This is a genomic window from Desulforamulus ruminis DSM 2154 (genome assembly GCF_000215085.1).
Taxonomy (GTDB): domain Bacteria; phylum Bacillota; class Desulfotomaculia; order Desulfotomaculales; family Desulfotomaculaceae; genus Desulfotomaculum; species Desulfotomaculum ruminis.
Genome location: NC_015589.1, coordinates 749,731 through 980,416, shown reverse-complemented (window position 1 = coordinate 980,416; position 230,686 = coordinate 749,731). Strand labels below are relative to the sequence as shown.

General features: G+C 47.3%; 212 protein-coding genes, 3 tRNA genes, 5 pseudogenes and 5 riboswitches (2 of these 225 running past the window's edge). Of the genes and pseudogenes, 64 read left to right on the top strand and 156 right to left on the bottom strand.

The window, feature by feature from the left end; translation table 11 throughout:
* The 3 genes from DESRU_RS04840 to DESRU_RS04830 all read left to right on the top strand — a co-directional run.
* On the top strand, positions 1-334 hold the 3' portion of the coding sequence (locus DESRU_RS04840; protein ID WP_041275302.1) for a hypothetical protein. 44 nt of this gene lie to the left of the window's left edge; only the last 334 of its 378 coding nucleotides appear in the window; its start codon lies beyond the left edge, outside the window; it ends in the stop codon at positions 332-334.
* A 371-nt stretch (positions 335-705) separates the two neighbouring features.
* Complete coding sequence (locus DESRU_RS04835; RefSeq protein WP_013840995.1) at positions 706-978, top strand: hypothetical protein; 273 nt, start codon at positions 706-708, stop codon at positions 976-978.
* Positions 979-1,084: 106 nt separating this feature from the next.
* Entirely contained in the window at positions 1,085-2,308 is a 1,224-nt protein-coding gene (locus tag DESRU_RS04830; protein ID WP_013840994.1) for a DUF438 domain-containing protein, read from the top strand.
* Between the two features lie 103 nt (positions 2,309-2,411).
* Here the strand turns inward: DESRU_RS04830 and DESRU_RS04825 are convergent, their stop codons facing one another.
* Together DESRU_RS04825 and DESRU_RS04820 are read right to left on the bottom strand one after the other, a co-directional pair.
* Complete coding sequence (locus DESRU_RS04825) at positions 2,412-3,176, bottom strand: hypothetical protein (protein WP_013840993.1); 765 nt, start codon at positions 3,174-3,176, stop codon at positions 2,412-2,414.
* 193 nt (positions 3,177-3,369) lie between these two features.
* Positions 3,370-4,947 carry a methyl-accepting chemotaxis protein gene (locus DESRU_RS04820; protein ID WP_013840992.1) on the bottom strand — a complete coding sequence of 526 codons (1,578 nt, stop codon included), beginning with the start codon at positions 4,945-4,947 and terminating at the stop codon, positions 3,370-3,372.
* Between the two features lie 283 nt (positions 4,948-5,230).
* Here DESRU_RS04820 and DESRU_RS19760 point away from each other — a divergent pair, with 283 nt between their 5' ends.
* The 3 genes from DESRU_RS19760 (at position 5,231) to DESRU_RS04805 (ending at position 8,132) form a co-directional block, all read left to right on the top strand.
* Positions 5,231-6,064: a hypothetical protein gene (locus tag DESRU_RS19760; RefSeq protein WP_013840991.1), complete on the top strand. Its 834-nt coding sequence runs from the start codon at positions 5,231-5,233 to the stop codon at positions 6,062-6,064.
* An 80-nt stretch (positions 6,065-6,144) separates the two neighbouring features.
* Complete coding sequence (locus DESRU_RS04810) at positions 6,145-6,813, top strand: response regulator transcription factor (protein WP_013840990.1); 669 nt, start codon at positions 6,145-6,147, stop codon at positions 6,811-6,813.
* Positions 6,810-8,132, top strand: a complete 1,323-nt coding sequence (locus tag DESRU_RS04805) for a sensor histidine kinase (RefSeq protein ID WP_013840989.1) — start codon at positions 6,810-6,812, stop codon at positions 8,130-8,132. The genes DESRU_RS04810 and DESRU_RS04805 overlap by 4 nt, the downstream gene beginning before the upstream one ends.
* Positions 8,133-8,186: 54 nt before the next feature.
* On the opposite strand, the gene DESRU_RS04800 is transcribed toward DESRU_RS04805, so the two are convergent.
* Genes DESRU_RS04800 through DESRU_RS04780 form a run of 5 tightly spaced genes read right to left on the bottom strand, consistent with a single transcriptional unit; the run spans position 8,187 to position 13,119 of the window.
* The gene (locus tag DESRU_RS04800) at positions 8,187-9,338 is read right to left on the bottom strand and encodes a TolC family protein (RefSeq protein WP_013840988.1); all 1,152 of its coding nucleotides are present in this window, start codon (positions 9,336-9,338) and stop codon (positions 8,187-8,189) included.
* A 13-nt stretch (positions 9,339-9,351) separates the two neighbouring features.
* Positions 9,352-10,539: an ABC transporter permease gene (locus tag DESRU_RS04795; RefSeq protein ID WP_013840987.1), complete on the bottom strand. Its 1,188-nt coding sequence runs from the start codon at positions 10,537-10,539 to the stop codon at positions 9,352-9,354.
* A 4-nt stretch (positions 10,540-10,543) separates the two neighbouring features.
* Positions 10,544-11,824, bottom strand: coding sequence for an efflux RND transporter periplasmic adaptor subunit (locus DESRU_RS04790; RefSeq protein WP_013840986.1), 1,281 nt, complete (start codon positions 11,822-11,824; stop codon positions 10,544-10,546).
* Positions 11,811-12,500 carry an ABC transporter ATP-binding protein gene (locus DESRU_RS04785; RefSeq protein WP_013840985.1) on the bottom strand — a complete coding sequence of 230 codons (690 nt, stop codon included), beginning with the start codon at positions 12,498-12,500 and terminating at the stop codon, positions 11,811-11,813. The genes DESRU_RS04790 and DESRU_RS04785 overlap by 14 nt, the downstream gene beginning before the upstream one ends.
* Before the next feature lies 1 nt (position 12,501).
* Positions 12,502-13,119: a hypothetical protein gene (locus tag DESRU_RS04780; protein WP_013840984.1), complete on the bottom strand. Its 618-nt coding sequence runs from the start codon at positions 13,117-13,119 to the stop codon at positions 12,502-12,504.
* Positions 13,120-13,292: 173 nt separating this feature from the next.
* On the opposite strand from DESRU_RS04780, the gene DESRU_RS21730 reads away from it, so the two are divergent.
* Entirely contained in the window at positions 13,293-13,475 is a 183-nt protein-coding gene (locus DESRU_RS21730) for a putative immunity protein (protein ID WP_419763404.1), read from the top strand.
* 368 nt (positions 13,476-13,843) lie between these two features.
* Here DESRU_RS21730 and DESRU_RS04775 read toward each other — a convergent pair whose 3' ends face one another.
* The 15 genes from DESRU_RS04775 to DESRU_RS04705 all read right to left on the bottom strand — a co-directional run bounded on the left by DESRU_RS04775 (position 13,844) and on the right by DESRU_RS04705 (position 27,161).
* Positions 13,844-14,281 carry a DUF3788 domain-containing protein gene (locus tag DESRU_RS04775; RefSeq protein ID WP_013840983.1) on the bottom strand — a complete coding sequence of 146 codons (438 nt, stop codon included), beginning with the start codon at positions 14,279-14,281 and terminating at the stop codon, positions 13,844-13,846.
* Between the two features lie 234 nt (positions 14,282-14,515).
* Positions 14,516-14,734, bottom strand: a complete 219-nt coding sequence (locus DESRU_RS04770; protein WP_013840982.1) for a hypothetical protein — start codon at positions 14,732-14,734, stop codon at positions 14,516-14,518.
* A gap of 120 nt (positions 14,735-14,854) precedes the next feature.
* Positions 14,855-14,928: transfer RNA gene (locus tag DESRU_RS04765), tRNA-Gly, on the bottom strand.
* Between the two features lie 100 nt (positions 14,929-15,028).
* Positions 15,029-15,517, bottom strand: coding sequence for a metallophosphoesterase (locus DESRU_RS04760; protein ID WP_013840981.1), 489 nt, complete (start codon positions 15,515-15,517; stop codon positions 15,029-15,031).
* Positions 15,518-15,519: 2 nt separating this feature from the next.
* On the bottom strand, positions 15,520-16,125 hold the full coding sequence (locus tag DESRU_RS04755) for an XTP/dITP diphosphatase (protein WP_041275301.1): 606 nt from the start codon (positions 16,123-16,125) through the stop codon (positions 15,520-15,522).
* A gap of 3 nt (positions 16,126-16,128) precedes the next feature.
* On the bottom strand, positions 16,129-16,875 hold the full coding sequence (gene rph / locus DESRU_RS04750) for a ribonuclease PH (protein WP_013840979.1): 747 nt from the start codon (positions 16,873-16,875) through the stop codon (positions 16,129-16,131).
* A gap of 11 nt (positions 16,876-16,886) precedes the next feature.
* Complete coding sequence (locus tag DESRU_RS04745; RefSeq protein WP_013840978.1) at positions 16,887-17,852, bottom strand: alanine-tRNA synthetase second additional domain-containing protein; 966 nt, start codon at positions 17,850-17,852, stop codon at positions 16,887-16,889.
* An 11-nt stretch (positions 17,853-17,863) separates the two neighbouring features.
* Positions 17,864-18,625 (bottom strand): MBL fold metallo-hydrolase, encoded by a 762-nt coding sequence (locus DESRU_RS04740; RefSeq protein WP_013840977.1) that lies wholly within the window; start codon positions 18,623-18,625, stop codon positions 17,864-17,866.
* A gap of 52 nt (positions 18,626-18,677) precedes the next feature.
* Complete coding sequence (locus DESRU_RS04735; protein WP_013840976.1) at positions 18,678-19,430, bottom strand: acyl-CoA dehydratase activase; 753 nt, start codon at positions 19,428-19,430, stop codon at positions 18,678-18,680.
* Positions 19,431-19,439: 9 nt separating this feature from the next.
* Entirely contained in the window at positions 19,440-20,417 is a 978-nt protein-coding gene (locus DESRU_RS04730) for a 2-hydroxyacyl-CoA dehydratase family protein (RefSeq protein ID WP_041275300.1), read from the bottom strand.
* Between the two features lie 7 nt (positions 20,418-20,424).
* Positions 20,425-21,672: a methylaspartate ammonia-lyase gene (locus tag DESRU_RS04725; protein ID WP_013840974.1), complete on the bottom strand. Its 1,248-nt coding sequence runs from the start codon at positions 21,670-21,672 to the stop codon at positions 20,425-20,427.
* Positions 21,673-21,702: 30 nt separating this feature from the next.
* Positions 21,703-23,154 carry a methylaspartate mutase subunit E gene (locus DESRU_RS04720; RefSeq protein ID WP_013840973.1) on the bottom strand — a complete coding sequence of 484 codons (1,452 nt, stop codon included), beginning with the start codon at positions 23,152-23,154 and terminating at the stop codon, positions 21,703-21,705.
* A 5-nt stretch (positions 23,155-23,159) separates the two neighbouring features.
* Positions 23,160-24,569, bottom strand: a complete 1,410-nt coding sequence (gene glmL, locus DESRU_RS04715; protein WP_013840972.1) for a methylaspartate mutase accessory protein GlmL — start codon at positions 24,567-24,569, stop codon at positions 23,160-23,162.
* Positions 24,570-24,580: 11 nt separating this feature from the next.
* The gene (gene glmS / locus DESRU_RS04710; protein ID WP_013840971.1) at positions 24,581-25,015 is read right to left on the bottom strand and encodes a methylaspartate mutase subunit S; all 435 of its coding nucleotides are present in this window, start codon (positions 25,013-25,015) and stop codon (positions 24,581-24,583) included.
* Between the two features lie 370 nt (positions 25,016-25,385).
* A complete protein-coding gene (locus DESRU_RS04705; RefSeq protein ID WP_013840970.1) occupies positions 25,386-27,161 on the bottom strand; it encodes an N-acetylmuramoyl-L-alanine amidase in 1,776 nt (591 codons plus the stop codon).
* Between the two features lie 341 nt (positions 27,162-27,502).
* On the opposite strand from DESRU_RS04705, the gene DESRU_RS04700 reads away from it, so the two are divergent.
* Positions 27,503-28,432 carry a L,D-transpeptidase family protein gene (locus tag DESRU_RS04700; RefSeq protein ID WP_013840969.1) on the top strand — a complete coding sequence of 310 codons (930 nt, stop codon included), beginning with the start codon at positions 27,503-27,505 and terminating at the stop codon, positions 28,430-28,432.
* A 258-nt stretch (positions 28,433-28,690) separates the two neighbouring features.
* On the opposite strand, the gene DESRU_RS04695 is transcribed toward DESRU_RS04700, so the two are convergent.
* Positions 28,691-29,620 (bottom strand): hypothetical protein, encoded by a 930-nt coding sequence (locus DESRU_RS04695; RefSeq protein ID WP_013840968.1) that lies wholly within the window; start codon positions 29,618-29,620, stop codon positions 28,691-28,693.
* Between the two features lie 77 nt (positions 29,621-29,697).
* Positions 29,698-30,090 carry a hypothetical protein gene (locus DESRU_RS04690; RefSeq protein ID WP_013840967.1) on the bottom strand — a complete coding sequence of 131 codons (393 nt, stop codon included), beginning with the start codon at positions 30,088-30,090 and terminating at the stop codon, positions 29,698-29,700.
* A gap of 173 nt (positions 30,091-30,263) precedes the next feature.
* On the opposite strand from DESRU_RS04690, the gene DESRU_RS04685 reads away from it, so the two are divergent.
* Both DESRU_RS04685 and DESRU_RS04680 read left to right on the top strand, forming a co-directional pair.
* The gene (locus DESRU_RS04685) at positions 30,264-31,658 is read left to right on the top strand and encodes an S-layer homology domain-containing protein (RefSeq protein ID WP_013840966.1); all 1,395 of its coding nucleotides are present in this window, start codon (positions 30,264-30,266) and stop codon (positions 31,656-31,658) included.
* Positions 31,659-31,784: 126 nt separating this feature from the next.
* Positions 31,785-32,156 carry a hypothetical protein gene (locus tag DESRU_RS04680; protein ID WP_238446364.1) on the top strand — a complete coding sequence of 124 codons (372 nt, stop codon included), beginning with the start codon at positions 31,785-31,787 and terminating at the stop codon, positions 32,154-32,156.
* A gap of 285 nt (positions 32,157-32,441) precedes the next feature.
* Here DESRU_RS04680 and DESRU_RS04675 read toward each other — a convergent pair whose 3' ends face one another.
* A complete protein-coding gene (locus DESRU_RS04675) occupies positions 32,442-33,191 on the bottom strand; it encodes a CAP domain-containing protein (protein ID WP_013840964.1) in 750 nt (249 codons plus the stop codon).
* Between the two features lie 320 nt (positions 33,192-33,511).
* On the opposite strand from DESRU_RS04675, the gene DESRU_RS04670 reads away from it, so the two are divergent.
* Complete coding sequence (locus tag DESRU_RS04670; RefSeq protein ID WP_013840963.1) at positions 33,512-34,252, top strand: SIMPL domain-containing protein; 741 nt, start codon at positions 33,512-33,514, stop codon at positions 34,250-34,252.
* Between the two features lie 61 nt (positions 34,253-34,313).
* On the opposite strand, the gene DESRU_RS04665 is transcribed toward DESRU_RS04670, so the two are convergent.
* The 18 genes from DESRU_RS04665 to DESRU_RS04580 form a co-directional block, all read right to left on the bottom strand.
* Positions 34,314-35,870, bottom strand: a complete 1,557-nt coding sequence (locus DESRU_RS04665) for a helicase-related protein (protein ID WP_013840962.1) — start codon at positions 35,868-35,870, stop codon at positions 34,314-34,316.
* Positions 35,830-38,253 (bottom strand): DEAD/DEAH box helicase, encoded by a 2,424-nt coding sequence (locus tag DESRU_RS04660; protein ID WP_238446363.1) that lies wholly within the window; start codon positions 38,251-38,253, stop codon positions 35,830-35,832. The genes DESRU_RS04665 and DESRU_RS04660 overlap by 41 nt, the downstream gene beginning before the upstream one ends.
* 137 nt (positions 38,254-38,390) lie before the next feature.
* Complete coding sequence (locus DESRU_RS04655) at positions 38,391-39,557, bottom strand: GGDEF domain-containing protein (protein ID WP_238446362.1); 1,167 nt, start codon at positions 39,555-39,557, stop codon at positions 38,391-38,393.
* A 354-nt stretch (positions 39,558-39,911) separates the two neighbouring features.
* Positions 39,912-41,000 carry a threonine-phosphate decarboxylase CobD gene (cobD, locus tag DESRU_RS04650; RefSeq protein WP_013840959.1) on the bottom strand — a complete coding sequence of 363 codons (1,089 nt, stop codon included), beginning with the start codon at positions 40,998-41,000 and terminating at the stop codon, positions 39,912-39,914.
* 13 nt (positions 41,001-41,013) lie between these two features.
* Positions 41,014-41,925, bottom strand: coding sequence for a GHMP family kinase ATP-binding protein (locus DESRU_RS04645; protein WP_013840958.1), 912 nt, complete (start codon positions 41,923-41,925; stop codon positions 41,014-41,016).
* Positions 41,877-42,623 carry an adenosylcobinamide-GDP ribazoletransferase gene (cobS, locus tag DESRU_RS04640; RefSeq protein ID WP_013840957.1) on the bottom strand — a complete coding sequence of 249 codons (747 nt, stop codon included), beginning with the start codon at positions 42,621-42,623 and terminating at the stop codon, positions 41,877-41,879. Before cobS ends, DESRU_RS04645 begins: the two co-directional genes overlap by 49 nt.
* A 53-nt stretch (positions 42,624-42,676) precedes the next feature.
* A complete protein-coding gene (cbiB, locus tag DESRU_RS04635) occupies positions 42,677-43,639 on the bottom strand; it encodes an adenosylcobinamide-phosphate synthase CbiB (RefSeq protein WP_013840956.1) in 963 nt (320 codons plus the stop codon).
* Positions 43,636-45,177 carry a cobyric acid synthase gene (locus tag DESRU_RS04630; RefSeq protein WP_013840955.1) on the bottom strand — a complete coding sequence of 514 codons (1,542 nt, stop codon included), beginning with the start codon at positions 45,175-45,177 and terminating at the stop codon, positions 43,636-43,638. Before DESRU_RS04630 ends, cbiB begins: the two co-directional genes overlap by 4 nt.
* A gap of 42 nt (positions 45,178-45,219) precedes the next feature.
* Complete coding sequence (locus DESRU_RS04625) at positions 45,220-45,846, bottom strand: precorrin-8X methylmutase (RefSeq protein WP_013840954.1); 627 nt, start codon at positions 45,844-45,846, stop codon at positions 45,220-45,222.
* Positions 45,847-45,848: 2 nt separating this feature from the next.
* Positions 45,849-46,217 (bottom strand): sirohydrochlorin chelatase, encoded by a 369-nt coding sequence (locus DESRU_RS04620; protein ID WP_013840953.1) that lies wholly within the window; start codon positions 46,215-46,217, stop codon positions 45,849-45,851.
* A 13-nt stretch (positions 46,218-46,230) separates the two neighbouring features.
* Positions 46,231-47,004: a precorrin-6A reductase gene (cobK, locus tag DESRU_RS04615; RefSeq protein WP_013840952.1), complete on the bottom strand. Its 774-nt coding sequence runs from the start codon at positions 47,002-47,004 to the stop codon at positions 46,231-46,233.
* The gene (cobJ, locus tag DESRU_RS04610) at positions 47,001-47,708 is read right to left on the bottom strand and encodes a precorrin-3B C(17)-methyltransferase (RefSeq protein ID WP_013840951.1); all 708 of its coding nucleotides are present in this window, start codon (positions 47,706-47,708) and stop codon (positions 47,001-47,003) included. Before cobJ ends, cobK begins: the two co-directional genes overlap by 4 nt.
* Positions 47,696-48,766, bottom strand: coding sequence for a cobalt-precorrin 5A hydrolase (locus DESRU_RS04605; protein ID WP_013840950.1), 1,071 nt, complete (start codon positions 48,764-48,766; stop codon positions 47,696-47,698). Before DESRU_RS04605 ends, cobJ begins: the two co-directional genes overlap by 13 nt.
* The gene (gene cobM, locus DESRU_RS04600; protein ID WP_013840949.1) at positions 48,747-49,490 is read right to left on the bottom strand and encodes a precorrin-4 C(11)-methyltransferase; all 744 of its coding nucleotides are present in this window, start codon (positions 49,488-49,490) and stop codon (positions 48,747-48,749) included. Before cobM ends, DESRU_RS04605 begins: the two co-directional genes overlap by 20 nt.
* Positions 49,491-49,599: 109 nt before the next feature.
* Complete coding sequence (cbiT, locus tag DESRU_RS04595) at positions 49,600-50,199, bottom strand: precorrin-6Y C5,15-methyltransferase (decarboxylating) subunit CbiT (protein WP_013840948.1); 600 nt, start codon at positions 50,197-50,199, stop codon at positions 49,600-49,602.
* Positions 50,192-50,818 carry a precorrin-6y C5,15-methyltransferase (decarboxylating) subunit CbiE gene (gene cbiE, locus DESRU_RS04590; RefSeq protein WP_013840947.1) on the bottom strand — a complete coding sequence of 209 codons (627 nt, stop codon included), beginning with the start codon at positions 50,816-50,818 and terminating at the stop codon, positions 50,192-50,194. Before cbiE ends, cbiT begins: the two co-directional genes overlap by 8 nt.
* Positions 50,797-51,915 (bottom strand): cobalt-precorrin-5B (C(1))-methyltransferase CbiD, encoded by a 1,119-nt coding sequence (gene cbiD, locus DESRU_RS04585; RefSeq protein WP_013840946.1) that lies wholly within the window; start codon positions 51,913-51,915, stop codon positions 50,797-50,799. Before cbiD ends, cbiE begins: the two co-directional genes overlap by 22 nt.
* Entirely contained in the window at positions 51,908-53,296 is a 1,389-nt protein-coding gene (locus DESRU_RS04580; protein WP_013840945.1) for a cobyrinic acid a,c-diamide synthase CobB, read from the bottom strand. Before DESRU_RS04580 ends, cbiD begins: the two co-directional genes overlap by 8 nt.
* Positions 53,297-53,544: 248 nt before the next feature.
* On the opposite strand from DESRU_RS04580, the gene lgt reads away from it, so the two are divergent.
* Entirely contained in the window at positions 53,545-54,288 is a 744-nt protein-coding gene (gene lgt, locus DESRU_RS04575; RefSeq protein WP_013840944.1) for a prolipoprotein diacylglyceryl transferase, read from the top strand.
* Between the two features lie 122 nt (positions 54,289-54,410).
* Here the strand turns inward: lgt and DESRU_RS20220 are convergent, their stop codons facing one another.
* Positions 54,411-54,983, bottom strand: a complete 573-nt coding sequence (locus tag DESRU_RS20220) for a DUF2325 domain-containing protein (protein WP_013840943.1) — start codon at positions 54,981-54,983, stop codon at positions 54,411-54,413.
* Positions 54,984-55,098: 115 nt separating this feature from the next.
* Positions 55,099-56,259 carry a YibE/F family protein gene (locus DESRU_RS04565; protein ID WP_013840942.1) on the bottom strand — a complete coding sequence of 387 codons (1,161 nt, stop codon included), beginning with the start codon at positions 56,257-56,259 and terminating at the stop codon, positions 55,099-55,101.
* A 366-nt stretch (positions 56,260-56,625) separates the two neighbouring features.
* On the opposite strand from DESRU_RS04565, the gene DESRU_RS04560 reads away from it, so the two are divergent.
* The 3 genes from DESRU_RS04560 to DESRU_RS04550 are packed head-to-tail and all read left to right on the top strand — an operon-like array spanning position 56,626 to position 59,011.
* Positions 56,626-56,889, top strand: a complete 264-nt coding sequence (locus DESRU_RS04560) for a FeoA family protein (RefSeq protein ID WP_013840941.1) — start codon at positions 56,626-56,628, stop codon at positions 56,887-56,889.
* Positions 56,890-56,891: 2 nt separating this feature from the next.
* Positions 56,892-57,632: a FeoB small GTPase domain-containing protein gene (locus DESRU_RS21725; RefSeq protein WP_013840940.1), complete on the top strand. Its 741-nt coding sequence runs from the start codon at positions 56,892-56,894 to the stop codon at positions 57,630-57,632.
* Positions 57,629-59,011 (top strand): nucleoside recognition domain-containing protein, encoded by a 1,383-nt coding sequence (locus tag DESRU_RS04550; protein WP_013840939.1) that lies wholly within the window; start codon positions 57,629-57,631, stop codon positions 59,009-59,011. Before DESRU_RS21725 ends, DESRU_RS04550 begins: the two co-directional genes overlap by 4 nt.
* Here DESRU_RS04550 and DESRU_RS04545 read toward each other — a convergent pair.
* Positions 59,008-59,442 (bottom strand): metal-dependent transcriptional regulator, encoded by a 435-nt coding sequence (locus DESRU_RS04545; RefSeq protein ID WP_041275585.1) that lies wholly within the window; start codon positions 59,440-59,442, stop codon positions 59,008-59,010. The genes DESRU_RS04550 and DESRU_RS04545 overlap by 4 nt on opposite strands.
* A 289-nt stretch (positions 59,443-59,731) precedes the next feature.
* Complete coding sequence (cobT, locus tag DESRU_RS04540) at positions 59,732-60,790, bottom strand: nicotinate-nucleotide--dimethylbenzimidazole phosphoribosyltransferase (RefSeq protein WP_013840937.1); 1,059 nt, start codon at positions 60,788-60,790, stop codon at positions 59,732-59,734.
* Between the two features lie 68 nt (positions 60,791-60,858).
* Positions 60,859-61,038: riboswitch (cobalamin riboswitch) on the bottom strand.
* Positions 61,039-61,179: 141 nt separating this feature from the next.
* Positions 61,180-61,361: riboswitch (cobalamin riboswitch) on the top strand.
* A 111-nt stretch (positions 61,362-61,472) separates the two neighbouring features.
* On the opposite strand from cobT, the gene DESRU_RS04530 reads away from it, so the two are divergent.
* Positions 61,473-62,297, top strand: a complete 825-nt coding sequence (locus tag DESRU_RS04530; RefSeq protein WP_013840936.1) for a sirohydrochlorin cobaltochelatase — start codon at positions 61,473-61,475, stop codon at positions 62,295-62,297.
* Positions 62,298-62,315: 18 nt separating this feature from the next.
* Positions 62,316-63,026, top strand: a complete 711-nt coding sequence (gene cobI / locus DESRU_RS04525) for a precorrin-2 C(20)-methyltransferase (RefSeq protein ID WP_013840935.1) — start codon at positions 62,316-62,318, stop codon at positions 63,024-63,026.
* A 98-nt stretch (positions 63,027-63,124) separates the two neighbouring features.
* On the opposite strand, the gene DESRU_RS04520 is transcribed toward cobI, so the two are convergent.
* The 18 genes from DESRU_RS04520 to DESRU_RS04435 form a co-directional block, all read right to left on the bottom strand.
* Complete coding sequence (locus DESRU_RS04520; protein WP_013840934.1) at positions 63,125-64,711, bottom strand: methyl-accepting chemotaxis protein; 1,587 nt, start codon at positions 64,709-64,711, stop codon at positions 63,125-63,127.
* Between the two features lie 253 nt (positions 64,712-64,964).
* Positions 64,965-65,045 carry a FeoB small GTPase domain-containing protein gene (locus DESRU_RS21720; RefSeq protein ID WP_420794909.1) on the bottom strand — a complete coding sequence of 27 codons (81 nt, stop codon included), beginning with the start codon at positions 65,043-65,045 and terminating at the stop codon, positions 64,965-64,967.
* Between the two features lie 381 nt (positions 65,046-65,426).
* Positions 65,427-66,161 (bottom strand): elongation factor P 5-aminopentanone reductase, encoded by a 735-nt coding sequence (ymfI, locus tag DESRU_RS04510; protein ID WP_041275584.1) that lies wholly within the window; start codon positions 66,159-66,161, stop codon positions 65,427-65,429.
* Positions 66,162-66,311: 150 nt separating this feature from the next.
* On the bottom strand, positions 66,312-68,606 hold the full coding sequence (gene metE / locus DESRU_RS04505; RefSeq protein WP_013840932.1) for a 5-methyltetrahydropteroyltriglutamate--homocysteine S-methyltransferase: 2,295 nt from the start codon (positions 68,604-68,606) through the stop codon (positions 66,312-66,314).
* 79 nt (positions 68,607-68,685) lie between these two features.
* A riboswitch (cobalamin riboswitch) is annotated at positions 68,686-68,875 on the bottom strand.
* Between the two features lie 57 nt (positions 68,876-68,932).
* Complete coding sequence (locus DESRU_RS04500) at positions 68,933-69,202, bottom strand: hypothetical protein (protein WP_013840931.1); 270 nt, start codon at positions 69,200-69,202, stop codon at positions 68,933-68,935.
* 300 nt (positions 69,203-69,502) lie between these two features.
* Positions 69,503-69,718: a hypothetical protein gene (locus DESRU_RS04495; protein ID WP_013840930.1), complete on the bottom strand. Its 216-nt coding sequence runs from the start codon at positions 69,716-69,718 to the stop codon at positions 69,503-69,505.
* 18 nt (positions 69,719-69,736) lie between these two features.
* Positions 69,737-70,339, bottom strand: coding sequence for an HMA2 domain-containing protein (locus DESRU_RS04490; RefSeq protein WP_013840929.1), 603 nt, complete (start codon positions 70,337-70,339; stop codon positions 69,737-69,739).
* A complete protein-coding gene (locus DESRU_RS04485; protein WP_041275583.1) occupies positions 70,336-72,438 on the bottom strand; it encodes a heavy metal translocating P-type ATPase in 2,103 nt (700 codons plus the stop codon). The genes DESRU_RS04490 and DESRU_RS04485 overlap by 4 nt, the downstream gene beginning before the upstream one ends.
* A 19-nt stretch (positions 72,439-72,457) precedes the next feature.
* On the bottom strand, positions 72,458-72,961 hold the full coding sequence (locus DESRU_RS04480) for an HMA2 domain-containing protein (RefSeq protein ID WP_013840927.1): 504 nt from the start codon (positions 72,959-72,961) through the stop codon (positions 72,458-72,460).
* A gap of 3 nt (positions 72,962-72,964) precedes the next feature.
* On the bottom strand, positions 72,965-73,507 hold the full coding sequence (locus DESRU_RS04475) for an HMA2 domain-containing protein (RefSeq protein WP_013840926.1): 543 nt from the start codon (positions 73,505-73,507) through the stop codon (positions 72,965-72,967).
* A gap of 322 nt (positions 73,508-73,829) precedes the next feature.
* On the bottom strand, positions 73,830-74,036 hold the full coding sequence (locus DESRU_RS04470) for a hypothetical protein (protein ID WP_013840924.1): 207 nt from the start codon (positions 74,034-74,036) through the stop codon (positions 73,830-73,832).
* Positions 74,037-74,069: 33 nt separating this feature from the next.
* Positions 74,070-75,965 carry a ferrous iron transport protein B gene (feoB, locus tag DESRU_RS04465; RefSeq protein ID WP_013840923.1) on the bottom strand — a complete coding sequence of 632 codons (1,896 nt, stop codon included), beginning with the start codon at positions 75,963-75,965 and terminating at the stop codon, positions 74,070-74,072.
* Between the two features lie 15 nt (positions 75,966-75,980).
* Entirely contained in the window at positions 75,981-76,208 is a 228-nt protein-coding gene (locus tag DESRU_RS04460) for a FeoA family protein (RefSeq protein WP_013840922.1), read from the bottom strand.
* Between the two features lie 22 nt (positions 76,209-76,230).
* Positions 76,231-76,452: a FeoA family protein gene (locus DESRU_RS04455; RefSeq protein ID WP_013840921.1), complete on the bottom strand. Its 222-nt coding sequence runs from the start codon at positions 76,450-76,452 to the stop codon at positions 76,231-76,233.
* A 29-nt stretch (positions 76,453-76,481) separates the two neighbouring features.
* The gene (locus DESRU_RS04450) at positions 76,482-77,405 is read right to left on the bottom strand and encodes a methyl-accepting chemotaxis protein (RefSeq protein WP_013840920.1); all 924 of its coding nucleotides are present in this window, start codon (positions 77,403-77,405) and stop codon (positions 76,482-76,484) included.
* Between the two features lie 247 nt (positions 77,406-77,652).
* Positions 77,653-78,819 carry a GAF and HD-GYP domain-containing protein gene (locus tag DESRU_RS04445; protein WP_013840919.1) on the bottom strand — a complete coding sequence of 389 codons (1,167 nt, stop codon included), beginning with the start codon at positions 78,817-78,819 and terminating at the stop codon, positions 77,653-77,655.
* A 363-nt stretch (positions 78,820-79,182) separates the two neighbouring features.
* Positions 79,183-79,698, bottom strand: a complete 516-nt coding sequence (locus DESRU_RS04440; RefSeq protein WP_013840918.1) for a GerMN domain-containing protein — start codon at positions 79,696-79,698, stop codon at positions 79,183-79,185.
* Positions 79,699-79,899: 201 nt separating this feature from the next.
* The gene (locus tag DESRU_RS04435) at positions 79,900-81,258 is read right to left on the bottom strand and encodes a methyl-accepting chemotaxis protein (RefSeq protein WP_013840917.1); all 1,359 of its coding nucleotides are present in this window, start codon (positions 81,256-81,258) and stop codon (positions 79,900-79,902) included.
* 357 nt (positions 81,259-81,615) lie between these two features.
* Here DESRU_RS04435 and DESRU_RS04430 point away from each other — a divergent pair, with 357 nt between their 5' ends.
* Complete coding sequence (locus DESRU_RS04430) at positions 81,616-83,007, top strand: S-layer homology domain-containing protein (protein WP_013840916.1); 1,392 nt, start codon at positions 81,616-81,618, stop codon at positions 83,005-83,007.
* A gap of 106 nt (positions 83,008-83,113) precedes the next feature.
* Here DESRU_RS04430 and DESRU_RS04425 read toward each other — a convergent pair whose 3' ends face one another.
* Positions 83,114-83,764, bottom strand: coding sequence for a C40 family peptidase (locus DESRU_RS04425; RefSeq protein WP_013840915.1), 651 nt, complete (start codon positions 83,762-83,764; stop codon positions 83,114-83,116).
* A gap of 6 nt (positions 83,765-83,770) precedes the next feature.
* Positions 83,771-83,905: riboswitch (cyclic di-AMP (ydaO/yuaA leader) on the bottom strand.
* Between the two features lie 153 nt (positions 83,906-84,058).
* Between DESRU_RS04425 and DESRU_RS04420 the strand changes: the two genes are divergently transcribed.
* Positions 84,059-84,748: a zinc dependent phospholipase C family protein gene (locus DESRU_RS04420; RefSeq protein ID WP_013840914.1), complete on the top strand. Its 690-nt coding sequence runs from the start codon at positions 84,059-84,061 to the stop codon at positions 84,746-84,748.
* A 39-nt stretch (positions 84,749-84,787) separates the two neighbouring features.
* On the opposite strand, the gene DESRU_RS04415 is transcribed toward DESRU_RS04420, so the two are convergent.
* Together DESRU_RS04415 and DESRU_RS04410 are read right to left on the bottom strand one after the other, a co-directional pair.
* Positions 84,788-86,167: a sodium-dependent transporter gene (locus DESRU_RS04415; RefSeq protein ID WP_013840913.1), complete on the bottom strand. Its 1,380-nt coding sequence runs from the start codon at positions 86,165-86,167 to the stop codon at positions 84,788-84,790.
* A gap of 380 nt (positions 86,168-86,547) precedes the next feature.
* A pseudogene (locus tag DESRU_RS04410) lies at positions 86,548-87,791 on the bottom strand (IS110 family RNA-guided transposase).
* A 310-nt stretch (positions 87,792-88,101) separates the two neighbouring features.
* On the opposite strand from DESRU_RS04410, the gene DESRU_RS04405 reads away from it, so the two are divergent.
* The gene (locus DESRU_RS04405; protein ID WP_143758746.1) at positions 88,102-88,929 is read left to right on the top strand and encodes a hypothetical protein; all 828 of its coding nucleotides are present in this window, start codon (positions 88,102-88,104) and stop codon (positions 88,927-88,929) included.
* Between the two features lie 37 nt (positions 88,930-88,966).
* On the opposite strand, the gene DESRU_RS04400 is transcribed toward DESRU_RS04405, so the two are convergent.
* From DESRU_RS04400 to DESRU_RS04375, 6 genes are all read right to left on the bottom strand, one after another.
* Positions 88,967-89,710: a M48 family metallopeptidase gene (locus DESRU_RS04400; protein WP_238446361.1), complete on the bottom strand. Its 744-nt coding sequence runs from the start codon at positions 89,708-89,710 to the stop codon at positions 88,967-88,969.
* A gap of 115 nt (positions 89,711-89,825) precedes the next feature.
* Positions 89,826-90,422: a nitroreductase family protein gene (locus DESRU_RS04395; RefSeq protein ID WP_013840909.1), complete on the bottom strand. Its 597-nt coding sequence runs from the start codon at positions 90,420-90,422 to the stop codon at positions 89,826-89,828.
* 116 nt (positions 90,423-90,538) lie between these two features.
* Positions 90,539-91,336 (bottom strand): ATP-binding protein, encoded by a 798-nt coding sequence (locus DESRU_RS04390; RefSeq protein WP_013840908.1) that lies wholly within the window; start codon positions 91,334-91,336, stop codon positions 90,539-90,541.
* Between the two features lie 19 nt (positions 91,337-91,355).
* A complete protein-coding gene (gene cooS / locus DESRU_RS04385) occupies positions 91,356-93,287 on the bottom strand; it encodes an anaerobic carbon-monoxide dehydrogenase catalytic subunit (RefSeq protein WP_013840907.1) in 1,932 nt (643 codons plus the stop codon).
* Positions 93,288-93,377: 90 nt separating this feature from the next.
* Positions 93,378-94,001, bottom strand: a complete 624-nt coding sequence (locus tag DESRU_RS04380; RefSeq protein WP_013840906.1) for a Crp/Fnr family transcriptional regulator — start codon at positions 93,999-94,001, stop codon at positions 93,378-93,380.
* A gap of 157 nt (positions 94,002-94,158) precedes the next feature.
* On the bottom strand, positions 94,159-95,856 hold the full coding sequence (locus DESRU_RS04375; protein ID WP_013840905.1) for a Na/Pi cotransporter family protein: 1,698 nt from the start codon (positions 95,854-95,856) through the stop codon (positions 94,159-94,161).
* Positions 95,857-96,218: 362 nt separating this feature from the next.
* Between DESRU_RS04375 and DESRU_RS04370 the strand changes: the two genes are divergently transcribed.
* From DESRU_RS04370 to DESRU_RS04345, 6 genes are all read left to right on the top strand, one after another.
* Positions 96,219-97,241 carry an ABC transporter substrate-binding protein gene (locus tag DESRU_RS04370; RefSeq protein WP_013840904.1) on the top strand — a complete coding sequence of 341 codons (1,023 nt, stop codon included), beginning with the start codon at positions 96,219-96,221 and terminating at the stop codon, positions 97,239-97,241.
* A gap of 114 nt (positions 97,242-97,355) precedes the next feature.
* Complete coding sequence (locus DESRU_RS04365; protein WP_238446360.1) at positions 97,356-98,045, top strand: ABC transporter permease; 690 nt, start codon at positions 97,356-97,358, stop codon at positions 98,043-98,045.
* Positions 98,038-98,817 (top strand): ABC transporter ATP-binding protein, encoded by a 780-nt coding sequence (locus DESRU_RS04360; RefSeq protein WP_013840902.1) that lies wholly within the window; start codon positions 98,038-98,040, stop codon positions 98,815-98,817. The genes DESRU_RS04365 and DESRU_RS04360 overlap by 8 nt, the downstream gene beginning before the upstream one ends.
* A 172-nt stretch (positions 98,818-98,989) precedes the next feature.
* Positions 98,990-99,232: a DUF2164 domain-containing protein gene (locus tag DESRU_RS04355; RefSeq protein WP_013840901.1), complete on the top strand. Its 243-nt coding sequence runs from the start codon at positions 98,990-98,992 to the stop codon at positions 99,230-99,232.
* Positions 99,233-99,391: 159 nt separating this feature from the next.
* A complete protein-coding gene (locus tag DESRU_RS21445) occupies positions 99,392-100,225 on the top strand; it encodes a methyl-accepting chemotaxis protein (RefSeq protein WP_013840900.1) in 834 nt (277 codons plus the stop codon).
* A gap of 162 nt (positions 100,226-100,387) precedes the next feature.
* Positions 100,388-100,924, top strand: coding sequence for a DUF3189 family protein (locus DESRU_RS04345; RefSeq protein WP_013840899.1), 537 nt, complete (start codon positions 100,388-100,390; stop codon positions 100,922-100,924).
* Positions 100,925-101,012: 88 nt separating this feature from the next.
* On the opposite strand, the gene DESRU_RS04340 is transcribed toward DESRU_RS04345, so the two are convergent.
* Positions 101,013-101,453 (bottom strand): C-GCAxxG-C-C family protein, encoded by a 441-nt coding sequence (locus DESRU_RS04340; protein WP_013840898.1) that lies wholly within the window; start codon positions 101,451-101,453, stop codon positions 101,013-101,015.
* A 324-nt stretch (positions 101,454-101,777) separates the two neighbouring features.
* Between DESRU_RS04340 and DESRU_RS04335 the strand changes: the two genes are divergently transcribed.
* The 5 genes from DESRU_RS04335 to DESRU_RS04315 all read left to right on the top strand — a co-directional run bounded on the left by DESRU_RS04335 (position 101,778) and on the right by DESRU_RS04315 (position 106,330).
* Positions 101,778-101,852 (top strand) — tRNA-Arg (locus DESRU_RS04335).
* A gap of 937 nt (positions 101,853-102,789) precedes the next feature.
* The gene (locus DESRU_RS04330) at positions 102,790-103,236 is read left to right on the top strand and encodes an Hsp20/alpha crystallin family protein (RefSeq protein ID WP_013840897.1); all 447 of its coding nucleotides are present in this window, start codon (positions 102,790-102,792) and stop codon (positions 103,234-103,236) included.
* 552 nt (positions 103,237-103,788) lie between these two features.
* Entirely contained in the window at positions 103,789-104,370 is a 582-nt protein-coding gene (locus DESRU_RS04325; protein ID WP_013840896.1) for a TetR/AcrR family transcriptional regulator, read from the top strand.
* A 12-nt stretch (positions 104,371-104,382) separates the two neighbouring features.
* Complete coding sequence (locus tag DESRU_RS04320; RefSeq protein ID WP_333542566.1) at positions 104,383-104,727, top strand: HD domain-containing protein; 345 nt, start codon at positions 104,383-104,385, stop codon at positions 104,725-104,727.
* Between the two features lie 784 nt (positions 104,728-105,511).
* Complete coding sequence (locus DESRU_RS04315) at positions 105,512-106,330, top strand: putative ABC transporter permease (protein ID WP_013840895.1); 819 nt, start codon at positions 105,512-105,514, stop codon at positions 106,328-106,330.
* A gap of 144 nt (positions 106,331-106,474) precedes the next feature.
* Here DESRU_RS04315 and DESRU_RS04310 read toward each other — a convergent pair whose 3' ends face one another.
* On the bottom strand, positions 106,475-107,836 hold the full coding sequence (locus DESRU_RS04310; protein WP_013840894.1) for a sensor histidine kinase: 1,362 nt from the start codon (positions 107,834-107,836) through the stop codon (positions 106,475-106,477).
* Positions 107,833-108,552, bottom strand: coding sequence for a response regulator transcription factor (locus tag DESRU_RS04305; protein WP_013840893.1), 720 nt, complete (start codon positions 108,550-108,552; stop codon positions 107,833-107,835). Before DESRU_RS04305 ends, DESRU_RS04310 begins: the two co-directional genes overlap by 4 nt.
* A gap of 146 nt (positions 108,553-108,698) precedes the next feature.
* On the opposite strand from DESRU_RS04305, the gene DESRU_RS04300 reads away from it, so the two are divergent.
* From DESRU_RS04300 to DESRU_RS21715, 4 genes and pseudogenes are all read left to right on the top strand, one after another.
* Positions 108,699-109,613, top strand: a complete 915-nt coding sequence (locus tag DESRU_RS04300; RefSeq protein WP_013840892.1) for an ABC transporter ATP-binding protein — start codon at positions 108,699-108,701, stop codon at positions 109,611-109,613.
* Entirely contained in the window at positions 109,610-110,362 is a 753-nt protein-coding gene (locus DESRU_RS04295; protein WP_013840891.1) for an ABC transporter permease, read from the top strand. Before DESRU_RS04300 ends, DESRU_RS04295 begins: the two co-directional genes overlap by 4 nt.
* Positions 110,363-110,365: 3 nt before the next feature.
* Positions 110,366-111,100, top strand: a complete 735-nt coding sequence (locus DESRU_RS04290) for an ABC transporter permease (protein WP_013840890.1) — start codon at positions 110,366-110,368, stop codon at positions 111,098-111,100.
* 27 nt (positions 111,101-111,127) lie between these two features.
* Positions 111,128-111,271: pseudogene (locus DESRU_RS21715) on the top strand (catalase-related domain-containing protein); the annotation flags it as partial.
* Between the two features lie 121 nt (positions 111,272-111,392).
* On the opposite strand, the gene DESRU_RS04285 reads toward DESRU_RS21715, so the two are convergent.
* Both DESRU_RS04285 and DESRU_RS04280 read right to left on the bottom strand, forming a co-directional pair.
* Positions 111,393-112,679: a mechanosensitive ion channel family protein gene (locus tag DESRU_RS04285; RefSeq protein ID WP_013840889.1), complete on the bottom strand. Its 1,287-nt coding sequence runs from the start codon at positions 112,677-112,679 to the stop codon at positions 111,393-111,395.
* 357 nt (positions 112,680-113,036) lie between these two features.
* The gene (locus DESRU_RS04280) at positions 113,037-113,492 is read right to left on the bottom strand and encodes a lactate/malate family dehydrogenase (protein ID WP_013840888.1); all 456 of its coding nucleotides are present in this window, start codon (positions 113,490-113,492) and stop codon (positions 113,037-113,039) included.
* Positions 113,493-113,613: 121 nt separating this feature from the next.
* Positions 113,614-113,769: riboswitch (cyclic di-AMP (ydaO/yuaA leader) on the top strand.
* Positions 113,770-113,775: 6 nt separating this feature from the next.
* Between DESRU_RS04280 and DESRU_RS04275 the strand changes: the two genes are divergently transcribed.
* Positions 113,776-114,597, top strand: a complete 822-nt coding sequence (locus DESRU_RS04275; RefSeq protein ID WP_013840887.1) for a LysM peptidoglycan-binding domain-containing protein — start codon at positions 113,776-113,778, stop codon at positions 114,595-114,597.
* A gap of 37 nt (positions 114,598-114,634) precedes the next feature.
* Here the strand turns inward: DESRU_RS04275 and DESRU_RS04270 are convergent, their stop codons facing one another.
* The 3 genes from DESRU_RS04270 to DESRU_RS04260 form a co-directional block, all read right to left on the bottom strand.
* Positions 114,635-115,333, bottom strand: coding sequence for an endonuclease/exonuclease/phosphatase family protein (locus DESRU_RS04270; RefSeq protein ID WP_013840886.1), 699 nt, complete (start codon positions 115,331-115,333; stop codon positions 114,635-114,637).
* A 15-nt stretch (positions 115,334-115,348) separates the two neighbouring features.
* Positions 115,349-115,846, bottom strand: a complete 498-nt coding sequence (locus DESRU_RS04265) for a hypothetical protein (RefSeq protein ID WP_013840885.1) — start codon at positions 115,844-115,846, stop codon at positions 115,349-115,351.
* A 90-nt stretch (positions 115,847-115,936) separates the two neighbouring features.
* Positions 115,937-116,206: a hypothetical protein gene (locus DESRU_RS04260; protein ID WP_013840884.1), complete on the bottom strand. Its 270-nt coding sequence runs from the start codon at positions 116,204-116,206 to the stop codon at positions 115,937-115,939.
* Positions 116,207-116,352: 146 nt separating this feature from the next.
* Here DESRU_RS04260 and DESRU_RS19755 point away from each other — a divergent pair, with 146 nt between their 5' ends.
* Positions 116,353-116,661 (top strand): hypothetical protein, encoded by a 309-nt coding sequence (locus DESRU_RS19755; RefSeq protein ID WP_013840883.1) that lies wholly within the window; start codon positions 116,353-116,355, stop codon positions 116,659-116,661.
* A gap of 100 nt (positions 116,662-116,761) precedes the next feature.
* Here DESRU_RS19755 and DESRU_RS21440 read toward each other — a convergent pair whose 3' ends face one another.
* Together DESRU_RS21440 and DESRU_RS21435 are read right to left on the bottom strand one after the other, a co-directional pair.
* The gene (locus tag DESRU_RS21440; RefSeq protein WP_013840882.1) at positions 116,762-116,896 is read right to left on the bottom strand and encodes a hypothetical protein; all 135 of its coding nucleotides are present in this window, start codon (positions 116,894-116,896) and stop codon (positions 116,762-116,764) included.
* Between the two features lie 233 nt (positions 116,897-117,129).
* Entirely contained in the window at positions 117,130-117,264 is a 135-nt protein-coding gene (locus tag DESRU_RS21435; protein WP_273484964.1) for a hypothetical protein, read from the bottom strand.
* Between the two features lie 207 nt (positions 117,265-117,471).
* Between DESRU_RS21435 and DESRU_RS04250 the strand changes: the two genes are divergently transcribed.
* From DESRU_RS04250 to DESRU_RS21080, 3 genes are all read left to right on the top strand, one after another.
* Complete coding sequence (locus DESRU_RS04250) at positions 117,472-117,795, top strand: hypothetical protein (protein ID WP_013840881.1); 324 nt, start codon at positions 117,472-117,474, stop codon at positions 117,793-117,795.
* 253 nt (positions 117,796-118,048) lie between these two features.
* Positions 118,049-118,732, top strand: coding sequence for a helix-turn-helix domain-containing protein (locus tag DESRU_RS21085; RefSeq protein WP_013840627.1), 684 nt, complete (start codon positions 118,049-118,051; stop codon positions 118,730-118,732).
* A gap of 5 nt (positions 118,733-118,737) precedes the next feature.
* Positions 118,738-119,610: an IS3 family transposase gene (locus DESRU_RS21080; protein WP_207635974.1), complete on the top strand. Its 873-nt coding sequence runs from the start codon at positions 118,738-118,740 to the stop codon at positions 119,608-119,610.
* 83 nt (positions 119,611-119,693) lie between these two features.
* Here DESRU_RS21080 and DESRU_RS04235 read toward each other — a convergent pair whose 3' ends face one another.
* From DESRU_RS04235 to DESRU_RS04210, 5 genes are all read right to left on the bottom strand, one after another.
* Positions 119,694-121,178, bottom strand: a complete 1,485-nt coding sequence (locus DESRU_RS04235; RefSeq protein WP_013840880.1) for a glutamate synthase subunit beta — start codon at positions 121,176-121,178, stop codon at positions 119,694-119,696.
* A gap of 27 nt (positions 121,179-121,205) precedes the next feature.
* Positions 121,206-125,816, bottom strand: a complete 4,611-nt coding sequence (gltB, locus tag DESRU_RS04230) for a glutamate synthase large subunit (RefSeq protein ID WP_013840879.1) — start codon at positions 125,814-125,816, stop codon at positions 121,206-121,208.
* A 317-nt stretch (positions 125,817-126,133) separates the two neighbouring features.
* Positions 126,134-127,468 (bottom strand): type I glutamate--ammonia ligase, encoded by a 1,335-nt coding sequence (glnA, locus tag DESRU_RS04225; RefSeq protein WP_013840878.1) that lies wholly within the window; start codon positions 127,466-127,468, stop codon positions 126,134-126,136.
* Positions 127,469-127,760: 292 nt separating this feature from the next.
* Complete coding sequence (glnA, locus tag DESRU_RS04215; RefSeq protein WP_013840877.1) at positions 127,761-129,095, bottom strand: type I glutamate--ammonia ligase; 1,335 nt, start codon at positions 129,093-129,095, stop codon at positions 127,761-127,763.
* A gap of 241 nt (positions 129,096-129,336) precedes the next feature.
* Positions 129,337-129,912: an ANTAR domain-containing response regulator gene (locus DESRU_RS04210; RefSeq protein WP_013840876.1), complete on the bottom strand. Its 576-nt coding sequence runs from the start codon at positions 129,910-129,912 to the stop codon at positions 129,337-129,339.
* 435 nt (positions 129,913-130,347) lie between these two features.
* On the opposite strand from DESRU_RS04210, the gene asnB reads away from it, so the two are divergent.
* The 5 genes from asnB to DESRU_RS04180 all read left to right on the top strand — a co-directional run bounded on the left by asnB (position 130,348) and on the right by DESRU_RS04180 (position 138,919).
* Positions 130,348-132,198, top strand: a complete 1,851-nt coding sequence (asnB, locus tag DESRU_RS04200) for an asparagine synthase (glutamine-hydrolyzing) (protein ID WP_013840875.1) — start codon at positions 130,348-130,350, stop codon at positions 132,196-132,198.
* 509 nt (positions 132,199-132,707) lie between these two features.
* Positions 132,708-135,557: a sensor domain-containing protein gene (locus tag DESRU_RS19750; RefSeq protein ID WP_013840874.1), complete on the top strand. Its 2,850-nt coding sequence runs from the start codon at positions 132,708-132,710 to the stop codon at positions 135,555-135,557.
* A 41-nt stretch (positions 135,558-135,598) separates the two neighbouring features.
* Entirely contained in the window at positions 135,599-137,206 is a 1,608-nt protein-coding gene (locus DESRU_RS19745; RefSeq protein ID WP_013840873.1) for a methyl-accepting chemotaxis protein, read from the top strand.
* A 1-nt stretch (position 137,207) separates the two neighbouring features.
* Positions 137,208-137,633, top strand: a complete 426-nt coding sequence (locus DESRU_RS04185) for a chemotaxis protein CheW (protein ID WP_013840872.1) — start codon at positions 137,208-137,210, stop codon at positions 137,631-137,633.
* A 158-nt stretch (positions 137,634-137,791) separates the two neighbouring features.
* Positions 137,792-138,919, top strand: a complete 1,128-nt coding sequence (locus tag DESRU_RS04180; protein ID WP_013840871.1) for a PRK06851 family protein — start codon at positions 137,792-137,794, stop codon at positions 138,917-138,919.
* Between the two features lie 110 nt (positions 138,920-139,029).
* On the opposite strand, the gene DESRU_RS04175 is transcribed toward DESRU_RS04180, so the two are convergent.
* The 6 genes from DESRU_RS04175 to DESRU_RS04150 form a co-directional block, all read right to left on the bottom strand.
* On the bottom strand, positions 139,030-140,061 hold the full coding sequence (locus DESRU_RS04175; RefSeq protein ID WP_420794900.1) for an S-layer homology domain-containing protein: 1,032 nt from the start codon (positions 140,059-140,061) through the stop codon (positions 139,030-139,032).
* A gap of 178 nt (positions 140,062-140,239) precedes the next feature.
* Positions 140,240-140,545 carry a 4Fe-4S binding protein gene (locus tag DESRU_RS04170; protein ID WP_013840869.1) on the bottom strand — a complete coding sequence of 102 codons (306 nt, stop codon included), beginning with the start codon at positions 140,543-140,545 and terminating at the stop codon, positions 140,240-140,242.
* 17 nt (positions 140,546-140,562) lie between these two features.
* Complete coding sequence (locus tag DESRU_RS04165; protein ID WP_013840868.1) at positions 140,563-142,323, bottom strand: adenylyl-sulfate reductase subunit alpha; 1,761 nt, start codon at positions 142,321-142,323, stop codon at positions 140,563-140,565.
* A gap of 16 nt (positions 142,324-142,339) precedes the next feature.
* Positions 142,340-143,848 carry an SLC13 family permease gene (locus DESRU_RS04160; RefSeq protein WP_013840867.1) on the bottom strand — a complete coding sequence of 503 codons (1,509 nt, stop codon included), beginning with the start codon at positions 143,846-143,848 and terminating at the stop codon, positions 142,340-142,342.
* A gap of 219 nt (positions 143,849-144,067) precedes the next feature.
* On the bottom strand, positions 144,068-144,724 hold the full coding sequence (locus DESRU_RS04155; RefSeq protein ID WP_013840866.1) for a Crp/Fnr family transcriptional regulator: 657 nt from the start codon (positions 144,722-144,724) through the stop codon (positions 144,068-144,070).
* 46 nt (positions 144,725-144,770) lie between these two features.
* Positions 144,771-146,255 (bottom strand): sigma-54-dependent transcriptional regulator, encoded by a 1,485-nt coding sequence (locus tag DESRU_RS04150; protein ID WP_013840865.1) that lies wholly within the window; start codon positions 146,253-146,255, stop codon positions 144,771-144,773.
* 512 nt (positions 146,256-146,767) lie between these two features.
* On the opposite strand from DESRU_RS04150, the gene DESRU_RS04145 reads away from it, so the two are divergent.
* Positions 146,768-147,127 carry a hypothetical protein gene (locus tag DESRU_RS04145; RefSeq protein ID WP_238446359.1) on the top strand — a complete coding sequence of 120 codons (360 nt, stop codon included), beginning with the start codon at positions 146,768-146,770 and terminating at the stop codon, positions 147,125-147,127.
* 350 nt (positions 147,128-147,477) lie between these two features.
* Here the strand turns inward: DESRU_RS04145 and DESRU_RS19740 are convergent, their stop codons facing one another.
* From DESRU_RS19740 to DESRU_RS04130, 3 genes are all read right to left on the bottom strand, one after another.
* A complete protein-coding gene (locus DESRU_RS19740; RefSeq protein WP_013840862.1) occupies positions 147,478-149,313 on the bottom strand; it encodes a PAS domain S-box protein in 1,836 nt (611 codons plus the stop codon).
* A 351-nt stretch (positions 149,314-149,664) separates the two neighbouring features.
* Positions 149,665-151,002 (bottom strand): flagellin N-terminal helical domain-containing protein, encoded by a 1,338-nt coding sequence (locus DESRU_RS21430; protein WP_013840861.1) that lies wholly within the window; start codon positions 151,000-151,002, stop codon positions 149,665-149,667.
* A 208-nt stretch (positions 151,003-151,210) separates the two neighbouring features.
* The gene (locus DESRU_RS04130) at positions 151,211-151,606 is read right to left on the bottom strand and encodes a pyridoxamine 5'-phosphate oxidase family protein (RefSeq protein WP_013840860.1); all 396 of its coding nucleotides are present in this window, start codon (positions 151,604-151,606) and stop codon (positions 151,211-151,213) included.
* 112 nt (positions 151,607-151,718) lie between these two features.
* Here DESRU_RS04130 and DESRU_RS04125 point away from each other — a divergent pair, with 112 nt between their 5' ends.
* The 4 genes from DESRU_RS04125 (at position 151,719) to DESRU_RS04110 (ending at position 154,150) form a co-directional block, all read left to right on the top strand.
* Positions 151,719-152,075 (top strand): winged helix-turn-helix transcriptional regulator, encoded by a 357-nt coding sequence (locus DESRU_RS04125; RefSeq protein WP_013840859.1) that lies wholly within the window; start codon positions 151,719-151,721, stop codon positions 152,073-152,075.
* A 332-nt stretch (positions 152,076-152,407) separates the two neighbouring features.
* Complete coding sequence (locus tag DESRU_RS04120; protein ID WP_013840858.1) at positions 152,408-152,746, top strand: PadR family transcriptional regulator; 339 nt, start codon at positions 152,408-152,410, stop codon at positions 152,744-152,746.
* Positions 152,739-153,077, top strand: a complete 339-nt coding sequence (locus tag DESRU_RS04115; RefSeq protein ID WP_041275291.1) for a permease prefix domain 1-containing protein — start codon at positions 152,739-152,741, stop codon at positions 153,075-153,077. Before DESRU_RS04120 ends, DESRU_RS04115 begins: the two co-directional genes overlap by 8 nt.
* Complete coding sequence (locus DESRU_RS04110) at positions 153,077-154,150, top strand: FtsW/RodA/SpoVE family cell cycle protein (protein ID WP_187290612.1); 1,074 nt, start codon at positions 153,077-153,079, stop codon at positions 154,148-154,150. Before DESRU_RS04115 ends, DESRU_RS04110 begins: the two co-directional genes overlap by 1 nt.
* 414 nt (positions 154,151-154,564) lie before the next feature.
* Here DESRU_RS04110 and DESRU_RS04105 read toward each other — a convergent pair whose 3' ends face one another.
* The 3 genes from DESRU_RS04105 to DESRU_RS04095 all read right to left on the bottom strand — a co-directional run bounded on the left by DESRU_RS04105 (position 154,565) and on the right by DESRU_RS04095 (position 156,385).
* The gene (locus DESRU_RS04105; protein ID WP_207635960.1) at positions 154,565-155,536 is read right to left on the bottom strand and encodes an SLAC1 anion channel family protein; all 972 of its coding nucleotides are present in this window, start codon (positions 155,534-155,536) and stop codon (positions 154,565-154,567) included.
* A gap of 55 nt (positions 155,537-155,591) precedes the next feature.
* On the bottom strand, positions 155,592-155,882 hold the full coding sequence (locus DESRU_RS04100; RefSeq protein WP_013840856.1) for a hypothetical protein: 291 nt from the start codon (positions 155,880-155,882) through the stop codon (positions 155,592-155,594).
* Between the two features lie 119 nt (positions 155,883-156,001).
* The gene (locus DESRU_RS04095) at positions 156,002-156,385 is read right to left on the bottom strand and encodes a winged helix-turn-helix transcriptional regulator (RefSeq protein WP_013840855.1); all 384 of its coding nucleotides are present in this window, start codon (positions 156,383-156,385) and stop codon (positions 156,002-156,004) included.
* A gap of 462 nt (positions 156,386-156,847) precedes the next feature.
* Here DESRU_RS04095 and DESRU_RS21075 point away from each other — a divergent pair, with 462 nt between their 5' ends.
* Together DESRU_RS21075 and DESRU_RS21070 are read left to right on the top strand one after the other, a co-directional pair.
* On the top strand, positions 156,848-157,531 hold the full coding sequence (locus DESRU_RS21075) for a helix-turn-helix domain-containing protein (RefSeq protein WP_013840627.1): 684 nt from the start codon (positions 156,848-156,850) through the stop codon (positions 157,529-157,531).
* Positions 157,532-157,536: 5 nt separating this feature from the next.
* A complete protein-coding gene (locus tag DESRU_RS21070; RefSeq protein WP_207635974.1) occupies positions 157,537-158,409 on the top strand; it encodes an IS3 family transposase in 873 nt (290 codons plus the stop codon).
* A gap of 151 nt (positions 158,410-158,560) precedes the next feature.
* On the opposite strand, the gene DESRU_RS04080 is transcribed toward DESRU_RS21070, so the two are convergent.
* From DESRU_RS04080 to DESRU_RS04065, 4 genes are all read right to left on the bottom strand, one after another.
* Entirely contained in the window at positions 158,561-159,070 is a 510-nt protein-coding gene (locus DESRU_RS04080) for a Gx transporter family protein (RefSeq protein WP_013840853.1), read from the bottom strand.
* 26 nt (positions 159,071-159,096) lie between these two features.
* Entirely contained in the window at positions 159,097-159,477 is a 381-nt protein-coding gene (locus DESRU_RS04075; protein WP_013840852.1) for a NusG domain II-containing protein, read from the bottom strand.
* Between the two features lie 21 nt (positions 159,478-159,498).
* Positions 159,499-160,518 (bottom strand): FAD:protein FMN transferase, encoded by a 1,020-nt coding sequence (locus DESRU_RS04070; RefSeq protein ID WP_207635959.1) that lies wholly within the window; start codon positions 160,516-160,518, stop codon positions 159,499-159,501.
* 158 nt (positions 160,519-160,676) lie between these two features.
* Complete coding sequence (locus DESRU_RS04065; RefSeq protein WP_013840850.1) at positions 160,677-165,887, bottom strand: S-layer homology domain-containing protein; 5,211 nt, start codon at positions 165,885-165,887, stop codon at positions 160,677-160,679.
* Between the two features lie 509 nt (positions 165,888-166,396).
* Between DESRU_RS04065 and DESRU_RS04055 the strand changes: the two are divergent.
* Positions 166,397-168,487: pseudogene (locus DESRU_RS04055) on the top strand (thioredoxin domain-containing protein).
* A 66-nt stretch (positions 168,488-168,553) separates the two neighbouring features.
* Positions 168,554-169,903 (top strand): ATP-binding protein, encoded by a 1,350-nt coding sequence (locus tag DESRU_RS04050; RefSeq protein WP_013840849.1) that lies wholly within the window; start codon positions 168,554-168,556, stop codon positions 169,901-169,903.
* Between the two features lie 85 nt (positions 169,904-169,988).
* Here the strand turns inward: DESRU_RS04050 and DESRU_RS04045 are convergent, their stop codons facing one another.
* The 14 genes and pseudogenes from DESRU_RS04045 to DESRU_RS03980 form a co-directional block, all read right to left on the bottom strand.
* Positions 169,989-170,378: a hypothetical protein gene (locus tag DESRU_RS04045; protein ID WP_013840848.1), complete on the bottom strand. Its 390-nt coding sequence runs from the start codon at positions 170,376-170,378 to the stop codon at positions 169,989-169,991.
* 86 nt (positions 170,379-170,464) lie between these two features.
* Positions 170,465-171,202, bottom strand: a complete 738-nt coding sequence (locus tag DESRU_RS04040; RefSeq protein ID WP_238446358.1) for a polysaccharide deacetylase family protein — start codon at positions 171,200-171,202, stop codon at positions 170,465-170,467.
* Between the two features lie 116 nt (positions 171,203-171,318).
* Entirely contained in the window at positions 171,319-172,317 is a 999-nt protein-coding gene (locus DESRU_RS04035; protein ID WP_013840846.1) for an HD-GYP domain-containing protein, read from the bottom strand.
* Between the two features lie 103 nt (positions 172,318-172,420).
* Positions 172,421-173,983: a methyl-accepting chemotaxis protein gene (locus tag DESRU_RS04030; RefSeq protein WP_013840845.1), complete on the bottom strand. Its 1,563-nt coding sequence runs from the start codon at positions 173,981-173,983 to the stop codon at positions 172,421-172,423.
* Positions 173,984-174,102: 119 nt separating this feature from the next.
* On the bottom strand, positions 174,103-174,831 hold the full coding sequence (locus DESRU_RS04025; protein WP_013840844.1) for a metallophosphoesterase: 729 nt from the start codon (positions 174,829-174,831) through the stop codon (positions 174,103-174,105).
* A 101-nt stretch (positions 174,832-174,932) separates the two neighbouring features.
* Positions 174,933-175,811, bottom strand: a complete 879-nt coding sequence (locus DESRU_RS04020; protein ID WP_013840843.1) for a glycosyltransferase family 2 protein — start codon at positions 175,809-175,811, stop codon at positions 174,933-174,935.
* A 159-nt stretch (positions 175,812-175,970) separates the two neighbouring features.
* Entirely contained in the window at positions 175,971-178,211 is a 2,241-nt protein-coding gene (locus DESRU_RS04015) for a YcdB/YcdC domain-containing protein (protein WP_013840842.1), read from the bottom strand.
* 154 nt (positions 178,212-178,365) lie between these two features.
* Positions 178,366-178,704 (bottom strand): P-II family nitrogen regulator, encoded by a 339-nt coding sequence (locus DESRU_RS04010; RefSeq protein ID WP_013840841.1) that lies wholly within the window; start codon positions 178,702-178,704, stop codon positions 178,366-178,368.
* A gap of 35 nt (positions 178,705-178,739) precedes the next feature.
* Positions 178,740-180,134 (bottom strand): ammonium transporter, encoded by a 1,395-nt coding sequence (locus DESRU_RS04005; protein ID WP_013840840.1) that lies wholly within the window; start codon positions 180,132-180,134, stop codon positions 178,740-178,742.
* Positions 180,135-180,412: 278 nt separating this feature from the next.
* The gene (locus DESRU_RS04000; protein WP_013840839.1) at positions 180,413-180,751 is read right to left on the bottom strand and encodes a P-II family nitrogen regulator; all 339 of its coding nucleotides are present in this window, start codon (positions 180,749-180,751) and stop codon (positions 180,413-180,415) included.
* A gap of 203 nt (positions 180,752-180,954) precedes the next feature.
* Complete coding sequence (locus DESRU_RS03995; protein ID WP_013840838.1) at positions 180,955-181,527, bottom strand: ANTAR domain-containing response regulator; 573 nt, start codon at positions 181,525-181,527, stop codon at positions 180,955-180,957.
* A 16-nt stretch (positions 181,528-181,543) separates the two neighbouring features.
* Positions 181,544-182,656, bottom strand: a complete 1,113-nt coding sequence (gene alr, locus DESRU_RS03990) for an alanine racemase (RefSeq protein WP_013840837.1) — start codon at positions 182,654-182,656, stop codon at positions 181,544-181,546.
* Between the two features lie 164 nt (positions 182,657-182,820).
* A pseudogene (gene ald, locus DESRU_RS03985) lies at positions 182,821-183,938 on the bottom strand (alanine dehydrogenase).
* 289 nt (positions 183,939-184,227) lie between these two features.
* A complete protein-coding gene (locus tag DESRU_RS03980; protein WP_013840836.1) occupies positions 184,228-184,743 on the bottom strand; it encodes a DUF3189 family protein in 516 nt (171 codons plus the stop codon).
* A gap of 240 nt (positions 184,744-184,983) precedes the next feature.
* Between DESRU_RS03980 and DESRU_RS03975 the strand changes: the two genes are divergently transcribed.
* Positions 184,984-186,396 (top strand): IS1182 family transposase, encoded by a 1,413-nt coding sequence (locus DESRU_RS03975; RefSeq protein WP_013840835.1) that lies wholly within the window; start codon positions 184,984-184,986, stop codon positions 186,394-186,396.
* 70 nt (positions 186,397-186,466) lie between these two features.
* On the opposite strand, the gene DESRU_RS03970 is transcribed toward DESRU_RS03975, so the two are convergent.
* The 3 genes from DESRU_RS03970 to def form a co-directional block, all read right to left on the bottom strand.
* On the bottom strand, positions 186,467-187,033 hold the full coding sequence (locus DESRU_RS03970) for a hypothetical protein (RefSeq protein WP_013840834.1): 567 nt from the start codon (positions 187,031-187,033) through the stop codon (positions 186,467-186,469).
* A gap of 405 nt (positions 187,034-187,438) precedes the next feature.
* Positions 187,439-189,232, bottom strand: a complete 1,794-nt coding sequence (locus DESRU_RS03965; RefSeq protein ID WP_013840833.1) for a MutS family DNA mismatch repair protein — start codon at positions 189,230-189,232, stop codon at positions 187,439-187,441.
* A gap of 206 nt (positions 189,233-189,438) precedes the next feature.
* Entirely contained in the window at positions 189,439-189,960 is a 522-nt protein-coding gene (gene def, locus DESRU_RS03960; RefSeq protein WP_041275287.1) for a peptide deformylase, read from the bottom strand.
* Positions 189,961-190,297: 337 nt separating this feature from the next.
* On the opposite strand from def, the gene DESRU_RS03955 reads away from it, so the two are divergent.
* From DESRU_RS03955 to DESRU_RS03945, 3 genes and pseudogenes are all read left to right on the top strand, one after another.
* Positions 190,298-190,373 (top strand) — tRNA-Lys (locus DESRU_RS03955).
* A gap of 150 nt (positions 190,374-190,523) precedes the next feature.
* A complete protein-coding gene (locus tag DESRU_RS03950) occupies positions 190,524-190,991 on the top strand; it encodes a MarR family winged helix-turn-helix transcriptional regulator (RefSeq protein ID WP_013840831.1) in 468 nt (155 codons plus the stop codon).
* Positions 190,963-191,741 (top strand): annotated as a pseudogene (locus tag DESRU_RS03945) (DUF169 domain-containing protein). The gene DESRU_RS03950 and the pseudogene DESRU_RS03945 overlap by 29 nt, the downstream one beginning before the upstream one ends.
* Positions 191,742-191,823: 82 nt before the next feature.
* Here DESRU_RS03945 and DESRU_RS03940 read toward each other — a convergent pair.
* From DESRU_RS03940 to acs, 13 genes are all read right to left on the bottom strand, one after another.
* Positions 191,824-192,480, bottom strand: coding sequence for a YjgB family protein (locus DESRU_RS03940; RefSeq protein ID WP_013840830.1), 657 nt, complete (start codon positions 192,478-192,480; stop codon positions 191,824-191,826).
* A 21-nt stretch (positions 192,481-192,501) separates the two neighbouring features.
* The gene (locus tag DESRU_RS19735; RefSeq protein ID WP_013840829.1) at positions 192,502-193,419 is read right to left on the bottom strand and encodes a hypothetical protein; all 918 of its coding nucleotides are present in this window, start codon (positions 193,417-193,419) and stop codon (positions 192,502-192,504) included.
* A 40-nt stretch (positions 193,420-193,459) separates the two neighbouring features.
* Positions 193,460-194,551, bottom strand: a complete 1,092-nt coding sequence (locus tag DESRU_RS03930; protein ID WP_013840828.1) for a TolB family protein — start codon at positions 194,549-194,551, stop codon at positions 193,460-193,462.
* Between the two features lie 106 nt (positions 194,552-194,657).
* Positions 194,658-196,043 (bottom strand): sensor histidine kinase, encoded by a 1,386-nt coding sequence (locus DESRU_RS03925; protein ID WP_013840827.1) that lies wholly within the window; start codon positions 196,041-196,043, stop codon positions 194,658-194,660.
* A gap of 1 nt (position 196,044) precedes the next feature.
* The gene (locus tag DESRU_RS03920; protein ID WP_013840826.1) at positions 196,045-196,725 is read right to left on the bottom strand and encodes a response regulator transcription factor; all 681 of its coding nucleotides are present in this window, start codon (positions 196,723-196,725) and stop codon (positions 196,045-196,047) included.
* A gap of 339 nt (positions 196,726-197,064) precedes the next feature.
* The gene (locus DESRU_RS03915) at positions 197,065-197,445 is read right to left on the bottom strand and encodes a methylglyoxal synthase (RefSeq protein WP_013840825.1); all 381 of its coding nucleotides are present in this window, start codon (positions 197,443-197,445) and stop codon (positions 197,065-197,067) included.
* A gap of 48 nt (positions 197,446-197,493) precedes the next feature.
* Entirely contained in the window at positions 197,494-197,874 is a 381-nt protein-coding gene (locus DESRU_RS03910; protein WP_013840824.1) for a RidA family protein, read from the bottom strand.
* A gap of 229 nt (positions 197,875-198,103) precedes the next feature.
* A complete protein-coding gene (locus DESRU_RS19730; RefSeq protein WP_013840823.1) occupies positions 198,104-199,105 on the bottom strand; it encodes a toll/interleukin-1 receptor domain-containing protein in 1,002 nt (333 codons plus the stop codon).
* 181 nt (positions 199,106-199,286) lie between these two features.
* Positions 199,287-200,843 carry a bifunctional ADP-dependent NAD(P)H-hydrate dehydratase/NAD(P)H-hydrate epimerase gene (locus DESRU_RS03900; protein WP_013840822.1) on the bottom strand — a complete coding sequence of 519 codons (1,557 nt, stop codon included), beginning with the start codon at positions 200,841-200,843 and terminating at the stop codon, positions 199,287-199,289.
* Between the two features lie 4 nt (positions 200,844-200,847).
* Positions 200,848-201,219 carry a holo-ACP synthase gene (acpS, locus tag DESRU_RS03895; RefSeq protein WP_013840821.1) on the bottom strand — a complete coding sequence of 124 codons (372 nt, stop codon included), beginning with the start codon at positions 201,217-201,219 and terminating at the stop codon, positions 200,848-200,850.
* Positions 201,220-201,296: 77 nt separating this feature from the next.
* Positions 201,297-202,079 (bottom strand): LytR/AlgR family response regulator transcription factor, encoded by a 783-nt coding sequence (locus DESRU_RS03890; protein WP_013840820.1) that lies wholly within the window; start codon positions 202,077-202,079, stop codon positions 201,297-201,299.
* A 12-nt stretch (positions 202,080-202,091) separates the two neighbouring features.
* A complete protein-coding gene (locus DESRU_RS03885; protein ID WP_013840819.1) occupies positions 202,092-203,459 on the bottom strand; it encodes a histidine kinase in 1,368 nt (455 codons plus the stop codon).
* A 109-nt stretch (positions 203,460-203,568) separates the two neighbouring features.
* The gene (gene acs / locus DESRU_RS03880) at positions 203,569-205,506 is read right to left on the bottom strand and encodes an acetate--CoA ligase (protein WP_013840818.1); all 1,938 of its coding nucleotides are present in this window, start codon (positions 205,504-205,506) and stop codon (positions 203,569-203,571) included.
* Positions 205,507-205,819: 313 nt separating this feature from the next.
* Here acs and DESRU_RS03875 point away from each other — a divergent pair, with 313 nt between their 5' ends.
* Positions 205,820-208,144: a GGDEF domain-containing protein gene (locus tag DESRU_RS03875; protein ID WP_013840817.1), complete on the top strand. Its 2,325-nt coding sequence runs from the start codon at positions 205,820-205,822 to the stop codon at positions 208,142-208,144.
* On the opposite strand, the gene cysK is transcribed toward DESRU_RS03875, so the two are convergent.
* The 4 genes from cysK to DESRU_RS03850 all read right to left on the bottom strand — a co-directional run bounded on the left by cysK (position 208,138) and on the right by DESRU_RS03850 (position 212,155).
* The gene (cysK, locus tag DESRU_RS03870; RefSeq protein ID WP_013840816.1) at positions 208,138-209,073 is read right to left on the bottom strand and encodes a cysteine synthase A; all 936 of its coding nucleotides are present in this window, start codon (positions 209,071-209,073) and stop codon (positions 208,138-208,140) included. The two genes, DESRU_RS03875 and cysK, sit on opposite strands and share 7 nt — an antisense overlap.
* A 335-nt stretch (positions 209,074-209,408) precedes the next feature.
* Positions 209,409-211,043: a chaperonin GroEL gene (gene groL, locus DESRU_RS03860; RefSeq protein ID WP_013840815.1), complete on the bottom strand. Its 1,635-nt coding sequence runs from the start codon at positions 211,041-211,043 to the stop codon at positions 209,409-209,411.
* A 48-nt stretch (positions 211,044-211,091) separates the two neighbouring features.
* The gene (gene groES / locus DESRU_RS03855) at positions 211,092-211,376 is read right to left on the bottom strand and encodes a co-chaperone GroES (protein WP_013840814.1); all 285 of its coding nucleotides are present in this window, start codon (positions 211,374-211,376) and stop codon (positions 211,092-211,094) included.
* A 290-nt stretch (positions 211,377-211,666) separates the two neighbouring features.
* Positions 211,667-212,155 carry a MogA/MoaB family molybdenum cofactor biosynthesis protein gene (locus tag DESRU_RS03850; protein WP_041275565.1) on the bottom strand — a complete coding sequence of 163 codons (489 nt, stop codon included), beginning with the start codon at positions 212,153-212,155 and terminating at the stop codon, positions 211,667-211,669.
* A gap of 95 nt (positions 212,156-212,250) precedes the next feature.
* Between DESRU_RS03850 and fdhD the strand changes: the two genes are divergently transcribed.
* Positions 212,251-213,039 carry a formate dehydrogenase accessory sulfurtransferase FdhD gene (gene fdhD, locus DESRU_RS03845; protein WP_013840812.1) on the top strand — a complete coding sequence of 263 codons (789 nt, stop codon included), beginning with the start codon at positions 212,251-212,253 and terminating at the stop codon, positions 213,037-213,039.
* A gap of 104 nt (positions 213,040-213,143) precedes the next feature.
* Here the strand turns inward: fdhD and DESRU_RS03840 are convergent, their stop codons facing one another.
* The 4 genes from DESRU_RS03840 to DESRU_RS03825 all read right to left on the bottom strand — a co-directional run bounded on the left by DESRU_RS03840 (position 213,144) and on the right by DESRU_RS03825 (position 216,945).
* Positions 213,144-213,518 carry a winged helix-turn-helix domain-containing protein gene (locus tag DESRU_RS03840; protein WP_013840811.1) on the bottom strand — a complete coding sequence of 125 codons (375 nt, stop codon included), beginning with the start codon at positions 213,516-213,518 and terminating at the stop codon, positions 213,144-213,146.
* An 8-nt stretch (positions 213,519-213,526) separates the two neighbouring features.
* Positions 213,527-215,461: a molybdopterin biosynthesis protein gene (locus tag DESRU_RS03835; protein WP_013840810.1), complete on the bottom strand. Its 1,935-nt coding sequence runs from the start codon at positions 215,459-215,461 to the stop codon at positions 213,527-213,529.
* Between the two features lie 63 nt (positions 215,462-215,524).
* Entirely contained in the window at positions 215,525-216,751 is a 1,227-nt protein-coding gene (locus tag DESRU_RS03830) for a molybdopterin molybdotransferase MoeA (protein ID WP_013840809.1), read from the bottom strand.
* Positions 216,752-216,765: 14 nt separating this feature from the next.
* Positions 216,766-216,945: a hypothetical protein gene (locus DESRU_RS03825; protein ID WP_013840808.1), complete on the bottom strand. Its 180-nt coding sequence runs from the start codon at positions 216,943-216,945 to the stop codon at positions 216,766-216,768.
* A gap of 148 nt (positions 216,946-217,093) precedes the next feature.
* Here DESRU_RS03825 and hemZ point away from each other — a divergent pair, with 148 nt between their 5' ends.
* The 4 genes from hemZ to DESRU_RS03805 all read left to right on the top strand — a co-directional run bounded on the left by hemZ (position 217,094) and on the right by DESRU_RS03805 (position 221,422).
* On the top strand, positions 217,094-218,578 hold the full coding sequence (gene hemZ, locus DESRU_RS03820) for a coproporphyrinogen dehydrogenase HemZ (RefSeq protein WP_013840807.1): 1,485 nt from the start codon (positions 217,094-217,096) through the stop codon (positions 218,576-218,578).
* A 162-nt stretch (positions 218,579-218,740) separates the two neighbouring features.
* Positions 218,741-219,331: an RNA polymerase sigma factor gene (locus DESRU_RS03815; RefSeq protein WP_013840806.1), complete on the top strand. Its 591-nt coding sequence runs from the start codon at positions 218,741-218,743 to the stop codon at positions 219,329-219,331.
* Positions 219,306-219,992, top strand: coding sequence for an anti-sigma factor family protein (locus DESRU_RS03810; RefSeq protein WP_013840805.1), 687 nt, complete (start codon positions 219,306-219,308; stop codon positions 219,990-219,992). The genes DESRU_RS03815 and DESRU_RS03810 overlap by 26 nt, the downstream gene beginning before the upstream one ends.
* The gene (locus tag DESRU_RS03805; RefSeq protein ID WP_013840804.1) at positions 219,980-221,422 is read left to right on the top strand and encodes a bactofilin family protein; all 1,443 of its coding nucleotides are present in this window, start codon (positions 219,980-219,982) and stop codon (positions 221,420-221,422) included. Before DESRU_RS03810 ends, DESRU_RS03805 begins: the two co-directional genes overlap by 13 nt.
* An 83-nt stretch (positions 221,423-221,505) precedes the next feature.
* Here the strand turns inward: DESRU_RS03805 and DESRU_RS03800 are convergent, their stop codons facing one another.
* The 13 genes from DESRU_RS03800 to DESRU_RS03740 all read right to left on the bottom strand — a co-directional run.
* Positions 221,506-222,108, bottom strand: a complete 603-nt coding sequence (locus DESRU_RS03800; protein ID WP_013840803.1) for a 5-formyltetrahydrofolate cyclo-ligase — start codon at positions 222,106-222,108, stop codon at positions 221,506-221,508.
* A gap of 101 nt (positions 222,109-222,209) precedes the next feature.
* Complete coding sequence (locus DESRU_RS03795) at positions 222,210-222,641, bottom strand: ACT domain-containing protein (RefSeq protein ID WP_013840802.1); 432 nt, start codon at positions 222,639-222,641, stop codon at positions 222,210-222,212.
* Positions 222,642-222,667: 26 nt separating this feature from the next.
* Positions 222,668-223,972, bottom strand: a complete 1,305-nt coding sequence (locus tag DESRU_RS03790) for a phenylacetate--CoA ligase family protein (protein WP_013840801.1) — start codon at positions 223,970-223,972, stop codon at positions 222,668-222,670.
* A 246-nt stretch (positions 223,973-224,218) separates the two neighbouring features.
* A complete protein-coding gene (gene tsaD, locus DESRU_RS03785; RefSeq protein ID WP_013840800.1) occupies positions 224,219-225,301 on the bottom strand; it encodes a tRNA (adenosine(37)-N6)-threonylcarbamoyltransferase complex transferase subunit TsaD in 1,083 nt (360 codons plus the stop codon).
* On the bottom strand, positions 225,276-225,809 hold the full coding sequence (gene rimI / locus DESRU_RS03780) for a ribosomal protein S18-alanine N-acetyltransferase (RefSeq protein WP_013840799.1): 534 nt from the start codon (positions 225,807-225,809) through the stop codon (positions 225,276-225,278). Before rimI ends, tsaD begins: the two co-directional genes overlap by 26 nt.
* A complete protein-coding gene (gene tsaB / locus DESRU_RS03775; protein ID WP_013840798.1) occupies positions 225,810-226,523 on the bottom strand; it encodes a tRNA (adenosine(37)-N6)-threonylcarbamoyltransferase complex dimerization subunit type 1 TsaB in 714 nt (237 codons plus the stop codon).
* Entirely contained in the window at positions 226,504-227,010 is a 507-nt protein-coding gene (gene tsaE / locus DESRU_RS03770) for a tRNA (adenosine(37)-N6)-threonylcarbamoyltransferase complex ATPase subunit type 1 TsaE (RefSeq protein WP_013840797.1), read from the bottom strand. Before tsaE ends, tsaB begins: the two co-directional genes overlap by 20 nt.
* A 111-nt stretch (positions 227,011-227,121) precedes the next feature.
* Entirely contained in the window at positions 227,122-227,340 is a 219-nt protein-coding gene (locus DESRU_RS03765; protein ID WP_041275284.1) for a hypothetical protein, read from the bottom strand.
* Positions 227,341-227,610: 270 nt separating this feature from the next.
* Positions 227,611-228,018 carry a response regulator gene (locus DESRU_RS03760; RefSeq protein WP_013840796.1) on the bottom strand — a complete coding sequence of 136 codons (408 nt, stop codon included), beginning with the start codon at positions 228,016-228,018 and terminating at the stop codon, positions 227,611-227,613.
* Positions 228,019-228,151: 133 nt separating this feature from the next.
* Positions 228,152-229,303, bottom strand: coding sequence for an amidohydrolase (locus DESRU_RS03755; RefSeq protein ID WP_013840795.1), 1,152 nt, complete (start codon positions 229,301-229,303; stop codon positions 228,152-228,154).
* 34 nt (positions 229,304-229,337) lie between these two features.
* The gene (locus tag DESRU_RS03750) at positions 229,338-230,036 is read right to left on the bottom strand and encodes a gamma-glutamyl-gamma-aminobutyrate hydrolase family protein (protein ID WP_013840794.1); all 699 of its coding nucleotides are present in this window, start codon (positions 230,034-230,036) and stop codon (positions 229,338-229,340) included.
* A gap of 56 nt (positions 230,037-230,092) precedes the next feature.
* On the bottom strand, positions 230,093-230,443 hold the full coding sequence (locus DESRU_RS03745) for a type II toxin-antitoxin system PemK/MazF family toxin (RefSeq protein WP_013840793.1): 351 nt from the start codon (positions 230,441-230,443) through the stop codon (positions 230,093-230,095).
* 6 nt (positions 230,444-230,449) lie between these two features.
* Positions 230,450-230,686: the 3' portion of a CopG family ribbon-helix-helix protein gene (locus DESRU_RS03740; RefSeq protein WP_013840792.1), read on the bottom strand. The gene runs 39 nt beyond the window's last position; only the last 237 of its 276 coding nucleotides appear in the window; its start codon lies beyond the right edge, outside the window — the gene reads right to left on this strand; the stop codon is at positions 230,450-230,452.

The window sequence follows — 230,686 nt, the reverse complement described above, 5'->3', positions numbered from 1 at the left end:
GGAAAGTGCAGGGCTGTTGGAATTGGAAGGGTCCACACCCGAAGCGGGAACCGCACTGGAAAAAGAAGGGCGAACAATTAAATTGGAAAGGCCTGCAGGGCTGTTGGAAGCGAAAGCCGCATTGGAACAGGAACGGTATGCAGCCAAATTGGAAACCGCAGGGCTGCTGGAATTGGAAGGCCGGGCAACCACCCTGGGGCGGAGCAGGGGAATAAACGCCGGGACAAGCAAAGGTGAAAACACAGTTGTCCGGAGGGATGCATACGTACCGGTTAACGCAGGTAAAACCGGGTACGGATGTACAGTTGATGCGGTTATTCTCATCATTTCTTAGTTGTTCAGCAACATATCTCATATTTTCTTCGGTTATCGAAGGATTTTGAGATTCCCAAATAATTTGAATGGCGTTCATTGGAATTGTACAAGCTCCCTCTTCGGCTTGTATGCGAATGTACTCCTGATTAACACTCACAATGGTACCGGATATCTTTCTGCCGTTCACTAGCTCGACAACCATGTTCTTACCTTGGCTAGCCTGTAATTGCTCAAACACCTTGTTTCACTCCTTGTCTGGATATTTTTTCCTCATTATTATGGTATGCCCAGGTTATTTATTTGGTTCCATGAAGGAGTTGGGCCCTACCGTGAGAGGTCCTGTAAACATAAATTATTTTGCTGAATATGCTGTAGTGGAGGTGTTACCCTATGGAATCATTCCCCAATTTTAATGACCGGGTATTTCATGTTCCTTCCCAGAAACCGGGTATTGCTTTAGGAAGTTGTATCACCAGTAAGTTGGTTACGGTTCGGTTTAATAACGGGGATGTTTTAGCCATCCGGCTGGCTGAATTGGTTTTAAACCGGGGGCAAACCTGTTTGAAATGCGGAGGTACCGCTTTACCCGAGCAGACCGGAGTTTGCCGGAAATGCTTTGGCGTCAGGTGCCCCTGCTGCCAAAACTGTAAGTGTGCTGATTAACAACTTCCAGACTTTATTGCCCTTTTTTAAGGGTTTCAACATTTGAGGAAATAATTTAAATAAAATTGGGCATCACTTATGTTAGAGTCTAATAAGGGGGATTTTTATGAGCGAGTATTTGCAAAGTAAAGAATATAAGCAAAAAATATTAAAGGATATCATTCGGGACCTGCATAAAGGAAAAGACCCTGATGAAGTGAAAGAACGATTCCAAAGTCTGATTAAAGATGTGGACGCCACTGAAATTGCCAACATGGAACAATCTCTTATACAAGAAGGGATCTCCCCAGAGGAGATCACCAAGCTTTGTGATGTGCATGCCGCTGTGTTTAAAGACGCCCTTATGGAGAATAAAAAACCTGAATTAATCCCTGGTCACCCTCTGTACTCTTTAAAGCATGAGAATCACGAAATCCAAAAAATTCTTGAAGAATTGGATCAAAAAATTAGCCTATTAAGTCAGTGGGATCATGAAGCGGAAGATCTTTGGAAGTACTTGCAGGAAAGGATCACCTTTTTCAAGGAAAACCTGGACAAGCATTACTCTAAAAAGGAAAATATTTTATTCCCTTATTTGGAAAGGCACAACATTACCGGCCCCCCCTCTGTGATGTGGTCTGTAGATGATGAAATCAGGGATCTTATCAAGCAACTGGCTGCCTTTATCCCCTCTCCAGGGAATAAGGGCGACCTGGAGTCCTTCAAGACCCGTTATGAAGCCATGAAGCATAAAGTTTTGGAGATGGTCTTTAAGGAAGAAAATATCTTAACTCCCATGATGATGGAAGCTCTTACTGAAGGGGAATGGGCGGAAATCAAGGAACAGGATATTGAATTTGGTGTTGTGTTTTCTCGTCCCCAGGCTGACCTCTGGCAAGCAAAGGAGGGGGCTGCAAAAGAACCCCTCCACACCGGTACCGAAAAGCTGGCTTTGGCTACCGGCTATCTTAGCGCCAAGGAAATCAACAGCATTTTAACCCATCTTCCCATTGATATTACTTTTGTAGATAAAAACGATACCGTTCAATATTTCTCCCAGGGTCAGGAGAGAATCTTCACCCGTACCAAATCCATTATTGGACGCAAGGTGCAAAACTGTCATCCGCCCGAAAGTGTCCACGTGGTAGAGAAAATTCTTACGGACTTTAAAAGGGGCAAACACAGTACGGCGGAATTCTGGCTGGTATTAAACGGTTCCTTTATTCATATCCGTTACTTTGCCTTAAGAAATGATCAAGGAGAATATATCGGCACCATGGAAGTCAGCCAGGATGTTACAAAAATTCGCGCTCTAGAAGGTGAACGACGGCTGCTGCACTACCAGGATTAAAATGCAAAAAGATAAGTGTCTGAAGCTGCTTGGCATCCAGACGCTTTTTTATGGGTTTTTAAAGCAAAACAAAAATCAGACCTATAACGGCCTGATTTTTTGATTATTTCTTCGTAGGAGGCTGCCCTTTGTCGGTTATATCGTCGCCACCTGCTTTTCCTTTTAAATTGTTGAATTTTGCTTCCGCCACAATATCTTCAAATTCTTCCTTAGCCATTTCAAACATTCCCTGGGCCTTTTCCGATAAGTCCATGGAACCATCCATGGCCTTTTCCGTTAGGGAGCGTACGGATTTGGCAACAGTGGGAAGAAGCATCAACCCCAGAAGTCCGGCAGCAATTCCCCAGCCGAAGCTGCGGCGGTCAATGCCGCGGAAGGGCCCGGTAACGCTATTCACAAGATTATTGGTAAATCCCGGGTTATTCGTGTTTAGGCTCTCAATTAATTCAGGCACACCCATTCCCTGCTGCCGGGCCTCCTGAAGCAGCTCCCCAAGAACCTGGCGCACCTGTGGGTCACTAACCTGCCCAATTCTCCGGTTCATTTTATCCAAGGCCATCAGTTCATTGCGCAACTGACTTCTTATCATGGCTAAATTTCTCTGATAATCATAGTCTTCCCGGTCTGTCCACCAGTCATAATCAATCTCCATGGGCCTCCGGTTGCGGTACATCGGTCTGGAAGGCGGGTAGGGGTATCGGTTGTCCGGATAGCGACGGTTTCTCCCGTAGTTCATGTCGTATCCGTAATAGTCTTCCTGCCACTCCCGGCGGGCCTCTAAATCCTGCACAATCTCTCTTTTAAGACGATTGAGTACCTCCGGATCGTATCTATTCATCAATGGCTGCTCCTGCTGCTGATTCATCATGCGGTTCCTCCTATCCTCGTTTGTGTTTATTATTTTGCCCTGCCAACAGGTAATTATTACAGTTTTTTCATATTTTGGCAGCCTTTTTTATGGTAAATCACGACAGGCAATAGCTTTATTCAATGAAAAGATTCTTAAAGGCTTTTTTAAAATCCCATCAAAAAAGAAGGCCAGCGGCCTTCCTTTAAAATTTTTAACGGTTGAGCTTAAATGCCTGTACGGCCGTGACCAAATCCTGCGCTTTATTCGATAAACCATCGGAAAGTTCGGAAACCTGTTGTATGGCACTGCTTACGTCCTGCGTCAAACGGGCGGTATTCTGACTGCCCTTGCTGGCCCCTTCCATGGCATCACTGATATTCCGAATGTTCTCCAGTACCTGATGCACTTTTTCCATTATTCCCCGTAGACTTTCACCGGTTCCACTGACCACTTTAACCCCTTCGTGAACCGCAGTGGCTCCGGCCTCCATGGCTGTAACAGCCTCGGAAGTCCCCCGCTGAATTTCATGAATAATGCTTTCTATTTCCGCTGCGGAACGGGCGGAATCCTCGGCCAGTTTCCGTACTTCATCGGCTACCACCGCAAAGCCCCGGCCGTGCTCTCCGGCCCGGGCGGCCTCAATAGCGGCATTCAAGGCCAAAAGGTTGGTTTGTTCCGCAATGCCCCTGAGAACCTGGGTAATATGGCTCACCGCTGCGGATTGTTCACCCAGTTTTACCACCAGCTTAGCCCCGTGGTCTACAGCAACTGCGGCATCTTGGATTCCTTTTATGGCTACATCGAGGGCATTTCCACCGCTTATGGCCTCTCGCTCCACTTCATCGGAGGTCAGGGCAGCCATTTGAGCATTGGCGGCCGTTTCTTCCGATGCCGCCGACATCTGCTGGGCGGTGGCGGCCACGTTTTCAACCATGGAAGTGAGTTCCCGGGTGGTTGCAGAAAGTTCCTGTCCTTGGGCTGAAAGATCCGTACTGGTTTCTCCCAGATGTTGCACCAGTCCGCGAAGCTGACCGATCATCCCATTGGCCGCTTCGGTTAAAAGGGCCAGGGCCCGGAAACGCTGCTTCTCCATGGTTATGGAGAGATCTCCCTTGGCCACTTGGTTTAAAACAGCCGCCGTTTTACGTATGGGTTCGGTAAAATAGGTGGTTAAGGGTACAATCACCAGCCCGGCAACCACTAAAACACCCAGTCCGGCCAAACACATATAGAAAATAATATGCTTGAAAATATCCCCCAAGCGATCCAGGGGTATGCCTACAAACCACATGCCAATCACCTTGCCATTGGCATCTTTTAAAGGCATATAGGCCGTAAGATGCTCTACACCGGCCACATCGGCCTGCCCCAAATAGTTTTTTCCATCTTCCAGAACTGTTTTGACCACTTCGGGAGCTGCCTTGGTACCCACTCTCCGCTTACCCTCGGCATCTGTCACGGTGGTGGCAATTCTGGTATCGTATTGAAATATTGTAACCGCATCCCCGGTATATTCCGCCACTTTATCGACAATTGAATTGTCGTTGATATATGTATCGCCCTTACTTAACTTTCCATCTTTAATGGACCATTCTCCGGGAAACTGGTGATCAACCAGTTGATAACTTAAGGCCAGATCCTTATTCAGTGAACTTTCCGTAATGTCCAGGATATACTCTTCTGAGAGATAAAGTGTGATCGCGGTTGTAACGCTAATTGTCACAATGATGAGAATTGCAATCACCAGCCGCAATACCCATCGCAGGGATAATACTTGAAATCGTGACATTATGAAAATCCCCTCTTCTTGGTGAATTTTTCTTATTATATTAATCTTATTTAATAAATACAACGGTTAAATTCCATTAAAACTTAACGCTTTTAAAATTTTTTTAATTTTTTTACAATAACTTTTAAGTTATCTAATAATTCATTCTTCTTACTTTCTAGATGTTAGCGCAAATTCCCTTTCTTATATTTCATAATTTCCCACAATTTCTTGATAATTGTTCCGTATTCTACTTGTACATTGTAAAGGGAATCACTTAATCTTTTTTAAGGAGGACATGATCATGAATAACTGGAAAATCAAAGTATTATCCACTGCTTTGGCTTTGTCCCTGGTGGCACCGATTGCTTCTTTTGCCGCGGATGAAAGCACCACGGGAGATACATCCGTCAAAAAAGGATTTGCCTTTCACCAGCGCAATGCCCAATCTCAATCTAAAATGCTGGAACTGGTCAGCAAATATACACCGGAGAGTTTAAGTGATTGGCAGAACGCTCTTACGGAACAGGAACAACTGCTTAAGGAGCTGAGAGAAAAAGCCCCTGTAAATGGAAAAGAACAAAAACCTGAACTTTCCGATGAAACCAAGACCAAAATGCAGGCGTTAAGAGAAGCTGAAAAGAACGGGGAAATTACTGCCGAAGAAGCAGTGGAGCAATTAAAGGCCCTGGGCATTCAGTTTAAAGGAAACCATAAATCCGGCAAACAACTTTCTGATGAGGACAAGGCTAAAATACAAGCCATTAAAGAAAATGAAAAGAACGGGGAGATTACTGCCGAAGAGGCTCGGGAGCAGTTAAAGGCCTTGGGTATTCAGTTTGGTTTCCGTAATCCGGGAAAACAGCTTTCCGATGAAGACAAGGCTAAAATGCAGGCCATTAAAGAAAGCGAGAAGAACGGGGAGATTACTGCCGAAGAGGCTCGGGAGCAGTTAAAAGCCCAGGGTCTTAATATAAAAGGCAACTTTGCTCCAAAGGATAATCTGAGGTCTCAATTGGCCGAGGCTGTAAATTCCAACGATGAAGCGAAAATTCAGGAGCTGCTGCCCCAGCTCTTAAACCACTTAAAAGAAAGAAATCAACAGCTTTCCCAAAAGATTTCAGAAAACAATCAGTAGTAAAGGGCCAGACTCTCTGATGAGGGTCTGGCTTTTTGGTATAATAGAACAATACGGATAAAACCAAAGGAGGTTTGGCAGTGTTTCGGATTTATCTGGTGGAGGATGAAAAAAATTTAAATCAAATTTTAACCTCCTATTTAGAAAAAGAGGGCTGGGAGATCCGATCTTTTACAGAGGGTGAACCGGCCTTGCAGGCGGTAAAGGAACGGCCCAACCTCTGGATTTTGGATATCATGCTTCCGGACATCGACGGTTATCAGGTATTGCGGAAGATCAAAGAAGATACTCCGGAAGTACCGGTTATTTTCATCTCGGCCCGGGATGCCGATATTGACCGCATCATTGGCTTGGAAATGGGCAGTGACGATTACCTGGCCAAACCCTTCCTGCCCCGGGAACTGGTCATCCGTACACACCGGTTATTGGAACGGGTATACACATCAACAGAACCGGTAAAACCCGTTATAAATTTACATCCTTATCTCCTGGACGATGGTAAACGTGAAATTCGCCAAGGGTCGAATATTATTGAGCTGACAACCAAAGAATACGATTTGGCTTTATTGTTTGCTAAACATAAAGGACAGGCCTTATCCCGGGATCAGATCATTAATTTTGTTTGGGGAGAAAATTATGTGGGTACGGATCGGTCGGTAGATGACCTGATTCGCCGGATAAGAAAAAAACTGCCTCACCTTCGCATTGAAACCATTTATGGTTTTGGCTATAGGATGATTGCTCAATGAAAAACCTATCGTTAACGGTTAAAATTTGGCTGGCTCTCTCTTTGGTTAGCTTTCTGTTTTACCTGGTGGTATTATTTCTCATGCCCTCTTTAGTCCGCAATCTTTTTACCAATACTTTAATGGAACCTCATGGACCGCCGCCGCAAAAAACCATTGGCGAACCGCTGCCTCCGACCCTTAATATACGGGGATTTAAGGTTCGCAGTTTTATGATGCTGGAGGACGGTACAACCCTTCCGACCGCCGCCCAGCAAACTTTTTCACCAGCCTTTCTGCAGGAGATAAGAAGAAACACCCTCTCTCAGAAATCATCCAGACAATTGTATGAGAGCATAGATAATCAGGTCAATATTCGTTATGTTATCCAAAAAAACGTGGTTTACGGACATCCTCTCTATCAAATTACCTTCTTAGGTAAATCGGAGGAAGACCGTTTTGTCAGTATTTTGTTATTCCAGGTAATGTTCTACGCGGGCATTGCCCTAATGATTGGCTGGCTTGCCTCTCTGTTAATTGTACGTTATCTGACGAAACCTCTGGTTCAAATTAAACAGCATGTAAAGCGGATTGCCAACCGCAACTGGCATGAACCTCTTATGGTAAAGCAAGAAGATGAAATCGGGCAGTTAGCCAATTCCATTGAGACCATGCGCCAGCAACTTGTTCAGCAGGATGAGGCCCAGCAATCCATGCTGCAAAATATTTCCCACGAATTAAAAACACCGGTCATGGTTATCCGCAGTTACGCCCAGGCTATCCAGGACGGCGTCTATCCCAAGGGGGATTTGGCCGGCAGCATTCAAGTCATTGATGAGGAAGGGGAGCGCCTGGAAAAATTGGTTAAGCAATTGCTTTATCTGACCCGTTTGGACTACCTGGCCACCCGGAAATCCGTTCAGGAACAGGTTCCACTGGACCAGTTGATAGAAAAAATTGCTCAGCGTTTCCAGCTTCAACGCCCGGAAATAACCTGGCAGTTGGAGTTGCAGCCGGTAAACATGAATGGAGATGAGGATACCCTGCGGGTTATGGTTGAAAACCTGCTGGATAATCACCTGCGGCATGCCGCTTCACGCCTGGAGATTGCTCTCCGTGTAAATAGGGAAAAAAGAGAAATAACCCTTACCTTCTGGAACGACGGTTCCAAGATAGAACCTTATGTTTTAAACCAATTGTTCCAGCCCTTTCAGAAAGGCTTGGAAGGAAAACACGGGCTGGGCTTAACCATTGTTTATCGCATCGTGAAAATGTACCGGGGGCAAATTAGTTTAATCAATGAAAGAAAAGGAGTCACTTCCACCGTTACCTTCTCTCTATGAACAAATAAAAACAAGCCTTTTGCCTGAGTGGTAGAAGGCTTGTTTCTAATTTTGTTAAGTTAAAATACCCTCTTCAGCCAATTGTAAAGTCCGTTGAGCTAAAAAGAGAGCGTTTCCCGCTGATACTTTCTTATTTTTTAGATTCAGATAGTTTTGTTCACTTTCCATAAGGGCTAATTTGGAAATCTGGCCCAACTCAAATCTTTTTTTATCCCAGTCGTAGGATCTCTGGGCATTTTGGTAGTTGGTTAAAGAGATTTGATAGTCTTCCTGTTTTGATTTAACATCCGCGATTAGATTATTGATAGTATCGTTTAAATTTTTCTTTTCGTCCTCCAACTGCAGCTCTTTCTCTTTGATTTCCTGTCGAAGTATTAAGGATTGGTAATAATCGTCTTCATCATCCAGATCGTCTTCCAGATCATTAATGTCTCTTTTTAGTTGGCTTAGAAGATTGTAAGCATAGGTTGCACTGGATAATAACTGATTATATTCCGGTATTTCAACGGTGGTAGAAACCTCAACGGGAACAAGTTCTAATTCATCATCATAGCCTCTTCCCATCATATCGTTCAACTGTCCCTTTTTTGTTTTGATCTGGTTCGTTTGTTCAATAATGCTTTTATTTACACTGTTTACCTCCACAGCCAGCTCGTTCGCTGTTAATAAATTACTGCTGCCCAAGGCCAATTTTTGTCTTTCTATATTTAATAAGTATTGTTTAATCTCATACTCTTTATTTAAGGCAAGTAAGGATTCTTCCTGATTTAAAATGGTTGTGTAAAGTTCCTCAATAATGTATACCAGTTGTGTCCGATAGTTTTTTTCTTCCTTGACGGAATCATTATAGTTATTTTCAGCATCATCAATGCTGCCGGAGGATGCTTCTACTTTTTCATACTGGGACTCCAGTTGGTCCCATATACTTTCTGAGTCGCCTTCATCCGACTCCAAACTTTTACCTATACTGTTATATCGATCCAAAATTGTATTGTATTCATATTCTGTTTGTTGTTTTTGGTACTTTGCTTTATCTTTACTAATCTCATATTTCTTTAAGCTTCTGCTGTTTTCGTAGGCCAGGGCCTTGGCCTGCTCCAGGGTTATAACATTATTCTCTGGGCTGGCATTATCTTCAGCGGCATAGCCAACGGAAGAAACACTTAAGGCCAGCAGCATACTGAGCAGCAGGATAAATTTTTTCATCGGCAGCTCCTTTCTATTCATATCGCAATGCCTCAAGGGGGCTTAGATCCGCCGCTTTCCAAGCCGGATAAAAGCCAAAGAATACCCCGGTGAATACGGAAAAGGTTAACCCTAATAAGACTCCGCTTACCGAGGGAAGGGCCGGAAGCTGAAAATACCGTAAAACCGGCATGGACAGGAATCCCATGGCCACGCCAATAACCCCCCCTACTAAACTGATAATCACCGCTTCAATCAAAAACTGATTTAATATCTCCCGCTTCTTCGCTCCGATGGCTTTTAGGGTTCCAATTTCTTTGGTTCGCTCCTTCACCGTTACAAACATGACGTTCATAATTCCGATTCCGCTGACGATTAAAACGACTACCGCCACAGCCAGTAAAAGCATAGACATGGTTTTTGCCGATTCCTGGGCAGCAGCCAGTCGGCTTCCCGCATCCATGATGCGGAATTGTTCCGCTCCGCCTCCCCGGTGCGTTTCATTGAGAATATTGGTAATGTCTTCAATGGCGGACTGAACGGTTTCTAAGTCTGTAGCCTGGGCCATAATGGTCGGGTTTGCCCTGGTACCCAATAAATATCGTTCTCCAACGGAATAGGGTACAAAGGCCGCGTCATCATAACTGTTGCCTGAACCGGAATCCCCCACCCGGTTATAGATGCCGATAACCTCAAACTTCCGGTTGCTGATATTAATGCTTTGTCCCAATATCTCAGAAGGATTACCTTCTGTCAGTGTGTTTGCCAGCTCCGCCCCGATGACAACACACCGATTTTTTTTCGTTTCATCCTCTTCTTCAATAACTTTGCCCACCTGGGCCGTTAGGTTATTGCTTTCCTGAAACTCCGGTTGGATGGCAATAAATCCACTGCTGACAGAAATACCGTTATAATTGATATCTCCGTTGCCTCTCAACAGGGGAAAAGCCTGGGCAATATTTTCACTCTCCAGAAACAACTGCGCATCCTGCTTTGTTAACGGGTCTGCCACCCGCCCCCGCATGGCAGGCATCACCATAATGCTTCCTACATTTAACTTGGAGTATTGTTCATTTACCTGGGCCTCTCCACCCTTGCCGATGGCTACCACCAGAAAGATGGTGGCCGTGCCCACAATAACCCCCAGAGTGGTTAAAAAGGTTCGCATTTTATTTTGAGTGATATTCGTTAAAACCAGTTTGAGTAATTGTTTTAACTTCAAAATATCACCTGCTTCTCTGAATAAAGACTTCATTGGAGGTCGACGCCGGCATCCCGGACTGAGTGGACGTTCTGCCGGAACTGGTTGTTGTCTTAGGAGTAACCGCCCTTGGATAGACCACCGTCTCGTTTACCCTAAGACCCTCCAAGATTTCTACACTGGTGCCGTCGGTGAATCCGGCTTTTACCTGCCTCTGCACCTGTTGGCCCTTTCCATCAAGCACTGTGACAACCTGCTTGCCATTGACCATTTTCACCGCCTTGTAAGGTACTGTTAAACAATCCTTCACCTCTTTAAGAACAAAGGAAACGGAAGCGGTCATCCCATCCTTCAGCTCCGGCCCCGGATCATCAATATCAATCTCTACGGAGTAATTTACCAGCCCGCTGGAGTCTTCTGCAGCCAAAGCATTTACTTTGCTCACCTTGCCGGTAAATTTTTTGTCCGGTATCGCCTCTACCGTTACATAAACTTTTTGCCCTACTTTAATTTGTCCGATATCATACTCAATGACCTTTGTGGTGGCTTTAACAGCATTGTTTTCATGGATGGTTGCAAAGTCATCTTCATCGATTAGACTTTCCCCGGCTTTATTGGCTAACCCCAGGATAACGCCGGAAACCGGGGCATATAAAATGGTATCCTCTAAATCTTCTTTGGCCATATCAACCTGTAACTGATCCTGGCTAATTCCCTTGCTTTTATCCAATTCATACTTCTTTAACAGGTTTTTATATTCCACTTCCTTATTTTCTAATTCCAGCTTCTTCATTTTGAGCTCATTGGCTGAATAGGCCTCGGAGATGGTTTCCATTTCTTTGTACTCATCCCGCAGCTTTTCCAATTCCGTTTCGGTACTTTTAATGGATAACTCACGGTCCAATAAACTGGTGGTATCCTGATCCTGAGCATCCTGCAGTTTGGCTAAAGCCAGTTGGTACTGATCCTGGTAGTCTCGGTCATCCAATCTGGCAATAATATCCCCCTTTTTCACCGTATCGCCTTCGGACACCAATATTTCTGCAATGGTACCCCGAACGCCAAATCGTAGGGTAACTTTAGAAAATTCTATGTTTCCATCGGAATCCAAGCCAATAACAATATCTTCTCTTTTCACCTGGGCTTCTTCATATTGGACTTGCGCAATGGCATCCTTATTCTGCTTTTGAAACCAAAAGGCCGCTCCACCGACTAAAATAACAGCCAGCAGCAAAACCATTCCCAGGCGCCTTTTGGTCTTAAATCCAGTAAATGCCTTTAATCCCCAGTCTTTAATGATTTTCATAGATCTTACCATCCCGTATATAAACTATTTTGTCCACCTGCTCCGCCACTTCGGTATCGTGGGTAATAATCAGGATTGTATTTCCCTGCGCATTAAGTTCTTTAAAAATTCTCATGGCATCCTCACTGGATTTACTGTCCAAATTTCCGGTGGGTTCATCGGCTAATAACAATTGGGGATTGCCAATAATGGCCCTGGCAATGGCTACCCTTTGCTGCTGTCCACCGGATAACTCATTGGGGCGGTGATGAAGTCTGGCTTCCAGCCCTAACAGCGTTAGTTTCTCCCGGGCCAGCCCTAGAGCCTCTTCTTCCTTGACCCCCCGGTAGAGCAACGGCAGCATAACGTTTTGAACGGCGGTTAATCGGGGCAATAGATTGAACTTCTGAAAGATAAAACCGATTTTTATATTGCGAATTTCAGCCAGCTCGTTTTCCGAAGCCTTCAATACATCCAAGCCATCTAAGGAGTACTGTCCGGAACTGGGTAGATCCAAACACCCCAGGATGTTCATTAAAGTGGATTTCCCTGAACCGGAGGGGCCTAAAATGGCCATGAAATCTCCTTTAAACACCTGTAGGCTTACATCATCCAGCACTTTCAGTTCTTCAGAACCGTTTTGATAAATTTTAACCAATTGTTGAGCGTCTATAACACATTTTGCAGCATGTTCCATGTTATCGGTTACCACCCATACCCGGCGGGGGACCACCCATGCCGCCCATGCCTCCCGGCCCATTTGCGCCGCCACCGGCTCCATTACTGCCTGTGCCTTGCCGGTTGCCGGTTTGTCCACCGCCTCCGGTTACCTGAACAAAGGAAATAGCGCCATCCTGTTCCCAGATCCTTAAAATGGCATCCTTCTTAACGCCGGTTAAGCCTACGTCGCTGACCTCAGCGCTCCCCCTTTGCATGGTTACGATGGGAACTCCTACCGGTATAATAAAGGTCTTGGTCTCTTCCGTAAAATTCATGGCAAAGCCTCGATTGCCGGCCCGCTGATTGGGTTGACTGCTTTCTTCCGTTTGAGGCTGCTTGGTTGCTTCTTCCTTTGGCGCTTCTTCATTTTGAGGAGCTTGAGCTATGTATACCGTTACTTCATTGCCAATAATTTCTTTTACCTTGCCCATTAGGGTTGGCCTTCCCTCGGGCATCGTTATTTTTTCACTCCCATCCGCTGTACTGCTATTCTCTTGCGGCGTCTTTTGGGCTGTCTCTGCGGTATTGCTGCAGCCAACAACAAGGGTTGAAATAAAAATAAACAGCAACACCCGGATTAAATTAGGAAACTTCATGCTTTCACCTCATTGAAATTTCTTTGCCAAATGGGGTATGGAGATGGGTCCCTACTCTTTTGTTTTAACTGTTTACCTAGAAAAATGTATAATAAAAATACGGAAAAATTATCAAGAGATTATGGGAAATTGTGAAAAGCACTTTCAAAACGAAAATAGCACCATAGCACCCTATTCACAACCATGCGGCACACAACGCTGCCACTGCGGTAGAGGGTGATTATGCCGCCCAAGCTGCCGCGCGTGCTGCCGGACACGCAGCCGCCACAGTGCATGTTGAAACACATGCATTTAGGTTTAGTGTTTTATGGGCTTACAGCATTTGTTTACGCTTCAGACTCCAACGAGACAAATGATCGTATAAAAAAGAATTGAAATGGTTCTATGACCGCCTCATTTATTGGGAAGCCAATATTGACAAGTTAGACACAAGATGGGCATCGTTTTTAATGAGAGATGACCTTCCAAATAAAGAGTTGCTATTAAGATAAAAGGCAGAGTTGAAGCAAAAAAAATATAATCTGGGAGATTGCAGCGTAGCCTTCGAGCAGGAAAATTAAGGTCGAAAAACAAAAAGCGCTAGCCGAGGGATTACCCTGACTGGCGCTTCAATGTCAATATAGAGGGAAGATTTTTTACCTCGTGGAGCAAAATTGAGAAAAATGATACTTTGATACTTCGGGAGGTCGTGGGGTGAGCCCGAAAATCCCTATATTTACACGACCTACGATATAAATCTGTTTGGCTTCACCCGCAAGCCGATTAGTTTCTTTACATCGTGCAGAATGTCTGCCTTCGTAACATTGACCATCATCCATTTGCCGCCAAGAGAAAATTCCGTTTGTTGATAGAGATTTTGGGTGTATTGGCTGCACAACGGTATCAACAAATCGGCTTCGGCCATTTCTTTTGCTCCAATGACCACCAGCGCGATAAAATAGCCTTGCATTGGATAGAGCGTGCATAGCGATTTGCCGCCTTTGCGGTATTTGATATTCCAGCCCTTTTGTGCAGAGCACTTGCTATATGTGACGTTAGGCCGTATGTTATAGGCTTCTTGTAGGTATAAATTTAGTTCATGCCATAAGTCATTGCCTATAAACTCACTGATATTATCGTATGAGGGCTTATGATTGGCGTCGTATCGTTCGCTCCATTTCATGCCATTTCCTCCAATAGCAAACTATTTGATTGCGTTAATTATCTGAAATTTGCATGGGAATAGGAATTATCCATAGAGTATTATACCATGTATAATGATTAGGCGCAGACACAAGAAAGCCACCTGTCTTGGTGGCTTTTCTTGTGTCAAAGTTTGTTCTTTTTTGAAACAATAGTAGGAAAAACTTTGCGGATTTATCCGACATTTCCTGCAATCTGCCCGATAAATTGGAATTTAGATTTCATTTTTCATTTTTATTCTTATCCATTCAATCAAAAGAGAAACAAGGAAGCAAATAACATAGGAAATCACGAAATACAGTAGTGTCTGTTCTAACATAGGAGGATATGTATCGTTATAGCGTTCAGAAAAAAGAATTCGAGGTAAAACAATACCACCAATCGTTACACCTATACTAACTCCTAGTGCGGATTTTAAAGCCTTTTTAACCATAAGATTTTACCTCTTCAAATTCCCGTTTGTCTTTGTCATTAGCGATCTTTTCCACCGTAATACCATACTTCTTCACATAAAAAAAGACATTAAATTCCCTTGGTGGGAAGTATGTCTTTCTGGAGCGGGTGATGGGAATCGAACCCACGTACCCGGCTTGGAAGGCCGGTGCTCTACCATTGAGCTACACCCGCTTGGTATCAAATCAATTTGTGAACGAGTATTATTATATCAAACTCATCAAAAAAGTCAACAGCAATCTTTTATGTCCAAGGCAGCAAAATTCCTTTGCTGCTAAGGGAAAAAATAATCCACTAAATAAATTTGACCTTGAATCTTTTCCCCCTCGATCTCCAGCACCCCCACCGATGCCCTTTCTTCCCCCCGGGGATAGGCCGGACTGCCGGGATTCATCAGGATAATTCCGTCCTCGCACCGGTATTCGGCCACATGGGTGTGGCCATAAATGGCCACACTGGCGCCCAATATTTTAGCCCGCTGCAAAATGGCGTCGGCATCCCGTTTCACCCCGTAACGATGGCCATGGGTCATAAAAATTTTGTGGCCCTCCACCTCCAACAATTCATCGTAGGGACCCTCACCTGGAAAATCGCAGTTTCCGATGACACCCCGGGCCGGTATTTCAAGCATATAGGCCAAATTATCACCATCCCGGTAATGATCGCCGGCATGCAAAATCAGGTCCACATGGCCCAGTTGTCCTATCACGTGCTGGACTGCGCCCAATCGCCCATGAGTATCGGAAACGACTAATATTCTCAAGGTTACCCCTCCCGGCTGAGACTAAGGTGCTTAAGGACTTCCACCGCCTTGCTTAAAGCCCGGCCCCTGTGGCTGATGGCGTTCTTCTGGTTCATATCTATTTCAGCAAAGGTCTGTTTATACTGGGAAATGTAAAACAGGGGATCGTAGCCGAAGCCCCCTTTGCCCTTTAATTCCTGTAGTATCCGCCCTTCACAGGAACCCTCCGCCGTATGAATCCGACCCCCGGGTTCGGCAATGGCGATCACACATTTAAAACGAGCCGTGCGTTTTTCTGGGGGGACCCCTTCCAGCAATTTTAAAAGCTTTCGGTTATTGGCCGCATCATCCGTGGGCTCTCCTGCAAATCGTGCCGAATAAACACCGGGGGCACCCTTCAGGGCGTCCACCTCCAGACCGGAGTCGTCCGCCAGGGACATTTGTCCGGTAAATTCAGCCGCCGCTCTCGCCTTTTTAACGGCATTGGCCATAAAGGTATCTCCGTCTTCTTCCACTTCTACAAAACCAGGGTACTCTCCAATGGGAACCACCTGGAACCCCAGAGGCTGAAGCATAGCCGCCAGTTCCTCCACTTTGCCCCGGTTATTGGTTGCCAAAACCAACTTCAATCCTTACACCTGCCCTATCCTAGAAGTTATTTCCTGACCCAGCACCTGCTTTTGCAGATAAATTAGTTCCTCGATGCCGGCGGTGGCCAGATCCAGCAGCAGGTTCATATCCTCCCTGGAAAAGGTGGCTTCCTCACCGGTTCCCTGAAGTTCCACAAAACGTCCGGAACCGGTCATCACTACATTCATGTCTACTTCTGCCGCTGAATCCTCGGTGTAACAGAGATCCAGCACCGGCATTCCATCAACCATGCCCACACTGGTGGCAGCGATGAAATCTCGAACAGGTATTTTTTCTAGCATACCTTGATCCACCAGTTTATTCAAGGCCAAAATCATGGCCACGTAGGCTCCGGTAATGGAGGCTGTGCGGGTTCCCCCATCCGCCTGGATCACATCGCAATCCAGGGTCAGCATCCGCTCACCCAATTGTTCCAAATCAACCACCGAGCGCAGAGCACGACCGATTAAGCGCTGAATTTCCATGGTACGGCCACCCAGTTTGCCTTTGGCCGATTCACGGACCGTACGTGTGCCCGTAGCCCTGGGCAGCATGGCATATTCCGCCGTTACCCAACCCTTTCCCGCACCCCTTAAGAAAGGAGGCACCTTCTCCTCAATGGTAGCGGTACAAATCACCCTGGTATCTCCAATCTCAATCAGTACCGAACCCTCGGCATATTTGTTATAGTGGGTTGTCATTTGGACAGGCCGGATCTGCCCGGAGTTTCTTCCGTCAACTCTTTTCATGAATAACCTCCTTATGATATTCCTTTGGAACGATTGCGGGCACGTCGCATAAGCTGGAATTGATCCGGGGGGGTTAACGGGCTGCCTCCCTCCACCGGTCCCACCAGACCCACCATGACATACAGCTCCTGGATGGGGTCCCACTTGAATTCCTTTACCAGCCGGAAATTTTTAACCTCACTGGTTCTTTTAACATGAAGCCGGGGTCCCGTACAGGGATAGGCAAATTCCCCAACCTTAATATGCGTCTCGTCATTGTAGTAAATACAAATATCTTTATCAATAATTTCCTGAACTCTTTCCTCCAAGGCTTTTAAGTCAATTTGGGGCTGCTCGTCAAACTCCAGGACAAAGCCGTGTTTTATATCGCTATGAACCTTTGGCTTTTTCATGCCAAACTCCCTGGTCAACACCAGACTGGTAATATCCTCGGCCGTATGAGCCATTTTCCGGTAGATCAGCGACTCATAGACAATATCCGCGATCTCCTGGGGTTCCGGACCAAAAATATTGGGACGGGTTACAATGACCTCCTCACCAATGCCAAGAAGGATTTGGGCATTCATCTTTAACATGGGGTAGAGCAGGTCAAAATGCTCCACAATCACCCGGCGGTCCTTTCTAATGGCTTCCTGAACCGCCTCCACAATGGTCCAGGGCTGGGTAAAAGCCATTTCAAAGCGCATATCCAGATGATAGGTCCGGCTGCGGAAGTGCTTGCGGTCGAAATCGTCCAGCAGGGGCAGCGGGCGCACATTAATGCCATCGTCGTCATTGGTCAGTTCCAATCCTGGAAACATGCCGCGGATTAACAGGGATTTACCCGCCCCGGCATCCCCGATAAAACCAATCAAATGATCATCCGGGCTCAAGTAGCGGTGAGCCAGACTGCCTCCCAAAGCCAACAGGCGGTATCTCCCCCTGGGGGCAAAGTAAACCGCATGCATTAAATATTCATGAATGATTGAAACCGGCATCTGCTTCCCCCCTACAGTTGGATAGTGGCCCCTTCCCGGGCCACTTCAACGGCTTGCCCAAAGCCCGCCTCGGCCTGTTGCTGAAGCTCACTTAAGGAATATTCCGGATAAAAGTGGGTAATCATTAATGTCTTTGCACCGGCCCTTTGAGCCAGTTGCCCGGCCTGCCGGGCGGTCAGGTGATTTTCCTTTAAATAATCCGCATCCTTATCCTGTCCGCTGGCCTCGCAAAGAAACAAATCCGCCCCTTGCGCCAAATGGATTAATTCCGGATTATAAGCGGTATCGCCGGAATAAACCAGTTTCTTTTTGCCTTCAATGGACATGCTGAAAACCGGCAGATTGTGCTTGCCGGGAACAAATACCACCTTAAAACCGGCAATCTCTGCCGTCCCGGGTTCCGGTAGATCTTCAATGATCTGGACCACAAAGGCCTTGTTGAAGCCTTTGATTCTGTCAAAATCCTCCGCCGGGCCGGTGGGCAGATACAGGGGAATCCGTCGCTGCATCCTGCCTTCCCGGTTGGCCGCCTCAATGGCGTGACGCAGGCTGTATATATCCATAATGTGGTCCGGGTGAAGGTGACTGAGAATCACGGCGTCCAGTTCCTCCAGGTCAATATGCTGCAGCAGCCTGGCCAAAATACCGTTCCCGGCTTCAATTAAAAGATTTCGTCCTGCTTCCTGCAGCAGATAGCCGGAACAAGCTCCGCTGACCCTGGGATAGGGCGCCCAGCAGCCCAAAACAGTTAATTTTATTGGTATCACCTCCATTAGCCAGCGGCCCTGTGTCAGCCTTCAGCTTTCATAATGTCTCACTAAAATGTTACCGGGCATAGGCGCAGCAACCGATAGCTCCATTGTGCTGAGGATGCCGGGGTACAATCACGGGGACCTTCATTTCCTCTTCAATCATCCGCACAAGTGCTCGGTTATGGGCAACCCCGCCTGTAAAAACAATGGTATCCGTCAGCAGTTTGGTTAGCATGGGTTTGATTCGTTTAAAAATCGTATAATTCACTCCCGCCGCCAGGGCGGAAACCGGGTGCCCTTCCACCACCTTGCCAATCAGCTCGGTCTCGCCAAAAATAGCACAGGTAGAATTTAAATCCACGGGATTTTGATAGTGGCGGGACAGTTCTTCCATATTAATATTCAGCACCACCGCCATATTCTCCAAATAGCGCCCGGTGCTGGCAGCGCACTTGTCGTTGGTTTGAAAATCCATCATTTTTCCCCGGGAAACCAGCACCACCTTACTGTCCTGCCCTCCCAGGTCCAACAGAGTAAATTCTTCCAGTCCGGTCTGATGGATGGCTCCCAGAACATGAGCCTTAATTTCAGGAATAATCTCCGCCCCTTTAAGGTGCAGGGTCTGCCGGCCATAACCGGTAGCCACAATTTTTTCCGGCTCACCCAGCCCTAGGGCAGCAAAGTCAACTTCCAACTGTCCTTGGCCGCCCTGACCATGTTGGCGATAAAAAGATACCGTGTCAAACCGGTGCAGGATCAGATTTCCGTCCTCCGACATCAGGGCAATTTTAACATTGCGGCTGCCCAGGTCAATTCCACAGAGCATGATGATTGATCACCTCAATATATCTAAAAAAGCATCCAGACGCATCTTTGTACGGGCGTCCAGTTTATTGGGTTTATCCCCTTCCAGGGTCAGGATGGGATATTTTAACTTCTTGCGCACAATCAGGTCTTCAATTTGACGGTAGCAAAAACTCTGAGCGTAATGAATAATACCATGCACTTGCCTTTGCTTCAACTCCTGCTCAATATCCTCAAGACGATAAAAGATCCCGTAAGGGTAACTGTACCTTCGGTACTGCTCCACCAAGTCCTCCATTTGAAAAGGCATGGTAAATTGCCTCTGGGTTTCGTTGAAGACCACCCTGGCCCCCCGTTCCTCCAAATAATCATACAGGTCGTCCATGATCGGTGGAACACCGATATAAGCCAGACGAAGGGGCGTTTTAAGGGATTCTCTGCCCGGCAGTTGCGCCAGAAAGTCATCCACCTTTTTTTCAAATTGTTCAGGATTTCCTTCAAAATCGCTGCAGGAAACCTGAAACAAGTGATTGTCCCACCCACGGACCCGGTCTTCTTGCCAGGTCAGGCGATCCAGCTCATGTACTTTCCGCCGGACCCGGTCCAGCCTGGCTTTGGCCCGGTAAACCTCTTCCCAGGTAGTCCCCAGGGCGGTCATCAGTTTTTCCATCTGTAACCGCAGCAGATCATAATCCCGGTCAAAGGGAAAGGCAAAGGGGATCACCCGGACTCCCGCCATCTCCAGGGTTTCCATCAGAGCGTGGGTATTGCTGCAGTCTCCCTGGGTCACCGCGATGATGGTTTTTATATCGTCACTCTGCAGGGTAATGGTGTACAATCCCTTGATCCAGGCGCAGAGATTCCTGGGATAGCCGGCTATCTCCGCCTCTTCCACCAATCCCTGAGGATTGGCATGGGTAATAAACACATTATTTAAATCCACGGGAACCGCTCCGGCCGCGTAAACAACCTCCACCGGAATGGTTGTGGTCATACCAACCTTTTGCATAACTTTTTTAAATAACCCCCTTGACTTTCAATAGAGCCAGGGTGCGGCTCATTTCATTGAAGGTGATCATGAGGCCCTCGTCCACACCCATGCCGGGTTTGGCCAGCATTTGGTCGGGCTGGGTGGCAATACCCACATGCACGCAGACCCGGGCCGAGCGGTCGGTTTCATTACAGGTGCCGCCCAAGTAAGCGCCGGTACCCCTTGATCTGGCGTATAAAACCGCTTCAATGGTGTTGTTGATGCCCCCCAGGTCCGGGGTTTTAATCTGTACCATATCCCCTGCCTTCGCGTCTACAAACTCCCGAATATCCTCCAGGGTGTTGCACCATTCATCCGCCACCACAGCCACCGCAATCCCTCTCTTTTCCAGCAGCCGGCACAGTCCGGCCAGAGCCTCAATCTGGGCAGGTTTGTTGCCCCGGTCCATGGGCCCCTCAATGCGAAGCTTCAGGGGAGCGGCCGCCTTCTCCAGACGACCCAGATAGTCTGCCATTTGTTCCAGGTCTTCATCAAAGGCCTGGCCGATGGTGCCGTACACATCAATATGCAAAACCGGCCGGTAATCCGCTCCTCCCAACTGCCCGGCCCGGTTCTTCAGCCAGCTTACATACTCCAACAGTTTCTCCCCGCGGCACCCCAATTTTTCCCTTACATTGTTAATTAAACCGTGGGGCAGCACATCCGCCCCTTTTATAATGGCCTTATCCGCATTGGAGTAGCGGTCATCCCCGGTCTGACAGAAGAGAGGAACCGGCCGGTTTACCAGCGGGCAGTGATACTCCCTGGCCACGATTTCCGCCATGGTGCAGCCCGCAGACCGGGCCGCCGCATCCAGCAGCGCCTGGGTAATGCCGTAGCGCAAGGCCGTATGAAAAAAGCTGCCGTCGGCATGGCGCAGCTTGTCAAACTCCTCCGCCAACCGTCGAAAACCGCTGACCGTACGCCCAATTAATCTGGGAAAAACCTCTTCTTCCAAAACCGGGATAAAATCTGCCGCCAGAAACAGCGGGTCCCGTCCCCCGGCCCCGGAATACTGCACGGCGGCACAGTCCCCGTAGGCTACCGCACCGTTATCCAACAACAGCATAACCGAGATGGACTCTCCTCTCTGCCTTACAGCGGAGAAACCGGCCGTGGCCGGTTCACCCAAAAGTGCAAAACCGTCCCGCTCCCGGCCCAGTTTAATGGCCTTCTGATCATCAAAGTAAAAGCCGGTTAATCCCGGCGAAACAACCGCACCTATAATTTTCAAAAGCCAAACCTCCCGGATATTTCCGCTCAATTAGCGGGGTTTTCCTACCAGCATACCCTTTCCAATGGCATAAATATCATCCACAACCATCTGAAAACTGGGGTCCCTGCCTTCCGTTTTTCCCCTTTGAACAATTTTTTCCCGGTGGATCTCTTTAATCTCTTCTCCGAAGGGCAGGTTTCCAAAATCCAATAACCTTACGGCCCCCTGATGGTCTCTGGCGGGCAGCAGACGTCCGGCATTAAACCGGCTGGGTGCAAAGGGAACATCAATGGTTCCGGCCTGGAAGGCCCGGATGATGCCCTGGGCAACATCCCCCTCACCAAACTCTAAAATCTTTTCCAAAATGGCCCTGGTCTCCGCCTTAATCAGATCTTTTTCTTCCATCAGTTCCTTGGATTCCACCAAAGGCTGGTCCTTAAGCATATTGAGCACCTGTTTGGTGGTGCGAATTCCCGCGGCATTGGCTTCTTTGGTGGGAATACCCAAGGCCTCGTGGGGGGTCTTAACAATGACTTTGGTGGCTTTGGCCAGAACCGCCGTGGCCGCGCCCCAGCCGATGACCCCAAAGGCCTTGCTTTCATCCTGAGGGAACCCGCCCATCCATTGATGAAAGACCGTTGTAATCACCGCATTATTGTATCCGAAACGGCTCAGATATTCTCCGGCCAGTTCTTCTAACGAACGCACCGCCGCCACATCCTGAAGCAGGTTGCCGCACTGACCGTAACCAAGGGTTAGGCTTTTTACTCCTTGCTCTGCGGCCAGCAGGGCCTCGACAATGGCAATGCTGTGTGAAATGCACGGCGGCACCAGCGTTCCGGTCAGGGGGCCAAAGGGTTCCCGGTTAATGGAAACACCCTGTTCCTCATAATATCCCACCAGACGATCCACATATTGCCAGTCTCGAATGGAGCGCTCCAAAGGAACCTCCTTGGCATAAGGAATATTGTAGGATATGCCGCCGCCTTCATAGGCCGTAAAACCACCGGCCAGGGTAATTTCAGCCAACAGTCTGGCGTCCGGGGTGCCATGACGTACCTGAAGGGGCAGTTTTACGGATTCCACCACTTGCCGGCAAGCCGTCACCCCGTGATTTACCGCCGGAAAACCGTTTAACATCGAGCGTCCCACGGACCGGCTTTCTTCGATCCCAACCTGCGCTTCGTTGTAACGGTTTTGCCGGGTGTAGCTGTCAATGGTGGTGGGAAGCAGGTCGGCTTCCCCCTGATCCGCCAAATACTGCAGCAGCTCGCTATGCTCATGCACCAGAGCCACCCCTGCCCTGGGCTGAGCCAAGGTGATCCGCTCCTTCTTGGCTTCCTCCATCTTTTCCGCAAAGCGGCGCTGGGCCGGTATCCGGGATTGATACTGAATGGCCTCGGCCAAATCAACCTCTTGCCCCGTGGGCCAGGCTTTCAATACCTCCCTGCGGATTTCCAAAAACTGATTCCAATCAAGTTTTTTATTGGCCAATGACAAGTGATTCAACTCCTTTTTGCTTCATCACTGACTTCTACTAAATACTTCTTGACCATACGCAGGGCAGCCCCGGGCTTTATTTCCGCCAAAAGCCCGGCAGCCGCCAAAATATATTTTTTATCCAGCATCATCTTTGGCCCTTGCGGGCGCAAAAAGGTAGGCTGTTCCGGTTTAAAAAAGGCTCCCTTTAAAATCGCTCCCGGTGCGGGATGATTTACAATCACCCCACCGGTGCCAACCAGGTAGGGTACCTGGGTTAAATCTTTGCCATGCTGAACATTGACTGCTCCCATGGGTGTCCATAAGGTCTCCAGGGTTCCGGCATGTCTTTCCACGGCCAGTTCGGTAGCCAGCCGGGCCATGGCTGTATCCATTTGCCACTGTTCATCGCCGGATGGCAGCGCATCGGTATGCTGATGAACAAATTCTATGTAGGAAAGAATTTTTTCTTCCGGGAAACCCGTATAACCTGCCAGTCTGCGCAGTCCGACGGATTCCAGCAGGGAGCGGGCGCTGACCCGCATGCCCAAATCCCCCTCTACCGTGCGCTTGGCATAAGGCTCCGGCAATCCTTTATAAGTAACACCGGACTTGCTTGGCAGTCCCTCGGACATGGAATAAACATCGGTGGTGGCTCCGCCGATATCCACCATCACCAGATCCCCCCAGCCCGGTTCATCATCCGTCCCCCGGGCCAACAGTTGGGCAGCATTGAGTACCGCCGCCGGAGTGGGCATTAACACACCCTGGATATAACTTTCAGCCCTTCGCCAACCCTTGGCCTCCACAATTTTTTCCAAAAAAGTACCCCGAATAGCCGTTCTAGCGGGCTGCACATTGAGCCGGTTCAGTTCCGGAAGCACATTTTCCGTAATCACCGCATCCTTCCCCGCCTGCAGCAAAATTTCCCGGGCTTCTTCCGCAGCCGATTTATTCCCGGCCACAATGACGGTCTTGCCTCCTTTGGTCTGGGCCAGCATACGGGCGTTGTGCAGGATGGTTTCCTTGTTGCCGCCGTCGGTCCCTCCGGCTAAAAGAATAATATCCGGACCGGCATGGTCGATTTGCTCGGTCTCTGCCCGGGTGAGTTGGTGGGCAAAAACGCCTAAAACTCTGGCCCCGGCCCCCAAAGCAGCCTGCCGGGCCGCCTCCACCGTCAGTTCCTTTACCAGTCCAACGGCCACCATGCGCAAACCACCGGCAGCACTGCTGCAGGCCAAACGATGCTGAAATTCCGGAAGTTTTCCCCCGAAGCAGGGCTTTATCTCCTCCAAAGCTTGCTGTAAACCCTCCAGGATATTGCTTTCCACAGTGGTCACGCCTTTGGCGGTGGCTAAAATTTCCTCCGCCTCCACATCCACCGCCGTAACCTTCGTATAGGTACTGCCAAAATCAATGAGCAGGGCCAGTTCCATACCGGTTCCCCCTAGCATTTTTGGGTAAAACCAAAATCCCTTAAAATATCGTCGATGGCCTCCTGGGGCATGGTTCCGGGAGGATAGGCCCGGTCAAAACCCATGTTGACGAACTTTTTCTCCACTTCGCTCCATTCCTGTTTCCCCACCACCAGATTGCCACCCACATACAATTTAATATGGCCAATGCCCGCCTCCACGGCTTTCCCCCGCAGCCCCCGGCAGTCGATTTCCCCATGACCGTACAGGGAGGATACCAGGATGGCATCGGCGTCGGTTTCCAGAGCCGCATTGATAAACTCCTCCTGGGAGGCCATGACTCCGATATTGATCACCTTAAAACCCGCCTCCGTCAGGGCGTATTCCAGAATACGGTTGCCCACCGCATGAACATCCGCACCAATTACTCCCAAAACCAGCGTTAGCTGCCTATCATTTTCCGCCAAAGGGCAAACCCCCTATTGTCATTGGTTTATAACATCACAGGATTTTCATTAGTTTCTCCTATTTTGGAAATTCTTCCTCCTTTTAAGCTGGAATTTATTCGACTTTTTTATACACGATCCTTTCTGTATACAAAACAAGGGGGTGATGCAAAAAGAGTCCAGAAAGTTTTTTTGCCTAGCCCCTTTTAAAAAATATAGAACACGGATTTTACAGACTTCCACGGATTTTCACGGGCTTTTAATTTATTTAAAATCCGCGCAAATCCGTATGATCGTTCAATCCGTGTTCTATTCTTATTAACCGGTTGTTCGTTGTGTTATCTGACTGTTCTTTGGTACGCTTTTAATTTAGGTGATACATTCCATGTTTTTATTTTCCACTAAAATAGGCGCTGATTCCTTTGGTAATGGCCTCTGCCGTCCGCTGCTGGAAATCATCGCTTCCCAGCAAAGCTTCTTCTTCACTGTTGGATAGAAAAGCCGTTTCAACTAAAATGCTGGGCATTACACTGGTGCGCAAAACAGCGAAATTGGCCTGCAGGACACCGATATTCCGGCGCCCCAGGGCTGCCGTCAGTTCCTTCTGAACATCATCCGCTAAACGCTTACGGTCGTTGTACTGCTCGTATAAGGCCGTATTGGACGTGGGCGCATAAAAATAAGTGGATGTCCCTGCGGTGGCCGGGTTGGTGCTGGCATTGCTGTGGATACTTACAAAGATATCCGCACTCTGTTCATTGGCCATCCGGGTACGCTCATAAAGATCAACAAAGATATCATTGGAACGGCTGAAAACCACATTGGCTCCTTGCTGCTTTAAAAGTTCCGCCACTTTCAACGTAATTTTCAGGTTCACATCCTTTTCCCTCAGTCCGCTGGCTCCCGAAGCCCCGGGATCAGAACCCCCGTGTCCGGCATCCAGGAACACGGTTTTGCCCTGAAGTCCGTCACTGTAGGAGATCTTACTGATATCCAGCGTTAAAGTTTGCTTATCCGCAGATAAACTGACTTTGACTTTGGCCCCCTGCTTAAGGTCCAGCACCAGCCGGGCAATATAAGGATCCTGGCTGAAAACACCGGTACGGACTTTATCCACCAGCGCCGTACTTTCCTTCAGGGTTTCCGGAATTTGATCCCAATGGACATCCTTTAAATTAACCACATAGCGGAAGGGATTGGATAACGTAAAGGTGTTATATTCAAGTTGATGATCACTGGTGATGTTGATATAAGTGTGGTCATCTTTTTCCGAGACCTGAACCGCCACTACTTTGGCCTCCGGTACGTATTCCGCCGTTCCCGGGGTGTCGTTCTGGCCGGGCCGGGTTTCCGACTCCGTAGGCAGCCAGCCATTTTGTTCACTGGAGGGGGGTTGGGCCGGTTCAGGTTGATTCACTGTGGAAACCATCCAGCCGGCCACCCAGGCTGTGGAACCATTGTTTTGCCGAACCTGGACCCAGTCCCCGGAGCGGCTGACAACCGGCAGACTTACACCCCTGCTGACCTGGCCGGCTACGCTGTGCTGGGTTCCGGGCCCGCTTCTTAAATTTAAGTTGTCAACATTGACCACCGCCAACTGACCTCCCCCCGCTGCCGTTTCAGAGGCCGCCGGAGTCGTGGTAGTGGGAGTGGTGATCAGCCAACTGGCAACCCATCCGGTGGTATTTCCGGACTGTATCTTGCGCCAATCCCCACTTTGCTCAAGAATGGTCAAGGAAGTTCCTTGTTTCAAGGTACCCACCAGCCCGTAGCCGGTTCCGGGACCGCTGCGTACGTTCAAAAGCCCGGTATTCACCACAGCTACCGTTTTACCTGCGGTACCAACCGCTCCCCTGGAGGGAGTGGTTACTTCCTGTACTTTAACCAACCAACCAGCCACCCAGGCAGTCTTGCCGGCCACCTGGACTTGATACCAGTCACCACTTTTGCTTAGGACAGCCAACTGCTCTCCTTTGTTGACCTGTCCCACCAAGCCATTTTGGGTGCCCGGGCCGCTTCTCAGGTTAAGCTTGTCCACACTGGCCGTAGCTACTTGAGCCGCTTCGGCCTGTTTACCATCCATCATCGGATTTACTAATAAGCCCAGGCCAAGCCCTACCAGAATGGCATAACGAACGACCCGGTTACCAAAAAAATCTGATAACATCTCGACCTTCCTTTCAGAAAATTACATACTCAGAAAAACTTCTACTTATTTTGACGTAACATTTTGGCCTTTTGTTACAGGGAGAAGGTTAAATTATGGAAAAAACCTTGGCATTTGTCGTATTTTACAAAAATTACCTGCCTCCTTTTTGCTAAATATTCTATTTAGCAGCATAAGAACTTTTCACTGGGTAAATATAAAAATTGTGCACGCATTCGTCACATGTTCATAAAAGAAAGTCAGGTTTAGGCCAAATTTTATACAAGGAATCCAGCAATCCGTGTTACTTTGCTACTTTCATCTTAATAAAAGATGGAGAGACTGCCTGCGGGAGGGAATTTATGACTTTTTATGGCCTTTTGCGAACATGGTTTTTTTTCACTGCACTCCTCTTTTTATGGGCAACACCCTGCGGGGCCTATTGCCCCACCAATGAGGACGTGGACCGCACCCTTACCCTGTCAGCACCCTTGATGCAGGGAGAAGATGTGATTCATTTACAAAAAGAATTACAAGCTCTTCATTATTACAACGGGCCTATCAGCGGTTTTTATGGCGCCCAAACCCATGCTGCCGTAATACGTTTCCAACAGGAACATCAATTAAAGGCGGACGGTGTGGTTGACTGGAAAACCTGGCATACTTTGGCCTTGCAAATTGAGGCCCCTGTAACCAAATCGGAAAAGGTTCCTCCACCCACCGGCGAGATAGCGATTATTATTGATACCACCAAAAGAAAACTCACGGTCCTATCGGACGGTAAACCCTACAAACAATTCAACGTTGCCTGTGGTAAGCCTTCCACCCCCTCACCGGTAGGAAGCTGGCGGGTGTATAATAAAGCCCGGAACTGGGGAACCGGTTTTGGCACCCGGTGGATCGGCTTAAATGTACCCTGGGGGTCCTACGGTATTCACGGCACCAATAAGCCCTTTTCTATCGGAAGCTACGCCAGCCATGGCTGTATCCGCATGCATAACTCCAGTGTGGAAGAGCTCTATCCCTGGGTATCCGAAGGAACTCCCGTCTACATTATCGGCAATCCCACCGGAGTTCCCGGTCGAAGCCTGCCCAAGCTGGTCCGGGGCGACAGGGGATCTGAGGTATATGAGGTGCAGCGAACCCTGAAAAGGCTGGGTTATTATCAAGCCGAACTGGACGGCATTTTTGGCGGCGGGCTGGAAACAGCCACTAAGAAGTTTCGCCAGGCCAACGGGTTACCTCCGGATAACTGCGTTGATGCGAATATGTACAGGGCCATGGGATTGTAGCCTAACGGGTATTCCTTTGGGGTCTAGCTGTTAGCCTTATTCTGTTTTCCTTATGGGTCCTGTTGCTAGACTTATCCTGTTTTTCTCTCAGGTCCTGTATATCTTTACAAGACACGCAAGCAGTACCCGTAAGTCTAACAACAGGACCCATGAGTATGACCCGCAAGGCGAGAGGCCGAACGACGTTAAACCCCGGTGCATTAATATGACGGAATGCACCGGGGTTTCTCCTGCCTACTTTTAAATTTTGCGCATTTTTTATAAGGCTTGCTGGGTCTCCTGTTGAAACCGGACCACTCTGGGACACCAGTTTAACTTTTGCAGCATCCGGTCATATTCTTCGGCGGTTACTTCGGACCAGTTTTTCTCCAGTAAGGCTAGAAAAACAGCTTCCATCACGTTGGTTCCAAAGGTACGGCCCTGAAATTCCGGTGTCGTAGTCACCAGGGAACCGGCTCCACGCTCCTTGAGCAGTTCAACATCGGCGGCGGTGGTGGTATTGGTAATAATCATCTGACCCGCTAACTTTTCAGGTAAATACTTGCGAATTAAGTGATAATCTCCGGCTACAACCTCCGCTCCAAGGTAATAACCGGCATATTTGTCTCCTTTGGACAATGGCTCCTCCTGTTGTACGCCGGTGGGATAAAACATATGGAAAGGAAGGCGTGATACCAGCGGCATTAATTTGGCTGCAATACTCTGAAGCCTTTCCAGGGAGTAAATAGGAATCCGCACTCCCAGCGAAAACATCAGGTCACCCAAAATCAATTGACAGCCTAATCGTTCCAGTGCCTCCGCCATACCAAACCGGTCCATGGCACTGGCCATTAATACCTTGCAGCCGTTCTTTAACATCCCCTGCTGAGCCAGATAATGGATTGTCTGTCTTTCCAAGGTATTTTTCAAACCACTGCCATCCACCACCGGAGTTTTTTGCACGGCCTTCATTAAACGCAGACCGTCCTGAATCACATACCGCTGACGACCTGCATAAAGATAAATGTCAATGCCTCCCAAGCCAATGGCGTCTATCGTTCCATCCAGTTCCTGCAATATTTTGACGGCTTTATTTATATCTCCGTCCGTACCCAAACGGCTGATTTCAAAGCGTTCTCCCAAAATTTCCACCTGAACCGAATGATCCCGTTTGGATGAACCAAGACTTACGCTGACAACTCTTTTCATTAAACCTTCCTCCCAGGAAAACCTTTCACCGCCAGTGTAACCAAATCCCGCAGAGTTCAATCCCTGTGAACACCGGACTATAAGGAACCACCATATTTTTTCAGCACCTCAGCAGCCTTATCCCCCATTTCTTCACGGGTTACCACGGTCACTAAAAAAGACTTCCCGCCGGCGGTGCCGTAATCATCCGCCGCCATGCCGCTGACCGAAGGGTCCGCAGCCATTAAAACCCTGGCGTCGTTATCAAGAAACCGGCTGGTATCGGCACTGAACAGGGTTAGCCCCGTTAGTGTCTCTGCGTCATTGATGGGATTGTTCCGCTCGGAATTGGTAGTTTGACCAAATTTGGAGATTCTGTCAATCCTCACCTCGCGAACGCCCATGGTTTTTAATTCCTTCACCGCAGACTCAGCCCGGGTGCTGGAAGGAAAATAAGCTAATATGGCCCGCTGGCCTTGAGGTAGCGTCAATATAAATCCCCCTCGAGAGTATTTTTATTTTATTATTTCCTGGTTTAAAAATCTTTTAACTATTTTTACATAAAAACTTTTAATTTCTCTGTTACTTTCTTCTAAATTATTTCGTCTTAAAATTATAGGGGGATGTTTTTCTTAAACTCTTCCTAAGTATGAAGGAGTTCGGCATGATATTAAAAAAGGGGGTTTTTATTTCGTTGATTAAGAAGAAAATTATTACCACATTGTCTGTTTGTCTGCTACTGACCTTGCTCACTTCCACAGCCTTTGCCGGGGAGATGCAGGAATCTCTTTTAAAGGGATTATCCCAACCCGGTGAAAACTTGACCCGTGCAGAATACGTATCCATGCTGGTGCAGGCTGCGGAGATACCGGTTCCCAGCGGCACGGTGACTCTTCCCCAGGATATGCCTGCAGATGCTCAATATGCGGATGCGTTAAAGGCCGCTTTGGCTAAAGGCATTATTAAGGGAACCGCCGACAATACCATTAGTCCCGACCAACCCATTACCCAGGCTCAAGCCGCTTCCATCTTAGCCAGAGCTTTAGGTTTACCCGGTATTCCCGCTTCCGGTGTGTCAACCTCTGTGCCTGCCGACCACTGGGCCTATGGGCCTTTAAGCTGGCTGATCAAGGACGGCGTGATGGAAGCCTCGGTTCAGGCAGACAGTGTTTTATCTCCCTCCGCCGGAGCCGCTCTACTGGAAAAAGCCTTTGGCACAACCAAGGAAGCCAAAGAGATTGCCGACCAAAGCCAGGTTGCGCAAGCTGAAGTCAGCAGCAACCGCATTGACGGCAATATGTCCGTATCCATGCAGACTAATCCGGCTGTTCCGGTGCAGGGAATGCCTGCCAGTATGAACATGAACATGCAGGCGAAAGTAGCCATGGAAATGAATATGGAACAGGGCCTGCACCAACAGCTTACCATGACCCTGCAGGGACTGCCCCAGGCCATCCCTCCCATTGAAGTAGAACAGTATATGGTTGCCAGCGGGATGTACATGAAGATGAAAGATCCCCTGTCTGGAGAAGAAAAATGGGTGAAAATGCCCGAAGGCTCCATGCCTAACTTTATCGAACTCATGCAGCAGCAGTCCAAAATGGCGCAACTTCCCAAGGAACTGGAGGATCTGTTCCACTACCGCCTGCTGGGTGAAAAAACCGTGGGGGCGGACACCTGCTATGAACTGGCCTTTTCCGGCACTATTCCCGATCTGGCTCAATTCATGAACCTCATTGCCACCCAGGCTAATTTAAGCCCTGAACTGCTCAAAAACTTTGAAGAGTCCAGCAAGCTGGTTTCCGGAATCAGTATGGCAGGAAAGATACTGGTTAACAAAGAGACTTACCTGACGGACTCCCTCAACGCAACAGCAGTGGTAACCTTTGCAGATCAGTTCCAAAATCAGCCGTTCCCCTTACAATCGGTTACCGCTCAGTTTAATTTCAATTACAAAGATTACAACGCCGACATTGAAGTGCAGTTGCCCGAGGCTGCAGCCCAGGCCGAAAGCCTTCCTGCCCTCCAGGCTACCCCGGAACCGGAACCCGTTAACTAATAAAATATATGCACAAGCAAAGGAGGATGCTTTTGAGCGTCCTCCTTTTTGCCTTACAGTCAGCCTGGAATTTCCTTGATTGCATCCGGTGAAACCATGGTAAAATATAGTTATCCCATTTAGGAGGTGGCCAATATCCATAAAGAAAACCCTGAGAATCCTTCCCAGGAGCAATATTTGCTGGTGGCGCTGATTGATATTTACCGGGGTTTGCCTGTAACCCTGCCGAATGAATTGGAAACGGAAGTGCAAACCCGGGTCTTGCGGGATGTGCTTTCCTCCGCCATTTCCTTTGCTCGCCAGGAGGAAAGCATGAAGATGCTCAGCGAAGAATTATTTCGATGCTCCCGGGAGTCCTGCACTTTGGCAGAACAAATACAAGTCATTGAAAAGCAAAGTCCCGACATCATCAATGCCAAAATGGTAGCCGCAGCCTATCTCTTAAAATTATTGAATGAAAAACCACCGGGCAAAGCCAATGACCCAAGATTGCAATAACCATAGGCCATAACAAAAGTAAGGGAATGTGGCAAAACTACTTCATTAAAAGTGTGACCAAGAACAGGCAGATACACAACGAACAATCGGCTGATAGGAATAGAACGCGGATTGAACGGATCATACGGATTTGCGCGGATTTTAAAATATAAATCATTAATCCGTGTAGATCCGTGTTCTATTTTTTAGAAAGAAGAGCTGCTGCAAAATGAACCATACTGTGTTCTTTTGCAGCAGCCTTGTTTATCGTTGAGCCTATTGATCTTTTTTGTTTACGGGTTACACTTAACCGTTAAACATTTGCACAAACACTTTACCATAGGAGCCGCCACTTGCCGAACCGATGCCGACCTTGGTATATTCAGACTTTAAGATATTGGCCCTGTGGCCGGAAGAATTCATTAAGTTGGTGTGGGCCGTGTTGACATCCGGCGCGCCGGCTAAGTTTTCCCCGGCGTAACGATAGGTAATCCCGTTGCTCTTCATCATATCAAAGGGAGAACCATAGGTAGGGGATTGATGGGAAAAATAATTATTTCTAATCATATCCTCCGCCTTCATCCGGGCCACTTGGCTCAGGGCGGCATCCATGGTCAGGGGCTTCAGACCCGCTGCGGCACGTTCCTTGTTGATCAGATTCAACATGGCCTGCTCATCAGAGGTACTAACGCTGCCGGGAGAGGATGGATTGGTCACTTGGCCGGGGTTGGACGTGGACTGTCCAGGGGTATTATAAGTAGGTTTCTGATAATTGGTGTAGTTGGTATAGTTGCTGGCTTGAGAGTTGCCATACTTGGTATAGTTGCTATAATTGGTGTAGTTGCTGCCTTTGCTGTAATTGCTATAGTTAGCGGACTGGGTATTGTTGCTGGGTTGAGCATAACTGGAGCTGTGGCCATAATAGGTATAGTTACTGCTGCTATTTGAGTAACTGGTATAGGCCTCAGCGGAGCCGATGCCGGGAACCGTCAGTGCCAATGCAAAAACAAATGCGGATGCAAAGAAACCGGTTAACAATTTTACGATGGACTTCATAAGACTCCCCTTTCCTTTTCATTGCCCCGCGATGTGTCTTAGGGCATTATACTTACGAAATACATAGTAATATTTTTTAAGTTAATATGACAACTAAATAAATACTATCTAACACCCTTTGTGGATTAAATAAGTAGGGGGACAAAATAAATCCCTTATTTTTTCACGAAATAACGTAGCAATGGAAAATTATAAATATTTTTAAATTAACCTGTTACATTTTTTATGAAAATCTGTCAAACTTATGAAAAAAAGATGGGGGGTGTTAAAGCCAAAACCATGGCGCGTTTTTCCAATTTATTCTAAATGGAGGAATTTTTATGGAGCAAAACAACCGAAGTCATTATCTGGTCATCTCAGCCGCCCTCCTGTCCTTGGCACTGGTGGTATGCGCAATTTTGATATCCCGTCCTTTAGCCAACTACACCGCCAGCAAATCTTTTATTACGGTTACCGGTTCCGCAAAAAAACAAATTACTTCGGATCTGGCCGTATGGCGTGGTTCCTTTTATCAGGAATCCGATCAGCTTCCGGTGGCCTATAGCAACCTCAAACAGGATCTGGCCAAAGTCAAAAACTATTTAGTACAAAAAGGCATTGCCGAAAACAGTATCGTGGTTTCTTCCATTACCACCACTCCTCAATATATTTATAACGCCAACGGCGCCAGCACCGGCCAAATTGCCAGCTATCGGCTTTCCCAGGACATAGAGATCAAGTCTCAGGACGTCAATAAGATTTCAACCGTGGCCCGGGAAGCCACCGAGTTAATTGAACAGGGTGTGATCTTTGAATCTCAGCCCCCCCAGTATTTTTACACCAAACTAAATGATTTAAAGGTGAATATGCTGGCCGAAGCCAGCAAAGACGCCAAGCAGCGGGCGGAAAAAATGGCCTCCAGCACCGGCAGTCAAATCGGACCCCTGAGGTCGGCCAAAATGGGCGTCTTTCAGATAACCCCCGTTGATTCCAATGAAATATCCGATTATGGCATTAACGATACTTCTTCTGTAGAAAAAGAAATTACTGCGGTGGTAAATGTAGAATTCAGCATTAAATAAGAAAAATCGGAGGTGAGACCACCTCCGATTTTTCTTATGGCCAAAAGATCGGCCTGTTTTCTTAAAAAACCACAGCCACTTCGTCCCGGTCAATAACCCGACGAATCTCCCTCACCCGTTCCCGGAGAGGCGGGTTGCTGTGACTGGCATCGTCAATCTGCCTGAGCAAATCAATTAAGCGCCGAATAATGGAAACAACGTCTCCCTCTTGCAGGCTGGTATGCTCCAAAAGGTAACTCAAACTTTCTCCCTTGTACCAGGCATGGGCCACAAAACCCGGCGTATTGGACCAAACTAAAAATTGGGGCGGCACCTCTGCATTCAGCAGTTCTTCCCGCAGTTCATACACCGGAGTAGGATCATAGGGAGGAGCCGGCACAAACTCCCGCCGGCCCGGAACATAATCCACTCCCGCCAGAATACCTGCCACATCTTCCGGGGGCAGTTCTTCCAATAATCCGGAGAAAACCAGTTCAGTAATAAAAATTTCCTGAACATGCAGTTCCAGGGCAAAGTTCCCCCGGGCATAAAACTCCCGGTCATGAATATAGCCCAGCTTTTCCAGAACGCTTTTAACAAACTGATATTCCTGGATGTATCTTCGGGTCTGTTGTTTAATGGCATTCATCTGATTCATTAGCCCTGCCCGCTGATAGTTTAATGCCTCCTGTTCATCCCGGGCATCGGCGCAAACCTCATGCAGGCATCTTTGGGCTTGGTTTTCCGCTAAAAACCTTTTTATTTCATTGATTCTCTCCCTGGAACCGGGACGATTTTTATATTTGGCCGACTTTAGCCGTTTCTGTTCCCGGATGAGTTTTCTTCTCTGCAAAGGACAGGAAGCTTCTCCCCGCTGGTCGCAAAAATAAGCCTCCATCTGCCCGTGCCGGCCTTTGAGCTGTTCCAACAGTCCTTGAATTTCCCGTTCCGAACGTCGTTCCTGATAGGCAGAAAAGTTTTGTGTTAAAAACTGCTCAATTTCCTCATCGGTTTTCCACTTAAGCAGGCTTAATACGGTGTTGGGGGAAATGGTCAACCGGCCATAGACCGATTCCACTTCGCCTTCATTAAAAAATCCTGTTTGCTCCGGAAATTTATCATCAATTTTAATGTAAACATGACCTACCCGGTCAAAACCCCTTCGTCCGGCTCGGCCCGCCATCTGGAAAAATTCCCGGTTCATCAGCGTGCGGAATTCTTTGCCGTCCCACTTGCGGCAGGAATAAAACAAGGTGGTGGCGGCGGGGAAATTTACACCGGCGGCAAAGGTTTCGGTACAAAACAGCACCCACAACAACCGGTTCTCATAAAGCCTTTCCACCAGATTCTTTAAAATGGGTGAAAGTCCGGCATGGTGATAACCAATCCCTTGTTGAAGCAATTTCCGCAAAATCCTCCGGTGCCCCCGCTGAAATATCTCCGGGTGTTCCCTTTCGGTTTCTTCAATGGCTTGCAGCACTTTTTCCTTTTCATCTTGAAATAAAAAGTCCCATTCCCGGCCCAATTCCGAGGCCAGTTCTTCGGTACGGGCCCGGCCAAAAACAAAATATAAAGCAGGGAGATGATCCTGAACAGCCTCAATGGCTACGGACGGGTTTTCTGCTTCGACGCGCTCCACGCTTACTCCACCTCCTGCTCCTTTGTTCAAATTCCTCTTCTCTGGCAGCCTGCCGTTCAGCCTTTTTTTCCTGGGCCCGCTTCCTGACGGCCTCTTCAACGTATTCTCTGGCCTCGTCTTCATCCAATACTGCCCCATCGGAAGTAATCCAGTTGATGGCAAGGGGAACTGCCCGGTTGGTCTCTACCACAACCTCCACCGGCTCACCCCGTACCTCGCCCATCCAGTCGGCAATTTCCTGAATGTTGGGTACGGTGGCCGAAAGGCCTAAAAATTTAATATGGGGCGGAGCAAAAATGATGCTTTCCTCCCAGGCGGTCCCTCTTTCAGGGTCGTCTAAATAATGAATTTCATCAAAGACTACGCAGGCGATGTCATCCAATCCTTCCGGCTCGGAAAAGCACCGGTTGCGAAATATTTCCGTAGTCATGATTAAAAGAGGGGCATAGGGATTAATGGAGATATCCCCGGTTACCAGCCCCACCATATCCTCCCCAAATACCTGGCGAAAATCAACAAACTTTTGATTGCTGAGGGCCTTGAGGGGGGAGGTATAGACAGCCGCCTTCCCTCTTTCAATGACCGCTTCAATTAATCTTTCAGCGATGACGGTCTTGCCGGTGCCGGTGGGGGCTGCCACCAGAACATTACGACCGACCAGGGCCGCCTGGATGGCCTGCTTTTGAAAATCATCCAATTCCACCGGCCCGGTCAAGGCCGGCGGAGCCGCCGCCCTGCGGGGCCGTTTCTTGCCCACGGGCGCTTTTTCCCGACGGGTTACTTTAGAGGCAGTTTCCCTTTTAGGCTGCCGGGTGGCCAGAGACCATTCGTGTTCAATTCCGGGCAGCCGTTCCTTAATGGATTGTATATCTCCGCGGCGCACCAGAATGCCGCTCCGGCCGCTTTCAGATTTTGCTTCTCCGGCGGATTTTATATATCCTTCCCGGACCAGCCGGCGTACCTGCTCCGGCGTTGTCTCCAGAAGATCGGCCGCCTCCAGGGTGGTTAGTTTAGACGCGCCTTTAACCAGCTTATGTAAATCTGAACGGTATTTAATATCCCGAACTTCATCCTTCCATAACCTTCTGTTTCCGTCCAGCCGGAAGGAAGAAAGCTCTTCCAGTTCACACAGGTTCAAGATATCCTCTTCCCTCAGCTTAAGCTTATCGGCCGCTTCCGCCACCGTCATGGAGCGCGAGGCAATCATGGTTAAAGGCACCATGTCCGGCCCTTCACCCGCTTCCAGATGCAGGCCGGTCAGCCGTTTAAGTTCCTGGGCAATGATTCTGGGCGAATGAGGATAGGGGGAAGTCCAAAGACCCACCCCCTGCACATTGATCCTGTAACAGCCGTCGCTCCGAATCATCTGGATGGCTGTCTCCCTTTGTTCAGGGCTGTCCAAAATCTGTCCCAGATTGAAAAAGGGCTGCCGACGATAGAAGTCCTCCAGCCTCTCTTTTAATCCCAGCCCCACCTGCCGGCGGGTCAACTCCGCCCGTCCTTCGGGCGTTCCAGAGGTGGTGATGGTGCCGTTGGGAAGCCGGATAAAGGGCTCCTTTTCTTTGCCGCCCCGAAGGTCAGCCACCAAACTGCTGTGAATTTTAAATTTCCTTACAATTTCCTCCATGGAGAGGGGCCCGCGCGCGGCCACATAGTCAGCCATGTCCTCCCAGGCTGCCGGACTGTCGGCCTGAGCATATCTTCCGTTTACCAGCCGTACAACCGGATATTTCACCCCCGGCAGAACAGGTCCCTGCAAGGCCGCTTCCAGTTCCTCCCGGGAAGCGGATTTCCCGTCCCGGAACAAATCTTTCAGTTTGCTTTCTTGATCCTTTAACTTTTCCCGTAATAATTGCTGCTCCTGCTGGCGGCGCTCCAGCTCTGCCTTTCCAACAGCCGTGGTACAAAGGGTGACCCTGCCGTCGGGCAGTTCAAGGATTTGGGCGATGCCGCCCAGAGGAGGCAGTTCCTCACTTCCCAACTGGAGCTTCATTTCAGCCAAAGTCCGAGGCCGGCCATCCTCCAGCAACCCAATAATTTTTCCTTTGCTGTCGTCTCCCAACAAGGAAGCCAGTTGACGCTGCTTTACGGCAAGCAACTGGGGGTTATACAACCAATCTCCCTCGCCAGCCTCCGTCAACTCACTTTCCGCAACCTCGTTGCGGGCAATCCAGACCTCATCCATGGGCGCTCCGGTTTTTTTGACCCGCGCAACTTTAAGCAGACGATTGGCTACCAAGGACTGAAGGCCTGCAATCAAATTTTGCGGGTTTATTCTTAATTTCAACAACAGGTCCACCAACTTTACCGGTTCATCCTCGGGCAATTCCGCTAGAATTTTGCTTTTAATTTGTTCTCTGTCTTTTACTGCCAAGCTCCACACTCCCAGCCGCAAAAATGCTAATCCTTTATAAACTTTACCATAAGAGAAGGTTTTCGCCAATGTTTCATAAACTAGGATACCCGGATCGTCCGGAAATAATTAATCCCCGGAATCACTCCGGGGCAATAACTAATTTTTTAACAGCAATTACACCGGTTGCGTCCATGACTTTTCGCTAAATACAGCGCCTCATCCGCCCTTTGCAAAAGGCTTTGCCCGGTGTCTCCCTCCATCAGTTCAGCAATACCGATGCTCACGGTCAGTTGAATGGGCGGACAGCCGGGAGACAGATGGAAGGGAGTAGACTCAATGGCTTTGCGCAAGCGCTCGGCCACCGGGGTTCCCTCCTTTAGGTCCGTTTCCGGTAAAATGACGACAAGTTCCTCTCCCCCGTAACGGCAACTGATATCCCCTTCTCTTAAATTCTCCACAATGACGGCGGATAGGCTCTTTAGCACCAAATCCCCGGCAATATGGCCGTACCGGTCGTTAATGCTTTTAAAAAAATCCAAATCCAGCATTAGTAGAGTTAAGGTTCTTTTATATCTTATGGCACGGCTGATTTCCTCTTCCAGCCGAACCTGCATATAACGGTGGTTATACAACCCGGTTAGCCCGTCAATATACATGGGCTTGCTTAACAGTCGGGAAGCCCGGTAGAGAAAAATCCCCCCTACCAGCACCAGGATGCCGTAACTTAAAAAGATGATATTCCTTATATAACGAACCGAACCGATGAAATGATCTTCGGCAATATCCACCCCAAGGAACCCCACAAAACGCTTTTCCTGATCATAAAGGGGGGCGTAGCCGCTAAGAAGCTGCCCCCACTTGCTGCGCATGGGCTTGTAGTACATGGGTTTTTTCTCTTTATAGGCCCTTTCCCTTAAAGGATCTTCTACATCAAAGCGGTCCCGGTTGCGGTATTGACTCTCATCCTCGCTGGTTAAAACGTAAAAATACTGCAGAGGGGTTCCGGGCGGTTCCCCGAATTGCCGTTCTTCATCCGGGGATACAAAATAACGGATTTCATCGCCCTTCAAGCGTGTTTCCACATAAATATACTTAATTCCGTTTTCTTTGATAATCGGGGCCATTTTTCTCTTAAATTCCAATACTGCGGGGTGCTTTTGAGAACTCCGGATATCCAGCCCCATCATTTCCTTAATCAAATGGTCGTCCACCGAAACAAGGTGGGCCGCCACTTGGGCGGTAGCCTGTGCCCGAAGCCCCAGGTCCTCTTCCAATAATTTGTAACATACAAAATAGGTTGAGTAGCCCAATGTGGCCATGGTTACAGCCATGGCGATAAAAGAAACTAAAAATATGCGTAATGGCGAGGACAATTTAAGCTTCCTCATGGATGCCTCACAAGGTTTTTCTCTTAATCTTAACGTATTTCTGGCAAAAGTAGAATATTGGACATTAAAATTTATCGTTAATTCTATAAAAGACTAATTGCTAAAAACCTAATAGATAAAAGAATTAACTTCTAAAACGTTAAAGGTTTGCAAAAACCGTTTCAGTAGAATTGTAAACAACAAATTTTTTTAAATTGAACTGGGATTTTACAAAGACATCGTTTATAAAAGAACCCTCCGGTTTCCGGAGGGTTCATAGAAGATTCAATATGTATAAAAACTTTGTAAGTTCTGATTTCATGGATCTGTCCTTCGATGAGTTCCTTTGATGAATTCCGCTAATTCAGTCAGCAGCCGCCGGTTTTCTTCCCCTGAGCGAACCGCCAGTCTAAAATAACCGTTTCCCAGCCCCTGAAAATTAGAACAGGTTCGCAGCAAAATTCCCCGGGGGCCAAGAAAGGCCTGAATATCGCTGGCCCGACAGCCTGTAGCGCTACAATTAACCAAAATAAAATTAGCCGCTGATCTTAAGGGACGAAGGCCGGGAATCCTTTGCAATCCCTCGATCAAAAAGTCCCGTTGGCAACGAATGATTTGTAACGTCTTTTCCATATAAGAAACATCCTTTAAAGAAGCGCTTGCCGCCACCTGAGCCAGATAATTAACCCGCCAGGGGGGCAATTGCTTAGCCAACCGATCAATTATCTCCGGTTCTGCCGCCAGATAACCCAGTCGTAATCCCGGTAGGGCAAAAAATTTGGTTAGGGATCGTAAAACCATCAAGCCGGAGCTTTTCCCCACCTCCGGCAGCAAAGAATGCTGAGGAACAACAAAATCCATGAAAGCCTCATCCAACAGCAAGCTGGCTCCCGCATCCCGGACCCTTTGTAGAAACTCCCGCAGGTCCTTAAGCAATAGGAGCTGCCCGGTGGGATTATTGGGATTGCAAAGAATGACCAGATCCCTCTGTCGCAGCCGGTCCGCAAGCAGAGCCAATTTTATCTTAAAATCATCTTTTTCATCCAGGACAACTTCAACCAGAGGACTGTCCTTAAAAGCGCCGGCATACTCATGGAAGGTAGGAACAGGCAGCAGCACCCTGGTGGGCTGCAAAACCCTGCCCAAAGCATAAATTAACTCCGCCGCGCCGTTGCCCAATAGCAGGAATTCCTCCGGCACACCGGTGCAGGATGCCAGTTCCCGACGCAGGGAGTCCGCCTGGGGCTCCGGATAATGCCGAATCAAGGGCAAAGCCTTTTCCAGCGCCTCCATGGCCATGGGGGAAGGCCCTAAAGGATTGATGCTGGCACTGAAATCCAGGATTTTTTCCGGTTCAATCCCATACATCTTACCAGCCCGCCAGATATTTCCACCGTGACCCCTCATTCCTTCGTCTCCTTTAGCGCAAGCCTCCGTTAATCATGGTGGTGGTCCAAACTTTCCACTCAGGCTTTTTCTTTTTAATATAATCAGCCACTTCCCGGCAATGGGGACTCAGGGGCGACAGGATCATCCCTGTGACCGTTCCACTGTGAGCCACCACCACCCCCAGCGCCCCCATTTCCGCAGCCCACTGCCTCCACTGGGCCAGATGGGGCTTTGGCAATACCACCTGATTGGCCTGGGCGCTGATGGTGGCCCCACGTCCCATCATCTCCCAGTCTTCCGTTAACAGGCCCCGGGTAACCAACTCTAAGGCCTGTTTAATCATGGGTTCTTTCTGGAAATTTTTACTGGCCAAGTCCTTACGGCAGTTAAAAAGCACGGTATCCACCGAGCCGCCCGGATCGGCAATCACCAGGTCCAGCGGGGGAGCATTGCCCAGGTACCTTTTGGGCTCCCCTGTAATATGGTTGCACATCACAATCCCCGGAAACATCTGCCCATCGGTGGGTTCAATCCGGGCTGCTATCTTGGATATGACCTCCGGCGGCAGCTCCCGGCCGAAAGCTCTGGCGGTGGCCAGGCAGGTAGCCGCTATATCGGCGGTACTGCTGCCCATTCCTTTCCCTTCGGGCAAAATGGATTTTCTTTTTATATTAACATCCGAAGCGGCAAATCCCAGATAATCCAAAGTAAGTTTTAAGGCACTGCTGGATTTATCCAAATACCCGTCGGGGCATTTTCCGGGATTCAGTTCAACCGTAACCTCACTCCATAAATCCACCGGGCAGGTGACCAAAAAGGGTTCCCCCTGAATGGCTCCCTGTACCAATTCGCCGCAGGTGCCGGGAGCAATAGCCACACCCCGGGAAAGGGATTCTATAGAAATGCTGTCTGTTGACCTATAAGAATTATCAATATCGTCCATACTTCAATCAACTCCCCGGTGGCTCCGTAGGTATCTCCAGTCATGCCACCAATACACTTGCTGATGAATCTTGTGGTAGCCAGGGTTCCCAAAAGAACAAATGCCGCAATTCCCAGACCGGCCGGCCCTGCCAGCCAAAGGGCAGCCGCCAGCAGTATCAGGCTGGCGACCGCCAGTTGACATCGACCCGCCTGCGCCAAACTACCTCCCAACCCCTCCTGCCGCGCGTAGGGGAAACGGATAATCCCATACACCATAGCCCAACGTCCGGCAGCAGGAGCTAAAATCAAAGCCGTAAGTTTCAACCCCATGCTTAACTCATAAAGGAAAACCGTCTTCAGCAGCAGCACCGTAGCAAAGGCCATGACGCCCATGGCCCCCACCCGGCTATCCTTCATAATAGCTAGCTTTTGCTCCAGGTTTCGTCCACTGAATAACCCATCCGCCGTATCCATTAGACCGTCCATATGTAAACCACCGGTTAAAACAACCAGTGCCACCACCACCAATCCATCCCCGGCCAAGGTAAGCCCCAAACGATGGAGTCCGTAACAGAGTCCTGCAACCAGCGCCCCCAGCAGCAAACCCACCAGAGGATAATACGACACCGACCGCCCTAATTCCTGGCTTTCCGCCCTTTCCTGGTAAACCGGAAAAATGGTTAAGAAACTAATGGCCAAGCGCAGGGATTTAAGCATCCTGCCAGCTCCTTTCCCGATACCTCCCCAATGCAATTCCATCCATTCAGGTTCTAAGGGAGATAATCCGCAACCTTCAGCAGATAGCTTATTAAAATACCGGCCAGAGTACTCAACAAGGTTACCCCGTAAGTCAGATTCAGCGCTTTTTGGATATGCTCCGGCAAAGGAAATGTCCCGGCACCCATCTTGGGACGGTGAGATGCCTCTCCCCGGTAATAATTGGTTCCCCCCAATTGTATTTTAAAAGCCCCGGCCACCGCGGCTTCGGGAATCCCGCTGTTGGGGCTGGGGTGCCCGGGTGCATCCTGAAGGATTCCCCGCAGGACTCCTTTAAAACGGCCCGGGGTTAAGGGAGAAAACATCAGATAAAAGAGGCCGGCCAGCCGGGCAGGTAGATAATTGGCCAAGTCATCCAGCCGGGCGGCAGCCCATCCCAAATACCGGTAGCGTTGGTCCCGGTAGCCAAGCATGCTGTCCATGGTATTCACCGCCTTATAAGCCATGGCCAGAGGGGCGCCGCCGATGAAAGCGAAAAACAGGGGAGCAACAATCCCATCCACCGTATTCTCCGCCACGGTTTCCACCGCTGCCCGGGCAATTTCCCCTTGCTCCAGATGTTCCGTATCCCGTCCCACGATAAGGGATAATTTACGGCGGGCAAGCGGCAAATCGCCCTTCGCCAAAGGGATCGCCACCGCCCGGGCATGCAAAGTGAGACTTTTTATGGCCAGGGTGGTTGATAACAACCACAGGTGTACCGCCATCCCCAGATAGGGATTGATTCTCCCGGCCAACTGGATGAGCAACCCGGTAGCCCAATAGGTGGAGAGACATACCAGGATCACCAGCAACACCCCGCCCAACCGAAGACCCCAAGGACTGGCGGTTGCTCTGCGGACCACCGCCTCTAAGCGGCTGATCAGCTTTCCCATCAGAACAACCGGGTGAGGGATCCACCGGGGATCACCCACCATCAGGTCAATCAGCAGGGCGCCAAGGATCAGTCCGCTCATCCTTCCTTTGCCTCCAGACCCATGATGCGGCCCAGGGCAGCCATATCCAGATGCTGCCGGACCACCGCTGCCAGGCGGTCATAATTTAATTCCCGGTTTATTCCGGGTATCTGGGAGGGTTCCAGCAGCGGAAGCTCTTTCTCCCGGCGAAGGAAATTAACCCATCCCAGTAAAAATTCAGCATTATCAAAAAGACCGTGCAGATGCGTACCCAATATCCGGCCCTGGCAAGCCACCGCTCCATCCCACTGGGATACCGGCTGGCCCGAACGGCAGGTTATTTCCAGCAGCGGCTGAATTCCAGGACCCAGGGTCACCTGTCCGGTGTGAATCTCATAACCTTTTATTTCCTGATTAGTTATACCATACCAGCCAAGGGCTGCGCAAGCCATTTTGGCATGGCAGCGATGGGTTTGCTTCTCAGCCAGATAGGTAGTCTCCATATCCAGCCATCCCAGTCCTGCCAAATTCCCCAGTCCTGCCTCGGTTCCCCAGGGGTCATACAGCGTTTTCCCCATCATTTGAAAGCCGCCGCAGATGCCCACCACCGGCACCCCGGAAAGAACCAGCCTTTCCATTTTCTTGTCCAACTGCTCTTCCCTGAGAAAAAGTAAATCCTGAACCGTATTTTTAGTTCCAGGAAGGATAATGGCATCCGGGCGACCCAGGTCTTCACCGGGCCCCACAAAACGCAGGTCCACTCCAGGCACCGCTGTCAGAGGATCAAAGTCCGTAAAGTTCGATATTCTGGGCAGTTTTATTACGGCAATATCCAGCTCAGCCCCGGCCTTGGCCTTCCCGGCAGCAGGCAGGGCTACGGAATCTTCCTCTTCAATGCCATGCTGGTGCAGATAGGGAATGACTCCCAGCACCGGTTTACCGGTGCGCTGTTCCAGGAATTCCAGTCCCGGCCGCAACAAATCCAGGTCTCCCCTGAATTTGTTGATAATAAATCCCGCCACCCTTTGACGTTCGTGGGGTTCCAAAAGTTCCAGCGTTCCCACCAGAGCGGCAAAAACGCCTCCCCGGTCAATATCCGCCACCAGCAGAACCGGAGCGTCCGCCAGTTGGGCTGTCTTCATATTAACAATATCCCGGTCTTTTAGGTTTACTTCCGCAGGGCTGCCGGCCCCCTCAATCACCAATATCTCGTATTCCGACTGAAGTTCCCGGATGCATTGTTCCACCAGCCCCACTGCCTGGGGTAAAAAATTGGCCCGGTAGTCCCTGGCACTCATATCCGCCAGGGGCTTTCCCAGCACCACCACCTGGGCATTTAGATCCTGCTTGGGTTTAAGCAGCACCGGGTTCATGGCTACCGTAGCCAAAATCCCTGCCGCGTCGGCCTGGGTTCCCTGAGCCCGGCCAATTTCCCCCCCATCGGCGGTAACATAACTGTTAAGGGCCATATTTTGTGCCTTAAAGGGCGAAACCCGGAAACCCTCCTGTTTAAAGATACGGCACAGGGCGGTACAAAGCAGGCTCTTGCCCACGTGAGAAGAGGTACCCTGCAGCATAATGGTTCTGGGCAGGGGCAAAGGAATCACCTCCATTAAAGTTCAAGGTTCTGCAAGCCCAAGTTACTCCATGTATAACAAGGCATTGATGGTTGCAGCAGCCAGCGGGCTGCCACCCCGGGTTCCCAGCAGGGTAATGTAAGGCACTTCTCTCTCCAGCAGCAGTTCTTTGGAACGGGCTGCTCCCACAAAACCAACCGGCATCCCTACCACCAGAGCGGGTTTTAGCCCCTGGTCCATCATCTGAAGCAGGGTAAACAGGGCCGTGGGCGCATTGCCAATGGCCACCACCTGATCCCGCAAGCGGTTGCCGAATTTCTCCATGGCCACCGCTGAACGGGTGATGCCTCTCTCCTTGGCTTCTTGGGCCACCTCGGGCTGGTGAACGGCACAGTGTATTTCTCCGCCCAGTTGGGCCAGGCGATTGCCGTTGATGCCCGCCGTCAGCATGGTTACATCGGTGTAAATATGGGCGCCCCGCCGGAGTGCTTCCCGGCCGGCTGCCACAGCCCGCTGATGAAAACGGACCTGGCCGGCCAGGTCCGGGTCGCCGCTGGTATGGACCAGACGGCTGACCACCGCCCCTTCACCGGGGGTAAAATGGGTCCCGGCTAAAAGAGCCTTCACTTGGCGCATGCTTTCCTGTTCTATTTCCCGAGGGTTCCATATAATTTCGTCATAAATACTCAAGTCTATATTTCACTTCCTTGCTTCATCCGGTCCATGACAATCTCCACAATTCGGGAATCCGCTCCCAGATGCGGAGCCAGCAGGAGGGTAAGACCCGGATATAATTCCTTTTGCTGCCGCAGCAGCCGGGGCAGTTCCACCTGAATGTGATTGCCCACAGCCAGCAGAAGAGGAATCACCGTAATTTTCTCCACCCCGGAGGCAACCATGCGCTGGATTCCTTCGGACAAAGCGGGCTGTCCAAACTGCAAAAAACAGGTTTCATAAATAACGTCCCCAGTCCGCATTTTAACCTGTTCCGCAATATCTCTGATTTCCTGGTTGGCCTCCGGTCTGCGGCTGCCATGGCCCAGGATAATAACGCCTTCCAATATCCTGTTCCTCCTAACCTTCTTCCCGCAAACGGGTAAGGCAGTATTCCAGCACCCTTTCCGGTGAATCCACAGTCAAGGGATAGTATAACCGGGGCCGCTGCCAAATTACCACCGGCAGGCCCAACTCCAAGGCCGCTTCCACCTTCTCGGTTACGCCTCCGGTAGCCCCGCTCTCCTTGGTTAATATCACCCGGGCTTCGTATTGCCGGAACAAAGCCTTATTCAACTCTTTACTGCAGGGCCCCTGCAGAGCAACCATATCCGCCGGGGTGAGTCCCCATTCCTGGCAGCGGGCCACCATGGCGGCATCGGGCAGGATCCTGGCCACCACCCGAACCCCGGCCTGCCGGGCGGCAGCCAGAAGAGGCGGCAGGTTTTTGCTTCCCAAGGTGGAAAACAGCACCGGTCCCAGAGCCAGGGCCTTATCAATACTGCTCTGCAAAGAATCTTCCCGATGAACCAGGGGATGCACCGGTAAAGAAGCCGCCGGCCTTTCCAGCCGCAGGTAAGGAATTCCGGTTTCTGACGCTGCTTCCATGGCGGTTTCGGAAGCCAGGGTTGCGTAGGGATGAGTGGCGTCCACCAGCAGGCGGCAGCCTCTATTCAACACTTCCTTTAAGTCATCCCGGTCCAGGGTTCCTGTATAAACTTCATGGACCCCTTTTTTCTCCAACAACCGAGCGCCATAGGGGCTGACCACCGAGGCGGCCACCCGGAAACCCCTTTCCTGTAGCAGGGCCGCTGTATTGCGTCCTTCCAGGGTCCCGGCCAGTACCAGAATCACAGACGGTAACCCCGGGGAGTTACCATCTCTCCTCCCATGACCCGGGTTTGGGAGTTCCCGATGACCACCGTGGTTAACATGTCAATTTCATAATGCAGCATATTTTCCAAATCGGTGAGTATCTTCTCCTCTAATCCCCGGCGGGCGCACCGGACAATACCGACGGGGGTTTGGGAACTCCTGTGCCTTAAAAAGATTTCCCGGGCTCTTTTTATATGATCCGGCCGTCCGTGGCTCCGGGGGTTATATAAAACAATAACAAAATCTCCCTGAGCGGCGGCCTCAAGCCGCCGAATCATGATCTCCCAGGGGGTGAGCAGGTCACTGAGACTGATTACGGCGAAATCATTCATCAGAGGCGCCCCTAAAGCGGCGGCGGCGGCAGAAGCGGCGGTGACTCCGGGAACCACCTGAACGGGAATTTCTCCTCCGGCCACCTCCAAAATCAGGCCGGCCATACCGTATATGCCGGGGTCGCCGCTGCTGACCACAGCCACTTTTTTGCCGGCGACAGCCAGAGCCACCGCCTGCCTGGCCCGCTCCAACTCTCCCCGCATGGGAGTGGCTACCCGCTCTTTACCCGCCATTAAATCCTCAATTAGATCCAAATAGGTAGGATAGCCCACCACCACCTGAGCCTCTTTGATGGCTCCCAGGGCTTCCGGGGTGATGCTCTCCCGGTTGCCGGGACCTAACCCCACCACTGTAACCCGGCCTCTGCCACCGCTACCGTCACCGGACCCATTTTCTGTTTGGGGATAATGATTTTCCCCTGTCCGCTGGCTGTCATGGCCGCAGGTTCGCATACGCCACCAACTCCTATGCTTTGTTTTACAAAATCCGACGGGGCAAACTGCCCGGAAAGAGCTTCGATTTGCTCTCTGCCCACTTCCACCAGCGGAACCTTGAAATATTCCGCCGCTTGCAGCAAACCCGGCTCCTTCATTTTAACATCCACTGTAGCCAAAGCTTGCAGGGACAGCAGGCTCAATTTTTCCCCTTTAAAAACGGCCTTTATGGCGCCGATAATCTGATCTGCCTTTACACCCCGGCGGCAGCCCACTCCCACCACAAGGTTCCGGGGCCGGAGCAAGAGTCGCGGCTGCGGCCCCAAGGGTACGATTCTATTTGTTATGTAAACAACCGGGTGCCCAAGGGGAATATCCTCCTGACGGTCTATGTAGGTAAACCCGGCTCTGTATTCCGGGCTTAAAGCCCACCGGGAATACAGGATCACCTGTTCTCCCTCCACCAAGAACCGGTTAAAACGTTTTATTTCAGAAGGAGGATAGATCCTGCAGGCCAATTCCCTGGCCAGCAAATCCAAAGCCGGAGCATCATTCACATCGGTGGCGGTGGTAATCACCGGCATTGCACCTAAAACTTCCGCAATCTGACGAGCCAACTCATTGGCTCCCCCCAGATGACCCGAGAGCAGGCTGATGGCAAACCGCCCTTTTTCATCCAGGACCACTACGGCCGGATCGGTCTGCTTAGAATCCAGCAAGGGCGCCAGCGTTCGCACCACAATCCCCGAAGCCATGATAAAAAGAATCCGCCGGTAACCGGCAAACACTTTTCCGGCAGCCTGCTGCCAACGGTCAAAAGGAAAGGCCTGCCCCGGCAGCTCTCCCTCGCAGAGGCGCCGGGGCAAATACAGGTGGACCTGATCCGGCAGCAAATGCCCCAGCCTCCCGGCCAGGCGCGCTCCTCCCCGGGTCAAAGCCAGTACCGCAATGGCGTTAGTCCTGGCGGTATCCATGCTGGAACTCCCCGTCATAGAGCAAAGACTTGCCGTTTTCTTTCAGGAAATCGCCCACCAGGATTAAAGCCGTTCGGGTGATGCCGGCCTCCTGAACCATCCGGGTCAACTGCCGCAGTTCTCCTTCAATGATTCTCTGTTCCGGCCAGGAGACCCGTTCCACCACAGCCACCGGTGTTTTAGGCGGATATTGCCGGAGCAATTCCTCCTGAACCCGGTCCGCCATGCCCACGGACAAAAAAATAGCCATGGAACCCTTGTGTGCAGCCAATTTGTCCAGGGCCTGTTCCGGGGGCACCGGAGTACGGCCGGCCAAACGGGTGACAATGAGGGTTTGGGAGCCTCCAGGAACGGTGTACTCCCGTTTTAAAGCGGCAGCGGCGGCTAAAAAGGAACTGACTCCGGGAATGACTTCATAGGGTATCCCCTGCTGATCCAATTCCTTCATTTGTTCACCAATGGCTCCGTATAAACCGGGATCCCCGGTATGCAGACGCACAATCTTTTTCCCCTGCCGGTAAGCTCCGATCATTAAAGAGACAATTTCCTCCAATGCCAACTTGGCGCTGTCAATCTTTTCAGCATCATGCCGGCAGCAGCCCAGCACCGCTTCGGGAACCAGAGATCCGGCGTAGACCACCAGATCCGCTTCCTGCAGCAGCCCCTGCCCCTTGACCGTTAAAAGCTCCGGATCTCCCGGTCCGGCCCCTACAAAATAAATCATTTTTGATCAAATCCTTCCTAGCCTTATAGGTCTTTCCTTCAGGTCTAGCCTCATACCGGATTCCTTTTGGGTCTTGTACAGGACCCTTAAGCAGTACCCCATAGACTAATTAACTCTTTTGACCGGAAATGATTTGTACCGGGTTCTGAGCCTCCCACAGGTGAGAACGCCCCAAGGCTTTCGCCCGGGCGATACTGATACTGACCGCGTCCACCTGCTGGTACCCTTTTTCCTCCAGAAATTTAAGCACCTGCGGGCCGGTTTCCAGAGTAACGGCGTTGGCTACCAGCCAGCCCCCGGATTTTAATTTTTCATCCGCCGCCTGTAAAATCTCCGCCAGTGCACCGGCACTGCCGCCAATAAATATCCGGTCCGCCGGAGGCAGTTTGTCCAGGGTATCCGGAGCATAACCGGGCACCAGTTTCACGTTATTCAAGCCAAATCTCCGCACATTGGTCTCCACCAGTTCATCGGCAATACTATCCTTTTCCAGGGCGTAAACGGTCCCGGGCGCGGCCAGCAGGGCGCATTCCACCGTAACACTGCCGGTGCCGGCGCCAATGTCATAAACCGTAGCCCCGGGAAAAATCCGGAGCTTACAGATGGAAATCAGGCGAATTTCCTGCTTGGTCATGGGAATGCCATGGACTCTTCTAAAAAGATGATCGGGAATACCTGGTGTTGCATAGGACCATTCCACTTTAGACACCAACAACCACCACACTGTTCGGTAATTTTTCCGGATACCCCCGCAGGCCGGTCAGGGTGCCCCGGTAAATCCTCTCATCATCATAAGAAAGGTTGCTGCCAACGGACACCGGCCTGTCTCCGCAGCCGGATTCCAGCAACTCACAGGCCAGTGTTTGGGGAGAATTTTGGCTGTCGGTCAGGACCGCCACCGTCAATCCGGACCGCACCATGGCTGTCAAGCGAGGGTCTTCCCGACCGTGCCGGCTGATCACCGCCACATCCTGGTAGGGCTGTTTCAACCGGGCAAACATCAGTTGCACCGAACTAATGCCCGGGATAAATTCCAACCGGTGGGGAGGCAGATGATCCGCCAGAGTGGCAGCAAAGCTGAATATTCCCGTGTCTCCGGACACCAGAACCGCCACCCTTTTGTCTTGGGACCTCTCCAGAATGCGCCTAACCGCTGCCTTCAGGTCAGACTCCAGGGCAATCAATTCCTGATCTTCCCGGCCAAAGGTTTTTAATAAACGCCCCGCCGCAAAAATGGTTTCGGCCTGTCCCAAGGCGGCGGCTCCGGCTGCGGTTAAAAATTCAGGGTCGCCCGGTCCTGCACCGATCACTTTAATGATGCTTTCCATGCCAACTCACCCCCAATTTGCTTGGCCTGCTCATCATAGCCTACAATCTCACCCTTTAGGGAGTACATCAGGGTCCCCACTTTAAACCGCCGGCCGCTGTAATCGGCCGCCCGCCGGCTGGAGGCAGCCGCCAGCCTGTGGAACACCTGACTCAACCCTTCCTGCCTCAGTATTTCCACCGCTTCTTCAGCGGTATTTATATTCATCAACCGTTCGATAACCTCCCGGGAGGCCCCTTCCAGAGCCGCATAAGCCGACAGGGTTTCCCTCCGTCCATCGGCCAGTTTGCCCAGGGTATGAAAAATTCCCGCCGCCACCTTTACCAGCTTTCCTAAGTGCCCCAGTAGCAGTACCCCTTCCACCGGCCTTTGCGCACACTCCTCCAGCATAGCACCGATAAAATTGCTGGTTTCCGCCACACAGGACCGGGGCAAACCCAGTTCTTCAGCCTTTCTGACGCCCATTCGACCCGGTGTTAATACCAGCAGGCGGTAGCCCAGGGCCAGGGCTTGATCGATCTGGGGCACCAGGGACCGTCGGTAAGCCTCTTCGGACATGGGACGCACGATCCCTCCGGTTCCTAAAATGGAGATTCCTCCCACAATTCCCAAACGGGGATTCATGGTCTGGTTCGCCACTTCCTCTCCCCCGGGTACGCTAATGATGACCCTGGCTCCCTGGCCCGGCGGCAGCACCGTTTTGACCTCCCGCTCAATCATCTGCCGGGGAACGGGGTTAATGGCCGCCTCTCCCACCGGTATGGCCAACCCCGGCAGGGTCACCGTTCCAATCCCCTGCCCTCCGGCAATGTGAACCCCCTTATTTTCTAGGGTAACCTCCGCCACCACCGTCAGACCGTGGGTCACATCGGGATCATCTCCGGCGTCTTTGACCACTTCCGCCCGCCCCCGGCCGCAAGCCGCTTCCACCCCGGACACAGGCAGGGTCAACTGGCCGCCGCCGGGCAGGGAGATGGTTACTTGAGAAACCGTTTCTCCTTGGATTAAGGCCATCGCTGCTGCTTTGGCCGCAGCGGCGGCGCAGCTTCCTGTGGTATAGCCGGTTTTCAATTCCTTTTTCTCCTGACTGCTACCCATCTTTTTGCCACCGAGCCTTTCGGTAAGCCGCACAACAGGCTAAAAATTTTTGGGCGGCTCCGGGATGATATCGGAAGTGCAGATGTACATAAGAAGCCAGCAGGTTCTCCCGGGCATATCCTTCCAGACGCCCATCCCCACCCCGGCCTCCTTTAAGGCAGTAGGCGCTATCTTCTTGAGGCAGTTCCTCCATGGTGGACCAGTGAAATTCATGGCCCTTTAATTCGGTACCTTCACCGCCCAGGAGGCTGGGCTTCCGCAGCCGGGCCCGCACATAGCCCAGGGCAGCCAGCTTTTTACCCATTTGGACCCTGGACGGGACCAAACCCACTCCGGGAAATTCCTGCCCCGCGGCTGCAATTTGCCGGCACAGGTACATCAGGCCGCCGCACTCGGCATAAATGGGCATCCCCTCACTCCAGGCCCTTTGAATTTGGGATTTCATGGGCTGATTGGAGGTTAACAGGGGCAAAAACTCCTCGGGAAATCCTCCCCCAATATAAATACCGTCCGCTTCCCGGGGTAACGACCGGTCCTTCAAAGGGCTGAAGTAATGCAAATCAGCCCCTAACTCCTCTAAATAATCCAGACTGTCCTGATAATAAAAATGAAAGGCTTCATCCCTGGCCACAGCCAGGCGGACCGGGGAAGCCGGCGGCAGAGTCTGGGCCGGATCCTTCTCAAGAAACGGAGCCTGACGGGCCAGGAGCAAAAGTCCATCGAGATCCAACTGCTGCTCCATGCTTTGGCCCAACCGCTCTAATACCTGTCCCAGGTCCTTATTCTCGGCTGCCGGCAATAAGCCCAAATGCCGGCCGGGTATGGTTAGATCCGCATCCCGGTGCAGGGCTCCCAGCCAGGGAAGCCCCAATTCCCCTTCCACCACATCCCGAATGAATTCACGGTGCCGGCTGCTGCCGATTCCATTGGCAATGACTCCGGCCAACTGCAGGTCCGGGTCAAAATTGCGGTAACCGCTGATCAGGGCCGCTGCACTCCGGGCTAATCCGCCGGCGGAAAAGACCAGCACCACCGGGGCCTTTAAAATCTTGGCCACCTGAGCGGTACTTCCCGCCTCCCCTTCCCCTTTGGCCCCGTCAAACAACCCCATAACACCCTCTACCAGGGAGAATTCCGCAGTTCCCGCATGTTTTCGGAAAAGTCTTCGGAGGGCTGCCGGGGAACCCATCCAACTGTCCAGATTATGGGAAACCTCTCCTGCGGCCACCTGATGCAGCCCCGGATCAATATAATCGGGCCCTACCTTGAAAGGCTGAATCTTTAAACCTCTCTGCCGCAGGGCAGCTAAAATCCCCAGGGTTAGAGTGGTTTTGCCAACCCCGCTATGGGTTCCGGCCAATACCAGTCTGGGTATTTTCATGGTTGACTCCTGCTTTTATTATTTTGGTGGTCATTCTCTTTTATAAAGCGTATTCACGCTGCCAGTCAGAGAAATTATACTTTACAACCCCCGAAAAACACAAGGAAGAATATCCCCCGCTCGGGGATCGGAAGGGATGAATCAATGAATTCTTAAAATTTAAGAAGGAATCTCTTGATAGGAGGTTAAAATAAATAGTAATGATCATCAGTGAAGCATTTCATATCACCGGGAAAGGATGAAGCATCTTGCAGGTAAGCCCTTATCTATTTGTCTGGGGCCCCATCGCCCTGCGCTGGTACGGCGTTTTAATGATGGTGGCCGTAGTGCTGGGAACCTGGTTGGCCCTCCGTGAGGCCCGGAGGGTGGGAGTCAAGGGGGATGACATCATTGATCTGGTGCTCATCTGCGCTCCTCTTTCCTGGATTGGCGCGCGGTTATACTATGTAGTCCTGCGCTGGGATTATTACAGTCAAAATCTCATTGAAATACCCATGATCTGGCACGGAGGACTGGCTATCCACGGCGGGCTTCTTACGGCGGTACTAACTGGATATATTTTTACCCGGATTCGCAAACTGAGGTTTTGGCAAATTGCCGACATTGTGGCTCCCAGTTTTCCTTTGGGACAAGCCATTGGCCGTTGGGGCAATTTTTTTAATCAGGAGGCTTACGGTTACCCTACAGACCTCCCCTGGGCCATGTATATCGACGGGGCTTACCGCCACCCCACTTTTCTATATGAATCCCTGTGGAATATACTGGTATTTATCATCTTGATGCTTTACCGGGGCAAAAAGAAGGTGGACGGCCAGCTATTTATGATCTACCTGGGGTTCTATTCCATCGGCAGATTCTTTATTGAGGGCTTACGCACAGACAGTCTGATGCTGGGTCCCCTGCGGGCGGCCCAGGTGGTCAGTCTTCTGCTCTTGGTAACAGCCGTTGCGGGATATGCTTATCTGGGCCGCAAAAAGGTCCCGGAACCATAAGCAACGTTACCTTTCCGAGAGTTTCCCCTGCTGGGAGGGAGCCTTCAAGGATAAGTACCACGGAAAAACCCTGCAACCAAACAGGTGGTTGCAGGGTTTATGTATTTTTTTCTGGCTAGGCACTAACGAATGGCCTGAGTGATACCGGAAATGCTGGAGGAGGTTAGCATTTTAAAGGGCTTGCCGTGTTTTTTACAGAGCTTCTTAACACTTAAACAGGCATTGTGACTGTTGCAATCCACCGGGCAAAGCACCAGATCGCTTTTTCTGATCTTATTGTCCAAAACCCTTTCGCCGCCCTTCATGTAACCATCCAGATAATCAAACTCTCCGCCCCATTGTTCAATGAGACTTTTATAGGTAGCCTTAATTTTGGTGATGCCGCCCACAATTAATATCCTTTTAGCGCAGAGATCATAGTGACAGCAGTTTTCATCACAGGTTTCCACCGGTTCCACCCGGTCGTTGCAACCGCAGTATCGTTGGATTTTCAAGTGCCGGATGGAGGTCTGCAGTTCGTCAATGCGGGCCAATAAGGTGAGGTTTTCATCTTCCAGCCGTTTAATCCTGTCCTGATATTCTCTCAATTCTTCATCAACAGCGGCAAGGACCGCCAGCAGTTCCTCATTCTCCTGCTGTAATTTTTTTACCGTCTGTCTACCGGAAGCCGTGGACTTAACTGTTTCTAAAGACATGATCTCATCTCCCTTACAATAACATACAAAAATACTTGTCTATTATTATAATGAAAATGATTATCAATTTCAACTATTATTTGGTACAACTTTTTTTACAGTTGTTGCCCTTGATTTACTCCGAATCAACGGCCGACTTTCTTTTAACCCGGTTAAACAACAAGCCCGCCACCATGGAAGTAATAGGTATGGCCATAATCAGCCCAATGCTGCCGGTTAGGGCCCGGACAATTTCAGTGGCAATTAAATCCAGGTTAATCATCTTTAAGTAAGGCATTTCATAAGCCATAAAAATCAAGATAAGGGGTATGGCTCCGCCAGTATAGGCCAAAATCAGCGTGTTGGCCATGGTGCCCATGATATCCCCTCCCACATTCATGCCGGACCGGAACAGATCCTTTGTGCCCAGTAAGGGATTGACCCTTTTTATTTCTTCAATGGCGGAGGCAATGGATATGCTTACATCCATAACCGCCCCCAGAGCACCAATAATCATCCCCGCAAACAGCAGCCCCTGGTAATCAAAAGCAATTTTTTGAGGAATATATAACAGCATTTGCATCTCTTCACTGCTAAAACCGGTGAGGTGGGCCGCCTTACCGATTAGCAGGGCCAACAGGCCGGCCACCAGCACCCCGCTGGTGGTACCAATGATGCCTGCCAGAGTTTTATAATTCACCCCGTGGACCAGCGTCATGGTAATGGTCGTCATCACCGCGGCCAGCAGCACGGTGGCTAAAATGGGGCTGTGTCCCTTAAACAGCATGGGGAGAAGCACATAAAAGATTCCCACACCGGTTAATACCAGGGAAAAAACCGACTTTAACCCCTTCATCCTGCCAATTAGCACCATCAGCAGGGCAAACAATCCCGCCAGATAATATAACTTTTTATCCCTGGCGTGGTCTGAAACAAAAGCGCTGGTGATGGTATTTCCCTCCACCTGTATGGATAAAACCACTTCATCACCGGGCTTAACAATTACTCCCAAGCCAGGCTGATCGGGTATCACATGGGAGAGTTTTATTTCCTCTCCTTTAAAGGTTCCGCTGAGCACTTTGACCGTAAGCAGTTGTTCTTTTCCCTGGGTCCAACCATCCATGGCCTCGGGAAGTTCCTGACCCTCCGACACGTTTAAAACTTTCGCCCGGACCACAATTTCCTGCTCCGGTTTAACTTCAGCCTGGGGGTCTGCTTCACCGGCCAGACAGGCTTGTCCTGAAAAAATAAAAAAAGATAGAATTACAATGATATATATGGCCATGAACTTTCTCATAAATCCCGCCCCTTATTGAACAATTTTTCCATGTTTTTTATTTTACGTTAACCAATGATAACAGGCAACCCTAAAAGCGCCCTCTAATTCCTCCCAAAGGATGCTGTAAGAACACTTTTCTCCCCTCCGGGCAAACTCCTCCACCTTTTCGACTGGTTATATTTCCACTTTTTGTTTTGTAACAAGTACTGCCTATTTTTCATAGATTGGTGTTAGCTGAAGATATAGTTAGTTTGATCTAACTTAGACCATCATCCCTTACTGTAAAGGAGGCGATTGTGGAGAAATCTGCCCATTTTTACGGCCCATTGTTAGCCGAGGCTAATTTAGTTAAACCAATCTAACTCAATTCAAGGAGGAAGTGCTATGAAAAAATATGGTTTCATGCCGGAAAGCATGATGACTCTTTATGAACTGCCGGTTGGCCAATCCGCCACTGTCAGTTCCATTCAAGCCCAGGGAATGGTTCGACGAAGGCTAATGGATCTGGGATTGGTTCCGGGAACCCGGGTAGAGACCCTTAGGATTAGTCCGGCCGGAGATCCTAAAGCCTATAAAATACGGGGAACCGTTATCGCCTTTCGGGAGGAAGAAGGCAGCCAAATATTGGTAAGCTACGAGGGGGATTAAAAATGGAGGGAAATCATTTATCCAGAACAGAAACGGTGATTGCACTGGCAGGAAATCCCAACACGGGAAAAAGTACGGTGTTTAATGCCTTAACCGGCCTGAACCAACACACCGGCAACTGGCCCGGCAAAACCGTGTTGCGGGCTGAAGGGAAATATATCAACCAAGGGCAGGTTTACAACCTCGTTGACCTTCCGGGTACCTACTCTCTTCTGGCCAATTCCGTTGAAGAACAGGTGGCCAGGGACTACCTGTGTTTTGGCAAACCGGATACCACCGTGGTGGTGGTGGATGCCACTTGTCTGGAAAGAAATCTCAACCTGGTATTACAGGTCCTGGAGATTACTTCCAAGGTTGTTGTTTGTGTAAATTTAATGGATGAGGCCAAAAGAAAAAATATTATTATCAATATTAAGGAATTAGCCGTCCAGTTGGGTGTCCCGGTGGTTCCAACCTCCGCCAGAGCAGGCGCAGGCCTTGATCAATTAGTTAAAACAGTTTCCGACGTGGCCGGCGGACAGCTTAAGCCTACCCCCCGCCTGGTGCAATATGACTCCCGGGTGGAGGAAGCCATTCAAAAGATTCAACCCCAAATCCAGAAATTGGTGGGAGATGCCTATAACAGCCGCTGGTTAGCTTTAAGACTGCTGGATAAAGACCCCATTGTGATTGCTGCCCTGGAAAAATGCCTGCCCGGCCAGCAAGACTCAAAAATGAAAGTTGGAGGTGAACTCTGGGCATGAGTCAGTCCTGCTCCGCCTGCCTGAAAGCCATTCTAAAGGAAGTCGATACCCTGGATACCCAAAATATGAACGACGTCATTGTCGGCCATCTTTACCGTACAGCCGAAGACATTGCCGGCCAGGTAGTCACTCAAAAAGAAAAACCCGGCATCGATTGGGATAAAAAATTGGATGATATTCTAACTTCCAAGGTTTATGGCTTCGCTTCCATGTTAATTTTATTAAGTGTGATCTTTTGGTTCACCGTGTCCGGGGCCAATGTTCTCTCGGCAATGCTCGCTTCAGTACTTTTCTGGGGGCAGGATCGCCTTACGGATCTATGCCACTGGCTCCACACACCGGTTTGGGTTCACGGTTTTTTTGTGGAAGGAATTTACCGCTGCTTGGCGTGGGTTGTCTCGGTTATGCTGCCGCCAATGGCCATCTTTTTTCCGTGCTTTACTTTATTGGAAGATTTCGGATATCTGCCCAGGGTTGCCTTTAACCTGGACCGCTTGTTTAAGAAGGCGGGAGCCCACGGCAAGCAGTCCCTTACCATGAGCATGGGCTTTGGTTGTAATGCTGCCGGTATCATCGCCTGCAGAATCATCGATTCTCCCCGGGAGCGCATGATCGCCATGCTGACCAACAACTTTGTCCCCTGCAACGGCCGTTACCCAACCCTAATCGCCCTGGCCGGTATTATGGTTCTGAGTATGGGCGGCAGCTTTGGCAGCACGGCCATTGTGGTCGGTGCCATCCTTTTGGGAATTGCCGTAACCCTGGCGGTTTCATGGATTCTTTCCAAAACCTTGTTAAAGGGCGTTCCTTCCTCCTTTACCCTGGAACTCCCTCCCTATCGTAAACCCCAGATAGGGCGTGTTATCGTACGTTCCCTTTTCGACCGGACCCTCTTCGTATTGAGACGAGCCATTATTGTTGCTATTCCGGCAGGTGCCATTACCTGGCTGCTGGCCAATATCTATGTAGGTGATTTAAGCGTTTTGACCCTTTGCGCCCAGTGGTTAAACCCCTTGGCCCAATGGATCGGTCTGGATGGTTTTATTTTGATGGCCTTTATACTGGGTCTTCCGGCCAATGAAATTGTCCTTCCCATCCTGATTATGAGTTATTTGGCCACCGGTTCTATGACTGAACTGAATAGTCTGGAGGATTTATACAATCTCTTTGTGGTTCAACAGGGTTGGACCTGGTTGACCGCTCTTTGCATGATGCTTTTCTCCCTTTTACATTATCCCTGCGGCACCACCCTCTGGACCATTAAAAAGGAATCCGGAAGTATGAAGTGGACCCTTCTGGCCGGCCTTCTTCCCTTAAGCGTTGCCTGTATCGTTTGTTTCATCGTAAACCAGACCGTAAGGCTGCTGGGCTTAGTTTAGCCCTGCTGGTCTTGGGCAATCTCCACCTGCTGACAGAACCGTTTAAATTCATTAAGCCAAGCCGGATATTGCTGGGTAAACTTTACAAAATTAATGATGGATGAAAGGGTGGGCAGCGAAAGGTAGTGCTCCATGGCCTCGGCCTCCGCAGCCACATCACATTTTGAACCAATGAGATGCAAAAATTCCCGGATGATCCGGTTTCTTTCCACCAGAAAATGGCCCAATTGTTTGCCTTTGTCTGTAAGCACTACATCCTTATAACGGCGGTATAGGATATATTCGTTTTCATTTAGTTTTTGCAGCGCCCTGGTAACGGAAGGCAGGCTTACCCTAAGGCAGGCGGCAATATCCGTTACCCGCACGGCTTCACCACTTTGATTCAGTCGGTAAATCTCTTCCAAATAATCTTCTAAACTGGGAGTCAGCATGGTAATCCCCCCCCTTAAAGTAAACATATCAACAGCGGTCATTTTTATTACCATTTTTTCTCCAGCAAATTGGATATCGGCATCCCGACTCTAAAACAAAGGCTGGGCAAAATCATGAAAGCTTATCTTTTAGGCTTCCTGATAGCAACAGGTATCTTCATTCTGACGACAGTAGTGAAGAAAATACTGAGAAAGCAATTGGTTGGAACAGACCCAAAGAATTAGAGCACAAGTTCTGCTTCATCGATAAAACCCTGGTCCCTTTAACGTCCGGACCAGGGTTTTATACTTATTTGCCTTGGCTGACTCCCGCCTCCGCAAAGGTTGCCATTTCATGAAGGATATGAATTGCCGACTCAATAATGGGGAAGGCCAGAACCGCCCCGGTCCCTTCTCCCAATCTCATATCCATATGCAGGAGGGGCTTTAAATTTAATATTTCCAGTACATGGTTATGACCTGGTTCGGCAGAAACATGGGAAGCAAACAAGTACTCCCGGCTAAGGGGTGACAGGGCGCAGGCCACCAGGGCCGCAGCCCCGGAGATGAACCCGTCGATGACGACCGGTATTTTTTCCGCGGCACACCCCAGAATAACGCCGGCCAGTCCGGCAATTTCCAATCCCCCTACCTTGGCCAGCACATCCAGCCCGTCTCCGGGATCCGGCCGGTTTACTTCCAAAGCCCGCTGAATCACAGAAATCTTATGCTGAAGCCTGTGTTCGTCAATCCCGGTTCCCCTGCCGGTAATCCGGTCGGCCTGAAGACCGCTGAAGGCTGCCAGAACGGCGCTGCTGGCGGTTGTGTTGCCAATGCCCATTTCACCCAGCCCCACCAGGGCCGGCCGCTCTTTTACCTGCTGCCGCACCAGGCCAATTCCTGTTTCAATCGCCCGGACAGCCTCCTCCCGGCTCATGGCAGGGCCCTCGGTAAAGTTTGCCGTGCCGGCTTTAATCCGGCAGTTTATCAGCTCCGGATGTTCCATGGGAGCCCCGGCTACCCCGATGTCTGCCACCACAACCCGGGCCCCTGCCTGGCGCGCCAGAACATTGATGGCCGCACCACCTCTGAGAAAATTCAATACCATCTGGGGTGTTACTTCCTGGGGAAAAGCACTGACTCCCTCCGCCACCACCCCGTGATCACCGGCAAACACGGCAACCAGCTTCTCCTGGGGCAATTGGGGCAGGCTGTTTCCTTGCATGCCTGCCATACGGTAAGCAATTTCCTCCAGCAACCCAAGACTCCCAGGAGGTTTCGTCAGATTATCCAGCCTTTCTTTGGCCGCCTTTTGACTGGCTGCACAAGGAGCTTGGATATTGGCCAGGGTTTTATTTAACAGCTGCATATGGATTCCTCCTCATTTAAAAATAAAAAATCCCAGCCTTAAAAAAGGCTGAGAATTTTACCATCATCCCCGGCGGACTTCCACAGGCAGGTCTCCTGACTCACGGGTCATGGTCTTGCATCCACCTTCCCAGCCTCCGGGCCAGTGGCTTACTGATGCAGACTCTCCGTTTACAGTGGCGGGACCGCTCAGGATTTGCACCTGATTCCCTATTCTCCCCAAAGGGCACCTGCAGAAGATGTTTGATTGTTCATCCATATTGTAACCAGAAAAACCGCTGCCTGGCAATACCCTCCGCTTATATTCTTGTGTTCCAGGCACAAAGGCACCGCAGGCTGGATTTTTATGGACACCCTCCCCTAAAGATGATACTATTTTATAGTAAATTAAATCATATTTTCTTCCAGGGCACCCCCGGAGGGGGTTTAATAGGGAATCGGGTGCAAATCCCGAACGGTCCGGCCACTGTATGCGGAGAGCAGATTTCTGAAACACCACTGGAATCATCCGGGAAGGTTGAAATCGGCCACGACCCGCAAGTCAGGAGACCTGCCTTGGAAAATCCACTGTTCCTCCCGAAGAGAGGTAGGCGGTTAAGAGGGTTGATCCATTCTGCCCCTTTTTACCCTTCGCCTTAACTTATTGGAGTTAAGGCTTATTTTGTTTAAGGCTGGTGAAAGAAATGAGCGATAACAAGGCCGTCCTCCTGGTAACCTTCGGCACCAATGTTGCGGAAGCGGCAAATTCCTTTAAACATCTGGAAAACAAAATCCGTAAAGCGTTCCCCGGAGTGGAAGTGCGCTGGTCCTATACCGCCAAATCCATCCGTAATAACCTAGCCCGGCAGGGCTATGCTGTGGACAGCCCCATTACCGCCCTGTCTAAACTCCAGGATGAAGGTTTTACCCGGGTAGCCGTACAATCGGTGCATGTGCTGGCCGGGCAGGAGTATTATGATTTAGTCAACGTGGTGGACAATATGGCCCGCTTTCACGGATCCTCAGGTAAACATTTCCAGAGCAAAATTGGCAAATTCGGTTTCCATCGCTTAACCCTGGGAACCCCCCTCCTTTATAACTTTGAAGATTATCAGGAGGTGGCCGAAGGGATTCGGTCCTTTGTACCGGAAAATCCGGAACACGCCCTGGTCTTGGTGGGACACGGCAGCGGGCACCATGCCTTTAGCACTTACGGCTGCCTCAATGATTTACTCCGTCATCGTTATCCCAATGTCTTTCTGGGAACGGTGGAAGGTTATCCTTCCCCAAGGGAGGTAAAACAGGATTTATCCCGGGCCGGTATAAAGCAGGTAACCGTGATGCCCCTCATGAACATCGCCGGGGAGCATGCCGTCAGCGATCTGGCCGGCGGCCAACCCGCCTCCTGGAAAAGCCAGCTGCAGCAGGACTACGAAGTTTCCGTCAACCTGGCCGGTCTTCTGGATATTGAAGACATTTTAAATATCTATGTAAAACACCTGCGGGAGGCTTATAATAAGATTGATTAAAAATACTAGGAGGGCGCTGTGAAAGGAACTTTATATGGTATCGGTGTTGGACCCGGAGACCCGGAACTGATCACTTTAAAAGCAGTGAACATTCTAAGATCGGTGGATGTGGTAATCGCCCCTCGCAGGGATAAAAGTGAAAAAAGCACCGCTCTGAGCATCGCCCTTCCCCACCTGGGGGAAAGGACGGAGATTTTGGAGCTGGTATTTCCCATGGTTTACGATGAAACCCGCCTTAGCGAAGCCTGGGTGAAATGCCAAAACACCATTTTGGAGCTTCTGAGGCAGGGCAAACAAGCAGCCTTTTTAACCCTGGGAGACCCAATGCTCTACAGCACCTATATTTATGTACACCGTCTTTTATCCAAGCACGGGGTTAATCTTCAAACCATTCCCGGCATCACTTCCTTTTGCGCCGCCGGGAGCCGCCTTGACTTCCCCCTGGCCGAAGGAAATGATGTTCTCTCCATTGTTCCCGCAACATGCAGCAGGGAAAAATTTTCCCGGATACTGGAGGCGTCGGATAACGTGGTGGTCATGAAAGTCTATAAAAATACCCCTGAAGTCATTGAACAGCTGAACAACCACAGCTTGGCGGAACATGCCGTAATGATCAGCAAATGCGGTCATCCGGACGAAGCAATTCACCAGGATATTCGCAATGCGGCAAACCTAAAGCCAACTTATCTTTCAACCATTTTAGCCAGAAGGCAGCCTCCCGGAAGATAAATCCTCCCAAGCGATAAAAAAACCTCTGAAGCAGCCAGGGTTATGAACCCGCGCTGTCCAGAGGTTTTCCTTTATTATTTTGTTTTCACTGTGATGATTTAAATTTTAAAACCACCGGCCAATCGATCTAATTCCTCTGCAACTCTCTCTAAGGCCTCGGAAGAAGCTAAAATTTCTTCGGTAGCAGCGGTTTGCTCTTCGGTGGAGGCGGCGACACTTTGTACCCCGGAAGACATTTGCTCCGTCGCCGATACGATTTCATAAAGTTGAGTGGTTAACTCTTTTGTTCCCTGGGCAATGGTATCAAAACTTTTTCCGCCTTCTCTAAAAAGAAGGGTGCCCATTTCAATTTCTTTATTGGCAGCGTCTAAACTAACGGCAGCCTTTTGTGTTTCCAACTGAATGTCATGAATTAACTCTCTGATCTCCGTGGTTGCACTGGCAGACTGTTCAGCCAGCTTGCGAACTTCTTCAGCAACCACGGCAAAACCCCGTCCGTGTTCACCGGCTCTGGCTGCCTCAATGGCTGCATTCAGTGCCAGTAAATTGGTCTGATCCGCCACAGAGGTAATTAGCTCGATAATTTTATTAATCTCCTGGGACTTCTTGTTTACCCCCTCAAAGCTGATGCCGACTTCGTTGGCGGTGTCGGTAATTTTCTGCATTTGGCCAACTACGTTAGAAATTCCTTCACTTCCCGCATCTGCTAGTTTCGAATTATACTCAGCGGTTTTGCTGATATCCTGAATATTCATGGCTACGTTATCAACCGTACCGGAAATTTCACTCATGGTAGCCGCTGTTTCATTGGCGCTGGCAGCGGTCTGTTGCGAGTTAGAAACTAACTGCTGGGTAGCAGAAGTTACTTTTTTGGCATTATCAATCAGTTGAAGCATAATAAGTCTTATATTATCCACCATTTTATTTACGGCCGTGGCTAATTGGCCAAATTCATCCTTTTTGGTTACCTCAATCTTTTGGGTCAAATCTCCGCCATTTTCCGCCATTTCATTAATCTTGGCAATGGAATGATTTAACGGCAAAACAATACTGGCTTTGCTGAAACGATAGACAAAGGTCATAGTCACCAAAACAATAATTCCGATGACCAAAACCATCTTATAGCTTTCTTGCTGAACAAATTTATCAATGTCATCAATATAAGCCCCGGTACAAATAACCCAATTCCAGGGTTCAAAAAGTTTGGAATAGCCCCGCTTGGGAGAGGCCTCGGTAGCTCCCGGCTTGGGGAACCAAAAGTCGGAATAATACCCTTCCTCCTTATTCTTTTGGGCTCCTTCTATGTATTCCTTGCACAGATACTTTCCTTTGGCATCCTGTTCGTTCAGTCTGCTTTTTCCCAGCAGTTCCGGTTTCATCGGGTGCATTACGTTGATGTAATCGGTATTGTCAATCCAAAAATACCCGTCTTCACCATAACGCATCTCTTTAATTTCATCCTTCGCCCTGTTTTGTGCCTCTTCCGCAGACAGCTCTCCTTTTTCTTCCAAGGCATAGTAATACTTGGCAATCGAATAGGCATTATCCACTGCATTTCTACTCTGGATATCTGCCCTGGAATACATCTGGTCTTTAAAATTTGGAATTACGTAGAAAAAGGTAATGATGACCAAAAAGCTGATGGGGATTACTCCGATTAACATTAACTTATTTTGTAATCTCAATATGTCCGCTCTCCTTTTCAATCCAAATAAATGAACGCTTGTTAATCCTTCGCATCCGCACTATTCTATAATCATAGTCTTCATAGTATAATTTGGCAATAAACGTTATCAATTTTTTATCATTTGTTAATCTTCTTTTTAAGAATTAAACCGAGCGCGGATAGATCGCGTCAATGTAGAGAAAGAGAGATATAAGCCGTAAAACCATAAATACCCGGCATGTCAATGATTACCGGGTCACGGTTTTGAAATCTTAGAAAGCCTTCTTTTTTTCAACGGTTACTCCAGGATAGTTCCCAACATGCTGGCGAGCCCCGGTAAGATTATTAAAAATAGTGGTCTTAAATGAAAGCTCTTTAATTTAACTTCCATGGGATCTCCCAGAGGTGCATACTTTTTTACTTCCAAGGTCACCCCCGGCACCACGGCCCATATCAATGATCCTGCGATAAACTTGTCCTTTTTCATTAATTTCTAATGCCGTTTCTTTTTCACCATGACACATCTGACTTAAGGTCTTGGCTATGGCGTATCCCCCCCTCCGCATAACCAATAATAATAATCATTATCAATTACTGGTTATACTTTACATGGACAAGGTGTGCCGGTCAACCTTTTATTTTGAACTTACCTGTGAATCTTTCTCTCAAACACAGCAATGCTTTACCTATTTTGTCACGGTTAAGAAGGTCTTACTAGCAATAGAATGGATTTTCTAAATAACAAATCCGCCATTGGGGCTTAAAACCTGCCCCGTTAAAAAATCAGCCTTTGTAGAGGCCAGAAAAAAAACAGCATTGGCCACATCCGTTGGCGTTCCAAACCTTAATAAAGGAGTCTCCTCCAACAAGCTACTTCTTTCCTTTTCATTTAGCAAATCATTCATATCTGTCTCAATAATTCCAGGCGCCACACAGTTCACCTGAATGTTGGACGGGCCTAGCTCCTTGGCTAAAGCCTTGGTAAAACCAATGACCGCTGCCTTGGCGGTGGAATAGTGGACTTCACAGGAGGCCCCGGTCATTCCCCATATGGAAGATACGTTAATGATCTTTCCTTCCTTTCTGCGAATCATCCCCGGTAAAACACACTGGCAGCAGTAAAACATTCCTTTAACGTGAATGTTCAGCATGCGATTCCAGTCATCCTCCGTAATATCCATAAAGAGTTTTTGCTGCGCAATACCGGCATTATTAATTAAAACATCAATGGTTTGAAAGGTTGACAGGCTTTTTTCAACCATTGCCTCCACTTGATCACGCTTAGCGATGTCCGCTCTATAAACCATCACCCGGTGTCCCTGCTCCTCAAGGGAAGAGGCCAGAGAGAAGGCGTCCTTTTCAGAATGTAAATAATTGATAATAATATTATAATGATTCTTGGCAAACACTTCTGCGGTTGCACGGCCAATCCCCCTGGAACTTCCGGTAATAAGGACGGTTTTTTTCATCAATCCGACAATCCTCTCACTGTTCAATATTTTCCTTTTGTTATTAAATATAATATAAATCATTTCTTTCCACAAACATTCCTGCTTTCGCCTTGGTTCATTAAAAAAGCGAGGTTCAAGCCGGTTAAGCTCTTGAACCCCGCATCATGATTATAGGAGTTTTTTTCTTAAATCTTTGGCCGCAGCAACCATATGCTGCAGACTGGGCACCGTTTCCTCCATACCCCTTGTTTTAAGTCCACAATCCGGGTTAACCCATAGTTTCTTTAGGTCCAGCTTATGAATCATTTTCATTAATATCTCTTCGATCTCTTCCTTGCCCGGCACCCTCGGAGAATGAATATCATAAACCCCGGGACCAACCTCGGTTCTGAAATGGTTTGCGTTCAACACATCAATAATGGACAAATCGGACCTTGCTGCTTCAAAAGTAATGACATCTGCATCCATATCATCGATTTCTTTTATGATATCTTCAAATTCACTATAGCACATATGGGTATGAATTTGCGTATGGGGTTTAACACTTGCATGAACCAGTCTGAAAGCCTTGATGGCCCAGCACAGATATTCATCGTACCAGTCCTTTTTCCTAAGGGGCAGCTTTTCTCTTAACGCCGCTTCATCAATCTGTATAATTTTTATGCCCTTGGCTTCAAGGTCCATGACCTCCGCTTTAATCGCCAGAGCAATTTGGTAGGCAATATTTTCCAGGCAAAGATCCTCCCTGGGGAAGGACCAGTTCAATATGGTTACAGGTCCTGTAAGCATTCCTTTGATCGGCTTGCTGGTAAGACTTTGGGCATAGTCAATATAGTCTACCGTGATGGCCTTATTCCTTCTGACATCTCCAAAAATGATGGGGGGCTTTACACACCGGGTGCCGTAAGATTGCACCCAGGCATTTCGGGTAAATAAAAAGCCCGCAAGATTTTCCCCAAAATATTCAACCATATCGTTTCTTTCAAATTCACCGTGTACAAGAACATCCAGCCCGATTTTCTCCTGCAGTTGAATTAACTCCGTAATTTTTTGCTTTATGGTTTCCTGGTACTGTTCATGAGAAATCCCTTGGTTCTTATATTGCTTCCTTAATTCCCTTATCTCGGAGGTTTGGGGGAAAGAACCAATGGTGGTGGTAGGAAGCAGGGGTAAATTCAAGGCATTTTTCTGCAGCTTTATTCTTTCTGCAAAAGAAGGCATTCTTTGAAAATCACTTTCTGTAAGACTGCTGATTTCCTTCCTTACGTCCTCATACCAATATTCTTTGTTCTCCAATTTTTCTTTAATGATCCGTTGATTTCTTATATATCTTTCATTTTGTTCAAAGGCTTGCTCATGGAACAGTTCTGCTAATTCCATAAGTTCGTCCAATTTCTCCTCGGCAAAGGCAAAATGAATTTTATATTTTTCAGCTAATTGAGTTTCATTTTTAACCGTATAAGGAACATGAAGCAAGGAACATGAAGTATTTAAAACAATCCGGTTTTTTTCAATGGAGCCTGCTATGAAGTCTAATTTTTTTAGGGTATCGCTGTAATGATTTTTCCATATGTTTTTACCGTTCACAACGCCGACAAAAAGCACTTTGTCCTTGGGAAACCCATATTGCTTAATGAGCTCTAAATTCCTGGGTCCTTCAACAAAATCAAGTCCTAAAGCATCAAAATCAAGGGAAATCAATTTTTCGTATACATCCCGGACATCCCCAAAATAAGTCTGCAGCAGGATTTTTACATTCTTTTTCTTGCTTAACAGCTTTTTGTACATGAACTGGAAAATCTCAATATCCTCTGCTGTTAAATCTGTTACCAGAATGGGTTCATCCACTTGGAGATAGTCCGCTTTTAATTCGTTGAATTCATTCAGAATTTGTTCATATACAGGCAAAATATCTTCGATATAATCCCGGTAGGTTTTTGTACCGTGGTTTATTTTAGACAATTTTAAAAAGGTAAAGGGTCCAATCAGAACCGGCTTGGTTTTTATGCCCAGGCCCAGTGCCTCAACATATTCCGCAAAGGGCTTCCTACTATTGAGCATGAACTTGGTACTGTCACTGATCATGGGAACCATGTAATGATAATTGGTATTGAACCATTTTTTCATGGGCAGGGCCTTGGCATCGTTTTGGGCATCTTGATACCCCTTGGCCATGGCAAAATAGGTTCCCAAATCATCAAGCCCTAATCTTCGATAGCTGTCAGGAATAACATTTAATAAAAAGGCGGTATCCAAAAAGGTGTCATAAAAAGAAAAATCATTGGACGGAATAAAATAAACACCTTTTTCCGCCTGCAATGACCAGTGCTGCTTGCGAATTTCTGCAGCCTTTTGCAAAAGTTCTTCCTTGGAGAGTTTTCCATTAAAATAACTCTCAACCCACTTTTTTAATTCCCTCTGAGCTCCTATTCTCGGGTATCCCACGGTTGATAAAAGTTGCACTTTCCCTTCCTCCTCAGTATTAATGGAGGAAATAGACACAATTATACACAAATCGTCTCTATCCCCATTCCCAAAGATTGAGATTTTTGCTTTTAAGGCAGGTCTCCTGGCTTCCCATCATCCTACTCTCCTTACCTTCCCACCGTATGCACGGCAGTGGCCATACCGGATTTCGTCTGAGTTACAGTAGTGGGTGCTGCTCGGGATTTCAACCCGATTCCCTATTATCCCTTTTGATTATAAAAGGGCACCTTAAAGCATTATCATCGTATGATTTTATTTTAAAACTTTAGCACTGTCAAGTCTTAAATAACTTTTAAAAGAGTCTAAACCAATATCCATTCCGCCTCAAAATTCCTTAATCTGGTCTGCAACTCGTCAATTCTAAGCAGTAAAGTTACCCTCTCCTCTTCCAAAAGTTTGATGTTGGCTTCAAAAAAAGCAAGATCATCCTTGACTATATTCAGGAGATCTCTTAATTTTTTATTCTCCCGTTGTAATTTCTGCCGCTCCTGTTCAGCAAAGGGATTAAAAGAATCGCCCTTTCCATCCCTTTGGCTGGCAAAGGATTGGGTTATTGCTGTCTGTAATGGCATTGATTTCATCCCCTTACCATTTATAACCGATAAGTAACATCATCTCTGAACAATCCGTATTGTTTCACTTTTAAAACCCAATTATTAATAATATCAATAATGATAATGATTATCATTATTGATATTATTGTAATCGATGAGGTGATGTTGGTCAATCCCTACTGGTTCATGATTTCTTCCGGTCACGATATTTTCCCCTTTATGCTATTCGATCCTGCTTCGTTCATCTTGTAAATAAAAAATTCCCGGCAGGTCCATTACAGACGAAACCGGGACTACAGTATCCACTGCTATCATCCTTTAGGAGGCAGCAGCAACTTGTTTTTCAGCAATTAAATCCTCCAGGCGTTCTTTCTGTTTCATCAACTCTTCCAGTTGAATATCCCCAGCCTCTTCCTTTGGTACTGGTACGAGGTTGCTGAACTTTTCCTTGTTTTCAGTAAAAGTCTTATATCCTAGTATCCCAGCTACCAAACCAACCCCCAGGCCAATCCAGAAATCTGTTCTCGTAAACATATTTTTCACCCCCTTAAATTAGTTTGTTAATGTTGCACACTTGGTGTTATATTGAGGCCAACCAAAAACAATCTCAATAAAGTTGAGCAGCCAGGTAACAAACATGCCCATCAACGCCCGGTCACTTTCTAAAGAAAGAATACTGAACAACCCGGCTAAGGTATCCAGGTGCAGGGATCGATTGCCGCAGCTGACCACATCCCGGTGGGTTAAAACAGCATATCCGGTAATACCAGCCGCCAGATATTCCAAATAATGAACCCCATTTCCAGCAGTCCCCGCCTGGGTTACCGCTCTTCTGGAGGCATGAGCCACCAGCAGTGAAGCCCCGGCCAGCAGGGACCAGAAGAGATCTTTTTTATTAACATCCATGCCCGATCCGAAACCATGGTTCAGTACCGGTGGCTGTGCAGGAATATTCCTCAAAATGGTGTTTTGATCGATTTGTTGAGGATCATAACAGATCAGCAGCGTTTTAATAACAGGGTTTATCCTCACTAGAGCAACCCCCGGCAATTTTCCCAGCTTTTCACCGATGCTGTTCAATCTGAAAGTCCCTTGGAACTCCAATCTTAATCTGCCGGGTAAGGAATGCCTGATTTCGTAACCTTTACCGCTCATCTGCTACTCCCCTTTATCAATATCCTGGCACTGTTTAATACCACCCCGATGGTGGCTGTGTTGTGAATTAAGGCAGATACTACCGGGTTAATTCTTCCCATGGCCCCCAGCAAAATAGCAACCGTATTGATGGTGATGGTCGCGGCAAAATTCTGGCGGATAATGCCCATGGTCTGCTTGGCCAGGCCCAAGGTTTCCGGCACCGCCAGAGGATCGTCGATATTAATGGTGATATCCGCTGCCTCCACCGCCACATCGGTCCGGCTGCCCCCCATCGCCACCCCTACATCGGCAAAAGCCAGAGCCGGAGCATCGTTAATGCCGTCACCAATCATCATCACCTGGGAACCCCGCTGCATTTTAGCCACCAGCAGGGCCTTGTCCTGAGGCATAACCTCCGCTTGATAGGAATCAATTCCCAGATGGGTTGCCGTTTGCATGGCAACATTCTTACTGTCCCCGGTGAGCATAACCACTTCGTCAATGCCCAAACGTCTTAACCGATTAATGGCCTTTTTCATTTTAGGACGAATGGGATCGCTGATGGCTAAAACCCCCAGGGTCTGGTTTTCTCTGGCCACATAAACCACGTTATGCCCCAGTTCCCGGTGTCGGGTCTCCGCAAAATGAAAAGATGCACAGTCAATCTTATTTTCGGCCATGAAGGTCCTGCTGCCTACCAATACCCAGCCGCCGCCCACCGTGTCATCGCCCGGCAGAGACGCTTTAATTCCCCTGCCAACCACCGTTTCGGTACTGTTGTGCTGAGGAATAGGCCAGCCGGCCTCCTTGACCCGGGCCAGAATAGCCGTTGCCAGAGGATGGGTCGAATGATACTCAGCCGCAGCTGCCAGAAGCAGGACTTCCTGCTCACTGACCTCCCCGGTGGTATCCACCGCCATAACCACCGGTCTCCCTGCGGTTATCGTACCGGTTTTATCCAGCACCACGGTGTCAATGTTGGCCAGGGACTCCACATAGTTGCCGCCTTTAATAAGCACCCCACGGCTGGCTGCCCGTCCAATGGCAGCAGAAATGGCAGTGGAAGTGGATAGTTTTAAACCGCAGGAATAATCAATAAACAACATGTTGAGCACCCGCTGCCAGTTTTTGGTTACCCCGTATACCAAAGCAGCGGTTACAAAAGACAAGGGGACCAACATGGTGGAAATCTTATCGGCAAAATTTTGTACCGGTGCTTTCCGGGTATGGGCCTCTTCCACTAAATGAACAATTCGGGCCAGAGCCGTCTGGTCCCCGACCTTTTCCACTGTAATTTCTAAAAAACCGTTTTTAACAATGGTCCCGGCATAGACCCCGTCCCCTGCCACCTTTTCCACCGGCATATATTCACCGGTGATAGAAGATTGGTCTACAGCCGCCCGGCCATCGGTAACCCTGCCGTCTACAGAAATTTTCTCTCCTGTATGTACACACACAGTGTCTCCGGATCGCAGTGACTCCACAGGAACCTTTTCCTCGCGGCCTTCGGCATCAACCCGCCAGGCCAGTTGCTGATCCAGATTTAACATTCTTGAGATATGGCTGCGGGTTTTTTCAGCGGTATAGCCGGTCAGAAGTTCTGCTGCATTGGAAAGCAAAATAATGGTCAGACTGGATTCCGGTCTTCCCCCCAGCACCGAGGCAGCTACGGCAGTAGCCGTCAAGGTATCTGCGTTAGGCTGTAAATCGGTAACCAAACTCTTTAGGCCGCTTTTAAGAAAGGACCTGGAAATAAACAGCACCAAAAGGCTTCTGGCTAGATACATTCCGCCATAAGCTGCAGGATGAATTCTTTTGACCAACTCCAAACCCACTAGACTAACGGCGGAGGTGATCAAGCCGTTTCTATTTCTGGAAATTTCTTCTTTTAGCTCTGATTGGTAAGTAATGGGACCCCTTTGATCCTGCCTATGCCTTTTAATAAAATTGCTAACTTGTCCACCGGCCGCCGGAGAACATACCACCCGTAAATTTCCTTGCTCATCAATGTAAGCGCTGGACACTCCCTGAAAAGATCTCAGTCGGGCTTCCAACAAAGCTTTTTGCCGGTTGGACATGGGCTTACTTAGCCTAAAGCAGAGTTTGCTGTGCCTCATGTAATTCCCTTCCACCATTTTAATGTGCCTTTTTCATCAGATTATAAGACCACCACATCATTTGTGGACCGCTGGGCCACTGTTTTAACCGCAAGGCTTTCCTTAAACCCAGGATTAAAAAAACTCCCGCCAAGGAAGTAGGAAAATCCAGAAATCCATCCGTTCTTTTATATACACCGACATTCATATGGCCAAACATGCCCTGGATTCTTTTCCTTAGTTTACCTGCCCGCGGAAAAAAGATCTTGTCTTTCATCAAGTGGTTTACGAATTCCTCTGAACAATGATAATTGATTACCAGAGAACCGGTAATCCGATTGATGGTGAAACGGTTAACCCCTTGTACCGTTTTAAAATAACCCTCTACCTTTTTAGCATATTGATCGTCCCACTTGAGCCTGGGATCATGATAACGCCTGCGGCCGGCAGTACGATGAACCAGCTTTATACCTCCGTTGCCGCCAGCCTTACGCAGTTGCTCGGCCATCAAAGTGCCAACCGCTAAGCCTGCCATATAACTCATAGATTACCTCCTGTCATATTTACTTGCAATAAGTCCCTCTATTTCCTGCAGAAATTTATTACCAAGCACAGCTTCGGGAGAATATTCAATGAGAACGGAACCTGTTTGATGATTTACCGTAAAATTCTGTATTTCCTTGATATCCGCTAGATAGTTGCTCAAATCCTGAGCTTTGGTCTGGTTATTGTGGATTTGCCGGGAATAAATTCTTACCCGGCCAGGAATATAATGCAAAACTTGAACACCGGTAAGGTGCCGGAACATTTTCTTCTTTACGGTTCCACCGATCTCTTCCAGGAAATTTTTGATACCGTCACGCTCCCTCCCCAGATGATGATACAAACCTTTTCTGTACTGATGCATGTGCATAAAAGAAAACCCGGAGAAAATCAAACCTGCTGCCCGGTGCCCTTTGCTGCTGAAAGGCAGGGAGGCCAGGCAAAAAAACAGGGACCCCAGCAGTCCAAGAGCCAGTTTAGATTTTGAAGGTTTAAACAATGGAGTAACCACCCCTTCACCAATAATGATAATAATTACCATTATCATTTCTTATTATCCAACTGTAAGGCAAACTGGAAAGACTTTTTTATATTTTAATACCAATTTTTGCTTTTGTCCTCAAGGTAATGAATATATTTTTCCAAGACATGATTAAATGATTGCAGTTGAGAATTTATATGATGATTAATTAATAATAGTCTAGCCACCGCCTCCTTAAGATCCGCCATTCTTTCTCACCTCATTATAATCATTAATTATGATTGGTCCTCGCTCTAATCTTTCTTAGATAACAAAAAGCCCCCTTGTCTGAAGAAAGTGCTGGCCAAAGCTGGCCTCAACTTTCTTCAGACTTAGCAGGCTTAGGTTTTTAGGATTCTTGCGTTTTTGTGCGGTCCTGCCGGGTTTCATCGTGGCTGCATTGACTGCTGCAACTGCCACCGCAACCACAACTATCGGAACCACAACAACTGCCATTTTTTATGCTGGATACTTCCCGGCGAAATCCCCGCAGGGTTAGGAAACCAATCCCGGCAGCCAGGACAGCGGTGACGACCAATCCGGTAATGTTTTCCATATTCATCCCTCCCAACTCAAGCTCTTGGCAAACCTAACCACCCAATCCCAGTAACAGGCCGACCCGGTAAACCAGCAGAGAAACAATCCAGGCCAGTGCAAAGGTATAACCCGCCGCAAATAAAGTCCATTTCCATGAGTTCAGTTCTTTTTTAATGGTTCCCAGGGCAGCGGCGCAAGGAGTGTACAACAAAGTGAATACCAGAAAAGCATAGGCGGAAAGGCTGGTAAAGCTTGCGCCCAAAGCAGCCTGCAATTGTGATGCGGCATCCACCGCTTCTTCCGCCAGTTCAGCGACTCCGTAAATTACACCCAGGGTGGAAACCACGGCTTCCTTCGCTAAAATACCGGTCAGTACAGCCACTCCGGTCTCCCAGGAACCAAAACCATGGAAGGCAAAGAGCGGAGCAATGACGTGGCCGATGCTAGCCAGCAAACTGTCTTGAATTTCAGCCGCGCCGGAAAAGTTATAACTGCTCAGAATCCAAATGACCACCGACATACTGAAAATAATGGTACCTGCTTTAACCAGAAAACCCTTTCCTTTTTCCCAGGTTTGCAGCAAGACCGTTTTTAAGGTAGGTATACGGTAAGGCGGTAGTTCCATCAAAAAGGGCTCGGCGTCTCCCTTGAAATAGGTGTTTTTAAAGATCAGGCCCATGATGATGGCCATGGCGATGCCAAGCAAATAAAGAGAAAGAACAACCACACTTTCCCGACCCGGGAAGAACAAAGCGGCAAATAAGGCGTATACCGGAAGTCTGGCGCCGCAGGACATGAAGGGAGTCAATAAAACGGCCATTTTGCGGTCCCTATCGGTATCCAGCGCCCTGGCACCCATAACAGCCGGCACACCGCAACCAAAGCCAATCAACATAGGCAGAAACGCCTTTCCGGATAAGCCAATTCTACGCATGGCCCGGTCCATAATAAAGGCAACCCTGGCCATGTAGCCGGTTCCATCCAAAAAGCTGATTACTAAAAACAGAGTAAAAATTAAGGGTACAAAGACCAGTACACCACCAACCCCGGCAATAATACCGTCGATTACCAGGGAATGCAGCCATTCAGCCGCTCCGGCCGCTGCCAGCCCTCCGTCAACCCAGCCGGTCAAAGTCTCTCCAATAAATCCGTCCACCAGATCGGCCAGGGGCTGACCAACCCAGCTAAAGGTTATCTGAAACATTAAATACATAATAGCAATAAAAATAGGAATTCCCAGCACCCGGTTGGTTATTAAGTTATCCAGTTTATCACTCCAGGACTGAACGCCTTCTTTAGCTACTAAAGCCTGATCTAAAACCTTATTAATAAATTCATAGCGGGCTTCAATAATTTCTTCCTCAATCAAGTCGGCGCCCTTGCCGGATTTTTTAATGGCTTCTATTTGTGCCAGATGTTCGGTCAGCAGAGAACTGTCAGCCGCCTTGGTCTGTGCCAGAAAAGAGGGATCCAAAGAATCAATGAGCTGCTGCAGACCACTTCTGCTGGTGGCTACCGAGGAAATAACCGGTGCTCCCAGTTGCTGACTCAAAACCCCCAGATTAATCTCATAGCCTTTGCTTTTGGCCTCATCCATCATGTTCAGATTGACCAGGGTGGGCACGCCCATCTCCAATAATTGGACCGTCAGGTATAGGTTACGCTCGATATTGGAGGCATCCACTACATTGACTACCACATCCGGTTTTTCAGCGGTCAGATAGTCTTTAACAATTCTTTCTTCAATTGAATAAGCGCTGAGGCTGTAGGTGCCCGGCAAATCAATAATATTAATTTTCTGATTGCCTTTGTTCAGTTGCCCTACTTTTTTATCTACTGTAACACCCGGCCAGTTGCCAATGTGCTGTCTGGCACCGGTTAAAGCGTTAAAAATGGTGGACTTACCGGTGTTGGGGTTACCTGTTAAAGCTACATTAAGTGCTGACATTTAGCAAATCCCTCCTTATCCCAAAGATACAATAATCTGTTCCGCTTCAGCCTTACGAAAGGACAGATTATAAGACTTGACCAATACCTCTATGGGGTCACCCAAAGGTGCAACTTTAATAACCTTTAACCTAGCCCCTTTCATAATTCCCATGGCCATAAACCGCCCTCTGGCCTGGCCAGTCACTTTAACACTGTCCACAACAGCCGTTTGGCCTGGTTTAACATCCTTTAACGTGATCATTCTAGAGCCCCCTTTTAATTTTTTATGGCCTTACCATGATATGCTGAGCCATTTCCTGGCCAAGCATAACTTTACCACCGCGAATGGATACAACAAGGGGACCTTGCTGACAGCAACGGCAAACCTCCAGAGGAGTACCGGGAATAAAGCCCATTTCCTCTAAATGACGTTTGCGCTGAGGACAACCTTCAATATCCTGGATAACAACAACCCTTCCTTGCTTAACGCAGCTTAAAGATTTCATCCTAGGCACCTCCTCTAACAAAAATATCACTAGCTTACTTGCCTCTGTAATCCGGCCAGCTTGGTTGCCAATTGCTCCATACAATTTGCTTGGGTCGTCAAAACGCCTGCGCTCTGGCCACTAATATCGGAACATTTGTCTATGACTTCTTTTATTTCCTGAGCGATGCACTGCACCCCTCCCATTCCCAAATCTAAAGCTTCCGCACTGCTATAAGCACTTTCCACAGCAACCACGCCCTTGCCCATGTGTTCCACGATGGTTTGGCAAAGATCATTGACCTGAATAATTAAATGCATGCCGTTTTGAACTCCCTTAGATCCCTGGTGCATCCCCTGCACCGCCATGGTGGCAACGTTCCTTACCTGCCCCAGGGTAGCCGACACATAATCCACCGTCTCCTTGCTTTTTACCGCCAAATTACTGACCTCCTGGGCCACCACTGAAAATCCCCGTCCGGCCTCTCCGGCCCGGGCCGCCTCGATGGAAGCGTTAAAAGCCAGCAATTTGGTTTGATCCGCTATGGATTTAATGGCTTGCAGCATCTCTCCCAGGGTTTTGATATCCTCTTGCAGGCGGGAAGTCATTTCAATAGAGGCCGAAACCTGCTCCTGGATCTCTTCCATCTCGATACGGGCCGACTGCAGGCGGACAGCCCCCTGCTCGGCAAACTCCTTGGCAATTTTTACCGACAAACCGGTGTCCCCCACCTGCTTCATGACTTCCGTTACATGTTTGCTTAGCTCTTCCACCATCCCCTGACTGCAAAGGGCGGTTTCGGTGGCCTCGGAAACCAAGCCGTGGATCTCCTGACCGGAGTTAATCAAGTTGTGGTTTAAATCAAGCAGTTCCCGGGTTAATACATCCAATTCCACTGCTTCCGTTGAAAGCAATGTTCCGGCTAGGCTTTGTTTTTTAACCTGACTTTTCCCTTTTCCAAAAAACGATAACATTTTTCCTCCTTAATTAATGATAACTAAATTCATTATCACCAATTAGTTAAAAATCATTTTGCAAATGGTTCTCTAAAATTAGGATTATTTCTGATTGTGAAACTTTATTTCTAACATAAATCGTGCAAATACAGCATGTATTATCTTAACTATATTTGAAAACGATTATCGTTGTCAATAACCAACAATAATTTTTTAATATTCTTTCAATGTTTAACCCCCAGGATTCACCTCGGGGATAAAGAATTTAGGCGGACAAGATTGGATTTTGTTTAATCATGGCCAGAAAAGCCTTTACCATATAGCTGTCAAATTGACTTCCGGCATGATTTTGCAATTCTCGTAGTGCCTGTTCCGTGGACATTCCTTTTCGGTAGGAGCGGTCCGAGGTCATGGCATCCCAGGCATCGGCAATGGAAACAACGCGAGCCTCAAAAGGAATATTTTCACCCTTGAGCCCACTGGGATAACCCTTACCGTCGATCCTTTCATGATGATAGTGTATAATGGCACTGGTATTTTGCAGAAAGTCTACCGGCTGTAGAATGGTTACGCCAATAACAGGATGACTTTTAATTGTTTCATATTCCTCATACTCCAGTTTGCCATTCTTATTTAAAATCGCTTCGGGGATACCAATTTTGCCTATATCATGCAATAAAGCACCATACTCCAGGGTTTGAATTTCCGAGTCACTAAGCTTAAGTCCCTGGGCTAAAGCCAGCGCTATCCGGGCCACATTTTTAGAATGATTACGGGTATACTTATCCTTCGCATCAATGGCCGTAACCAGCGCGGCGATGGTCTCCAAATAGACTTCCTTTTTACCGTTTTCTAATTTTAAGAGAGTATTATGAAGCACCAAAGCCGCCTGACTGGCAAAAACAGAAATGGTTCCGATATCCTGAGGCAAATAACTGGCCAGATGGTCCTCACCCCCATGGTATTGCCGGTGCATTAACACCAGAATGCCCATGGTTTTTCTTTCCACAATCAGAGGCACAGAAATAAAGGAAAGCAGGGCCGGATCCACCTTAAGCATTTCTCTAAAGCACGGGGAACTCTTGGTCAGGCATACCACTTCTTTGGCCACCGCCGAGTTTCGGATAAAATTAGCCCTGGTTAAAATATTTTGCAATTGTGCTTCTGTTAGTTCCCCCCGTGCCAGCATAATTCTTGCTTCGTTGAAAAAACGGTCTGCCAGCAAAATTCCACCGGCCTCACTTTTGGTAATTTTGATGGCCAAATCCAGAATTGCCGCCAGCGTACTGTCCATATCCGTGTTTTTTATTAAAGTAATTAAAACATCATTAATAAACTGGATTTCCCCGAGCCTTTTTTCCAATTCGCGCTTGCTTAGCCCGGAACAAATCTTGGTACTGACTGTGGAAAAAATTTCTTCTTGCGAGGACATTTAAACACCCTCTTCTTTACTATGAATTTGCAATTATGAATAGATCGTCTTAAATATATGATAATGATAATCTTTTTCATCGTCAAGTAAAATTATGGTAGTCCAACCATTCTAATGACTCGTAAAGACTAAAATTATATTAAAAAAGATGCCGACCAAAATAAAGGAAAAAACGCTAGAACACGGATTGTTACGAACTCTTTGATTTTCTTTAATATCCGTGCCAATTCCTATCATCCGTTCAATCCGTGTTCTATTCTATCAATATAAAGTAACGCTTTATTCCTTTAAACGTTAAAACCCCCAAGCTGCGATACACCAGGCTTGGAGGTTTAAAAACAGGATCCTTGCAAAGTCCTAAACTTATTTTTTTATCATACTTTCATCCCGGGTCAGGGGTTTGTCGTAAATGGCATGCCCCGTTGACAGAGGCTGGCGGTCTACCTGCAGCATCACTTTATTAAACTCAGGCAGTTCCGTAATGGTGTTCACCACCGCATTTATGGCAATAAACTCACCGGTGGAGCCCTGCAGATTAGCAAAGGCTTTATTAAAATTCAGGATAATAGTGTCGCCTTCCTTCTGATAATAAACCAATTCCGTTCCTTCGGGCAGTACGGCAGCATGCTTGCCGGGTTTGGTCAATTCGCTGATCAAGGCTACCACCATATCTCCGGGTTTATCAATTTCCCGCACCTCAGACACTAAACCATCCGCCTGCTCATTACCAAAGTACAGGGTTACTTTCACCTTGTCCTCCGCCGTCTCCTGAACCTGGGGTTTAGGCTGTTCCTTCAGGGTAGGGGCTTTTTCTCCACAGGCTGTTAATGACAGGGACAAAAGCAAGAGAAGAAATACAGCAATTCGCTTCATTTTCATTATTCAACCTCCACTAATAATTTTTCAGTAACACTATAATTTATACTACAAAAAGAAATCATTGTGTTTAATTTTTCATTCTTAGTATATGCCATACCGTCCATTCTTACAAATTCATACCGACCCGGTATAAAGCAACAAAAGCCCTACCATCTATTAAGACGTTACAGGCTTTTGTTTTGTTACTCTAAAATTTGAAGATTATAATTTAAACCTCTCGGAAAGCTCCTCTAAATCCGCAGCCATCCTGGTAAGGGCCTCCGCCGATGCACTGACCTCCTCCATGGTGGCTGTTTGCTCCTGGGAGGCGGCGGCCACATTTTGAATCCCTGAGGACATTTGCTCGGTGGCGGCGGCAACGTCTTGAATCTGATGGCTTAACTGTTGGACTGTGGTAATGATACTGTTAAAGGATTCTCCCACTTCGTTGACAACCAGATTGCCGGCCTCAACTTCCTGAGTACTGGCTGTCATGGTTTCCACTCCAACCCCGGCCTCCTCCTGAATGGTGACAATCAGGGTTTTAATTTCTTTCGCTGCACTGGCCGAACGTTCAGCCAGCTTGCGAACCTCCTCAGCCACCACGGCAAAGCCCTTTCCTTGATCCCCTGCTCTGGCCGCTTCGATGGCCGCATTTAATGCCAGGAGGTTGGTCTGGTCGGCAATTTGGGTTATCAATTCTACAATCTGGGAAATTTCATTGGATCTTTCGCTCAGATTATGAATACTGCGCCCCACAAGGTCCGTGGAACTGCCAATGCTTTTCATCTGAGAGGTTACTCTGTAGATGCCTTCACTTCCGCCCTCTGCATACTGGGAAGCCTGTTCCGAAGCAAAAGCAACCACCTGGGTATTTTCCGTTACCCGCTCTACGGTGGAGGCCAGTTCCGACATGGTAGAGGCTGCTTCATTGGTGCTGGCGGTAATTTGCTGTGAACTGGAAGACAACTGCTGAGCCGCAGAAGCAACCTGCTCGGACTTGTGGCGCAGTTGACCGGCAATATCCTTTAAACTGACCACCATTTGATTAAAAGCAGTGGCCAGTAAGCCAATTTCATCACAGCTTTTTACCTGAATTTCTTCAACCGTCAAATCCCCTCCGGCTACTCTTCCGGCAACCTGCTCCATCTGCCTAATGGGATTGGTAACAGCACCGGTGGCAAACCAGGCAACCGCCCCGGCAATTACCGCCACAAATACCATGGCGCTGATAAAAAAGGTTTGTACACCCGAAAGGTCTTGATGGCTGAGGGCAGCCAATTGCTTCATATGATATAGGGCAAAAAGATTCATCACCAGAAAGAGAAAAATCATACAGGCGAAACCACTCATAATTTTTACTTTAATAGAACATTTCATTTTATGGAAAGTAGCATAAAAGTCGCATTTTCTACAGTTACCAATTTTCTGAGCCATGGTTCCCTGGAGTTGTCCCTTACAAAGGGTTTTGGATACCTTCCAGCATTCACTGCCTCTTTTTTCTATGAAGGCGGGACATTGGTTCTTTCTATCCTCCGGGCATTTTAAATGTTCCCAGCAGTTGATAAGATGATTCGCCATAATCAATCCTCCCACACGTTTTTTAGCTTTTATCATTAAACGGTCTTAATTTTAAAAAACTTTAGTCTAACTATATTCTGCTAATCCTAAATATAATTTTTTTGACATAAAATGTCAATTGGTTGACTAAAAATAAATAAATAATTCTGCATATAATGATAATTTAATTTATTCCGATGATTATTGCTTTAATATGATCTCCCTACTGGAACAGGAATATATTTTAGTATGCACCCTGCCATTTAAAATTCCGTTGGCGTAAATAAAAGAGAGTAGAGATCCCTCTCCGGCAGGCGCCCCGGTTGACGGGTCTCACCCACTGGGAATTTAGACTTTGTTCTTTGAAAGGAGAAAAAGATGAGGAAAATTAGCAAGCTGTTGATGGTTCTGCTGTCCATATGTCTGCTTTCCACCTTGTTTGCCGGTTCTGTTTGGGCCGATTCTGGGAAGAAGAATAAGGGCAACCAAGGAATGAGGGGATACCAGGGGAAATCCACGGTTTTTGTGGATGTTAATAACCACTGGGCGAAAAATGACATTGAAAAACTCCAATTTAAAGGGATCATGAAGGGTTATGAAAACCAGCAGTTCATGCCCGAACGTTCTGTGACTAAAAACGAAGCCATCGCCATCATTATGAGAGTGGTTAACCATGAGGAGATTTCTTTCAATAAGGTTGACGCCTTTAAGAATATCTTTCCCAGTTGGATGGGTTTGGCACCTGTTCAAGCCTACGATGCAGGGATTATCGCAGACTGGGAACTAGTCAACTGGAATGGCAACCAGCCGGCTACACGGATTGAAGTGGCCATGTGGCTGAGCCGTGCCTCCGAGGATAAAGATGTTTCTCTGGAGGAAATGTTGTCCTACGCCAAGGATGTAAAGCAGCTTAGCAAAGATGAACTTGTATACGCAGCGGTCATGTATAACAAAGGGATTATGAAAGGCTCTGCCAACGGCTACCTAAACCCCTATAAAGCCATTTCCAGGGGTGAGTTTGCCGTAATGATCTCCCGGTTTATGAACAGTGAAGGTCTTGATGACCAGGATCCGGACGATGAGGATTCTTCCACCGTTGTTATTAAACAGTTAGTCCCCGCTAACAAGGCTAAAATCGATGTGGATACCAGGGAATTTAAAATCCGCTTTTCGGAAGAATTGACTTTAGCAGAGGGTAAGGATAGGGAAGATTTGCTTGAGGCCGTAAGAATACTTCGCTATGAAAAAGGTGCCTGGGCCAATACCAATCTGGACTTTACCATTGTCTTCAGCGAAAATGATGATGATCTGGTGATCAAGCTAGACCGTGATGAAAAGCTGGCCGGCAACACCAAATATTGCATTACCTTGGCTGATAATATGCTGGAAACCGTAGCAGATGACTCCGACGATGCTAAAACTTTTACAGCTATTGCTAAAGGGGAATGGACCTTTGCTACCGGAGAAAATGAGTTAGCCCTGGAAAAGGCGACAGCCAGCAGCAAAAATACGGTTGTACTTCAGTTCAATGAAACTCTTCAGAAAGGTGAAGACTTTAGTTCCAGCGGGGCCGGAATTCACATTTTGAAGGGGCATAAGGAACTGGATATCGACGCAGCGGGGATCTCCAAGAATAAGCTGACCGTTACCTTGGATGCAGACGACAGCCTTGAAGACGGTGAAGACTATAAGGTATGGATCGGCGAGGGTGTGATTGATTACTTTGCAATGAACGAAGATGACGCTTTAACCTTTGAGTACCAAGAATAAATAAACGGCACCTTTACGGTGCCGTTTATTTATTCCTGAAGCAGGTCTGTATTTTCAGGAAGTTTTTCATACTTAAACCCCGGAAATCTCTCCGGGGTTTTATAAGCTAGGGAATAATTCTGTTGGCTCCGCGGTAATTTTTAGACCAGTAGCTGTCGGCGAGGGAATCAATCCGGACACCCCTGGAACTGGAAGAGTGAATAAATTGATTATTACCGATATAAATACCGGAATGGTTAATTCCGCTTCCTCCAGTATTAAAGAACACCAGGTCTGCGGGTTCCAATTGTTCCTTCTTAATGACAGTACCGGCGTTGTATTGCCCGGCAGCAGTATGGACCAAATCAATATTAAAATTTTTAAAGACATAACGTACGTAACCGGAGCAGTCAAAACCTGCGGGGCTCTCTCCACCTGAACGATATTTGGACCCGATCAGTGTCTTGGCAAAATCCAGTACAGCGGTAATTCTGCCGCCCCCTCTGGAAACCTGCTGTTGGGATTGATTGGCAGACGAACGAACAGACTGATTTACTGAGTCCGGCAGGTTTAAAACCTGGCCAACGCTAAGATTGTCGCTAGTTAATTGATTGATTTGCTTTAAAGCCTCTACAGTAGTTCCATTCCGGTTGGCAATAGCCCACAGGCTATCTCCCTGGGCTACGGTAACTTGTGCCGCGTAGGCGGAACCCGTTCCTAGAACCGTTGCCAGACATACGGAAGCAACCAGTAAGGAAAGTTTCCTCCTTATTGACAAACGCTCTTTCCCCCACTTTCTACTCCTACGGGGTTAGCTGACGGGTTCGGACCGAAAGATAGCCCGCTACCAACAGGTAGTTCACCCCCAAAATAACGGTTCCCCCGTTTCCTCAAAATAGAAATTAGGCGCCCATTTTATATTTTATTAGCTATTTCGCCATTTGTTTCCAGTTTCCTGCTTAAAAAATGAGATTTATTCTTTTTTCTCTAAAATAGGTCCTTTTTCCTATAAAAGAAGGTTATTCATATTTTCCCCTGATTTTGGAAACAATCATCCTAGGAGAGTGCTTAAATGACCTTAACCCATGCTACATGGAACTGCGCCAAAGTAATGTTGGCTCTGACCCTGCCCTTTCAGGCGGTTATCCCCAATCAGCAGAGAGATACGCACCATTTTTGCAACCGGCAGGCCATTGAAATCCTTAAGCAGGACGGTTTTCACAAAGAAGCAAAGCTCGCTCATTCCTATCTATATGCCATGGATCGTGGTTCGGTCTGGTGTGACAGGGGATTTAAAAATATCAGCCATTATTATGATTCGCGGGAGGGAACCGGCCTTTGGCGCGGTCCCGACGCATCAACGGAATGCCTGCAATATTTTAACCGCGCACTTAAAAAGTGGCAGCGGGGTTATTATAAGGAAGCCTTTTTTTATCTGGGCGCAGCCTGCCATATCGTTCAGGATTTATGCGTGCCTCATCACGCCAGGGGACAGGTTTTAGGAGGTCACAAATTTTTTGAAGATCGGGCCAGAGATCAATACGAGAATTACTCCCTTTATTCCGGTGGAATTTATCATTTGTCAGACCGCCCGGAGGACTGGGTCAGAAAAAATGCTTCCTTTTCCTCGGACTTTCTTTCGCAAGTGACGGATAACAGACCTCTATCCGTCATCGATGAGACCATTCAAATTTTATTAAAAAGGGCCCAGAGAACCACTGCCGGGTTCCTGCAATTTTCTATTCATCATATGAAGATATAAGTAAAACCCCGCCACAGCGGGGTTTACTTATATTACAGTTTAATCAAACAAACCCAGGCCGCTCAGCAACACAATCACGATGGCCACCGGCACCACAAACCGGACGACTAACCAATATCCTTGAATCAGCCTCTTGTTATTCAAGCTCCCGGAGTTGGATATTTCATCGGCTATATCCCACCGGCTTAGCTTCCAGCCGGCAAAAAGAGCAATGGCTAGACCGGTAATGGGAAGCAACAAGTTGGAACTGGTATAATCATAAAGATCAAACAAGGTCTTACCAAACAGGTGGAAATCTGCCAACAGGCTGTTGGAAAGAGTAGCCGTACTTCCAATCAGGGCCATCCCCAGGGCGGTAACCACCGTGGCTCTTTTTCTGGACCAATTTCTTTCCTCACGCAAGTAAGCAACCGGCACTTCAAAAAGCGAGATCATGGCACCGGTGGCGGCGATGGAACTTAAGATAAAGAAAAGCGTCAGGAACACCTGTCCGAAGGGCATGGAATTAAATACCATGGGAATGGTCATAAAGAGCAATTTAGCACCATCTGTAGGACTAAAACCAAAGGCAAAGACCGCCGGGAAAATAGCCATGCCGGCCATCATGGAAACCACAGTATCGGCCAAGGCAACCTTTACCCCGGTGCCGATCAGGTTTTCCCCTTTGCCAATATAACTGCCGTAAGTAATCATGGCACCCATACCTACAGACAGTTTAAAGAAGGCCAGACCCATGGCCGCTAAAACCGTAGCCCCGGTAATTTGGGCAAAGTCGGGTTTAAAGAGAAAGGCCAGTCCTTCACTGGCTCCGGGTAAAGTCAGGGCCCGGATATCGCAGATCAGCAATAAAACAAACAAAATAGGCAGCAGGGTTTTGGTCATCCGTTCAATGCCGTTCTTAACTCCTGCCAAAATTACGGCACCGGTTACAATCAAAACAATCCACTGCCAGATTAAAGGGGACCAAACACTGCTGACAAAGGTGTTAAAGGCCTGCTCGGATACCTTTGGATCCGCAGTCATTAACCCCCCGCCAATGGCTTTAAAAATATAAGCATATACCCAGCCGGCCACCGAGGTATAAAAAGCCATAATCAAAAAAGCAGCCACTGCACCGGAAAGTCCGGCAAAAAACCAGGGGGTGGACGGAGCCAATCTTTTAAAGGACCCTACTGCTGCGGCATTGGAACGGCGGCCAATGACAAATTCGGAAATCATAACGGGCAATCCAATTAAACAGACACATAATAAATAAATAAGAATAAATGCGGCACCGCCATTTTGACCGGTAATGGTAGGAAATTTCCAAATATTCCCCAACCCCACCGCAGATCCCAAGGTCGCGGCAATAACCCCCAAGGTAGAACCAAAACCTTCTCTGCTGGAAAACTGTGTTTGAGTTCGACTTGCTTCTCTCATCTTCCTATCCTTTCTTTCTTTTAACTTAACCTGCTTGTTTCGGCATCTGCAATGGGTTAGTCATTTTAAACTGTTTAAGTTATTGACTATTTAAAACACTGCAGTATGACCAAATATGACATTTTATAGACAAGCCTTATTTTAATATAGATTTAATGTAAGAACCAGTACCAATCTTACATAATCTTTACTCTTTTTGGCAAAATATTTTATTTTAAAACCTGAAACACTTTTAAATTGCATCCGTCTTATTGGATGAAATATGCTTGATAGCCTATTTTTATTAGGAGGAAGTTTGAAACATTGTAGTATAAGCAGCCACCGGAAAAAGGGCGCAACAAACTAAGCGTCCAAAGGCGGCGAAAAATTAGAGGGAACGGCTATTGTGTAGGAACTGAAACAAGGTAACCTTGTCGCTGCAAGATAAAAATCGCCTGATCAACAGAAACTTCGCGGTGAACCGGGGGTCTATCCTCTTTGTGGTAAAGTTCCTGGTTGTACGGCTCGCTCTTTTTTAAAATGTTGTAGATGGCAGTCAGCAGCATTCTGGCAATAGCGATAATCGCTTTTTTGTGACCGCGGCGCTTTTTTAGAGAAATGTAACGGTTCCGGATTTCCGGGTTCTGCTTGGCGCGAATCGCACAGAGTGCACATTGTACGAGTAGCGGCTTGATGTAAGCCCCAGCCCGGTTGATTCTGGTGGTTTTCTTCTTAGCGGGGCTCTCGTTGTTCTGCGGCGTAAGCCCGGCCCAAGAGCATAAATGCTTGGAGCTGGGGAACACGGACATATCCACTCCGATTTCCGAGATAATGCCGATGGCGGCAAAGGATTGGATACCCGGGACCGTCAGGACAAGGTTGAGTTGAGGGAGATACTTTTCAGCAATGGAAAGGATGAGGGATTCCAGATTCAACTTGCACCGTTCGAGATTGTCCATGTGGGAACGGATGATGCGTAGCTTTTCAGCTTGCTCAGCGCACATCTCTCCGTCCACAGCAGCGAGGACTTGCTCATCGGTAGCCTTCATTCCCTTGGTACGAAAAGCGGATACGTCTGTCATTTTCTCGGATGGCTTTTCCAAAAGCCGAGAGGTAATCGCAGAGGCGGCTTTACCGAACACATCGGAGAATACATCATCCAGCTTGATGTTCGAGACGGTCAGACAATTCTGCGCCCGGTTTTTCTCTCCGCTGGTGAAACTGGTGAGCTTCCAGCGGTATCGCACCAAGTCCCGGAGCTGGCGTATGTCGGCAGGTGGAATGAAGCTGCCGGAAACCAAGTCGTGCTTGAAGATGTCGGCAATCCACTTGGCATCTTTCTTGTCGGTCTTCTTCCCCCGAATGGCCTTAACGTATTTGGGATGGGCAAGGACGATTTTGCATGTTGGCTCCAGTATGTTGTAAATGGGTATCCAATACTTTCCGGTGGATTCCATACAAACATCACAGCAGCCGTTTTCGGAAAGCCATACGGCACAACGTCGCAGGTCCCCTGTAAAGGTAGAGAACCGTTTGCTCTTATAGGCGGTAACGCCTTGGCCATTGGTGGAGGCGATACAAGCTACAAGAAAGGACTTGTGGACATCCACATCCCACAGCAGATAGGGTAAACGATTTTGAGCATAACACATCCCCTCGAAACAGTATTTAAGGGAACAAGCAGGGACTGGGCGCTCACTGAAAGATTGAAGTAGTCCGTCTCTCCAAAGATAAGTTTACAGGGTTCAAAGCCCTACTCATTTGTGCTTGAAAGAGCTCCCGGCACACATAAATATACGGTCTAGCCTTCGGCTGTGCACACTCACCTCCACGTGCTCTGTAGTGTGCCTGTTTCCTCAAGCACATTCTAACAAATTACGACCAGCTGCGTTAGAGGCATCGGTTTCATTTCTCTTTTGTGCCTTGCAGCGCAGCGGAAAGGTATGGTCATAAATATGAAGAAAATCCTTGCATCCCTAATTGCTTTTATTCTATTCATCTCCCTTTTAAGCGGGTGTGCTGCCAATAAAACAACCCTTCAAAAAAAGGAAGCAGAGTCAACCGGGCTGGAAAAATTTCAGGCCACTGCCAACATGCAAATTCTACAGTCCACCAGGGAAACACTCGGCAGCGACGGTAAAACGGAACAAATTATTTTATACAGTGAACAATCCCCTAACGGCATGCCCCAATCCTGGTCCCTGGTGGTGGATGACATTGAAAAAATTAAACTCTCCCCGGAAGAGGGCCTTTATGGCTTTGCGGAAGTAAAATTTGAGGATGTGGACGGGGACGATATAAAGGAAGTTTTATTTTACCGCCAGTCCACCGGAAGCGCCGGGGCTAGAGGATTAACCATTTATAAAACCGGCGGAAAGGACTGGCAGCAACTTTTTTCCGTAAACGATCCCTTTGATTTTGATGATATGGAAGGTAAAAGGTACGAGGTCAAATACCTGGGTGACTATTATGTTCGTTTCGAAGATCGGCAAACCGGGCTGAAAACCACCATTGCCCTGGATGCGGAAGAATACCAAGGGCTGGAGGATATGTTAAAAGAAATTTCCACCTGGGTAGATCCCATTGCCGAATATAGTTTGGTGGATTATGACGGGAACGGTGTAAAAGAAATTATCACTATTCAAAGGGTTATTGGTATCGCCCATGCAGATACCCTGGCCTTTTTGAAAACCACTTATAAATTGGAACAAGGCCGCTATAAGGCCGTCACCTTATCCCTTACGGACGTCAATGATAAGCCCTTGGCTGAGGTTAAATTGTAAAAGCAAAGGAGCAGGCCAACAGCCCGCTCCTTTGCTTTTACAATTCCAGCCGCCAGCCATGTTCCTTTAGCCACTGCCGGTATTTTTTGTATTCGGGACATACACTCTGCACCAGATCCCAGAATTTTTTGGAGTGGTTCATTTCTATCAGATGGGCCAGTTCATGGGCCACCAAATAATCAACAACGGCTAAAGGAGCCATAACCAGACGGTAGTTAAAATTTAAATTGCCCTGGCCGGAACAACTGCCCCACCGGGTTTTCTGGTCCTTAATAAAGAACTGGTTATATTCCACGTTCATCTTTCTTTTTAAAATATCTAACCGCTGACTGAGGATTTCCTTGGCCTTTGTTCTAAACCATAATTCCAAAAGGTCCCTCACTTTGTGACCATAATGCTGGGGCAGCATAACAATGATTCTGTCTCCCATCAGCTCCACCGAGGGCGGACTTTGCTGGAATACCACCACCAGGCGGTAGGGTTGACCCAAAAAATAAACCAGTTGCCTATCTTCAAACGCCTTTTTCTTTCTACGTTGCTCTACCCCGGAAACCTCGGCCATTTTGTTAAGAATCCAGTCTTCTTTGCTTTTTAATAACACTTCCACATGGGAGAGCGGATAATTTTTAGGTATAACAACTTCCAGCCCGATTCCTTCAGTAATTTTAATCTGTAGATTTTTTGCCTTTTGGCTCTCCCTCAAGCCATAGGGAATTTTTCTGCCCCCCAGTTCAACAGAATGGGGTCCAGATAAAATCGGTCCAGGTGTATTTTTGTTCAAGTTTATTTTAACACACCCACCTTTCCCTACCGGCAACAAATTACCAATATTTTCAATTCCTATTCTAGGTTTTTTTTAATTATCCTTTTTCACAGGTCATGATTTATTAATAAACTTAAACTTCCTTGAGCACCAGCTTCTCCAGGGGCAGTCTGGGCCTTAAACCCGGGCTCTGGTCCGGATAACCTACCGGCAGCAAAGCCACAATATGGTATTGATCTTCAAGTCCTAAGGCCAGTTTCGCCAGCTCCTGATCAAACATCATCACCCAGCAGGATCCCAGTCCCAGATCCACAGCCCGCAAAGTAATATGATCGATGGTGATGGCAGCATTTAATACCAGATAGGACAAGGCTGCCTGAGGGTCCCGATTGCGCCTTTGGGCATACTCCTCCGCATTAAAGGATTTACCCAGACTCCCTGCCTCCTGTAATTCCCTGGCCCGGTCCCCCACCTGGGAAAAAGATTGTTTATCCACACACACGGCTAGAACCACCGGTGCCTGGGCCACAAAGGCCAGCGGGGTGGCTGAACGTAATTTCTCCCTTGCTTCGGGACTTTTAACCACCACAAAACGCCAGGGTTGAATATTCATTCCCGAAGGGGCCAGTCTCCCCGCCTCCAGCAGTTCCCTAATCAGGTCGTCGGATAGTGCCTCGCTTTTAAACTTTCTTATACTTCGGCGTGCCTGGATGGCTTCAAGGACTTCCATGCCAATACCTCCTTAAAATGATTTGGTAATTCTATTATGGCAAAAAAACAGAAAGCTTTCCAAATAAAACTTTGCAAAAGCAAAGACGCACTTATTGTGCGCCTTTACGCCTTTTATTAAGCGTGTTGCAGTTGCTGCTCCAGCCGCTCCTTAATTTCCTTTCCCCTTGCTACCAGGGAGGGGCAGGTCTCAAAAACAGTCTTGCCGTATAAATCCGCCAGAACCGCTTCCGGCTGGTAGGGAAGCATGCCCAAAAGGGGCATAAAATCCAGGGCTTCCTTAATGGCCTGCTCCTGGCCTTCCCGCACTTTATTTACTACGGCAAAGACCCTTTCAACCCCTAGATCCCGGGCCAGTTTTACCGTTGCCCTGGCGGTCTGGAAGCTTCTCTGTCCCGGTTCCACCACCACCAGAAAAGCATCTACACTCCTGGCGGTTCCCCGGCTCATGTGTTCCAGTCCGGCTTCCATATCAACAATCACGGTATCCTTTTCTTCCAATACCAGATGATTGAGCAGATGTTTGATAAAGCTATTCTCGGGGCAATAGCAACCGCTTCCCCCGGTGGAGGTTACGCCCAACTGAAGCAGCTTAACGCCGGATTTTTGTAAAACGTATTTTTGTGGAATATCATCCACTTTAGGATTTAGGCTAAACCACTGTCCGCTGGAGCCGGGTTCGGCGCCGGTTCGCTCTTTAATCAATTTCCGGTCCTGGGCGATGGTTGTTCCCTGTTCCAATTCCTGAGGCGTAAATCCCAAGGCCATCCCCAGATTGGCATCCGGGTCCGCATCCACCGCCAGCACCCTTTTGCCCTCTCCGGCATACAAGTGACATAACATAGCCGATAAAGTCGTTTTGCCCACGCCACCCTTACCGGAAACAGCGATTTTTATGCCGTTATGAAAAGTCATTCGCTTACCCCCTCAGGGTTTAATTTAGTCCCAGCGCTTTCCGCTTCTGCTTAATTCGCTCAATAATCAGTGCGGCTGCTTTAACGGGGTCTTCCTCATAAATTAGTTTACCCCCAAACAACCCGTCCGTAGTTACGGGAAAGTCTTCTTTATTTGCGGTAAGAACGTTGACTACCAGTTCCGAACCGCTGACCTGAGGATTCACGCCCACATGGACATCCACACCATTGGCAATAAAGTAGGTACCAATGGCGATGGCTTTTGGATGGTGGGTTTCGGGACAGGAACCGGCTGCCGGCAAATCCTTTATGCCCACTCCCAGGTAATCGGCCAGAGCGGTCAAAAGATCCGCCACCCTTGAATTATCCACACAGCTTCCCATATGCAGAGCCGGGGGCAGGGCGGGCAATCCGTTGGCCTGACCGATGGCCGTCAAAACGCTGCGTAATTCCTCGCCGCAATATTTTAATCCCTCCGGCGACAAAAGTCCGAATTTCCCCAGACTGTGAGCCGAACATCCCGTAGCCACCACCAGAACATTATTCTTAATTAGTTCCATGGCCAGCGTTAAATTGTCATAATCCTGCTTCTTTCTTGGATTGGTACAGCCTACGATGGCCACTGCCCCCAGGATTTGTCCCCCGGCAATGGCATCCACCAGCGGCTTCAGAGGATCGTCCGGATTAACGGCTTTCAAAGCTTCAACAATCTGTTCCACCGAAAAGCCGGCGTAAGCCTCGGTTACTTCATTGGGTATGGCTATTTTTCTCGGATCTCGTTTCTTAAAGTTGGCCACAGCTCTCATCACAATCTCACGGGCCGCTTCATCCGCCCGCTCGGCGCTAAACTCCACATGGCTGGCACCGGAAATTTTAGCATAGGGTAAGGTGGTAATGATTTCGGTATGATAGCAACTGGCCACCGTTTGCAGCCCGGGCATAATGCATTGAATATCCACCACCATGGCCTCCAGCGCCCCGGTCACAATGGGCAGCTCCTGGCTGGCATAGTTGGTGGCCACATTGACTCCCTTGCGCATCAGTATTTCATTGCCGCTGCAGCACACGCCCACCACATTAATTCCTTCGGCCCCTACTTTCCGGGCCTCTTCCTTTAATTTCCCCGCCCATTCCACTACTTTTTCCGCCAGCAGGGGAATGTGGCCGTGCACTGAAATGTTCACCATCTCTTCCTTGATTACACCCAAACGATATTGGGCTTTAACCGCCTTGGGGGTACCCAATAAGACATCCTGGAGATCGGTGGACATGTGCAAACCCGCAAATCCATCCACCAGACTCATGGTAATGGCGCCCAGCAGCAGATTGGCCGGGTCCGCATCGCCCCCCATAACCTGTCTGGCCATGGACTTGGCCACTTCCAGGTGCGCATTCACCGGTAGCAGTCCTAGTTTTTCCCAATTCTCCACCTCTTTGGTCTGTCCCTTTAGCTTTAGCCAGTGAAGGGGACCCTGCTGTTTTTGGAAATCCTCCAGAGCCTTATGAGCCACCTCTTTGGCCAATTGGTTGATCCCTTTGCCTTCCACGGTGATACCCAGCCCCTGGGCTAAAGCTTTTAATTTTCCGGTATCCTGAATGGTATAGGGGGCCTTCCCTTCCACCGCCTCTAAAATCGCATGGGCAACCTCCCGGGCGTGTTCAGCGTGGCTGGCCGTCCCCTGGGTAACGGTATTTAAAAAATTCCTGGCCACGATGGTATCCACATTGGCGCCGCAAACCCCGGCTCGAGGCCCTTTTCCGTTGGGAGCGATGCGGCAGGGTCCCTCCAGGCACTGCTTACAGCAAACTCCGGCAGAACCAAAGCCACACTGGCTCATTTTTACCGCCCGGTCAAAAGCAGTTGCAATGCCTTCATTCCTTGCCTTGACCAGCAGTTCCTGAACCCCGGTATCCAGCGACAGATCTTTTACATCGGGTAAATCTTTCATCATAAATCCCCCCGTTGTTTTTAATTTAATCCTAAAGGATTGCCGGGGGGATTTCTGTAAAATACTTTACAATATTTCGAATTTTTTAAATACTCATTCTCCTTTTCTTTCCCTAAGAATATGCCGCATTCTATCTAAATCCTTGATAAGGATACTTTTATTTTGCACTTCGATCAACTGCTCGTTCATTAAATTCCTGAATAAATTGTTCAGGGTCTGGCGGCTACTGCCAATCATGCTGGCAATTTCCTCCCTGGTAAAATCCAGTTTAATCTCAACGCCCCTTGGTACAGGCTTTCCGTTATGCCGGGCCCATTCCAGCAAAAGAGAAATCAAACGGACATCCGCTTCTTCAAAAACCAGGCTTTCGATGACATCCATGGACCCTCGCAGAGCATCCCCCAGCACTCCCACCAGGCCAAAAACCAGATTGGGCATCTTTTGCAGCATCTCCTTAAAAACCTCCATGGGAATGGAGGCCATGCTTACAGGTTCCAATGCCTGTCCGAAGGTGCGGGTATGACCGCTGTAGACATCTCCCGGCGAAAGAATGGTTAAGGTAAATTCCTTGCCATGAGGGTAACTTAAGTAAACCCGAACCTTTCCTTTCAATATTAAAAGAATGGAACTGGGGAACTTTCCTGGGAAAAATACCATTTCCTTGCGGGTAAAAGAGTATTCCGTAAAGAAATCCTGATATTCCTTCAGTTTCTCCAACTGAACACCACTAAATAATTCCGTATTTCTTAACCCACCCAGCTTTTTAATAAGACCGCCCCCACTTCGGTACTTGCTTTTTTCCCAATATTACTATTTTACCATTAAAATTGTTAATATAAAAAATAACCTCCCCGGAAACGGGAGGTTATTTCTCTTATTGCGCCTGCTTATGTCCATTTCCTTCCCACAGGTCATTGGGTGACGTAAGAATCTGCGCCTCATCGTGCCAGGTACAGGAAATTTCGTCGGTAAGGGCCAGAGCAATATTTTTCATATGCTCACTCATTCTCAAGTAAGAGTTAATCACATCCATATGAATAAAGGTGGTGTTCTCGGTTTCCTGGGCGCCCCTTTGCAACCGGGCAATATGGCTCATGCGCAGCCGGAACTCCAGGTCTACGATTTCCTCCTGCAGCGTCTTTGCCTTCTCCGCCATCATACAACTGTTGGTGGCAAAGGCGGTATTCACCACGTGCAGCAAACTGGTGACCTTATTATGCATGGTGGTAATCTCTTTTTGTCCGTCTGAGGAAAACTCCAGATTATTGACATATTTGCTCTCGGCTTTGTACAAAATGTTCTTTTCCAGGATATCGCCCATATACTCGTATTCCCGGACAATATGCACCAGTCCCATGGCCCGGTTAAATTCATCTTTGGTTAATGTCTGCCTTAAAAGATGGGTTAAATATTTGTTGGTGGCATTGGTCAGCACATCAATATGATTTTCCTTCTGCCTTAATTGATCCGCCATGTCGGAGTCATAGTTTATAAGCAGTGGATAGGTCTGCTTTGCCATATCTGTTACATGATCGGAAACATGCATAATTTCCTTGGTAGCCATCCCGATGGCTAATTCCGGACTGGCAAATAAGCTTTCATCCAGGTATTTGGGGCAAATATCGTTAACCGGATCCTTCTTCTCCGGTACAATGATCTCCAATAACCGGGCAAAATGCGCTACAAAGGGGACAAACAATAAGGCAATAACAATATTAAAAAGAGTGTGAACGTTGGCCACCTGGAAACCCGGTGAAGAGGTAATTTGCGCCATTAAACTGCTCAGCGGTCCCACAAAGGGCAGGAACAGGATTACGCCCACCACTTTAAACAGCAGGTGTGCGGTAGCTACACGCTGGGATTCCCTGGATGACCCGAGGCTGGATAATATGGCGGTAAACGCGGTACCCACATTGGCGCCAAACAACATATAAATGGCCGGTTCCAGGGCAATCATATTCTGCATGGCCAATAACATAATAATCCCGATGGTGGCCGCACTGCTGTGCACCAGAAAAGTGAAAACCGCTGCCACTGCCATGGCCAGCAGGGGATTGTCACTCATTTGGAACAGCATTTTGCCAAACATGGGGTCATTCCTTAAGGGATACATGGTATCGGACATCAGTTTAAGTCCAAAGAACAACAAGCCAAAACCGATAAGCACCTGACCAATGCGCTTGTATTTATTCTTTTTACTAAAGAAGATAATGGTTGCTCCAATTCCTACGATGGGCAGGGCGATTTCCGTTACTTTTAATGCAATTAGTTGAGCAGTGATGGTTGTGCCGATATCCGCTCCCAGGATTACCGCCAGAGTTTGCCTTAAGCTAATAATGGAGGCGCTGGTCAAACCCACCAAAATCACCGTGGTGGCGGTACTGCTTTGAAATAAAACCGTTAAAAAGGCTCCCAGCCCCATGGCCACCATGCGATTATTGGTCAGACGGCTCAAGGCTTCCCGGAGTTTTTTTCCGGCAACTTTTTGTAAACCCTCGCTAAGCACATACATTCCATATAATAATAGTCCCATACCACCAATCATATTTAAAACAACGGATTGCCACGACATCTCCTCACCCTCTTTCTGCTCATGCTTATAAAAAGTGAAAAATTGAACTAATTAAATCTAAAAAAATACTTAATCATCTTTTAATATTTAATTAACATAAATGGAATGACTTCATTGTAAAACATCCCATAAATACTGTCAAACAAACAAAAATCAAGCCTGCAATGTTATTTCCGGTTAAATTATTATTATCTGCTATTCCTTGCAAACTTCTGTTCTTTCCCCACATTTCAGGTTTAATAATCTACTTTGTAGTTATTTTTGTCTTTTATAACTTTAATAAATTAAAACATTAGCATAGGCAGGTGTTAACAAGATAAATGTCGAAAAAAAGTATTATATTTCTGAGGGGAGAGACGAACATGTATAAAAAATCGTTTGTAGCATTCACGCTGTTGCTGATGCTCCTTGTGTCAGTGGTTACGGGTTGTGGCGGCGGAGACAGTAAGAACACCGGTGATACCAACACCGGCGGCGCCGAACCGGTGAAATTTAAAATGGCCCATGCCACCTGGATCGGCTACGGTCCTTTATACATCGCCCAGGATCAGGGTTTCTTTAAAAAATATAATATTGCACCGGAACTTCAGATTATTGAAGATGAATCCCAATATGCCGGCGCCCTGGCTTCCGGTCAAATTCAGGCCTTATGCAATGTTTTGGACCGGGAAGTAATTCACTATGCCAAGGGAACGCCTGAAACCTTTGTTCTGGCCATGGACGAATCCAGTGGAGGCGACGGCATCATTGCCAAAAAAGAAATTAGCAAAGTGGATGATTTAAAAGGAGCAACCATTGGACTGGATAAATCCTCCACCTCTTACTTCTTCTTTCTCACGGTATTGAAAAAATACGGTTTAAATGAATCGGATGTTACCGTTCAGGAGATGGGGGCCGGAGATGCCGGCGCGGCTTTTGTGGCAGGCAAACTGGATGCCGCCGTATCCTGGGAGCCCTGGCTGTCCAACGCCTCCCAGCGCCAAGGAGGCCATGTCCTGGTAAGCAGCAAAGACTTCCCCAAAACCATTGTGGACGTCATTACGCTCCGGCAGGATTTTGTTAAGGAACACCCTGAAGCCGTAGTGGGCCTAACCAAAGCCTGGTTTGAGGCCATCCAATTCTACCGCCAGAATCCGGATCAGGGCAATGAGATTATGGCTAAGGCCCTGGGATTAAAAAAGGAAGAAATTGCTGAAATGGCCCAGGGCGTGTCCTTCTTTGGTCAAGAGGAGAATCTTGCCTTCTTTGATCAAAAGGCTGAAAATAATATCTTTACAGTGGCAGAACAGGCCGGAGCATTCTGGCAGGAAAAGGGAATTATTGATCAGGAATTAAAGATTGCAGAATTAATTAGCCCGGATTACGTAAAAGAGGCTGCCAAATAAATGCCACTGTATAAAATAAAACTCCGTTACAAAAACAATGCCTCCGGCCTATTAACACTTTTTTCTTTCTCGTTGATCTTAGCGGCTTGGTGCGGCCTTTCTTACAGCGGGGCTGTGGATAACAAAATTTTTCTACCCACGCCCGGCGCTGTCATCCAGGCCTTTATGGACATGCAGCAAGAAGGTATTTTAATTTCCTATACCGCCGTCAGTTTATACCGGGTTCTGGTGGGCTGGATACTGGCGGTCCTGGTAGCGGTACCTATGGGCATGATGATTGCCACATTAAAAAAAGCAGAGGCCCTCTTGGAACCGGTGATTGACTTTGCCCGCTACCTGCCGGTAGTAGCTCTGGTTCCCTTAACCCTTCTTTATTTTGGTATCGGGGACATCCAAAAGTTTGTCATTATTTTTCTGGGCACCTTCTTTCAACTGGTGCTAATGGTTAGTGACGTAGTGGCCAATGTATCCCGCAATTTACTCCGGGCAGCCGCCACCTTGGGAGCCAGCCAATGGCAAATTTACCGCCTGGTATTAATGCCCGCAGCCCTGCCGGGCATCATGGACAGCCTGCGGATTACTATTGGCTGGGCTTGGACCTATTTGGTGGTGGCGGAGTTGGTTGCCGCCAATTCCGGTCTGGGCTATCTAATCTTAAAATCCCAGCGTTTCCTTGCCCTTGACCGTATTTTTGCCGGCCTGATTATTATTGGACTTCTGGGTTTAGCCACAGATTACTTTTTCAAGTGGTTAACCAGAGTGATGGTGCCCTGGAGTGAAAAGGTGGGTGCAAGACATGAATAAACTGGTATTGAATCAATTAGCCAAGGTCTTCAATATCGGCAACCAGTCCGTGGAAGCCCTTCAAGATATCAATCTGACCCTTGCCAGCAACGAACTGGCCGTAATTGTAGGCCCCAGCGGCTGCGGTAAATCCACCCTGTTAAATATTGTAGCCGGGCTGGAAAAATCCACAACCGGTTCTGCAGTCATGAATGGTCAAGAAATCTGTGGTCCAGGGTCCGACCGGGGGATGGTATTTCAATCCTATACACTCTTTCCCTGGCTTTCGGTGCAAGAAAATGTAGAGTTCGGCTTAAAGATTAAAGGCGTTCCTGACCGGGAACGCCGGGAAATAGCCCATCATTACCTGGAGTTGGTGGGGCTGAGGGGCTTCGAAAAGACACTGCCGAAAGCTCTTTCCGGAGGAATGAAACAGCGCGTGGCCATTGCCAGGGCTCTGGCCAATAAACCGGAAATGCTGTTAATGGACGAACCCTTCGGCGCCTTGGACGCTCAAACCAGATTAGTTATGCAGGAACTGCTGCTTTCCGTCTGGGAAAAGGAACGGACAACCATATTGTTTATTACCCACGACATCGATGAAGCCATATTATTGGCAGATAATCTTTATGTCATGTCCCGGCGTCCCGGCCGCATCCGGGCTAAAATTAAAATCGACATTCCTCGTCCCCGGGACCATCGTTCAACCTTATCGGCCCAATTTTCCACCATTAAAAAAGATGTCATGGAAATGTTATGGGAAGAAAGTCAGGCCGCAGCCATGCAAAAATAAATTTTTCAAAAATACTTTTTACATATAAAAACCCTTTAAGGGGTTTTTATATTTTACTTTTAGCATTGCTTGTGCGTAAATAATTTTATTCTTTATAATTGTCCCTTGTTTATAATATATGTTAACATTGGCTATTGATGTAAGATACAATTACAAAGAGGTGCATACAAAAATGAGCCAGATCATTAAACTGGACAAAGAAAAGAGACAATATATGATTTCTGAAATTCAAACCTATTTTTTGAAAGAAAGAGATGAAGATTTAGGAGATTTGGCCTCAGGACTTATCTTAGATTTCTTTTTAGAAAAATTAGCGCCTGAATTCTATAACCAAGGTGTTTATGATTCATACAATTATATAAACGATCGAATAGAGGACTTGTTAGGAATTCAGAAACCGACAGCATGTCATTGAAGCGATAATAAATATCGTGATATAACGATCCAGCCAACATGATACCTGGAAGCTTCACCAATAGCGTTAGTTTTAATCCATGTTACTCGTTTCTAAAAGACTGGCCCTTTCGTTGTCGAAAGATATAAAAAATGATCATATCATCGAGGTGCTTGCAAAATGTATGAAACTAGAGATGAAATACTAAAAGCCTTAGCATATACAGGACAATACCTTCGGGAGATGCTGCCCCTAGACTGTATGGTGGCAGTCACAGATGGCGTAAAGTTTGTTGCCTATTATCCTGGAAGAAAAGTTGATGTTGGAGCTAAAACCGGCGCCCTTATTCCTGAGGATGATTTCGTTATTCACCAAGCCTTTAAAACGGGGCAAAAGTTTGAAGGAGAAATACCAAAAGAGGCTTATGGAGTTCCATTCAAGGGAATTGTTATGCCCATTAAGGATGGTGAAGGTAAGACCATTGGAACCTTTAATCTGGGTATTGATATGTCTTCCCAGCAAGAGCTTACGATGATAGCGGAACAACTGGCGGCTTCATTTCAGCAAATTGCGGCAAGCTCTCAAGGATTAGCTTCATCTGCCGATGAATTAAATTCATCCCAAAAAGATTTAATTACCCTTTCACAGAAAGCAAAGGAAGATTTGAAGCACACGGACGAAATCCTTAGCCTCATTAATGGTGTAGCATCTCAAACAAAACTTCTAGGTCTAAACGCTGCTATTGAAGCCGCCCGGGCCGGAGAACTCGGCAAAGGCTTTACGGTGGTGGCTCAGGAAATCAGAAAACTTTCGGATAGAACCGCCTCCTCCACTAAGGAAATTGCCGGAACCCTAAAACTTATATCCAATCATATTGAACAAATAGCCAAGCACATAGAAAAAACTGAACAAATTGGTGAGAATCAAGCCGCTGCCAGCCAAGAAATCTCGGCAGCAATTGAAGAAAATACCTCAGTCACTGAGCAATTAGTCTCGCTAGCTAAAATTCTTTAAGAATTGGGATGATTATTCATCCCTTTTTTATTTCTCCTTAAATTCTTTGACACTGCCTTCGAAATGCATTTACTATTACGTTAAACGATTGGGGCATAAAAAAACAGTATAAGGACACTCTTTAAAAGAGAAATTTTAACTCCTAATAAGGTGAAAACGGCTATGATCATCATATATTATGACGTCGGTGGAGCCCACTCGGTACAAGTGGCCGCAGGGATCCACCTTGATATTCTTCCTGTTGACAGAGTTCCCTCATCAGCAGACCTGTTTAAAATGAAGAAATTTGATAATACCACCAAGGATGATTATGGAAGGATTCTTTTTGCCGGCACAGACAACTACGGAAACCCTGTTTATACCCTTAGCTGTCAGTATGCCAGCCCTATTGTTGTACCGTCCCTGCGGGATATGCACAGGATTCAAGGAGGCAACCCCCGGCAACTCCTCCTGATTAGTACCCTGGGAACCATTAATCTTCTAATGAAAATTGGCGGTTTTTCTTCCCGACGTCTGGGCTGGGTTGGTTTTGGGCGTCCCATTGTGGTAAAGGGAACCTTAAAGGCTTATCCTCAAATCGCCAGGTTGGTCTCTGAAGTGAAAGACCTGCTGCCCGATCTTATGGCAGGAAAAGAGCCGGCAAAGATCAGTGAAATTGACAAACCGGAAATCTGGTGGTCTGTAGAGTCAACGACATGACGCCATATCTCTTAACTTTGATGCCCCAGAGGACAGATTTTAATAAAGTTTTTAAGCTTGCTCTATAATATCAAGGAAATCAATGTGTTTACCAAATTTCTTTTACGATCTCTACAGCATCCCTAATTACATGGAAACATACTTTTTCACCTATTCCTAACTCTTGGGCCCGTTTCATACCTTCCGGTTTTGTAAAATCAATACCCGTAAGTTCTTTGCAGGTGTAGCAGCCATGCTTTATTTTAATTCTATGGATTAGCTCCTGGGTAAGAAAGAAGGTTTTATGTTGACCATCCATGCCGGAACGCCCCTCATGATTTCCATGTTTTAATCCGATAGCCAAAATTGCCCCACTAACAGCCCCGCAAATATCCCCTTGACCTGCTATTCCGGCACCTAAACCGGTAGTCATCTTTAAGGCCAATTTCGGTTCTAAGCCAAGTTCTTCACCCAGGGTAGAAAATACAGACTGACTACATAAAAACCCACTTTTCATTAATGCTACAGCCTTGTCAGAAGAAGCAGACATCGTATCCCTCCTGATTAATTATGAATATAATCAAATATGAATTAATTCATTTTTTATTATAATTGCTAAATGCTAGACAGTCAATTAGTATGAAATATTCATATTATCAAGGTCTTTCTTTGGGTTTGGACTTACCTTAAAAAACCCTTTTTTCCGCTTACATTTGCTTAACCATACGATTTATAATATAAATGTTTTTTAAAATTATAGGTTCCCGTTGAATTGCGGCGCAACCCGTGAAAACACCTACTTGTTCATAAGTTTTTACGCTCTTCCCTTGCAATTTGCAAAAATGCTGCTATAATTTAATAGCGTAGTAAGTTTGCGCCTGTAGCTCAGGGGATAGAGCGCCGGCCTCCGGAGCCGGGTGCACAGGTTCGATTCCTGTCAGGCGCACCATAATAAAAAAACCGCTAGGGATAATCTCCCTACCGGTTTTTTTATTTTCTAAGTGAATATTAACTTCGGCTACCGCGCAACCCCATCGCGGGGTTCCAGGGGTCAGCGTCCAACCAGCAGAATCTCCTGGGGTCAAAACGGCATCCTACGCACAGTCGTTGATTTCTCCGGTCGGTGAAGCGCAATAATCCTATCACGGCTAGATAGCTTCAACAGGCTGGCCTTTCAAATTGTCCCTGGCATGGGGATACGCTTATGAGCCGTATGTGATCAAACATTATTTGGAAAAACAAAACAGCCACATGCCTGATAATTCATTTAAAACCAAGAAATTTAACGAAAATAAATGATTCATTCAGGTATTCCAGATTTAATTCCGATAAAAACGAAAATCTCTTCTTCCTTCCTCTTTTTTGCTACTTGAAATACCATTAAAAATAAATATTATAATAATCGTTAGCACTCGATTATGGAGAGTGCTAACAAAGAGTTTTCCAAGTCCCGGGCTTATGTTCAATCAGAGAAAGGAGAACCGTGGGGTGCCGTATCATTGAAATTTAAACCAGTACATGTCGCCGATGGGAAAATTCCAGGGGAAAACATTACTGGACTTGATTGATCAGTTTCATGGTAGGCTTTATGGCACTGAAATTTATGGAAAAAACACGGGAATGCTTTTCCCCTGTTCTATAAATGCTTTCCGTCCAGGTGTATTCTGGCGATGTTTCCGGTAACGCGGGTCTATACCGCCGCGCGGTTGCCTCGCATGCTTTCCAATACCAACCGTACACCGCGCGAGCTGCCGACGGTCGAAGTCCTGCGCTGGCCCCGAGCTACGGCAAATCGCACGCCTATTATCTTTTAAAATTGCTTGGTTATTAACGCTGATTGGGCCAAGCGTTAATATATAAAATATAATGTAAGAAAGTTGTTGATCATGGCAGGATTAGTTCCTTTTAACAAAAGGGAAAACAGTCTACTTAGTACCGGCTTTGAAGGCTTCCAAAACATGCTTGACGACTTTTTTGCAGACGCCTGGCCGTTTACAAGAAGCCTTGCCGGTGACACTTTTAAAATTGATGTACAGGAAAATGAGAAAGAATATATTGTCGAGGCGGAGCTGCCCGGAGTTAAGAAGGAAGAAGTGGACGTCTCACTGAACGAGGGAAGGCTCAATATTACGGTTAGCAAAAAGGAAAACGTCGATAAAAAGTATAAGAATTATATCCATAGAGAAAGACGGCTTTCCTCGATGACCCGCAATATATTCTTAAGGGATTCGGATTCCGAGGGTATTAAAGCGAAGCTTGAGGAGGGACTGCTGACCATTACGGTTCCTAAAGTGGTAAAACCCGATAATTTCGTCAAAATTACAATCGAATAACTTAAATATGTACACACCGGTGCGGCCCGCCGGTGTGTTTTTAAAAGGACTGCAAAGTATTTTAGATGCGCAAGGCAGTGGGCCTCCAAGGAAGTCTTTTACCGCTGTGCCGCCCCGCGGAGACGAAGCTGCCAAAAGAGCGCAGGGCGGTATTTGGAGACGCGGCCTATATTGCTTCTCCCGTGGCGTTTTGACGTCAAGCGGAAAACTGCTTTGTCCTAATAGGGAGCAATGTGAAATCGAATCAATATTACCGTCATTAGACATTTATCACGCTAATATTGATTCAATGTTGACCGCAGAAAATTTGCCTATCTGATGGTGCAATTGTACTCTCTCTTCTAAAATATAAGATGGGGACTTTTTTATTAAAATTTACGCCTTTTTACGTTTTTATATAAGGTAAAACAATTTTGAGTTATTTATGATAAAAAATGACAGACGTAGTGACTATGATATTTTGAGACGTGCAAAGGCCTTGTAGCTTGACAAAAGCAAAGCACAGTGATAAAATTAGGACGTACGTACGAATTATTTTGATAGAGGTGCACTATGGGAAGAAAGACCAACAAAATGAGCCCATCGGAAAAAATCCTGCATACAGCCTTTGAATGCCTTTCTGCAAGGGGATATGCAAATGTATCCATGCGCAACATCGCCGATGAGGCCGGAGTAGCGTTGAGCCAATTAACCTACTACTATCGCAATAAGGAAACACTGTTTCTTGAAGTGATCCATCTGATGATGCTGCAATATTTAAGAGAAATTGAGAAAAAGCTGGAAACTGCCGCAGACACAAAGCAAAAATTAGCCTCCCTCATTGAATTTTTTAAGGATTTGCTGAGAGATAATCCCAAGCTGCTTAAGTTATTTATCGATTTTACCGCCCAGGCGTTGTGGATTCCATCCTTCAGAGAACACCTGGATAACCTTTTTCACCGCTTAGCGGAACTGATCGAAAGAAATCTTTTGACTGACACAGAAACCGCCAATCGGTATCCGGGATATTCTGCTCAGAGTGTATCCAAATTAATATTGGGCGCTTTGTTCGGAACCTCCATTCAAATCATACTCGGTTCCAGCAGGGATGACTCTCTCGAATCCTTATATTTGGCGGAAAGCTTATTAAATTAAAAGGAGAGTATCATGATCGGCTGGATTATATCCAAATTAAAACTAGAACCGGATTCTTCTGTTGATGCTGAATACATTGGCTGTATAAGCGACTTGATTGACCATCCAATGGTCAGATCGATGAAAAATTATATTCATCACGGAAACATTGATTGTTTACAGCATAGCCTTTATGTATCCTACAACAGTTACCTTATATGCAGGAAAATAAACCTTGACTACCGATCTGCGGCCAGGGGCGGGTTCCTGCACGATTTTTTCCTATACGACTGGCATGTTGCAACGCCACATCGAGGCCTGCATGGCTTTGCGCATCCCCGTATCGCTTTGCAGAATGCAAAGCAACATTTTTTTTAAACCAACTGGAACAGGATATTATTCTCAAACACATGTGGCCTCTGACAATTAAACTGCCGAAGTATAGGGAAACCTATGTTATCTCTATGGTAGATAAATATTGTGCAACCATGGAAACTTTTAACTTTGGAGAACGAAAAAACGTGCGCAGACTTGAAAGCACATTATTTTGTTAACGTGTTTTCCGGAAGACGGAGCGGGAGAAAATCAGCATTAATTCCGGCACAGATATAGAACGCTTTTTAATTGTATTTGAGATTGTGGCCGGCAAATAATAGGGATTCCTAGGATTGGAATCATTTTGGAGCAGCAGCAAAAACTGATTTTATTCTAAAACACAAAGTCCTCTATTGACAAAAACGACGTTTTTTCAATCTTTTGACAAACGCCGTTTTTATCTAATTACCGGAAATATTCCATATGTTAGATTGCATGGTAGAAAAATGAATAAAGGTAATGGTAATCATTGTTCTTTGCGAAAAACATAACCATTATTTCTTTACCTCTTACAGACGCTACCTAATCAACGAGAAATTTTCAAATACTGCGTGTCAAGTGTGTAAACACGTTGGAAAAATGGGCTGTGGCCGCAGACTGCATCTGGAGTGAAAATCAAGGCTGCAGTTGTTGCACAGGATGTGCGATAAATGCGGTAGAAACGCAGCCATAGAAAGTGGCAGCCAAGCGAAATAAGGTACGAAGTGATACAGTCCAAGGCGTTTTACCAGACAACCTGGGCTGCTCATGACTATTTGAAACAATAGAATGGGAAGAGGCTGTGATAATGACTTTATTGGAATGGTTTCTATGTTTTTTTACTTATAGCTTTATGGGATGGGTATATGAGTCGCTGGTGTGCTCCGTGGACGAGAAAAAATTAGTCAATCGCCGTTTTCTAAATGGGCCGATCTGCCCGGTGTATGGCTTTGGAGCATTGGTCTGCATTCTGTTCCTATACCAAAGAATAGAGAATGTCTTTGTTTTGTTTTTGGCAGGAATATTTTTAACTTGTACCGTGGAATACATTACCGCCGTCTTACTTGAAAAACTATTTCATGCTAGATGGTGGGATTATTCAACTTACCGTTTCAATCTTCACGGGCATGTTTCCCTTTTAGGCGCGATTGTTTTCGGGACGCTGTCGGTGCTTCTTATTCTCTACATTCACCCGCCCGTTGCAACTTTGATTGCTCAACTGTCGGACCGGATGCAGGTTGTATTATCGTTAATTCTGTTGAGCCTTGTTTTGCTGGATTTGTATGTTACTGTGCGCCATCTTTTGCGTTTAAACAACCGGCTGAAAGATATACAAACGGCAATCAACTTCTTTTTGAGCCAATATACAAAACGTGTGGGAGAGCTAAAAGGTGCTGTACTAGACAAGTTTGAAGAAAGCGAGTTTTATAACGATCAAATTAGAACGCTGTTTCATTTGGATCGCATTCAGAACACAAGGATCATTAGGGCATTCCCTAATATGCGGTCTTTTAAATACAACGACGCATTTCAAAAGCTGAAAAAATTGCTGGGTTTTGTGAAAAAAAATAATCATGGGTTATGCGTGATTATCAGGGAAAGGGTCCTGCTGTATTTAATGCATTAACTATGCTCTAAGCCAATTGAGAGCTTAGGATAAAACGATGATTCGGTATTATATAAGACAAATGCTGCCAGATTTTGCAGCATTGATCTACATTTTTTACGTTGTTGCAGCCTGCTCGTCTTCGTTCAAACCAATATGCCATCGTCAGCAAGGCAGGCGCAACCGCACCTCACAGCCTCCTTCAGGTAAATTGGTAAAGTCCGCCGTCCCGCCATGCACCTTGGCGATTTGCCGGACAATCGTAAGGCCCAGCCCGCGGCTCGGGATATGGGCTTTTTCTTCCTCCCGCTTCTTCATTTGCTTCAAAAACTCTTCGGAAAATCCAATACCATTGTCCGAAACAACAACTTCGCAGTAAGATAAGTTTTTGTCCAGTGCAACCCAAATCGCACAGCCTTTGGGATTATGCTGTACGCTGTTTTGAATCAAATTGGCAACAGAGCGCCGCAGCAGTTCCTCATCTCCTAAAATTCTTGCATTTTGAGCGGCTTCGCTGATAGCTAAGTCAATGATATGATGCTCGCAAAGTCCTCCATTCAAAAAATCGGCGCAAACACTGCGCAAAAGGGCGGCCAGCGGAACCCCCTTTTTGCGTATCGGTTGCATATCATACTCCAGCTTTGATGCAAGATTTAAGTCATTCACCAGCGTTTTGATCCGTTCGCTTTGCTTGCGTACGATGCCCGCCTGCTCTCTGACGGATAAGGGAAGCTCGGAATTCTCCTCCAATTGGCTGGCATATCCCATCGCCATGGAAAGCGGTGTTCGAATATCGTGCGATACGCCGGCAATCCAGGCGGTCCGGGCGTAGTCTCTTTTCTGTAAGTCGGCTTCCTGCCTTTGCAATTGTCGGGAGGTTTCATTAAGCTGCATTGCAAGGTCGCCTAAAACACCTTTTTTCGGAAGCTCTACCCGTTGTTTTTCCGCCATTCTTTCAATTCCGTCCGCCAGCAAACGAAGGGAACGGAACAGGCGCCACCCCAGCAGCAGCGCAAGGAGCACAGCGGCAATCCCGTTTATCGCCAACCCAAAAGGAATCCACAAAAGCGTTTTGTCCATAACGTTTTGCGGCAACTCCATACCCATTTTCCAGATGCTTCCCTTCGGGCAGCCCATGACTAAAAGCCCGTCCGCATGCCGCCAGACATACACCGGATAATCCTGGAGGTACCACCGAGTGAAGCTTGCCACTTCCGGCACAGTATAGTTTTTGAAAAGCGCTTTCGGCAGGTGCCGGCTCCAGAGTATATCACCCTGGTCATTCAGCAGCATGGCCCATTCATAGCGAGCATTCATTGCTTCCTGTGCAGCTTCGGACAGCATGTATCCATCCTCCTGCTTTTGCAGCCCGTCCGCAATTCTGGAAATCCGGTAAGCATATCCGTCTTCCTGCTGCATTTCAGCCAGCCAAAAGAAAAGCAAGGCGATATTCAGCGCCAGCAAAACCAGCGTGATGGCTGCGGCGCTCCCCACATAGCGGACGAAAATCTTTATCATGCCTTTCATGCTTCCGTCACCCCGATCAGCTTATATCCCAATCCACGCACAGTCAGAAGATAGCATGGGGACGAAGGATTAGGCTCAATTTTTTCCCGCAGACGGCGGATGTGCACCATCAGCGTGTTTTCATATCCATACAAATCATCCCCCCATGCTGCCCGGCACAGACTGTCGCCGGTGACAATATTTCCTTTGTTCTCGTGTAACTTTTCGAGCAGGACAAACTCTTTGGCGGTCAGTACCAACTGACCCTTTGGAAACGTCACGGTGGCGCTGTTTAAATCCACCTCGGCGGCGCCAAGCCAAAAAACAGGTTTTTTCGGCTGCCGTACCGGAGCAGGGAAGTAGGTGCGGTTTAATACCGCTTTAAGTCGCAGCAGCAGCTCCCGCGGCAGAAAAGGTTTTGTAATGTAGTCGTCCGCACCAAGCCCCAACCCAAGCAGGCGATTTTCATCCTCATCCCTGGCCGACAGGAACAATACCGGTACTGCCGATATGCTTCTAAATTCACTCATTAGGGCAAAACCGTCGCCATCGGGCAGAGAGACATCCAGAATTACGCCGTCAGGCTTTTGTCTTTGAAACAGCTCTCTTGCCTGTTTACAGTCGGCTGCCGTTACGATCTTCTGAAATCCTTCCTTTTGAAGAATTTCTTTAAGCATCTTACATAAAGCTGGCTCATCATCCACCAGCAAAATTTTGCAATCAAATAGGTTATCCATCTTCATCACCGGCTTTTATTATAAAGGATTAAAAAAGAATTTGTATGGTTTATACAACATTTAAGGTAACCGTAAGGTTGCCTACAGGCTGATGTAAGCGAGCCATGCTATGCTGTTTCCTGCAATCTATGAAAGGTGGTATGGGCATGGCTGCGATCATCCAAACAAACGGCTTATGTAAGCAGTACGGAAAGATTCTGCGTGTAAAGGATTTGGATTTATCCGTCCCGGAAGGAGCCGTATACGGCTTTCTCGGCCCTAACGGAGCAGGGAAATCAACGACGTTGAAAATGATACTGGGTCTGGCAAAGCCGACGGCCGGAAGTATTACCGTTTTTGAGAAAACGGTGAATAGCAAAAACCGGATGTCTATTTTAAAAAACGTAGGTTCACTGATAGAGTCCCCCAGTTATTATGGGCATTTAAGCGGGCATGAAAACCTGCAAATCATCTGTACCTTGAAAAGTGTCCCGGAAAAAGAAATCGAGCGGGTGCTTCAGATTGTCCGTCTGGAAAAGCAGAAGGACAAAAAGGTAAGCCAGTACTCTTTGGGAATGAAGCAGCGTCTGGGGCTTGCCTGCGCCCTTTTGGGCAGCCCGAAGCTTTTAATTCTGGACGAGCCGACCAACGGCCTTGACCCGGCCGGTATTCAGGAGATGCGAGAGCTGATCTGCTCCTTGCCAAAGGAATACGGCATGACAGTGCTGGTTTCCAGCCATTTACTCAGCGAGATCGATCAAATGGCCACCAATGTGGGAATCATCAGCAAAGGCGAGTTGATTTTCCAAAGCAGTTTAGCCGCCCTGCACCAAAAAAGCAGCCGCCGCATCGCCATCCGCACGCTGGATAACGCCCGGGCTGCATCCGTTTTACAGGAGCAGGGGATTGGCGTTGAGATGCAACAGAATTATTTGCTGCTGCCGGAGCTTGACGATCCGGAACTGGCACGGCATACTATGCGGCTATTTGAACGCAATGTTCAGATTGTGCGCATCGAACAGCGTGAAAAAAGCCTGGAGGACATTTTTCTCGAACTGACCGGAAGGGCGGTAAGTTTATGATCAGAGCGCTGTCTGTTGAATTCCGAAAGACCCGGTACAGAAAAATCTGGATGATTGTTGCCGCGCTGATTGGATTTCAATTTTTGTGGGCCTTTTGGGGATTTTGGGATATGGACGTACATGACTTACAGCAGGGTTGGATGACATGCCTGTACCAGTTCCCTGTTCTCAACGCCATCATGATGCCGGTGATCACGGCCGTAATTGCCTCAAAGCTCAGCGATGTGGAGCATAAAGGCCAGACTTTCAGACTTCTGGAGACCCTCATACCCGCTGGAAGGCTGTTTAATGCGAAATTTTTGTGCGGTGCTTTTTATATACTGTCCGTAACCCTGCTGCAACTTGCGACTATTCTTCTGTTGGGCTATTTCGCAGGCTTTACCGGCCCTGTACCGTTGGCTCAAATGGGTTATCATCTTTTTTTTACATTTTGTGTGAGCATCACGCTCTTATTGCTTCAGCAGGTTTTATCCTTGTTGTTTGTCAATCAAATGGTATCGCTCAGTGTGGGGTTGATCGGAGGTTTTGCGGGACTTTTTACCATGTATTTGCCGCAGCAATTTTCCAAGCTGGTTCTATGGAGCTACTACGGCGTGCTCATGGTGGTCGGCATGGATTGGGATCGTGCAACACGGATTACCAATTATTACTGGGTCGAGATTGACTGGGCGGGATTTTTTCTTCTTGTCGCGGCGTTCTTTGTAATTTATATCATTGGGCGCACCCTGTTTACCCGAAAGGAGATGTGAGCCATGTTTTACCGTACTCTGAAGGCGGAATGGATGAAGCTGCGGCACAGCCCTGTTTGGTTTGCGTTTGTTCTCCTGCCGGTTCTGCCCGCATTTATCGGAACTTTTAATTACGTACAAAATATCGGGATTTTACAGGAGGAATGGTACAGCCTGTGGACACAGCACACCCTGTTTTCCTGCTATTTCTTTCTTCCCGCTATTATCGGCGTATACTGCTCCTATCTGTACAGGTTGGAACACATGAACTATAACTGGAACACGATTATGACAGCGCCGGTACCGGTAAGCGGTCTGTTTCTTGCAAAGCTTTTGACCGCCTCGGTTATGGTGGTTCTTACACAAGTTTGGATCGGAATCCTATTTGTGCTGTCCGGCAAGCTCGCCGGGCTGTCCTCTCCGGTTCCGCCGGAATTGCTTGAATGGCTGCTGACCGGCTCAGCCGGAGCCATCGTAATCTGTTCCGTGCAGCTTTGCCTTTCTCTTGTCATCCGAAGCTTTGCCGTACCGGTGGGGATTGCCCTGATTGGCGGTATTGTCGGGCTTGCGATGCTTGCGAAAGGTTACGGAGTCTTGTTTCCTTACTCGCTGTTAAGCCTCGGAATGCGTGCCAATCAGCCCGGCGGCCCGATGCAGTGCAGCCTGGAGCAGTTCCTTCTCAGTTGCGCACTGTATCTTCTGGCCTGCGTGCTATTCGCTGTCTTCTGGATGAAACGTCGAGATGTCAATACCGGATAAGATTATAAACTACATGAGTTTTACTCGCTCATGTCTGCTCTTGAAAAGGAACATCTGATTTCAAATTTAATAGAAGCCTTAAGTCAAGTTTATGAACCGATTCAAAGGAGAACCCTGGCACATTTTATGCAGATCGATGGTGAACTTGGCACTATAGTAGACAAGGGTTAAACTTATCCCTATAATTGAAAGGGTAAGGTTAAAAACCCCGGAAACGGACCTGAGGAGCTTATTTAGTTACTAAAAGTCAGCGGTTAAGCCATTTCCCGGCTTAACCGCTGATTTAAATCCTTTATTGATTATTGGAGTTTTTTCCCATGCTACTGTGCCAAGCGGCTGCCTTTTCATTCTCCAGGGCGCTTCTGATGTCCTGTCCTGACGGTTGCTGGAAGACGCTCAGCCCAAATCTTGGGGCAGCGGCAAAGAGGTGATCAAATATATCCGACTGGATTCCCTCGTAGTCCACCCATTGAACGGTGTTTGCAAAGGCGTAAATCTCCAGAGGTATTCCCTGTCCTTCGGCCGGAAGCTGTCTTACCATCAGCGTCATCTCCTTGTGTATGCCGGGATGCCGCTTCAAATAAGCCCTCATGTATTCTCGGAATGTACCGATATTGGTCAGTCTGCGCCCGTTTACAGGCTCCGAAAGGTCAATATTCCCCTTGAGATTGTATTCCTCCACCTCCTGCAGCTTTTCCTCAATGTAGTCCTTTAATAGCTCCATTCTGCGAAAGCGTTCGATCATGGCGTCCGAGCAAAGATTTACGCTTCCGGCATCAATATAAATCGCCCTCTTGATCCTGCGTCCACCCGAGGCCTGCATCCCCCGCCAGTTTTTAAAAGCATCGGACACCAGGGCGTAAGCCGGGATAAAGGTAATGGTTTTATCGAAATTTTCCACCTTGACGGTATTTAGGGACAAGTCGATCACGATTCCATCCGCCGCATATTTCGGCATCTCAATCCAGTCGCCGATGCGTATCATATCATTTGAGGTCATCTGTATCCCCGCCACAAAGCCAAGGATTGAATCCTTGAAAACCAGGGTGGTAACGGCGGTCATGGCACCGATGCCACCCAGCAGCACCAGCGGACTTTCACCAATCAGACCGGCAATGATTACAATGAAGCCGATAATAAACACAGCCACCTTAATAATCTGCAGAAGCCCACGCATGGGCCTCACTTTAGAAATTTCGTAGGTTCTGTATATCTCATCGACAGCATTGATCAGCGCGTCTGCCACGCCCATCATGACGGCAACCGTATACACCAGCACGCCACGCATGATCAGTTCCTCGTACTTTGGAAAAGTACCCGCAAAGAGAGCGATAATAATGGGCGTCACAAGATGAGAAAGGCGTTGGAAAACCCTTTTTTCAAGTAAAATATCATCCCAGCTCGGCCTGCTCTTTTTGGCATAACTGGTGACAATTTTTAAGAGAATTTCCTTGGCAATAAGCCTTGATAACACGCAAATAATCCCTATGACCAGCAAAATTACGGCATTGGCGGCAAAATCGGCCATAGCGCCCTGACTTCCAAAGCGCTCTAGAAAGGCGATGATTTTAGTATACATGTCAGCACCTCCTTCTTTTCCCGCGTATTACATTCCAACTTATTTTAATGGAATGCCTCTCTGCTATCAAGCAAATGGGGTGACTTTTCTTTATGATTTTTTAATCTTTCATATGGAATAAAATTAATTGGTTAGTCCAATAACTTTTATAATTCCATAAGACCATAAGCTGAAAAGTAACAACTACTATAGGTTACGCACTTATATTCCTCTTTGGTCCTGTAGACAATAATTGTGCTGGGACTCCTTTAGTTCGCAGGCCATTATCTTAATAATCATGGGATAGCAAGAAAGTTATAAGTTTCTCTTAAATCCCCAACGCTTGAATAACCTTCTTTAAAATCCTGGCGGAATTCCTTAGCCCCTCCTCCTCTTCCACGGACATGGCAGGGGAATCACTTCGCTTCTTCCTCTCCCATTTATAATACAGGACATGCTTAAACAACACCCTTCTATATCATAAAGATGATCAACCAGTCCCGAAACCGTCAAGATAGAATTCTCATCCCTGATCACAGCTTCGCAGATGCGTTTCAGGACAAAGGCAATGGCAGGTTTTTGATTGCTGCCTGCCGTAAATATGATGATATGGGCATCCCGGCAGTCTTCAAAATCTCCGGCTATTACACCGGCAGGTTTCGTGAACACAGCGGCATCCCCCAGGTTCAGCGCCTCTCCCTTAGCCTTATCCTTATCGACATCAACCAAAACCAAATCACTGGCCAGCCCACTGGACATAATGGCAAAGGCCACCGACGCTCCAACCTGACCTGCCCCGATAATGGCTATTTTTACTCCCGTCTGGCTTTCCAAAAAAACACCCCCAGAGCTAAATGCAAAAATATTATTTCCCAATAAATCAATGCTATGTGAACAATTACCAAATATTGAGGGTGGACACATTTATGGAAAACCAGTAAAATAATTCATAACTTTACAAAAGAGGCCGAATCTCCGCGAAAACCGGAGTACGGGGGACAAATTTTACGGGGTGAATCCGCTGCCTTTTTACGGAGGTGTCTACAGGTGCGGTAGGGTGCCCTTCAACCCGAACCCGACAGCTAACCTCGAAGGCCAAAGGAGGGAAAAGGTTCCAATGAATTTTTTCGTCCGTTTTAAACGGATCTTTGTATCTGTCTGCGTTTTGGGAGTGCTCATTCCTGCAGCCATTGCTTATGCTGCCACTTATACGGTTGTTCCCAGTGACTCCCTGTCCGCCATCAGCCAGAAGCTGAACGTCAGTGTCGAGCAAATTAAGACCGCCAACGGACTTACCGGCGATTTTCTGGAAATTGGCCAAATATTGACCATTCCGGACCATCCGGCTGCCGGTTCTGCTGCTCCCGCCAATACCACCTATACCGTTAAACCGGGGGACAGTCTTCATGTCATCGCCCAAAAATATAACATTCGTCCCGAGGCCTTAATTCTAACCAATAGCCTCACGGGTAATTTAATCTACCCCGGACAGCAGTTAATCGTTCCCGTCGCCACTTCCCGCAGCGCCGGACCGGTGGCGGTAGAGGTGAGCAGGAGCGCCAAACGGCCGGTAATACCCTATACGGAAGAAGAACTGGACCTGCTGGCCCGTCTGGTTACTGCCGAAGCAGGCGGGGAACCGGTGGAGGCTCAAGTGGGAGTAGCTGCCGTGGTGATTAACCGGGTGCAGAGCAGTTCTTTCCCTAATACCATCTCAGAAGTCATTTATGCCCGTAATCAGTTTGGCCCGGTACAAAATGGTTGGATTAAACGCCCTGCCACATCCACTGCCCTGGAGGCCACTGAGAAAGCCCTGTACGGTGAAGATCCAACCAATGGCGCGTTGTACTTCTTTGATACTTCAACAAAAAATTCTTATTTACGTTCTCTCCCGGTACTGGCCAATTATGGTCATATGATTTATGCCAATACGAAATAGTTAGTGAATTAAAAACGGCACCCCACCAGGTGCCGTTTTATGTTACTTTTAAATTTAATTGAACTACCACAGGCAGGTGGTCTGAAGCATAGGACTGTAAAGTATTGGCTGAAACGACCTGCCAATGATGCGACACAAAAATAAAATCCAATTGTTCTTCCGGCTGCCAGGCCGGAAAAGTGCTAAATCCACCCGTAACCTCCGTGGCCTCCCTTAGGACGTTGGATAACGCGGCAAACTCCGGAGTATCCCGCCCGTCATTTAAATCACCCACCAGAATGGAAGGTTTCTCCGTGGTGGAAATGACTTGCAAAATTTCTTGTACTTGATCCATTCGTTCTTGTCGGTTTAATCCCAGGTGAGTGCAAAAAAAGGAGATCAATTCCTTACCCAACTTGATCTCAGTTTCCAATATCCCCCTTTGTTCACCCTGACTGGGTAATAAATGTCTTTTTACCCCGGTAATGGGCCAGAAGCTCAAGACTGCGTTACCATACTGGGACCAGGGACCCCATTTAAGATTTGGACCATAGGCCCAGTTCCTTCGCAAAATCTCTCCCAGCCTTCTGGGCTGATTGCAGCACCCACTGCGTGGAAGATACTTATCCACTTCCTGAACTCCGATTAAATGGGCTCTTGAAAAGGCAAGAACCGCAGCCGCACGGTTCAAATTCACCTTATCATCCATACCACGGCCATGACAAATATTGTAACTGACAACCCGAATGGTTTCCAATGATCATCACCCCGGCTAACTGAGGAGGACTCCGTTCGATATTTTTCTGGCTGTATTCAGGAGGTTGCACAGAGGATCCACTAAACCCCCGACATTCAGGCTGGGAGGAATATTGGCGGCTTTATGGGCCAGGTTTACCAGGCCCTTGTTGGCATCTTTTATCAAGAACCCTTCTGCAGCCTTTGGACTGATTAGAGAACATTCAACCAGTCCCCTGTCCGGCAACAATAATAGATTCCTATAATTTATAAATTGACTTAATTGTTCCCAAGTATCTTTTGGGAAACCAATAACGCTGATATTCCCATCATCCCACAGAATCTCCAGGGTCACCAGACAGCGGTTCAAAGATTTAATGATGACCAGATTCCAATCCAAATGATATTGAACATTTTCCCCCAGAGCCAAGCGTTCGCAATAACCAGCCATTTCATCCTTTAAGGCAGGAACCACAAGAAAACTCGTATCCGTTAGCGCACCGATGATTTTTGGGTATGCAATTGCTCCCCCCATAGCATTCCCCCATCCTGTCACTAATACTATGGTTAAGATATGCTATGCACTGCAAAACCGGGCTGTGACTGGTTTACCCCGATGGGAAAATTAATCCCTTCCCCGCCGGTTAAAGTCCTGGGCCCACCGGTTATATTCATCAAGCATTTTAGCTGCCTTGGGCCATAGCTCTCCTTCCGGGGCAAGTACCCGCACCGCAAAGCCCAGACCGGATACAAACCCTGCGGCTACACCCCTTTGATAATCGGGTCCGTGTTGATGTTCTCCGGAAGGTTTTTCATTGATTGCCGTGGTTTTTAGTTCCGTAAGCTTTCGCTGTAATACCTCTAATAAATAATCTTCCCTTTGCTGTTCATCCATTTGAATTAATTCCTTTTGTGTAACGATTTTTTCTCACACTCCTTAAAAGCTTGTCATGATTTTCCATTATATCAATTGGATAGACATTTTACACCCCTTTCCCGTCCAGGGCCTCCCCATTATAATTGTTTTCAGGAGGCGGTGTTATGGAAAAGGAATGGGAAATAATAGAAGAAATGATTGAGCTCACCGGAGAAAATGAAGCCTATTATTTATCCCAAGCCACAGCCCGCAATATTAAAATCCGGGGCAAGATGATCCGTTCCAGTGACGGAAAACTTTATCCGGTGCTGGTAAAAGCCATGTATCGCCCTGTCCAGTCCAAGACTGCACCGGACCAAGAAAATTTATGCTGGATACCCGTTAAACAATCTCCAAACCATTCCTCAAAGCCAACGAGCCAAAAATGGTATCATCCTCTTGTAAACTGGGCAAAAAGAATGATTCGCGCCTAACCGAATAATAAAAATAAATGCAATGCCCTTAATTCTAAATAGGCATTGCATTTTACGTTGTTAGGGATGGCAAAGGATTGGATACACCGAGGGTTCCCATTTATGAGCCCTGGACTTTCCGAAGTGCAGCATACATTTTATAGGCACAGCCCGTTCTAAGTTTCTGTCCTTCATCAATACGGACCAACTGCACTTTTCCATTTAAAATTTTAATTTTACCAATCAGTTTCGACATAATCTGCACCTCCTTCTTTTAATATTTTATTCCTTGTGAAAATAATAACAATACCTTTTAAAAAAATCAACCCACTCTCTTTTATTCGTAATTGTAAAATAAGTCACAACTTTCTTGGTAAACCTCTACTCTGAAATATGTAAATGTTCTATATTTTCCATTTTCAAATTTTTAAGCAAAAAAAAATAAACCCGGCTTATAGCCCGAGTTTACAGTATTTTTGAAAGATTCCACTATGCGCCTTTCACCTTCCTCAAAGCGGCATACATTTTATAACAGGAACCTGTTCTGATCTTTTTCCCATCACCAATTCGGATCAACTGTATTTTACCGTTTACAATTTTAATCTTTCCAATTAATTTAGACACTTTTTTACACCTCCAGGCCCTTGACTTGAGAAAATTATAACAATCCTTAATTGGATTGGCAATAACTTCTGTTTTAAGTTCAAATTGTAAAATAAATCACTTAATTCGAATACTGACTATTCCCTTCATTATGATTTTAAAACTTTTTGTAATATTCTTTCTCCCTCTTTTATAAACATGTAACAGTTGGACAAGGAGGTGAATTCCGTGAAAGTCGACAGAAACCTTTGGCGTGCTATTTTAAAGGATTTTTCCTGGAGCAATATTAAAAGAGTTCTTATTATGGATAACAGTCCCCATGGCGAATTCTCTTTAGAAAAACAAATTGAAGAGGCCAAGCAGGCCTGGCTTATCGCCCAAAGGCAAATGGATTGGGCCGATAAAGATTTGCTGGAATCCGCTATTTTATACACCACCACCTGCGAGAGGCGATATATGGGGCTGATGCAAAAAGCCAAAGCCCAGGGTTTTACCAGTTGGAAACAGTCCGATTTAACCGCTCCATCTCCATCTTCATCTCCCTCCGCCTGAACAGCAACGGTTTCATTTTGCCACGGCTAGTAGGAATAGAACACGCATTGAACGGATTATACGATTTGCACGGATATTAAATAAAAGATTTAAAAATCCGTGTGAAGCAGTGAAATCGTTAAATTCGTGTTCTATTATTTTTTAGACAAGAAGGAACTGTGCAAAACGAACCATACTGTGTTCATTCTGATATGCTCCCCATATGGTAGACAGGTTAAATAAAAAAACCGGCTATCATGAGGGGAGCATTTTAATGTCAAAAATAAATCAATACAAAGCAGCAGAGAAACTAGCAATACTACAGGAACTTGAAACAGGTCAGGCTACCTGTGTAGAGATAGCTAAAAAATATGATATTAGTGTGACTACCTTGGTTAAATGGCGACATCGATATGAATTGTACGGATATGAAGGGCTAGAAATAAAAACCCATTTTAATAAATATTCACCAGAACTTAAACTTCAAGCCGTTCAGGATTACCTTTCGGGCGAATACTCACAGTATCAAATTATAGATAAGTATAAAATAGCGAGTCGGACACAACTGGCAAGGTGGATTAACAAGTATAATAATCATAGCAGTTTTAAATCCTACCCATCGGAAGGAGCCAAGGCTATGACTAAAGGGCGCACTACCAGTTGGCAAGAACGGATTGAGATGGTCCTATACTGTCTTTCTCATAACCATGATTACCAAAACACCTCAGAGAAATATCAAGTTTCATACCAGCAGGTTTATCAATGGGTTAAGAAATATGAAGCAGGTGGAGAAGAGGCCTTAAAGGATAGACGGGGACGGAAAAAAGCACCGGAAGAATTAAGTGAGAGCGATCGGCAAAGGCTTGCTATGAAAAAACTAGAATACGAAAACGAGCGACTTAGAGCAGAAAATGCCCTGTTAAAAAAGTTACAGGAACTCGAAAGGAGGAGGTTTTAAGCCAAATCCGGCATCAGAAGATTTATGACGCGATTCAAGCGGTACAAGGAGAAGAGCATTTTAGTCTAGTCTTATTGTGTGAAATGGCGCAGATTTCACGTTCAGGCTATTACAAATGGTTAAAGCGAAAAGTAAGTCCTCGCGAACAAGAAAATCAGCAACTCATGCAAGCGATGCTCCTGCTCTACGAGAAGGTTGAAGGCATTTATGGGTACCGTCAATTAACCATCAATTTAAGACGGGAAACCCATCAGTCGATTAACCCGAAGAGGGTCTATCGCCTCATGAAGCTTGCTGGAATTCAATCCGTCATCCGTAGAAAGAAAAAGAAATACATTCGATCAACTCCTGGGCAGATCGCAGAAAATCTTTTAAACCGCCAGTTCACAGCAGAGGAATCGAATGAAAAGTGGTTGACGGATGTAACTGAATTCAAATACGGAAAGGGTCAAAAAGCATATCTCAGTGCGATTCTCGATTTACATGATAAATCCATCGTATCCTATGTTTTAGGCCATTCGAATAACAACCGTCTTGTTTTCGAGACCCTGGACTTGGCTCTTCAAACGGCACCCGGCAGCACACCCATAATTCACAGTGATCGGGGTTTTCAGTATACCTCCTGGGGCTTCAAGAAACGACTAGAAGCTTATGGCTTAACTCAGAGTATGTCTCGGGTTGGCAAGTGTATTGATAACGGACCGATGGAAGGCTTCTGGGGAACGCTTAAGTGTGAGAAGTATTATCTACATAAATATCAAACCTTTGAAGCTCTTAAGAAGGACATTGATGATTACATCTATTTTTATAATTATGAGAGGTTACAGGCCAAGTTAAACAGCCTTAGTCCGATGGAAGTTCGAACCAAGGCTGCCTAGTTTATTTTTATTTTTTGTCCTGTCTACTTGTCGGGGGGCAGTTCATTCTGCCACAGCCCCTTCATTTATACTATGAATCAAATTTATACCAGTTGCGTGGAACCCATCAAGTAACGGTCGCACTCCCGGGCCGCTCCCCGTCCTTCGTTGATTGCCCATACCACCAGGCTTTGACCCCGGCGCATATCCCCGGCGGCAAATACTCCTTTCACACTGGTGGAAAAACGACCATATTCGGCCTTGACGTTGGTTCGCTCATCCCGTTCCACAGCCAGTTGCTCCAGCAAAGTTTCTTCAGGCCCGGTAAAACCCATGGCCAAAAGTACCAGTTGAGCAGGCCACACCTTTTCGGTTCCGGGAATTTCCTTGGGCACAAAGCGTCCCTGTTCATTCCTTACCCATTCGACCTGAACGGTATGCACTTCTTTTACCTGTCCCTGTTCATCTCCAACAAATCTTTTGCTGGTAATGCAATATTGCCGCGGATCGTCCCCGTAAAGGGCAGCCGCCTCCTGTTGGCCGTAATCCACTTTTTGTATTCTCGGGTACTCCGGCCAGGGGTTATTGGGACCCCGCTCCAAAGGGGGCCGGGGCATGATTTCTAGCTGAAAAACGCTTTTGCATTTATGGCGCAAAGCGGTTCCAACACAGTCGGTGCCGGTGTCGCCGCCGCCGATCACAATTACATCTTTTCCTTCGGCGGAGATAAAATGGCCATCCTGATGATGGGAATCCAATAAACTTTTGGTATTGGCCCCGAGGAAATTAACAGCAAAATGAATTCCCTTGAGCTCCCTTCCTTCCACCGGCAGATCCCGTGGTTTTGTGGCGCCCCCGCAAAGAACGGTGGCATCAAATTCTTTCAGCATCTGCTCGGCCGGAATATCTTTACCCACCTCGGTACCGGTTACAAAGGTAATCCCCTCTGCGGCCATTAAGTCCACACGCCTTTGCACATACCGCTTGTCGAGCTTCATATTGGGGATCCCGTACATCAGCAAACCGCCAATCCGATCGGCCCGTTCAAAAACCGTTACCTGATGACCCGCTTTATTCAGTTGGGCCGCGCAAGCCAATCCGGCCGGTCCGGAGCCCACCACCGCAACCTTTTTGCCGGTGCGTTTGGCGGGGGGCTGCGGTGCCATCCAGCCCTCTTCAAAAGCCTTTTCAATAATGGCTACTTCAATATTTTTTATGGTTACCGGCTCCCCAACCAGCCCCGCAGTACAGGCTCCTTCGCACAGCGCCGGGCAAACCCGGCCGGTAAATTCCGGGAAGCTATTGGTTTTTAAAAGGCGGTGAAGAGCTTCCTTCCACAAGCCCCGGTAAACCAAGTCGTTCCATTCGGACGGCACATTATGGTTGGGACAGCCTGAAGCCATCCCGTTAATCATGATGCCGCTGTGACAAAAGGGCGTTCCGCATTCCATACAACGTGCCGCCTGTATTTTCAGTTTTTCTTCCGGCAATCTGTTGTAAAACTCCCGCCAATCTTTTACCCGTTCCAAGGGTTCACGATTGGCAGCAAGCTCCCTGTTGTATTCCATAAATCCGGTAGGCTTACCCATGACGTACCCCCCAACCCATTTTTCCTGTTAATTGCCGCTGACCCGGGATTTATCCTTCTTATTTTCTTCAAAGGCCGTCATAATGGCTTCCTCACCACTTAGACCTTGGCCATAAGCCCGCTCAATGGCTTCCATCATGCGTTTATAATCCTTTGCGATAACCCGTACAAATTTCGGCAGCAGATCATCCCAATGAGTCAATACTTTTTGAGCCACTGAACTTTGCGTATATTTTAAATGCTGTTCAATCAGATTTTTTACCTCTTGAATCTCTTCAGCATTTTCAAGTTTTTCCAGAAGAACCATTTCCTTGTTGCAGTGATTGGGGAATGTTCCGTCTTGGTCCAGCACATAGGCAATACCGCCCGACATCCCTGCTGCAAAGTTTCTGCCCGTTGAGCCAAGCACTACGACCCGCCCGCCGGTCATATATTCACAGCCATGATCACCCACGCCTTCCACCACTGCCCGCACACCACTGTTTCTGACACAGAATCTTTCTCCCGCCACACCGCGGATATAGGCTTCTCCAGAGGTTGCACCATAAAACGCCACATTGCCGATAATGATATTTTCCTCAGGAACAAAGGTAGATTGGGCTGGCGGGAAAACAATGACTTTTCCACCGGAAAGCCCTTTACCCACGTAATCATTGGCATCCCCTTGCAAAGCCAGTGTAATTCCTCTGGGGACAAAGGCACCAAAACTCTGTCCGGCACTGCCGTCAAAGGTCAACTGAATGGTGTCCTCCGGCAGGCCTACGGCACCGTAACGGCGGGTAACCTCGCTTCCTAAGATGGTGCCCACCACCCGGTTAATATTGCGGATAGGCAATCGGGCCTGTACCGGTTCTCCCTTTTCCAGCGCAGGACGGCAGATATCTAAAAGCTGCTGCATGTCAAGGGATTTCTCCAGCCGGTGGTCCTGAGCTATACGGCAATATTTGCCCACCGTTTCAGAAATATCCGGTTGATGAAGCAGTGTGGAAAGGTCCAATCCTTTTCTCTTCCAGTGATCCGCAGCATCACAAATATCCAGTACGTCCGTTCTGCCGATCATTTCATTGATGGTACGGAAGCCCAGTCGAGCCATGACTTCCCGCATTTCCCGGGCAATAAACTGCATAAAGTGAACCACATACTCCGGTTTTCCTTTAAAATTCTTGCGCAGCTCCGGATTCTGGGTGGCAACACCCACCGGGCAGGTATCCAGGTTACAAACCCGCATCATGACACAGCCCAAAGCAACCAGGGGCGCGGTGGCAAAGCCATATTCCTCCGCACCCAGGAGTGCGGCAATCACCACATCCCGGCCGGTCATCAGCTTGCCGTCGGTCTCCACCACAATTCTGTCGCGCAGTTTGTTCAACACCAGCGTTTGATGGGTTTCGGCCAAACCCAGCTCCCAGGGCAGTCCGGCATGCCTCATGCTGGTACGCGGGGATGCACCGGTGCCGCCGTCATAGCCACTGATCAACACCACATCGGCCCGCCCCTTGGCAACCCCTGCAGCAATGGTGCCCACGCCAACCTCTGAAACCAGCTTGACATTAATTCTTGCTCTGGGATTGGCGTTCTTAAGATCGTGAATTAACTCCGCCAGGTCTTCAATGGAGTAGATATCGTGGTGCGGCGGGGGGGAAATCAAACCGACACCGGCCGTGGTTCCCCGCACCTCGGCAACCCAGGGATATACTTTACCGCCGGGCAGTTGCCCCCCTTCGCCGGGTTTTGCCCCCTGGGCCATCTTAATTTGGATTTCATCCGCATTAACTAAATAATGGCTGGTAACGCCGAATCGGCCGGATGCCACCTGTTTAATGGCACTGCGCCTTAAATCGCCGTTGGCATCAGGAATAAAACGGGCGGGATCTTCTCCCCCTTCCCCGGTGTTGCTTTTACCACCGATCCGGTTCATGGCAATGGCCAGGCATTCATGGGCCTCTTTGCTGATGGAACCGTAAGACATGGCGCCGGTTTTAAAACGGCGGCAGATAGCCTCTACGGACTCCACTTCCTCAATGGGTACCGGCGGCTGGTTTGATTTAAAGGAAAACAGCCCCCGTATGGTAGAACTTGTTTTAGCCTCTTTATCCAGCAGGCTGGAATATTTTTTAAAGGAGTCATAATCACCGTTGCGGCAGGCCTGTTGTAAGTAGTAAATGCTTTGGGGATTATACATGTGTTCTTCCCCGTTATGGCGCCACTGGTAGGCGGATCCTGAATCAAGGGTAGGATCTGCACCTTCCTCATAAGCCCGCCGGTGGCGAAGTTCCACTTCCCGGGCGATGGCATCCAAGCCAATACCGCCAATGCGGGAAGGGGTCCAGGTAAAGTATTGGTCAATCACCGACTGGTGAATGCCAATCGCTTCAAAAATCTGTGCTCCGCAGTAACTTTGAATAGTAGAAATGCCCATTTTGGACATGACCTTGACGACCCCCTTGGTGGCAGCCTTGATGTAGTTCTTGGCGGCCTCTTCGGGGCTTAGTTGGCAAATGTATCCCCGCTGAATCATATCGTCCAGGGTTTCAATGGCCAGATAAGGATTAATGGCGCTGGCGCCGTAGCCCAGTAAAACGGCAAAATGGTGCACTTCCCGTGGTTCTCCGGATTCCAGCAGCAAACTGACTTTGGTACGGGTCCCTTCCCGAATCAAATGGTGATGCAGACCGGATACCGCAAGGAGGGCGGGAATAGGGGCCTTTTCCGGGTTCACCCCTCTATCGGATAAAATCAGCAGGTTGGCACCCTCGGCAATAGCCAAGTCCGCTGCTTGAAAGAGTGCAGCCAATGCCTTTTCCAGCCCCTGACTGCCATCGGCCGCCGGGTACAAAATGGGCAGGGTGACAGCCCGGAAACCCTCTTTCCGGATACCACGCAGTTTGGCCAAATCTTGGTTGCTCAGAATGGGTGTTTTCAGCCTGATTCTGCGGCAACTGTCCGGCTCCGGCTGAATCAAATTCTTTTCAGAACCGATGGTGGTGCCGGTAGCCGTTATGATTTCCTCCCGGATGGCATCAATGGGAGGATTGGTAACCTGGGCAAACAATTGCTTAAAGTAGGTATATAATAGCTGAGGCTTTTCCGACAGCACGGCCAGAGAGGCGTCATTTCCCATGGCTCCTACCGGGTCAACGCCGTTTTTGGCCATGGGCTCCAGAGTTTTGAGCAAGTCTTCATGGGTATAGCCAAAGGCCTGCTGTCGCTGGAGGCTGTTTTCAGCCGCCCCTTCCGGAACTTCCGCAGTCCCCGGAAGATCCTCCAGGTTCATCATATAATCGTTAATCCACTGGCGGTAAGGATGTTCACAAGCAATCCGCTGCTTTAACTCTTCATCCGTAACAATCCTGCCTTCTTCCGTATCCACCAGCAGCATTCTGCCCGGCCGGAGACGTTCTTTATAGGCGATGTTGGCCGGATCGATATCCAGCACACCCACTTCGGAAGCCAGAATAATCATGTCATCCTTAGTTACATAATAACGGGAAGGCCTTAAACCGTTGCGGTCCAGTACTGCGCCGATCATTTTGCCGTCGGTAAAAGCAATGGCGGCAGGACCATCCCAGGGCTCCATCAGACAGCTATGATACTCGTAAAAAGCTTTCTTTTCGTCGCTCATGCCTTCATGATAATACCAAGGCTCAGGAATCATCATCATTGCAGCATGGGGCAAAGACCGGCCGGAAAGGAAAAGAAACTCCATACAATTGTCGAAGATTAAAGAATCACTGCCTTCCTGGTCAAGCACCGGCAGGATCTTTTTAAAATCATCCCCGAACAGCTCCGACTGGCACATGGCCTGACGGGCGTGCATCCAGTTAACATTCCCGCGCAGTGTGTTAATTTCGCCGTTGTGAATTAAATAGCGGTAAGGGTGAGCCCTTTCCCAACTGGGAAAGGTATTGGTGCTAAAGCGTGAGTGTACCAGGGCCAGAGCAATTTCCACATCCGGCTGTTGCAAATCAAGATAAAACTGATCTAACTGCTCAGGTGTGAGCATTCCCTTATATACAATGGTCCGGGAAGACAAACTGGCAAAGTAAAAAGTTTCTCCCTCTTCTAAAAGGGAACGACGGACCTCTTTCCGGGTGCGTTTTCGAATAACGTAAAGCTTGCGTTCAAAAGTCAGGCTGTCCTTTACTTCCGGGGCTGCTCCAATAAAAACTTGGAAAATGGACGGCTGGGCCAGCTTGGCCGCTTCGCCGAGCATCGAGTCGTTTACCGGGACTTCCCTCCAGCCCAGTAAGGTTTGCCCCTCTTCCTCGATAACCTGTTCCAGTATGCGCCGGCAGCCTTCACGCTGCTCCGGATCCCTGGGCAGGAACAGCATACCCACGCCGTACCGGCCCGCAGGAGGCAGATCCATATTTAATTTCTCACACTCTTTGACAAAGAAACCATGGGGAATCTGGATAAGAATTCCTGCCCCATCGCCGGTATTAACCTCGGCGCCCTGACCTCCGCGATGGTCGAGGTTCATTAGAATGGTCAGAGCCTGGCGCAAAATTTCGTTTGATTTTTCCCCTTTTATGTTGGCTACAAACCCAATACCACAGGCATCGTGCTCGAATCGCGGGTTGTACAAGCCTTGTTTTAGGGGTAATCCATTAAGACTTCCGGGAGACATACCAGTCATGGCGTTATTACCTCCTATTGCTAAATATTTTAACGCCGGGAATCGAGTTGTTGGCGGTTATTAAATCCATCCACCACAAAATCCCGCTCATCAAATTAAATCCTTTTGTTTAAACATTTTTTGAGTTTTGTTGAGGCGGGCCAGTGGCTGTCATTTCACGATACCTGCCTTCTCCAAAGTATTAAACAACTAAATAGTTAGAATTTTCTGCCTAAATGAAAAGGGGATAAAAATGCCCGGATAAGGCAATACCCTTTTAAGTACGCTTGCCCGGGCAAAAACCTTTACTGCTTCTATCTTATCTATGGAGGGGAAGATTAAAACTTTTCAAGGTACTCGTCCAATTCCCAGGAGCTAACCTGCATACGGTACCGGTCCCACTCAATACTCTTGGCCTCTATGAACCGTTCAAAAATGTGTGGCCCAAGGGCTTCTTTAATGACATTATCTGCAGCCAGTACTTTCAGGGCTTCCGATAGGTTTTCCGGAAGATTGCTAATGCCCAGTTCCTGGCGCTCGGCCAAAGTCATTTCATAGATGTTTCTATCGGTGGCCGGCGGGGGAGTCATTCCTTTTTTAATGCCGTCCAATCCTGCATGCAGACAAGCTGCCAGCGCCAGGTAGGGATTGCAGGAGGGATCCGGACTGCGCAGTTCAACCCGGGTGGACATCCCCCGCTTGGCCGGGATACGGATCAACGGGCTGCGGTTCCGGCCGGACCAGGCCACGTAAACCGGAGCTTCATAACCGGCTACCAGACGCTTGTAAGAATTTACGGTGGGGTTGGCAATGGCTGTAATGGCGTCAGCATGGTTCATTAAACCCGCAATATAATTCATGCAAACCTTGCTCAAACCCATAGGTGCATCGGGATCATAAAAAGCGTTTTTACCGTCAAGGGTAATCAGGGACTGGTTAACATGCATCCCGGAACCGTTAATGCCGAATACCGGCTTTGGCATAAAAGTGGCGTGCAACCCATGCCGCTGGGCGATGGTGCGTACCACCAATTTAAAAGTCATAATTTTATCGGCCATATCCAGGGCGTCGGCATATTTGAAATCAATTTCATGCTGGCCCGGGGCCACTTCATGATGAGAAGCCTCTATTTCAAAGCCCATTTGCTCAAGGGTCAGGACCATATCCCTACGGGCGTTTTCACCCAGGTCGATGGGCGTCATATCAAAGTAACCGGCCTTGTCGTGGGTTTTGGTAGTGGGACGGCCTTCATTATCCACATGGAACAGAAAGAACTCCGCTTCGGGGCCCACATTCATGACATAACCCATCTGTTCGGCCTCGGCCAGGGCTCTTTTTAAAGCATACCGTGGATCCCCAAAGAAAGGAGTGCCATCGGGATTATAAATGTCACAAATTAAACGAGCTACCCCACCTTCCCGGGGCTTCCAGGGAAATACCACAAAGGTGCTGGGATCCGGACGGAGGTACATATCGGATTCTTCAATTCTTACAAATCCTTCAATGGAGGATCCGTCAAACATCATCTCTCCATCAAGGGCTTTATCCAGTTGCTCAACGGTAATGGCCACATTCTTGAGTACTCCAAAGATGTCTGTAAACTGGAGGCGGATAAATTTAACATTTAAATCTTTGCACATTTGTCTAACATCGTCGTTAGTCAGCTTGGTCACAATAACACACCTTTCGCTTTACTTTTATCAAGTATTATATCATAAAGCTAAAAAAAGCCTACAACAGGCAGCACAAAAAATGTACTCCAGTCGCAGGCGCCATTGCCTAATTTTCCGGCACGCCATTGTGCCATTCATTTTCTTGTTTAGTATAGCCAATAAAAGTGCAAAAATCCATACCTTATCGACATGAATTTTGTATACTTTTAAGAAAAGCATAAAAAGGCAGACCATACCCCTCCGGGGCAAAGCCTGCCTTTTTCATAAAATAAACTTCTATAAATCGAAGGATTTAGTAAAGAGTAAGATATTTTTTAACTTCCCAGTCATGGACAGTGGTTCTGAATTCATCCCACTCTTCATTTTTACCCTCAACAAACTTTTCTAAAATGTGAGGTCCCAGTACCGAAGCAATAACCGGGTTGGCCTGCAGCTCCGAAACCGCTTCCTGGATGCTGGCGGGAAGGCTGACAATCCCTTCTGCCGCCCTTTCCTCGGCATCCATGTGATAAATGTTCCGCTCGGAAGGAGCCGGAGGTGTAAGCTTATTTTTAATTCCATCCAAACCGGCCTTCAAGGCTGCGGCAATGGCCAGGTAGGGATTGCAGGCCGGGTCCGGGTTGCGCAATTCAACGCGGGTGGACATCCCCCGCTTGGCAGGAATGCGGATCAGGGAGCTGCGGTTGCGTAAAGACCAGGCTACATAGCAGGGGGCTTCATATCCGGGAACCAGGCGTTTGTAAGAATTCACCGTGGAGTTGGTCAAAGCCGCAAAGGAGCGGGCGTTTTTAATCAACCCGGCAATATAATGTTTGGCGATTTCACTCAATTGATCGGGCGTGGCGGGATCATAAAAGGCATTTTCACCATCCAGAGTAAACAGGGACTGGTTCATATGCATTCCGGAACCATTGATACCAAAAATGGGTTTGGGCATAAAGGTGGCATGAAGACCATGTCGTTGGGCAATGGTGCGTACCACAAACTTAAAGGTCATGATTTTATCCGCCACATCCAAAGCATCGGAATACTTAAAATCAATTTCATGCTGACCCGGAGCCACTTCGTGGTGGGAAGCCTCTATTTCAAAGCCCATTTCTTCCAGAGTGAGCACCATAAAACGCCGTGCATTTTCACCCATGTCAACCGGTGTCATATCAAAATATCCGGCCTCGTCATGGGTCTCTGTGGTGGGTTTACCATCTTTATCCAACTGGAACAGGAAAAACTCACACTCAGGTCCTACATTCATGGTGTAACCCATTTCTTTGGCTTCCGCCAGAACTTTCTTCAGAGCGTAACGGGGGTCGCCTTCAAAGGGTGTTCCGTCAGGATTATAAACATCACAAATTAAACGGGCAACAGCGCCTTCACGGGGTCTCCAGGGAAATACCACAAAGGTGCTTGGGTCCGGACGCAGGTACATATCGGACTCTTCAATTCTAGTAAAGCCGTGAATGGATGAACCGTCAAACATTAACTCTCCATCCAAAGCCTTTTCCAACTGTTCTACCGTAATGGCCACGTTTTTCAAAGATCCAAAAATATCGGTAAACTGCAGGCGGATAAACTTAACTCCCATCTCCCTGGCTTTTTCCATTACTTCTTTTTTTAACGCCGTGTCCATAATGAGCCACCTTTCTTATAATATATTTTGGTTTAAAATAACTTAATGTTAAAGAAAGCTTGAATTCAGTCACCCCTACGATCTAAGCGGCCAAAATCCTTGTTACCTCTTTTGCTACCGGAAAATTTTCCTTTTGACCATAGAACATAAAAACACCTTTTATTAAAGGAATTTACTCCCTTATAAAAGGCGCCATTGCCCAAGGGTATTGCTTACCCCAATATTCCATTTTTATAGCACGTTATATTTGGTGGGCCAGAATCAAAGCCTCTGCTACCGCCCGCATGGAGATGCGCTTGTTCATACTTTGCTTCTGAATGCGCTTAAACGCCTCTTCTTCATTAATGTTCATGGTCTTCATTAAGATTCCCTTGGCTTTTTCAACCAGCTTGCGGGTCTCCAAAGTGTCCTTCAGTTCCTCCACTTGCTTTTCCAGCCGAATGATTTCCTGATAGTTTCCCAGTGCCAGTTCCACCGCAGGGAATAGCGCCTGCTCCTCGATGGGCTTTACCAAAACCGCGAAAACCCGGGCTTCCTTGGCTTTTTCAACCAATTCCTGCTGCATATAGTCTGTGCTGAGTATCACCGGTGCCAGTTTGTCCTCGTATAAAATGCGGGCCACTTCTAAACCATTAACGCCAGGCAAATTGTCCTGAATGATTAACAAGTCCGGGTTACGTGTTCGCACCAACATTAATGCAGTAGGGCCATCGGAAGCATCGCCAACTACCAGGTAACCCAGCTTGCCCAACATGGTCTTTAAACTCTTACGCCATGTTTCATCTGAGTCTACGATGATAATTCGTTGGTTGGCCACAGTATCCCTCCGTAACAACAAAAAAACCCAGACAGGTAAACCTCTACCTGCCTGAGCATCGTTGCCTTGATAGGATACAACATTGTATCCATTGATATTCAGCTATTATATGTGTGTATTATATTGCAGAGGTCAATCCCCAGTCAATAGGTTTTTTCTCCCTCCGGCCAAGTATACAATATTCTTCGATCTAACCGGCCATACCGCAGGCTCTTTACTTCCGGTATCCTGCCGGCTTTCAGCCCGCATTGATTGGAAACCATAAATTGCCTGTACCCAGCACTGACATTTTAAATTCTGCCCACATAAAATAATAAAGAAAGCGGAACAAATCCTGCCAACTGGCAACGGCGCCACGTGGTTAAGGCATCCCCCTTTACCATGGTGGCTTTTGTTTTGATTATTTATCCTATTTAAAAGGGAGGATGAAAGCATATGTGTGGAATAACGGGTTGGATTGACCGAGAAATTGATCTGTCCGGAGCTCGAATCATTCTGGAGCAAATGACTGCCACGCTCACCAACCGGGGTCCGGATGCCGAGGGCTATTGGTATTCTTCCCGGGCTGCCCTGGGCCACCGTCGTCTAAGCGTAGTGGACCCGGAAGGGGGCGCCCAACCCATGATTCGCCAACAGGGCGACTGTACCTACGTGATTGTTTATAACGGCGAATTATACAATACCCCGGAACTGCGCCGGGAACTGGAAGTGCGGGGACATCGCTTCCGGGGCCACTCGGATACCGAGGTTCTCCTGGCCTCTTATATTGAATGGGGCGGTCAATGCGTGGAACGCTTTAACGGCATTTTTGCCTTTGGCATCTGGAGTGAGTCCGCCCAAAGCTTGTTTATGGCCCGGGATCGCATGGGTGTTAAACCCCTCTTCTTCGCCCGCAGAGGCAGCGCCTTCATTTTTGGCAGCGAGTTAAAAGCGCTGCTGGCTCATCCCCTGGTGAAACCGGAGGTAAATGAAGAAGGTTTGGCGGAGATATTCGGCCTGGGACCGGCCCGCACTCCCGGCCAGGGAGTTTTTAAAGATGTTCAGGAATTGCGCCCTGGCTACCGCCTACTATACAATGATCAGGGTGTTCATATCAGCCGTTACTGGAACCTGGTCAGCGAACCTCACCGGGATGATCTTCACACAACCGTTCACCGGGTGAGAGAACTTCTGGAAGACTCCATATCCAGGCAGTTGGTGGCGGACGTCCCTGTCTGCACGCTGCTGTCCGGCGGCTTGGACTCCAGCGCCCTGTCCACCTTTGCCAGCTTAGCTTATAAAAAGAACCGTATGGGTTCCCTGCACACCTATTCCATTGATTATGTGGATAACGACCGGTACTTTAAAGCCAGTGCTTTCCAGCCCAATGCGGACGCTCCCTGGGTAAAAGTCATGTCCGATTTCCTGGGGTCACAGCATCATTATTTTACCGTCGACACGCCCATGCTGGTGGAAGCTTTAAAAACGGCTCTTTTGGCCCGGGACTTGCCGGGTATGGCCGATGTAGACTCCTCTCTTTATTTGTTCTGCCGGGAAATTAAAAAGGGAGCCACCGTCGCCTTATCTGGAGAATGTGCCGACGAAGTTTTTGGGGGATACCCCTGGTTCCATCAGGAAGATGCCTTAAACGCTAATACCTTTCCCTGGTCCCAGGCCACCCGGGAGCGGGCAGACCTGCTTTCCCCGGAATTGCGCCGGGCAGTTCCTTTAGAGGAATATGTGGCGGCCCGTTACCGCGAAACCATTGAAGAGGTGCCGCGCCTGCCCGGCGAAGATCCCCTTGAAGCCAGAAGACGGGAAATGTTTTACCTGAATATCGTCTGGTTTATGCAAACCCTACTGGACCGCAAGGACCGGATGAGCATGGCCACCGGTCTGGAAGTCCGCGTGCCCTTCTGCGACCATCGTCTGGTGGAATATGTGTGGAATGTTCCCTGGTCCATAAAGAGCTTTAACGACCGGGAAAAGGGCTTGCTCCGCCTGGCCCTGGCCGGGGTTCTTCCGGAGGAAGTTCTGGAACGTCGTAAAAGCCCCTATCCCAAAACCCATAATCCGGCCTATCTATCCGCCGTAAAAACCCTGTTGCAGGACATCCTGGATGATCCTTCCTCCCCCCTTCTGGAGTTAATCGACATCAGCACCGTCCGATCCATGCTCCAAGGGGAAGGCGACCACTTTGCCAGACCCTGGTTTGGCCAGTTAATGACCGGCCCCCAGTTGTTTGCTTACCTGTATCAATTAAATCACTGGTTAAATGAATATCATGTTTCTATTAAAGTGGATTAATTTTGTTTTAAATGGCATTCCATCCTCTTCAAGGAGCGGGATGCCTGATTTTTCCTAAGTTCACAAAAAAATCTCTCCCCGTGGGGAGTGTAGCAAAAGTGGACCAAAGAGCAGTCCAACAAACAATAGGCTAATAAGAAATAGAACACGGATTTAACGGATGATAAGGATTTGCGCGGATTTTATTATTTATATTAAATCCGTAACAATCAGTAGAAATCCATAAAATCCGTGTTCTATTATTTTTTAGGGCTGTGCAATAGGGACCTTTTCTGGTTCTTTTTGCACAGCCCCATTTTATTTTGACAGCCCGCCCAAATGAAGTTGGCAAACGATGGCGGAACCAGTGACAAAAAATTTGCCTGATTTTATTAAAGCAACAAAAAAGCGGTCTGCATCCAGCGTCTTTTTTAAACCGCCAACTTATTCCAGAATGTGGTAACGGCTAGCTTGCGTTTTCATATTATAAAGCAATACTTGGTTTTTATGAAATGGGAGTGAAAATTTTTATGAAGAAAGAGACCCGGTTTAACCACCGACAAAATCGATATGAGTTAATCTTCAATCACTCTCGGGATATTATTCTGATTCTACAAAGTGACGGTAGAATTGTCGATGCCAATCGGTCCGCCGTTGATGCTTATGGTTTTAGTTATGAGGAGTTAGTAAATAAAACCATCTTTGACTTAAGGCAGCCCGATGCGGATTCTTTAGTTAAAGAGCAGATGCAGGAGGCAAGCAAAGAGCATCTGCTGTTTGAGGCTACCCACCGGCGTAAGGACGGAAGCAGCTTTCCGGTGGAAGTAAGTTCTCAGGCATTTCGGTTTGATAGTGACAATTTTTTATTAAGTATCATTAGAGACATCAGCGATCGTATTGAAGTAGAAAAAAAACTACGTTTGGCCCAAAAGCAACTGAACAGTATGATTGAATTCCTGCCCGATGCAACTTTTGCCATTGACAAAGAAAGAAAAGTAATCGCCTGGAATCGTGCCATGGAGACAATGACAGGAGTTAAAAAGGAGGACATGATTGGGAAGGGTGATTTTGCCTATTCGCTGCCTTTTTACAATGAGGCCCGGCCCATGCTGATTGATTTTATTTTCTCGGATACCTTTGATCAATTTGACTGTACCTACGACTTAAAAAGAACCAACGATTCCCTTTACACCCAAAGCTTTGTGGAAAATTTTTTCCCGGGCCAAGACATCTATCTTTGGGCCAAGGCAACTCCTCTGTACGATGAAAATCATCAGGTGATTGGCGCCATCGAGTCCATTCGTGACATTACCGAGAGAAAAAGAGTAGAGGATGCCATCAAAGACTCCCGGGATTTCTACCTCAGTATCTTTAACGAATTGCCCACTTTGGCCTGGCACGCAGACAGACGCGGACGATATATTGATTTGAATAAAAGCTGGCTTGATTTTACCGGCAGGACTCTGCAGGAAGAACAAAATTACGGGTGGATGGAAAACATTCATCCTGATGATGTGGGTAACGTTTCCATTGCTTATCGTCACGCCCTTAAAGATCGGAGACCCTTCAAGCTTGAATACCGGCTTAGGAGATACGACAGAAAATATCGCTGGATTATCCACTCCGGGAGGCCCTACAGCGGCATAAAAGGGGAATTCGCAGGTTATATCGGCGTATGCTACGACATTACGGAATTAAAGTCTACCAAAGAGCAGGTTTTAAAGTTGTCCACCGCAGTAGAACAAGGCCCGAGCATTGTTATTATCACCAATACCGCCGGAGAGATCGAATATGTAAACCCAAAATTTACCGAAATCACAGGTTATCACTATGATGAAGTCATTGGTAAGAATCCCCGCATTTTAAAATCCGGCAAGGTTCCGCTCGAGGAATATAAAAAACTATGGAAAGTGATCTCTGCCGGACAAGAGTGGCGGGGAGAATTCTTAAATAAAAAGAAAAGCGGGGAGCTTTACTGGGAGTATGCTTCCATCTCCTCCATTCGGGATTCCACTGACAAAATAACCCATTATCTTGCCGTTAAAGAAGATATTACGGAACGGAAAAAAACAGGGGAAAAAATTAGTTTTCTTGCCTTTAACGATACCCTTACAGGACTTCCCAACAGAACCAAATTTACGGAGATATTAGCCAATCGACTTGAAGCTACAGGCAGCAGCATAAATACCATTTCTGTTTTATTCATCGATCTGGATATGTTTAAACGGGTTAATGACACTCTGGGCCATGGGGCCGGTGATAAATTACTGGTGGATGTGGGTAAAAGGTTAACCGCTATCGTTGACAATCAGGGGATTGTCAGCCGCATGGGTGGCGATGAATTTACTGTTTTATTGGAACTGCCGCATAATGAGGCTTTAAAAGAAATTGTGGAAAAAATACTTCATGGTTTCCGTAAGCCCTGGATTATTGATGACCTTGAGTTTTATTTTACCGCCAGTATTGGTGTTGCCACGTATCCCGGGGATGGAGAAGACGCAGAAACCCTTTTAAAAAGAGCGGATACCGCCATGTACTGGGCCAAGGAAAGGGGAAAAAACAATTATCAATTTTATACCTCCACCATTCAGGACAGGTCATTAAGGAAGGTTCGACTGGAAAATCACCTGCACCATGCCCTGGAACAACAGGAGCTTATCCTTTACTACCAACCCCAGGTCCATATAGAAAGCAAAGAAATTATCGCGGTTGAGACCTTGCTGCGGTGGATTCATCCCACCATGGGGTTAATTTCTCCGGAAGAGTTTATTCCACTGGCAGAGGAAGCCGGTTTAATTATTCCCATCGAAAAATGGGTGTTAAAAACAGCCTGCACTCAGGCCGGGATATGGCTAAAGAAAAACAAAACCTTAAAAATTGCCGTTAATTTATCTGCCAGGCATTTCCAACAAAGTTCACTAATTGAAACCATTACGCGCACCTTTGAAGAAACTAAGATTGATCCCACCCAGTTGGAACTGGAAATTACCGAAAGTACCGCCATGAAAGATCCGGAGCTGACCATAAAGATCCTTAACTCTCTAAAATCTATGGGCGTGAGTATCTCCGTAGATGACTTCGGAACCGGTTATTCATCCCTTAACTACTTAAAAAGATTCCCTCTAAAAAAGCTTAAGATCGACCGTTCTTTTATCTCGGACATTACCAGTGACCAGGAAGATGAAGCCATCGTTTCCACCATTATCGTACTGGCCAAAAGCCTTCACCTGGAAGTGGTTGGAGAGGGGGTTGAAACCAAAGAGCAGATTGCTTTCTTAAAAAGACTGGGCTGTTCTATCGTTCAGGGATACTATTACAGCAAACCTTTGCCTGGTACAGAGATAGAAAAAATATTAAGTAAGGGTTTTCTAACGGAGTGAATGACGTCTTAAAAACTTATTTCATTGGAGGAGACAAAATCATGAAATGGTTTACCAACTTAAAGATAAGAACCAAACTTTTGTCCACCTTTATGCTGCTGGTTCTAATGGCAGGACTGATTGGCGTGCTTGGAATTATTAATTTAAGGACCGTTGATGATATCTATTCGCAACTATACGAATACAATACCGTTTCCCTGGTGGAAATCGGGGAAATTGGCGTGGATTTTCAACTGGTAAGAGTTAATTTACGCGACTGCATCATAAATCAAGAGGATCAGGCGGCTGTGGCAGAATGTTTAGAAAAGATCAGTCTACTGGACCGGCAGATGAATAGCAATCTTGTTGAATTTGAAAAGAAGATCCAAACCGATGAGGAGCGTAAAATTTTTGATTCCTTACAAGGGAATGTAAGAAAATACCGGGAACATCAAAATCAATTTATCCAATTGGTTCAAGAAGATAAATTTAATGAAGCACTAACCTTACTGAAAAATAAGGAATGGATTCAACAGGTCCTGGAAGCAGATCAATCCATACAGCAATTAACCAAGCTTAACATAGAAAATGCCCAGCTTAAATTAGACAGCAATACCCAAACAGCCAACCAAGCCATGCTATCCATGATCATTCTGGTGGTGGTTTGCCTGATGTTTGCTGTGAGCATGGGACTTTTTATGACTACCCTGATCAGCCGACCCATCTCTGAGTTGCTGAAAATTGTTCAGCTTACCGCCAAGGGAGATCTCACCGGAAAAATTCATTTTCAGGCAAAGGATGAGATTGGCAGACTGGCAGAGGGTTTTAGAGGAATGATTTTTCAAATGCGGGAACTGGTACAACAAATTAAAGAGAAATCCAACGATGTAGCTGATTCTTCTCAAATGCTAAACTCCAGCGCCCAGCAAACCACGGCCAGTGCCAATGAAAACGCCGCCACCATGGCAGAAGTAGCCACCACAGTGGAACAAATTACCACCAATATGCAAAACATTTCTAGAATATCCGAAGATACAGCGGGTCATGCCGGTGCAGGGAATGAGGAAATCCGCAAAGTGATCAAGCAGATGGAGAGCATTGCCAACTCCACCCGGGAAGTGGTCAATGTCATCAACGGTCTTCATGAAAAATCTTTAGAAATCAATAAAATCGTTGAAATGATAACCCAGGTAGCGGATCAAACCAATTTACTGGCCTTAAACGCAGCCATTGAAGCGGCCAGAGCCGGTGAGTACGGACGCGGTTTTGCCGTGGTGGCTGAAGAAGTACGTAAATTGGCTGAACAGTCCTCGGATGCCACACAGGAAATTAAGCAGTTGATCGCATCCATTCAAAAGGAATCCCAGCAGGCAGTTGCAAGGATGCATGACAGTGCCCGGGAGGTAGAAACGGGCAACAACATTGTAAAAGAGGTAAGCGGCAATTTTATGAATATCATTAGTGCAGTACAAAGCCTATCTACACAAATTCAGGACATCGCCTCCGCCATCGAGCAGGTAACAGCCGCCATACAAAATGTAGCCGCATCCACCGAAGAACAAACTGCAGCCATGGAAGAAGTGTCCGCCTCTGTCGGCGCCCTGCTTTTCATTACCCAGGAACTAAACGAATCGGTTAATAAATTTAGGCTTGAAACAAGTGGGGGTTAGTATGGCTAAACAAATCGTGGTCTTTACCATGGGGAAACAACATTATGCCATACCCATGGAGGAAGTGCTTGAAATTATCAGGCTGGTGAAAATCACTCCGATTCCTAAAGCAAGCCGGTGGATAAAAGGTGTCATCAGCCTAAGGTCTGCCATAATACCGGTTCTCGATCTTGCCCCGGTCTTAGGCCGGGCTACCGAGAATGTAAACGCCAAGCAAAGAATCATGGTGGTCAAAGCAGGTGACCACACTGCCGGAATCATTGTCGATGCCGTGGAAGAGGTAACCTTTTATGACCCGGAACAGCTTGAGTTTCCGGCATACTTACCCTTATTGGAAAACGAGCGTCTGGTGCAAGGGATTTTTAAATATAGGGATGCTCTGGGATTGCTCATCAATCTCTCCGCCCTGGTGCAATTGGACCATTAGCCTGCCCAGTTTTTCCCTGATAAAAAGATGTCATAGACAGCCTGGCCTCCTTAATATGAATTACAGGAACAAAGTTCCGGGCAACGGCGCCTGGAAGTCAGGGCTACCCCGTGCCATGGCAGCGTTGCCTACTCTACCCTAATAAGGAGGTTACATTCATGGCACAGGGGAGACTAAAAAAGGTATTTCCCGGCGGAAATACCTGTCAGGGTTTTTTCTCCTATTATGACCATATTATTGAACCGAACGCCACCCGAATTTTTGTCATAAAAGGAGGACCCGGGGTTGGGAAATCCACTTTTATGTGCCACATCGGTGAAAAAATGCTTCAACTGGGTTATGATGTGGAGTACCACTGCTGCTCATCGGACAACGGATCCCTGGACGGAGTGTGCATCCCCTCCATTGGCGTGGCTCTGCTGGACGGCACGGCTCCCCATGTGGTAGATCCTAAACACCCCGGAGCTGTGGATACCATTATTCATCTGGGAGATTATTGGAATGAAGATTTAATCATTAAAAATAAGGACGCCATTCTTAAGTCCAACGCCCGGGTGGGCAAACTATTTAAGATTGCCTATCATCAATTGGCCGGAGCCAGAGTCATTCAAGATGAATTGACCGCCTATTACCGGGAAGCCGTAAATATGGCGGGAATAAACAAAATCACCTTAGATATCATAGACGATGTACTGGACGACGCCCCTGCTCAGTTTGCCCGGGAGGCCAAAGTCCGCCGCCTGTTTGCCTCCGCCTTTACCCCTAAAGGGCCCTGCCACCATTTGGATACCGTCCTTCAGGAGGTAAAAAAGCTTTACCTGATTACCGGCGACTGCACTGCCCTGGCTTACGGGATCTTGGGAAAAGTGGCTGATCATGTGTACATGAACGGGTTAGACAGCGAAGTATTTCATTCCACCCTTGAACCCGCCGAAGTAGACCTAGTGGTGATTCCGGACCTGGAAATCGCTGTAATGAAGGAAATTCCTTTCATCCAATTTACACCCCAGCAGTTGGTCAACCTTAAAAAAGTGAAACTGTATAACCTGAACAAACACCTGAATTCCAGCATCCTGGAACTATACGGGGATGAAATTACCTATGCCCGGGAGCGTCTCCATTCCGCCGTTCACCGGGCCGTGGATTACATCGCCGCAGCCAAGGCCGAGCACGATGTCATGGAAACCTATTACATCCCGGCCATGAATTTTGAGGCCATCAACGTCCGGCGGGATGATGTCCTGGCACAAATTTTGAAATATGCCGAGGAGTCCGGAAACGAATAAAATGCGATTAAGAAATGAGGCTTCCGCCCGCCTAAGGGGGTGAAAGCCTCATTTCCTTTGAAGTCCTCGGCATTGCCTTGGAGCCTTCATTAGTTCTTATTTAAACCAATTTAATTGGGACTACAATAAGATTCTAATAATCTTTGCAGAAGGGCCAGGGCTTCGGACTTGATGATGGTGTGGTCGGCCCGGAAGGTTCCGTCCGGGTAACCTATAACCAATCCCCGTGCTGCAGCCCCATTGATGTGCCCCACAGCCCAGCCAGGAAGTTTATCTTTAAAAACAGGCCTTTGCTCAGCCTCCGGAAATAATCTCCCCACCATGGCAACAGCTTCCGCCCTGGTTATTTTTTCCTCAGGTTTAAAGGCTCCTCCGGGATACCCCGCCACAAGACCGGAATGAATGAGCCCGCTGATGGCCTGTTCTTCCTTTGCGGTTAATTCCGGCAGGTCGGAAAAATTCCCCGTCAGGGATTCATCGCTTTCCTTTAAGGAACCGTCAAAGGGAATCACCACATCGGCATAAATTTTAACAAAGTCAAGCCGGGTTACCTCTTCAGCCGGATGAGTTTGATATTCTTCAGCAATGTCCAGCAGTTTGCTCACCCTTACGGTGCTAAAATCCTCTTTATTAAAAAGAATATCCAGAAATACATTCTCTCCGTTTTGATCGATATTTCCTACTTCCAAAGTAATGGAGCGGGGTGTTCCGGCAATAAATTTAACTCCTGGAGCACCGGGTGCGTCTGCTATTTGATTTTTCATGCCATCCACGGTTTCAGGCCATTGTACATAATTCTTATAGTTTTCAGCATTGGGCACCTGCATATAGGAAAGCCCCGCCGGCAAACTCACCAAAATTTTGTTCCCCTGCCTTAAAGGTTCTTGAATGCCTTCTTTTCCGGTTACACGCAGGGTTCCCAAGGCACGGTTCTCTCCATAAATAACGGTAGGAGTTTCCAAAACCTTATACACCGTGGTTCCCTCATAGTTTGCTCCATCCGGCTTGTCCGGATCGGCAATGGATATTTTTATATCCCCGTCTGCCCAGGCGGCAACCGGGACAAGGGTCAGGCAAAGCACCATGAGAGCCAATAGAAAAAGTCTGTTGTTCCTTTTTAGTAAACAGAGCAATATGGACACCCCCAGTTTTTTACCTATACTTTAACATATACTTTAGCAGCAATGGTAGTTTTTCTCAGAAAATCAAGGTTCTATATCATTGTGCTGAAGCAAGCTGCCGGGAAATTATTTAGTAATCAATTCAAAAGCCGACCTGAGCGGACTCAGATCGGCTTTTGAATTGATAAATTCGTGTATATTACTTGTTACGGGTTTTTACTAAAAACTTCTCTACCTTCCCATGAATATCAATACTGGTCCATTCAATTTCCTTATCCCTCATTTTAGGGATCAGTCTGGCAGGATAATATCCCAGTTGATAAGGTATTCTGGTTTCCAGGGCACCAAACTGACAGGCTTTTACACAGGCCATGCAATCCCAGCAATCCCTGGGGGCACGGCAAACAATCTTTTTTTCTTCCGTTAATTCCAGTAAATCTCCGGGGCAGATCTCCTCGCACTTTCCACAACCCTTGCATTTTTCCTGATATACTACTGGCGGCATAGCTTAACCTCCTGTTCTTAGGCTTTTAAACGATCACCGGGGATCAACTGCTCATAGGGACGGGTAAACATTTCCACTTCTCGGGTTTCAGGATTATACCGGGAGTTCACAAAGCAGTCAAACTTTTCATCATTCTTTTCCGGAAAATCCGCACGGGTTTGCCAGCCCGGCCATCTGGTTTCTTTGCGGTACATGAGGTGGTGCACCAGCGTTTCGGCCACATCCAGACGATCAATGATTTCATGGGCTTCCATTAGTTCGTGCAGATCGGAAGCAATCAAATATTGGACTTGTTCTTTCATCTGATGGATATGACGCAGGGCATATTGCAAACCTTCCTCATTCATTCTAAAGAACTGATGCACTCCACCGGCATATTCATCCATTAAACGTTGTAATCTCTCTTCCATTTCCCTGGGCTTAACACCATCGCCAACAATCATTTGACGAAAACCCGGTGCAAAAATCCGATCTTTCTCTTGAGTGATCTGATCTTGATCGATTGTGCCCAGTTCCATATCCTTTACGTATTCAACGGCTGACCTGGCGGAAAGCAATCCTTCGGCGGCACAGCCACCCACAAACTTGTTCGGGGTACCACCGGCCACATCGCCGCAGGCAAATAATCCGGGCAAAGTGGTGGCTCTTTTTACATCCACCCAGTAACCGCTGGCTGTGTGACCGCCAACAATATATGGATCGGAACCGTAGATTTCAATGGGTTCCTTACTTAAATCCTGGGCCCGGCCGGCCAGGAACAGCACATAGCTGGGACGCTCGTTAAGGTAATCGTACTTCATATCATAAATTTGTTCCTGGGTCATATGGGTGGTATCCACGTAACAAGGACCCCGTCCCTCACGCCATTCATCCATGGGCAGATTGGCCCGGATAAAACGCGGAGCCGCATCCCCGCCTAAATGAGCATAGCGGGTCTTGAGAATTTGCTCTCCCTTGCAGTTTATCATCGGGGTTTTATAACCCACGGAAATGGTATCAATGGGTCCGTTAAAATCTTTGGTTCTGGTTGCGCACCAGCGCATTTCAAAGGTTGTCATTTCCGCACCTTTACGGATGCCCATGGCAAAGCCGGTTCCTACGTTAAAGGGCGAATACCAAAGCTGATGATGGCAGTCGTTGCCGTCATTTTGATAGGGTTTATATAGACCGGCCGCACCACCGGTGGCAATGATGGTAGCCTTGGCCCGCAGGATATAGACTTTACCGTCCCGGACACCAAAACCAATGGCGCCGATAACCTTATTGCCTTCCATTAAATAATTGGTGGCTACAACCCGGTTAATAATTTCACAGCCGGATTCCCGGGTTTTTTCCGCCAGAATGACCTTCATTTCAGAGCCGCTGATGGTGATGTCCCATTTACCGCGGGTTTTATATTCATCACCGTCTTCTTCATATTTTATGGGCATACCCCATTCTTCCCACTCTTCAATGGGCTGGTTTAATACTTCCGCCATGCTGATGGTGAGATCTTCCCGCAGTAAACCTCCGGCCTGGGAACGGCTCCAGCGTACAAAATCCTCAATGGTGCGTCCTTTTTTAATATAGGTGTTAATGGCATCCATGCCGCCGGCTAGGCAACCACTGCGATCAATATGCGCTTTTTCCAATAAAGTGACTTTTAATTCCGGATTCATCCGCTTCGCTTCGATGGCCGCGAAACATCCGGCATTTCCTGCACCAATAATTAAAATATCCGTATCAATGCGAACTTCTTCTGCTGCATCAATGGTTTGAGGTAATTGGGCTCTTGGCATCCATTGTTCCTCCTTTTTAGTTAGTCGGCACCCAGATTGGGAATCCTGTAAAGGCATACCATGGCAACATAATGAAAACCGTATACAGAATGACCATGAGTGTCAGGGGCGCCCCTACTTTAACAAACTCCGCAAAGCTGAACTCTTCAGTACCGTAGGCAATCAGACAGGCTGTAACTGAGATAGGCAATACAAAGGCGAAGCTGTCCACATTTAATACCGCCATGGTAAAGGCCACCGTGTTTAAATGGAGCATCGGCGCCATGGCTGCCACAATGGGGGCCAGCAAGGTCACTGCCGCCACATTGCTGACTATTCCCAGTCGGAGAATCTGTACTACAATACAAACGAACAGTGTAACTCCGATCCAGCCCCAGGCAGGCGCTATGCCAACCAGATGGGAGGCCAGCCATTTATCCACTCCCGTGCTTCCAAAGGCGTCCACCAGCGACAGGGAACCGCACAATAAAAGCCAGGTGCCCCAAATGGTATTGGATTGTACCTTTTTCCAGCAAAGGTTGGTCAGCCCCGGGATAAACAGCAGCATGACCACCCCTAGGGTGACAATAGCCGAACCCAGCTTATGGAACTCATCGGTGGCCCAGAGAAGAATGGCCATGGAAAAGGCCACTAGGACCACCCACTCGGTGAAAGACATTTTGCCCAGTGCATCCTTCTGCATCTTTACTTCCTCGATGCCGCCGGGCACCTCAATATTTTTGGTTTTTAATATCCAGTTGCACCAGAAATAGATGATTACCAGTACACCCAACATAGGCCAGTTCATCCAGGCCCATTTACTCCAGGTGATGGTGTTGGCTCCTACGCTCTGATTAATGGTTTGGGCCACGATGACGTTGGACATATGGCTGTGCATTAAGACAATTCCGGAGGCCAATGAAGCAAACCCGATTCCCACCATGGTCAGAACTTTTCTGGCCCGGAGGCCATCCCCGGTTTTGCCAAACAGGTTATTTAAACCTGAGACAATGGGCAGAAAAACCGCGCCCCGGGCATTGGTTGCCGGAACCAATACCGCCATGACCAAGTGAGCCGCCATTAACCCCTTAATTACGCTGCCCACCTTGGGTTTTACTCTGGAAACAATGCCCAGCGCAATCCGCCGGTCCAATCCGGTGGTCTGCATCACCGCAGCCAGGATAAAGCAACCCAGAATCAAGAAAGTTACATCCTTGGTAAAGCCGGCAAAAGCCATCGGTATTTTGGGCAGCGCGCCGGTTAATTTTAAAAGCACCGGGATCATAAGTCCAGAGATACCAATGGGAAGCGCGTTGGTTAACCAGATAACGGTTGCCCACCCCATTACCGCCAAGGCTGCCCGGCCTTCCGCGCTTAAACCCCCTTCGGAAACCGGGACCATTGTTATAATTGCCGCAAACACCAGCCAAGCCAGTATAAATCCCGGCAGAGCATAGTTTTTTTGCGAACCAGGCTGTTTTCCCTGGCCTCCCGTTAAAAGTTCCTTTTTATTGTTTGATAAATCCATGGATGTCGTACTTGACACGTTACCATCTCCCCACAACAATATTTCCTTATCCAAACACCCCTTTACAGCTTGCAAGCCTGTATTGTGATTATTTTAACGAAGCAATTGGTCCGGAAATACCTTACTTATGACAAATTTCTGTCGGTTTGCCGACATTTGTCACCCATTTTATGGGCTAAAAGGTTTTTGTTGCAGTCCTCTCTACATGTTGACAATAAAAAACCGGATATAATCCGGCTATTCCATCCAACTTCTTAGTTTTTCTAAATTGATTGAGGTTATTTCTCTTCCTTCATATTCTAAACATCCATCTTCTCTGAATAAGGTTAAAAGGGAAGACACGGTCTGGCGGGAGGCCCCCACAATACAGGACAGTTCCTCCTGGGTCACTCTTAAACGAACGCGAACAATGTTGCCGTCCCCGGCAATTCCCGACCGTAAGGCCATATTTTCTAAGACCAGGGCCAGGCGTCCCTGCACCGGGTTAATAATAAAATCATGAATGGTATTCTGAGCTTCCCTTAGCCGGTTGCCCATTAAGTTCAAAACCCGGGCGGTAAATATGGGATTTTGAGACAACATTTTATTAAAGGTATCTCTCCAGACGATTAAAAGAGAAACATTGTCCATGGCCTCTGCATTGTATTCTCTCTCCAGTTCGTCACTTAAGACTTCCGCCAAACCAATAAAATCCCCGGGGTAGCGGAGAGCCACCGATACCTGACGTCCGTCCATGGAAGTCCGATAGATCTTCACCCAACCGGTCTTTATAAAATAAACTTCGTTGGTTTTTTGCCCGGTTGCAAAAATAATCTGTCCCTTGGGATATTTCACCACCGAACCAATGGATTCCAGATATTTCATTTCGCTGTCCGTTAACTTAATCTCAGACATCTAGCACCCTCCCCCACAATTTATAATTTACCCACCATGGCCGAATCTATTGCTCTATTTCCTCATTTTTATTGGGAAACCGGATATGTTTCATTTTACAATACAAAGAACGTCTGGAAATCCCTAAATATTGAGCTGCCTTGGTTTTATTCCCCCCATACTTTTTCAGTGCTTTAAGCACAATTTTATTCATATACTCTTCTAAAAAAAATCTTTCTTCCGGTAAAGAAAATTCTTCCGGATTCAGCTCTTTGGGTTCCATCTTTTCCTCCCGGTTATGGTTGGGATTGATCCTGTCCAAGATTGCTAAATATTCGGACTTAAGTTCTGTTTCGTCATACATAAAGATAACCCATTCGATGGCATTGCGCAGTTCCCGGACATTCCCCGGCCAGTGATACCCCTTTAAAATCTTGGCTGCTGCATCTCCGATGCGGGAAAAACTCTTTCGTTTTTGCTTTGAAAATTCCTGCAGGAACAAGTTAGCCAGCGGAAGAATGTCTTCCTTTCTGTCCCTGAGGGGCGGTATTAAAATATGACCCACTTTAAGCCGATAGTATAAATCTTCCCGGAATTTCCCTTGCTCTACCCTCTTGGTTATATCCACATTGGTGGCACAAATGATTCTTACATCCACCTTCACTTTTTTCAGCCCGCTGATTCGGTAAAATTCCTTTTCCTGGATAACCCGTAACAACTTTCCCTGAAGCTCCAGGGGAATCTCTGCCACCTCATCTAAAAATAAAGTCCCTCCTTGGGCAAGATCCAGTTTTCCTTTTTGCCCTTTGGGTAATCCTCCGGTAAAAGCTCCGGCTTCATAGCCAAAAAGCTCACTCTCAAAAAGGCTGGGCGTTAAGGCCGCACAGTTAATGTCCACAAAGGGTCTGTTTTCCCAGGACTCACCATAGTGTATTAATTTGGCGATAACTTCTTTTCCCGTTCCGGTTTCTCCCTGTATTAACACCGGAATAGAGCGGTCGGTGTGATATTTATTGGCTTGCTCTGCGATTCGTTGCATGGTTTCTGAAAAAAAACCGATATTGCCTAAACCCATGGAGCGGGCCAGTGTTTCTTTTAGTTTGGATAATTGCCTTCTGGTTTCTTCTGTTTCAGCTTTCAACTTATCTTCAAAATGTTTGGTTAGTATCATGTTTTCCCTGCGCAGGGCTTGATAATCAGCGATACGCTCGGTGATGGCGGCCAATTCTTCCACGTTAATGGGTTTTAACAAATAATCGTAGGCTCCCGCTCTTAAGGCCTCGATGGCCGTCTCCATGTCACCATGCCCGGTAAATAAAACCACATCCACCTTTTTGCCTTCAGGAAGAAAAGAAATATTTTTTAACAATTCAATTCCTGACATTCCAGGCATTTTTATATCCGATAAAACCATGGAAAAGTCGCCCGAAGCAATAAGATTTAAAGCACTTCGCCCACTGTCACACTCCATTACCCGGTGTCCCATCTCCCTTAAAAAATTACCGACACAGGCTCTACTATCCTGATCATCGTCCACCAGCAAAATATTCATCGGTATCCACCCCTTAATCCGGTTGAAAGGACCTTAACCCATCCTTAAATTTTCTCCTTTCTTTACTACATGTTCTATTTTAATGACAATGGCTTGTCTTGTCACTCATCCCCAATGGAATGGGTAAGCCGTTATAAGCCCGATAGCAAATAGTTTAAACATTTGAATTTCATTAAAAATTCTTTATAATTTAAATATGATTTTTGTAGCTATTTAAAAAACTTCAAAAATGTTAGAATGAATTAAAAGGATTTTTTAACGCACTGTCGAATGTTGTCAATCTAGGTTAATTTCCAGGAATGGGTTTTTTTCACCTGGAGGCGGGCTTACAACTACTTTGTTGTTGACCAATCATGGAGGTATATATGATACGAGTGAATAATTTCAGAGAGGTAGTTGATATCCGAAAGACCTGCGGGGAGAAAAATTTTGAGTCTTGCAGTAATTGTTCCTGCCCGTTAAAAGCCAAAGGTACTTTGGGGATGTCTGTTTGTGAGTTAGTCACCTCTCATATGAACGCGAAGCCTGATTCAGTGGAAATTGTTTGCAACTGTCCTGTTGAAGATGACCCACTGGGAATTAAAGACTTTTTTGAACATTGTGAAAGAGGTTATATTCGCCCCACATCCCATCAGTTGGATTTCATGAAGAAACAAGCTGATAAATGCAAGGGATGTCCGGCCAATACACGCTATACCATGCGCCATTCAAAATTAAATATAGAAATTTCACCGCATCTCTGTACAACGCTTAAATCCACCGCGGAAACCATCCGCAATGCCGCCGCAGGCAATGCTTGCTGCCTAGCTCCAAGGAGCCCCCGCAAACTACGCCGGGATGCTCCATCCACTACTTTAAATAAGTCTTTATAATGATTCTGGCACCACCCAATTTTAGGGTGGTTTTCATTTTCTTCTCTTACCAAAAATATAACCGGGACCCATCAAGGGACTCCCGGTTTTACTCCATGCTTCTCTGAACCAGGCCATCCTCCGGATAAATTCTTTGCTCCTTATCCAAAAGGATGCTCTCCAACCCAATGCTGTCCAATATTTCATTAATTAATTCTTTATTCATTGTTTCCCCCCTTTGCTCAAAAATGGCTACTCAATAATTGTATGCACCGGTGGGGAAAACTATGATTGTTTTTATTAAAATAAATCATGCATTTTTTCTTACTTGTAGTGGGCGCAATACGGCTTCTTGTTCATAAAGGGTTTCTTTAATTTATTTTAAACCTTACAAAAAAGGTTGTTCCTTTTGATCCCGTTTGAATTTCAATGGTTGCTTTATGGCGGGCGGCAATGTTGTAACAAACGGCCAGACCCAGTCCGGTTCCATTCACCTTTGTGGTCACAAAGGGAGTTCCTATTTTATCCAAAACCCCTGGTTCAATCCCGGTCCCTTGATCTTTTATTTCCAGGACAATTTCTCCTTGATCCATATAGGTTGATAGGGTGATTAATCCGCCAGATTCCATTGATTCTAAACCGTTGTTAACAAAATTTAGAATCATTTGGCGAATCTCTTTTTCAATCAAGGTAAAACTTACAATATTCCCAGGATTAAATTTTATATTTTTATTATGATTTAAGGCATTTGCCTGAATAAGCGGATAAATCTCTTCAATAATATCATTTAGGCTTTTTATCTCAAAATGATTGGATGTACTTTTGGAAACGGAAAGAAACTCTGTAATGATGGAATTGGCTCTATCTAACTCACTAATCATTAAATCAAAATATTCCTGGTCCCCGGCATACCGCTCCTTGCCCTTCAACATTTGTAAAAATCCCCTAACGGTGGTCATGGGATTTCTTACCTCGTGACCAATTCCCGCTGCCATTTCGCCAATCAAGTTAAGGCGATCCAGCCGGGACATCTCCTGCTCAAATTTTTTATTCTTAGTTATATCGCGAATGATTAAACATGATAATAACTGGTTATTTTCTCCTCTAAAAATAGTGGAAGTAACTTTACCCGAAAATATTGCACCATTTTTTCGCATTAAATTGATTTCTTTGCTAAATTGGTCCTGATGTTCCCGCTGCTTAGCCAGGGCCAATACTCTCGGGTCGGTTAAGTCAATGATTTCAGCCCGGTTCATTTGACGCATTTCTTTTTCCGTTCGCCCAAACATCTTGCATGCGGAAGGGTTCGCGGCGATAATTCTCCCGTCAGCATCATTTAAAATAATTCCATCCAAACTATGATTAAATAAGGCTTGAAACCCTTCTTTACTTTCCCGCAATTTTTCCTCTGTATATTTTTGTTTGGTTATATCATTCAAACAAATGGATAATCCCTCTTGGGAAGGATAAAGATATACTTCAGCCCATTTGGGACCGTTTAATAAAAAAGCCTCAAAATGTACAACCGTTTGTTCCTGCAGTGCCCGGTGATATTCATTGTAATATTTTAACCCCAACTCCGTTGGAAGCTTATCCCACATGGAATGCCCAATGAGTTCTTCTTTGGGTAATTCAATAAATCTCTCCGCCTCTTTATTTACATAAATGAACCGGAACGTTTGATCCAATGTCATATATCCATTCTTGATCCCTTCAAGCATACCGGAAACTTTTTTATTTAAATTCAATAATTTTTTTTCAATTTGTTGTCGCAAGGAGATTTCCTGATTTAGTGCGTAGGTACGTTCCTTGGCAATATTCTGCAAATTGGCTAAACGATACGTTTCCCTTTGGTAGCTCATTTCACTGGTTATATCTTGAAAAATAATAATTGCTCCTGGAATTGCACCGGTTTCCCAATCTTTTAAGGGAAAGGCATTGGTTAAAAATTCTCTGCCCTGCCAAAGGATAAATTGGGCATATACCTCTTCCCCCTTTAATACCCGGGCAATCTGCGCACCCAATAATTCTTCAGAGCCACTAGCTGGTTTTCCGATCAAATCTTCCCCCTTTAAATCTGGAAAATAGCTTGTAAATCTTTCATTACATTTGACTATATCCCCCTTGTCATTTACAAATACGATGGCTGTCGGTAAAGTGTTGATGAAACGACCGAAGTTATATAGCTGATGTAAGCAAGTAATCATGGAGCCCTTCCTTTATGCCACTTTTGTTATTAAGAATGATTATCTTCGCGATAATTATGGATACACCCTTTTAATTTCATAAATTTGTCATTTTTTATTATTTATCCATTTTAAATTAAAGTCAATTGGCAGTGGGAAGGCCCCGCAGGGGACGATCTGAGCAGAGCCAGTATTTACTGTTGTTGCAAGCATGGCTCTACCGGCGAAATTTGTGGGTATTAGCTTACAAGATAACTTAGCCTGAGGAAGGCAAGGGAGAGGTAAAGCAAGTCAAAAAAAATATCGTATCCTAAAAATGCTCTTGTTGCTTTCTGTTCTGGATAGCCATCCCTGTAGAAAAAATCGTATCGATTATGATTTAAGTAAATTTAGTATACGATCTTGTGATTGATTGGCTTGTTGTAATAACGCTTGAGAAGCCTCAAGAAGAATGCTCTCTTTTAAGAATCCCATCATTTCTTTTGCCATATCTGCATCCCGGACTCTAGATTCAGCCGAAGTTAGATTTTCACTACTATTTGCTACATTTCTCAAAATATGTTCTAATGCATTTTGATAGGCACCAAATTTAGAACGTTCAGCTAAGATTGTATCGATTGCCTGATCAATCATTGAAATTGCCTGTTCTGCATTAGACTGATTTGTAACATCAATATTATTTATGCCGATTTGTGAGGTTTTAGCATTCGGCAAGGCAATTTTAAATATATCCTGGGAATTGGGCCCGACTTGCAAAATTGTATCCATTATGTTTATCTCTGACGGTGTTGTTTGTAATTCATGATATGTAAAATCCACCGTATATCCCGCAACGGCCCACCAGCAGCCGGACATTAGCCTACTGCCGTCCGGGCCTGCGGGCATCTGATTAAAATATATCTCTGTATCGGCGGTTAAAACGATAACATCCATTCCATAAAGGCGAATTTGTATGTTATTATCATTTATAAAATTTTTGTGTAAAGTAATATCCGGATCTCCACTGGTGTCATTCTTGATACTATTAAATGTCGCTACTAAATTTTCCAAGGTGGATTGGGTATCTGTCCCCAGCGGGCTATAGATATAATTGGGTTTAACCGGAGGATTTGAAAACGAAAACATAGCATTTGAATGGGTATTGGCTGGAGAGGCTTCCAAGCCAAATGCCAGGGTGCTGGATAGATTCTGAGTATAGTCTAATATATAAACTCCAATAACCCCGATTGCTGGGGTAATCACCTCGGTTTTGGCAACTACGGTTGTTTCACCGGGAGTAATTTGTACATTGGGTCCATTCAGCAGTTTTTTCCCATTAAACTCGGTATTGTCTGCAACGGCCTCGATCTCATCAATAATTTGACTGATTTCCCTTTGAATCATTTGCCTCTCTTGATCCGTTACTGTTCCATTGGATGCCTGGACGGCTAATTCCCTCATTCTCTGTAAATTGGAATTTTCTATTTCAGCTAATGCACCTTCTACGGTTTGGATAAGAGATATGCCATCTTGTATATTTCTTTGAGCTTGGTATAAGCCTCTAATTTGAGCTCTCATTTTTTCTGAAATGGCCAAACCAGCCGCATCGTCACAGGCTTGATTAATTCTTAAACCTGAACTTAATTTCTCCGCAGCTTTAGAAAGGAACATATTTGCTTTATTAAAATGATTGTAGGTATTTAAAGCACTTAAATTATGCTGAATGATCATTTTGCTATTCCTATCCCGCTGTTTTTGCCAATTTTAATTGGAATAGAAAAAGTTTATCACATTTAGGATATTGTAGCTACGATTAAATAATCCCTTAAAAAGATTTGTCCCAATTCCATTCTACCGCTCTCCTTTATATCTCTAAAAAAGAAAAACACCGAAAGAAGAAGAATTCCTGCCTTTCAGTGCTTAGCTTTTAGAAGCATCTCTAAAATTGAATAGTTCTGAATCCACCATTAAAATCTCTAAAGGTTGCTTCTGCGTTTTCAATATAAAAAATTTCAAAGATGGAATCATCAACACTGTACATTTTACTAAGGGCTGGGGCCGCCTCCAAGGCAGCTTGCTTGGACTGCTTACTGGTGTTAAAAACCACTTTACCCTTTAATCGTAACCATTCGCCTGTTTTTGAGGTTGTACTTATTTCAACATTCGGATTTGCTTTGAGTTGCTTGTATACATCTTTCTGATTGTTGGTACAAAAGCATAGTTTGCCTTCATACTCCATAACAAATCCGAAAGGACGCACCTTTGGAACATCTCCGTCAACCGTAGCAATATAAAAAACCGGATTATCTGTCAGAAATTTAAGAACCTCATTCACAACTTTTCTCTCCTTTACTTTATTATGATATGATTATATGATAAAAAAATAAAATATCAAGTATGCATTTTTTTCTTATCTAGTAAGAAATTCATGACTATTGGAGGATGCTATGAAGAAAAAAGTAAATATTAATGACGAAATGAACAAATGCCCCGTTACCTATGCTTTAAATCTCATTGGCGGAAAATGGCACTTTCCGATTATATGGGTGTTAAGTCAAAACTCCGTGCTGCGGTACAATGAAATAAAAAGAAAAGTCTGCGGTATAACCAATATGATGCTCTCTCAATCCTTAAAAGAATTGGAAGGCAATGGATTAATCGCCCGCATTCAATATATGGAGATACCTCCACGTGTGGAATATCATTTAACCGAATCAGGCAAAACTCTGCTCCCGGCATTGGCCGAACTTGCTAAGTGGGGTACAGCACAGATGGAAAAGGCGAAAGATCATGAGCAACTGTAAGTCATGGCTATTCAGGCGCTGATTACGTACACATTGACACCCGAAAAATAGCCTCGACCTTTGTACAAATATAGGGTTGAGGCTATTTTAAATTCCTTGCACCCAAAATATTGGGATAAAATGATTGACAGATATAATAAGGCATTGCCCTTCCCTTAGAAGACGGGTGATTCTTATATTTCTTCTACATTTTTTACTTACCTATATAAAAATAAATAAATGATGACAGTAGTTCCCGTTATATAGGATATATTGACAAACAGAATTTTCCTAAATATAATATAATACATAGAATTTCTACTTATAGAGATTTACTATGCATGGAGGTTAACGTGAAAATTAATAAGGAACTTATGAAGGGCAGTACATCTATTCTCATTCTTTCTCTTTTAGATAGAAAAGACATGTATGGGTATCAAATAACACATGAGCTTAAAAAGTTATCGAAAAATGTTTTTGAGCTTAAAGAAGGAACCCTTTATCCTATGCTTCACAGCTTAGAAAATGAAAAAGCCATTGAATCTTATTGGTTTGATGCCGATAATGGAAAACGCAGAAAATATTATACAATTACAAAAGCCGGAAAAAAACTGTTGGAGGATAAAAAATCTGAGTGGCAAACTTACACCGAAGCGGTTAATTCTGTAATTGGGGGGATTTGCTTTGAATAAAAAAATAAAAGAATTTCTAGATGATGTTTGTATTCATATAAAGTGTAAAACGGTACATAAAGATATTCGAGAAGAGCTTGGCGAACATATAAACCAATTAAAGGAAGAAAATATAGCTAATGGGTACGATGAAGAAAAAGCGCTTGATTTAGCAATCTCTGCTATGGGAAGCACTGATGAAATAGGTATAAAGCTAAATCGTCAGCATAAGCCCCAAACGGAATGGTCCCTTTTAATTCTAACAGCGATTATTACCATAATCGGTGGAATCGTTATGTTTTCAAGCAGTAAATTTGTGATGTTCGGGCAATCGACTTTTCTAAGTATATAGTGTTTGTAATTATTGGTATTAGTGTTACGACTGCCTTATATTATTTTGATTATACTCGGTTAAAAAACATATCAACGCCTATTTATATCTCCGGGATTTTATTGCTTGTGACAACAATGTTAACAGGAATAGAAGTAAACGGCGTTAAAGGTGGTTTTCAAATCGGTAATTATCACACTTCATCGCCGGAACTTGCAAGTTTATTGTTTTTAATTGGGTTTGTAGGTTTTTTAGAAAAATACCGCGGGAAAGGTGCTATCGGAATTTTAAAATTAATTATTCAAAGTAGCTTTTCGGTATTTTTACTTATAATGATGCCAAGTGTCTCTACTGCCTTTGTAATGACAATAGCATATGGAGTTGTATTTATAACTGCTATCATGAGAAATCATTTTGGCGAAAACAAGAAAATCCAGTTAATATCATTGTGTGCAGGTGGTGTTGTCCCTGCTGCATTATTTGCATATAGTATCATAGCAAATCCATATAAGTTAAATCGCTTTGCGTTATATTTTTCCAGGGGGAAAGAAGATCCCTCGGGAGTAGGTTATTTACAATACATGGCAAAAACATGGCTTTCCATTTCAAACTGGTTTGGCAAAACCAAGGCTACATACCAGGGCCAGGGTTTGGACATGACGATGCCCAATGTCACAGGCCAATATGTGCTTATCAATGTAATAGCAACGCTTGGCTGGGCGGCTGGAATTATACTGATCTTACTTATTGGTATTTTTATAGTCAGAATGATTATGACCATAAATAAAATAAAAAATTGTTATGGTTTTTATTTATCTCTATCTGTTTGTACCATATTATCAGCACAATTTTTAATAAATATCTTAATGAATTTCAATTTGTTCCCCTTGATGAGTTTCAATATGCCCTTTGTATCTTACGGTGGTACAGGGTATGTTATAAGTATGGCACTCGTAGGAATCATTCTCTCTGTTTGGCGGAGAAATAATCTCATATTATATAAGAATGATATTTTAACCACATCGCCACAGAAAAGCATGGTAATTTTTTCAGACGGCAAGCTTACAATAGACCTAATGGCTTGGAAACAGTAATAAAAAGAACTATATAACAAAATTTAATAAGTGTTGTAAAAATTGTTTAATGATTTTTTCTATCATACCAGTTTGTTATATAAATATTTAAATACCGTAGTCTTTTACAGTGGTCCCGAGACATTGACCCGCATGGCCTCATCGTTGATAAGGACTCCTTTCAAGGCTTTCAAGGCTGCATGAGTGTTTTGGCATTCCCTTTTGGTGAAGAAGAACAGAACGAATTGTATAAACACTTATAGATTACGTGCTGTATCTAAAGCAGATGGAGATGAAATTCAAAAAATCAAAATACCTGCCACCACCAAAAAATAATAGCAGGTATATAGAGATAGGTAGATACCGGCATAAAACAAGCCCCTTCGCTTATGTAGCCTTAGTCGAGGGGGCTGCGCCATGCGTCAGATACGATTTTTACTCCTCGTACAACTGTTTTGAGAAAATTGCTCCAACAGTCTTAGCAGCTACTAATGCCACGACAACAGATGACAACACTAACAGCCCTGTAGACACCCATACCATAAAGAAGGAAGGCAAGAAATTGGCTGCTATAGTAAATGCTATAGTCACGGCACATAGAGGGAAGGTGTAAGCCCACCATGAGACAACGAAGCGGAGTTGAAAAAACTGCCTGGCCAAGGATAAAAGTAACAACACTAAAAAAAGTGCTAAGTAAAGCATTATTCTTGCAAACATATCAAAACTACCGGTTAGTTTAACGTAGGAACAAAACCCCACAGCAGGGGGAGCCATCAGGATAGCCAGAGTGGGGACGAGCTTCTTTACCAACTGATCATGAAATACTAACCGGTAGAATACAATCTGGAACATTACCAACCAGAAGAACAACCCTATACTGAAAAAGAACCAGGATATTTCTTTGTCAAAGAATTCGACTCCAACGATCGGAACCAAAATATTCCCCACTATCGGGATAAACCAAGTCGGGTTCGCATTGGTAATATCATATTTTTGGGTAATCCATCGAGACATCAGGATTAAAGAGAGCATCAAATGCAGAGAACTGCCGACTAGCCAAAGTGCTCTGGAGAAAATCTGATTTATATCGAAGCTACCAATTGCGAGAAGAAGGAGGCTGATTGAAATAACTGGGAAAAAATTTGCTGTTACTGGATGATTAAATTCTGCTAACACCGCATGCTTGTGCGTCAGAATCTTGGATATATACACTATCAATAGGCTAAAAAACAGGAGGAACGCTATTGTGAGCAAAACCATCCCGATATTTTGTGCCAGGGGGAAAAAATGTGCATAGTTCTGATAGGCTATAGATAAACCGGTAATACCCATGACACTTACAAATAGACTGACGGGAAAGTTGCGTAGCCATTGTTTCTCCATAATTTCTTCCTTTCTAAAAAGCAAGAGGCCTGAAATGCCAACGCACTTCGGACCTCTAATTCATATTGAGATAGCTGGCTCAAACAACGCTATAAATTTTAACATCCGGATCTGCACTCCACAGAGGTTGCAGGCCAACAAAAACATCTTTCTTAAACATCTCGCTGCCCAGATAAGCTTTTGCATTCTCAACGCTGTCAAAGCCATGTAACACCTGGACGTCCTCGTCACGGATAAGCAGTTCTTTGGAAACAGCCCCTTTGATTTGAGACAGGAAAGGTCCGCGGTAATCGTTATACACTTTAGCTGCTGCCGGGCGATTAGCTTCGCTAATAACCATTGTGATTTCAAGATAAACTTTTGCGCTCATGTTTCATACCTCCATTTGCTTTGTTCTTTGGTTTGCTTTAACCATAAACGAAGTATAACAGAGCAACTCGATAGAGCAAATATATTAGTAAATTTATAAGTAACTATTAAATTTCATAGTTATTTATGCAGTTGTGGACAAGTTTTACAGGACGGTAATTTTTTATTCAGGTTCTCTTTGGTATGGGTTCTTGACCATGCACAAATACTCTGCAATATGGGAAGTGAAGATTTCCCTATTTCAGTTAAGGCATATTCTACTCGCGGAGGGATTTCGTTATATTGTCTACGATCAATCATATCATTTTCAATTAACTCTTTTAACATTGCAGCAAGTACCGCATCGGTGATATTGCCAAGCTCTTTTCTTATTTCATTATATCTCATTACAGGCTTAGCTGATAATACGCAAATAATTCTTGATTTCCATTTGCCACCGAAAATTTCAAGACCATATTCAATGGGACACATAATTTCCTTTTCAAGTTTAGGTTCATATTTCACAAATAGTATCCTCCAGATTTTTATTTAAAGCTATTATAATAAAACAGAGTAACTGTTACTCAAAGAATTTTCTCAGGTAACATGTAGTTGATTTTAATATTATAATAGTATTCATGTATAATTCTCTCCATGATATTGTGACATAATTGTATCACAAATAAATATATAATTTTACATAACAAACAAATTCAATAATAGCTCTGATTGATATCTTTACTAGCCACAAAAATGTCGTCCTAATCATCTTTGATCCTGAAATTAAAGGGCTTAGGCAAATCCCTGGGAGAGTGTTTGCATGACTTTAAAAAAGCTGTAAATAGTGATGATGAAGTGGAAAAAATTGAGAGCAAACCAAAAGCAAAGTAATTTTAATAGGGTTAAGGGGCTGTCACAGTTTGATATGCTCCCCATATGGTAGACAGGTTAAATAAAAAAACCGGCTATCATGAGGGGAGCATTTTAATGTCAAAAATAAATCAATACAAAGCAGCAGAGAAACTAGCAATACTACAGGAACTTGAAACAGGTCAGGCTACCTGTGTAGAGATAGCTAAAAAATATGATATTAGTGTGACTACCTTGGTTAAATGGCGACATCGATATGAATTGTACGGATATGAAGGGCTAGAAATAAAAACCCATTTTAATAAATATTCACCAGAACTTAAACTTCAAGCCGTTCAGGATTACCTTTCGGGCGAATACTCACAGTATCAAATTATAGATAAGTATAAAATAGCGAGTCGGACACAACTGGCAAGGTGGATTAACAAGTATAATAATCATAGCAGTTTTAAATCCTACCCATCGGAAGGAGCCAAGGCTATGACTAAAGGGCGCACTACCAGTTGGCAAGAACGGATTGAGATGGTCCTATACTGTCTTTCTCATAACCATGATTACCAAAACACCTCAGAGAAATATCAAGTTTCATACCAGCAGGTTTATCAATGGGTTAAGAAATATGAAGCAGGTGGAGAAGAGGCCTTAAAGGATAGACGGGGACGGAAAAAAGCACCGGAAGAATTAAGTGAGAGCGATCGGCAAAGGCTTGCTATGAAAAAACTAGAATACGAAAACGAGCGACTTAGAGCAGAAAATGCCCTGTTAAAAAAGTTACAGGAACTCGAAAGGAGGAGGTTTTAAGCCAAATCCGGCATCAGAAGATTTATGACGCGATTCAAGCGGTACAAGGAGAAGAGCATTTTAGTCTAGTCTTATTGTGTGAAATGGCGCAGATTTCACGTTCAGGCTATTACAAATGGTTAAAGCGAAAAGTAAGTCCTCGCGAACAAGAAAATCAGCAACTCATGCAAGCGATGCTCCTGCTCTACGAGAAGGTTGAAGGCATTTATGGGTACCGTCAATTAACCATCAATTTAAGACGGGAAACCCATCAGTCGATTAACCCGAAGAGGGTCTATCGCCTCATGAAGCTTGCTGGAATTCAATCCGTCATCCGTAGAAAGAAAAAGAAATACATTCGATCAACTCCTGGGCAGATCGCAGAAAATCTTTTAAACCGCCAGTTCACAGCAGAGGAATCGAATGAAAAGTGGTTGACGGATGTAACTGAATTCAAATACGGAAAGGGTCAAAAAGCATATCTCAGTGCGATTCTCGATTTACATGATAAATCCATCGTATCCTATGTTTTAGGCCATTCGAATAACAACCGTCTTGTTTTCGAGACCCTGGACTTGGCTCTTCAAACGGCACCCGGCAGCACACCCATAATTCACAGTGATCGGGGTTTTCAGTATACCTCCTGGGGCTTCAAGAAACGACTAGAAGCTTATGGCTTAACTCAGAGTATGTCTCGGGTTGGCAAGTGTATTGATAACGGACCGATGGAAGGCTTCTGGGGAACGCTTAAGTGTGAGAAGTATTATCTACATAAATATCAAACCTTTGAAGCTCTTAAGAAGGACATTGATGATTACATCTATTTTTATAATTATGAGAGGTTACAGGCCAAGTTAAACAGCCTTAGTCCGATGGAAGTTCGAACCAAGGCTGCCTAGTTTATTTTTATTTTTTGTCCTGTCTACTTGTCGGGGGGCAGTTCAGTTCACTATGAACTGTAACAGCCCCTCTTAGTTTTGTGACTAATTTTAGAGCCATGACTACTCTCCTAAAAAACAATAACTTTCTCTGGAGTGGAATCAGCCTATATTAGCTATACACTTTGACCTGTCGGGCTTGCAGGGACTTGTAAACCTGCCTGGTTACCACACCCACGGCGTAACCGGTTATAACAGCGGAAATCATTAAGATTGGTAACAAGCTGTAGATCAAGAGTTCATGGGCTAACCAACTGGCCACTAATAATTGGCCTAGATTGTGGCAGATAGCCCCGATAATGCTGATATTAACAATACTGATGTGTTGGCTGAGAGTTCTCCACAACAGCACCATGACCAAGGTGCTAAACAATCCTCCGGTAATGCTGAATAAAAAACTGACCGGATTCCCCCCCACCAGGGTTGCTAAAACACAACGCAGAAGCACCACCAAAAAAGCATCTTTATGCCCTAACATGATAATGGACAGTAAGGTAATTACGTTGGCCAAACCCAGCTTTACACCGGGGTGCGGGGGGATGATGATAGACCTCTCCACGATACTAAGGGCTGCCGCCAGGGAAATAAATAAAGCAATAAGTAAGATACGTTTGGTCTTCATTTTTCATTCCCCCTATGTGATTGACTTTAATAGGAAGTGGCATCTAGATTATTCCCTTGTCCTGTCAGTTTAACCTTCACTTTATTGGGAGCACAAAAGGTGATTTGGTTGGGTTTGCTCAGCCAGCCGGCATGAACACATACTTGGTTCGGGCAGTCCGCTTGCTTCACCCGGGCCTGGCCCGCCTTGATTTCTATTAGATTATAATGTCCCATTTCATTAGTAACCTTGATTTCCTGGTCAGTTGCCGTAGACAAAGGAATTTTTTGATATAACTGACCATCCTTATATATCTCCAAGAACAAAGCTTGCTCTGCTCCCCTATACTGCGGAAGATATAACCCCGCTGTCCCGAGTAAAACCAGACCCAGAAAACCGATTGTTAGGTAGTAATTTAATTTTTTCATTCGTTCACCTGGCGTCATTATTTATGAATTGTCATGAATGACCCGATAACCATCTGCTCCGGTAAATTCCAGTTGCTTAGTGAGTTGATTCGTTATGGTTATTTGTTTGTCCGGGGTGATAAATATGGCTTGGGTATCCTGAACCCCTTGTACGAAATCCATCCCTTGCTTCGGTCCCAAGACAAATAAAATTGTCGATAAAATATCTGCATCGGTGGCCGAAGCACCTATCACTGTGGTTTGCATAACCTCTCTGGCCGGCTTGCCCGTAGCGGGATTCATAATATGGTGATAGCGTACCCCCGCCTCTTGAAAATAACGTTGATAATCCCCCGAGGTCACCACCGCCGCATCTTTAACTGAGACAATGGCCACCAAACCTTGCTGATTGCGTGGATCCTGAATACCCACCCGCCAGGGGGAGCCATCTGCTTTGCTGCCCAGAGCGTAAATATTTCCCCCGGCATTGATCAGGGCATGTTTGATACCCATTTTTTTCAACACCGCAGCCGCCTGATCGGTGGCATAACCCTTCGCCACACTACCTAAATCAATACCCATGCCCCGCTTCGTTAAATAAACGGTTTTTTGTTGTGGCTCAAGGAGTATCTTTTGATAACCCACCAAATCCAGGGTTTGCTTAATTTCAGCATCAGTGGGCACTCTCTGACTACCGCCAAAACCCCAAAGTTCCATAACCGGGCCAACTGACACATCAAAGGCTCCGCCGCTTAGCTGCTCATAATAATGGCAGCGTTCCAAAATAGCAAAGGTATCGTTGCTGACCTTGACAGGTTTTAGGCCTGAATTTTTATTTGCCAGCATCACATCACCCAAGGCAGAACTCCCATTGCCCTGGGGGAAACGACTCGTTAGTATACTAATCCTCTCAAATTCCGCAAAGGCAGCTTCTAACGCGGCTTTTCCCTGCTGCTTGTCCTCACAAAGCACGGTAATCTTAACCAAGGTATCCATCATAAATCTTTCATCTATCACTTCTTGTAAAACACTGGATTGGCCGCAGCCTGGTACAAATATCAAGATGAAAAAACATATTACCAAAGGCCAGCGTATCATCATCACCTCATAAAAAATGGAGCATTTTGCAAAATCATGGCTAAAGCCGCAACTCTTTTTACCTCAAAGGGTTGCGGCTTTAGCTTCTTCATTTAACCATTAGAGTCAAGAAAGTCTTGGCTCTATAGACCATATCTCTCCATAAAGTTGACAGTCATTGCAGCAGCTTCTGCCCTGGTAGCTTGGCCCTGCGGATCAAAGCTTCCATTGTCCCTGCCTCTAATAATGCCTTCGTTGGCCATGGCGGTAACCGCTGTCCTTGCCCAGTCGCTTATGGAAGCCTGGTCAGCAAAGCCCACATTTCCTTCCTCAGACATTTGCAAACCCTTTGCTTTGGCTAAATTATATAGCATAACAGCGATCTGCTCTCTTGTCACAGCTTTGCCTACACCAAATTCTTCAGAACTGATGCCGCTTACGATGCCCGTTTGGTTAGCCCAACCCACAGAGCCTGCATACCAGGAATTTTTTTCAACATCTTTAAAATTAACCGGTTCTACAATCTCCGCATTAGCGAGGTTTCTAAGTACGGCAACAAACATCTCTCTTGTCATGGTACTATCCGGAGCAAAGCTTTGCGGGCCTACACCGGCAAAAAGCTTCCTGTCCACTGCCTTTCCGATAACAGTAGCAGCCCAATGATTATTGACATCCGGGAATAATTTTGCGGCTGCTTCGGCCGGTGAAACAGCCGAACCATTGTTAGTTTCTTTTTTATCCTCTGCAGCCGTATCCTTTTCATCAGTGTTTGAATCTGAGGACGAGCGTCCGGATGAACCTCTCCCTCCTGAACCCGGAGATGATACAATCCTATCCTTAAATATCACGGCTTGCTCCTTTGATGAATAGGCCCAATCACGCAATGTTACATTTGGAGCAATTTTGCTGCCAAACCCATCCAGAACAGCATTGGCTCTGGCCATGAGAGCACTGTCGTTCTTGTTGGCATTGAGCCGGTCTGCCAAATCTTTACTCCTAAGCTCGGATAAAGCTTTGCCTTCCAAAGCTATGACAGTTCCTTTGCCATAATCATTTCCTGCCACAATCCTTCCTACCCCTTTGGCAGGAGAAATAACCGCTTTTCCGCTAACCTGCTTGGCTCCTGTGTTATAATAGCCTTGCTCAATATAACTAATCCCCGTGGTTCTGCCTGTAAAACCTCCGATATCCTCTGTTGTATTTTCTGAGATAAGGCTTACATTAGCAAAATTATTGACAGCCACCCCGGCATTCAAGCCTGCGATGCCGCCTATCGTTACCCTGGCGCCATTTCCTGCGCCGTTTATACTTCCGAAGGCATAGTTGTTGATAACGGCCGCCCGGTTGGGCAAGCCGACCAGCCCTCCGGCATAGCTATAGTTGTCCCTGCTCCTCGCATCGATTGTCACATCGGCATAAGAGTTTGCTATTGTACCGCGGTTAATACCTCCCACCAGACCTCCGCTGTCATTTTGCTTGGCCGTGAAAGTGTTGATTTTTCCCTTAGCATAACAAAAATCAATATATCCTCCGTCTCCAGCATTTTCAGCTACATAACCCGCGAGAAGACCCGCATAGGCTATTTGGTCGTCTTCCATATACTTTAGATAAACAGCAGCATTCTCCAGGCCTAAATTTTTGATTTTTGCCGCTTCAAGATTGGCAAAAAGACCAACGGATTTGCAATATTCCTCCGGAGCTGCAGCGGAGCCTATGGTCATGTGTCTAATGACCTTATTATTTCCGTCAAAGGTACCTCTGAAGCCATAAGCTCCCGAACCTCCCACCGGCAACCAGTTCATTCCCGCCAGGGAAATATCGCTGTCCAGCTTGATGAATTGGCCTTCATAATGCTCATCGGCATTGACAGATGCCGCAAAGGCCCGCAACTGATCGGCTGTCTTAATCAGATACGGCTTGGTCTCTGTTCCGTTCCCACCGGCAAATATAGAGGGGTCGACCTTTCCGTAGCCTGTCTGGTCACGTTTGGCAGCCTTCTGTGCCGCTGTCGCTATGGCGCCTTTTAAGGCCTTGACAATGTCACTGTCATTGTCTTCCACGGCGTAGTTCTGGCTTGCGACGACTGCTTGAATAACATTTGTCCTAACCTCTTCCAGGGCCGCTCCCTCGCCGTGCTCTGTAACGCGGATATCTTCTATCCGGCTTTTTTCAACTTTAATCTCTACATAGATATCTTTTCCGCTGGGGCCTTCCTTCCTGCCGTAGTAGGTTCCGTCCGCCATATCCAGCTTATTAGGCTCAAAATTCGGCGTCATATCCTTATAGGTTGTGGCAACCGGCTCACCCACAGGCAACACAATACCGCCAACCAGTTGCCAAGCCTTGAGCTTCATAAAGTCCGGCAGCCCCATGGCATTCTGCTCTCCTATGTTGGAGCTCACTCCATTGACAATATCCAGAGGAAAGGCATTGTGATTTGCATTTAAAAGATCTGCAAAGGCCTGGCTTTTAAGCTCGGCTGAGCTTTTGGGCAGGATGCCCACATGGTACGTACCGTCATAGGGCTCACCCTCGTCATTTACACCTGCGCTAACCAAAAATCCTACATCTAAAACAGGCTTATTGATTGTGCCGTTGTTGTTCTGGACAGCATCGGAATTATAATAGGATACAAACTGCCTGGCAATTCCCGTGGCCCAACCTGTTATGGAACCCACATATTGCGAAAAGGAATCGGCCTTCATGTTGCCAACGGAATAGCAATTTGCCATTTTCCCCCCATTGACACCGATAAAGGAGGATACAGCGGGTGCCCCTTCATATCCGTTGTCTCTCCTTGCCCTGCCGCCCGCATCACCAAGGGCCAGGCAATTGGCCACCACACTTCTGTTGCTCATACCGATAAAGGCTCCGGATTCAGCCAGCCCTCCTACGGCAGTGCAATAAACTTCAGCGTCCGTCCATGAGTTGATAATACCGCCCCTTACCGTCATTCCTATCAGTCCGCCGGCCCAGGCATTGATTCTTTCTGAGGACTCGGTTTTTAATGGATGGGTGGTTTCACTGTAGACATAGCCTGTTGCATAGCAGCTATCAATATAGCTCTTGTCTGTAACGCCCGCCAGCAGCCCGGCGTAGCAAATTCCTTCCCTTTTGACAGAAACGGTTGCGTTTTCGATGCCAAGATTTTTTACCACACCATTTTCGCCAATTACCCCGAATAAACCATAAAAAGTAGTCATTTTACCGGCGTCGTTTGCGTCGCCAATTGGTTCTTCATAGCTATTGTTTCTGGAGCCGATGGACATGTTCTTGATAGCATGACCCTTGCCGTCAAATACACCGCGGAAATCATAATGTCCCAGTCCTATGGGAGTCCACTGCTCGCTGGAAACATCTATATCTCCAGCCAAAGCAATGTATATGCCTGCATAGGTCATATCGTCTGAAAGGGATTTCGCAAAGTCTCTCAACTGTTGCTCCGTTTTAATGATAAACGGATCCTCTGCTGTTCCCTGCCCGCTTTCAAAGATCGCTGTATTGACGGTATCATCGACAAAAAACCGGTTGGCCAGCACCACCTTGCCGCCGGCGGGCTCCCAGGCATAGAATTTCACAGAGCCTGCCGCACTTTGCAAATCACCCATATTGGGTTTGTTGGCTGCCGCAACGGCTGCTGCCGCAGCAGATAGGGATGCTTTTTTCAACCCATTGTTTAACCCTTCGGCAAAGCCCGGAGAACTCATATCTCCCTGCCCGAGTGCCCGGACATTCTCCTCATAGCCGATAGCAACAGTAGGAGTGGCCGTCATAAATCCTTGAGCATTTTGGTCATTGTAATAGGCATTGATCAGCGCCGTATTGGGTGTGACCATGCCGCTGATGCCGCCTGCCAAATGCTTGGCTTCATCCGCACTTTCAGAAGTAACCTCCCCTAAGGCATACACATTATAAGCAGTTCCTGCATGTGTGCCCAGTATGCCGCCTGCCACACTCAATGACTTACCGTCTGCCCGGGCGGAGACATCTCCCAGAGCAGCAGCGTTAACAATCACACATTTGTTACCCGACACCCCGGCGATGCCGCCCGCATTTGCAATGCTAGTTGCCGAATGGGCAGTGACAGCAACATCTGTATAGCAGTTGGCAACAACGTTTTCTTGTCCTAAAAAGCCAACTACTCCGCCGGCCCGGCTTATCTTATTACTGGCAGAAGCCGCAACCTTTCCGTCAATTCTGCAATTGTTGATGACAACATCAGCCGCTGTGCTGCCTGCAATAGAGCCTACATTACTATCATAGGTTGCTTCAACAACACTGGTTGAAATGTCGACATTGGTAAGCTCAAGATCGGAAATTCTGGCTCCGGTTCCTAACTGTCCAAAAAGACCCGCATACTGCGCCGTTCCGTTCTTTATGGTCAGACCCTGCACCGTCTTGCCTGCTCCGTTGAAGGTGCCGGAAAATCCTGGCCCGGTAACGCCAATGGGTATCCATTCCTGACCGCTAAGATCAATATCGTCGGAAAGTATGATGTACTTGCCTTGATAGTCATTACCATTGTTTACCTCGTTGGCGAATCCTGTTAACTGTTCTGCAGTCTTGACCTCATAAGGATTATCCTTGCTTCCATCCCCACTTTCAAAAACGGTTTTCAAAGCCTTGGCCAGAGCGTTGTTAACCGCCTCCTTAATGCCCTCGCTGCTTAATGTTGCACTACTGACACTGTCTACATCAGTAGAATTTGCATCTTTGATTGTATCCACCAGCGCTAAAGCTTTTTGCCAATAACTTGGGGTTTCTTGTTGTGAAATTACTTCTATTTCGGTAATGGTATTATTCGCTATTGTAACCGCTACAACGATGTCACCATTGCGTCCCTGGCCCGTTCCTTCATATGTCCCGTCTTTATAATCGCCTGCCAGACTCATACTATAAATTTGTACCGGATTTGGAACAACATCCGGTTCGTCGCTGAGAATTTCTTCGTTTGCCTCAGTAGTTATCTCTGAGGGTGGATTCTCAGCCCCATCCTCTTGAACGATACTACCCCGGGACTCTTCATCTCCGTTATTTTCGCTAGTATCTTCGTTTGTCTCAGAAGTTGTCTCTGAACCTGGATCCTCAGCCCCATCCTCCGGAATGATACTACCCTGGGACTCTTCATCCCCGTTATTTTCGATATCTTTATTCTCGCCGTTCACTGCAGGCTCTTCTTCAGGTGTTGGGCTGCTCTGTAGTCCTTCATCATTTTCCTGTAAAACCACAGCGCTTCCTGCCCCTGTTGCAACCTCCCCGGCATAAACAGGCGGGACAGACGAAATGAGCATTACCACCGCCAATATAAGCCCGACAAACCTTCTAAATTCCTTTTTCAGATTTGTAAGTTTCAAAATGTATTATCCTCCTCAATCTTCTTTACAGCCGATTTACCTTCTTTTTACACCTTTTTTACACCTCCAAGCATGATAATGATACCCATTATCATTAATTAGTTATAAAAAATTGGCTTATGCCAAGTCTTTAAACCAGCGGAAGCCTTCGTTTTTTATATTATCATTTTAATGACGAAAATGATAATCATTATTAATATTGCATACATAAATTTAAGTGTCAAGCATTTTTTCCCAGTTTTTTGTCACGGGGACTGTTCTTTTTTGACAAGGACAACAGCATTTACTTTTTATAGAATGATAAGACAATGCCAATATACTCTTCTATATTTCTGCACATAACCACACCTTAAACTTAATTATTGGTTTAATGCCTCATTTATGTTCAGAAGCAAATAATGAATGGAGTTAAAAAGTCATTCTTTACCACAAATTGATGTTAATATATAAAGTAGTATCTTTTATTGTGGGGATAATAAATTAAAAAGATATAGAAGGAAGGTGATAAAATGACTAACAAGAATGTTGTACCCAATAGATTGATAAACGAGAAATCGCCTTATCTGTTACAGCATGCTCACAATCCTGTTGATTGGTTCCCATGGAGTCAAGAAGCGTTTGATAAAGCAAAAGCTGAGGATAAGCCGATATTTCTTTCTATTGGGTACTCATAGTGTTGGTTATAGAAACCAACTTGCCATTGGTGTCATGTCATGGAACGGGAATCCTTTGAGGACCTGGAAGTAGCCGAGCTTTTAAATCAAAATTTTATTGCCGTTAAAGTAGACCGGGAAGAACGTCCGGATGTTGACCAGATTTACATGAGCGTTTGCCAGGCTCTGACCGGTCAAGGGGGCTGGCCTTTAACCATCATCATGACGCCGGAACAAAGACCCTTTTTTGCCGGAACTTATTTCCCCAAGCATTCCAAGTACGGTCGACCGGGGTTAATGGATGTTCTGGAGCAAATTGCCCAGCTCTGGCAAAGCGAGCAGCCAAAGCTTTTAGAAATCGGCAATCAGCTTACCTCTAAAATCCAGGCGGAAGTGGGAGCCAGACCGGGAACTTTGCCAGCGGATGTTCTGGACAAAGCTTACCAGCTTTTCCTCCGCAGTTACGATACCCGTTACGGCGGCTTCGGCGATGCGCCGAAATTTCCTACCCCGCACAATCTCATGCTGCTGCTGCGCTACTGGAAGAAAACCGGTGAGCCAAAGGCTTTGAGTATGGTGGAAGAAACGCTGGATTCCATGCACCGGGGCGGCATTTACGATCATGTTGGTTTTGGGTTTGCCCGGTATTCCACCGACCGGCAATGGCTGGTGCCGCACTTTGAAAAAATGCTCTATGATAACGCCCTGTTGGCCATGGCTTATCTGGAAACCTATCAAATCAACCGCAACGCCCGCTTCGGTCGAATAGCCAAGGAGATTTTCACTTATGTATTGAGGGACATGACTTCCCCCGAGGGAGCTTTCTTTTCCGCAGAGGACGCTGATTCCGAAGGGGCAGAGGGCAAATTTTATGTCTGGCAGCCCCGGGAGGTTTATGATATCCTGGGTCCAATCGACGGCGAGTTATTTTGCCGTTATTATGACATCACCGAAGAAGGCAATTTTGAAGGAGCCGGCATACCTAACCTGATTCACCAGGACCCTGTAAAATTTGCCGGGGAATTGGATATTGATCTGAAAGACCTGGTGGAAGGGCTGGAGAAATGCCGGAAAATCCTGTTTACCGAGCGTGAGAAGAGAATCCATCCGCACAAGGATGATAAAATCCTCACCTCCTGGAACGGCTTGATGATTGCCGCCCTGGCCATGGGAGGCAGGATTCTGGGGGACGAGCAATATACCCGAGCGGCGGCCCGGGCCATGAAGTTTATTGAGCAAAGCCTGCGCCGGCAGGACGGCCGCCTGCTGGCCCGCTACCGACAGGGGGAAGCCGCCTACCCCGCCTACCTGGAGGATTACGCCTTTGCGGTATGGGGACTTTTGGAGCTTTACGCCAGCACCTACGAATCGGCTTATGTTCAACGGGCGATGGAATTGACGGAGGATATGATTGAATTATTCTTTGACCGGGAAAATGGCGGCTTTTTCTTTTACGGTAAGGACAGCGAACAACTGCTCAGCCGACCCAAGGAAATTTATGACGGGGCCATCCCCTCGGGGAATTCCGCAGCCACCGTAAATCTCCTGCGTTTAGCCCGCCTTACTGGCAATGACAAATACCAGCAAATAGCCGAAAAACAGTTTAGGACTTTTGCCGGAAATTTGGGGTCTTATCCCGCCGGCCATGCCTTTTTCCTGGTTGGCGCCTACCTGAATCAGGAAGCACCGCTGGAAATCGTTTTATCCGGAAAGAATTCCGCTCCGGACTTAAAGCACATGATTGCGGCGGTACAGCAAAAGTTTCTTCCCAATGCTGCGATCCTGGTTCGCTTGGAAGACCAAATAAATGATCAAGTCGAGTCTCTGCTGCCCCTCCTGAAGGAAAAAGCGGCGCAGGGCGGCAAAGCCACGGCCTATGTTTGTAAAAATCTTGCCTGCCGGCCGCCGGTCACCAATTTAAAGCAATTACTGGAGATCATTTCCTAGATTCGGCAGGGTTACGGCGGAACCATGTAGAATAACCGGTTATACAAGCACCGGAGGCGAAGCATATTGAACAGAAATGACATTTCACCCTTGTATCAATCCCTTCATTGTTTAACTCTCTTTCAAGATATACAGGAGAATCAGGCAATAAAGATTTTTGCCGGCATTACCGGCGCTGCCGCTGAAAACGGTTTTTTACCCGAGGAAAAGCTGGCAGACTATCACCGTATGGGAAAAGTCTTGCTGGAAGCCTTTTCTTCCAAACTGTCACCCCCGGCGGGGAATCCCTGGCAAAACCATCTGTTAAACTTGATTTTACTGGATGATAACCCTTTTACCCGGGCGGCGGCTGAAGGCAGCCCGATCTCTCCGGCTTTAAGAGAAGCCTGTCTGCATGATTTAAGGATACTGCAGACTCTTTGTGAGCAAGGTTTAGAAATTTTAGATGAAATTTTTCAAGTCTGCCCGGGTTATTTTAAGATGAACGGGTTCATCAGTTCTCCGGCTTCCGGCGACCTATCTGTAACTTCTTCTGCCGGCAGGCTCTTAGAGATGAAGCAGCGCCTGCTTCAGTCCGACCACTGGCCGGGCCTGTTGGATGACCTACTTTCCTTCTACCCCCGGGTTGGCTTAGGCGATTTTGCTCTCTACTGGGCCTTTCACTGGGAGGAGACCCCTTCGGGCTACAGGCTGAGCGGCATTGAGAAACCCGATCCCATACGCTTCCAGCAGTTGATCGGCTATCAGCGTCAACGTCAGCAGGTCATCGATAATACCGAACGACTGCTGGAGGGCCTAACAGCCCATCATTTGTTGCTTTATGGAGACCGGGGCACAGGAAAGTCCTCTACCGTAAAGGCATTGCTGCACGAATACGGGCCTTCCGGTCTGCGGTTGGTGCAGGTATCGAAAAAGAATCTGGGCAGCCTCCAGCAACTGACCCGCTATCTGCGTAAAATTCCCCTGAAATTTATTATCTTTATTGATGATCTTTCCTTTGAAGAAAAGGAGACTGAATACAAGGAATTTAAAACCCAAATGGAAGGCAGCCTGGAGCAGCAGCCCTCCAACCTGCGGATTTATGTTACCTCCAATCAGCGGAATCTGATTAAAGAATATTTTACCGACCGCAAACTGGAGACAACCCGAGGCGGTGAAGTACACCCGGGGGATACCGCCCAGGAAAAACTATCTCTGGCGGATCGCTTTGGGTTAAAAGTCACCTTCCAATCCCCGGACAAAATGGCCTTTTTAAACATTGTACGGGAACTGGCCCGGCAGGAAGAAATTATGCTGGACTCTGAAACCCTTGAAAAGCTGGCCCTGCAGTGGATTCTCTGGCACAATGAGCGGTCCGGTCGAACCGCCCGCCAGTTTATTGATCACCTCAAATACCGGGATAATATTGATTTTTAAACTTAGCCTGCCCTCAATGTTAAAACCTCCAGTCCACTTTTACCGTGGCCTGGAGGTTTCTTGTTCAGCAGTCTTCTATTGTGTCTTATACATCCGGATGCTTCTCCTGCTCCAGCATCACCTGAATTAAAGCATCCAATTCCTCATCGGTTATTCCCTCGGCAGCCTGGTCTTTATGAATGCGAAGAAAGGGAACAAGCTGACCATTTAGCAATTTTTGCTGATCAAAAACATTCAAACGGGAGAGAATGCGTCTGGGTCCCACCACATCGTCCCCCCAAAAATAATAGGCGTTAATCTCCAGGGCCATGGCAATGGCCTGAGTAATGGCCAAATGGGAAGCTTTCTTAGAGTTAAATTGTTTGAGCCCTTCTATATCCGAAACTTCCAGCATGGTCCGCCGGGCTAACTCCTCCATGGATACTTTTCTTAATTCTAAAATTTCCTGCACCTTTGGTAATATATTTTTGGCCAAGGGTCGCCCTCCTGAAAAGTAGTGTTGTCATTAGTATGCTAGGTTTTCCTGGACTAGCATACTAAGAATTGACCTTAATCCTAAACTTATAACTCCTGAAGCTCATTGACCGTCACAAATGTGTATCCTACATTTGATAGTGCTTGTAAGACCCCTTCAATGGCTTGAAGTTCTTTACCAGTATCATCATACATTGGATGCATCAAGATTATAGAACCTGGCTTTATATTATCCTTCACATAATTCACTTTATCAGCAACAGTAGTGTAATAGGTATCTGGTTCTATACTCCAAGTAATGGTATCTCTATTATGCTTCTTTAGGTAATATGGCAATCCTATAAGTTTTTTTCCGTTTGGTGGTCTGAAATCAATTTCACCTTTGTACCCAGTTTTTTGAATTAATTGGTCTGTTCTTTCAATTTCTTCCTTGATATAGGAAGGGGTTTTGAAAACCATTCGATTATGAGAATAGGTGTGATTTCCCATTTGATGACCTGCTTTGACAATTTTTTTAGCTTCCTCCGGGTATTTCTCAATTTCATTACCAATTAGAAAGAAGGTAGCCTTTACATTGTATTTATCTAATAACTGTAAAAGCTGATTTTTGTTCTTCGTTGGTCCATCATCAAAAGTCAAAGCTACTACCTTTTGATTTGTCTCCACCTGTTGAGTCAAACCTCCAAATAACTGGTATGTTCTTGAATTCATTAATTTATATGTTCCGAATAAGAGAAGACAAACGGATAGCATTCCAATTCCAACAATTATTAGTGTCTTTCTCATAAATAAGACCTTTCTGAAGTTTTTTAATAAGGTTTTCATTATAGCGGAATTCGACTATCACGCCAAAGCAAATTATTTTTTAGGGAGTAAAGATGATAAGGATATGAAGTCGTATCTTAGCCCAAGAATCTTCTAATGTTGAAAGGTCCCTTGTTTTAATCCGCAATCAGTCTAAGAAAATGTTTGACCACCTGGGGATCAAACTGGGAACCGGAGCAGCATTTTAACTCCTCCACAGCCTGTTCAATGGTAAAGCCTTTGCGGTAACTGCGGTCGGATGTCATGGCCTCAAAGGCGTCGGCTACTCCGATGATACGGCTGATTAAAGGAATCTCCTCTTTGGCCAGACCGTCCGGATAACCCCGACCGTCATAGCGTTCATGGTGTGCCCGAACAATGGGAACCAGGTGATTAAAAGTACCAATTTGTTTCAATATGTTGGCGCCGGTTACGGGATGTTCCTTAATCTTTTGGTATTCCTCGTCGGTTAATCGGCCCTGCTTGTTCAGGATGTGCTCGGGGATTCCTATTTTGCCTACGTCATGTACCAGGGCCGCCACGTAGACCAGTTGATCAAGGTCGTCAAGTCCCATGGCCCTGGTGATCATCTGGGCATATTCCGCTACCCGTTCCGAATGGCCCCGGGTGTAGTTATCCCTGGCCCCAATAGCTTCAGAAAAAGCCAACACCGTTTGTAAATGCTGGCTGTGAATTAATTCCTCCAGTTTTTCATTGGTGCGTTCCAGTTGGCGGCACAGGGTCAAATCTTTATCATAGCAATAAACAGCGGCCAGTCGGCCACGGGAATCCCGAAGAATTCCTGTGGTGGTAAGACAAACAAAAGATCCGTTCATTAAGGGGGATTTAATGCCCATTTCTTTTCCTTTAAACTCTCGTCCGGTTTCCAGGGTTTCGATGATGGGACTTAGATAATTCCCCTGGAAATCAAATTTACGTCCACCGTACACCGCCTCCACCAGGGGCTGTCCGAGCAACTGTTCATGCTTTATATTAAGCAGTTTGCTTAAAGCCGGGTTCATGGCAATAATAATGCCATGTTTATCAATAATCGTGATCAGGTCCTCGGAAGACTCCATAATTTCATATGTAAACTTATGCAGTTCAGGTATGAGGGTCGTGTAGGACTTTTGCAAGAATCTACCTCCCTGAGGAAATCTTATTTACAATTTTAACCCTTTTTCCTCTCATAAACAATAAAAAGGTTGCACGGGACACACGGCAACCTTTTTTACAATGCTACACTTTTAAGTGAGTAACCAGACTTTGAAATTCGTCTCCCATTCTGGCCAAATCCTGAGAGGCACTGGCAATTTGTTGCACCGTGGCATTAACCTGCTGGGTTGCTGCTGCCAGGGTTTGAGCGCTTTGGCTGTTTCGTTCGGCCCCCTGGGCAATTTCTTCAATGATGGAAACGGTGTCTTTCACCTGCTCCAGAATCTCTTTTAAGGACTGACCCGCGGCACTAACCACCCGGGTTCCTTCGTGAACTTCTCCAACCCCCAGTTTCATATCCTTAACCGCTTGTTCTGTTTCTCCCTGAATTTGGCTGATTATGGCACTGATTTCCTTGGCCGCCTGGGAAGACTGTTCGGCTAATTTCCGGACCTCCTCGGCTACAACGGCAAAACCTCTCCCCTGATCTCCCGCCCGGGCCGCCTCAATGGCCGCATTCAGGGCCAACAGGTTGGTCTGATCGGCAATGCCGGTGATAACATCCGTAATCTTGCCAATTTCCCGGGATCTTTCACCCAGTTGCAGAACTTGGCCGGCACTTTTGTCCACCCGGCTGACAATGGAATTCATCTTTTGCATGGCATGCTCTACCGCCTGATTCCCTTGTTCGGCTGAAATTTCCACACTGCGGGTAGCCTCCACGGCGTTAGCCGCCCCTGCCGCCTCCTGATTGGCGGAGCTGGCCATATCTGTGGTGGTACTGGTTATTTCCTCGACGCTGGCGCTAACCTCCTGGCTGGCTGCGGATAATTCCTGACTATGGGCCGCTAAACCGCTGCTTTTTTCCACCACCTGCCGGGTCATAAGATGGAGATTCTCAATCATGGTATTAAAGGCGGTGGCTAATTTGCCCAGCTCGTCTTGGGTTTTTACCTCCACCCGTTGGGTTAAATCGCCGGAGGCCACCACTTCGGTTTCCTTCACCAGTCGGTTGATGGGCTGCGTAACGGCACGAGAGGCCAAAATACTGAAGCCAATGCCCATGATTCCCAACACCACTGCAAAAATCAGGGCAATTTTCTTAGCCTCCTGGCTGGCACTCAGAGATAAGGTTTCGGCATTCTTAATCTCCTGCTGCTTGCCTGCCACATATTCGTCAATGGCTCCCTTTAACTGTGTGGACAGAGGGTCCAGCCTTTCGTCCTTGATCTGCCGGGCCTCTTCAATCCTTCCCTGTTCCACCAGGGGAACAATGCCGTTGGTAAACTCTTTTTCCATTTGTACATTCAGGTCTCTAACTTTGGTAAGCCTGTCCAAATTAATCTTCTGGCGAGTTATTTTTACCAGTTCTTCCTGCCGTTGCAGGCTTTCCTTAAATTTCTCTTGATATTGCTGTTTGTCCTCCTGGGAACCGGTAATCAGATATTCTTTAATAATCGAATTCTGTGCCTCTTCATCCAAATATACCTGGATACCCTGCATGGTGCGGAGATTGTGCTGCTGTAAACCGTCGATTTGCAGAGTTATCTGGTTTACCTTGTACACCATGACGGCAGCCAGTATGCCGGCCATTGCCAGTATGGTACAGTATCCCAGAATAATACGGGTGGTCAATTTCAATTTCAAAGCTGTTTCCCCTCCTTTGATGCATGTAAAACATTACCTTCAGGTACATTATATGACAAAACCATATTACAAATCATGAAATTTATGCAAGGATTAAATTTTCTTTTTCATCAAATTTTCTATATCTCTTTGATTATTACAGGGCTAAAATGAACATGATCGGCACTGACCAGATGAAACCGAATACCCCACGCTTCATCCGGCAAGCGGTATTTTCCGGCACGGTCGTGCAGGTGTCCGTAAACCACGGTCTTTACCCCATAATGACAAAGAATATCGATAAAGTCTGATCGGTCGTGGTTTTCATTGGTTGGCATAAAATGCATCATGACAACAATTTCGTAGGGTTTTTCTTTTACGCTTTGCAGGGAATTTTCCAAACGAATGAGCTCTCTTTTGTATATCTTTAAATCCTGTTCATCGAACTGGTACCCGTTTGGACAAGCCCAGCCCCTGCTGCCGCAAATAGCGATATTGCCCACCATCACATGATCATTTTGAATTACTTGGACATTTTCCGGCATCATTTTACGCACTTTGGAAATCCCCTGCCACCAGTAATCATGGTTGCCTGGGATGGCAACAATGGTTCCGGGCAATTTTCCCAGATAACCAATGTCATACTCCGCCTCTTCCAGCCGGGTGGCCCAGGAAATATCCCCGGGTAAAAGGACAATATCCCCGGGGTTCACCAGGGAATGCCAGTTCTCATAAATCTTGCGGTAGTGCTGGTGCCACTGGTAATTAAAAACATCCATGGGTTTATATAATTCAACTTCATCCCAGTTTTCCGGGTCAAAGGGCTTGGTTAAGGAAAGGTGCAAATCACTGATTCCAAAAAATTTCAATCAATCCCCCCCTTCCTGGGTCCTGGAACCCATCCTTTACACTTCCTTTATCTGGTACCTAGGGTTATCTTATGCTACCGGTTTAAGGGTTGTCAACCCGATTACAGCGGGATGAGAAATCTTTCCATAAACCAGTTATCATCGTTTTTTCTACGGTGAAAGTAAAGGGCTCTCTGTTCTAAGGCATCGCTTTCAAAGATGACTTCGGCAACCAACTGCCCGATGTTTTCCAAATCACTATACAAATTGATGACTTTACCAATTCTCGCGGGGTTAAAATGACTGATGGCCATACGGATGGCGTTATAGCCGTATTCCCCCAGGGTAACAGGATAGGGATGGCGCTTTCTAAAATGGTGCCTTACAATAATATCCGGATCCACTTCCACCCGGTAACCAAATAACCAGAGTCTTAAGGAAAATTCGGCATCTTCATAACCGTATACTCGAAAACCCCGTTCAAATCCTCCTACTTCATTAAAGGTTTCCCGGGTAACTGCCAGGCAACCTCCGGGAGCAATGGGCACTTCCGCCACCTTCCCCGGATGGGGCAGCCATTTTGCCTCCAGATCCTCATTCCAGGTCATGCCATAACCCACAGCAGATTTTTCTCCCATGTTGGCAATACCCGGAGACACTGCCCCAGCCCCCCGGACCAAGAGCCCCTCAACAAGACCTTCCAGCCAGCCGGGTGCCACGGTAATGTGCGCATCACAAAATACCAGCACATCACCGTCAGAGCGTCTGGCCCCCAAATTTCTGGCGTTGGAGGAGCCGATGCCCGTTGTATTGATTAATTTAACACCTGGCAAAGAACTCCTGTGGCTCTGCAGAAATTTACAGCAGCCATCGGTTGATCCGTCATTAATCACAATAATTTCGTAGGGCAGCGGACTGCCGGTCTCCATAATTGACTCAAGGGTTGCCTTAATTAGATCTCCCTCATTTTTACAAGGAATAATGATTGACGCCCTGGCCATTCATTCCCCTCCATTTCCGTCCTATCCTACTACATTCTATGTGCGGACGGGGTTACTCATTATCAATACCAACAGACTGCCCTTAAAAACTTATCCCCTTTTGATCTTAATAAAAAAGCACCTGCCTTTAAAAGCAGGTGCGGGAACAATCGTCTCTTGTTATTTTTGCACATTTAACATTCGCACAATGGAGGTGGCGGCATAACCCCGAGGGATTTTATCTCCGGGCTTAAACATATCACCGCTTTCCGTTTGTAACCCCAACCCCAGACTTAAAGCAACATAACCCCGCTGCTCTTCCGGAATTGCGTCGGCATCCTTGGATTTTAGAACATAAATGTCTTTTAGTTTGGCAGCCCCGTCGTAATCCAAAGTGTTAATCAGCAGTACGGCAAACTCCAGACGAGTCAGCTCTTGGTCTAAGTTCCCCGTCTCTCCGGGCTGGATGATTCCTTGACGAACGGCAGCATTAATGATCTTTTTTCTTCGCTCCTCTTTTTCCTTGTCGGACTGCAGCAGCTCATAGGGAGAGTCAACGTAGTCACCCCGGCTGGCCACCAGCAGTTCTAAGGCCTCTAACTTAGTGATATTCCGGTCGGGATAAAACTTGCCGTCCACACTACGGGCTATATTGGCTTGAGCCAGGGCTTTAATGGCGTCTTCCGCCGGATGTCCGGCAATATCCGAAAACTCGCTGGTTTGCTGGGGAGGCAGCGGTTCACCGTCCCAGCCCAGGCTGGTTCCCGTCCCGGCATCCACCATATAGGCATAGGAGAAGCTGTCTTTTAACCGGTAAACCAGGTACATCTGTGCTTCTTTACCCGCCACGGTAAGGCGCTGGTATTCCAGCGACAATCCGCCGTTGGCCAACAAAGCCTGCACAGCTTTCTCCGGACTCAATACATTATCGGGACTTGGAAAATTTAACTTCCACCAGTTCATCTGATAGCTGGTTATTTCTCCGGTGTAGGGATCCACCTGGATGTTAAAACCGTTACTGGGGAAGGAAAGACCGTTAACCAGCCGGGAATAATAAAAATTGTAGGCCCGGGGCAGAATTTTCCCCTTTAAAGGGATCACGTCGTCGGCCCGGCTCTGGACCAGTTTAACCTCTGTCCAGCGTTGAGGCTGCTGTTTTTTAATAAAAGCTTCGGCTGTCTGCCGGGCCTGTTCCAGAGTAATGCTGGGCTGACTGTCCAGAAGCTTTTCATATCTGGCATTATCCCACTTGCTAAAGGAAATTAACTCTCCGGTTACCGCATTAACATTGACATTCATGGATATGGGGGAAGACTCCCCCCCGCTCCAGTTGAAATTCCACAGTTTTACTTCCGGGAACTGATAATCCTGGGATAAGCGGCTTTCCTCTTCTTTTAACCCGCCGGGAATGGTTACCGCCCTTTTAGCCAGTTCCAGCGCCTTCTCCCGGGTAAGCAGGTTTGCAATCTTATCCACTTCCGCCTGTTCGATAGGAGATAAATTGTCCGCTGGGGCGCTTCCATTCCGGCCTGCGGCCTTCGCCATCATCTCGGCGTCGAAAGCCCGATAATAACCGTCATTCTCCAGAACTTTACCGGTCAGGGCGTCAATGGCCATATCCCGGCCGTTCTTGACCTGGTACACCAGTTTTACCGGGGCATCCTTCACTCCGTAAACGCGGGCTCTGAAATAGACCAATTCCACCTGCTGGCCAAAGATTTTTTGGGCTTGATCCAAGCTGATTTTTTGGCCCGCCCCAGGAAAAGTCAGGTTTTCATCCCAGTTCAGGTTAAAACCCACCAGTTGGCCGGTATCCCCGTTAATCCGTATATAGATATTATTGTCAGCATAGGGTATGCCGTTAACCATCCTGGAAAAGGAATAATCATGCTCTACCGATCCTCGTTCGCCATAACCATAATAAAGCTGCTCCTGGTTAGGCTTTAATTGGGTTTGTCCAGCGTAACGAGGGGCTAATTTTTGCAGCCATTCCTGAGCCAGCTTTGCCCCATCCTGATAGGAATAGCGGGGTAAGCCGCTGTACTTCTGTCCCGGCGGCGGCGATTCCCAGCGGTCCATCCCTATCACTTCGCCGGTGCTGGCATTGACACGGACCGAAACATTGGCATTGGGCTCCTTGGTACGGTTCCAGTTCAGACTCCACTCGGTTCTACCCGCCGCATCGGTGTTGAAACCGCTTTCAAAACGGTCAAAATCACCGGAAATGGCAAACAAGCTTTTGGCCGTTGCAATGGCCTGGTCCAAGGGCACCTTGGCTTGGGCGGCATCCCCCTTCACCTTAACCGGAGCCGGAGCCGGCATTTTGATTGCCTCCACTTCCGCATAGGCAGTTAGAGGATTCAGCAGCAAACCGGTAGCCAAACAACCAGCCACTAACGAATGAACTACTTTTTTCGACAAGTTCCATTCCTCCATTTTAGGAAATTGATACCTTTAAGACGTTTAATGGAAAGGTTTCGTTGCAACCCTGAAAGATTTTTACAAAAAAATTGCTCCGGAACTTTGCCCGGAGCCAGAAGGTATTTATATGGAGGAGTGTATGTTTTAACATGGTTTAGATGGCTAAATCACCTTGATCGCCGGTGCGAATACGAATGGCGTTGGTCACCGGATAGATAAATATTTTTCCGTCACCGATTTCGCCGCTACGGGCCGCGTCACAAATAACCTTTACACATCCATCCACTTTGCTGTCCTGCACAATGACCTCAACCTTAATTTTGGGCAGCAGGTTAATGCTGTATTCTGTGCCCCTGTATACTTCTTTGCGGCCCTTTTGATGACCGCAACCAATTACCTGGGAAACCGTCATACCATGAATGCCGGCGTTATTGAGCGCATCCTTTACATCTTCCAGTTTACCGGGGCGGACGATTGCTTCAATTTTCGTCATTTAAATTCCTCCTTATCATCGCATCTGGATTAAACCTATACGGATTTAGGCACCCCGCTAATGCCGGATACGGGTTCTTTCGCAGAACTAATTAACGAACCGCCAAGGGCATCGCCCAGAACGTAGCCGTTTTCACCATGGACCGTAGCATCCAAACCAATTACTTCATCATCGGCGGATACTCTCAGGCTGCAGAACAGGCTCACCACTTTCAGGATAACGAAGGTGCCGATGGCGGCAAAGGCAACCGTCGCAACCACCCCGATGATTTGAGGAACCATTTGGGCTGCATTACCGTAAAACAAGCCATTCTGACCCGCTTCATTGACAGTGGTGGTGCAGAATAATCCGGTGGCGATAGCACCCCAGGTACCACCAACGCCGTGAACACCGAAGGCATCTAAAGAATCGTCATAACCAAATTTGGCTTTGACCACAGCAACTGCAAAGTAGCACAGGGGACCAACCACCAGACCCAGGAGAATAGCGGCCATAGGAGTTACAAAGCCGGCAGCGGGAGTGATGGCCACCAGGCCGGCTACCGCACCGGAAACACAACCTAGTACCGTGGGTTTGCCGCGATGCATCCATTCTGCCGCTACCCAAGAGAGACCCCCTACGGCGGCACAAATGTGGGTTACCAGAAAAGCACTGGCGGCCAAACCGTTGGCGGCCAAGGCACTGCCCGCGTTAAATCCAAACCAGCCAAACCAAAGGAGCGCAGCGCCCAGAACCGTCATGGGCAGATTATGAGGAACCAGCGGTTCACTGCCGTAACCTTTCCTTCTGCCGATGACCAGGGCTGCCACTAAGCCGGACACCCCGGAACTGATGTGTACAACGGTACCACCGGCAAAGTCCAGAGCTCCCAGTTGGAACAACCAGCCGCCGCCCCAAACCCAGTGAGCCAAAGGAGCGTAAATAATGGCAACCCATAAAGTAATGAAAGCAATAAAGGCGGGAAAATTCATTCTTTCAGCAATAGAACCGCTGATAATGGCAACGGTAATAATTGCAAACATCAACTGAAAAGCTACAAAAAGAAAGTGTGGAATGGTCATAACCCCAAGAGCCGCTTCCGGCCCTACGCCGTTAAGTCCCAAAAAGGAGGTGCCGCCGATCCAACTGTTAAGGGCTTCGCTTCCAGCGGTACCAAAGGCAAAGGAGTAGCCAAACAATACCCAGACAATACTTACTACAGAAATAACAATAAAGCTCAACATAATGGTGCTAAGAACATTTTTCTTGCGCACCATGCCACCGTAAAATAAGGCCAGACCGGGAGTCATAATCATAACTAAGGCTGCACAGATAAGAATGAAGGCCGTATCCCCAGTGTCAATGGCAGGTGCTTCGGCGGCCCAGGCTATGCCGGGCAGCAGCAGCAATGCCAGCATTGCCAACATGAATGTTTTGAGTCGACTTCTCATAAATAAACCCTCCTAAATATGGATTTTTATAATTGCAGAAGGCCTTTTAGCGGGTACCCTTTTGTCTAAAAGGACTTCACATTAATAACGAAGGCGTTCAATCCAAGGGAAGATTTTTTCCCTGGATTAAGCGCCATCGCTAATAACACTACTTTGTGTTTAACCGGTATTTTATTTAGATTGTTCATGATGGGAACAAAAAATGCCCTCTGGGAAAGGCGGACTAACCTTACTCCAGAGGGCATCTTTGCCCAAGAATTATTCATTTAACCTTGCTTTTATAGTGCTTCGTTGCCCGATTCACCGGTACGGATCCGAATGGCATTGGCCACCGGATAAATAAAGATTTTACCGTCTCCCACTTCTCCGGTGCGGGCAACCTTGGCAATTAACTCAACCACTTCATCCACCTGGTGATCCCGGAGGACAATTTCAAGCTTAATTTTCGGCAACAAATTGATGGTATATTCCTGGCCCCGGTAAACACTCACCCGGCCCTTTTGTTTGCCGCAGCCCATCACCTGAGATACGGTCATTCCTTGGATACCATACTCATTTAAGGCTTCTTTTACTTCCTCCAGCTTGCTGGATCGAATGACGGCTTCAATTTTTTGCAAGATAACCCCTCCTACGAAATGGATCGCAAGGCAGGGAGTGGCAGAAAATTATAAAAACCCAATGTACGGAATGTTCCGTTCACTGGGCTTTCATCGGCCAGTTAAGCTTGGGGTACGCCATTGTCCCCTGCTGCTATTGTTAATTATAGGGGTTTCCCTCATCTTTGACAATGGTCTTTTTTTAGAAATAATGTATACATACATTAAATACCCATTTCATAGGCGGTTAAAATGGCTTCCGCCACAGACTTCATGGTGGTCCTCTTTTTCATAGCCGTTTGCTGGATGGCTTTGTAGGACTGTTCCTCGGTAAAGCCCTTTTGTTTCATCAGCACGCCCTTGGCCCGTTCCACGATTTTCCTGGAGTTGAGGCTTTCTTGCAGTTCATTTAGCTGCTGCTGCAATTGGGCCAAACGTTTATAGGAGGAAGCCGCTGCCTCCACGGCAGCGTAAACCTGGTCTTCCAGATAAGGACGCATTAAAAAAGCTGCGGTTACATCCCTGGCTCGTTCCACCAGCGCCTTATTTCCCTTGGACACCATTAAAACCGCAGGCGCCAGATTCTCTTCGGTGACAATTTTGGCCACCTGCATGCCGTCCAGCACCGGCAGCCGGTCATCCAATAAAACCACGTCCGGCGAAGTCGTCCGAATCGCCTTTAGTGCGGCCATGCCGTTGGCTGCCTCGGCCACTACATTGTAACCGCTTCGTATTAACATTGGTTTTATATTTCCCAGCTCACTTTTATCACCACTGGCCAGTACAACCCGTTTCACACATTCACTCTCCCGGTTACTCAATAAAGATCCGCGGAACCCTGCTCCCTACCAGGCATACCACTTCGTAGTTTATTGTGCCCAACCAAGCGGCCATTTCTTCAACGGGCAATTTTTCATCACCAAAAACAACCACTTCATCCCCCACCTGGACATCCGGTATGTGCCCCACATCCACCATACACTGATCCATGCAGACCCTTCCCACCACCGGCGCCTTTTGACCACGGATCAGAACCTGTCCCCGGGAAGAAAGCAACCGGGGATATCCATCGGCATAACCAAGGGGCAGGGAGGCGATCATGGTTTCCGCCGGTACGGTATAAGTACAGCCATAGCTGATTTTAGCCCCGGCCTGCATCTTTTTCAGATGGGAAACCCGGGTCTTTAGTACCATGGCCGGCTGTAAGCTTACCTTGGTGCGGTCGACCTCATCCGAGGGATACATCCCGTAAATTATAATCCCCGGGCGAACCATATCCAAGTGGGCTTCGGGAAGGTCGATGATGGCGGCGCTGTTGGCGCAATGACGAAGGGCAAAGGAAATCCCTTGGGTTTTCAGTTCTTCAACAAAGGATAAAAATTGATCCAATTGCCGGCGGGCATATTGCTTATCTTTTTCATCCGCCGTGGCAAAGTGAGTATAGATCCCTTCCAAAAAAAGGCCCTTCAAAGTATTTACTCTCTTTATCTCTTCAATTCCTTCCTTACCGGGCAAAAAACCCAGTCGACCCATACCGGTATCCACCTTTAAATGTACGGTCGCTTCCCGGCCCAACTTCTGGGCTGCGTCGGAAATGGTCTCCGCCATATCCCTGCGATATACCGTTATGGATATTTTATTATCAATGGCCTTTTCCAATTCCTCCGGCAAAATGAAGCCAAAGACCAGAATGGGCGCATCAATTCCCGCTTCCCGCAGCGCTAAGGCCTCACCCAGTCTGGCAACCGCCAATCTTGAAGCACCGGCCTCCAAAGAGGCCCTTGCCGCCGGAACACTGCCATGTCCATAACCGTTCGCTTTGAGCACCGCCATAATCTCTCTGTGGGGACCCACCAGTCTTCTTACTTCTTGGATATTGTGACGAATTGCTCCCAAGTTGACTTCCGCCCAGATAGGCTCGTTCATTTTTATCTACACCTTTCAGTAATTTGGCAAGGTTTTTTTTATTTTAACATAAAATCCTCGAAAAAGCTTGGCCCCGTCGCTGCGCAGCCGCCAATCAAAAACAGGAAGACCATTGATCTCACTGGACCAACAGCCTTCCTGTTTTCAAAAACAGAAAGCATGGATTAACCGATAATTCTTTCTAGGGGAGTGTATTCCAGATTCAGAGCGTCGGCCACGGCTTTGAAGGTGCAATAGCCACCGGTCACATTAACACCCTTGGCCAAAGCGCCGTTCTCCTGAACCGCCTTTAACCAGCCTTTGTTGGCCAACTGCAGGGCATAGGGAAGAGTGACGTTGGTTAAGGCAAAGGTAGAGGTCCGGGCAACAGCACCGGGCATGTTGGCTACGGAATAATGAATTACGCCAAATTTCTCATAAATGGGCTCGCTGTGGGTGGTTACCCGGTCAATGGTCTCAATGGACCCACCCTGATCAATGGCCACGTCCACAATTACGGACCCCGGTTTCATGGTCTTAACCATCGCCTCTGTTACCAGACGGGGCGCTTTGGCACCGGGGATCAGCACCGCTCCCACCAGCAAATCGGCCTTTTTAACAGCCTCGGCAATGTTGTAGCTGTTAGACATAACGGTGTTAATGCGTCCGCCAAACAAATCATCCAGGTAACGCAAACGGTCCACATTGACATCCAGGATGGTCACATTGGCTCCCAGGCCCATGGCCATTTTCGCTGCATTGGTACCCACGATACCGCCACCGACGATCACCACATTGGCTGCGGGAACTCCGGGAACCCCAGCCAGCAGCACACCCAAGCCGCCATAGGTTTTTTCCAGGTAGCGGGCGCCAATTTGAATGGACATACGGCCTGCTACTTCGGACATGGGAGTCAAAAGGGGCAGGGAACGATTATCCAACTGAATGGTTTCATAAGCCACACCGGTCACCTTTTTTTCAAAAGAGCTGCGGTTAATTCCGGTTCCGGAGCCAGATGCAGATAGGTAAAAAGCAATTGCCCTTCTTTAAAAAGATCATATTCAGCCGGCAGGGGTTCCTTCACTTTCATGATCATATCGGCCTGGCTATATACCTCTTTGGCTGTATCAAGTATGGTAGCGCCGGCTTCCAGATACGCCTCGTTGGTAATGCCGCTGCCAATACCGGCATTATTTTCAATAACAACCTGATGACCGCTATTCACCATGGCATGAACACCAGCCGGGGTAATGGCAACCCGGTTCTCATTGTTTTTAATTTCCTTTGGTACGCCTACTATCATAAAAGTCGCCTCCTCAGATTTCTGTATGGATTTATACTTAAGCAAGATTTATGCCAAAAAACAAAGGCGCAAAAAAACCGGCCTAAAAAACAAAAGAAAGACAAACGGAAATTTTTATTTCCATTAATCCATTTTTTTGCTTAATTACGGAAAGATAAAGTTCCAATATCGGAAAATATTATTTCCAGAAGATTAGAAATTGGAGCGAAATACTGATTATCCCATCGACAATTTCTTATACATTCAGAAAAACCCACACTAAATTCAAAGGTTCTCTCTCGGCAGATTCCTAGTAGGTACGCCCGTTTCTGCTGTTCAAAAGCAATAATACCGGTTCCTGCAAGGTTTTTGCCGACTCCTTGGTAAAATTGACTACTTCAACAATTTCCTTATAAGCTTGCTGCGCCCCCATCACCAGAAGGGGCACGCCGATTGAATCGATTCTCAATCTTCTTGATAAAAAGCCCCCTACCGTCATTGGTAAAGTAACCGTGGGCGTCATGTTAGACAGCAATATTTTCTCATTGACATTCCATTCCTGCTGCAGAAGCACAATAAGGTTTTTTAGACAGGGCAGCAATACCCTGGATGTACCCCTTCCCAGGCTGAATACCTTATTGCCCTCTTCATCCATACCCCGGTAAATAATCCTGCCCATATCTTTGCAGGACAGCTTATTAAAGTAATCCGTATTTAATATTTCGCTTTTAGTGGGAATTCGATCTTGAGGAAGTTTATTTAAATGAATCGCTGAGGCCAAGGAAGAGGAATGGGTTCCTCCGTAGCAATTATATATAAAAATCATCTTATCCCCCGGAGATTAATATTTTCTATGAACTTGATCCACTTATATTCTTGCTTCCACAACCTTTTTATTATTGCCAGAATGGAACAAATTAAGATTCCCATCCTTCATTTTTCCCTTGTTCTTAAGAGCAAATAAAAAGGTCTGAGAATCCAATTAAGGATTCTCAGACCTCAGACTGTCAAAAAAGGTCGGCCGATGGCCGGCCATTTTTGATAAAATGGAATGGGTGATGGAAAGATGCTTAAAAGAGAAAAACTAGAACGCAACGTAATGGAGATCGTGAATACAGACCTGCTGGTGCCGAACGATCATTTGTTGAGGCAAATCGACGGAAGCGTGGATTTCACAAGAATCTATGACTTGGTAGAAGAACTCTATTGCCCGGATAACGGCAGACCCAGCGTCGATCCGGTAGTGCTGTTTAAGATGGTCCTGATCCAGCATCTGTACGGGATCCGGTCGCTGCGGCAAACCGTAAAAGACATCGAAATGAACATCGCCTACCGCTGGTTCCTGGGCTATACCCTCAATGAACCCATTCCGCACTTTGCTACCATCAGCTACAACTTCAAGCAGCGCTACACCCCCCAGACCGTGGAACAAATCTTCACCTGGATCCTCTACGAAGCGGAGCGAGCAGGGTACCTAAAGCCGGAAGTGGTATTTATTGATGCGACCCATATCAAAGCCAATGCCAACCTCAAAAAGAAAGTAAAAAAGGCCATTCCCACCGCCGCCCGGGTCTATGAACAGCAACTGAGACAAGAGATCAATGCCGACCGGAAGGCCCATGGTAAAAAGCCCTTTGATGACGACGATTCCAGCGGCAGCCCCAAAGAAAAGATCCTTACCCAATCCACAACCGATCCGGAAAGTGGTGTTTTCCACAAAGGAGAGCATAAGCAATGTTTTGCCTACAGTGCCCACACGGTATGCGACCGGCATAACTTTGTGCTTGAAGTGGAAGTGACGGCCGGGAATGTCCATGACAGTGTGGTCTTTGATACCGTCTATGAAAAAGTGACGCAACGTTATCCTCAAATCCAAGTGATCACCGCCGATGCCGGATACAAAACGCCCTGGATCTGCAAAAGAATTTTTGATGATGGACGGGTGCCGTCCTTACCCTATAAACGACCGGTGACTAAAAAGGGAAACCATGAATGGTACAAATATGTCTACGATGAATATTACGATCAAATCCTCTGCCCGGAATACAAGCCTCTGAGCTATTGCACCACCAACCGTTACGGCTATCGGGAATACAAGAGCAGAAGCTACCGATGCGAAAAGTGTCCTACCCGGGAACGGTGTGTCGGGAACCGAAGCGGCCAAAAGACAGTCACCCGTCATGTGTGGCAGGATTATCTGGAACGCGCAGAGGATGTCCGGCATTCGCCGCTGGGGAAAGAGACCTATGCCTTGCGAAGTCAGACCATTGAACGGGTCTTCGCAGATGCCAAAGAGAAGTATGCCATGCGCTATACTCCCTATCGAGGCCTGGATCAGGTTAGCAATTGGGTCCGGCTTAAATTTGCTGCCATGAATCTCAAAAAACTGGCCATGTGGAAGTTTAAAGCTTCCTCTTCTTTTCTCTCTTCTCTTCACTTCTTTCTCTTTTATATCAAGAACCCCGTTTCTTTCGTTTGAAACGAGGTTCTTTGACAGTCTGAGGTCTGAGAATCCAATTAAGGATTCTCAGACCTTTTCTCTAGTTAGCTTATTTATTAAGATATTTATAAAGCTCTTCTTCCGGTACATAGATGGCTACACCATTGACCGTTCCAACTTTATAAACATGGCTGGTGCTTACATTTTTGTCGGGGTAATAATTTGTATAATCCCGGCCTTTTACAACCACATTCAGTGAAAAGGCCTTACCCCAGTTGTTATTATAAATTGTGATTTTACTGGTTCCGGATGCAATGGCTTTGTAAACGCCGGAGCCATAGGATCTTAGTACTTTCGAATTGCTTATAGAAATTTTGCCGCCAGAGCCATAGGAATCATCACGATATAAATAAATCTTGGTGTTAGGCTGTACATAAAAGGTCGCATTATTAGGATAGTTGGCTGTTATCTTGCCGTTTTTGCCAATAGAGTAACGAATAAAAATGCTTTTTTCCGCTACATCCTTGTAGTCCTTATAGTCCTTATAATCCCTGTAACTATAATTATCTGCAAAATAATAGGATTTGCTCACCGATACCGACGTAGCGGCCAGAGCTGCGGAACAGGAAGAAAACACAAAAATTACTGCTAACAGGATACTAAGTCTCTTTTTCATGCACATACTCCCTCCAATTTTAGTGCGTTCTTTACTCAAAAACTTCTAATTAACAGAAACCCGAACCATAGTTATTATAACACAATATTTCGTTAGCAAGTTATTTATTAATATAATATTAATATGTATTTAAATGCATTATTGGCATATCTTTCTAATATATTATTAATCCATCAACCATTTCTATCAAAAGGATAAAGGAAACAAAAACAATATAAAAAATAAAAAGGACTGTGCAAACACAGACTTTTCGAGGCCTTATTTCTAAAAACAATAGAACACGGATTTTACAGATTTCACGGATTCTTACGGATTTTTAATCAATTAAATCCGTAAGAATCCTTATTATCCGTTAAATCGGTGTTCTGTTTCTTCTAGGCGGTTGTTCGCTGTTATTTGTCTGTTTCAGACCTCAATACCAATGAGCTTCATTAAAGCAATGGCATTGGTGTTTTGAGAAATACCCGGTTTTAAACAATAGTCAAAGGTGATTTGGCCATTCACAATTTTATCTGTGAAATGATAGTTTTTAATGAATTCAGGATCTTCATCCGCCAATGTGCCCAGTTCTAAATCATGGGTGGTCACCAGACCAATGGTCGACAGTCTAGACAAGTTTTTAATTACGGTTTTAGCCCCAAAGATGCGATCCTTGGAGTTGGTTCCTTTAAAAATTTCATCCAGCAAAAAAATCATCGGTTTTTTGTCCTTGGCGGAATCAATGACCATTTTAACCCGCTTCAATTCCGCATAAAAGGTAGAAGTTTTTTGCTCAAGATTATCGTGTACCTGCATGCTGGTGTAAATTTTCATCAAAGAACATTTCATATTTTTAGCACACACGGGAGCTCCGGCATAAGCAAGCACTAAATTAATACCAATGGTTCTTAACAGGGTGCTTTTGCCCGACATGTTTGATCCGGTGATTACAAAGATGGTGCCGGGAATGGCTAAGGAAACATCGTTATGAACCCGGGAGTTCTTGCTGATTAACGGGTGGCCCAGGTCTGTTGCCGCAAAGCTGGGCTTGCCTTCGGTAACCACCGGATAAACCCACTCCGGATGATCATGAGCCAAAATAGCCAGGCTGGCCAAAGCCTCCAGTTCCCCAACGACCTGAAACCAGCCCTTTAAAGACGGTCCGGCCTGCTGTTTCCATTGTTCCAGCTTCCTCAGGGTAGATAAATCCCACAAGGTGGTTATATTGATCAATAAGTAGACAAAGGGTGAATAGCGAAGATTAATCCGGTCGGCAATTTTAGCCAGGGCCTGGATCTGCCGGGAAGCCTGCTGTTGAGTTAACAACTTGTCCTTTAAATCCAGCAGTAGGGGGGATTGAAAGTTTTCCCGCTCAATATGGCTCAACAAAGAAGAATATCGCTCCAGATGGGACACGGCACTTTGCGTCCTTCTAAACACCTGGGGAATAAATTTCTCACAATACACTACAATGAGAATTTGAGCAATTAACGGTAGGATGGCAACATAGACCGATACCTGTCGGGTTCCCGCTAAAATAAATAAAGTCAGGGTGAGCAGCGGCAGCAGCCAGATAAAAGAAGTGGTTTTTTTATTGATTAAGATGGCCTCTTCCTCAGCCCACTTAAATAAAGGAATTGGATCAAAATCCTGGCCTTCATTGCCCATACCGATGGCCTGAAAATGCTGACGCCAATCCAGTTTACGCCCCAGCTCCTGGACGGCCGGTTGACGCAGAGCGATTTCCTGCAGGGATGATTCTTTGCTCAATAATTTTGCCAGACTTTCTTTGCCTAATAAAGAAGTGGCCGCGTTCACTTTTTGATATAACGACCCCCGGCCGAAGATATTTAGATCCTGGGAGTAGCGGTGATCCGGATCGGTAAATTTTTCCCCTGTGTCTATAAACGTGGTCCATTGATCGGAAAGACGCAGCAAGGCAGCCTCATTAATTTGGATCATTTTGATCAAGTAAGTTATTTTATTTCTGATTCCCTGATGCTTCACCACCAAGATAAGAAATAGTAAAATCAGCGGAACAGGATAAAAAAGATAATAAGATAATTGATAAAAATAACCAAAAACCAAAATAGCAACGATGATTAACCCGATTAAACCACGAAATAAAACAAGGGTGTTGTCCTTTTTCTTTTCATGGGCCAGTTGGTCCTCAAAGTCCGCTTTCCTTGTTTGATAAATACTCTCTATTTTATCTGCCATATGTTTTCTCCATAAAGTAGAATTTTTCACTTAACCAGCTTGTACTTTTTATAGCCCTTCTCCGGGAAGGCAATCCGTTGATTTATTATGTGTAAAAACAAAGGGATCCATTTTGCACGATAATAAAAAAGCAGCCTAAATACTTTATCTACCCGATAAGATATTTGCTGCAGTTATTTATCTCTTCACCGATCATCGGGAGTCGCTCAATCTTGGTTTTCTCTAGAGGCTTTTAGCAAACGATAAACATCCACCGGCTCATCCGTGTGTTCCTGGAAAAGCTGCCCCGGAGCCACATAATCGATAAATAAGGTCCCGTCCAGATGATCAATTTCATGCTGTAAACACCTGGCCATAAAGCCCCTGCCTTCAATGATAAATTCCTCTCCGTCCCGGTTAACGGCCTTCACCTTGACATATTTGGCTCTTTTAACTCTACCCCAAATACCCGGCAGGGACAAACATCCCTCCGGTCCAATTTGCTCTTTTGATTTTTCAATTATTTCGGGGTTAATTAATTCAATGAACCCTTCTCCACTATCGATAACAACCATTCTCCTTAAAATTCCCACCTGGGGAGCGGCCAATGCTGCGCCATTCGATGCTGCGGCCAAGGTATCCGCCATATCATCCAGCAATTGCAGGATATTGGGTGTTATTTCAGTCACCGGCTTACATTTTTTACGTAAAACGGGATCGCCTACTTTTCCTATCACTCGTTCCGCCAAAGTCTTTCACCCCAGTTAAAGTCATTCCACAGCTTGTCAATATTATCCGCTTTTTTAGTTTTCCCGGCTTTATCAATTTAAGCAACAACTTTAGAATAGCAGTTTACCGCCCTAAATGGCAAGAGATATTATCATAGCTTAAACATCTTTGGTATGGTGATACGCCTGATGGACGTTCTTCTAACAGTCCTTTGAGCATAAATTCTTTGCAACTAAAACTATAACAAAAAATTATTTGTTATATGATATATAGTTATGGTAAAATAAAAAGGCGAAAGGAAAAAGGTTGCTTCCACTAGCTGGTGGCATTGATTTAATCCCTTTCTTTCGGATCTATGGGTCATTAGCTCAACTGGTAGAGCAGGCGACTCTTAATCGTCAGGTTGCGGGTTCGAGTCCCTCATGGCCCACCAGCCGGGTTTTCCCGGCTTTTTTTATTACCCTAATGGTATTAGGTTTTAAAACACTAGATTATTATAAATTTTTTTAAGAAATATAGTCAGTATGCAAACAATTATTGTGATATAATAATTGCAAACTAAGAAAGGAGGCTTACCCATTTTTTGAAGGATAAAGAAGGTATTGACTTTGATATTGAGAAAAGCGCAGGATTTCTTCTTGCCAAGTGCCATCAGAAAGGGTTACAAATTTTCCGGGAAAAACTTTTACCCCACAATCTAACCCCTCCTCAGTTTGCAACCTTGGCCTTTCTATGGAAAAAAGACGGACAGTCTCAAATCCAACTGGGAACAACCATGGAAATGGACCGCACCACTATCAGCGGTATCATTGACCGCCTGGAAAACCAAGGGCTGGTCAACCGGCGACAGCATCTGGAGGACAGGCGGGTGTTTATGATTCACCTGACGGAGGACGGTAGAAAACTTGAACAGGTGCTCTCCCTGCTGTCCTTGGAGGCTAACAAGGAACTCACTTTGAATTTATCCGCAGAAGAAAGAGAAACGTTTTTGACTTTATTAAAAAAAATAAGGGGTGAATTAAATGCAAAGCAGGATCGCGGAAGCTGTTAATCTGAGGTATACTCCCGTAGCCATTGTATTCACCAATGAAAAACCCGAAGGAGCGCTCCAGTTTAAGGAAGGACGCTGGGGTTGTGTCATCGCCATGCTGGGCGCTGCAGCCAAAGGACGTACCGCAGTTTTTGACCGTAAGACCTACGGCTGCATCGGCGGCGGTTCCGGCCTGGGTTTTGGCAATACTTATACCAAGTTCCCCGGGGGCATTGAGTATTTTCTCTCCAAGGGAAACAAGGAATTCTGCGACAGTGAAATGGGTAAGAACATCGTAAGAAACATGCCCGCCCTCATCCATGGCGAGGCCTATAAAAAACTCCCGAGTTCGCCAAATCCTTTGCGGATAATCTCCCCTATTACGATGTTCCCACTGAATATGTTGTGTTTAAGCCCTTAGAGGAACTTTCCCCCGCTGAAAAGCCTGAAGTGGTGGTTTTCCTGGCCACCCCGGACCAAATCTCAGCCCTGGTGGCGCTGGCCAATTACGCCAGACACGGCGGCGACAATGTCACCATTCCCTGGTGTGCGGGCTGTCACAGCATCGGGATCATCCCTCTCCATGAAGGAACCCTGGATCATCCCCGGGGAGTTATTGGTCTTACAGACGTTTCTGCCCGCAAACATGTGGAAAAAGACATTCTCTCCTTCAGCGTTCCTTATAAAATGTTCCTGGAAATGGAAAACCATGTGGAAGAAAGCTTTCTGACCAAGGATGTATGGCTAAAAGTGAAGGAAAGGAATCAATGAATAGAAAGAGAATAGAAATTGATTAAACAGCCCTTACCAATCAACATTGGCAGGGCTGTCTTTTCTACTAATATCTTGTCCCTTACCACTCCCGGCCGGGATCATCGGCCATCCAATTGACAGTACCCCGGGGATAAAATACATTCACATGATCTACATAAGGATTTGCTTCTTCTGGGGTTGCCTGGGGAAAAATAAACAGCAGCTTATAATCCGTTCCCGCCCGGTATCCGATGATATCCTGCCCCTGGTACGTGCGGCTCATTTCCGGGGTGCCAAGGGTTTTCTTTACCTCCGCCAGGGTAAGCTTCTTTATTTCCAGGTCATAGGACCGGACATCAAATATTTGCGAGCCTTTGTTAAACCCGAAAACAACATGGTGCTTTGTATAAGTAGCGTAGGTACCCTTGGCTTGGGGCACGTAATCCATGGTGTCCGGCTCTCCCCATTGCCCCGTTACCGTTTCAATGACCGTTGTGTTGGCCGTAAACTCACAATTGATCACCTTCCCCTGCCGGGCCAATTGCATGATCTTATTTAACAGGGCTACTTGGGCGTCATCCTTAACCTCTGTGTTATGGGGGGCTGAATCCTTGGCTGTCTCTTCGGTTTTAGCAGAGGTTTCAGGCGTTTTTGGCTGCTCGGGGCTGCCGGGCTTTTCACTGCAACCTCCTAAAAATAACGAACACAGAAGAATTGAAGTAAGCATCACTCTTTTTACCTGATCGCCGGTTATCACGGGATTTCCCTCCTCCTGTCACTATTCACCCAGGTCCTTCAAAATATTCTCCCTGTATTTTTCAACTTCACCGGTAAGTTTATAATCATTCTTTTTGGCGATATCTAAGAAAACACTCAGATTGTTTAGAAAGACACTGCTGCCGTTATTTTTTACAGCATTAAGGTAAACCGACTTGGCCTTAGAATTCAAGGTGTTTGTATCATAATCAAAGAGAGGGGTATTGTTTGCTCCATAATAAGTAAAAGTCATATACTTTTTATAGAGCTGTTTAATGTCATTCACTTTTTTCGATTCTTTATAATCAGCGATAAATTTTTCTTGCTTTAAAGCCCTTTGCAGGACTTCTTCCCAGCCAATAACCAGGGCGGCATCCTTTGCCGGAGCCTGATTGGATTCTTCAGCCATAATGTTCAGGTATTCTTGAATGTCCGGGGTTAGCCGGGGCGTATACTGTTTAAACATTTCATAATTTATAATGGGGAAAAAGGTTCCTTCCGCGGTTTCAATCTTAAACCCGCTTGCCCGGGTTTCATTTAAGAGATCCTTTAGGGCGGGGTCTTTCATAAGATCCCCCTTGTTTATGTCAATTCCTGTGGTAAAAGCTTCAAACAATCCTGACTGAACCTCCTCCTGCCAATACTTTTCTTCCAGCACCGGCTGGTAATCCATCAGGTTTTTCTCCAAAGACAAAATCATCTCTGAAGCCGCTTCCTGCGGCAACGTTTTTATATTATCGTCAATAAATTGAATTTGTTGTTTTATTGTTCCACCTTCTGCCGTCAGGGAATGAAATTCTTTTAAAACACTTTCCACTCTTGCCTGCTCTTTCTCCTGATCCTTTTGCTCCGCTTTACCGTCCGTTGAACCGGAACAACCGCTTGTTGCTAAAAGGACCGCAATGAAAAAAATCGGTAAAATAATCTTTTTAAAAAACATTTAAACCTCCTATTTACCCACTAATAAATTTTAAAAAATGCTAGCTTAATTTAATACGATACATCTCTATCTTATGGTTATCCTTTTCTGCCATTTCTTTGGCGATACCGCTAAAAATAATGTCCTGGTTGCCGGCCCAAAGTATATTTAAAATGCTGGACATATTCGAAACTACCTGCTTTTTATCTCCGGTTTCCGGATTTAAAACCCATAGATCCGTCCCGTTAGAATAAACCAAATACCGGCTGTCCGGGGACCAGACCATTTGAGCCGTCCCATCTTTGACGCTGATTTCGGACAGCGTAGAGCCAATTTTAAAATCACTGTTAAAAGCATCTACCTTTATACTCCACCGGCTGCGGTCCTGGTTAACAGAAAGGTAAGCGATGCTTCTTTTGTTGGGAGATACTGCAAAGTTTGTACCCTTTACAATTTCCTTAGGGTCAGACTCATTATTTAAGTCCAGCGCCATGATGGTTACCGGGCCGGTTGGATTCAGGGAAGCGTATAACAAGGTATGGTTATCGAAAAAATACGGGTTTATTTTCGTTCCTTTACTTTGTGCCACTGTTTTTATTTCTTTACCCTGGGCATCGTATAAAATAATTTTGGCGTCGTTGGCCAGGAAATAAGGAACGGCAAACTGTTTGCCATCCGGGGACCAGGCCACAGAAACCGCTATATCATCGGATTTATGGATTAACTTTTTAGCAGCACCCGCTTTGTTTTCCATGATATAGGTTTGGGTAAAGGTCTCGATATTCTCTAAAAAAGCGATATTTTTAGTATCCGGAGAGTATTTGGCATTGCCCTGATGGATTTCGGAATTGCCCATCTTGGCCACGGACCGGTCGGATAATTTCAACGTGTGCAGGGTCCTCGGTGAAGACATTTCATCATAGGGTTCCTGGTCCGGTATGCCCTCGTCCCAGTTAAACAGGAGAATTTCTCCATCTGGGGAAACATCCTGGGCATAACCTTCATGCAGCTTTTCAATACCGGCCACAGACAATTCCTGCTTAGGCTCCTTTGGCAGAACCTTTACCTCCTGATCCTTCTCCTTCATTGTACCACAGCCGGAGATAGCCAAGATTAACAGTGATCCCAGCATGAAAACGAATAACCGTTTCAATGGAAAATTCCTCCTAAAGCCATTTATTGGGGGCACCTGCTATATCCTAATCCTAGCAAACGGTTATTTCAACCATACTGCAATTATGTTTCAAAACTGTAACATTTTAGACCGCAGGAAGGGTGATTTTAACCACGGTTCCGCCCCCAGGGCGGTTGGTTATATCCAAGGACCCCTTATGGGCGGTTATAATCTCCCGGGTAATGGCTAATCCCAAACCCGTTCCGCCAATGGCCTTGGTATTAGACGACCGGTAAAAACGTTCAAAGATTTTATGTAAATCTTCTGCGGGTATCCCCATGCCCCGGTCCATGATTGCCAATATCCCCCGGGTTCCTTCCAAATACCATTCTATCTCCACGCTTCCCTGGGGAGGAGAGTATTTTATGGCGTTATCCAGTAAATTCATAACCGCCTGGGTTATTTTCTCTTCATCAGCCCAAATATAAAGGTTTGGCTGCAAATTGGCCTGCAGTCTCACTTCATATTTTAAGGTTCTGATCTGCAATTTCTCCAGCGTCTCCCGCATCAGTAAGGAAAAGTCTACCCGGCTAAAGTAAAAGGGCTCCCGCCGGGCATCCACACGGGATAAAAACAGAAGCTCATTTACCAGTTTGGCCAGTCGGGTAGATTCATTGTTTAAATGGTAAACCGCCTTTTCCAGATCGGCTCTGCCCTTTACCTCATCAATCAGATATTCCGAATAGCCCTTAATGGCGGTAAGAGGCGTGCGCAGCTCATGGGACACATTGGCCACAAACTGCCGCTGTCTTTGGATATAATCCTGCAACTGGCTTCCCATCTCACTGAAGCTCCGGCTAAGCTGCCCAATTTCATCATTTCTCGGTAAATGAACCGGTGTAAAATCCCGCCGGGCAAAACGCTGGGTTACTTCCACCAGTTGCTTAATGGGTTTGACTACCTTCCGTGCGATATAAATGCTTAAAATGGTAATTAGGATGCCAAAAACAACGGCGCCGGCATAGAGAACCTTTTGGGTGGCTGTAAGGATTTGATTCAAAAAATGTAAAGGATATACAAATTCCAGCACACCAATGACAGCCCCCTGTAACTCAATGGGCGAGGCAAAATAGACGTCATTATTGTGAATACCGTAGGCATAGTTGCCCTTAAGGGCGGCAGTCAGAGTATCGGTAAAAGGTTTTTCAACCTGGACGGTCTGCTGCACCCCATCCACCGCCGCACTTAACAGTTGCACCTGTTCATCATAAATGCGAATCTCACGGCTGCCGGCACTCAAGTTGCCGGTTAGCCGGGGAGCTATTGCAGCCAATTCCTGAGGGCCCAGTTTTTCCAATAAGAGACTTTGAGCCACATAAACGGAAGCAGAATCACTTTGTGTTTTTAATTGTTCCTCCACCGTCTCCATGCCGTAATGCTCAATGGCTTTTAAAATGGCAAAGCCCACCAGGGCCAGGGAAAGTAAGGTGGCGGTTAAATAATAGAGCATTAAGCGGGTGCTTAGTTTCAATTTACACCCCTCCGAAACGATAACCAAATCCGTAAACCGTAATAATGTATTGAGGTTGGCTGGTATTGTCCTCAATTTTTTTGCGTAAACGGGTAATATGAATATCTACGGCTCTGCTGTCACCGGTATAATCGTAACCCCAGGCCAGCGTCATCAGTTCATCTCTGCTGAAAATCCGCCGAGGGTGCGCCGCCAGCACTTCTAAAAGCTGAAATTCTTTGGGTGTCAGAGAAAGGGACTGCTGGCTCTTGGTTACGGTTTTATTCATTAAATTTATAAGCAAATCTTTATAAACAATGGTTTCTTGGGGCCCCTGCCGCTTATCCAAGCGCCGCAGCAGCGCCTTGACTCTGGCAAGGAGTTCCCGGGCATCAAAGGGTTTGGTAATGTAATCATCGGCGCCAAATTCCAAACCTAATACCTTATCCACCACATCATTTTTTGCAGTGAGCATGATCACCGGTGTTTGGTATTGCTCGGTAATTTTCCTGCATACCTCGTGGCCGCTAATATCCGGCAGCATCAGGTCCAGCACAATTAAATCCGGTTTAACGGCATCTGCTGCCACTAAAGCGCTTTGTCCGTCTGAAGCGGTCATTACCTGGTAACCCTCCCGGCTTAAAACCATCTGCACCAAATCCCGAATCGCCGGCTCATCATCTACAACCAGTATTCTTTTCAACCTTTATCCACCCCTACTTTATACTGCACATTTCCTCGGCAAGAAAAGCCCATGCAATTTACCTTATCTAAACTTTTATGATTCCCTTTATTTTTGTCCTCCTTTACTATAATGCGCTATAGGGTGATAAGAAAGGGGGAATTTATTGCCAAAAAGCATGAGGTACTTATTGCCATGATCTCTAAGCCCGTTAAAACGAAAACACCTGACGTTAATCAGGTGTTTTTAACCAGATCCTTTTGTTTTCTGCCGTTCATAAAGAGTCTTGGTTTCTCTGTTTATTTCAAAGCATAACGAATTAACTTTTCTGCTTTATCCCTGTTCATCAATGAATTTGTTTCAATAGCCCAGCCTCCGCTTAACATGCTCCAGCAATATTTCAGCGCTGCTCCAATTGGTAGCCACCGGAATATTATGTACGTCACATAAGCGCAAGAGGGCCGAAACATCCGGCTCATGGGGCTGAGCCGTCAATGGATCACGGAAAAAAATCACCATATCCAGGGTTTGGCATGCAATACGACTGCCGATTTGCTGGTCGCCGCCTAAAGGCCCTGATAAAACCGTTGAAATTTGTATTCCTACGCGGCTCCGAATCAGTTCTCCGGTTGTTCCGGTAGCTACCAACTCACACCGGCAAAATATCTCCTTTTCCCGGGCCACCAAATCAATCATCTGTTGCTTCTTGGCATCATGGGCAATTAAAGCAATTCTAAGCATATAAACCAACCCTTTCTGGAAGGAATTGTCCTTGTAACTGGAATCTTTTTACCCCTTCCGTGCAATCATTTCGATTTCCACCCGGGCGCCCAAGGGCAGGGAGGCAACACCGATGGTGGTCCGGGCAGGATAGGGAGAGGAGAATTGCTTGGCATACACTGTGTTCATGGCAGAAAAATCGTTCATATCGGTTAAAAAGATGTTTACCTTAACAATGTCATCGGGAGTTAATTCGGCGGCATGCAGCACGGCAAACAAATTTTTAAAACATTGCTCCGTTTGCGCCGTTATGTCACCCTCCACCAGTTTCCCTGTTTTAGAATCCATAGGGGTCTGACCGGAGAAAAAAATCAGCTCGCCGGATTCCACAGCATGGGAATAGGGACCTACCGCCACTGCTCCTGCTGCACTAAAGGCTTTTCTAGGCATGCTAAAACTCCCTTCATCCGTTTAGTCAATCATTTAATCAATTTTTTCTAACTCTATCCACAAAGAAAATTTGTTTAACAAAAGTCCTATATCTGATTATTTCTAAAATCTCAAGAAAAACCCCTGCTTCCAGGCTGGAGTTTTTCCTAAAAACAATTTCATTAAATTTAGAAAGAAAGGTAGATCTTAATTATTCCCTGGGTCTGCCTGTTCTTAGGTTCGCCCAGGCCTATTTCTCGATGCATTGGTCTGCAATCAGTTTCCTTTTCAGCAACACAGCTACCTCCTCAATGGAAGACTGCCTTAAGTCAATATATCCTATTGTAGGCAGCAACCCGGGTATTTCTGTATCGTCAAGCCTTAGGGGAAGTATGTATTCTATATCTTCCTGAAAAGCTTTCGCTTGGGCAGCTTTTCTTTCAACCGTTGTCCACTTTTTACGAGCATAGAACTCAGATACAATCATTAGACAAAACCTTGCCTTTTTTGAATAAACTTCGGTAAGGTGTGTAAATAAATCTTTACCCCATAAATCTCCTTTTTCATATTCATCATAAAACGTTCTTAACCCTTGTTTCGTTACCAAGTGGGCTATTGATTTTGCTACTTCCCTATCCTCTCCAGCAAAAGATATAGCCAAGTCATAAATATCAATTTCATTTAATTCCCTGCGTATATCCTCAAATCTTACCCATAAGTAGTCACAATAAAAACCGGTAATATGAGCCAATGTGTTAAAGGAGGTATGAAGCCGTCTTTCCCGATAATCTCCATTATTCCAAACAGGAGAGTATTCGTCGTGAATATTTAAAAGAGCTTCAATTATATCGGTATCATAAATTTGCTTTCGATTATTTCTTTTAACATTGTCGAGAGTCAAATCCAAAATACGCGAACGGGTTATCAGCTCCCTTTTTAATAAATTAGAATATAAATCTGATGAGTCGTAATCAAAACCTCCATCAGATTCATCCCTACCTTGGAGATTTTTATATAGCTCAGATAAGGCTAAATCAGGCTGCCCGCCATATTTTCTAATAATTTGTTGAAATAACGGAACCTCTTCAAGCAAAATCAAAAGATATTCCTGAGAAAACGGACAAACATTATAGCTCCGGCATAAATGTTCAACCTTTGAAAAAATTTTTAGTGCTTCCGTTGAAAAAACAAATCCTTGATCCTTAACGTAGTTTAACAAGTCTTCTAAAACAGTCTCCGAGGTTAAATACATAATATTGTCCCTCCAAAAGCAGGAAATATAGTATTAATTCATCTTGCTTTTTCCTCTTCCTTTAACAAAATTCTTCTAGGTTTCGACAAAAAAAGCAGCTTTACCTATCCCTATTACTGCCGTTCTACACCTTAAAGAAATAAAAACCTGCCTTATAGACAGGCAGGCGTTTTCTCTGACTCTATATACCTTCCTCCATGCTTTTAAAAGCAGCGGGCACATATCTAAGTATATCCCCGGCAATCATACCGGCCTGCCCCAGTTCACGGGCAGCCAGGTCGCCGGCCAATCCGTGCAGGTAGACTGCCGCAGCGGCGGCTCGTTCGGGCTGGAAGCCCTGGGCCAGCAGGCTGGCGGTCATGCCGGCCAGGATGTCTCCGCTGCCTCCGGTGGCCATTCCGGGGTTGCCGGTGGGGTTAATATAAACATCCCCGTCCGGAGTGGCGATCACCGTGCCGGCACCCTTCAGCACTGTCACCAGCTTCCATTGGTGCGCTGCGTCTCTGGCGGTCTCGATGCGGTCCTTTTGAATTTCCTGCACAGGAGTATTCAGAAGGCGGCTCAGTTCGCCGGGGTGCGGGGTGATAATCATGGGAGCCTTTGCTTGTTTCCATAATTCCGCTGCACCTGCCAGGGCGTTTAGGCCATCCGCGTCAATGACGGAAGGAAGGGCTAATTGGGGCAGCAGTTCCTGCACCCATTGCCGGGTTTCAGGCTCCGTGCCGATCCCCGGACCCAACACAAGGGCATCCGCTTGCTGACAGCGTTCTAAAATGAGGTCCAGGGCGGCGCCTGCCAGTGAGCCTTCCCCGGTCTCCGGCAGGCCCAGGGTCATGACTTCGTCCATCTGTGAAGCGGCAACGGGCTGCAGGCTGCCGGGCAAAGCCAGCGTCACCAGGCCGGCCCCGGCCCGGAGAGCGCCCATGGAGGCCAAACGGGCTGCACCTACCATGCCCCTGCAACCGGCCACAACCAAAACCCGGCCGTAGATGCCCTTGTGACTGTCGGGTTTCCGGGGAGCAAACCAGGCGGCAACACCCTCGGCAGTCAGAAGCTGCCGGTAAATCTCCGAACTCTCGGTAAGCACTTTGGGCAGGGAAATATCTACGATATGCAGGGTTCCGGCATAGGTTGCCCCCGGCTCCAGCACCAGCCCTACCTTGGGCAGACCAAAGGTCACCGTGTGTGCCGCCCGGATACAGGGACCGTGACTGCGTCCGGTGTCCGCTTCCAGGCCCGAAGGAATATCAATAGAGATAACCGGGGCCGGGCTGGCATTGACCATATTCATCACCTGGCCCAATTTGTCATTAACCCGGCCGCGGAAACCGGTGCCAAAGAGAGCGTCCACAACCATGTGGGTATTCAGCAGGGCCATCTTCAATACATTAATGCCGTTGGTTTGGTTTATCTGGAACACCGGCTGGGACATTTTCTGCCAGATGTTTAAATTGATCCGGGCATCCCCCTGCAGGTCATCGGGCTTCACGGCCAGCAATAGCTTAACTCGGGCCCCTTTATTATGGAGATGTCTGGCTACCACCAACCCGTCGCCGCCGTTATTCCCTTTGCCCACCAAAATGGTAAAGGTTTTGCCCTGGATCGGTCCTGCCAGGCTTTCAATGACTTCCACCGCCCGAAGACCTGCATTCTCCATTAAAATAATCCCGGGAATGCCATATTGTTCCACAGCCAGTTGATCTATTTTTTTCATCTCCGCAGCAGTCACTACTCGCACTCCATTACCCCTCCTCCCCCACGGCCACCGCAAAGGCCACTGCCCGTCCCCGGTCGTGGGATATGCTAACCAGGATTTTGCTAATTTCCATGGCCTCGGCCATTTCCAGGGCTCCTCCGGAAAGCCGAACCTCGGGTTTACCCTGGTAATTGGGCAAAACTTCGATGTTGGTCCAGCGCAGACCCCTCAGACCGGTACCCAGGGCCTTTAATATGGCCTCTTTGGCAGCAAATCGACCGGCCAGGCAGTAAATCTTGCCCCCGCAGTATTCTTGTTCCGCAGGGGTAAAAACCCGGTCTAAAAATTGTTGTCCTGAGCGGCTGATAGCCAGCTCGATTCTCTCTATTTCGATAATGTCCGTACCAATCCCTTTCATCGCATACACCCCCGGAAATTAAGCTGACTTGGATTTTTACATCAAAAAGTCCACCCATCGGCTGGGCAGACTTTGTGCTAAAAGCCTAAAATCTTTCTCAGTTTTTTTGCCTGGGCCCGGCTCACTGGGACTTCGCTGCGTTCTTTATCTTCCAAAACAAGATTATAAGTACCGTTAAAGAAGGGGACTATTTCTTTTACCTTTTGCAGGTTGACAATGTAACAGCGATGGGTTCGGAAAAACATGCCTCCCCCCAGCCGGACATCCAGCTCTTTCAGGGTAAAGCGGGTAAACAGTTTATCGGCAAAGGTTTTAATATAAACGTAATCCTGTTCGGTAAAAGCATAAAAGATTTCCTCAATATCCACTAAAATGGTTTTGCCCAGTTTTTCTGCGGGAATCCGGTTGATCTTAATTTCATCCGTAGTTCCCGGCAAACCTTTGGAAGTTCCGGGCACTGCACTGCCGCCCGAAGCTACCGAGGCGTCCCGTTCCTGATGGGCCTTGATAACCCGGTCGATGGCCCTTTTCAATCTTTTCTCATCAATGGGTTTTAAGATGTAATCCACTGCATTCACATCAAAGGCTTTTAGGGCATGTTCGTCATAAGCCGAAACAAAGATGACAAAGGGAGGCTTGGGCAATTCCTGGATCACCGCCCCTAACTCCAGGCCATTCATTCCGGGCAGATTAATATCTAAAAACAATACCTGATAGTCAAGCGCCCTGATGAGAGCCAGCGCCTCATTGGCACTGGTGGCTTCCCCAACAATTTCAATATTGTCAAACCGCCCCAGCATAAAGCGCAGCTCCTGCCGGGCAGGGTATTCGTCATCCACAATCAGGGCTTTTAATAACACGACAAACCCTCCCTACTCAAAGTCTTCCAGTACAAGGGGCACCCGAAGCCAGACAGCGGTACCGTTGCCCGGTTCACTTTCAATGTTTAAACCATGCTCCTCGCCAAACAGGATTTTTAATCTTTCATGAACATTGGACAACCCTACTCCACTGCCCGAACCAAAACCAGGAGTAAATATTTTGGGCATGATCTCCGGGGGAATGCCCACCCCATCGTCGGTAATGGCAATTTCAATTTCATCCCCCCGAAGCTGGGCGGATATTTGTACCGTGCCCTGCCCTTCTTTGGGGGTAATGCCGTGACGAATGGCGTTTTCCACCAGAGGCTGTACCGTTAACACGGGAATACGGTATTGCAGGAGGGATTTATCAATATTTCTTAAAATGCGAAGCTTCTCCCGGAAACGCGCCTTTTCCAACACCAGGTAGGTATGAATGTATTCCATTTCTTCTTCCAGGGTGATAAAGCGGCCGTATCTTTTTAAGGAATGCCGGAAAAAAGCAGCCAAACGGATCAGCAAACGCCGGGCCGTCTCCGGGTTGGTGCGGATAAACATGCTGATGGTGTTCAGGGTGTTAAATAAAAAGTGAGGGTTAATTTGAGCCTGCAGGGCATCCAATTCCGCCCGGGTGACCAGTTGGGCCTGACGGTCCAATTCCGCCAGCTCCATTTGCACACCCAGCAGTTGGGCCACGCCCACCGCCAGTTTCACCACACTGCCCGGAATTTGACCCTTATGGGTTTGGTAAAGCTTTACCGTCCCCACCACTTTTCCTTTGCAGGTCAAGGGGGCAATCACCGCGGCTTCCAAAGGGCAGATGCAATCCTTGACAGGACAATTAAATTCGCTTTTATTTTGAACCACCTTTAATTCACCGGTGGCAATCACCTCATGGGTGGCCCGGGTTACAATGGACCCTCCCACCGGGTGATTCTCACAGCCGGGGCCTAAAAAGACCAGTACTTTCTCCCGGTCGGTAATGGCTACCGCTGCTACATCACTGATCTTTTGAATGATCTCCGCCGTTTGACGGGCGGTTTCTTCGTTTAAGCCCCGGCGCAGAAAGGGCAGCGTTTCATTGGCAATTTGCAGGGTGGGAGCCACGGATTTCTCGTCAATTCTTACCGTCAGTACCCGCCGCAGGGGACGATAGCCCATGACCACAACCGCCGCCAGAAAACTAAGCCCGCAAAGGACCAGCACCTCCGTCCAAATGGCCGGACGCCAGAGACCCACCCCGACGCCGACCACGATCTGCACTACGGCTAAACGAAGCACAGTTTGCGCTTCCGGCGTTCGGAAATTTAATTTTTTATTTAGCCATTGACTTAATAATCGTAATATTTCCATGCTTTTTATTTCTACACCTAAGTACATAGTTCCTTCAAAAAAAGACCGTCTGGTCTTGTATACCTGTGGCGGAAAATGATAAGGAAAAACCTCCAGAAAAATTCTGGAGGTTGCTTGTCAAGTTTTGATGAAAAAATTACAGGGTTTTTTGTTTCATCAATTGGCTAACCACCGAAGGGTCCGCTAAGGTTGAAGTGTCGCCCAGCACCCTGCCCTCGGCAATATCCCTGAGTAAGCGCCGCATAATTTTACCGCTGCGGGTTTTCGGCAATTCCCAGGCACAGACAATTTCCTCCGGCCTGGCCAGGCCGCCAATCTTTTTGGCCACGTGGGTCTTTAAATCCCTTTCCAGTTCAGGAGACCAGGCAATTCCTTCCCTCAGGGTAACAAAGGCGGAAACCGCCTGACCCTTTAATTCATGGTAGCGCCCGATAACAGCCGCTTCAGCCACCGTGGGATGTTCAACCAGGGCACTTTCCACTTCGGCCGTACCGATTCTGTGACCGGAAACATTAATTACATCATCCACCCGCCCCAGCACCCAAATATAGCCGTCTTCATCCCGGCGAGCGCCGTCGCCGGTAAAATACATACCGTCGAAATGGGACCAGTAGGTATCCACATAACGCTGGGGATCCTTGTAAATGGTCCGCAGCATGGAGGGCCAGGGCTGCTTGATCACCAGATAGCCGTTGCCGCCGGCTCCCACCGGGTTGCCTGATTCATCCACTACATCCACGAATACGCCGGGCAAAGGCAGGGTGGCGGATCCGGCTTTGGTGGGAGTTAAGCCCGGCAGGGGAGCAACCATCACACTACCGGTCTCCGTCTGCCACCAGGTATCCACAATGGGACAATTTTCTCTGCCGATATTTCTATGATACCAGGACCAGGCCTCGGGGTTAATGGGCTCGCCCACCGAACCCAGTAAACGCAGAGAGGATAAATCTCTGCCGGCGGGCCACTGCTCTCCCCACTTCATGAACATACGGATGGCCGTGGGAGCCGTGTAAAAAATGCTGACCTGGTACTTTTCTATGATTTCCCAGAAACGATCCTTCTCAGGGTAGTCCGGTGCCCCTTCAAACATCAAAACGGTACTGCCGTTGGCCAGAGGTCCGTAAACAATGTAGCTGTGTCCGGTAATCCAGCCGATATCCGCCGTGCACCAATATACGTCTTCTTCCTTAAGGTCAAAAATATTGCGGTGGGTGGAAGAAACTCCGGTTAAGTAACCCCCGGTTGTATGCACAATGCCTTTGGGTTTTCCGGTGGTGCCGCTGGTGTAGAGAATAAAAAGAATATCTTCGGCATCCATCACTTCGGGCTCACAGCCTGCCCGTGCGCTCTCCATCAATTCATGGTACCAGAGATCTCGGCCCGGTTCCATGGCAACTTCCATGCCGGTTCGCTGAACCACCACAACCTTCTCTACGCTGGAGCAGCTTTGTAAAGCCACATCCACGCTCTGCTTCAAAGGAATAGCCTTGCCCCGGCGCCAGCAGGCATCGGTTGTAACGACAACCTTGGAGGCCGCGTCATTAATCCGGTCCCGCAAGGCTTCGGAAGAAAAGCCTCCAAATACCAGACTGTGAGGCACGCCGATACGGGCGCAGGCCAGCATGGCAATCACCGCCTGGGGAATCATGGGCATGTAAATACTGACCGTATCGCCCTTTTGGATTCCCATGCCCCGCAGTACATTGGCAAATTTAGTTACTTCCCGGTACAGATCCTGATAAGTTAAAACCATCTGATCGCCCGGTTCACCTTCAAAGATAATGGCCGCTTTATTTTTACGCCAGCCGTCCAAGTGGCGGTCCACACAATTATAACAAGCATTCAGCTTGCCTCCGACGAACCACTGGGCAAAGGGACTCTGCCACTCCAGCACCTTTTCCCAGGGCTTGATCCAGTGCAGTTTTTCCGCTTCTGAAGCCCAGAAGCTTTGATAATCCATGCCGGCCCAGTCATAAATCCGGGCATCCCGGACATTGGCCCGGGCGGAAAAGGATAAAGAGGGATGATAAACTTGCTCCTCCTGAGCACACTCATGAACTTTTTCAACAGCCATAACCAAAACCCCCAAGCCGATTTATTTGATTTTATCTTATCGAAGAAAGAGCCCGGGGGTAATGTTTTTTCCGTTAATTGAAGGAATCCCCTTTTTTTCTGATGGCTGGACCACTAAACGGCTAAGGAAAAGGCCCGGCTCATTTAAATCTGAAAAATTACCGCTTGGATCGCCAAATCTACCGTTCGGCATGGATATTGACCGTTAAAGGAAAAAAACAGAAACATTTACCCGCCATTAACCGGATATTAACAGGAACATAACGGTACTGCCGTAAAATGAAATAACCAACTTATGGCAGGAGGTTCATTCTTTGAAGCTGGTAAATCTCCTCGGCAGCATCCGGGCCTCTCTGATGATGATGGGAAGCAATTCTCTGCTGGTTCATTTGCTCAAAGGCTCTAATCTAATGGAAAAGCTCCAGAAGATGATGGTTCAGGGCCCTTCGGTCCTTCTTCTTTATGTGGATGTGGTAAATTTTCAGCAAGTGGCACAGTTGCACGGCGATGCCCTGGCCAACCGGGTGCTGCATGTCCTCCGTGCCGCCCTGCGCCAGCGGGCCTCTCAATTCATGGATTGTTTGGGAGATTTGGTGGTGGAAAACCTATGGGGGGATGATTTTCTGGTCCTGTGCCGTTATAAAACCACTTCCCCCGAGCATTTGACCAAAATGTCCACCGCCCTGCGTCTGGCCTTGGAGGAAAGCTTAAAAGCCGAGCTTTTTAAACTTACCGGCAGCACCGTGAAACTTCATGTGGGCTATGCCACCATAGCCAAGAGCCGCGCCAAGAAAGCCGAATACGCCCTGTATACGGCTTTGCGGGATGCCCAAAAGGTGGCGAAAGGCGCCCTGAATCAACAAACACTGCATTTGAGAGAGGAGTTTGAAGGGCTTTTAGAAAAGAGGGATTTTCTCATTGTGTACCAGCCTATTGCTTCTTTGCAAACCGGTGAGATATTAGGCTGGGAAGCCTTGACCCGGGGACCCCGGGGCAGCTATTTTGAAACTCCAATGGTTATCTTTAACTTTGCTGAAGAAGTGGGATTATTATTTCCACTGGAAAAAATTTGCCGGGAGTTGTCTATAATAAACTTCGGCAAGATGGAAAAGGAGCAGCGGCTTTTTCTCAACATCCACCCTCAGACCGTCAATGACACGCAATTCGCCAAGGGGGAAACCAGGAAATTTTTAAAGGACCGTTTCCTGAGTGCCACCAATATTGTTTTTGAAATTACCGAGCGGCAGGGCATCCATGACTTTAGCCAGTTTAACAAAACCCTGTCCCATTACCGGAACCAGGGCTACCGCATTGCCGTGGACGATGCCGGCGCCGGGTTTTCCAGCCTGCAGGCCATCGCCGAGGTAAAGCCCGAATACATTAAAATTGATTCCTCCCTGGTGCGGAATATCCATAGCAACCGGGTAAAGCAGGCCTTGCTGGAAACCTTTGTCACCTTTGCCCAAAAAATTGGCTGCTACATTATTGCTGAGGGCATTGAAACCGATCAGGAGTTGACTACCTTGCGCACTCTGGGTGTGCACTACGGCCAGGGGTACTATCTGGCCCGCCCGTCTTTTCCCAAGCCGGAGGTTCGTGCCGAGGCATTAGCGAAAATCCTCTCTCTGGCCTCCCGCAATCCCACGGGGGTCTGGCAAAAAGCCTTCCCCATCGGTGATATCAGTGAACCTGCCGTACAGGTAAACGCCCATACGCCTGTGCGGCAGTTGAAAAAAATATTGGATGCCAACCAACTTATCAGCGGCGTGGTCATCACCCAAGGAGAACGGCCTGTTGGCCTCATTATGCGGCATCATCTGGACCGTTACCTGGGCACCCAATACGGTGTGGCTCTTTATTTTGAGCGGCCGGTATCCACCATCATGGACCCGGACCCCCTGGTGGTGGACATCTCCGTACCCATTGAGCATGCCTCCCAACAATCCATGAGCCGGGACAAGCTCAAGCTTTATGATGATATTGTGATTACCAGGGACACCAGCCTTTACGGAGTGGTTTCGGTGCAAACCCTGCTGGATACCATGACCAAGATCCGGATGGAGGTGGCCAAGGGAGCCAACCCTTTGACCGGCCTGCCTGGAAACTTGACCATAGAAGGAGAATTAAATAACCGTCTTACGGAAAACTCCCCGTTTGTCTGCATCTATATGGACTTGGATCATTTCAAGTCCTATAATGACCGTTACGGCTTCGAAAACGGAGACCGCCTGCTGCTGCTGGCGGCCAGGCTGCTGACCAGTGTAGTCCGGAAATTTGGCTCAGCCACGGATTTTATAGGGCACATTGGAGGCGATGATTTTGTGATATTAACCCATAAGGATAAAGCCGATAACCTTTGCCAGCAATACATTCGGTATTTTGACCGGCTGGTGAAAAGTCTTTATTCCGCCGAAGACAGGGTCATCGGGGGATTTTACGGCAGGGACCGGCAGGGACAGGAAACCTGGTTCCCCTTTGTGTCGGTTTCCCTGGCTATTGTAGAGTGCGCCAGCCACTGTTCCGCCGAAGGTTTGGCGGAAACGGCCGCTCAGCTCAAAAAGTACGCTAAATCCAAAATTGGCAGCGTGTATGTCCGGGACCGCCGCTGCACTGCTCCGCCCTACCCTCCTTCCTATTGAGCCGGCTCCGCTTTAAACAAAGGGGTGGACAAGTACCGTTCGCCGGTATCCGGTAACAGCACCACCACCGTTTTCCCGGCATTCTCCGGGCGGCGGGCCACTTCCAAAGCAGCATACATGGCCGCCCCTCCGGAAATTCCCACTAACATTCCTTCCTCCCGGGCCACTCTTCTGGCCGTTTCCATGGCTTTTTCACCGTTAACCTGAAAAATTTCATCAATCATCGCGAGGTTTAAAACCTTCGGTACAAAACCCGCTCCAATCCCCTGAATGGGATGACTGCCCGGCTGTCCTCCGGAAAGGACCGGGGATTCTGCCGGTTCCACCGCGATGGCCTGAAAGGAAGGTTTTCTTTCTTTGATATAGGTGGACACTCCGGTGATGGTTCCCCCTGTGCCAACACCAGCCACAAAGATATCCACCTTGCCGCCGGTATGCTCCCAGATTTCAACGGCGGTGTTCCGCACATGGGCCCGGGGATTGGCGGGGTTGGCAAACTGCTGCAGCATGAGGGCTCCAGGTGTACTTTTTACCAGTTCTTCCGCTCTGGCAATGGCCCCATTCATCCCTTCCCGGCCGGGAGTAAGAATCAGCTCCGCCCCGTAGGCCTGCAGCAGGCTGCGCCGCTCTTGGCTCATGGTCTCCGGCATGGTTAAAATTAATCGCAGCCCCAGAGCCGCGCAGGTAAGAGCCAGCCCCACCCCGGTATTGCCGCTGGTGGGCTCCACCAGAACGCTGTCCTTGTCAATAACGCCCCTTTCCAGCGCATCCATAATCATAGCGTAACCGATACGGTCCTTGACACTTCCCCCGGGATTAAAAAATTCCACTTTGGCCAGCACCTCGGCCGCCGTCCCCGCAGCCAACCGGTTTACCCGCACCAGCGGAGTGCCGCCAATGGTTTCTAAAATATTATTATAAATGGTCATTTTTACCGCCCCCGTTTTTATTTTAGACCCTTTACCAAGGCATTCCCTAAAATTATTCTACCTTATAAGGAATATTATAACAGAATATAGAAAACCTGAGCGTGTTCCTGCAAGTTCCTTTGTTCAAGGCTTTTAAAAGTACCTGCCATCCATAAATTATTCTAAACCCGGTCTTTTTGTTGGTTCTCCAATGGAAAAATGCCAACAGAAAGAGACCTTTCAAAAGCTCGGCGAACTTCTGAAAGGTCCCTAATAGACTCATTGTTATTTTTTCGTTACTTTTAAGGCAGCGGGCTCCTCATAATCCCCTATCAACAGAGGATTCCGGGAGGATCTTACATCATGCCGCCCATGCCACCCATTCCGCCCATGCCGGCCATAGGATTGGCGGCATTTTCTTCGGGCTTATCGGAAATCAGCGTCTCGGTGGTGAGAATCATGGCTGCGATGGAGGCAGCGTTTTGTAAAGCAGACCGGGTTACTTTGGCCGGGTCAACAATCCCTGCGGCAATCATATCCACGTAATCTTCACTCATAGCGTTAAAGCCCACGCCCTTTGCAGTGGCTCTAACTTTCTCAACCACCACGGAACCTTCGTGGCCGGCGTTATTGGCGATTTGGCGCAGGGGTTCTTCCAGGGCCCGCTTAACAATGTCCACACCGGTTTTGGCGTCGCCTTCCAGCACGATGCTGTCCAGGGAGCCGATAATATCGATATAGGCAGTGCCGCCGCCGGGGACAATTCCCTCTTCAACAGCAGCACGGGTTGCGTTCAGAGCATCGTCGATACGCAGTTTTTTCTCTTTCATTTCAACCTCGGTGGCTGCGCCAACCTGAATGACAGCAACACCGCCGGCCAGTTTAGCCAGACGCTCCTGCAGTTTTTCACGGTCGAAATCAGAGGTGGTTTCTTCGATTTGCTTTTTAATCTGGGCTACCCGGCCTTCGATATTGGACAGGTCACCACCTCCGCCAACAATGATGGTTTCTTCTTTCTTAACCCGAATCTGACGGGCAGTACCCAGCATATCCAGAGTGGCTTTATCCAGCTTCAGGCCGATATCTTCGGTGATAACGGTAGCGCCGGTAAGGGTTGCGATATCTTCCAGCATGGCCTTGCGGCGGTCGCCGAAACCGGGAGCTTTAACCGCAACAACATTCAGGGTGCCGCGCAGTTTGTTCAGCACCAGAGTGGCTAAGGCTTCGCCCTCCAGGTCTTCGCAAATCAGCAGAACGGGCTTGTTGCCGGTCTGAATGACTTTTTCCAAAATAGGCAGGATTTCCTGAATAGAGGCAACCTTTTTATCGGTAATCAAAATGTAAGGATCGCTGAGGGAAGCCTCCATCTTGTCGGTATCGGTGGTCATGTAAGGGGAAATATAACCCCGGTCAAAGTTCATGCCTTCCACAACTTCCAGGTTTGTTCCGATACCCTGGGATTCCTCAACGGTAATAACGCCGTCTTTGCCTACTTTTTCCATGGCTTCGGCAATGAGGCTGCCAATGGAATCATCATTGGCGGAAACGGTAGCTACCTGGGAAATGGCTTCCTTGCTTTCAATGGGCTTTGCCATGGCTTTGATTTCTTCAACAGCCTTTTCAACGGCTACTTCAATGCCCCGTTTGATAATCATGGGATTGGCGCCGGCGGCTACGTTTTTCAGTCCTTCCCGAACGATGGCCTGAGCTAAAACCGTGGCGGTGGTGGTGCCGTCACCAGCTACATCGTTGGTCTTGGTGGCAACCTCTTTAACCAGTTGGGCGCCCATATTCTCAAACTTATCAGCCAGTTCAACTTCCCGGGCAATGGTTACACCGTCATTGGTGATGGTGGGTGCACCAAATTTTTTATCTAACACAACATTGCGGCCTTTAGGGCCAAGGGTTACCTTAACCGCTTCAGCCAGGGCGTTTACGCCTCTTTCCAGTGACTTGCGGGCATCCTCGCGGAAAATAATTTCTTTAGCCAAGGTCAATAACCTCCTTATATAATCAAAACTTTAAGTACAAAAATAAACTTATTCAACAATAGCCAGAATATCCATCTCTCTTAAGATCAGGAATTCTTCTTCTTCAATTTTAACCTCGTTGCCGGCATATTTGGAGAAGAATACTTTGTCACCGGCCTTAAGATCAATGGTGGCGCGCTGGCCGTTTTCCAGCAGGCGGCCGGGACCTACGGCAATCACTTCGCCCTGCTGAGGCTTCTCTTTGGCAGTATCCGGCAGTACGATGCCGCTCTTGGTTTTTTCTTCCTGGGGCAGTGCCTTTACAACTACCCTGTCACCTAATGGTTTAATCACAAAAAACCCTCCTTTAAAATTATTAAGGTTTTTTAATTTGCGGGTTGTGTTGTTAGCACTCATTAATATTGAGTGCTAACACCCAGTTAATATAATATAGAACGAGAAGATTAAAAGCAACTACCTACAATGGCAAATATACCAAAATGGCCTAGAAAAAATTTAATTTGGTACATTTATCTTTTAATTTCTCCCTCTATATTAGATTTTCAGCCCTATCATTTTTTTTACCCACAAGATATCTTAACCTATACCTGGTTATTTTATGCAATTTTTAAAAATTTTTTCATTTAGCCGGAACCACACTCGCCACCCCGTCCGGTAAGGATCTCCAAACCATGGGGCAGCACCGGCAGAACCACCTCCAGGCATTCCCTTACCCCCTTTACACTGCCGGGCAGGTTAATAATTAAGGTTTTGCCCCGGATACCGCTGATTGCTCTGGACAGCATGGCCTTGGGCGTTTTTTTCAGACTTTCCGCCCGGATGGCTTCCGCCAATCCCGGCACCTGCCGGTGGATGACGGCCAGGGTGGCTTCGGGGGTGTTATCCCTTGGCCCCAGCCCGGTTCCACCGGTGGTTAAAATAAGATCCAGGGCATGTTGGTCGGCAAATTCAATCAAAGTATTCTTTATCACTTCCGGATCATCGGGTACCACCCGGTATTGCTCCACCCGGCCAAGACCCGCCACCAGCTCTTTAATGGCGGCGCCGCTGGTATCCTCCCGTTCTCCCCGGGCCCCCTTGTCGCTCATGGTTACAATACCTATTTTATACATGCTTTCACCTCCAAGGATTTTGCCGGCCTTCACAACAGCCTCCGGTTAAGATACAATAAAATAAATATTGCGATATTTTATAAGGAGGCTGGGAAATGACCTGGCAGATTAACAGAACATCCATAAATATCGTTAAAATCAAAGGGGATAAAATCCTTCATACCGAAGATCCTATTGTTCGCGAAGTTCCCGTAACCCTGTTCCTCAACGGCAGGGAGTTTGTGACCATGGTTTGTTCCCCGGAAGGTTTGGAAGAACTGGCCGTAGGCTTTCTTTGCTCCGAAGGACTGCTTCAGAGTCCGGAGGATCTCAACAATATTCAAATTGATTACGAGAATGGAACCGTTCATATTGAAGCTTTGGAAGGCGAATCGGAAAAAAAATTTCTTAAAAGAAACATTACTTCCTGCTGCGGCAGGGGGCGTCCGGTTTTTTATTTTGTGAATGATGCCAAGAGCATGAACAAGATCACCACTCCGCTTTTGGTAACTCCCGGACAGGTTTGGAATTTATCCGACCGTCTGGAAGAAATGTCCGTTTTATTCCAACAAACCGGCGGGGTTCACAATGCTGCCCTTTGCGCTCCCACCGAAGTGATTTTGTTTTATGAAGACGTGGGTCGGCACAATGCCGTAGACAAAATCTTTGGCCGGGCTTTCTTGAACGGCATCTCTCTGGAGGACAAAATTCTGGTCTTCAGCGGCAGGGTTTCTTCTGAAATTGTTATCAAGGTAGGCAAAATGGGCCTGCCGGTTATCATTTCCCGCTCCGCCCCCACCGACCTGGGAATTGAAATGGCTGAAAAACTGGGTATCACCATCGTTGGTTTCGCCAAGGGGGAGCGGATGAATGTATACACCTATCCGGAGCGCATTTTAGGCTGATCGGGCTGCCTTCGGTTCTCTTTGCCTGTTCTTTTCTAAAAATTTTCTCAGCAGGGTGAGGTTTTCCTCACCCTCTTTTAGGTTCAACGCAAAAGGAAATATTCCTAATGAAAGCTTTCTTTAAAAATCCTTTTAACGGCCCTTTCCATCTCCGTCCGGAAATTTCCAAAGGAGACCACCAGCTTTTGACCAACTTCCGTAAGGCTGGCTCCCCCGCCGGTATCCCCGCCTACCTGGGTGGCCACCAGTTGAATGCCCCAGTTTTTTTCCGCACGCTTAATTTTACCCCAGGCGGCCCGGTAGGACATGCCCATCTCTCTGGCTGACCGGGAAATGGAGCCGTACTCTTGGACATAGGTGAGCAGGTAATACAACCCGTCACCAAAATTGGTGCCTCCCCGCTCCAGCCAGACCTTGCAGCCCGGTTCAAAAAGTTCCAGCGGGGGCTTGTTTAGAAATTCTCCAGGCTCCTTTTTCATAAATTCACCTAGATTCCCTGCCGGTACATCACGCCGCCGCAATCTCTTAGATCATACCCGCCCAATTTCTCCACCTGCTGCCGGAATTCCGGTGTGTCAATAACTTCCAACAGCCGAGTGATGTAAGGGGTATCCCAGTACTCTCCCGGAATACAAAGGTCATAACGTTCCTCCACCACCGGAACAAAATCCAATTCCAGGGCATTGGCCGCCGCTAAAATACCCAGACCGGCATCAGCCGCTCCGCTGGCTACAGCGGCGGCAACCGCCATATGAGTATATTCCTCCCGGTTATAACCATAGATGCTGTCCGGGTTTATGCCCAGTTGTTTTAAACGGAAATCCAGCAATATCCTGGTACCGGCACCTCTCTGCCGGTTGATAAAGCGGACTCCTTCCCGGACCAGATCTTCCAGTCCGCCAATTCCCAGAGGATTGCCCTTGGCCACCATTAAACCCTGTTGCCGGTAAACCAGATTTACCAGCACCACCGGGCGATCTCCCAGCAGCTTTTGAATATAAGAGATGTTGTAATCACCGGTTTCCTCATCCAGCAGATGCGTGCCGGCGCAGTGGCATTCTCCCCGTTTAATGGCATTCAGTCCCCCCAGGCTCCCTACATTGGCACTGGAAAGACTGGCCTCCGGAAAACTCCTGCGCAGGTGGTTGGCTAAAATGTCCAGGGCCATATCGTGGCTTCCGATAACCACGGTGGTCTGGCTCACTTCTTCCAGGGAGCGCATCAGTTCAATCTTTACCGTTTCTCCTGCCCGAAATCCCTCGGAAGGCCGGGGAACCCGCAGCATGCCGTCAGCCCGGACCATAGACATGATAATGCCGGCCCCGCGGGAAATGGGTGTGGCAACAAATTTGTCCCCTACTTGACCCAGTTTAACCCGAATGAATTCTTCCACGCCCATGGGAGAGGGCATTTTACGGGAGATAATGGCATCGGCGGTTGGAGTAGCCGGTGGAACCGAGCCTAGTTTTTTATAAATAACCGGTTTAACAAACAGTTCCATGGTCAGGGCCGCAGAAACCGGGTAACCTGGAATACCGATGACCGGCTTGCCTTTAATTTCTCCCAGGATCACCGGTTTGCCGGGCTTAATGGCTACCCCGTGGGTTAAAACCGTACCCAATTCACGGATCAACGCCGCGGTAAAATCTTCCCTTCCGGCCGAGGAGCCGGCATTGACCACCACCACGTCCACTTCCTCCAGGGCGCTGGTAATGGTGGCCTTCAGTTGGTCCCACTGATCCATCGTAATGGACCGCCGGAGAGGTTCACCGCCCCAGGTCTGCACCATGGCCCCCAACACCCGGGTATTGTATTCCACGATATCCCCCGGTTTTAACTGGGACCCCGGCTGCACCAGCTCGGTTCCGGTGGGAAGCAGCGCCACCCTGGGTCTGGGATGAACCGCAACGGTTCCCACTCCGCCGGCCAAAATACCGCCAATATCCACCGGACGCAGGGTGTGGTTCGCGGGTAAAATCATCTCGGTGGCCACCACGTCTTCCCCAATGGCACGCACATGTTGCCAGGGAGCCGCAGCAGAAGTAATTTCAAAGGCTTCGTCTTCCACAAAGTGGACATCTTCAATCATGATTACCGCATCGCAGCCTGCGGGGATTGGATCGCCGGTATCCACCACCTGAGCCTTTTCTCCCAACCGGATCTGTTTGGGCATGGCATCGGAAGCACCAAAGGTCAGGGATGAGTCCACCGCAATCCCGTCCATGGCCGAAGCATGATAATGGGGGGAAGAGTTCACGGCAAAAATCGGCTCCGCCGTGACCCGTCCCAGGGCTTGCTCGGTGGCCAGAATCTCCGGCGGCCCCGGGCTCAGAGCCCCTTTGGTTTGTAGGTGATGAAGCCAGCCCTCCAGGGCCTCTTCCCAGGGACGATTGTCCAGGTAGACATCTCTTTTATTTCTCATGGACGTCTTCTCCTATCTTTAATTTTAGAATTTATGGTAACTTTAATTTAAAAGGCAGAACCGCTAGAACAACCACACATCCACCCATTCCCCGGCCTCCACCCCCTCCTTATTCAGGGGCAGATGAGCCACACCGTCCGCCTTGACCATGGTGCTGATTAGACCTGACTTGCCCAGGACAGGCTCGGCCAGTAGGGTTCCGTCCTCTCCCCGGCGTAGAACCACCCGCAGGAAGTCATCCCTTCCGGTGGCCGAATGTACATTACGGGTCATCACAGCCCGCAGGGGGAATTTTCTGAGATCCCCGGAAATATCCAGGGATTCAATGAATGGCCGTGCCAGCAGGTTGAAAACTACCATAGCCGAAACCGGATGACCCGGCAGCCCAAAAACAGCCTTACCGTCCACCATGGCGCCGATGGAAGGCTTGCCGGGTTTAATGGCCATACCATGGAACAGCACTCCCGGTTTACCAAGGGTATCAATAACCCGGGCCGTTACATCCCGGGTTCCTACGGAACTGCCCCCGGAGATCAGGATCATATCGTTTTCCGCCAGGGCCTGAACCATGGTATTCCGCAAGGTGTCAAAATCATCTTCAACAATGCCGTAAAGCCTGGGCATTCCCCCAGCTTCCAGAACCTGTCCGTACAAGGCATAGGAATTGATATCCCTGACTTTCCCCGGAGGCACCGGTTGGTTTGGTTCCGTCAGTTCATCGCCGGTGGAAAGAATGCCCACCTTCAGGGGCATCAGAACCGGAACCCGGGTTACACCCACTGCCGCCAGCAGGCCCAAATCCTGAGGGCGCAGGCGGTGTCCCGCTGTCAGGATGGTCAAACCCGCCATGACGTCTTCCCCCCGGCGTACGACATTTTCTCCGGGAGCAACCGGCCTGGTAATACCAATGGTCTTTTCATCCAGCTCTTCCGTATATTCCACCATTACCACGGCATCCGCTCCGGCCGGGAGCATGCCCCCGGTTGGAATGGCCCAGGCTTGGCCCGGTTCCAGGAACCCGGCGGCTTCCCTGCCCATAATAACTTCACCGGCAATGTTCACATAGGCAGGCAGGGATTCGGCGGCGCCAAAGATATCCCGGGCTCGGACCGCATAGCCGTCCATAGTGGACCGGTCAAAGCCGGGAACCTCCTCCAAAGATACGATATCCCGGGATAACACCCGGTTTAATCCCTCCAACAGGGGAACGGTTTCCTCTTCACGGCGAATAACATGCTTGGACAGGGTTTGCCGCGCCTGCTGTACCGTCAATACATTAAATAGTTCCAAGATAACCCTCCCGTTTAAAAACAGCCCAGTTCGCAGGCTTTAATCTTAATTTTTAGTTCATCACAAACCTTGCCCACCACTCCCGGGGCTACAGCAAATTCCCCGGCTATTTTACGGGCCGCCGTGCAGGAAAGTTTTCCTTCCCGGGCTGCTTTTTTCACGGCCTCTACAATTTTCTCCTGAGTTTGCTCCACAATATTCTCCCCTTTTCGATTAACCTTTTATTTGTGTTATTATTACATTGGAATGGTAAAATATCCTGCCATACCCAGAGACTCTTATTGATCTTTTATAAAAACGAGCCTTTATTTTATGGACAACCCGTTTCTAAGGAGAGAGAAAATGATTGCCATTGAACTTACCGGCGCAGCCGTTCTTTACCAGGGAACCATCCAGGATGTGATCTGGCTTTTTTATCCCGGTGCACAATTGGTTCATTCCGGGCCGGAACCCCGTCTTCATTTAGAGTTGGGGCAGGAAGGACCGGTCCTTTGGGCAGAGGCCCGGTTTTACGACCAGCCGGCGGCCATAACTCACAGGGCTACAGGCTGGCAGCCGGTTATTGCCGAAGAATCCCTTATTGAACTAAAAAGATTGGCCCGGCTGGCTGTTTTCCGGGCTCTGGAAGCCGCCACCGGAAAAAACCCCAGCCCTTGGGGCATTATGACCGGCATTCGCCCCACCAAAGTGGTTCACCGGCTGATGGATGAAGGCTGGTCCCAAGAGCAGGTAAAGGCCTACCTGATGGCGGGCTATGCCCTGCGGGAAGACAAAGCCGAACTTATTACCACTGTTGCCCGGACCCAGCGTTCCTGGCTGCTTTCCAGGGAACAGGCCAAAAAATTGGTGTCGGTTTATATAGGCATTCCCTTTTGTCCATCCCGCTGCCTTTATTGCTCTTTCCCTTCTTACCCGCTAAAAAAGCACCGCGCTATGGTGGAACCCTTCCTGAAAGCGCTTCTGGAAGAAATCAAGGTGGTGGGAGAAGCCCTGCAATCCAGAGGCATCGCCGTGCAGACCCTTTACCTGGGCGGTGGTACCCCCACCAGCCTGCAACCGGATCAAGTACACCTGCTGCTGGAAACCATCAACCGCTGCTTAAAGGGTCCCTGTACCCGTGAAGTAACGGTGGAGGGAGGCAGACCGGATACGTTAAGCCGTGAGATGCTTTCCCTGCTGGCGGAGCAGGGAGTCAGCCGCCTCAGTATCAACCCCCAGAGCATGAATCAGAAAACCCTGGAGACCATCGGCCGCCAGCACACGGTGGAAGATATCTACCAGGCTGTGGAAACGGCCAGGCAATTAAAATTCCCCACCATCAATATGGATTTAATTATTGGTCTGCCTGGGGAAACTGCAGCCGACGTAACCCAAACCATGGACCGCATTGCCAAGCTGCACCCGCAAAATCTGACGGTTCACGCCCTGGCCTTAAAGCGGGCCTCGGATTTAAAGCAAAGACTGGATCAGTTTCCTTTGACTTCCGCCTCCGAGACCACAGCCATGTGGCAGGAGACCCACCGGGGTGCCCGCAGCCTTGGTCTGGAACCCTATTATCTGTACAGGCAAAAGCAAATGGTCGGTAATCTGGAGAATATCGGTTATGCCCTGGCGGATCATCTCTGTATTTATAACATTCAAATGATCGAAGAAAGGCAAACCATTATCGGACTGGGGGTGGGAGCCAGTTCCAAGTGGGTGGATTCCGATACCTGGAGGCTGGTGAATGACTACAATGCCAAAGAGCCAAGGCAGTACACCGAGCGGTTAAGGGAATACCTGGAACGGAAGGTACAGCACATTCAACAGATGGGAGCCGGAAGTTAATTTGCATATTGGTACACAGACGGGAGAAGCCCCGTCTTTTTATATGAAAAAATTTCCATAAAATTATTTTTAAAGTTATGAAATAAAAGAACTCCCCGCTACGTCAAAGTGAGCGTGAAGAAACGGTCAGGAAGGAGGCGAAAGGCTATCGGAACACCGGATGTGCCGCAGGACATCATAGAAAAGGCGAGAACGGGCGATACAGGAGCCTTTGAGGCCATCGTCAGGTGGTATCAGCCCGGTATTTTCAATGTGGCCTTTCGCATCTTGAATGACCGGGAAGAAGCCCGGGATGCCACCCAGGAGGTCTTTATCAAGTTGTACTCTGCCCTGGCCTCTTTCCGGGGTGAAGCAAAATTCACCAGTTGGTTTTACCGAATTGCCACCAATGTTTGTTTGGACCGCTACCGCAGGAACAAAAAATCAAGGGCCCACACGATTCAGGACCGCTATGAGGATATCGCGCCAAGGGCCCCCACCACGGCAAGGGACGATCCGGCGGAAATATATCAGCAGAAGGAATCCCTGTCAGCACTTCAGGAACTCATCGCCGATCTGCCTGTAAAATACCGCACCGTCCTTATTTTACGCCATCTGGAAGGCCTTAGTTATCAGGAAATCGCAGACATTATGGAAATACCGGTACAAACCGTCGGTACTCAAATTCATCGTGCCAAGGCAGTTTTACAGAAGAAAATGAAACCCATCCACAAAGGGGGTATCTCCCATGAACCAGACCTGCCTATGGATTAAAAAAAATCTAGCAGCCTACGGCGATCACCAGTTGACGCCGGAAGATCAGACCCGGATAGATAAACACCTGAAACACTGTCCGGAATGCCAGGCCTACTGGCAGGAACAACAAGCCTTAAATCACTGGTTGGATAACCTCGTTATGGAGGAACCTCCGCCCGAACTAACCGGTCAGATTATGACAGCCATTGAGTCCCTGCCTCCGGTCCGGAACGGGGCCCTTCAGGTACAGGAATATTCCTGGTGGGACTTTACCCTCAGAAGTTTTCTGCTGCTGCTTACAGGTACAACGGTTCTTCTGGTGTCCGTCTGGATCTACCTGGAGCAGCGGTACGGCTGGTTGCAAGCAGCAGGACTCATCCGCTGGAAAATGGCCAAGGGATGGGAACAAATCTGGAACACGGTGGATTTATGGTACCTGAGTTTGCTGCAATGGTTCTACCATACCTGGAACTCGGCTGTAAACTGGCCGGCGAGCTCAGGAACCTCATTGCTGCAGGGTATTGTCTCGGTGCGGGAACACTTTGCCTCCCACCAGGGTGCTCTGGGAACGGCGTTGATTATTTTGGTCATTTGGATACTCCTGACCCTTATCACCGCTCATCTTGGTTCCAGGATTATTTTTAATCGCGGAGAGGAGAGAACGAATTGTCAAAAATAAAAGGCATCGCCTTATGGCTGCTTAAATGGACCCTCCTTATGGCTGTAATTGCCTTAATCATACTAGGCTTCAGTTTTCTTGAACGGGGCCAGTTGGCCAAGGAAATTTCTTACGCTCTTAACCTGCCAACACAAGAATGGTGGCAGCCGGAATTTCAAGAAACTCCATCCCCACAGGTAGTGGAAATTCAGGATGAATGGAAGGAAATTAACCTCCCCCCCAACCAATCGCTGCCTGAGCTGAAGGAACCGAACAAACGGCTGAAAATCCGCGCTACTCAGGTTATCGGCATCGTAGAAGCCAAGGAAGTACGACTCTATGAAAACGCCACTGCCGGCTCTGTGATCGCCAATGAAACGGCTGCCATTTACGGCGGTTCGGTTAAACAAAATGTCCAGGGCGCCAGGATTATACTGGCCCCGGATGAACAGTCTGAGTTTAATCTCTATTCCCATCCCTATCAGGCATTTAAGGATGATAGGGAACAAAAGGGAGACCGCGGAACCGTCTACGGCAATCTAACCGGGAATGAAATTCTAGCCCTGGATGGCACCACCGTCCTAGGAGACGTGGGTACCGTTGAAAGCCAATTGGATCTGGCCGGCGTCGTACAGGGCAATGTTACCGGAAAGCAAATTATCCTCCGGTCCACCGCGCTGATTCATGGTGATGTGGTTATCAGCAGTGACTCGGTGATCATGGAGCCCGGTGCCAGTATATTAGGCAAAATAAGAAACCTGGATGATAAACCCGTCAAGATTGTCAAAGGAGAAACTTCGTCCGAAAGAAGCTATCACAACAATCCATCCGGGGCAGCGGACTTTGGTCCATCTTATGAAAGGGTTGTTGTCCAAGAGGATAGCAAGGGGTTTTTATTCCTGCTCTGGATTCCTGTTTTACTGGGTATTTTGGCAACTCAGTTCATTACCTACGGTTTCTTTCCCGGTGATGTGGCTGAAGGCATGGAAAATCTGACGCTTCGTCCCTTGCGAACATTATGGATCGGTTTTGTAACGGCTGCTCTGGGAGTCCCCCTGTGCTTCCTGCTGTTCATTACCATTCTGGGCATCCCCTTTTCCCTGGCCCTCAGCATCGCTCTGCTCTTGGCAATTCTGGTAGGTTCGTCCGGAGTCTGCCTAAAAATTGGCCGCAAGGTGAGTGCCTCTTTTGGCCTGAATCTTTCCCAGGTTAAAGAAATGCTGCTGGGAGTATTGCTGGTGGCCCATTTGATCTGGATTCCGGTGCTGGGCTGGTTATTCTTGATGGTGCTGGGTGTCATGGGACTGGGCAGCGTCATTATGATTTGGTACCCACGTTTCAAAAACCACTGGTCCCGGTGGCGGGAGTCCCGCCGGACAAAGGAAGCGGAGCATAAGTTAGAAGAGCCCTCTCCGATTGAAGAAAGCGACGACGAAAATAAACGGGAATAAGGAAAAAGCGAATCTATTAAACACTTGACCCCACATTGAGGTCACATGAAAAAATACCCTCCCCTGGCAATGAATGCTCGCCATCATGGGAGGGTATTTTGCCGGGGAAAACATTGCCTTACCCGGTCTTCGGTGATGATATAATGAACCGGCTGGTCATGGGGCCCGGTTATGGAACTTAAGTCCGGCACCATTTGAAATTCATAGGCTAAGGCCACGGTAACGGCTTCCTTTTTCAACCGGGGTATAAACCGGTCAAAGTATCCGCCGCCATAGCCCAGGCGGTTTCCCGCGGGATCAAAAGCCACGCCGGGTACAAGCACCAGATCCAGTTCCTCGGGCTTTACCGGTCTGAAAGCGCCGGAACGGGGCTCCAGGATGCCGTACAAGCCCGGGATTAAGTCTTCGGAGGGATTCAGCAGCCGGGAAGGAGTTATGGATTTATCGTTGGCCCTGGCCACCGGTACCATTACGGCCCTGCCTTCTTTCAGCGCTTCCCTGACCAGGTCGCCGGTATAAACCTCTTGGCGGAAGTCAAGATAAACCATCATTTTATTGGCGGCACGGTAAATATCCAGGTTCACCAAATGTTCCTGGATCAGCCGGCTTTTTTCCCGAACCTGCCGCTGGTCCAATGAATCCCTCATTTTTATCATTTGCTTGCGGATTTGCTCTTTGCTATTCAATGGTTCTCCTCTAAAAAATTTTAGTCTGGCCCAGGTTCACAGTGAACATTCCCTTGATAAAAAGATCAAAAACCCTTCCCGGAGGAAGGATTTTTGTTTCATCACATTTGATAAACTTCTTCTCCAGAAACAATGCGCACCCCGTTTTTCTGAAGTACTTTGATCGCCTCGTCTACCTGCTCAACCCGGAATACGATTAAAGCAGCGCTGGCTGTCTGGGTTACAAAAGCATAAAGATATTCAATGTTGATGCCCACCTGATCCAGGTGCTGGAGGATATTGCTTAAGCCTCCCGGCTCATCCGTAACTTCCACAGCAATCACATCGGTGGTACTTACCGTAAACCCGTTTTCCCGTAACACCTGATAGGCCAACTGGGGTTTATTCACAATGAGACGAAGAATACCAAAGTCCGTGGTATCCGCGATGGAAAGGGCACGAATGTTAATATCGTTTTCTCCAAGCACTTCCGTTACTTTGGCCAGGCGACCCTTCTTGTTTTCCAGAAAAATGGAAATCTGCTGCACGCGCACCTTAACGCCCCCCTTATCTTCTTGGATTATATTTCCCTCTTATCAATAATTCGTTTCGCTTTCCCTTCACTGCGTGGTAAAGATTTCGGTTCCACCAGCTTGATCTTAGCAGAAATTCCTAGAACACTTAGAATTCGCTCTCTGAGCCTTCTTTCCAGAACCTCCAGGCCGGCGATTTTATCCGAAAACATGGAACTGGATAATTCAACTTGGATCTCCAGATCATCCATGGCAGCCTTCCGGTCCACCACCAGCAGGTAATGAGGTTCGGTTTCCCCGAACTCCAGCAATACGCTTTCAATTTGGGACGGGAATACATTCACACCCCGGATAATGAGCATATCGTCGGTACGTCCGGTAATTCTCTCCATGCGGATATGAGTGCGTCCGCAGGCGCATTTCTCAGGATATAAAGCGGAAATGTCCCTGGTACGGTAACGGATGACAGGGAAACCCTCTTTGGTTAAGGTGGTAAAGACCAGTTCACCCCTTTGGCCGTAAGGTAGCGGTTGCTCTGTCTCCGGATCAATGATTTCCGGAATAAAATGATCTTCGAAAATATGGAGCCCGTTTTTATAGGGGCACTCCATGGCTACCCCGGGTCCCAGCACTTCGCTTAAACCATAGATATCGTGGGCGATGATCCCCAGCTTTTCCTCTAATTGCACACGCATATTGTTGGACCAGGGTTCAGCACCAAAAATGCCGGCCTTCAATGGCAGGGTATGGGGGTCCAGTCCCTGAGCAATCATTTCATCCGCCAGGAACAGGGTGTAGGACGGGGTGGCTGTTAAAATGGTGGTGCCAAAATCCTGCATCAGCATGATCTGACGGGCGGTATTGCCGCCGGAAATGGGAACAATGGTGGCTCCCAGCCGCTCGGCCCCATAATGAATGCCCAGTCCCCCGGTAAACAAACCGTAGCCATAGGCGTTCTGAACCACATCTTCCCGGGTGCCCCCGGCCATCACAAAACAACGGGCCACCAGGTCGGCCCAGTTATCCAGGTCCTTTTTAGTATAACCCACCACAATGGGTTTACCGGTGGTACCCGAAGAGGCATGCATCCGCACAATTTCACTGCGGGGCACTGCAAAAAGGCCGAAGGGATAAGTATCTCTTAAATCTTTCTTGGTTGTAAAGGGCAATTTTCTTAAATCCTCCAGGGAATGAATCTCCCCCGGGGTAATCCCCTTTTCTTGAAAAGCCTGACGATAAAAAGGCACCGAAGTATAAACCTTTTCCACCAATGCTTTTAATCTTTTTAATTGAATCTCCGCCAACTGGTCCCGGGACATGGTTTCATGATGGGCATCCCAGTATGTGCTCAAGTCTCTACACCTCCGTACTCCCGTACTAAAATTAAAGTATGCTGTATAAATTTAAATGTATTCTACAGAAAGCTTGTAGTTCCTACCTTGTATAACAATATAATAAAAAATTAATACCCCTTTCCCAGCCATCGTTCGGATTTTAAAGCTCATTGATATACACAAGAAAAGTCCTTATTTATCAAGTTATTAACAGACTTATCCACATTATCCACAGAGAATCTTCCACAGAACAAAGTTTTTAATTCAAATTTTCTTCTCTTTATGTCTACTTTCCAAGGACATTTGTCCCTGATTCTCCGGTCCCTCATACTGATCCTGCCCAAGGGCTAAACCCGGAACTGCGTTCAGGGTTAAACCGGCAAAATCACTTCTCAAGTATTTATAGTAACCGGCACAGGCAATCATAGCCGCATTATCGGTACACAGGTCCAAGGGTGGAAAGACCACCCGGCAGCCCGCCTCTGCCGCCCTTAGCAGCAGCCGTTCCCGCAGGCTCCGGTTGGCTGCCACACCTCCCGCCAGCATAATGGTTTTCACCCCGCAGCCCTGGGCAGCGATAAAGGTCTTCTCTACCAAAACTTCCACCACCGCCCGCTGGAAGCTGGCGGCAAGATCGGCCTTGTTCACTTCTTCTTTTCGCTGGCCGGCCCGGTTTAAATAGTTGAGCACCGCCGATTTGAGGCCGCTGAAGCTGAAATCCAAGCTTCCCTCCTCGAGAAATGCCCGGGGAAGCTTTATGGCGTTGGGGTCTCCTTCCTTGGACAGTTTATCAATCAGGGGGCCTCCGGGGTAACCCAGCCCCATGGCCCTGGCTACTTTGTCAAAAGCCTCTCCGGCCGCATCATCCCGGGTACGCCCAAGAAGCTGGTAACTTCCCCGGTGAGGCATGTAAACCAGGTCCGTGTGTCCCCCGGAAACCACCAGGCAAAGCAAAGGAAATTCCAGCTCCGGACGAACCAGAAAATTGGCTGAAATATGACCTTCCAGGTGGTTAACGCCAATCAGCGGAATGTCCAGCGCATAGGCCAGCGCTTTGGCCGCTGCCACACCCACCAGCAGGGCCCCTACCAGGCCGGGCCCGTAAGTTACCGCCACAGCATCCAGATCAGCCAGGGTCGCACCGGCTTTGTCCAGCGCTTCCAGGATAACCGGGTTCACATTTTCCAGGTGCTTCCGGGAAGCCACCTCGGGAACCACACCGCCAAATTTTTTATGTGTATCAATCTGAGAGGCAATGATATTGGATCGCAAATCCACCCCGTCCACCAGTATGGCCGCAGAGGTTTCATCACAGGATGTTTCAATGCCTAGAACGGTTATGCTCATCTTTTCCTCCGGTCTTTTCTGGATGCTGCAGGTTGTCGCCGGACGCGGAAGCACTGTCCCCGCCGCTTAAATCAACCCACATAATAATGGCATCCTCGTTGGTATCCGTATAATAACGCTTGCGAAGTCCCTTTTCCTTAAAACCCAGCTTTTTATACAATTCCCGGGCCACTGTGTTGGAGGGCCTTACCTCCAGGGTCATGCGAACCGCCCCCCTTAAGACGGCCCTTCTCATCATTTCGCACATCAAGGCCTGCCCCAGCTTCTTCCCCCGGTGCTCCGGGTGAACCGCCACATTGGTGATATGGGCTTCATCCAGCACCATCCACATGCCGGCATAGCCGGCTACTTCCTCCCCCTGCAGGGCAACCAAATAATGGGCAAAATGATTGTTGGTTATTTCATAAGTAAAGGCCTGCTGGGACCAGGGAGTAGGAAAAGAAATTTGTTCAATCTGCAACACTGCGGGAATATGCTCCGGGATCATATCCACCAGTTGATAACTCATTTATTCACCTACTTTGTTACATTGGGCCGATAATTTCACTTCCGCTTCGGAAGGTCGAATGTATTCGGGAGTCAATGCCAAAGGCGTCATGCCTCCATGGCGGGCCAACTCAAGGTAGCCCAGCTCAGCTACCGCGCCCCCTCTGGGCAGCAGAGCCGACTGAGGCGCAAACAGAGCCCGCTCCCCCAGCAATTGCAGGAGCTGCTCCTTAAATTCGGGTACCCCGTCACCCAGGAAGGTAACGGCGCCAGCCCATGCTTCCAGCCCATGCGCCAGTTCTTTGATGCTCACTGCCAGGGGACCCAGCAGCAATTGAGGTCGGTCTGCGGTGCCTTTATAGATAGCGGCATAAACCTCATTCTTCCTTGCGTTTAGAATAGGACAAACCACCTGTCCCCGGGCCGCCAGCGGCAGGGCCAGAGCCTCCAGGGTGGATACCCCGATGATCGGAACCTGCCAAACCAGTGCCAGGGTTTTTGCCGTAGTCATGCCAATACGAAGCCCGGTAAAGGAACCCGGCCCTGAGGACACGGCAATGCCGTTAATTTGAGCAGGGGTAATTCCGGACTCTTCAATCACTGCTTTGATCATGGGCAGCAAGTTAACGGAATGAGTACGGCGGTTGTTGACCAATCGTTCGGCCATAATCCTGCCCTTCTCCACAACAGCCACCCCGGCCACCGGTGTGGCTGCTTCAATTCCCAGTACGAACAAGTTTGCTCAACTCCTCCACCAGCGGTTGATACCGTTCTCCTAAGGGGGAAAAGGTGATCCTTCTGCGGTCCTCCGCCGTCTCTTCCCTGGTTAGGGTTATCACCAATCGTTCCCGGGGCAGTAAGGGCTCAATCTTGTTGGCCCACTCAATAAGACATACACCCGAGCCATAAAAATATTCCTCATAGCCCAGATCCTCCATGTCTTCCGGAACTTCAAGACGATAGACATCAAAGTGATACAAAGGCAACCGGCCTTGGTATTCATTAATTAAGGTAAAGGTAGGACTGGTTACGTGGTCCCTCACCCCCAGCCCCAAGGCAACTCCTTGGGAAAAGGAGGTCTTGCCGGCTCCCAGATCGCCATTGAGGCAAAGGATATCTCCAGCTTGCAGGAGTGGAGCCAGTTTTTCCCCCAGGGCAGCCGTCCCTGCCGGGGAAAAGGTTTCAACCATCAGTGGTTCTCTCTGTGCTACAATATTTTCCATTCATTTAACCTCATATTATGAATTCCATTTAAAATATGCTCTTACAACAAGACTATGGTTATTATATAGCAAAGACCCCCGCCTGTAAAAGCAGGGGTCTCGGCTAAAATTCTAGGAGGGAAGAATAAATCGAAAAAGCTGGTACGTTAGGGCGAACAACGGCCAGAGGGCAAAGACTGCCGCCACCAGTCCCGGGGTTTCACCCCAACCCAGTCTTTGAGTGATGGACGGAATGGTTTTCATCATTTTACAGCCCAGCCAAACCCAAGTCAAAAAGATCAGGGCTACCAGGATCAGAGCGAAGGCCTGATGGGCAAACTGTTGCATCATTATGATAACCAACCCCACTAGTAAATACTTGTAGTATTACCAGTTTATAAAGCGCCAAAACAAAGAAAAACCAATAGAACACGGATTTTGCGCATTTCCACGGATTCTCACGGATTTTTTTAATATCCGTGAAAATCCGTATAATCCGTTAAATCCGTGTTCTATTTAAACTAGCACCATCTCTTATAAATGGATTTTGGATCATGGAGGAACCAGCCTAAAAAAAAGCTCCCGTCAGTGATCTCCTTTGAAATCTGACGAGAACTTACGTTAGGCATAGTTTTCCAAACAGGCCTGTTCATAAGGATCGGAATTCCAGACAAAATTCTCTAGTAAGGCTTTAATCTCCTCAACATCAAAAGGTTTGCTCATACACTTCAACGCACCCTTTTGCAGGGCCACGGCGGCCGTATCCTCAGAACTGTAAGCCGTCATCATGACTACCTCGGTATTCGGTGATATTCTCTTAATGTTTCCCAGTGCTTCAAGCCCACCCATTACCGGCATGCGAACATCCATAAAAATTAGATCCGGTTTAATAATTTGAACTTTTTCCACTGCTTCAACACCATTTTGCGCGGTATAAGCATTATGACCTGATTCTTTGACCAGTATTTCCAGAAGATATCGAACGCCTGCCTGATCGTCCACTATCAAAACATCAAGGGTATTTTTCATTTTTCTACTCCTCCCGACATTTTGTGACAAAATGGTATAAAAGTCACTTATTACCATTTATGGTTTTTCTTTTCGACGGGAAGTACTGTAATTCCTTCAAGAAAAAAATTTTTTTGGAAAATTTTTCACGTTCTTATATAACCCGACATCCTTCAACCAGTACCTGCTCAACCCGGTGGGCAGGATCCAATACGGAACGGTCAAGAATGATAATATCGGCGTCTTTCCCGGGTTCCAGAGAACCCACCCGGTGGTCGATGCCCAATATTTTGGCAGCATAAATGGTGATCGCCTTCAATCCTTCTTCTTCAGGCAGACCGCCTTTTACCGCCAGGGCCGCAGAAAGACTCAGGTAATGAATGGGAACAACCGGATGATCGGTCATAATGGCAAAGGGAACTCCCGCCTGATATAAGGATAAAGCCGTCTCCAGGCTCCGGTTCATCAGTTCCACTTTGGCCCGGTTGCTGATAATGGGGCCAACCACCGCCTTGATTCCGGCGGAAGCCAGCCAGGGTGCAATTAAATGTCCTTCTGTACAGTGTTCAACAATTAATTCCAGGCTAAATTCTTTGGCAATCCGCACCGCCGTCATAATGTCATCGGCCCGATGAGCGTGAACCCTTAAGGGCACCTCACCCTTCAGAACCCGAACCACCGCTTCCATTTTTAAGCTCCGTTCCGGCGGACTGCTTTCATGGGTTACGGAGTGTTGTATTTTATCCAGGTAGTTTTGTGCCGCCACCAAAGTATCTCTTAACAGTGCCGCCGAGGCCATCCGGGTCACAGGCATTTTTTGACCGCCGCCATAAACCCGCTTGGGGTTTTCCCCCAGAGCACATTTCAGACCCGCAGGAAAACGGAGGACCATATCATCCACCACCGCCCCGTGGGTTTTCATGGTTACCATCTCGCCACCCACAATGTTGGCGCTTCCCGGACCGGTCACCAGGGTGGTAACCCCTCCGGTCAGGGCGTCCTGAAAAGCAAGATCAGCGGGATTGACCGCATCGACCGCTCTCAAATGAGCGGTTACCGGATCTGTGGTTTCATTGGTGTCGTCTCCCTCAATGCGGTAAATTTCTTCGGCAATCCCCACATGAGTATGGGCATCAATCAATCCCGGCATGACAATCTTTCCGGAAGCGTCAATGATTTCCGTGCCGATGGGAACCGGTACCTCCAGCCCGACTTTTAAAATCTTCTTTCCTTCAATTAACAGGGTTCCTTTTTTCAGCGGCGGCCCTGCCATAGTAAAAATATTGCCGTTTATAATGGCTAACAAAACCATAACCTCCCTAGATTAATCAATCAATCAATTATTTACATGCCTGAATAAAAGACCGGAACAACCCCAGAATCCTGGGATCATGGTTCCACATGCATTCCGGATGACTTTGCACTCCCAGCACATACCGGTGTTTTTTGCTTTCAATGCCTTCCACCACACCATCCAGGGCCCAGGCGCTAACTTCGAATGCCTCTGCCACCTCACCAACCGCCTGGTGATGAAAAGTGTTTACCACCATCTCTTCTCCCAGAATAGTCGCCAGTTTGCTTCCAGGCAGGGTGCGAATAGTATGGGTGCCATACCACCGGGGTGCCTGTTGTTGGTGTTTGAGAGCTCCTTTCATGGTGGAATCAATATCCTGAATAACCTTCCCTCCGGCGGCAATATTCAAAATTTGCACGCCCCGGCAAATCCCCAAGACAGGCATATTTAGAGCCAGGGCCCTGCGGGTCAGCATCAGTTCCAGGCGGTCCCGCCGGGGACAGATATCCCCCATGGCAGGCAAAGGCTCCTCTCCGAAAAGCAGCGGGTCTACATCCACTCCACCGGATAAAAGCAAGCCATCAATGGAATTTAAAATCTGCTCCACATGATCTTCCGGCAAGATGCAGGGAAGTACCAGGGGCAAGCCGCCGGCAGCCTCCACCGCTTCAATGTAGTAGTGACTCAACAAAATCCTGCCAGATCCCCCGTCGTAAGAACTGGTAATACCAATAATCGGAAGCATGGGAATTCCTCCTTAATAAAAATACACCCCTCACTGGAGTGTATTCATTAACAAAACTAAATGTCCACAAGTCCTAGACTGATCTCCACAGCCCGGTTGACTCGGATCATCAGTTCATCATTCAAAGCGGAGACCTTCTCAAAAAGCCTGCTTTTATCAATGGTTCTAAGTTGTTCAAGGAGGATTACCGAGTCCTTTTCCAAACCACTGACCTTTGCCTGAATCTCCACGTGGGTTGGAAGTTTAGCCTTGGCAATTTGTGAGGTAATAGCTGCAATGATGGTGGTAGGACTGTACTGATTTCCTATATCATTTTGTAAGATCAGTACCGGCCTAATGCCCCCTTGTTCCGAGCCGACCACTGGACTGAGGTCAGCAAAGAAAACATCCCCTCGCCGGACTTGCATGGGTTTTTATCCCTCCGCTTTAGCGAGCTCATAACCAGTGGTAACGACCTCAATTTTTTGATACTCCAGGGCCAGAGCCAGATTTAATCTAGCCATTTCCAGGTAGCCTTTTTTCATCTGTTCCCGCAGAATTTGGCGCTTCCTTTCAGCAATATAGAGCTTCATAGCCTCTCTGATAAACTCGCTGCGGTTAACCCTTTCTGCCTCGACAATATCGTCTACCTCCGCCAGCAAACTGTCGGG

Bases quoted from the DNA above. Each gene is read 5' to 3' on its own strand.
- DESRU_RS21440 (WP_013840882.1), bottom strand. From the start codon at position 116,896: ATGTCGAAACTGATTGGTAAAATTAAAATTTTAAATGGAAAAGTGCAG.
- DESRU_RS04155 (WP_013840866.1), bottom strand. From the start codon at position 144,724: ATGTCTGAGATTAAGTTAACGGACAGCGAAATGAAATATCTGGAATCC.
- DESRU_RS04780 (WP_013840984.1), bottom strand. From the start codon at position 13,119: ATGAAGTTTCCTAATTTAATCCGGGTGTTGCTGTTTATTTTTATTTCA.
- tsaE (WP_013840797.1), bottom strand. From the start codon at position 227,010: ATGGAAAATATTGTAGCACAGAGAGAACCACTGATGGTTGAAACCTTT.
- rph (WP_013840979.1), bottom strand. From the start codon at position 16,875: ATGAAAAGAGTTGACGGAAGAAACTCCGGGCAGATCCGGCCTGTCCAA.
- DESRU_RS04800 (WP_013840988.1), bottom strand. From the start codon at position 9,338: ATGAAAAAATTTATCCTGCTGCTCAGTATGCTGCTGGCCTTAAGTGTT.
- DESRU_RS03970 (WP_013840834.1), bottom strand. From the start codon at position 187,033: ATGAAAAAGAGACTTAGTATCCTGTTAGCAGTAATTTTTGTGTTTTCT.
- DESRU_RS04475 (WP_013840926.1), bottom strand. From the start codon at position 73,507: ATGATAATGGTAATTATTATCATTATTGGTGAAGGGGTGGTTACTCCA.
- DESRU_RS03835 (WP_013840810.1), bottom strand. From the start codon at position 215,461: ATGAGAAATAAAAGAGATGTCTACCTGGACAATCGTCCCTGGGAAGAG.
- asnB (WP_013840875.1), top strand. From the start codon at position 130,348: ATGTGTGGAATAACGGGTTGGATTGACCGAGAAATTGATCTGTCCGGA.
- DESRU_RS03765 (WP_041275284.1), bottom strand. From the start codon at position 227,340: ATGATGCAACAGTTTGCCCATCAGGCCTTCGCTCTGATCCTGGTAGCC.
- acpS (WP_013840821.1), bottom strand. From the start codon at position 201,219: ATGAAAGGGATTGGTACGGACATTATCGAAATAGAGAGAATCGAGCTG.
- alr (WP_013840837.1), bottom strand. From the start codon at position 182,656: ATGAACGAGCCTATCTGGGCGGAAGTCAACTTGGGAGCAATTCGTCAC.
- DESRU_RS04125 (WP_013840859.1), top strand. From the start codon at position 151,719: ATGAAGAAAAAAGTAAATATTAATGACGAAATGAACAAATGCCCCGTT.
- DESRU_RS04430 (WP_013840916.1), top strand. From the start codon at position 81,616: ATGAGGAAAATTAGCAAGCTGTTGATGGTTCTGCTGTCCATATGTCTG.
- DESRU_RS04605 (WP_013840950.1), bottom strand. From the start codon at position 48,766: ATGGATACCGCCAGGACTAACGCCATTGCGGTACTGGCTTTGACCCGG.
- DESRU_RS04460 (WP_013840922.1), bottom strand. From the start codon at position 76,208: ATGATCACGTTAAAGGATGTTAAACCAGGCCAAACGGCTGTTGTGGAC.
- DESRU_RS03810 (WP_013840805.1), top strand. From the start codon at position 219,306: ATGAACCAGACCTGCCTATGGATTAAAAAAAATCTAGCAGCCTACGGC.
- DESRU_RS04420 (WP_013840914.1), top strand. From the start codon at position 84,059: ATGACCTTAACCCATGCTACATGGAACTGCGCCAAAGTAATGTTGGCT.
- DESRU_RS04735 (WP_013840976.1), bottom strand. From the start codon at position 19,430: ATGCTCTGTGGAATTGACCTGGGCAGCCGCAATGTTAAAATTGCCCTG.
- DESRU_RS04145 (WP_238446359.1), top strand. From the start codon at position 146,768: ATGAACGCGAAGCCTGATTCAGTGGAAATTGTTTGCAACTGTCCTGTT.
- DESRU_RS04040 (WP_238446358.1), bottom strand. From the start codon at position 171,202: ATGAAAACCTTATTAAAAAACTTCAGAAAGGTCTTATTTATGAGAAAG.
- DESRU_RS04580 (WP_013840945.1), bottom strand. From the start codon at position 53,296: ATGAAAATACCCAGACTGGTATTGGCCGGAACCCATAGCGGGGTTGGC.
- hemZ (WP_013840807.1), top strand. From the start codon at position 217,094: ATGATTGCCATTGAACTTACCGGCGCAGCCGTTCTTTACCAGGGAACC.
- DESRU_RS03980 (WP_013840836.1), bottom strand. From the start codon at position 184,743: ATGATTTTTATATATAATTGCTACGGAGGAACCCATTCCTCTTCCTTG.
- DESRU_RS04705 (WP_013840970.1), bottom strand. From the start codon at position 27,161: ATGTTATCAGATTTTTTTGGTAACCGGGTCGTTCGTTATGCCATTCTG.
- DESRU_RS04285 (WP_013840889.1), bottom strand. From the start codon at position 112,679: ATGTATACTAAAATCATCGCCTTTCTAGAGCGCTTTGGAAGTCAGGGC.
- DESRU_RS04435 (WP_013840917.1), bottom strand. From the start codon at position 81,258: ATGGCGAATCATCTTATCAACTGCTGGGAACATTTAAAATGCCCGGAG.
- DESRU_RS04415 (WP_013840913.1), bottom strand. From the start codon at position 86,167: ATGAGAGAAGCAAGTCGAACTCAAACACAGTTTTCCAGCAGAGAAGGT.
- DESRU_RS04440 (WP_013840918.1), bottom strand. From the start codon at position 79,698: ATGAAAATGAAGCGAATTGCTGTATTTCTTCTCTTGCTTTTGTCCCTG.
- DESRU_RS04685 (WP_013840966.1), top strand. From the start codon at position 30,264: ATGATATTAAAAAAGGGGGTTTTTATTTCGTTGATTAAGAAGAAAATT.
- DESRU_RS04825 (WP_013840993.1), bottom strand. From the start codon at position 3,176: ATGATGAATCAGCAGCAGGAGCAGCCATTGATGAATAGATACGATCCG.
- DESRU_RS04695 (WP_013840968.1), bottom strand. From the start codon at position 29,620: ATGAAAAGAGTTGTCAGCGTAAGTCTTGGTTCATCCAAACGGGATCAT.
- DESRU_RS04300 (WP_013840892.1), top strand. From the start codon at position 108,699: ATGGCTGCGATCATCCAAACAAACGGCTTATGTAAGCAGTACGGAAAG.
- DESRU_RS19740 (WP_013840862.1), bottom strand. From the start codon at position 149,313: ATGATTACTTGCTTACATCAGCTATATAACTTCGGTCGTTTCATCAAC.
- DESRU_RS04170 (WP_013840869.1), bottom strand. From the start codon at position 140,545: ATGCCGCCAGTAGTATATCAGGAAAAATGCAAGGGTTGTGGAAAGTGC.
- ymfI (WP_041275584.1), bottom strand. From the start codon at position 66,161: ATGAAAAAAACCGTCCTTATTACCGGAAGTTCCAGGGGGATTGGCCGT.
- DESRU_RS19730 (WP_013840823.1), bottom strand. From the start codon at position 199,105: ATGTATTTAACCTCGGAGACTGTTTTAGAAGACTTGTTAAACTACGTT.
- DESRU_RS03850 (WP_041275565.1), bottom strand. From the start codon at position 212,155: ATGTATAAAATAGGTATTGTAACCATGAGCGACAAGGGGGCCCGGGGA.
- DESRU_RS03760 (WP_013840796.1), bottom strand. From the start codon at position 228,018: ATGAAAAATACCCTTGATGTTTTGATAGTGGACGATCAGGCAGGCGTT.
- DESRU_RS04020 (WP_013840843.1), bottom strand. From the start codon at position 175,811: ATGGCCAGGGCGTCAATCATTATTCCTTGTAAAAATGAGGGAGATCTA.
- cobT (WP_013840937.1), bottom strand. From the start codon at position 60,790: ATGCAGCTGTTAAATAAAACCCTGGCCAATATCCAAGCTCCTTGTGCA.
- cobS (WP_013840957.1), bottom strand. From the start codon at position 42,623: ATGCTTAAATCCCTGCGCTTGGCCATTAGTTTCTTAACCATTTTTCCG.
- DESRU_RS04445 (WP_013840919.1), bottom strand. From the start codon at position 78,819: ATGTCCTCGCAAGAAGAAATTTTTTCCACAGTCAGTACCAAGATTTGT.
- DESRU_RS04405 (WP_143758746.1), top strand. From the start codon at position 88,102: ATGAAGAAAATCCTTGCATCCCTAATTGCTTTTATTCTATTCATCTCC.
- DESRU_RS04790 (WP_013840986.1), bottom strand. From the start codon at position 11,824: ATGAAAATCATTAAAGACTGGGGATTAAAGGCATTTACTGGATTTAAG.
- DESRU_RS04355 (WP_013840901.1), top strand. From the start codon at position 98,990: ATGAGCCAGATCATTAAACTGGACAAAGAAAAGAGACAATATATGATT.
- DESRU_RS04740 (WP_013840977.1), bottom strand. From the start codon at position 18,625: ATGGAGGTGATACCAATAAAATTAACTGTTTTGGGCTGCTGGGCGCCC.
- DESRU_RS04770 (WP_013840982.1), bottom strand. From the start codon at position 14,734: ATGGTTAAAAAGGCTTTAAAATCCGCACTAGGAGTTAGTATAGGTGTA.
- DESRU_RS04645 (WP_013840958.1), bottom strand. From the start codon at position 41,925: ATGGACGATATTGATAATTCTTATAGGTCAACAGACAGCATTTCTATA.
- DESRU_RS04275 (WP_013840887.1), top strand. From the start codon at position 113,776: ATGAATTTTTTCGTCCGTTTTAAACGGATCTTTGTATCTGTCTGCGTT.
- DESRU_RS03745 (WP_013840793.1), bottom strand. From the start codon at position 230,443: ATGCAAGTCCGGCGAGGGGATGTTTTCTTTGCTGACCTCAGTCCAGTG.
- DESRU_RS04830 (WP_013840994.1), top strand. From the start codon at position 1,085: ATGAGCGAGTATTTGCAAAGTAAAGAATATAAGCAAAAAATATTAAAG.
- DESRU_RS04775 (WP_013840983.1), bottom strand. From the start codon at position 14,281: ATGAAATGGAGCGAACGATACGACGCCAATCATAAGCCCTCATACGAT.
- DESRU_RS04180 (WP_013840871.1), top strand. From the start codon at position 137,792: ATGGCACAGGGGAGACTAAAAAAGGTATTTCCCGGCGGAAATACCTGT.
- DESRU_RS04345 (WP_013840899.1), top strand. From the start codon at position 100,388: ATGATCATCATATATTATGACGTCGGTGGAGCCCACTCGGTACAAGTG.
- DESRU_RS19735 (WP_013840829.1), bottom strand. From the start codon at position 193,419: ATGTTTTTTAAAAAGATTATTTTACCGATTTTTTTCATTGCGGTCCTT.
- DESRU_RS04005 (WP_013840840.1), bottom strand. From the start codon at position 180,134: ATGAGAAGTCGACTCAAAACATTCATGTTGGCAATGCTGGCATTGCTG.
- DESRU_RS03965 (WP_013840833.1), bottom strand. From the start codon at position 189,232: ATGGCAGATAAAATAGAGAGTATTTATCAAACAAGGAAAGCGGACTTT.
- DESRU_RS19745 (WP_013840873.1), top strand. From the start codon at position 135,599: ATGAAATGGTTTACCAACTTAAAGATAAGAACCAAACTTTTGTCCACC.
- DESRU_RS04260 (WP_013840884.1), bottom strand. From the start codon at position 116,206: ATGGATGAACAGCAAAGGGAAGATTATTTATTAGAGGTATTACAGCGA.
- DESRU_RS04360 (WP_013840902.1), top strand. From the start codon at position 98,038: ATGAATAAACTGGTATTGAATCAATTAGCCAAGGTCTTCAATATCGGC.
- DESRU_RS04305 (WP_013840893.1), bottom strand. From the start codon at position 108,552: ATGGATAACCTATTTGATTGCAAAATTTTGCTGGTGGATGATGAGCCA.
- DESRU_RS04165 (WP_013840868.1), bottom strand. From the start codon at position 142,323: ATGCCAAGAGCCCAATTACCTCAAACCATTGATGCAGCAGAAGAAGTT.
- cobM (WP_013840949.1), bottom strand. From the start codon at position 49,490: ATGATTTATTTTGTAGGGGCCGGACCGGGAGATCCGGAGCTTTTAACG.
- DESRU_RS04565 (WP_013840942.1), bottom strand. From the start codon at position 56,259: ATGAGAAAGTTCATGGCCATATATATCATTGTAATTCTATCTTTTTTT.
- DESRU_RS04670 (WP_013840963.1), top strand. From the start codon at position 33,512: ATGGAGCAAAACAACCGAAGTCATTATCTGGTCATCTCAGCCGCCCTC.
- DESRU_RS03975 (WP_013840835.1), top strand. From the start codon at position 184,984: ATGCTTAAAAGAGAAAAACTAGAACGCAACGTAATGGAGATCGTGAAT.
- tsaD (WP_013840800.1), bottom strand. From the start codon at position 225,301: ATGAGCATAACCGTTCTAGGCATTGAAACATCCTGTGATGAAACCTCT.
- DESRU_RS04450 (WP_013840920.1), bottom strand. From the start codon at position 77,405: ATGTTATCGTTTTTTGGAAAAGGGAAAAGTCAGGTTAAAAAACAAAGC.
- DESRU_RS04375 (WP_013840905.1), bottom strand. From the start codon at position 95,856: ATGTCGTGGCAATCCGTTGTTTTAAATATGATTGGTGGTATGGGACTA.
- DESRU_RS19755 (WP_013840883.1), top strand. From the start codon at position 116,353: ATGGAAAAGGAATGGGAAATAATAGAAGAAATGATTGAGCTCACCGGA.
- DESRU_RS03915 (WP_013840825.1), bottom strand. From the start codon at position 197,445: ATGCTTAGAATTGCTTTAATTGCCCATGATGCCAAGAAGCAACAGATG.
- DESRU_RS04325 (WP_013840896.1), top strand. From the start codon at position 103,789: ATGGGAAGAAAGACCAACAAAATGAGCCCATCGGAAAAAATCCTGCAT.
- rimI (WP_013840799.1), bottom strand. From the start codon at position 225,809: ATGAGTTATCAACTGGTGGATATGATCCCGGAGCATATTCCCGCAGTG.
- cbiB (WP_013840956.1), bottom strand. From the start codon at position 43,639: ATGAGCGGACTGATCCTTGGCGCCCTGCTGATTGACCTGATGGTGGGT.
- cbiE (WP_013840947.1), bottom strand. From the start codon at position 50,818: ATGGAAAGCATCATTAAAGTGATCGGTGCAGGACCGGGCGACCCTGAA.
- DESRU_RS03885 (WP_013840819.1), bottom strand. From the start codon at position 203,459: ATGTACTTAGGTGTAGAAATAAAAAGCATGGAAATATTACGATTATTA.
- DESRU_RS04560 (WP_013840941.1), top strand. From the start codon at position 56,626: ATGAAAAAATATGGTTTCATGCCGGAAAGCATGATGACTCTTTATGAA.
- cooS (WP_013840907.1), bottom strand. From the start codon at position 93,287: ATGATGAAAGATTTACCCGATGTAAAAGATCTGTCGCTGGATACCGGG.
- DESRU_RS04295 (WP_013840891.1), top strand. From the start codon at position 109,610: ATGATCAGAGCGCTGTCTGTTGAATTCCGAAAGACCCGGTACAGAAAA.
- DESRU_RS04340 (WP_013840898.1), bottom strand. From the start codon at position 101,453: ATGTCTGCTTCTTCTGACAAGGCTGTAGCATTAATGAAAAGTGGGTTT.
- DESRU_RS04675 (WP_013840964.1), bottom strand. From the start codon at position 33,191: ATGAAGTCCATCGTAAAATTGTTAACCGGTTTCTTTGCATCCGCATTT.
- DESRU_RS04455 (WP_013840921.1), bottom strand. From the start codon at position 76,452: ATGAAATCTTTAAGCTGCGTTAAGCAAGGAAGGGTTGTTGTTATCCAG.
- DESRU_RS04490 (WP_013840929.1), bottom strand. From the start codon at position 70,339: ATGAGCGGTAAAGGTTACGAAATCAGGCATTCCTTACCCGGCAGATTA.
- DESRU_RS04265 (WP_013840885.1), bottom strand. From the start codon at position 115,846: ATGGGGGGAGCAATTGCATACCCAAAAATCATCGGTGCGCTAACGGAT.
- DESRU_RS04495 (WP_013840930.1), bottom strand. From the start codon at position 69,718: ATGTTTACGAGAACAGATTTCTGGATTGGCCTGGGGGTTGGTTTGGTA.
- DESRU_RS04745 (WP_013840978.1), bottom strand. From the start codon at position 17,852: ATGCCGGTTTCAATCATTCATGAATATTTAATGCATGCGGTTTACTTT.
- DESRU_RS04330 (WP_013840897.1), top strand. From the start codon at position 102,790: ATGGCAGGATTAGTTCCTTTTAACAAAAGGGAAAACAGTCTACTTAGT.
- cobD (WP_013840959.1), bottom strand. From the start codon at position 41,000: ATGAGGGGTCACGGTGGAAATATCTGGCGGGCTGGTAAGATGTATGGG.
- DESRU_RS04370 (WP_013840904.1), top strand. From the start codon at position 96,219: ATGTATAAAAAATCGTTTGTAGCATTCACGCTGTTGCTGATGCTCCTT.
- DESRU_RS03840 (WP_013840811.1), bottom strand. From the start codon at position 213,518: ATGAAAAAGGAGCCTGGAGAATTTCTAAACAAGCCCCCGCTGGAACTT.
- DESRU_RS04730 (WP_041275300.1), bottom strand. From the start codon at position 20,417: ATGCAAAAGGTTGGTATGACCACAACCATTCCGGTGGAGGTTGTTTAC.
- DESRU_RS19750 (WP_013840874.1), top strand. From the start codon at position 132,708: ATGAAGAAAGAGACCCGGTTTAACCACCGACAAAATCGATATGAGTTA.
- acs (WP_013840818.1), bottom strand. From the start codon at position 205,506: ATGGCTGTTGAAAAAGTTCATGAGTGTGCTCAGGAGGAGCAAGTTTAT.
- DESRU_RS04100 (WP_013840856.1), bottom strand. From the start codon at position 155,882: ATGAGCGCAAAAGTTTATCTTGAAATCACAATGGTTATTAGCGAAGCT.
- DESRU_RS21075 (WP_013840627.1), top strand. From the start codon at position 156,848: ATGTCAAAAATAAATCAATACAAAGCAGCAGAGAAACTAGCAATACTA.
- DESRU_RS04480 (WP_013840927.1), bottom strand. From the start codon at position 72,961: ATGAGTTATATGGCAGGCTTAGCGGTTGGCACTTTGATGGCCGAGCAA.
- DESRU_RS04010 (WP_013840841.1), bottom strand. From the start codon at position 178,704: ATGACGAAAATTGAAGCAATCGTCCGCCCCGGTAAACTGGAAGATGTA.
- DESRU_RS04655 (WP_238446362.1), bottom strand. From the start codon at position 39,557: ATGGCTGTAACCATGGCCACATTGGGCTACTCAACCTATTTTGTATGT.
- DESRU_RS04395 (WP_013840909.1), bottom strand. From the start codon at position 90,422: ATGGAAGTCCTTGAAGCCATCCAGGCACGCCGAAGTATAAGAAAGTTT.
- DESRU_RS04785 (WP_013840985.1), bottom strand. From the start codon at position 12,500: ATGGAACATGCTGCAAAATGTGTTATAGACGCTCAACAATTGGTTAAA.
- DESRU_RS04820 (WP_013840992.1), bottom strand. From the start codon at position 4,947: ATGTCACGATTTCAAGTATTATCCCTGCGATGGGTATTGCGGCTGGTG.
- DESRU_RS04150 (WP_013840865.1), bottom strand. From the start codon at position 146,255: ATGAATATTTTGCTGGTGGACGATGATCAGGATAGTAGAGCCTGTGTC.
- DESRU_RS04320 (WP_333542566.1), top strand. From the start codon at position 104,383: ATGATCGGCTGGATTATATCCAAATTAAAACTAGAACCGGATTCTTCT.
- DESRU_RS04185 (WP_013840872.1), top strand. From the start codon at position 137,208: ATGGCTAAACAAATCGTGGTCTTTACCATGGGGAAACAACATTATGCC.
- DESRU_RS21085 (WP_013840627.1), top strand. From the start codon at position 118,049: ATGTCAAAAATAAATCAATACAAAGCAGCAGAGAAACTAGCAATACTA.
- cysK (WP_013840816.1), bottom strand. From the start codon at position 209,073: ATGACCATTTATAATAATATTTTAGAAACCATTGGCGGCACTCCGCTG.
- DESRU_RS03750 (WP_013840794.1), bottom strand. From the start codon at position 230,036: ATGCTTCCGATTATTGGTATTACCAGTTCTTACGACGGGGGATCTGGC.
- DESRU_RS04550 (WP_013840939.1), top strand. From the start codon at position 57,629: ATGAGTCAGTCCTGCTCCGCCTGCCTGAAAGCCATTCTAAAGGAAGTC.
- DESRU_RS04075 (WP_013840852.1), bottom strand. From the start codon at position 159,477: ATGAAAAAATTAAATTACTACCTAACAATCGGTTTTCTGGGTCTGGTT.
- DESRU_RS04545 (WP_041275585.1), bottom strand. From the start codon at position 59,442: ATGCTGACTCCCAGTTTAGAAGATTATTTGGAAGAGATTTACCGACTG.
- DESRU_RS03910 (WP_013840824.1), bottom strand. From the start codon at position 197,874: ATGCCTAGAAAAGCCTTTAGTGCAGCAGGAGCAGTGGCGGTAGGTCCC.
- DESRU_RS04700 (WP_013840969.1), top strand. From the start codon at position 27,503: ATGACTTTTTATGGCCTTTTGCGAACATGGTTTTTTTTCACTGCACTC.
- DESRU_RS04290 (WP_013840890.1), top strand. From the start codon at position 110,366: ATGTTTTACCGTACTCTGAAGGCGGAATGGATGAAGCTGCGGCACAGC.
- gltB (WP_013840879.1), bottom strand. From the start codon at position 125,816: ATGACTGGTATGTCTCCCGGAAGTCTTAATGGATTACCCCTAAAACAA.
- DESRU_RS04235 (WP_013840880.1), bottom strand. From the start codon at position 121,178: ATGGGTAAGCCTACCGGATTTATGGAATACAACAGGGAGCTTGCTGCC.
- feoB (WP_013840923.1), bottom strand. From the start codon at position 75,965: ATGTCAGCACTTAATGTAGCTTTAACAGGTAACCCCAACACCGGTAAG.
- DESRU_RS19760 (WP_013840991.1), top strand. From the start codon at position 5,231: ATGAATAACTGGAAAATCAAAGTATTATCCACTGCTTTGGCTTTGTCC.
- DESRU_RS21725 (WP_013840940.1), top strand. From the start codon at position 56,892: ATGGAGGGAAATCATTTATCCAGAACAGAAACGGTGATTGCACTGGCA.
- DESRU_RS04310 (WP_013840894.1), bottom strand. From the start codon at position 107,836: ATGAAAGGCATGATAAAGATTTTCGTCCGCTATGTGGGGAGCGCCGCA.
- glnA (WP_013840877.1), bottom strand. From the start codon at position 129,095: ATGGACACGGCGTTAAAAAAAGAAGTAATGGAAAAAGCCAGGGAGATG.
- fdhD (WP_013840812.1), top strand. From the start codon at position 212,251: ATGACCTGGCAGATTAACAGAACATCCATAAATATCGTTAAAATCAAA.
- DESRU_RS04485 (WP_041275583.1), bottom strand. From the start codon at position 72,438: ATGAGGCACAGCAAACTCTGCTTTAGGCTAAGTAAGCCCATGTCCAAC.
- DESRU_RS20220 (WP_013840943.1), bottom strand. From the start codon at position 54,983: ATGTCTTTAGAAACAGTTAAGTCCACGGCTTCCGGTAGACAGACGGTA.
- DESRU_RS04470 (WP_013840924.1), bottom strand. From the start codon at position 74,036: ATGGAAAACATTACCGGATTGGTCGTCACCGCTGTCCTGGCTGCCGGG.
- DESRU_RS04835 (WP_013840995.1), top strand. From the start codon at position 706: ATGGAATCATTCCCCAATTTTAATGACCGGGTATTTCATGTTCCTTCC.
- DESRU_RS21430 (WP_013840861.1), bottom strand. From the start codon at position 151,002: ATGATCATTCAGCATAATTTAAGTGCTTTAAATACCTACAATCATTTT.
- DESRU_RS04080 (WP_013840853.1), bottom strand. From the start codon at position 159,070: ATGAAGACCAAACGTATCTTACTTATTGCTTTATTTATTTCCCTGGCG.
- DESRU_RS04805 (WP_013840989.1), top strand. From the start codon at position 6,810: ATGAAAAACCTATCGTTAACGGTTAAAATTTGGCTGGCTCTCTCTTTG.
- DESRU_RS04530 (WP_013840936.1), top strand. From the start codon at position 61,473: ATGAGCGATAACAAGGCCGTCCTCCTGGTAACCTTCGGCACCAATGTT.
- DESRU_RS04315 (WP_013840895.1), top strand. From the start codon at position 105,512: ATGACTTTATTGGAATGGTTTCTATGTTTTTTTACTTATAGCTTTATG.
- glmL (WP_013840972.1), bottom strand. From the start codon at position 24,569: ATGGAACTGGCCCTGCTCATTGATTTTGGCAGTACCTATACGAAGGTT.
- cbiD (WP_013840946.1), bottom strand. From the start codon at position 51,915: ATGGGTAGCAGTCAGGAGAAAAAGGAATTGAAAACCGGCTATACCACA.
- DESRU_RS04390 (WP_013840908.1), bottom strand. From the start codon at position 91,336: ATGACTTTTCATAACGGCATAAAAATCGCTGTTTCCGGTAAGGGTGGC.
- DESRU_RS04500 (WP_013840931.1), bottom strand. From the start codon at position 69,202: ATGCCATTACAGACAGCAATAACCCAATCCTTTGCCAGCCAAAGGGAT.
- DESRU_RS21445 (WP_013840900.1), top strand. From the start codon at position 99,392: ATGTATGAAACTAGAGATGAAATACTAAAAGCCTTAGCATATACAGGA.